Consider the following 220,651-nt stretch of genomic DNA (forward strand, 5'->3'; position numbering starts at 1 on the left):
GCCCAGATGAGCCGCTGGATGAATTGATAGAACAGCTTGTCGCTTGGTTGGGAAATGGACAATGCGTCGATCATTGCGCGCAGTACCAGGCGCGCCTGCATCCCCAGGAAGATCATGTATGGACCGCTGAAGGCAATGATGAAAACGACGCCCCAATACAGTTTCAGATAGGCGGGCAGGTTGTCGACAAACTCGAAATAGCCCTGCCTGTCAGCCCCCAGGGTAATGATGAGCGTGGCGATGACCGCAATGAGCGCAGCCAACAGCGTGACCAGACGAGCAAGGTCCCGGGGAGGCAGAAAGAATCGCAGCATCACTGCGCCGTCGATATCCTTCGCGGCCTTCGAATTCACCTCCTTCCAGAGGCGCCAGTTCTCCACCAGATCGCCCGCCAGGCAGCGGAGGTTACCGCCATAGGCCCGGTACCGCAGCCGGAACCATTGCCGTTCGTAGAGGGAAAGCTGGACGTAGCGACTGCTCTCGGCGGAGCGCTCGAAGCCTCCCAGGTTCTCCACATTGCGACAGCGCGTATCGACGACGATATCGCCTATCCGTAGCGCAGCGATCAGAAACGGGAACAGATAGAAAGGGAGCAGACTCCTGGCTTCGTAGAGGTACTGTCCGGAGTGGCAATACAAGTCCCAGAACATCGTGATCAACACGAAGAAGAAATACAGCAGGGGAACCCAGTAGTCCCTGTGTTTCAGCAATTGAAAGAATGGCGCCCGGATAAAGATCCGGTAGTGATCTCCCACGTCCTCATAAAGATCCTGCACCGAACGTTGCGAAGCGCTTCCCATCGAGAATTCATCCTTGTAACAGCCGCTAGAGACTCTTCCAGGTCAGGTACACCCGCAAGTCGAACTCCAGCTGGTGATAGTCCGGCAGCATGTACTGGCAGAGCTGGTAGAACGCCTTGTTGTGCTCGCTTTCCTTCAGGTGGGCGAGTTCGTGGACGACGATCATCCGCAGGAACTCCGGGGCGGCGTCCTTGAACAGGGAAGCCACGCGGATTTCCTTCTTCGCCTTGAGCTTGCCGCCCTGCACCCGCGAGATCGCGGTGTGCAGGCCGAGGGCGCGCTGGACCACGTCGAGCTTGTTGTCGTAGAGCACCTTGTCCAGGCCCGGCGCGTTGCGCAGGTGTTCCTGCTTGAGGTTCATGGTGTAGGCGTACAGCGCCTTGTCGCTCTGCACATCGTGACGCCCCGGGTAGCGGCGCTCGAGGTACTCGCCCAGGCGGTTCTCGGCGATCAGCTGGCGGACCTGGTCCTGCAGCGATGCGGGATAGGCCTGGAGGTACTTGAGGGGGATCATGCACGGGTCCGGCGGTTCGCGGAAAACGCCCAGTGTACCGCGTCGGGAGCTCCGGCGGCCGACCGCCGCTTCGGGTAAGATGCGCGCCGTTTCCGATGAGCGGAGTGGGACAGTGGCAAGTACAGATGTGCTGATCGTTGGCGCCGGGGCGGCCGGGCTGATGTGTGCGATGACGGCGGCCGGACGCGGGCGCCGCGTGCGGGTGCTCGACCACGCCAACAAGGCCGGCAAGAAGATCCTCATGTCCGGCGGCGGGCGCTGCAATTTCACCAACCTGTACACCGAGCCGGCCAACTTCCTTTCGCGCAACCCGCACTTCTGCAAGTCGGCGCTGGCCCGCTACACCCAGTGGGACTTCATCGGCCTGGTGGCCAAGCACCAGGTGCCGTACCACGAGAAGAAACTCGGCCAGCTGTTCTGCGACAACAAGTCCAGCGACATCCTCGAGATGCTGCTGCGCGAATGCGCCGAGGCCGGGGCGGAAATCCTGCTGGACACCTCGATCGAAGAGATCGCCCGCGACGACGCCGGCTACCACCTGCGTACCAGCGCCGGCGAGATGCGCTGCGAGTCGCTGGTGATCGCCAGCGGCGGCCTGTCGATCCCGACCCTCGGCGCCAGCGGTTTCGGCTACCAGGTGGCGCGCCAGTTCGGCCACGAGGTGCTGCCGACCCGCGCCGGGCTGGTGCCGTTCACCATCACCGACCAGTTGAAGGAGCTGTGTGCCGAGCTTTCCGGCACCTCCGTGGATTGCCGGGTGAGCTGCAACGGCCAAGTGTTCCGCGAGAACCTGCTGTTCACCCATCGCGGCCTCAGCGGCCCGGCGATGTTGCAGATTTCCTCCTACTGGCAACCGGGCGATACCCTGGAAATCGACCTGCTGCCGGACCACGACGCCAGCGAATGGCTGGCGCAGCAACAGCGCGAGCGTCCCAACAGCGAGCTGAAGACCCTGCTCGCCGAGCTGCTCACCAAGAAGCTCGCCGGACTGCTGGCCGACCGCTGGTTCGTCTCCAAGCCGATGAAGCAGTACACCCCGACCGAACTGGCGGGTATCGCCGGGCAGCTTTCGGCCTGGCGGGTCACGCCCTCGGGCACCGAGGGCTACCGCACCGCGGAAGTGACCCTGGGCGGGGTGAGCACCGACGAAGTGTCGTCGAAGACCATGGAGTCGCAGCGCTCGCCGGGGCTGTATTTCGTCGGCGAAGTACTGGACGTCAGCGGCCACCTCGGCGGCTTCAACTTCCAGTGGGCCTGGGCCTCGGGTTATGCGGCGGGGCAGTACGCCTAGTGCGCCTCGGCCAGATAGGCCTCGGTGCGATAGGGCAGCGCTACCTGCTCCCTCCCCTTGAGCGCCGGATGGCTGGCGACCAGCTCGCGCAATTGCGCCGCCACGGCGTTCTTTTCCGTCTCCGGCAAGGCGGCGATGAAGCTCACCGAAAGGAAGCGCGAGACGATCACCTGCTCCGGCGGGCCGACATGCTCGTAGGCGAAGGTGGACAAGCGCAGCGGTCCGAAGGGCGCGCGCTCGAACGGCCGACGCCAGTCGCCCTTGTAGAAGCGCGGCGCGTCGCCTTCGTAGGGGGTGATGATGCGAGTGATCTCGGCGACCCAATCCAGCGACTCGTCACGCACGTTCCACACCAGCCCCAGCCTGCCTTCCGCCGTCAGCACGCGGCGCATTTCCTCCAGCGCCTCCACGGTGGCGAACCAATGGAAGGCCTGTGCGCACACCAGGGCGTCGGCGAAGCCGTTGGCCAGCGGAATCGACTGGGCGCTACCGGCCAGCGCCTGGACCTGCGGCAAGGCTTCGGCGAGCTGGGCGCGCATCGCATCCACCGGTTCCACCGCGACCACTCGCGCGCCGGTACGGGCCAGCAGGCGGGTGAACTTGCCGGTGCCGGCGCCGAGGTCCACCGCGACGGTCTGCGGACGCAGGCCAAGGGCATCGCGCAACCAGTCGGAGAGCGCTTCCGGATACTCGGGCCGGCCCTGGGCGTAACGCTGGGCCTCGGCGCTGAAACCTTGCTGGGCGGCGCTGTGTACGGACGACATGAGGGACCTCCTGGGCGGCAGGGAAAGCCCGAGGTATAGCACAGCGGTTTTCCCACGAATTCCAGACGAACGGTTCAAAGCCTTGCGCGGCGTGGCTCGCAGCCATTGGTCAGGGGCTTCGTGGACCTCTCGGGGAAGAGGCTATTGTCGATCCGAAGGCCCACCCGACGACCAGGGTAAAAGCATCCCGGCACACGCCGGCGTCCCCCGCCACAACCAGGAGTCAGCCATGAGCAGCGAAGTCAGCGCCATCCGCCAATTGATCGAAGACTGGCGAGCCGCCGTCCGCGCCAGCGACGTTCCGCGCATCGTCTCGTACTACGCGGAGGACATCGTCGCCTTCGACGCCATCCTGCAATTGCAATTCAAGGGGCGCGACGCCTACCAGAAGCACTGGCAGGCCTGCACCGAGATGTGCAAAGGACCGATGACCTTCGATATCGCCGAACTGCAGATCCATGCCGACCCGCAGGTCGCCTTCGCCCACTACCTCTGCCACTGCGGCGGCACCGGCCCGGACGGCCAGCCGCACTCCTCGTGGATGCGGGTCAGCGCCGGCTACCGCAAGCACGGCGACGGCTGGAAGGTGATCCACGAGCATTTCTCGGCGCCGTTCGACATGGACGGCAAGGCGCTGTTCGACCTGCAGCCCTGACTCAGCGCCGCGCGGCGGTCGCCGCCGGGTCGACGCAGCGTTTCACTGCGCGAGGACTGAGCAGCGAGCAAGGCTTGCCGACCAGGTAGCTGCGGTAGACCTTCAGCAGCATAGCCTGGCTGTAGCGGCAACCCTTGCCGCTCTTGCGCAGGCAGGGGCTCTCGAACTCGAAGCGACCGTTGACCGGCTCGGCCAGCTGGATGCGCAACGCCGGCCAGGTGGAGCGTTGCGGCGCCGGCGGGGTTTCCAGCTGGCGGCCGTCGCGCACCACCAGTTCGCCGCCGGCCTCTGCATAGTCGAAGACGAACAGCAGGGTGCGCGAAGTCTTGGTCGTGCAGTCGCTGCGCGCCAGGCAATCCTGCGGGTCGGCGGGATCGCGCGCTACGCTCGGCGACGCGGCCTCCTCGACGTCGCGGGACGGCGCGTGCAGGCCAGCGCAACCGGCCAGCAGCAGGAACGGCAGGGTCAGGAGCCAGCGGCGCATCGGATTTCCCCGGGGCGGATGTGCAAGAGCCCCGACCAGCGGGGCTCCCGTTCGAACGAAGGCGCTTAGTTGACCTTCGGATCCAGCTCGCCGCGAGCGTAGCGCTGGAACATGCCTTCCAGGGAGATCGGCTTGATCTTGGAAGCGTTGCCGGCGGTGCCGAAGGCTTCGTAGCGAGCGATGCAGATGTCGCGCATGGCCTCGACGGTCTTGGAGAAGTACTTGCGCGGGTCGAACTCGCTCGGGTTCTGCGCCAGGAAGCGGCGGATGGCACCGGTGGAGGCCAGGCGCAGGTCGGTGTCGATGTTCACCTTGCGCACGCCGTACTTGATGCCCTCGACGATTTCCTCGACCGGCACGCCGTAGGTCTCTTTGATCTCGCCGCCGTACTCGTTGATGATCGCCAGCCAGTCCTGCGGTACCGAGGAAGAGCCGTGCATCACCAGGTGGGTGTCCGGGATGCGCGCGTGGATTTCCTTGATGCGCTGGATCGACAGGGTGTCCCCGGTCGGCGGCTTGGTGAACTTGTAGGCGCCGTGGCTGGTGCCGATGGCGATGGCCAGGGCGTCGACCTTGGTCTTCTTCACGAAGTCGGCGGCTTCTTCCGGATCGGTCAGCAACTGGCTGTGGTCCAGCACGCCTTCCGCGCCGACGCCGTCTTCCTCGCCGGCCATGCCGGTTTCCAGGGAACCCAGGCAGCCCAGCTCGCCTTCCACGGACACGCCGCAGGCATGGGCGAACGCCACGGTCTGCTGGGTCACGCGGACGTTGTAGTCGTAGTCGGCAGGGGTCTTGCCGTCTTCACGCAGGGAGCCGTCCATCATCACCGAGCTGAAGCCCAGCTGGATGGAACGCTGGCAGACGTCGGGACTGGTGCCGTGATCCTGGTGCATGACCACCGGGATGTGCGGGAATTCTTCGATCGCGGCGAGGATCAGGTGGCGCAGGAAGGGCGCGCCGGCGTATTTGCGAGCACCGGCGGAAGCCTGGACGATCACGGGCGAATCGGTCTTGTCGGCCGCTTCCATGATGGCGCGCATCTGCTCGAGGTTGTTGACGTTGAAGGCCGGCACGCCGTAGCCGAATTCGGCGGCGTGATCCAGCATCTGGCGCATGCTGATGAGTGCCATGGTTCTCGTATCTCCCAATCGCGGGGTCGTTCAGTGATTCAGAAGCCTGCCGCAGGGGCAGGCCCGGTTCAAGTTCCTTGCGAGGAGCGGTCGCGGCGCCGCGCCCCTGCCGGCGCGACTCAGCGCGCCTTGCAACCGCGACCGATGAGGTCGTCGGTTTCGACCCAGTACACCAGGCCTTCGTCGTTCTCCAGGTGGAAGCCCAGGCGTCCGTCGCTATAGAAAGCGCCGACGGCCGCAGGTTCCTGCTCCAGATGGTGGACCACGTCGTCCTCGTCCTTCAGGCGCAGGTCGACGATGTTCTTGCTGCCGTCGATATAGCGCCATTCGATCACCGCCTTGCTGTCGCAGGTCCAGCGGGTCCAGTCCTTGCCATCGGGCTTGCCCGAGGAGCCGGAGCAGCCGGCCAGCAGGGCCGCGGCGGCGAAGCCGCTGAACAGGGCGATACGCGAGTAGTTCATGTCCATCCTCCATCCGTGCGGAACGCTCCACCGCACCTCGCCGGGCCGCAAGCGGCCCGCGCGGCGGCCGGCTGGCCTTGCCTGTCACAGGAAAGGCGCAATGCTACTGCGTACGCTGGCGAATCCCCAGCCCTTTCCGTAGAAACTGGCAGAAAAGCACTACGGGCATTCCACCGGCTTTTGTCCGGCGGTCGGATCGCCGCTGCTCTGCTGCTCGACCCGCTGGCGGTTCTGCTCGGTCGGCACCATCACGTCCGGCGGACTGATCACCTCGCAGGTGCTCGGGCGTCGACCGCCATCGCCGCTACAGGCGGCCAGGCCCAGGCAGAACATCAGGAGTGGCAAGGTTACGGAACGCATGGGGCACCTCCTTTTTTCGTCGTCCTCAAAGGTGTGACCCCCGAGGACGGCGAATGGTTTGCCCCGTCTGCGTCAGCCCTTGGCGCGCTGCTCCAGGATTTCCACGGCCGGCAGGACCTTGCCCTCGACGAACTCGAGGAACGCGCCGCCACCGGTGGAAATATAGGAGATCCGCTCGGCGATGCCGTACTTGTCGATCGCCGCCAGGGTATCGCCGCCGCCGGCGATGGAGAACGCCGCGCTATCGGCGATGGCATTGGCCAGGGTACGGGTGCCCTCGCCGAACTGGTCGAACTCGAACACCCCGACCGGACCGTTCCACAGGATGGTCTTCGAGGTCTTCAGCAGCTCGGCGAACTGCGCGGCGGTCTGCGGGCCGATGTCGAGGATCATGTCGTCGTCGGCGACCTCGGCGATGGCCTTGACGGTCGCCACGGCGCTCTCGGCGAATTCCTTGGCCACCACCACGTCCACCGGCAGCGGCACCTTGACCTTGGCGGCGATAGCCTTGGCGGTCTCGACCAGGTCGGCCTCGTACAGTGACTTGCCGACCTTGTGTCCGGCCGCGGCGAGGAAGGTGTTGGCGATGCCGCCGCCGACGATCAGTTGGTCGCAGATGCCGGCCAGGCTGTTCAGCACGTCGAGCTTGGTGGAAACCTTGGAGCCGGCGACGATCGCCGCCATCGGCCGCGCCGGGTTGCCCAGCGCCTTGCCCAGCGCGTCCAGTTCGGCGGCCAGCAGCGGGCCGGCGGCGGCGACCTTGGCGAACCTGGCCACGCCGTGGGTCGACCCCTCGGCGCGGTGGGCGGTACCGAAGGCATCCATCACGAACACGTCGCACAGCGCGGCGTACTTCTGCGCCAGCTCGTCAGCGTTCTTCTTCTCGCCCTTGTTGAAGCGCACGTTCTCGAACAGCACCAGGTCGCCCGCCTTGACCTCGACGCCGTCGAGGTAGTCGGCCAGCAGCGGCACTTCGCGGCCCAGGGCCTTGGACAGGTACTCGGCCACCGGCTTCAGGCTGTTCTCGGCGGAGAACTCGCCCTCGGTCGGACGGCCCAGGTGCGAGCAGACCATCACCGCCGCGCCCTTCTCCAGGGCCAGCTTGAGGGTCGGCAGGGCGGCCTTGATCCGTGCATCGCTCTGCACCTGGCCGTCCTTCACGGGCACGTTGAGGTCCTCGCGGATCAGCACGCGCTTACCTTTGAGGTCGAGGTCAGTCATCTTCAACACGGTCATGACAATCAGTCCTTGGGTACTTGTTGATCAGGCACGGCGGCGCGCAGGTAGTGTCCGGCGACGTCGAGCATACGGTTGGCGAATCCCCATTCGTTGTCGAACCAGGCCAGCAAGTTGACCAGGCGAGGCCCGGAAACGCGGGTCTGGCTGCCATCGACGATGGCCGAATGGGGGTCGTGGTTGAAATCGCAACTGGCGTGCGGCAGCTCGGTATAAGCCAGCAGTCCGCGCAGCGGGCCGCTTTCGGCAGCCTCGCGAAGCACCCGGTTGATCTCGGCGGCGGAGGTGTCGCGGGAAGTCTGCAGGGTGATGTCCAGCGCCGAGACGTTCACCGTGGGCACGCGTATGGCTTTGGCCTGGATGCGCCCGGCAAGTTCCGGCAACAGGCGTTCGATGCCGCGCGCCAGACCGGTGGACACCGGGATCACCGACTGGAACGCCGAACGGGTACGGCGCAGGTCCTCATGGTGGTAGGCGTCGATCACCGGCTGGTCGTTCATCGCCGAGTGGATGGTGGTGATCGACACGTATTCCAGGCCGATCGCCTCGTTCAGCAGCTTGAGCAGCGGCACCCCGCAATTGGTCGTGCAGGAGGCGTTGGAGACCAGCGTTTCGCGGCCGCTGAGGTCCTGCTGGTTGACCCCATAGACGATGGTGGCGTCGATGTCCGCCTCGCTCGCCATCGGCTGCGAGAACAGCACCCGCGGCGCGCCGGCGCGGAGGAAACGCTCGGCCTGGGCGCGGTTGGTGTACTGGCCGGAGCACTCCAGCACCAGGTCGACCCGCAGCGCCTGCCAGTCGATGGCCTCCGGAGTCGGGCTGCGCAGCACCTTCACGCAATCGCCGTTGATGTGCAGGCAGTCGCCGTCGACCTTCACTTCGCCGGGAAAGCGGCCATGGGTGGAGTCGAAGCGGGTCAGGTACTCGACGCTGGCCTGGTCGGCCAGGTCGTTCAGCGCGACGATCTCGAAGCCCAGTTGCTCCGGGCGCTCGTGCAGCGCGCGCAGGACGCAGCGGCCGATACGGCCATAGCCATTGAGCGCGACGCGAAAAGGCGGGGTGGACATCGGCAGGGATAGCTCCGGCAAGGGGCCAGTGAAAGGCGCCAATTATGCGGGGGATGGGCCCGCCTGGGAACCGTCCGCGACCCGCGCGGCGCGGCGTGCGCCGCGGCAACGGCTCGCGTGCAGGCGCTGAAACGATTCATGCGACACCTGGCTGGCGCGACCGCGTTCCGTTGTGCAAGGCTCGCCCGCATCCACCGACCGCCAGGAGCGCCAGATGCCCCGCTTCGCCGCCAACCTCAGCATGCTCTACCCCCGCCACGACTTCCTCGAACGCTTCGCCGCCGCCGCGGCGGACGGCTTCGAGGGCGTGGAGTACCTGTTCCCCTATGCCTACCCTGCGGCCGAACTGAAGGCCCGGCTGGACGACCACGGCCTGCGCCAGGTGCTGTTCAATGCCGCACCCGGCGACTGGGACAAGGGCGAGCGCGGCCTGGCCAGCCTGCCGGGGCGCGAGGCCGAATTCCGCCGCGCCATCGCCCAGGCCATCGACTATGCCCAGGTCCTCGGCAACCGCCACATCCATGTCATGGCCGGACTGCTGCCGGCCGGCGCCGACCGCATCCGCCACCGCGAGACCTACCTCGACAACCTCGCCCATGCCGCCCGCGAGGCCGCCGGTGCCGGGCTGACGGTGCTCATAGAGCCGATCAACAACCGCGACATGCCGGGCTTCTTCCTCACCCGCCAGGACGACGCCCAGGCCATCTGCCGCGAGGTCGGCGCGGACAACCTGCAGGTGCAGTTCGACTGCTACCACTGCCAGATCGTCGAGGGCGACCTGGCCACCACCCTGCGTCGCGACATCGGCAATATCGGCCATGTCCAGATCGCCGGGGTACCCGACCGCCACGAGCCGGATGACGACAACGAAGTGAACTACCCCTACCTGTTCGAGCTACTCGACCGGCTCGGCTACCAGGGCTGGATCGGCTGCGAGTACCGTCCGCGCGGCGACACCTCGGCAGGCCTGGAATGGCTGCGGCGCTGGCGCGCTACTCGACGCGACGGATGATCGGCTCCAGCGCGTCCAGACGCTCGCGGGCGGCCAGCCAGTCGCGCACTTCCGCGCACCACTGTTCTTCCTTCAGCACCGCGCGGGCACGGGTCAGCACTCGCGGCCAGGGACGGTCGTCGAACAGGCGCAGCAGCACCTGGTTGAGCTGTTCGCTATCCAGCGGCCGGCGTCCACGGCGCACCGGCGCGTCGACCCGCTGCGCCAGCGATTGCAGCACCCGTTCGCGCTGCGCCGTATCCACCGGCATCGGCTGCTCGTCGTAGGCACAGAGCACCAGGATCTCCGGCGCGACGTTCTCCAGCAGGCCGGCGCGCAGCCGGCAGTGGCCATCGAGGATCACGCAGGCATCCAGGCAGTTCAGGCGCAGCGCCAGCACCGGCGGCAGCTCGCCTTCGCGGGCCTTCTTGCGCCACCACTTGACCCGCCCCTCGTCATCCTCGACCCGGCGCAGGGCGATCAGGGCGTCGTTGTCGCGCCCCCACCAGTCGAGCCACTGCACCCAGTCGTCGTCGAGGACCTTCTCCAGGCTGTAGAAGCGCCAGTCCGGCAACAGTGCGTCGCGCCCGACGCTGCGGTAGCGCCAGCGTTCCAGCACCCGTTCGCGCGGATCGTGGCTCTGCGGTGGCTGCCAGGCGGGCACCTGCTCGGCGAGCGACAGGCGCAGCAACCAGCGCCCGGCCTCCAGGCAACTGCCCGGGCTGGTACGCAGGGTCTCGACGAAATAGCGGCTCCAGGCCTTGTAGCGGGCCTCGCCGCGCAGGCCGCGCAACGCTTCCAGGGTCGGCGAGTCGATGGGCGGCACGCTGGCCTGCGCCGGGCTCGCCGCGACCAGGCTCTTCACCAGCCAGATGCCATCGTGGTACGGCAACTGGGTGGCCCAGAGCAGCGGCTGATCGCCACGCATCAGGCGAATGCGGGCCTGGCCGCCGGATTGCAGATGAAGGAAAGAGGGCGCCCGATGGGCGCCCTCCACCTGGACCGCGAGGCCCAGCCATTCGCCATTGGCGGGGCTTTCGAGGTCCCGCCAGTAGAGCGTGTGCATCAGTCTTCCAGCAGCTCCTCGGCCACCGCCAGGACGTTGTCCAGGGTGAAGCCGAAGTGCTCGAACAGCGCCGGGGCCGGCGCCGACTCGCCGAAGCTGGTCATGCCGATGATGCGCCCGTCGAGACCGACGTACTTGTACCAGTAGTCGGCATGGGCGGCCTCGATGGCGATGCGCGCGCCGACTTCCACCGGCAGCACGGACTGCTTGTAGGACTCGTCCTGCTGCTCGTAGACGCTGGTGCATGGCATCGATACCACGCGGACCTTGCGGCCCTGCTCGCTGAGCTTGTCGTAGGCCTGCACGGCCAGGCCGACTTCCGAACCGGTGGCGATCAGGATCAGTTCCGGCTCGCCTTCGCAGTCCTTCAGCACGTAGCCGCCGCGGGCGATGTCGGCCACCTGGGCGACGTCGCGCGCCTGGTGCGGCAGGTTCTGGCGGGAGAAGATCAGCGCGGACGGACCGTCGGCACGCTCGATGGCATGCTTCCAGGCCACCGCCGACTCGACCGCGTCGGCCGGGCGCCAGGTGTCCAGGTTCGGGGTCAGGCGCAGGCTGGCCAGTTGTTCGATCGGCTGGTGGGTCGGGCCGTCCTCGCCGAGGCCGATGGAGTCGTGGGTGAACACGTAGAGCACGCGCTGCTTCATCAGTGCGGACATGCGCACGGCGTTGCGCGCGTATTCCATGAAGATCAGGAAGGTCGCACCGTAGGGAATGAAACCGCCGTGCAGGGCGACGCCATTCATGATCGCGCTCATGCCGAATTCGCGCACGCCGTAGAACACGTAGTTGCCGGCGGCGTCGTCGGCGCTGACGCCCTTGCAGCCCTTCCACAAGGTCAGGTTGGAGCCGGCCAGGTCGGCGGAACCGCCGAGCAGCTCCGGCAGCAGCGGGCCGAAGGCGTTCAGCGCGTTCTGGCTGGCCTTGCGGCTGGCGATGGTCTCACCCTTGTTGGCAACATCGGCGACGTAGGCCGCGGCCTTCTCGGCGAAGTCGGCCGGCAGCTCGCCCTTCAGGCGGCGCAGCAATTCGGCGGCCAGTTCCGGATGGGCAGCCTGGTAGGCGGCGAAACGCTTGTTCCACTCGGCTTCCTGGGCGGCGCCGGATTCCTTGGCGTCCCACTCGGCGTAGATCTGCGCCGGGATCTCGAACGGAGCGTGCTCCCAGCCCAGCGCGGCGCGGGTCGCGGCGATCTCGTCGGCGCCCAGCGGCGCGCCGTGGCACTCTTCCTTGCCCTGCTTGTTCGGCGAGCCGAAACCGATCACGGTCTTGCAGCAGATCAGGGTCGGCTGGTCGCTCTTGCGCGCGGTATCGATGGCGGTCTTGATCTCGTCGGCGTCATGCCCGTCGACGTTGCGGATCACTTGCCAGCCATAGGCCTCGAAGCGCTTCGGGGTGTCGTCGGTGAACCAGCCGTGGACCTCGCCGTCGATGGAAATGCCGTTGTCGTCGTAGAAGGCGATCAGCTTGTTCAGGCGCAGGGTGCCGGCCAGCGAGGCGACCTCATGGGAAATGCCTTCCATCATGCAGCCGTCGCCGAGGAAGGCGTAGGTGTAGTGGTCGACCACCGCGTGGCCGTCGCGGTTGAACTGGGCGGCCAGGACCTTCTCCGCCAGCGCCATGCCCACCGCATTGGCGATGCCCTGGCCGAGCGGACCGGTGGTGGTCTCGACGCCGGCGGTGTAGCCGTACTCCGGGTGGCCCGGGGTGCGCGAGTTGAGCTGGCGGAAGTTCTTCAGGTCCTCGATGCCGAGGTCGTACCCGGTGAGGTGCAGCAGGGAGTAGATCAGCATCGAGCCGTGGCCGTTGGACAGCACGAAGCGGTCGCGGTTGGCCCACTGCGGGTTGCTCGGGTTGTGCTGCATGTAGTCGCGCCAGAGGACCTCGGCGATATCGGCCATGCCCATCGGGGCGCCCGGGTGGCCGCTGTTGGCTTTCTGCACGGCATCCATGCTCAGTGCACGGATGGCATTGGCTCGCTCACGACGGCTGGGCATCGCAATTCTCCTACGGGGGTTGCTGGTCGGAAGACCAGGAGTGAAAAAAAGGGCGCCATTTTCGCCCACCGAAGGCCCAAGGGGCAATGACAGATCGGCAGGGGGACAGTATGTCGCTGCCGACCGGTTTTGCCAGAAGCCTGGCGCAGCCGGATTGCAATTGCGCGACGGCCACCCGTCATCAATATCAAAAATTTTTGATACAGGCATTGCCGGGGTTCGGACCCGGTACTAGACTGCGCCTCCATGAGCCTTCGCGTGCCTTCGATACGACCAGACGACTACGACCCGCTCGCCGCGCTGTGCAAGGCGGCTGGCGACTCGCTGCGACTGAATGTGTTGCGCGCCCTGGCCAACGATTCGTTCGGCGTGCTGGAGCTGGCGCAGATCTTCGCCATCGGCCAGTCGGGCATGAGCCACCACCTCAAGGTGCTGGCCCAGGCCGGGCTGGTGGCGACGCGCCGCGAGGGCAACGCGATCTTCTACCGACGTTCGCTGCCCCTGGCCGAACGCACCGGCGGCGCGCTGCACGCGGCGCTGCTGGAGGAAGTGGACGAACGGGCGCTACCCGACGACGTGCGGGCGCGGATCGATGCCGTGCACGCCCAGCGCGCGGCGGTCAGCCAGGACTTCTTCGCCCGCGCGGCGGACAAATTCCAGGCCCAGCAGGACCTGATCGCAGGACTGCCGCAATACCGTGAGAGCGTGTTGGCCTTGCTCGACGCACTGGCCTTCGCCCCCGGCGCCACGGCGCTGGAGGTCGGCCCGGGGGACGGCGGATTCCTGCCGGAACTCGCCAGGCGTTTCCGCCAGGTCACGGCGCTGGACAACAGCGCGGCGATGCTGGAACTGGCGCGCCAGCGCTGCAAGGAAGAAGGATTGGGCAACGTCCGCCTGGAATTGGCCGATGCCCTGCAGGACGCCGCCGAACCGGCCGATTGCGTGGTGCTGAACATGGTCCTGCACCACTTCGCCGCGCCGGCGGAGGCGCTGAAACAGTTGGCCCGCCTGGTCCATCCGGGCGGCAGCCTGCTGGTGACGGACTTGTGCCGGCACAACCAGGGCTGGGCCAGGGAGGCCTGCGGCGACCTCTGGTTGGGTTTCGAACAGGAGGACCTGGCCCAGTGGGCCGACGCCGCAGGGCTCACGCCCGGCGAGAGTCTTTACATTGGTTTACGCAATGGCTTCCAGATCCAGGTCCGGCACTTCGCCAGGGATGCATCCGAAAGCCGCCTCACCCACCGGTAATGTAGGAACCGATTGATGAGCGAATATTCCGTTTTCACCTCCGAGTCCGTGTCCGAAGGCCATCCGGACAAGATCGCGGACCAGATCTCCGACGCGGTGCTGGACGCCATCATCGCCAAGGACAAGTACGCTCGCGTGGCATGCGAAACCCTGGTCAAGACCGGCGTGGCGATCATCGCCGGTGAAGTCACCACCTCCGCCTGGGTCGACCTGGAAGAGCTGGTGCGCAAGGTCATCATCGACATCGGCTACGACAGCTCCGACGTCGGCTTCGATGGTGCCACCTGCGGCGTGCTGAACATCATCGGCAAGCAGTCGGTGGACATCAACCAGGGCGTCGACCGGGCCAAGCCGGAAGACCAGGGCGCCGGCGACCAGGGCCTGATGTTCGGCTACGCCAGCAACGAGACCGACGTGCTGATGCCGGCGCCGATCTGCTTCTCCCACCGCCTGGTCGAGCGCCAGGCCGAGGCGCGCAAGTCCGGCCTGCTGCCATGGCTGCGCCCGGACGCCAAGTCCCAGGTGACCTGCCGCTACGAAGGCGGCAAGGTGGTCGGCATCGATGCGGTGGTGCTGTCCACCCAGCACAACCCGGAAGTCTCCTATAACGACCTGCGCGACGGCGTGATGGAGCTGATCATCAAGCAGGTGCTGCCGGCCGAGCTGCTGCACAAGGACACCCAGTTCCACATCAACCCGACCGGCAACTTCGTGATCGGCGGCCCGGTCGGCGACTGCGGCCTGACCGGACGCAAGATCATCGTCGACTCCTACGGCGGCATGGCCCGCCACGGCGGCGGCGCGTTCTCCGGCAAGGACCCGTCCAAGGTCGACCGCTCCGCCGCCTACGCCGGCCGCTACGTGGCGAAGAACATCGTCGCCGCCGGCCTCGCCGAGCGTTGCGAGATCCAGGTTTCCTACGCCATCGGCGTGGCCCAGCCGACCTCGATCTCGATCAACACCTTCGGCACCGGCAAGGTCAGCGACGAGAAGATCGTGCAACTGGTCCGCGAGCACTTCGACCTGCGCCCGTACGCGATCACCAAGATGCTCGACCTGCTCCACCCGATGTACCAGCCGACCGCGGCCTACGGCCACTTCGGTCGTCATCCGTTCGAGCTGACCGTGGACGGCGATACCTTCACCGCGTTCACCTGGGAGAAGACCGACAAGGCCGCTCTCCTGCGCGACGCCGCCGGCCTCTGAGCGACCGCGCGATAAAAAGCCCCGCTTCGGCGGGGCTTTTTCGTTTCCGGCAGGCTCAGCGCATGCGGAAGGCTTCCTGGTGGAACAGCCGCAGCGGCATGCCCTGCCGGCGCAGATCGCGGCGCAGGCTGTCGGCCAGCCCCTGCGGACCGCAGAACCAGACGCTCGGCCAGCGTCCTTCGGCGCTCTTCAGCACGCCCAGTTGCGCCGCCTGCGGCTTGCCCTGCTCGTCGCTATAGCGGATGTGCAGGGTCACGCTGGGCAGGTGTTCGCAAAGCTCGCGCAAGCGCCCGGCGAACAGCGCTTCCTGGGAATTGCGCACGCAATAGTGCAGCTCCACCGATGGCGCGCTTTCCGGCGCGGCCTGCAGCGACTCCAGCCAGGCGATGAACGGCGTCACGCCGATCCCGGCGGCGACCCAGACCTGCCGCCCGGCCAGGCCACGGCGGAAGTCGAAGCAGCCGTATGGCCCCTCCACCTCGACCCTGGCGCCGACCTCCAGGTTGTCCTGCAGGCGCCGGGTGTAGTCGCCCAACGCCTTGATGCTGAAGCGCACCTCGCCGCAGCCGCGGTCGGCGCTGGCGATGGTGAACGGATGGGCACCCTCCAGGCGGTCGCAGGTGAGAAAGGCGAACTGCCCGGCCCTGTGCGACCAGTCGCCCTGCAGCCGGCAGGTCACCTCGAGCAGGCTTTCGCCGTGCCGCTCGACGGCGGTGACCACGCCCGCATGGCGACGCGTGCGACCGATCCGCCCGCTCAGAGACAACAGTGCGCAGGCCGAACCGAGCAGTGCGCAGGCCGCCACCAGCCAACCGGCCGGCTGGCTCCAGTAGCTGGCCGGGGCGAGCACCACGGAATGGAAGGCCAGTACCAGGTAGACCAGGGCCAACGCCTTGTGCACATAACGCCAGAGGTGATACGGGAAGCGCTGCCAGAGAGTGACCAGCAGCATCCCGCCGAGAATCCACGCCGACCATTCACCCAACTCCTTGGCCGAGCCACGGAAGACATCGAGGAAGGTTTCCACCCGCGGGCCTTTCACCGGTTTGCCGACGATACCCGCCAGCCAGGGGCCGGCCAACTCCAGCAGGTAGTGCAACAGGCCGAGGACGATGGCCAGGATGCCCGCCCACTTGTGCAGGCGGTACATGCGGTCGAGCCCGTCCAGCGGCTTCTCCAGCCAGGCCGGACGCACCGCCAGCAGCATGATCAACGACATCAGGGCGAAAGACGCTACCCCGGTAAGCAGGATCGCCTGCTTGCGCACCACCCAGATATCCAGGCTCGCCGGCGGATCGACGGCCAGCGTCAGGCCCCAGGCCGCCAGCGCGGCGGCGAGAACTCCCCATAACAGTTTCATTGGCACCACTCCCCGACAGAACGCGCGAATCGCTGGAATGAACCCTGCGCGTCCAGTCTTAATTGTCCCTTAACTTCATGGGGGAATTAGCGAGGCCAGCGAGGTTTTCCCGCACAGCCATGACCTGCGTCAATCGTTGTCGGCCTTCAACCCCGGGGTGGGCGGAGCTATGCTGGTCCGCCGCGCCTACCGCCGAGCCGTGCCATGAAGATCCGCCTGCTGTCCGACCTCCACCACGAACATTTCGACGGGCGACGCCAACTGCCAGAGCTCGAGGCCGACGTGGTGGTGCTGGCCGGCGATATCCACAGCCACCTGGAAGGCCTGCACTGGGCCCGCGAGACCTTCGCCGACAGCGAGATCGTCTACGTCGCCGGCAACCATGAGTTCTACTCCTCGGAAATGACCGACCTGACCCAGGCGATGCGCAATATCGCCCGGGCGCTGGAGATCCACTTCCTGGAAAACGACGAAGCGCGGATCGGCCCGGCGCGCTTCCTCGGCGCCACCCTGTGGACCGACTTCCAGCTCTATGGCGCGGACGGCTATGCGCCCGCCCATGAGCTGGCCCTGCAATCGATGCCGGACTTCAGCTGCATCGACTGGTTCGGCGGCGACTTCACCCCCGAGCAGAGCATCGCCCTGCACCGGGCCTCGCGCGACTGGCTCGCCGAACAGCTGGCGCGGCCCCACGACGGCCCGACGCTGGTGGTCAGCCACCACGCGCCCAGTGCGCTGTCGATCCCGCCGCAGTTCGTCGGCAACCCGCTGTCGCCAGCCTTCGCTTCCAACCTCGACGAACTGGTGGCGCAGGCCGACTACTGGCTGCACGGTCACGTCCACGATGCCCTCGACTACCGCATCGGCCGGGCACGGGTGCTGGCCAATCCGGGCGGCTATCCCCACGAGAGAGGCGGGTTCCGTCCGGAATTCGTCTTCGAGGTCTGAGCCTCAGCGCGGCAACTGGCTGAAGAAGCGCCAGATTTCCGCTGGCGCGTCCAGTTCCGGGTCGCTCTTGCCGAGAATCCGCGGGAAGCGATAGTCCGGCTGCGCCAGCACGTGGCCGCCGCCATGCACGCTGAGCAGCTCCACCGGCGGATGGCCGTCTTCCTGCCAGCGCTGGCGCTCGGTCCAGACCGGGCCGGGACGGGTCAGCGGCGCCACGTCCGGCGGCGCGGCGATGCCGTTCAGGCCGGCCCACCAGCGTGCCGAGTCCAGGGTCGAGCGTACCGCGCCCCGGTCGCCGAAGCCGAACAGGCTGACCTTGCCGCCGAGATAGGGATTGATCGGATCGCGCGTGCCATTGATCAGCAACGCAGCGGTCGGCCGCTCGACCGGCCGACAGGCATCGTTCTCCGTGGTCGGCAGGCTCGCCGCCACCGTTGCGATCGCCGCCGGCAACCCCGGTGCTTCGGCGGCCAGGCGGAAAGCCATCTGGCCGCCATTGGAGTAGCCGGCGACATATATCCGCTGCGGATCGACGCGGTATTCCTGGGCCAGCCGCGCCACCAGCGCGCGGAGGAAAGCCACGTCATCGACGTCACGCAGCCGCGCCGAATAGCTGGCGGCCTTGCGGCAATCGTTCCAGTGGCCCTCGAAGCCGTCCGGGTAGGCCACCAGGAAACCTTCTTGCGCCGCCAGCCGGTCGAAGCCGTAGCCGCTGATGCGGCGCATCTGCGCGCCGTCGCCCCGTGAGCCGTGCAGCACCACCAGCAACGGCGCTCCCTCGGTCACGCCCGGCGGCACGTAGAGCAGGTAATGCCGGCGCAGGCCCGCGACCTTCAGGCTCGAGTCCTCGCTGTGGCCGGCCAGCGCGGGGGGGCGCAGGGCCTCGTCCTGCAGCCACCACCAGGCGCCGGCGAGCAGCGCCAGGACCAGCAGCAGGATAAGCGTGCGAACCAGGCGGATCAGCGTACGCATCGCGGTTCTCCCGTTCTCGGCGTCTTCGGACAACGTTAGGCCGGGTTGCGCCGGAATGCCCGAACCATGGCCCTTCTCCAGAGACCCCGGGGCGGCGTACTTTGCTCCCGGACAACCACAACCGTGCCGTTTGCTGGCACACTTGCGCCTTTGTCACGCCGGCTGCCGCCTGCCTCATCCGCCTGCCAGGACGCTCGGCCGAGCCGTCGTCCGGCAACCGCACCGGCCGTTCGATCAAGGAGCCAACCGATGTCCATTCGTCCTTCACTGCCGCTGGCCGGGCTGCTGCTCGCCGTCGCCCTGCCGCTCTCTGCCGCCCAGCCGGGCGCCGCCAAAGGCGCCCCACTCAGCGGTTGCGCCGCCAAGCAGGCCGCCATCGAGGCGAAGCTGGAAACGGCCCGCTCGTTCGCCAACGAAGGCCAGGTGGCCGGCTTGGAAAAGGCCCTCTCCGAGGTCAAGGAACACTGCACCGAAGCCGGCCTGCTGAGGGAAAACAAGCAGAAGGTGATCGACAGCGAGCGCGAGGTCAGCGAACGCGAGAAGGATTTGCGCAAGGCCATGGGCAAGGGCGATCCGGAGAAGATCGAGAAACGCAAGGCCAAGCTGGCCGAGGCCCGCGCCGAACTGGAAGAGGCCAAGAAAGGCCTGGAACAGGCCCAGGCACAGTAGGACACCAGGTACCGCCCTACGCCTCGCGCCTCCCACGTAAGGCGTATGACGCCCACGGCGTTACCCGCCATCCGCGCCGCAGCGGGACACCAGGTGCCGCCCAGCGCTGCCGCAACGGCGAATGAGCGCCAGCGCTCATTCGCCCTACCCCTCGCGCCTTCCAGGCACGGCGTATGACGCCCGGTCCGGCCTCAGAGCGCGCGGAATTTCTTGTGGCAGGCTTCGCAGGCGTCTTCCACCGCGGCGAAGTCCTTGCGCACGCCATCCGGGGTCGGCGTGGCCTGGCGGGTGTTGTCCTGGAGACGGTTCATCGCGTCGATGAAGACCTGGGTGGCGGCCTTGAACTCCTGCTGGCGCTGCCAGACCTCGTCCTTGGCGCGGGTGTCCTCGCCCTCCTCGCCGGCCTTGGGACTGGGGAAGTACTGCCAGGGCTGGTCGGCCAGTTGGTGCAACTTCGCCGATCCGGCGCGGAACTTCTCCGCGTCGAAGGGCAGGCGTCCGCGGAGCATCCCGCCCATGTCCTCGCTGGTCCGTAGCATTTCCTTGAAGATCGCCTGGCGCTTGGCCTCGGGCGAATTGGGATCCATACGGTGACAGCCGCTCAGGGCGACGCCGGCCAGCAGCACGACGAGCAGGGACTTCAGCTTCATGGCAAGGCTCTTTTTTCAGGGTCGATCACGGAAGCGGCGGATTATCCGCCGCCACCGCCGATTGATCCAGAGCCGCGCGCCCGCACTGCGGCCATAGGCCGCAGCGGGCTGCTCAGGCGGAAACCACGAAGAACGCGGCGATGAGCAGCATGCCGACGAACCAGACCAGCGAGCGCAACGGCCCCCAGTCGGCGAGGTAGCAGATGACGTAGAGCAGGCGACTGGTGATCCAGGCAATGGCCAGGCTATCCAGGGTCGCCTGCGAAGCGTTGCCGACCAGATGGGCGATGATCACCGCCGCGGCGAACGCCGGGGTCACTTCGAAAGCGTTCAACTGGGCGTTGTTGGCACGCCGGCGAAAGCCTTCGAGCGAACCGAGGAACGCCCGCGGGTCGGCGTTGGCCCGACCGCCGTAGCCCTCCCCGCCGAACTTGGCGATGGAGGTACAGACGTAAGGCAGGAAGATCGCGATCAGCACGCACCAGAAAGCGATGGTCATGGCAGTTCCTTGTAGTTGTGGAACTGCAACTCAAGCTGGCGCCGCTCGTTCTGTAAAGGCACAGCCCCTTCAGAGCTTCATCAGCAGCATTCCGGCCAGCACCAGGCCGCACGCCAGCAGGCGTGGCAGTCCGAACGGCTCGTTGAGGAAGCGCATGCCGAACAGCACCGCCAGCAGCACGCTGGTCTCGCGCAACGCTGCCGCTTCGGCGATCGACCCCAGCTGCATGGCCCACAGCACCAGGCCGTAGCTGGCCAGCACGCAGACCCCGACCGCCAGGCCGAGCTTCCACTCCAGCGCCCAGAAGCGGGCGAAGGCGCGGGTTCGCGCGCCGACGGCGATCAGCGGGAACGGCAGGCCGGAAAGCAGCGTCAGCCAGACCAGGTAGTCAAGCGCCAACGGCCAGCGCTTCAAGGCGTTGCCGTCGCTCCAGGTGTAGCCGCCGATGCACAGGCCGATCAGCAGCACCACCGGCAGGGTCCGCCAGGGCAGCCGCGAACCGCCGCCGCCCCAGAGCAGGCAAAGCATGCCGAAGGGGATCAACAGGATGCCGAGGATCTGCCGGCCGCTGAGCTGCTCGCCGCCGAACGCCAGGGTCAGGCCCAGCACCACCAGCGGCGACAGCCCGCGCATCAGCGGATAGACCAGGCCCAGGTCGCCGACCTTGTAGGCCTCGATCAACAGTACCCGGTAGAGCAGTTGCAGGACGGTGGCGCCGAGCAGCCAGGGCCAGACTTCGGCCGGCGGCAGGCTGACGAAGGGCAACAGCAGGATGGCGCAGAGCACGCCGACCACGTCCATGCAGGCGACCACCAGCAAGCGGTCGCTGCTGAACTTGACCAGGGTGTTCCAGGTGGCGTGGAGAACGGCGGCGCATAGCACCAGGCTGGTGGCTAGCATGACGGGCCTTATTGGTATAGACCAGGATAGTCTATCCCGGCGGAGGCTCCAAATGCTCGCCTCGTTGCGGCGTTTTTCCCTGAAAGCTCCTACGAAAGCGGAGAAACATGCAGCAGACATCGTTACGTCAAACGGCTTAATCTTCGGACAATCCTGATGGACTACCATCGGCCAGCGCCGCACAGTGCCGGCCCGGCCTCCCTTATCAACGACACAGGAATCCCTGCCTTGAGCGCTCTCCTCAAGCCCCTCGACAATCGCTTGTTCTGGCCCGCGGTCGCCATCGGCGGCCTGCTGATCCTCGCTTTCGTCCTCTACCTCCAGCACGTGCGCGGCTTCGCGCCCTGCTCGCTGTGCATCTTCATTCGCCTGGACGTGCTCGGCCTGGTGCTCGCCGGGATCGTCGGCAGCCTCGCCCCGCGTTCGCGGATCGCCGGCGGCATCGCCGCGCTGGGCATGCTCGCCGCCAGCCTGGGCGGGATCTACCACGCCTGGTCGCTGGTCGCGGAAGAGAAACTGGCTGCCCAGGGCATGGGCAGTTGCAAGATGTTCATGGGCTTCCCCGAATGGATACCGCTGGATAGCTGGCTGCCGCAGGTCTTCCAGCCCGAGGGGCTGTGCGGCGAAGTGGTCTGGACCCTGCTCGGCCAGTCCATGGCGGTCTGGTCGCTGGCGCTGTTCGTGTTCTGCCTGCTGGTCCTGGCGGCCAAGCTGGCGTTCGGCCGCCGCACCGCCTGACAGAGCCGATATCCGTGCCGGCACAAGGAACGTGCTGGCCATTGGCTGGTCTACAATCGAGCTTTCTCAACCCGGATGAGTACCACCATGCCTCGATTCCTCAGAAATGCCCTCCTTCCCGTCCTCGCCCTGCTGCTCAGCGGCTGCGGCTACAACGCCATGCAGGCCGGCGACGAACAGGTGAAAGCCGCCTGGTCGGAAGTGCTCAACCAGTACCAGCGGCGCGCCGACCTGGTACCCAACCTGGTCAGCACGGTGAAGGGCTATGCCTCCCATGAGGCGTCGGTCCTGACCCAGGTCACCGAGGCCCGGGCCAAGGTCGGCAGCGTGCAACTGAACGCCGACCAACTGGACGACGAGCAGGCCGTGCAGCGCTTCCAGAAGGCCCAGGGCGAACTGAGCTCGGCGCTTTCGCGCCTGCTGGTAGTCACCGAGAACTACCCGCAACTGAAGGCCGATGGCCTGTTCAAGGACCTGCTGACCCAACTGGAAGGCACCGAGAACCGCATCGCCGTCGCTCGCGGCCGCTACGTCAAGTCGGTACAGGAATACAACGTGCTGCTGCGCCAGTTCCCCGGCGTGATCACCGCCAAGCTGTTCGGCTACAAGCCCAAGGCGAACTTCAGCGTGGAAAACGAAGCGGCCATCTCCACCGCGCCGAAAGTCGATTTCGGCAACCCGCAACCGGCGCAGTAAGCCATGCGCCGGCTGCTACTGGGCGCCGGGCTGCTGCTCGCCAGCCTGGTCGCCTGGGCCGATGTGCCACCGATACCCGCGCTGACGGCGCGGGTCACCGACCTCACCGCGACCCTTTCCGGCGACCAGCGCCAGCACCTGGAGCAACAGCTCGCCGCCCTGGAAGCCAAGAGCGGCGCGCAGCTCGCTGTGCTGCTGGTCCCGACCACCGGCGACGATTCCATCGAGGAGTACGCGGTGCGTACCTTCGAGAAATGGAAGCTGGGCCAGAAGAAGGTCGACGACGGCGTCCTGCTGCTGGTGGCGAAGAACGACCGCACCCTGCGCATCGAGGTCGGCTACGGCCTGGAAGGGGCCATCACCGACGTCCAGGCCGGGCGGATCATCAGCGAGCAGATCACGCCGCAGTTCCGCCAGGGCAACTTCTATGGCGGCATCCAGGCCGGCGTGGACAGCCTGGTGCAACTGATCGATGCCGAGAAGAACCCGGACAGCGCTACCGCCAGCGCTCCCGTCGACGCCTTGCCGGCGGTTCCCGAGGCCACGCCGCCGCGGGCCCTGCCGGCACCGGTCGACGAGGGTGAGGTGTATGACAGCGCCCCGCCGGAGCCGAAGAAGAAGAGCGGCCTGAGCGGACAGCTCTGGGGCAATCCGGTCTACCTCGGTGTCTATGTGGCGGTCCTGCTCGCCGTGGCCCTGCTCGGACGCCTGCTGCCGTTGCAGTGGATGCGGCGGCGCAGCATCGGCCGCTTCCTGCTTTGCAGCGCGGCGGTCGCCGGCCTGGCCTGGCTGTTGAGCATGGGCCTGTGGCAGAACGTCGACCGCGCGGCGGACGACAGTCTCGGCGTACTGGCCCCGACCCTGTTCATCTACGCCCTGTTCCTGCTTCCCGGCGAAGTGCTGATGGCCATTCTCAGCGCCATCCTCAATAGTCGCGGCGGCGGTGGGGGAGGCGGCAGCGGCGGTGGCGGCATCTTCCGCGGTGGCGGCGGCTCCAGCGGCGGCGGCGGCGCCTCCGGACGCTGGTGACGAAAAGCCCGAGGCCTGTGCCTCGGGCTTTTTTCATCGGTCGGCGACGGTTCTCGCCGATGCCGGAAGTCTTCGCCGCTATCCGGCAAACGACAGGGTAACGCGCCTCGTCAGGCGTATACCCAGAGCACCCTGACCGGCGCCTGGCTGCGGTTGGCATAGCGGCTGCGCATATGGCTGGGAATCTGGAAACCGTCGCCGGCCTGCAGGCGCAGCTCCTCGTCCTCCAGCCACAGGGTCAGCTCGCCTTCGAGCACGTAGCCGCCCTGCTCCGAGCTGTCCAGCAGGTCGCGCTCGCCGCTGTCGGCACCCGCTTCAAGGCAGGTTTCGAGCATGAAGAAGGCGCCGCCGAGACGCGGCGATACCAGGTTGTCGCTGGCGCCACGAGCGTAGGCCAGGGTCCGACGCTCGCCCGGGCGGGTCACCCAGGGCGAGGCCTGGATCTTCGGCGAGCAGAAGAAGTAGGTCGCCGGCACCCCGAGCACCTGGCTGATGGCGACCAGGTCGTCCACCGCCGGCCGCGAAAGGCCGCGCTCGACCTGGGAGACGAAGCCCACCGAACGGCGAATGCCGTCGGCCAGTGCCTGCAGGGTGATGCCCTTGCGCTTGCGCAATTCGCGCACCAGGCTGGCGATCTCCGCCAGGTCGTCGGCTACTTCGCTCATCTCGGCTCCGGGCCCTCTCAGAACAGGTCGCGCAAACGGTAATACGCTTTGCCCAGGGCTTCCAGCGGCGCGGCGAAGCGCTGGCCGCCGGGAAACTTCGGATTGCGCAGGCGCTGGTAGAGCGCCAGGGTCTCGTCGTCGCCGAGCAGCGCGTCGCTGACCGCCCTGGCCGCCGCCAGACTCGGCAGCACGCCGTGGCCGGAGTAGCCTTGCAGCCAGTAGCGGTTGCCCTGCCGGCCGATGTCCGGGGTACGCCGCATGCTGCAGTCGATATGCCCGCCCCAGGCGTACTCCAGCGCCACCCCGCGCAACTGCGGGAACACCCTTTCGAGATAGGGCCGGGTGGCGGCGCGGATGTCGCTGGGCATACCGCCCAGGTAGGTGCAGCCGCCGCCGAACAGCAGGCGGTGGTCCGGGGTCAGGCGGAAGTAGTCGAGGACGAACTGGTTGTCGGTCACGCAGCAGTTGCGCGGCAGCAACGACTTCGCCCGTTCCTCGCCGAGCGGCTCAGTGGCGACCTGATAGGTGCCCACCGGCAGCATCCGTTGCGACAGCTCGCTGTCCAGCCCGTCGATGTAGGCGTTGCAGGCCAGCACCAGCGCCGCGCAGCGGATCTCGCCGTGCTCGGTACGGACCCGGTAGCCGTCGCCCTCCTCGCGATAGTTCAGGGCCCGGGTCCGCTCGTGGATACGCCCGCCGGCGCGCTCGATGGCGGCGGCCAGGCCGAACGCCAGCTTGAGCGGATTCAGGTGTGCGGCGTGGGGATCGTAGAGACCGGCAAGGTAGCGCTCGCTGGCGATCCATTCGGGCAACTCGTCCTTCGCCACGAAGCGTAGCCCCTCGTAGCCCCAGCGACGGTTGGCCTCGGCCTGCCAGTCGTAGAGCAGGCCGACCCGGCGCGGCAGGATCGCCGTCCATAGGTGGCCGACCCGGTAGTCGCAGTCGAAGCCATGTCGCTGCGGCAACTCGCGCATCTCGCCGGCCGCCCAGAGCATGCCGTCCCAGAGACGGCGTGCGCCTTCGTAGCCGAGGTCGGCCTCCAGCGGCGGCAGGTCGCTGGACCAGCCGGGCAGCGCCTGCCCACCGTTGCGCCCGGAGGCCGCCCAGGCGATCCGGCTGGCTTCGATGACGCATACCTGGCGTCCGCCTTCGACCAGCCGCAGCGCCGTGTGCAAGCCGCTGAAACCGGCGCCGACCACCAGCACCTCGCAGTCGAGGTCACCCTCCAGGGCCTGGCGCGGCTGGATCAGTTCGGGATTGACGGCGGCGTAGTAAGTGCCGACATGCTCGTTGGATTGCAGGAACATCGCGACCTCCGTGAAATTATATTGGTTATTTTTCATGAAAAATAACACTTAAAATTTCACGACACCAGTCCCGAGCATTCGCAAACGGCCGGCAGGATGCCGTCGCGCACCAGCAGAGGCAGAGGGGCAAATATTCGAAAGGAGGCGGGAAGCCCCCCGCCAGAGCGAAACTGGCGAGGGGAACAGACGTGCGGACGGCGCGGCTCGCGCCGCGGAGAAAAGGTGCACGACCACGGGCGAGGGCATGCCGGGCGTGCTGCGCCAGTGTCGGCGCCGACGGGAGCGGGCGACAGGTACGAATGCACCAGCCGCCCTGGTGCATTCGTACCCTCTTCGTTTATTTGCGCCCGTTGCCGTTGCGCGGCTCCGGCGCGAATCCGCGTTCGCGTGCCCAGACGATGGCCTCGCCACGGCTGTGGACATCGAGCTTGGCGTAGATGGTCGCCACGTGGTTGCGCACGGTGTTCGGCGCCAGGCCCAGTTCCTTGGCGATCTCCTTGTCCGCCAGGCCCTGGCAGATGAGGTCGAACACCTCGCGCTCGCGCGCGGTCAGGTCGGCCAGTTCGGCGCCGGTGCCCGGCGCGTTGGCGCGGCGCACGTTGGCGAGCTTTTCGATCAGGGTGCGGCTGAACCAGGAAGCGTCCTGCATCACCGTCTCGATGGCGTGCACCAGCTCCATTTCGGTGCGCCGCCGGTCGCTGATGTCCAGCAAGGCCACCAGCACGCAGTCCTGCTCGTTGAGGCTCACCGCCTCGGCCGAGACCAGGCAGTCCAGGCCGTTGCGATCCTTGTGCTGCAGGCGCAGCTGGACGTTGCGCACGCTGCCGCTCTGCGCCAGCAGCTCGCCCAGGCGCTCGGCGCCGCCGTCCTGCCACAGCCCGCAGGCGACGGTGGACTCGCCGAGCAGTTCCTCGGCCTGGTAGCCGAAGGTTTCGCTGAAGGCCTGGTTGATGTCCAGCGCCTGCAGGTCGTCGCCGTACAGCACCAGGCTCGGCACCGGTGCCATGCGGAAGGCCTTGGCGAAGCGCTCCTCGCTCTTGCGCAGGGCCTCCTCGGCCTTCTTCCGCGGTTCGAGATCGGTGAAAGTGAAGAGCATGCAGGCCTCCTCGCCGACCTCTATCGGCTGCCCGGCGACCACCACGCACTTGCGTCCGCCCTCCGCCACCCGCAGGCTCGCCTCCATCTGCGGGATGGTCTCGCCGGCGCCCAGACGCTCCACCGCCAGTTCGCGGCGCTCGGCCTGGTCGAGTACGTCCAGCTCGTACACCGAACGGCCGATCACCTGGTCGCGGGCATAGCCGGTCATTTCCAGGAAACCGACATTGACCTTCACGTAGCGGTAGTCGCTGAGCCGGCAGATCACCGCCGGCGCCGGGTTGGCATTGAAGGTCTTCTCGAAGCGCTGCTCGGCGCTGGCCCACTCGGTGGCGTCGTGGAGGATCAGCACCAGGCAGTCGGGCTTGTCCTCGGGGGTGGTCAGCACCAGCCCGCGCACGCGGTGCACCCAGCGGGTGTCCTCGTCGGCGGCGGGAAACACTTCCACCACCACGTCGCTGAAGCACTCGCCAGCCACCAGGCGCTCGGCCGGGTACTGCCCCTCCTGCAGTGGATGATTGTTGCGGTAGCGCAGGCGAAAGCGCTCGCGATACTCGCCGGTATCGGCGCCCAGGCCTTCCAGCGAATCGACGCCGTGCATCGCCAGGGCCGCCTCGTTGGCCCAGAGGATGCGCTGGTCCGGCTCGATCAGGATCACCCCTTCGGTAAGACCGGCGATGATCTGCTGCAACTGGCGGCGGTCGGTCTGGGTACGCAGTACCTGGTCGTTCATGCTGTTCCTCTTGGATGGAGCGATTTTCCGGGGGCAGCAAGGATGCCCGCCCGCCCTGACCGCGCACGCGTGACGATTGCACTAGCGGTGCTAGTGCATTTGCATCGCGAAACGATAGCGGAGGCACCCCTACCCTGGCGATACAGGAAGCAATGTCCGGGCGGGAAGCCCAGACGCCGCGCCGGCCGGGAGGCTACGCCGCCCCTCGGTCCCGAGGTCGTCGACGCATCCACCCGACTCGCCCTGCACGAGAAGAAAGCCCCATCCCCTTGCATGAGCGACGCGATGAGCAAGAACAAGCACCCCGATCTCGGCGAGATCCAGCGCAGCCTGAACCAGGCGCTGGAAGGCTACGACTGCCAGTGCCGGATGCACTACGACGGCACCGTCAGTATCAATGTCGCCGCCCGAGAGCACGACGAAACCTTCACCTTCGTCGGCATCCAGCCCGGCGAGCTGGACAACCCCACCCGCCTGCACCTGTTCGCCGAAAGCCTGCGTCGCGACCTGGCACTACTGGAGCCCTGGTTGGGAAAGCACGCAGCCTAGAATAAAAAAAGCGCCCCACAGGACCAAAACGACGTCCGGAGGCGCATGCGAGGACAGAGGAATCTTTCTGGCGATCAGGCCCGGCGTGCGATCTCCGCCGGCCGATGCGCCAGGTAATCGAGCAACAGGAACAGCACCGGCGCCACCTCGCGGCAATGCGCGACACCCTGGCGGATCCTCCCGGCGCTCTGCACCGCCCCTTCCCGTTGCAGGTCCTGCGGGCAGGCATCGAGCAGCGCCTCGATGCTCTCCGCGGTGCTTTCCAGGTGACATTGCAGGCCGATAGCCTGCTCGTTCCAGATGAAGCCCTGGTTGGCGCAGGCAGCCGAACCATAGAGCGGCACGCTGCCGGCTGGCAGGTCGAAGGTCTCGCCGTGCCAGTGGAACGCCATCAGCCGTTCCGGCAGGCGCTCGCCCAGCGGCGAGCCCAGCGCCTGGCTGTACCTGTGCAGCGGCCACCAGCCGATCTCCGCCTGGCGTCCCGGGCGTACCGCAGCCCCCAGCGCCTGGGCCAGCAGCTGCGCGCCGAGGCAGATGCCGAGGACCTTCTTGCCGGCATCCAGCGCCGCGCGGATCAAACGCTTCTCCGCCACCAGCCAGGGATATTGCGCTTCGTCGTGGACGCTCATCGGCCCGCCCATCACCACCAGCAGGTCGAAGCTGTCCAGCGCAGGCAGGTGGGCGTCGGCGTAGAGGTAGCAGACGTGCTCGTGCTCGCAGTGGCGGCCGATCCAGTCGCCGATCCGCGCGCTGCCTTCGAAGGGAACGTGTTGCAATACCAGGGCGCGCATCAGGCCACCTCCTCGTGTCGGTTGGCGACCCGGGCCAGGGCCCGCTCCAGTCGCCGCAGCATTTCGTCGACGTTGGCCCGGCTCACCGTCAGCGCCGGGGAAAAACGCAGGCAGTGCGGCTGCGGCGCGTTGATCAGCAGGCCTTCGCCGAACGCCGCGCGAACCACCGCCGGCGCGCGCTGGCCGATCAGCGGCAGCCCCCAGAACAGTCCCTGGCCGCGCAGCGGACCATGCCCATAGCGACGCGCGACACGGGCCAGGCCATCGCGCAGGTGGGTGCCCTGCTCGCGCACCTGCTCCAGGAAACCCGGCTCCAGCACGGTATTCAGTACCGCCAGCCCGGCAGCGGTCATCAACGCGTTGCCGTGGTGGGTGCCAAGCTGGTCGCCCGGTTCGAAGCAGCAGGCGTTGCCACGCGCCAGCAGCGCCGACAGCGGCACCCCGGCGCCGAGGCCCTTGCCGAGGGTAACGATGTCGGCGCGTACCCCGTACAGTTCCTCCGCCAGCAGCGCGCCGCAGCGGCCGATGCCGGTCTGCACCTCGTCGAGTATCAACAGGACGCCACGCTGTCGGCACAGCCGCTCGATGCCACGCAGGTAGTCGAGGGTCGCCGGGATCACCCCGGCATCGCCCTGCACCGGCTCCAGCATCACCGCCACCGTCTCTTCGTCGATGGCCGCAGCCATCGCGTCGAGGTCGTTGAACGGCACCCTGGCGAATCCCTCCAGGCCATGCTGCGCCGGCTTGCCACAAGCCGTCAGGGTGCCCGGGGTGCGTCCATGGATGCTGTTGACAGTGCTGACGATCCGTTGCGCGCCGCCGCGATGCAGGCGGCCCCACTTGCGCGCCAGGGCGATGGCCGCTTCGTTGGCCTCGGCGCCGCTGGTGAGGAAGTAGGCCTGGTCGCTGCCGGTCGCCAGGCACAGGCGCTGCGCCAATGCCAGCACCGGCCGGTTGAGCAGGCCGGGGCCTGCGCTGACCAGCTCCCGCGCCTGCCGGGCCAGGGCCTGGACCAGCACGCTGGGACTGTGGCCAAGGCAGTTCACCGCCAGGCCCTGGGTAAAGTCGAGGAAGGCGCGTCCGTCGCTGTCCCACAGCCACGAGCCCTGGCCACGGACGAACACCTGCGCGGGCCGTTCCTGGGTGCGCATCAGGCGCAGGCTATCCAGCGCATCAGCCATCTTTCAGTTCCTCGGTCATGTACTCCACCGCCAGCAGGCGCACGCCCTGTGGCCCCTGCTCCAGCAGCCGACGCTTTTCCCGGCGCGTTTCGAAGCGCAGTTCGAAGCCGTCGCCGGCGGGGAAGCGCTGGCGCATCAGCTCGCGCACCTCGGCAAAGCGCGCGGCGCTCACCGTCATGCTGGCCAACAGCCGGCCGGACTGGCTCAGGGTGATCAGGTAGTCGCTCAAGAGGCATGCTCCCGGTAATCCGACGGTCCGCGCAGGCGCGGCCCCCAGTCTTCCACCACGCCGCTGGACAGGCGTTTCGCCGCTGTCTTGCGCCAACGCTGGGATAGCGCGTCGCAGGCCATCATCTGGCGCAACCCGAGAGGCTCCAGGGGATCGCCGAAATACCACTGCAACAGGCGGGCGACGGTCAGTTCAGGGTAATGCCGCTGGACCAGCTTCAGCTCGTCCCCGGGAGTCACCATGCCGCTGCGCAGGACCCGATAGAACCAGCCGCAGCGGCCGCCGCTCTGCAATTCGTCGGGCAGCTCGGGAAGATTCCAGCGCTGGCCCTGGCGATAGCAGGGCGAACGCGGCTGGCTGACTTCCAGCAGGGCATCGCCCCAATGGAACTGGTCGCCGATGCAGACCTCGGCTTCGGTGATGCCGTAGGTCGAGATGTTCTCGCCGAACGCCGGCAGTTGCCAGCGGTTCAGCGGGTGGCGCTTGCGCCAGTAGCGGTAGTGCTCGGCGGGATAGTGATGAAGAGCGCGCTCGAGGCCGCCGTGGTGGCGGATGTCGGCCTGTTCGTCGCCGGGCAGGCCATCGTGGCCCAGCCAGAACTCCTGCTCGACCGGCAGCCTGTCGATCGCGCTGACCAATCCGCCCCAGGTTTCTTCGACTTTACCTATGAAAACACCGTTTACGACTATCTGCTCCATTGCTCCGCGACCACCCGATGTACCGCCAATGCAGCTAGACTAGTGCCTCACGCGGGACCCACTCCATTTCGATTTTCCAGTTTCATCGATAAGAACAGCTTATGGATTTTCGCCAACTCCGCTATTTCGTCGCGCTCTACGAGGAAGGCCACGTCGGCCGCGCCGCCGAACGCCTGGCCCTGTCGCAACCGGCCCTCTCGCAGCAGATCCGCCAGTTGGAGCAGAACCTCGACGTCTCGCTGTTCCAGCGCAGCGGCAAGCGCCTGCTGCCGACCGTCGCCGCCCACACCCTGTACAACCATGCGGTACCGCTGCTGGAGGGATTGGAAAGGGCCCGCGAGGCGATGCGCGTATTCCGCGGGCAGACCCCGCGCAGCCTGGCGATCGGCGTGCTGCAGACGGTCAACGCCAGCCTGGTGCCGTACATGGTCGAACGCCTGCATGCCGCGCAGCCGCACCTGCGGGTGCAGATCTACGAACTGTCGGGAATCGACATCGAGCGGCGCCTGCTCACCGGCAACCTGGACATCGGCATCGGTTTCCTGCCGCCGCGCCAGCCGGGCCTGCACAGCGTCGAGCTGTACGAGGACGAATTGCAGCTGGTGATCCCCGAGGAACACCCGTTGAAGGAATTCAGGAAGGTGTCCCTGGCCCAGGCCGCAGAGTTGCCGATGCTGCTGCTCGGCGAGGAGTTCCGTGCGCGCCAGATCTGGCAGGAGCAACTCGCCGCGATCGGCCGGCGGCCGCGGGTGCAGGCGGAACTGAACCACATGAGCGGGATTCTCGACAGCCTGCCGCAGACCCGCTTCGCCACCGTTCTACCGGGCAAGGCACGGCAGATGCACTCGAACCAGCGGCTGCTGTGGAAACCGCTCAGCGAACCGCGCATCCCGCTGAAGGTCGGCCTGGTCTACCGCGACGCGCAGCGCCAGCACGCCAGCGTCGAGCTGCTGCGCTCGCTGCTGGAAGGCGTGATCTGAGCGACGCGGTTTTTCGCGGGCAATAAAAAACCCCGCCTTTTGGGCGGGGTTTTGCAGACCTCTATCCTGACATCCGTGCTACGCCACCATCCATGGTGGATTCCCTGAGTTTCCGTATTGTCTTTGGCGCTTCCTGCGCAATGTCCTGACGGTTTGAAGATTACGCATCTCCACGAGGGGGAGAAAGCAGCCAAAACCACCGCCGTTTGTAAGCCTTGGCTTACACGCTGTAATAGTTCCGCTCGCCGGACCGACGGCAGCGCCCACCCGCCGCGAGCTTGCCGTGCATCAAGATGACCTGCGCCGGGCCCGCTACAGTGGGCAGTCCCCTCATCATCGCGAGCCTTCCCAGCATGGAATTCCAGCGCGTCCACCAGCAGTTGCTGCAAAGCCACCACCTGTTCGAACCGCTTTCTCCCGTCCAGCTCCAGGAACTGCTCGCCAGCAGCGACCTGGTCAACCTCGACAAGGGCGCCTACGTGTTCCGCCAGGGCGAGCCGGCGCACGCCTTCTACTACCTGATTTCCGGCTGCGTGAAGATCTACCGGCTGACCCCGGAAGGCCAGGAGAAGATTCTCGAAGTGACCAACGAACGCAACACCTTCGCCGAGGCGATGATGTTCATGGACACCCCGAACTACGTGGCCACCGCCCAGGCCGTGGTGCCCAGCCAGCTGTTCCGTTTCTCCAACAAGGCCTACCTGCGCCAGTTGCAGGACAACACCCCGTTGGCCCTGGCCCTGCTGGCCAAGCTCAGCACCCGCCTGCACCAGCGCATCGACGAGATCGAGACGCTTTCCCTGAAGAACGCCACCCACCGCGTGGTGCGCTACCTGCTGACCCTCGCCGCCCACGCGCCGGGGGAGAACTGCCGGGTGGAAATCCCGGTGGCCAAGCAACTGGTGGCCGGTCACCTGTCGATCCAGCCGGAAACCTTCTCGCGAATCATGCACCGCCTCGGCGACGAGGGCATCATCCGCCTCGACGGCCGCGAAATCAGCATCCTCGACCGCGAACGCCTGGAGTGCTTCGAGTGAGCAGCGCCGCCGCTTGATCGCGGTCAAGCGCGCCACGGCCCGTCCACCGGCAAGCTGGCGGAGTCGAGCCCGCGAGAACGCCCATGCGCCAATGCCTGTATTGCCTCCATGAAACCGAAGGCGCGGAAAGCGCCTGCGAACAGTGCGGCATGCCGCTGCCCAGCGCTTCCCAGCGCCAGCTCCAGGGTCGCCGGCAGCGGCGCTTCGCCTGGTTCTGCGTCGGGCTGGCGCTGTTCTGCCTGGGCATGATGCTCTGGTTGCCGCGCGATGCTCCCTGAGGCATCTCAGCGGCGCAGGCGCCGATAGAGCTGGAGCAGGCGCTCGGGCAACTGCCCGGCGCGCTCGACCAGCGCGAAGCCGTCGGCGCCGAACAGGTAGGGCAGGTAGTCCGCCGCCTCCTTGTCGATGGTGATGCAGAACGGCACCAGTCCCTGGCTGCGCGCCTCGATCACCGCCTGGCGGGTGTCCTCGATGCCGTAGCGGCCCTCGTAGCGGTCCAGGTCGTTGGGCTTGCCGTCGCTCAACAGCAACAGCAGGCGACGCTTCTGCGGCTGCCCGCCGAGCACCTGGCTGGCCCGGCGGATCGCCGCGCCCATCCGCGTGTAGTAGCCCGGCGAGAGCGCCAGCACGCGACCGCGGACCTCGCCGCCGTAGCCTTCGTCGAAGTCCTTCAGCACCTGCCAGCGCACCTGCTGCCGGCGCACCGAGGAAAACCCGTACAGCGCGAAGGGGTCGCCCAGTGCCTGCAACGCCTCGCCGAACAGCAGCAGGCTGTCGACGATGCTGTCGATCACTCGCCGCTGGTCGTCGAGGTAGGCTTCGGTGGACATCGACAGGTCCGCCAGCAACAGGCAGGCGAGGTCGCGCCGGCGCGGCCGCTGTTCGAGGAACAGGCCTGGCTGGGTGGAACCGCCGCGCCGCCGCTCGACCTGGAAGTCGAGCCAGGCATCGAGGTCGATCTCGTCGCCTTGCGGCTGCTGGCGCAGGCGTTGGCGGCCGTCGCGCAGGCAGGCGAACTGGCGGCGCAGATGCAGCGCGGTCTTCTCCAGGTGCGCCGGCAGGCTGGCGCTGGTCGCGCCGCGCGGCCGCATCGGTTGCAGCAGCACGTGGTCGCTCAGCAGGCGCTGCTGCCGATAGTCCCACTCGGGCAGCTTCAGCCCGGGGCCGAGCGGCAGGTCATCGTAGTCGGCGGCCGGCAGGTCGAGATCCAGGCGCAGGCCGCCGCCCTTCTGCGTGCGCTGGCGCGACAGCGACAGGTAGTCGAGGTCTTCGGCGACGCGCGCGCCGTCCGGGTCGTCCTCGTCGTCGCTACAGCGGTCCAGGGCCAGGTGCTCCGACCAACTGAGCAGGCTTTCCAGGCGGAACAGCAGCAGGTTGCGCTCGCTGTCGCGCTCCTCGACGCGCTCGGCGCGCTTGCGCGCTCCGCTGCGGGCGACCTGGCGCTTGCCGGCGCCGGCGGCCGCTTCCTCGCCGTCCTCCGCGCTGGCGGAAGGCGTCCAGCGCTCGCCGGGATACAGCCACAGCGGCACCGGCCAGGGCGCCCGCTCGACTCGCGGGAAGCGCTCGACGCTGCCCGGCTCGGCAAGCGCGCGGCGCAGGGCGATTTCCAGTTCGGCGTCTGCCGCCGGGCAATCGTCCAGCGACGGGCGCTGGCGCAGATGCGCGGCGACCAGCCGGGCGTAGCGCGGGCGCAGCGCCGGATAGGCATCGAGCAACTGCCGCGCCCAGCGCTGGTTGTCCTGGGCCCAGTGCCGCAGCGGCCCGGCGCTGGCCGCCAGCAGCGCCAGCCAGCGATACAGTTCGCGGTTCAGCTCGGCCTGCGGATAGACCGCGAGGGATTCCGGCAGGCGCAGGCTGTCGCCGTTGAACCAGGACACCGGGGCCTGCTCGCAGGTCCCGGCGACCCGCTGCAACCAGGTGCGGCGTAGCAGCAGGCGGCGCGCCGGGGTCGCCTCGAGGGCTACCCCCGGTGCGCCGCCGAGCGCCCGGAAGAGCATGCCGAGCGGACGCCGCATGCTCTCCAGGGTCACCCGCGCCGCCTCGAACTCGCCGCTGGCATGGCGGGTGATGAAGCGGTGCCAGTGGGCGCCGACCCATTCCTCCAGCTCGACGGCGAAGGCCATCTCAGGCGGCCGCCTTGCCGCGCCGGAAGCTCAGCAGGTAGGCGACCAGGCCGATGAGGAACACCACCCCGGCGCCTTCGCGCAGCCAGTAGAAGATCGCCAGCTGGTCCTGGGTGGCCATGAAGGTCATCGCCGCGCCGTCCGCCGGCATCCGTTGCAGCCAGACCTGCAGCACCCCGGCCGCGGAGAGGAACAGGGTGATGAACACCATCGCCACGGTCATCAGCCAGAAGCCCCACATCTCCAGGACCTGCGAGCGGTTGTCCATCGCCTCGCCGATCCCGCGCAGGCGCGGCATGGCGTAGGAGATGATGGTCATCACGATCATCGCGTAGGCGCCATAGAAGGCCATGTGGCCGTGGGCGGCGGTGAGCTGGGTGCCGTGGGTGTAGTAGTTGACCGGCGCCAGGGTATGCATGAAGCCCCACACTCCCGCGCCGAGGAAGGCCATCACTGTGGTGCCCATGGCCCACAGCGCGACCGCGCGGTTCGGATAGTCGCGGCGGCGGCGGTTGATGGTGTTGAAGGCGAACAGCACCATGGCGAAGAACGGCAGCGGCTCCAGCGCCGAGAATACCGAGCCGAGCCACAGCCAGTAGCCGGGCACGCCGATCCAGAAGTAGTGGTGGCCGGTGCCGATGATGCCGCTGATCAGCGCCATGGCGATGATCACGTAGAGCCACTTCTCGATCACCTCGCGGTCGACCCCGGTGATCTTCACCAGCACGAAGGCGAGGATCGCACCCATGATCAGTTCCCACACGCCTTCCACCCACAGGTGCACCACCCACCACCAGTAGAACTTGTCGCGGGTGAGGTTTTCCGGGTTGTAGAAGGAGAACAGGAACAGCAGGGCGAGGCCGATCAGGCCGGTCATCAGGACCATGCTGATGGCGGTCTTGCGCCCGCGCAGCATGGTCATGCCGACGTTGAACAGGAAGCCCAGGGCGACGATCACGATGCCCGCCTTGCTGATGGTCGGCTGTTCGAGGAACTCGCGGCCCATGGTCGGCCACAGTTCGTTGCCGGTGAGCCTGGCCAGGCCGGCGTAGGGCACCAGCAGGTAGCCGAGGATGGTCAGCACGCCGGCGGCGGCGAATACCCAGAACAGGATCCAGGCCAGCTTCGGGCTGTACAGCTCGCAGTCGCTCTCCTCCGGCACCAGGTAGTAGGCAGCGCCCATGAAGCCGAACAGCAGCCAGACGATCAGCAGGTTGGTGTGCACCATGCGCGCGACGTTGAAGGGGATCGCCGGGAACAGGAAGTCGCCGACCACGTACTGCAGGCCCATGATCAGGCCGAACAGGATCTGCCCGACGAAGAGGATCAGGGCGAACACGAAGTAGGGTTTGGCGACCGCCTGCGAGGCGAATTTCAGGGAGCCATTGGGCGACATCATCAACCCTCCTTGTTCGGCGGCCATTGGTTGGTATCGATCTTCGAGCTCCACTTGAGGAACTCGGCCAGGTCGTCGACCTGGCCCTCGCTGAGATGGAACTGCGGCATGGCGCGGCGGCCCGGCACGTTCAGCGGCTGGATCTTCATCCAGGCCTGGAGGAAGGTGTTGAAGCCCTCCTCGCCGCCACGGCGTCCGACCACGTTGCCCAGCTCCGGCGCGAAGTAGGCGCCCTCGCCGAGCAGGGTGTGGCAGCCGACGCAGTTGTTCTGTTCCCAGACCAGCTTGCCACGCACCACCGCGGCGCTCATCGCGGCCTCGTTGGTGCGCTCGGGCAGGGTCTTCTCGGTGTGGTAGGTCAGGGCCAGGAACAGCAGGATGAAGAACACACTCCCGCCGAAATAGATGTTCCTGGCCATGCCTTTGGTAAAGGTCTCGGACATGCGGCCTCCTGGAATGGGTGGTGCGGCGATTCTAGGAAGCGGTGGCGGCGAACCCGCTTGATGGCAATCAAGATTCCCGAACGATTTACTCAGTTATTCATCCGCGCCAGGTACAGCGCAGCGCCCACCGCCAGGGCCATCAGCAGCGGCCAGGCCAGCAGCAGGCGGCGCCATAGCGCCGGGGCATGGGCCAGCTCCATGAAGCGCTCGCCGATCAGCCAACCCTTGGCCACCGCGCAGGCCAGCACCGCCGCCAGCAGCCAGGGAGAGTCGCCGGCGCCGCCCAGCAGCACACCGGTCACGGCCAGCGCCAGCAACGCCAGCCAGCAGAGGGTCAGGGTTCGCATCGGCACCTCATTGCAGGACGTAGACCAGCGGGAACAGCAGCACCCAGACCAGGTCGACCATGTGCCAGTAGAGCACTCCCGACTCCATTCCCGAGCAAGCCTGCGGCGTATAACACCGGCGCCAGCAGGCCTGCGCCAGCCAGCCGAGGATCAGCAGGCCGAGCAGGACGTGGAGGAAATGGAAGCCGGTCAGGCACCAGTAGAGGGTGAAGAAAGTGTCGTGCTCGATGTCCAGGCCGAGATCGGCGAGCCGCCCGTACTCGTGCAGCTTCAGGCCGACGTAGACCAGCGCCAGCAGCAGCGCCGCCAGCAACCAGCCGCTCGCCTGGCGCGGCCGTCCGCGGCGCACCGCATGCACCGCCAGCGCGGCGAGCCAGCCGGAGCTGAGCAGGGCCACGGTCAGCAACAGGCCCCAGCGGCTATCCAGTTGCTCCCGGCCGGCACGGAACAGCTCCGGCTGCCAGGCCTGGGCGCCGGCGAACGCCAGCAGCAGCAGGCTGAACACGCTGAGTTCGGCGAGGATGAAGAACCACATCGCCAGGTCGCCGGGCAGGCGCCGCTCGACGGTATCAGGCGACATGGAGATCGACGATGTCCATCAGCGCCGCCACCGTCGCCGGGTCGTCCGAGAGCGGTTCGGCCAGCGCCACCCGGCACGCCTCGCGCGGGTCCATGCCGTCGCCGATGAGGCGCGCGGCGAAGATCAGCAGGCGGGTCGAGGCGACTTCCTCCAGGTCGTGCTGCTCCAGCCGCCGCAGCGCCTGGCCCAACTGCACCAGGCGCTGCGCCAGGGCCTCGGCACAACCGCTCTCGCCGACCAGGATGCGTGCCTCCTGCTGCGCCGCCGGGTAGTCGAAGCGCAACGCGACGAAACGCTGCCGGGTGCTGGGCTTCAGGCCCTTGAGCAGGTTCTGGTAGCCGGGGTTGTAGGACACCACCAGCATGAACGAAGGCGGCGCCTGCAACGTCTCGCCGGTGCGCTCCAGGTACAGCTCGCGGCGGTCGTCGGCCAGCGGGTGGATGGCGACCGTGGTGTCCTGGCGCGCCTCCACCACTTCGTCCAGGTAGCAGATACCGCCTTCGCGCACCGCGCGGGTCAGCGGGCCGTCCTGCCACCAGGTGCCGTCGGCGCCGATCAGATGGCGGCCGAGCAGGTCGGCGGCGCCCAGGTCGTCGTGGCAGGCGACGCTGTACAGCGGCAGTTCCAGGCGCCGCGCCATGTACTGGACGAAGCGGGTCTTGCCGCAACCGGTGGGGCCCTTGAGCAATACCGGCAGGCCGTGCCGCCAGGCGCGCTCGAAGACTTCGATCTCATGGCCGGTGGCCTCGTAGAAGGGTGTCGCGTCCCGCATGTCCTACTCCTGCGCTAGGGATTAGGACCGCACGCTATTCACAGTTGGAAGGTGCCACAAGCGCAAAGCAACGCAATCTTGATTCCGGTCAAGCAAGGGTAAAGACCCTGCTTTCTATGATCCTTTCGCGCCATGAATTCCCGGGAGTTCCCGACGCAGCCACCCCCAAAACACTGCTAAGGGAGCGCCTCGCAGGGCTCCTGAGGAGATAGACCATGCCATTTGGCAAGCCACTGGTGGGCACCTTGCTCGCCTCGCTGACGCTGCTGGGCCTGGCCACCGCTCACGCCAAGGACGACATGAAAGCCGCCGAGCAATACCAGGGTGCCGCTTCCGCCGTCGATCCCGCTCACGTGGTGCGCACCAACGGTGCCCCCGACATGAGTGAAAGCGAGTTCAACGAGGCCAAGCAGATCTACTTCCAACGCTGCGCCGGTTGCCACGGCGTCCTGCGCAAGGGCGCCACCGGCAAGCCGCTGACCCCGGACATCACCCAGCAACGCGGCCAGCAATACCTGGAAGCGCTGATCACCTACGGCACCCCGCTGGGCATGCCGAACTGGGGCAGCTCCGGCGAGCTGAGCAAGGAACAGATCACCCTGATGGCCAAGTACATCCAGCACACCCCGCCGCAACCGCCGGAGTGGGGCATGCCGGAGATGCGCGAATCGTGGAAGGTGCTGGTGAAGCCGGAGGACCGGCCGAAGAAACAGCTCAACGACCTCGACCTGCCCAACCTGTTCTCGGTGACCCTGCGCGACGCCGGGCAGATCGCCCTGGTCGACGGCGACAGCAAGAAGATCGTCAAGGTCATCGATACCGGCTATGCCGTGCATATCTCGCGGATGTCCGCTTCCGGCCGCTACCTGCTGGTGATCGGCCGCGACGCGCGGATCGACATGATCGACCTGTGGGCCAAGGAGCCGACCAAGGTCGCCGAGATCAAGATCGGCATCGAGGCGCGCTCGGTGGAAAGCTCCAAGTTCAAGGGCTACGAGGACCGCTACACCATCGCCGGCGCCTACTGGCCGCCGCAGTTCGCGATCATGGACGGCGAGACCCTGGAACCGAAGCAGATCGTCTCCACCCGCGGCATGACCGTAGACACCCAGACCTACCACCCGGAACCGCGCGTGGCGGCGATCATCGCCTCCCACGAGCACCCCGAGTTCATCGTCAACGTGAAGGAGACCGGCAAGGTCCTGCTGGTCAACTACAAGGATATCGACAACCTCACCGTCACCAGCATCGGTGCGGCGCCGTTCCTCCACGACGGCGGCTGGGACAGCAGCCACCGCTACTTCATGACCGCCGCCAACAACTCCAACAAGGTTGCCGTGATCGACTCCAAGGACCGTCGCCTGTCGGCCCTGGTCGACGTCGGCAAGACCCCGCACCCGGGGCGTGGCGCCAACTTCGTGCATCCCAAGTACGGCCCGGTGTGGAGCACCAGCCACCTGGGCGACGGCAGCATCTCGCTGATCGGCACCGATCCGAAGAACCATCCGCAGTACGCCTGGAAGAAAGTCGCCGAACTACAGGGCCAGGGCGGCGGCTCGCTGTTCATCAAGACCCATCCGAAGTCCTCGCACCTCTACGTCGACACCACCTTCAACCCCGACGCCAGGATCAGCCAGAGCGTCGCGGTGTTCGACCTGAAGAACCTCGACGCCAAGTACCAGGTGCTGCCGATCGCCGAATGGGCCGATCTCGGCGAAGGCGCCAAGCGGGTGGTGCAGCCCGAGTACAACAAGCGCGGCGATGAAGTCTGGTTCTCGGTGTGGAACGGCAAGAACGACAGCTCCGCGCTGGTGGTGGTGGACGACAAGACCCTGAAGCTCAAGGCCGTGGTCAAGGACCCGCGGCTGATCACCCCGACCGGTAAGTTCAACGTCTACAACACCCAGCACGACGTGTACTGAGACCCGCGTGCGGGGCACGCCCCGCACGCTCCCCCCTACGAGGAACCGTGATGAAACCGTACGCACTGCTTTCGCTGCTCGCCACCGGCACCCTGCTCGCCCAGGGCGCCTGGGCCGAAGACCCCGAAGTGCTGTTCAAGAACAAGGGCTGCGTGGCCTGCCATGCCATCGACACCAAGATGGTCGGCCCGGCCTACAAGGACGTCGCCGCCAAGTTCGCCGGCCAGGCCGGCGCCGAAGCGGAACTCGCGCAGCGGATCAAGAACGGCAGCCAGGGCGTCTGGGGCCCGATCCCGATGCCGCCGAACGCGGTCAGCGACGACGAGGCGCAGACCCTGGCGAAGTGGGTCCTGTCGCAGAAATGAACGCCCCTCCGGACTTCCGGCGCGCCGCCAGCCACGTCTTGTGGCTGGCCCTCGCGCTGACGTTCGCCTGTCCTCTTCCGGGCCTGGCCGACGAGCATCCCGATGCCCGTCGCCAGGCCCAGTTGCGTCACCTGCTGTTGCAAGACTGCGGCTCCTGCCACGGCCTGCGCCTGACCGGCGGCCTCGGCCCGGCGCTGACCCCCGAGGCCCTGCGCGGCAAGCCGCGCGAATCGCTGGTCGCCACCGTGCTCATGGGCCGTCCGCAAACCCCGATGCCCCCCTGGGCCGGCCTGCTCAGCGAAGACGACGCCGGCTGGCTGGTGGACCGCCTGATCGAAGGAGAGATCGCCCCATGAACCTGCGTCCCCTCGCGCCGCTTTTCCTCGCCCTGCTCGCCGGCTGTAGCCAGCAGCCGCCCTTGCGCGGCAGCGGCGACCTCGGCGTGCTGATCGAACGCGCCGACGGCAGCGTGCAGATCCTCGACGGCACGGCGAAGACCTCGCTGGCGCGGGTCGAAGGCCTCGGCGACCTGTCCCACGCCTCCCTGGTGTTCTCCCGCGACCAGCGCTACGCCTACGTATTCGGTCGCGACGGCGGCCTGACCAAGCTCGACCTGCTGGCCCAGCGCATCGACAAGCGCCTGATCCAGGGCGGCAACAGCATCGGCGGAGCGATCAGCCAGGACGGTCGGCTGGTCGCGGTATCCAACTACGAGCCGGGCGGGGTCAAGGTGTTCGACAGCCGCACCCTGGAGCTGGTCGCCGAGATTCCCGCCACCCGCCTCCCCGGCCAGGACAGGAACTCCCGGGTGGTCGGCCTGGTCGACGCGCCCGGGCAGCGCTTCGTGTTCAGCCTGTTCGACAGCGGCGAGATCTGGATCGCCGACTTCAGCCAGGGCGACACGCCGCACCTGACCCGCTTCCGCGATATCGGCAAGCAACCCTACGACGCCCTCATCAGCCCCGACGGGCGCTACTACATGGCCGGGCTGTTCGGCGAGGACGGCATGGCCCAGCTCGACCTCTGGCACCCGGAGCGCGGCGTCAGGCGCGTACTCGGCGACTACGGCCGCGGCCAACGCAAGCTGCCGGTGTACAAGATGCCGCACCTGGAGGGCTGGACCATCGCCAGCGACCAGGCCTTCGTCCCGGCGGTCGGCCATCACCAGGTGCTGGTGCTCGACGCGCGCGACTGGAAGCAGACCGACGCCATCGACGTCGCCGGCCAGCCGGTGTTCGTCATGACTCGACCGGACGACCGGCAGATCTGGGTCAACTTCGCCTACCCGGACAACGACAAGGTGCAGGTCATCGACAGCGAGACCCACGAAGTGATCGAAACCCTGCGCCCTGGCCCCGGCGTACTGCACATGGAATTCAGCGGGCGCGGCGACCAGGTCTGGATCTCGGTGCGCGACGCCGACCAGTTGCAGGTCTGGGACCCGTACCGCCTGAAGCGCATCGGCAGCCTTCCGGCCCGCTGCCCGAGCGGCATCTTCTTCAGCCACCGCGCCCAGCACATCGGACTCTAGGAGGCACCATGGACGACCTCTCCCGCCGCCTCCTCGCCCGCTACCAGAAAGGCCTGCCGATCTGCGCGGAACCCTATCGGCGGATGGCCGAGACCCTGGGTTGCAGCGAAGCCGAGGTGCTCGAACGGCTGCGTCGCCTGGAAGCCGACGGCGCGTTGTCGCGGGTCGGCCCGGTGCTCCGCCACCAACGCGCCGGGGCCAGCACCCTGGCTGCCCTGGCGGTGCCCGAGGAGCGTCTGCAACGGGTCGCCGAGCGCATCAGCCAGTACGCCGAGGTCAACCACAACTACCAGCGCGAACACCGCTACAACCTGTGGTTCGTGCTCACCGCCGGCGACCGCGCGCAACTCGACCGGGTACTGGCGGAGATCGCCGCCGACACCGGCCTGCAACCCCTCGACCTGCCGATGCAGGAAGCCTACTGCATCGACCTCGCGTTTCCCCTGGAGGCCAGCCGATGAACCCCGTCGAACCCCTCGCCGCGCCGCAGCGGCAACACCTGCGCTACCTGCTGGAACAGGGCCTGCCGCTGGCCAGCCGGCCCTACCGGGTGCTCGCCGAATGCATCGGCGCCGGCGAAGACGAAGTGCTGGAACAGGTCCGCCGCTGGGACGAAGACGGCCTGTTCCGCCGCTTCGGGGTGATCCTCCACCACCGCGCCCTGGGCTATACCGCCAACGCCATGCTGGTGCTGGACGTCGCCGACGCGGAGGTCGACGCCGTCGGCCGCGCCCTCGCCCACGAAACGATCGTCTCGCTCTGTTACCGCCGCCCGCGTCGCCTGCCGATGTGGCCATACAACCTGTTCTGCATGATCCACGGCCGCGAGCGCGGCGAAGTGGAACGCCAGATCGAGGCGCTGCTGGAACGCCACGCCCTGCGCCAGACACCGCACCGCTGGCTGTTCAGCCTGCGCGCCTACAAGCAGTGCGGCGGCCGCTACACCGCGCCGCCGGCCGACCTGGAGCGCCGCCATGGATGAGTTCGACCGGCGCCTGCTGAACCGCCTGCAACACGGCCTGCCACTGGAGCCGCACCCCTACGCGCTGCTCGCCGCCGAGCTGGATTGCCGCGAGGAAGACATCCTGCGCCGCCTGGACGACCTGCTCGACGACGGCACCCTGACCCGCTTCGGTCCGCTGTTCGATATCGAGCCCCTCGGCGGTGCCTTCACCCTGGCCGCCATGAGCGTGCCGGAGGCGCGTTTCGAAGAGATCGCCGCGCTGCTCGCCGGCTGGCCGCAGGTCGCCCACAACTACCGTCGCGAGCACGCCCTGAACATGTGGCTGGTGGTCGCCTGCGACAGCCCGGCGGAGGTCGCCGAGACCCTCGCACGGCTGGAGCGCGAGAGCGGGCTGGCGGTACTCGACCTGCCCAAGGAGGCGACCTACCATGTCGGCCTGCATTTCCCCCTCTGACGCCCTGCTCGCCCGCCGCCTGATCGAGCTGACCCAGGCCGGCCTGCCGCTGGTCGCCGACCCTTGGGCGTGGATCGCCGCGCAACTGCGGCTGAGCGAGGCGGAGACCCTGGCGCTGCTGAAGCGCCTGCGCGACGCCGGGGTGATCCGGCGCATCGCCGCGGTGCCCAACCACTATCGCCTTGGCTACCGGCACAACGGCATGACCGTCTGGGACGTCGCCGACGAACGCATCGAACGCCTCGGCCGGCTGGTCGGCGGGCTGTCCTTCGTCAGCCATTGCTACCGGCGCCCGCGCCATCTGCCGCAGTGGCGCTACAACCTGTTCGCCATGGTTCACGGCCGCAGCGAAGCGGAGATCGAAGGCTATCGCCAGCAGATCCGCCTGCTGCTCGGCGAGGACTGTCGCGCCGACGAGATGCTGGTGAGCAGCCGCATCCTGAAGAAGACCGGCCTGCGCCTGGCGCAGAAGGAGGAACGTCCATGCTGAGGATCAGCCATTACCTGCGCAGCCTCGCCGAGGACGCGCCGACGCCGCGCCGCGCCGGCGGCAGGCGCGCCCCGGTGGTGATCTGGAACCTGCTGCGGCGCTGCAACCTGACCTGCAAGCACTGTTACTCCACCTCCGCCGACAGCGACTTCCGTGGCGAGCTGGAGACCGCGGAAATCCTTCGCGGCATCGACGACCTGCGCGCCGCCGGAGTGCGCGTGCTGATCCTCTCCGGCGGCGAGCCGCTGATGCACCCGGACCTCTTCGAGATCGCCGCCCATGCGCGCCAGGCCGGGATGTTCGTGGCGCTGTCGAGCAACGGTACGCTGATCGACGAAGGCAACATCCAGCGCGTCGCCGAGGCCCGCTTCGACTACGTCGGCATCAGCCTCGACGGCCTGCGCGAGACCCACGACCGCTTCCGCCAGAAGCAGGGCAGCTTCGACGCCGCGCTGGCGGCCATGCGCCTGTGCCGCGAGGTGGATATCCGCGTCGGCATGCGCACCACCCTGACCGAGGAGAACGCCGCGCAACTACCGGCACTGCTCGACCTGATGCGCGAACTCGACGTGCAGAAGTTCTACCTCTCGCACCTCAACTACAGTGGCCGCGGCCGCCGCAGCCGCGCCCTCGACGCCCACCACCGGCGCACCCGCGAGGCCCTCGCGCTGCTCTTCGAACGGGCCGACGAGGACATCCGGCAGGGGCGCGACAGCGACTTCGTCACCGGCAACAACGACGCCGACGCGATCCTTCTCCTCGACTGGCTCAAGCGCCGCCGCCCGCAGCAACTGGCGCGTCTCTGCGAGCTGCTGCTGGACTGGGGCGGCAACGCCTCGGGCGAGGGCATCGCCAACATCGACAACACCGGCGAGGTGCATCCGGACAGCTACTGGTGGCACCACAGCGTCGGCAACATCCGCCATCAGCGCTTCGCCGACTTCTGGTTCGAGCGCCCCGACCCGCTGCTCCTGCAACTGCGCCAGCGCCCGCGACCGGTGGTCGGGCGCTGCAGCCAATGCCGCTGGCTGGACATCTGCAACGGCAACACCCGCACCCGCGCCTGGGCCGGCGGAGAACTCTGGGGCGAAGACCCCGGCTGCTACCTCAGCGATCAGGAAATCGGCCTCGAGCGCATCGCGCTGCACGCCGTCTAAGGAAAGCCTCATGAACACTACCGTGATTCCGCCGTCCCTCCTCGATGTCGATTTCCCTGCCGGCAGCGTCGCCCTGGTCGGCGCCGGCCCCGGCGATCCGGGCCTGCTCACCCTGCGCGCCTGGGCCCTGCTGCAACAGGCCGAGGTGGTGGTCTACGACCGCCTGGTCGCCCGCGAGCTGATCGCCCTTCTGCCGGAAAGCTGCCAGCGCATCTACGTCGGCAAGCGCTGCGGCCACCACAGCCTGCCGCAGGAAGAAATCAACGAGCTGCTGGTGCGCCTGGCCCGGCAGCAACGCCGGGTGGTCCGCCTGAAAGGCGGCGACCCGTTCATCTTCGGTCGCGGCGCCGAGGAGCTGGAGCGCCTGCTCGAAGCCGGCGTCGACTGCCAGGTGGTCCCCGGCGTCACCGCCGCCTCCGGTTGCAGTACCTACGCCGGCATCCCGCTGACCCACCGCGACCTCGCCCAGTCCTGCACCTTCGTCACCGGCCACCTGCAGAACGACGGCCGCCTCGACCTCGACTGGGCCGGCCTGGCGCGTGGCAAGCAGACCCTGGTGTTCTACATGGGCCTGGGCAACCTCGCCGAGATCGCCGCGCGCCTGGTCGAGCACGGCCTCGCCAGCGACACCCCGGCGGCGCTGGTCAGCCAGGGCACCCAGGCGGGCCAGCAGGTGACCCGCGGCGCCCTTGCCGAGCTGCCGGCGCTGGCGCGACGCTACCAGTTGAAGCCGCCGACGCTGATCGTCGTCGGCCAGGTGGTCGCGCTCTTCGCCGAGCGCGCGATGGCGCATCCGTCATACCTGGGCGCCGGCTCGCCGGTCAGCCGCGAGGCCGTCGCATGCGCCTGATCGGCCTCGCCCTCGGCCTGCTCCTCGGCGCCCTCGCACAGGCCGGCGAAGCGCCGGGGGAAGCGCTCTACCGCCAGCACTGCCAGGCCTGCCACGGCGCCGGACGGCTCGGCGGCAGCGGCCCGACCCTGCTCCCGGAAAGCCTTTCGCGGCTGAAGCCGGCGCAGGCCCGCGAGGTGATCCTGCACGGTCGCCCGGCAACCCAGATGGCCGGCTTTGCCGGTCAATTGGACGACGCCGCGGCGGACGCCCTGGTCGCCTATCTCTACCAGGCGCCGCCGCGCGAACCGCAGTGGACCGCCGAGGACATCCGGGCCAGCCAGGTTCAGCCGCATCCCCTCGCCACCCTGCCGTCCAGGCCCCGCTTCGAGGCCGACCCGCTGAACCTGTTCGTGGTGGTGGAGTCCGGCGACCACCACGTGACCATCCTCGACGGCGATCGCTTCGAGCCCATCGCCCGCTTCCCCTCGCGCTACGCCCTGCACGGAGGTCCGAAGTTCTCCCCGGACGGGCGCCTGGTGTACTTCGCCTCGCGCGACGGCTGGGTAACCCTCTACGACCTGTACAACCTGAAGGTGGTCGCCGAGGTCCGCGCCGGCCTCAACACGCGCAACCTGGCGGTCAGCGACGACGGGCGCTGGGTCCTGGTGGGCAACTACCTGCCCGGCAACCTGGTGCTGCTGGACGCCCGCGACCTGTCCCTGGTGCAGGTCATCCCGGCGGCCGACGCCCAGGGCCAGGCCTCGCGGGTCAGCGCGGTATACACGGCACCGCCGCGACACAGCTTCGTGGTCGCCCTGAAGGACGTCCACGAGCTGTGGGAGCTGCCCTATGCCAACGGCAAGCCGGTCGCGCCGAAACGGCTGGCGGTCGCCGACTACCTCGACGACTTCTCCTTCAGCCCCGACTACCGCTACCTGCTGGGCAGCTCGCGGCAGGCCAGGGGCGGCGAGGTGATCGAGCTGGACAGCGGCGCGCGGGTCGCCTCGATCCCGCTGTCGGGCATGCCGCACCTCGGCTCGGGCATCTACTGGAAGCGCGACGGGCGCTGGGTGTTCGCCACGCCGAACATCAGCCGCGGGGTGATCTCGGTGATCGACCTGCAAAACTGGAAGCCGTTGAAGGAAATCGCCACCGACGGCCCCGGCTTCTTCATGCGCAGCCATGCCGACTCGCCCTACGCCTGGACCGATACCTTCCTTGGCAAGAAACACGACGAGATCCTGCTGATCGACAAGCAGACCCTGGAAATCGCCCATCGCCTGCGCCCCAGCCCGGGCAAGGTGGCCGGCCACGTCGAGTTCACCCGCGACGGCCGCTACGCCCTGCTCAGCGTCTGGGACCGCGACGGCGCGCTGGTGGTCTACGACGCGCACAGCCTGGAGGAAGTGAAGCGACTGCCGATGAACAAGCCGTCGGGCAAGTACAACGTCGGCAACAAGATCGGCTATGCGGAGGGAACCTCGCACTGAGGCGGTCGAGACGCCATCAACGGATATCCCCGTATCCTCCGCGACGGACCGCGACAACCCTGTCCCCTCACGGCGCGAGAAAAACCACGGGAATGGCGGATAACCGCAAGCGGTTATTCGCCCTACCGCCCACCCTGCGCGAGGAGCCGTAGGGCGCATAACGCCAACGGCGTTATCCGCCGATCACCCTGTCCCATCACGGCCCCGAGAAAACCCTGGGAATGGCGGATAGCCGCAAGCGGATATCCCCCCACCCGTCCCGCGCGCCGAGCCCCCGGCGCCCAGAAAAAAGCCCCGCATCGCGGGGCTTTCCGTCTCAGGCGCCAGGCCTCAGAACTGCTCGGCGTCCAGCAGGTACAGCGACTCGCTGCCGGCGCGCACGGAGGCGCTCAGGGAATGGATGCGCGGCAGCAGGCGGGCGAAGTAGAAGCGCGCGGTACCCAGCTTGCTGGCGTAGAAGTCGTCCTCGCCCTGCTTGGCCAGCGCGGTGCGCGCCATCAATGCCCACATGTAGGCATAGGCGGTGTAGCCGAACACATGCAGGTATTCGACCGACGCCGCGCCGATCTCGTTGGGATTACCCTTGGCGCGGTCGAGCAGCCAGGCGGTCAGCTCTTCCAGGTTCTCCACGGCGGCCGCCAGCGGCTTGCTGAACTCGCCCAGGGCCTCGTCGGCGGAAGCGACGAAGGCCTTGATCTCGTTGGTGAAGTGACGGGAGAAGGCGCCGCCGCTGCCGATCACCTTGCGCCCCACCAGGTCGAGCGCCTGAATGCCATTGGTGCCTTCGTAGATCTGCGTGATGCGACAGTCGCGCACCAGTTGCTCCTGGCCCCATTCGCGGATGAAGCCGTGGCCGCCGAAGATCTGCTGGCCATGGATGGTGGTTTCCAGCCCCATGTCGGTGAGGAATGCCTTGGCCACCGGGGTCAGCAGCGCCACCAGCTCTTCCGCGCGCTTGCGGGTGACCGCGTCTTCGCTGTACTTGGCGGTGTCCAGCTGCATCGCGACGTAGCTGGAGAAGGCGCGGCCGCCTTCGTTCAGCGCCTTCATGGTGAGCAGCATGCGACGCACGTCGGGGTGCACGATGATCGGGTCGGCGGCCTTGTCCTTGGCCACCGGGCCGGTCGGCGCGCGGCTCTGGATACGCTCGCGGGCATATTCGATGGCGCTCTGGTAGGAGCGCTCGCCGGTGGCCAGGCCCTGGATGCCGACGCCAAGGCGCTCGTAGTTCATCATGGTGAACATCGCCGCCAGGCCCTTGTTGACCTCGCCCACCAGCCAACCGGTAGCGCCGTCGAAGTTCATCACGCAGGTGGCCGAGGCCTTGATCCCCATCTTGTGCTCGATGGAGCCGCAACCCAGGCTGTTCTTCTCGCCCAGCGAACCGTCGGCGTTGACCAGCACCTTCGGTACCAGGAACAGCGAGATGCCCTTCGGCCCGGCCGGGGCGTCGGGCAGCTTGGCCAGCACCAGGTGGATGATGTTCTCGGTCAGGTCATGCTCGCCGCCGGTGATGAAGATCTTGGTCCCGCTGATCTTGTAGGAGCCGTCGGCCTGCGGCTCGGCCCTGGTGCGGATGATGCCCAGGTCGGTGCCGGCATGCGGCTCGGTCAGGCACATGGAACCGGCCCAGATACCGGCGTACATGTTCGGCAGGTACTTGTCCTTCAGTTCGTCGCTGGCATGGGCATTGAGCGCCAGGCAGGCGCCGGCGGTCAGCATCGGATACAGGCCGAACGACAGGTTGGCCGAGTTGACCAGTTCCTCGACCTGCGCCGAGATCACCTTGGGCATACCCATGCCGCCGTAGGCCGGATCACCGCCGACGCCGACCCAGCCGCCTTCGGCGTAGGTCCGGTAGGCCTCGGGGAAGCCGGCCGGGGTGCTCACCGCGCCAGCGTTCCACTGGCAGCCTTCCTCGTCGCCCGGACGGTTCAGCGGGGCGATGGTACCGGCGGTGACCTTGCCGGCCTCTTCGAGGATCGCCGCGGCGGTCTCGGCGTCGACCACTTCGGCCAGCGCCGGCAGTTGCGCCCAGAGCCGGGAGACCTCGAACACCTCATTGAGGACGAAGCGCATGTCGCGCAGCGGAGCTTTGTAATCAGCCATGTGGGGAATCCTCGATCGTACCGATCGCCGGCCGGGGGCCAGCGGCAACAAAATGGAGGCACGAAAGGCGTGCCGCGGCCGAGTCTACACCACCAACATTTCGGACTTGTAGCGTCACGTCGTGACCGTAAAGTCTATATCGGTCTTCTATGCGACAGGCATGAGAAAGCCCGCTTTTCGCGGGCTCGAGCGAGTTCGCCGGGAGTCCGACGGGCCCGGCGGGTGCGGGAGAAACCGGGGGAAGAAGCGCCGCGCCCCTGCCCCGGCAGCCGCTAGAGCGAAAACTGCTCCGCCGACAGGCTCATCAGGCCCGCCGCGCCGGCCTGGATCGCCGCGGCGTGCGCCGCGGTGCGCGGCAGCAGGCGACTGAAGTAGAAGTCGGCGGTGGCCAGCTTGGCTTCGTAGAACGCGGCCTCGCCGCTGCCGGCATCCAGCTTCTCGCGCGCCACCAGGGCGATGCGCAACCAGAAATAGGCCAGGGTCACGTAGCCGGAGAACATCAGGTAGTCCACCGAGGCGGCGCCCACTTCGTCGGCATTCTTCATCGCCGCCAGGCCCACCTGCTGGGTCAGTTCGCCCCACTGCGCGTTCAGCGCCGCCAGTTGCGCGACCTGTCCCTTCAGTTGCGGATGCTCGGCCTGGGCCTGGCACAACTGGTGGACCAGTTTGGTGAAACCGCGCAACAGCTTGCCCTGGCTGCCCAGTACCTTGCGGCCGAGCAGGTCGAGGGCCTGGATGCCGTTGGTGCCTTCGTAGATCTGTGCGATGCGGCAATCGCGGACCAACTGCTCCATGCCCCACTCGCGGATGTAGCCGTGGCCGCCGTAGACCTGCATGCCGAGGTTGGTCACCTCCTGCCCGGTCTCGGTCATGAAGGCCTTGCAGATCGGTGTCAGGAAGGCCAGCAGGTCGGCGGCCCGCTCGCGCTCGGCGGCGTCCTGCGACAGGTGCTCGGTGTCGAGCAACTGGGCGGTGAAGTAGGCCAGCGCGCGGTTGCCTTCGTTGAACGCCTTCATGGTCAGCAGCATGCGCCGCACGTCGGGGTGCACGATGATCGGGTCGGCCGGCTTGTCCGGCGCCTTCGGCCCGGTCAGCGAGCGCATCTGCAAGCGCTCCCGGGCGTAGCGCACGGCGCCCTGGTAACTGGTCTCGCCAAGGCACAGGCCCTGCATGCCGGTGCCCAGGCGGGCGTGGTTCATCATGGTGAACATGCAGTGCAGGCCCTTGTTCGGCTCGCCGATCAGGTAGCCGGTGGCGCCGTCGAAGTTCATCACACAGGTGGCCGAGGCCTTGATCCCCATCTTGTGCTCGATGGAGCCACAGGAGACCGCATTGCGCGCGCCCACGTTACCTTCGGCGTCGGGTAGGAACTTCGGCACGATGAACAGCGAGATACCCTTGGTCCCGGCCGGCGCATCGGGAAGCTTGGCCAGCACCAGGTGGACGATGTTCTCGCTCAGGTCGTGCTCGCCGGCGGAGATGAAGATCTTCGTCCCGCTGATCGCATGGCTGCCGTCGGCGTTCGGCACCGCGCGGGTCTTGATGATGCCCAGGTCGGTGCCGCAGTGCGGCTCGGTCAGGCACATGGTGCCGGTCCAGGTGCCGGCGGTCATCCGCGCCAGGTAGAGGTCCTTCTGCGCCTGGCTGCCGTGGGCGTGGATCGCCGACATGGCGCCGCGGGTCAGGCCCGGGTACATGCCCCAGGAGACATTGCTGGCGCCGATCATCTCGCTGAGCAGCAGACCCAGCGAGTGCGGCAGGCCCTGGCCGCCGTACGCGGGATCGCTGGCGACACCGTTCCAGCCCCCCTCGACGTACTGTGCATAGGCTTCCTTGAAACCCTTGGGCGTGGTCACCACGCCGTTGTCGAAGTGGCAGCCCTCTTCGTCGCCGGAGCGGTTCAGCGGCGCCAGAACCTGTTCGCAGAATTTCGACCCTTCATCGAGGATCGCCGCCACCATGTCCGGGGTCGCGTCGCTGGCGCCGAGCGCCTGGTAGCGCCCATGGAAGTCGAATACCTCATCGATCAGGAAGCGCATGTCGCGCAGCGGAGCCTTGTATTCCGGCATCTCTGTTCTCCTCGGCAGGGGCGCCCCACAGGCGCGAATCCCTCGAAGCTACTGCGCCGGGCGGGCGCCTACAATCACGCTGCGGACGCTGAATGCAACGCCATAACCCCGAGGTCGGAAGGCCAGGATGCAGCGGATCGCAGGCATGAAAAAGCCCGCCGAAGGGCGGGCTCTTTCTCACCTGGGGAACGGGCCGCCAGCGGCCCGTGCCATCAGTAACCGAGGGCGAAATCTTCCTCGGCCATCTCCATCAGGTTGTTGGCGCCGGACAGCATGGCGGCGACGTGGGCGCGGGTACGCGGCAGGATGCGCTGGAAGTAGAAGCGCGCGGTCTGCAGCTTGGCCTTGTAGAAGGCTTCCTCGCCGGTGCCGGCGGCCAGCTTCTCGGCGGCCAGGCGCGCCATGTCGGCCCAGAAGTAGGCCAGGCAGGCGTAGCCGGAGTACATCAGGTAGTCCACCGAAGCGGCGCCGACTTCCTCGCGATCCTTCATGGCGGCCATGCCGACCTTCATGGTCAGGTCGCCCCACTCCTTGTTCAGCTGTGCCAGCGGAGCGACGAATTCCTTGACGGCTTCGTTGGCTTCGTTGGCCTGGCAGAACTTGTGCACGATCTTGGTGAAGCCCTTCAGCGCCTCGCCCTGGGTCATCAGCACCTTGCGACCCAGCAGGTCGAGGGCCTGAACGCCGGTAGTGCCTTCGTACAGCATCGAGATGCGGCTGTCGCGGACGTTCTGCTCCATGCCGTGCTCGGCGATGAAACCGTGGCCGCCGAAGATCTGCACGCCGTGGTTGGCGGACTCGAAGCCGACTTCGGTCATGAACGCCTTGGCGATCGGCGTGAGGAAGGCCAGCATCGAGTCGGCGGCTTTCTTCTGCTCTTCGTCCTGGCTGCGCTGGACGATGTCGACCTGCTTGGCGGCGAAATACAGCATCGCGCGGTTGCCTTCGGCGAAGGCCTTCATGGTCAGCAGCATGCGGCGCACGTCAGGATGCACGATGATCGGGTCGGCGGGCTTCTCGGGCGCCTTCGGACCGGTCAGCGAGCGCATCTGCAGACGCTCGCGAGCATAGGCGATGCCGCCCTGGAAACCGACTTCGGCATGGGCCAGGCCTTGCAGCGCGGTACCCAGGCGAGCGGTGTTCATGAAGGTGAACATGCAGTTCAGGCCCTTGTTCGGCGGGCCGATCAGGAAGCCGGTGGCGGCGTCGAAGTTCATCACGCAGGTGGCGTTGCCGTGGATGCCCATCTTGTGCTCGATGGAACCGCAGGAAACCGCGTTGCGCTCGCCGGCGTTGCCTTCGGCGTTGGGCAGGAACTTCGGCACGATGAACAGCGAGATGCCCTTGGTGCCCTGCGGGGCGTCGGGCAGGCGGGCCAGGACGATATGGACGATGTTGTCGGCCATGTCGTGCTCGCCGGCGGAGATGAAGATCTTGGTGCCGGTGACCTTGTAGCTACCGTCGGCCTGCGGCTCGGCCTTGGTGCGCAGCATGCCCAGGTCGGTGCCGCAGTGCGGCTCGGTCAGGCACATGGTGCCGGTCCACTCGCCGGAGACCAGCTTGGTCAGGTAGGTTGCCTGCTGCTCGGCGGTGCCGTGGGCATGCAGGGTGTTCATGGCGCCGTGGGACAGGCCCGGGTACATGCCCCAGGACCAGTTGGCCTGGCCGACCATCTCGCTGATGGCCAGGCCGAGGGATTCCGGCAGACCCTGGCCGCCGTGCTCGACGTCATGGGCCAGGCTCGGCCAACCGCCTTCGACGAACTGCTGGTAGGCCTCCTTGAAGCCGGTCGGGGTCTTCACGCCGTCGGCGCTCCAGGTGCAGCCTTCCAGGTCGCCGACACGGTTCAGCGGAGCGATCACCTGTTCGCAGAACTTCGCACCTTCCTCGAGGATGGCGTTGACCATGTCGGGAGTCGCGTCTTCGGCGCCCGGCAGGCTCTGGTAGTGCGCTTCGTAGCCCAGCAGCTCGTCGCGAACGAAACGGATATCACGCAAGGGGGCCTTGTAATCAGGCATAGCAGTCAACCTCTACGAAGGGTTCTGGTTAATCGGCGACCGGACGGATGTCCAGAGTCTGCGGTCGCAGTGCGGGATCGCTCCCGGTCGCCTTGCCGGACGCACTCATGCGTCCCGACTCTCAAACAGGCGTTTGAAACATACGTTTACGCCAATCCCTTGTCAAGCATCCGAACCGACCGCTCGGTCATGCCCGAAATCACTGGCAGCCACGTCCTTCCAAAGCACTTTCGTCTCTCTCAGTAAAGCCCATGGCGAAGCGCCCGGCAGGCTTCAGGGGCCGCCGGGTGACAGTCGGAAAAGGAAGGGTCGGGGCGGCCGCTGCCGGCCGCCAGGAAGTCAGGCGTGGGTATCGATCAGGGTACCGAGGGTCTCGTCGGCTACCTCGATGACCCGGGCGCCGCTCTGCGCCTCGAGCTTGCCGCGGGTCAGTTCGACCATCTGCTCGGCCTGGGCCGAACGGGCCTCCACGGTATTGCGGGCGATCTCGCTGCCGGCCTGGGCGACGCGGGCGCTGCCCGACTGCACCGCGTTGAGGCCACTGACGAAAGCGTTGCCGGAAATTTCCACCCTCTACTCCTGGGGACGCGCATGCGCCACTGCGATAGCAAGTGGCTTCTATTCAAGCAGACTTGGCCGGCGCTGGGTACCGCCCGTTGGTTATGGACGGCCCGCTGTTTATAGCCCGATACCCAGGGGCCGCAGGTCGAGGTGTGCGGCCACGGCCGCGGGAGTGGCTTCCTCCAGGCGCGGTACCCGACCCAGGCAGGGCGCCGGCAGGCGTTCGGCGAGGGTCGCCAGGTTCTCTTCCAGGCGCGAGGTAGCCGGGTCGACGACGTTGGCCACCCAGCCGGCCAGCGCCAGGCCGTCGCCCAGGATCGCCTCGGCGCTGAGCAGCGCATGGTTGATACAGCCCAGGCGCACGCCGACCACCAGCACCACCGGCAGCGCCAGCAGGCGCGCCAGGTCGGACAGGTTCTCGCGGCCCAGCAACGGCACGCGCCATCCGCCGGCGCCCTCCACCAGGGTGAAGTCGGCCTGTAGCGCCAGCACCTCGCGCACCGCCTCGTGCAAGCGTGCGGCGCTCAGTTCGACGCCAGCCTCGCGCGCCGCCAGGTGCGGGGCGATGGCCGGTGCGAAGGCCAGCGGGTTGACCTGCTCGTAGGCCAGCGCCAGCGAGCACTGGCCGAGCAACACCAACGCGTCGCCATTGCGCAGGCCTTGCGCCGTGGGCTCGCAGCCGGAGGCCACCGGCTTCGCCGCGGCGGTGCTCAGGCCGGCACTCCGGGCCGCGTGGAGCAGGCCGGCGGCGATGGTGGTCTTGCCGATCTCGGTGTCGGTACCGGTGACGAAGAACGCCGGCATGGTTCAGGAATCCTTGCGCAGCACGCCGAAGACGACGCGGTAGGTAGCGGGCAGCCCCTCGGGCTGGCGGAAACGCTCGTAGGCGGCGACCAGCGCGCGGATGCGCTGGCGCCCGGTCAGGCCGTCGGGCCGCCCGGGGTTGAGGTTGTGCGCGCCCAGCGCCTTGAGTTCGTGGGTCAGGCTGCGCAGGTCGGGGAAATGCAGGAGCCGGTCCTCGTGGCGCAGGGTCAGCGGCAGCAGGCCGCTGCCGGCCGCGTGTTGCAGGTAGTCGGCGAAGGCGCGGAAGCGATTGACGTGGACGAAGCCGTCCACCACCCGCCAACTGTCGCGCAACTCGCCCAGGGTACCGACGCACAGGCTGCTGAACGCCAGCACGCCGCCCGGCCGCAGGACCCGCCGCGCCTCGGCCAGGACCGCCGGGAGGTCGGCGCACCACTGGATGGCCAGGCTGGAGAACAGCAGGTCGCAACTGCCGTCGCGCAACGGCAGCCTCTCGGCGTCGCCGCCAATGAAATGGCTGGCGCCGCCGCGCGCGCGGGCATGCCGCAGCATGCCTTCGGCGATATCCACGGCCAGGCCCTCGGCCGCACCGAAGCGTCGTTCCAGGGCCCGGCTGAAATAACCGGTGCCGCAGCCGAGATCGACCCAGCGGCGCGGCGAGAAGCCTTCCGGCAATGCCGACAGCAGGCTCTCACCGACGCCGCGCTGGAGTTCGGCCACCGCGTCGTAGCTGGCCGCCGCGCGGGAAAACGACGCGGCGACCTGGCGCTTGTCGGGCAGCGCGGCAACGCCATGGGGCGCCAGCAGCGGCGAGGAATCGTCAGGCATCATCACCCTCGCGAAGGAATCTCAGGATTGCGCCGGCCACCTCGTCCGGGCATTCCAGCGGCAGGCCGTGACTGGCCGCCAGGGTCGAGACCTCGACGTCCGGCAGCCACTCGAGCAGGGCCTCGGCGGCGGCCAGCGGCACCAGCGCATCGGCTTCGGCGAACAGGTGCAATTGCGGCCCGCGGAAGTTTTCCAGGGCGGCCCGGGTATCCAGTTGGCCGAGCAACTGCAGGCCGGCGACCAGCGCCTCGCGCTCCAGCTGCGGCAGCGCCACCTGCAGTTGCCGCGCCAGGGTCCGAGGGTCGCGCGCACCCTGGCTGACCAGCAGGGTGAAACGCTTGCGGGTCAGGTGCGGTTCGAGCAGGAAAGCCTCGAAGAAGTCCTCGAAGGTTTCCGCCGGCATCGCGTTCGGCCAGTCCTCGCGCACGCGGAAGCACGGATTGCTGGCCAGGGTCAGCAGTCCCCGGCAATCGTCGCCGCGGCGCGCCGCCAGTTCGCCGGCGAGCATGCCTCCCAGCGACCAGCCGGCCAGCCAGCTATCGCGCGGCAGGTTATCGTCGAGTTCGTCGAGCCAGTCGGCGGCGTCGTCCAGCGACGGCAGCGGCTCGATCAACACGTTCAGGTGCGGCTCGCGCTCGTGCAGCGCGTCGCGCAGCGGTTCCAGCGGTGCGCTACCCAGGCCCCAGCCCGGCAACAGGATCAAGTGGTCACGCATCGTCTCCCTCCTCGGCTTCGATCTCTGCCAGAAGGCTAGACGACAGCTGTCGCCAGCTTTCGCCGAGGGCTTCGAGCAAGCGGTCGACCTGCGCTTCGCTGTGCGCGGCGGACAGCGTGACGCGCAGCCGCGCGCTGTTGGCCGGCACGGTTGGCGGGCGGATCGCGCCGACCATGATGCCACGGGCTCGAAGCATGCCGGCCAGGGCCACGGCCTGGCGGCTGCCGCCGACCAGGATCGGCTGGATCGGCGTGAAGCTGTCCATCAGGGTCAGGCCAAGCGCCTCGGCGCCATGGCGGAAACGGGCGATCAGCGCCGCCAGGTGTTGCCGCCGCCAGCTTTCGCGGCGCAGCAGCTCCAGGCTCTTCAGGGTGGCGCAGGCCACCGCTGGCGGCTGGCTGGTGGTGTAGATGTAGGGCCGGGCGTACTGAATCAGGGTCTCGATCAGTTCCTCGCTGCCCGCTACGAAGGCGCCGGCGGTACCGAAACCCTTGCCGAGGGTGCCGATCAGCACCGGCACCTGCTCCTGGCCGAGGCCGAAGTGTTCGACGATCCCGCCGCCGCTGGCGCCCAGCGGGCCGAAGCCATGCGCGTCGTCGACCATCAGCCAGGCGCCGCGGGCCTGCGCGACGGCGGCCAGGGCCGGCAGGTCGGCGAGATTGCCGTCCATGCTGAAGACCCCGTCGGTGACCACCAGGGTATTGCCCTCGGCCTTGTCCAGGCGCGCGGCGAGGCTTGCCGGGTCGTTGTGCAGGTAGCGCGAGAAACGCGCGCCGGAGAGCAATCCGGCATCCAGCAGCGAAGCGTGGTTGAGGCGGTCCTCCAGCACCGTGTCGCCCTTGCCGACCAGCGCGGTCACCGCGCCGAGATTGGCCATGTAGCCGGTGGAGAACAGCAGCGCGCGCGGCCGCCCGGTGAATTCGGCGAGGGCCAGCTCCAGTTCGTGGTGCGGGCCGCTGTGGCCGACCACCAGGTGCGAGGCGCCACCGCCCACGCCCCAGCGCTCGGCGCCGGCGCGCAGCGCGGCGATCACCTCGGGATGGTTGGCCAGGCCGAGGTAGTCGTTGGAACAGAAGGCCAGCAGCGGCTGGCCGTCGACCACGACGTCCGGGCCCTGGGCCGACTCCAGCAGCGGCCGCTGGCGGTAGAGGTCTTCCGCGCGCCGGCTGGCGAGGCGGGAAGCGAGATCGAAGGACATGGCAGGTCGCTCGTGTTGCTGGACGGACGCAGGCGCACCCGTCCACGCAGGGCCGACATCAGCGGCTGCAACGAAGGGACGGCGGCACCCTCCCTTCCAGTATGGTCAGGCGGAAGCGGCGTTATAGAACAGCTTCGATTCGCGTTGTTCCACCAACGCCTGCTCGATGGCGGCCTGGTGCACTTCGTCGGCGTGCTCTTCGCGCTCTTCCGGCTTGATGCCGAGACGGGCGAACAACTGCATGTCCTTTTCGGCCTGCGGGTTCTTCGTGGTCAGCAGCTTTTCGCCGTAGAAGATCGAGTTGGCCCCGGCCATGAAGGCCAGCGCCTGCATCTGCTCGTTCATCTGCTCGCGGCCGGCGGACAGGCGCACGTGGGACTTCGGCATCATGATCCGGGCCACCGCCAGGGTGCGGATGAAGTCGAAGGGATCGACGTCCTTCTCTTCCGCCAGGGGCGTGCCCTTGACCTTCACCAGCATGTTGATCGGCACCGACTCCGGGTGCTCCGGCAGGTTCGCCAGTTGGATCAGCAGGCCGGCGCGGTCGTCCACCGACTCGCCCATGCCGAGGATGCCGCCGGAGCAGATCTTCATCCCCGCCTCGCGCACGTAGGCCAGGGTCTGCAGGCGCTCGCTGTAGGTGCGGGTGGTGATGATGTTGCCGTAGAACTCCGGCGAGGTATCCAGGTTGTGGTTGTAGTAGTCGAGGCCGGCGTCCGCCAGCGCCTGGGTCTGTTCCTGGGTCAGGCGGCCGAGGGTCATGCAGGTCTCCAGGCCGAGCTTCTTCACGCCCTTGACCATCTCCAGGACGTAGGGCATGTCCTTGGCCGACGGGTGCTTCCAGGCAGCGCCCATGCAGAAGCGGGTCGAACCGATGGCCTTGGCCTCGGCCGCCGCCTCGAGGACCTTCTGCACCTCCATCAGCTTCTCCTTGTCCAGGCCGGTGTTGTAGTGGCCGGACTGCGGGCAGTACTTGCAGTCCTCGGGACAGGCGCCGGTCTTGATCGACAGCAGCGTCGAGACCTGCACGCGGTTCGGGTCGAAGTGCGCGCGATGCACCGTCTGCGCCTGGAACAGCAGGTCGTTGAACGGTTGCTCGAACAGGGCACGGACTTCGGCGAGGGACCAGTCGTGACGGGTGGCGACGGAAGCGGTTGCACTCATGGGGAAGATTCCTTCGACGCTTGTATGGCGCCTTTTGTCGGGGAGCCCCGGCACGCCGGGGGTCAGGCTCAAGGGCATCATAAGTGGCTGTATGACGCTGTCAACCCAACCCAGGACACAGGGCTACATCTGATCAATATCTGATCACCCATATAGAAGCCAGCAGTCATCGACTGCTCCAATCGGCCTCGTCCTCTATGTGGCATTCGGCTCCCTGGAAGAAACGGCGCAACTACCTCGGAAAACTACAAGTAATGCTTAGGATATTTCCTACAAGAAATAGGAAATATCTTATTTATATATTCCCTGGCAGGTTTCTAACATGGAGAAACATTGAATCTCTTGCCACCCTAGCGGTGCGCAACGAAAACAAGTTATCCAGACTTGAACCATGAACGCAACCAACCACCCTAAATATAGCCATTCAAAGCGCAGCGGAAGTATAACGAAAAATATATTCGATCCTTCCGACCAACCACTTTCCAAAACACGATACGGGTTTCATTCGGGCACATTCAGGAATATGAATGGAAAGCGCCTCTTCCAGGTCCGAAGTTGGCTTCGGATGGTTCTTGCATCGATATTCGCCTGGCTGTGCATGTCCGCCCATGCCGATCTCTCGTTCGACGGCCAGAACCGTTTCGTGATGAAAGGCAAGCGCCTGCCGATCACGCTGGTCAACGAGGGCAAGGAGCCGGCCCTGGCGGAAATCTCCCTGGATTGGGGTACCGACGGCAAGGGGCAGGCGCTGCCCTTCGCCGTGTCCAGGCCGCTGCTCCGCCTGGGCGCCGGCCAGCGGGCCAAGGTGGAGGTGCTCTACCAGGGCCAGGGCCTGCCCACCGACCGCGAGACCTACCTGCTGTTGAGCGTGCTGGACGTGCCGCACGCGCCCAGTACTCCCGAGACCCTGCAGATCGCCCTACGCCATCGCTTCAAGCTGTTCTATCGGCCGCCCCTGGAAGCCACCGTCGAGCAGGCGAACGAGGGCGTGACGTGGACGCTCGGCACCAGCGGCAATCCGAAGGCACACAATCCTTCGCCCTACCACATCACCTTCAGCCAGTTGGAGTTCCTCGACGCATCGGAGCGGAGCTGCGGCGAAGCCATCGAACACCTGATGCTGGCGCCCTTCTCCAATCACCAGTTCGACATCGCCGCCTGCCATCCCGACAAAGTGCGTTACGCGATCGTCAGCGACGGAGGGAACCTCCACCCTTATCACGGCGCATTGAAATCAGGCGTAGAGACCAACGCCAAACACCCATGAGGCCCGGAATACACCATGAATGCAATTACCCGAACACTACTTGTGGGAATGCTGGTTGCGTTGGCGCAGAAAGGTTATGCGCTGACCTGCGAAAGAGCGGACAACAAGGCAACGATCGACTATGTCAACATCGACACGAGCATCGCCGTGCCTTCGGCTCTGCCCAAGGACACCGTGCTCTGGCGCTCTCCAACCTACGATTTCTCCGTCAGGTGTTACCAGGAGCGCGAAAACACCGGACCTGAGGACGTCTATTTCTATCTCAGTCCGGACGGCCAGGGCGCATTGGGCTCGGACCTGGAGGTGGGCATCAACCTGAACGGCGAGGACCTCCGTTGTTCCTCGCTCCCCGGCTGCCGGCAGAAGATAGGCATGCATTTCGATGGTTGCTGGACAGGAGGACGAGGGGGATGCGAAGGCATGGCTCAGACCAAGCAGGTCCGTTTCCAGATCTTCCTCTCCAAACTCGCCGCCCCCACTCCCGGCAAGGAAGGTCCCATCACGGGCGTAAACTCCTACGCACTGTTCCAGTTCGATGGAGTGGGAGGCATCAACAACCTGGGGGGCCGGAACCTACGTATGTATGCCCTTGGCATGAACAACCTCCGCTACGTCGCCTGCACCTCCACGCTAAGCATTTCTCCAAAAACCCTCAACTTCCAGATACTGCAATCGCAATTTGCCGCACAGAATCTGGTCATCAAAGAACTTCCCTTCAGCATCACCGCCAATAAGAGCTGCAACAGCGCCTATGGCCTGAACGCTATGTTCATTCCCGCCAGCAATACCACCCTGTCGAGCACGGATACGTTGCTGGCCAAGGACAATCCAACAGTGGGCATCAGGCTCCTCAATGAGGATCGCAGCGTCATCAGTATCGGTAAGGAGTTCGAGTTCATTCCCTACACCCCAACCCAGACGACGGTGACGAAGAACTTTCTCGCCCAACTGAGGTGGATGACGAGCAGACCCATTCTAGGCCCGTTCAACGCCACCGCCGCGATAGAGGTCTATTACAAGTGACCGCTAGGCCGCACCTGCAACAGGCGCGGCATGCTCTGCAAAAACAAGAATCGATTAACAACCTGCAGAAGAACCCCATGAATGCCTTCATCCGTTACATGCTTGTCGCAATGCTGCTCGTCCTGTCGCAGAAAAGCTTCGCCTTGATGTGCTGGAAATCGGACAACAAGCAAACCGAAGATTATGTCTACATCGATACGAGCATCGCTGTTCCATCGGTCCTCCCCAAGGACACCGTACTCTGGCGGTCTCCGAACTACTCCATATCGATCACTTGCTTCCAGGATCGCGACTGGGGGCCAGAGCAGGTCTATTTCTACCTGAGTCCAACCGGTCAGGGCGCGCTGGGTTCGGACCTGGAGGTGGGCATCAACCTGAACGGCGAAGACCTGCGCTGCTCGACACTCGACATAGTGCCGAAAGGAGATCGGCATGCACTTCGATGGTTGCTGGACGGGACGAGGTTGCGAAGGCAGGGCGAAGAAGATGACCGTCAACTTCAACTTCTTTCTCTCCAAGCGGGCAGGTCCCAGTACCGGTAAGGAAGGTCCTATCACAGGGGTAAACGCCTACCCGATTTTCCAGTTCGATGGCGAGAGCGCTATCAATAACATAGGGGGGTACAACTTCCGCATGACCCTCCACGGCTTGAATAACCTTCGCTACGTCGCCTGCGCGTCCACAATCAGCCTTTCTCCGAAAACCGTCGACTTCCAAAGCCTGCAGGCCTATTTCGCCAGCCGGGACCAGATCCTCAAGGAACTTCCGTTCAGCGTCACCGCCAATAAGAACTGCAGCAGCGCCTATGGCCTGAACGCGATGTTCCTCCCCTCCGGCAGCACCTCCCTGTGGGGTTCGGACACTCTTTTGGATAACAACAACAAGTCCGTGGGAATCCGACTTCTCAAGCAGGAAGACCGCAGCATCATCGATATCGGCAAGGAGTTCGTACTGGTGCCCAATAGCCAGAACCAATTGGTGGTCATAAGAAACTTCCTCGCCCAGGTGAGGTGGATGACGGGCACTCCAACGCCAGGCCCCTTCAACGCCACCGCCGCGATAGAGGTCTACTACAAGTGACCGCCCGGGGCCGCTTCGCAGACCGAAGCGGCCCGGTATCGACGACTCAGCGCAGGAAGAAGTGCTGGAGTCGTTGCACTTGCCAGTTGTAACGGCGACGCGCCTCGAGACCTTCCTCCAGGCTGACGGCGACGAAACGCGCCTTCTGGTTCGGTTGCATCTGCGCCAGCCGGTTCAGGTCGGGGCTGATCACCGTGCCCAGCGTGGCATATCCCCCACCGGACACCGCATCACGATGCAGGACGATGGGTTCGAGCCCGCCCGGTACCTGGATCGAGCCGATGGGATAGCAGGCGTCGACGATGTTGGACGGGTCCGAGCCTGCGCCGAATGGCTGTTCGCGCGGCTCGAACCGGAGCGCCGTGCCGCCCTTGAAGCGGTAGCCGGTGCGGTCCGCCTCCGAACCGACGGTCCAGGTCTCGGCGAAGAAACGCTCGACCGCGTCGGGGGTCAGGCGATGGACGTAGAGTCCGGGAACCACCCGCAAGCTCACCTCGCCGCCGACCTCCACCTGCAGCGAACGCGGCAGCGCCAAGCCCTCCACGGCAGAGGGCGAGGCAGGCCCCAGAGGCAGCAGGTCGCCCTCCGCCAGCCGTCGTCCCTGCAAGCCACCGATCGCCCCCAGACCGTAGGTCGAACGACTGCCCAGCACCTCGGGTACCGCGATGCCGCCGTCGATGGCGAGATAGCCACGGGCGCCGGCACGGATGAAATCGAACCCCAGGACCTGGCCGGCGCGAACCCGGAAGGAAGTATCCAGCGGCATCTCCGCGCCCTCCAGGCGAGGCGTCATGCGCGCCCCGCACACGGCCACCAGGGCGTCGCGCTGGAACTCCAGCTGCGGCCCCAGCAGCGCGCACTCCAACACGGCGGCGGTCGGTGCGTTGCCCACCAGCAAGTTGGCAGCGCGCAGGGCATACTGGTCGAGCGCGCCGGACGGCGGGATGCCCAGGTGATAGTGGCCTTCGCGGCCGGCGTCCTGCACCGAGGTGGCGAGGCCGGGCTTGAGCACCTTAAGCGACATACAGCACCTCCTGCAGATGTTGCGTGCAGCCTCGCGGATCGGCAAGGAACGCGTCGAGATCGAAACTCACCGGACGGATGCGCAGGTCGAATGTGCCCGCTTCGACTTCGGCCGCCATGCGCTCGTACTCGGTCCGCTCGATGGGGCGGAACTGGACGATGTCGCCAGCGCGGAAGAACACCATCGATTCCTCGAGATAGGGCAAGCCCTGGCGGGGATCGAAGATCGGCGCCGGAGTCACGCCGAACATCTGGTAGCCGCCGGCACCGCGCACCGAATAGATGCAGCCGAAGCAACCGCCGTGGCCGAGGGTCAGCTTCGGCGTGTCGATGCGCGGACGCAGGTACTTGGGCACCTGCAACTGCCGTTCGCGCTCGACCATCTGGTACATGAACGGCAGGCCGGCGACGAAACCGACCATCGAGACGAACCACGGCGTGCCGCTGTGCGCCTGGATGAACGCCTGCACGTCGGCGTAGCCGTTGATCCGCGCGGCGTACTCGAGGTCGGTGGAGTCCGGGTCCTGGTGACGGTCGCGGAAGCGCATCAGGGTCTCGTGGGTCCAGGGATCGTTGTACAACACCGGCACTTCGACGATACGCGTCTCGATGCTGCGCGCGGCGACCGCCTCGGCTTCCAGGCCGCGCACGGTCTCCAGCAGCGCCTGCGGGGCCAGCCGGTCGGGGTCGAAGCGAACCTGGAACGAGGCGTTGGCCAGGCATACGTCGAGCACCCCGGGCAATTGCAGTGTCTCGATGGCGCGGGTGATCGCCATGCCGCGGAAGAAGGCTTCCAGCGACATGGACTCGGCGACCTCGGCGAACAGGTGCTCGTCGCCGCCGAAGCTGTAGCGGATGTTGGCATGCATCTCAAACCTCCTGCGCGGCGGCGGTCCGCTCGGCGAGCCAGGTTTCCAGGGTAGCGGTATCGAACTGCGCGGCCTGTACCCGCGCATCGGCGAGCAGCCAGCGGTGCAGCGGCAGGGTAGTGGCCATGCCGGCCAGCACGGTGCGCTCCAGCGCCTGGCGCGCGCGGGCGAACGCTTCGTCGCGGTCGCGACCATGGACGATCAGCTTGGCCAGCAACGAATCGTAGTACGGCGGCACCCGGTAGCCGGGATACAGGTGGCTGTCCACTCGCACGCCCTCGCCCTGCGGCCATTCCAGGCGCTCCACGGTGCCGGGGCTGGGGAAGAAATTGCGCGCCGGGTCTTCGGCGTTGATCCGCATCTCCAGCGCCGCGCCGTTCAGGCGAATGTCCTCCTGGCGCCAGGGCAGCGCCTCGCCGGCGGCGATGCGCAGCATGGCCTGGACCAGGTCGATGCCGGTGACCATCTCGCTGACCGGATGCTCGACCTGGATACGGGCGTTCATCTCGATGAAGAAGAACTCGCCGCTGTGCGCGTCGAACAGGTATTCCAGGGTGCCCGCGCCACGATAGCCGAGACTCTGCGCCAGGCGCACCGCGCTCTCGCAGAGGGCCTGGCGCTGCGCGCCGTCCAGCGCCGCCGAAGGTGCCTCCTCGAAGACCTTCTGGCGCCGCCGCTGCAGCGAGCATTCGCGTTCGAACAGATGCACCGCGCGCTCGCCATCGCCGAGGATCTGCACTTCGATGTGCCGTGCCTGGCGGATGAAGCGCTCCAAGTACACCGCCGGCGAACCGAAGGCGGCCTGCGCCTCGCGCTGGGCGATGGGGAATTCCCGACGCAGTTCGTCGGCGTCGTGGGCGATACGGATGCCACGCCCGCCGCCGCCGGCGGAGGCCTTGACCAGCAGCGGATAGCCGACCTCTTCGGCGCAAGCCAGCGCCGCGTCGAGGTCGCCCAGCTCGCCGGGCGAGCCCGGCACCACCGGCACCCCGGCGGCCATCGCGGTACGCCGCGCCTCGGCCTTGTCGCCCATGCGGCGGATGGTCTGCGCCTCCGGACCGACGAAGACCAGGCCGGCCGCCTGCACCGCTTCGGCGAAGGCGGGGTTCTCGGAGAGGAAACCGTAGCCGGGATGGATCGAGTCGGCACCGGTTTCCCGCGCCGCCATGAGAATCGCCTCGATATCCAGGTAGCTCCGGTCGGCCCGCGCAGGGCCGATCAGGCGTACCTCATCGGCCAGCCGCGCGGCCAGCGAATCGCGATCCGCCTCGCTGCACACCGCTACCGTGGGAATGCCCAGTGCCTGCGCGGCGCGGATGATGCGCACGGCGATCTCGCCGCGATTGGCCACCAGCAGCTTGTTCAGTCGCTTGTGCATGGCATCCTCCTCAGGTAGCGCTGGCGATCACCGCCAGCACCTGGCCCGGCTCGATGGCCTCGCCATCTTCCACGTGGAACGCCTGGAGTATGCCGGCCTGCCCGGCCTGCACTTCGGAAAACTGCTTCATCACCTCGATCAGCCCGATCACGCTGCCGGCCTCGACCGCCTGCCCGACCTCCGCGTAGGGCGGCGCGTCGGGGCTGGCCTTGCGATAGAAGGTGCCGGGCAAGGGGGACTGCACGTTATGTTCGGCCATGACGAATCCTCATTATTCGAACGTTGTAGGAAATGGCAGAAAAGCTTGTCGCGAGGCTCGCCGAGGCGAGCGGCGCTCAACGCGGCGCCTTGATGCGGATGCCGGCGCCCTCCAGGCGCGCACGGGTGCTGGCGACCAGCTCCAGGGCACCGGGGGTATCGCTGTGGATGCACACCGAGTCGAAGGCGATGTCGAGGTCCTCGCCCTCGACGGTGCGCACCTTGCCCTCGCGGCAGGCGCGCAGGACCTTGTCGGCGACCTGCTGCGGATCGAGGGCGGCGACCCGCCGGGTGAAGACGATGGAGCCGCTGCGGTCGTAGTCGCGGTCGGCGTAGAACTCGCGCACCAGCGGCTGGCCCAGTTCCCGGCCGATGCGCCAGGTGGCCGAACCGGGCATGCAATAGAGCAGCAGTTCCGGTTCCAGGCGTTGCAGGGTCTCGACGAACAGGCGCGCGGCGACCTCGTCCCGCGCCAGGTGCATGTAGAGCGCGCCGTGGGGCTTGACGTGTTGCAGCGACAGGCCCTGCAGCCGGGCGAATTCGCGCAGTGCGCCAAGCTGGTAGAGCATGTCGTTGACCAGCTCGATGGCCGGCGCGGCGATGTGCCGACGCCCGAAGCCGACCAGGTCGCGGAAGCCCGGATGGGCGCCGATGGCCACGCCATGCTCGGCGGCCATCTCCACGGTGCGGCGCATGCTGCTCGGGTCGCCGGCATGGAAACCGGTGGCGATGTTGGCGCTGCTGATCAGCGGCATGATCGCCGCGTCCACGCCATCGCCGATGGTCCATGGGCCGAAGCCTTCGCCCATGTCGGAATTGAGGTCGACTTCAGTCATTGCCCGCAGGCCTCATCTGTCTTGTTGTTGGATGGAGCCACGGTAAAAGCCGGAAAAGGTATTGGGTAGATTTATTATTCGATAGACTGGTTTCTGAAAAACAGATACCTCCTCCGGATGCTCCCCATGGCCCTGACCCTCCGCCAGGTTCGCTACTTCATCGCCACCGCCGAGTTCGGCCAGATATCCCAGGCCGCCATCCACCTGAACATCTCGCAGTCGGCGGTGACCAGCGCGATCCAGGAACTGGAGGGCATGCTCGGCGTCGCCCTGTTCACCCGCACGGCCCAGGGCATGAACCTGACCGACAGCGGCCGGCACTTCCTCAACCACGCCTATTCGATCCAGCGCAGCGTCGACGACGCGCTCAACAGCCCGCAACCGGACACCCGGGTCGAAGGCACCCTGAAGGTCGCCGCCAGCTATACCGTGATGGGCTATTTCCTCCCCCACCACCTGCAACGCCTGGCGCAGTGGTACCCGGAACTGGAGCTGCAACTGTTCGAGGACGAGCGCGCCAGCATCGAGCGCGGCCTCCTCGACGGTCGCTACGACATCGCCGTGCTGCTCACCGGCAATCTCACCGAGCCCGGGATCGCCGCCGAAACCCTGTTCAACTCCGAGCGCCGGTTGTGGCTGCCCAGCCGCCATCCGCTGGGCGAGAAGGCCGACCTGGGCCTTGCCGACGTGGCCGGCGAGCCCTACATCATGCTCACCGTCGACGAGGCCGGGCAGAGCGCGCTGCGCTACTGGCAACAGAGCGGCCACCGGCCACAGGTGATCCTCCATACCAGTTCGGTGGAAGCGGTGCGCAGCATGGTCGCCAACGGCTCCGGCGTGGCCATCCTCTCCGACCTGGTGTACCGGCCCTGGTCGCTGGAAGGCAAACGCATCGAGACGCTATCGCTGGTCGACCCGGTGCCGTCGATGAGCGTCGGCCTGGCCTGGCGCCGCGACACCGAAGCGAGCGCCGGGATGCGCGCGTTCCGCGAATACTTCCGCCAGTCGTTCCTCGCTCCGCAGCAAAGCAGCAGCCGGCGCTGAACCCGGCGGCTAATCTCTGATCCAACGCTGGGAACACTCAGGACAGGACACTCATGGGTACAGAAGGCTTTTTCGACGGACTGGGCGAGATGCTGGGCAGGGCGATCCGCTTCGTGGTGGACCTGCTCTCCGGCCTGCTGGGCGGCATCTGGGACGCCATGGACGACTTCCTCCACGGCCTGGCCAGGGCCATCGGCATGGACGCATCGCTGTTCAGCTTCGTCTTCCTGGTGCTCGGCCTGTTGCTGCTCTACAGCGGTATACGCGCCTTCATGCGCCGCTCGATAGTCGGCGGGGTGATCTGGACGGTGCTCGGCCTGATCGTCATGAGCTGGCTCATCCACTGATCCACGCGTCGGCCGTTTCCGCAAGGAGCGAAGGAAGGTTTCGGTTATCCACAGGCGAGTTCCGAACCCGCTGGCAACGGCTGGTCGGCGGCGCGCGCCTGCGGTTGCATGGTGCGACATCCGCCAGGAAGTCCCGCCATGTCGTTCCCGCTTCGTCCTCTCACTCGCTGGCTTTTGCCGCCGCCGGCCTGCCTGCTCTGCGCCGCCCGCAGCGACCAGCCGCCCCGCCCACTGTGCCGCGCCTGTGCCGCCGACCTGCCCTGGTCGCGCCAGCAGTGCCGGCGCTGCGCCCTGCCCCTGCCGCTGGACGGCCAGGTGTGCGGCGAGTGCCTGCGCCGCCCGCCGGCCTATGAACAGGCGATCGCGCCCTGGCGCTACGCCTTTCCGCTCGACAGCCTGATCAACCGCTTCAAGCACCAGGCGGCCTGGCCGCTGGGGCGGCTGCTCGGCGAGTTGCTGGCGGAACACCTGCGGCAACGCTACGCCGAAGGCCTGCCGCGCCCGGCACGCCTGCTGCCGGTCCCGCTGGCGCCACGGCGCGAACGTCGTCGCGGCTTCAACCAGGCGCAACAGCTCGCCGAGCGACTGGCTGGCGAGCTGGACCTGCGCTGCGATCCGCACAGCCTGCGGCGAGTGCTGGATACTCCGGCCCAGCAGGGACTGGACGCGACGGTGCGGCGGCGCAACCTGCGCCACGCCTTCGCCCTGGCGCCCGCCAGCGATGTTCGCGGGCTGCACCTGGCACTGGTGGACGACGTGCTCACCACCGGGGCCACCGCCGAGCGCCTTTCCCGCCTGTTGCGCCGGGCGGGCGCCGCGCGGGTCGACGTCTACTGCCTGGCGCGCACGCCGAAGCCCGGCTGAGCTGGGCTAAACTGCCGCGCAACCGATACGGGAGAGGATCCATGCGCGCACTGCTGGTCGCGGCCTGCCTGTTGCTCGGCGGTTGCAGCCATTTCGCCGAAGACGACTGGCTGGGCGAAGACAAAGCCCTGCATTTCGCCAGTTCCGCGGCCCTTGCCGCGGCGGGCATGCAGATGGCTCACGACCGCGGCCTGCGCGGCGCTCGCCAGGCACGCTTCGGCCTGAGCTTCTCGCTCGCCTTCGGCGTCGGCAAGGAGTTCTACGACAGCCGTTCCGCCGGCAGCGGCTGGAGCTGGAAGGACCTCGCCTGGGACCTGGCCGGCGCCGCCGCCGGCTACGGTCTCTACCAGGCCGCCGAGTGACGCCCTTGCGTTTTGCCCATGGCTGTTGGAGCCTTCGCCGTATACGTCCGCTCATAGCGAAGCCTCCATGTCCGCACTCTCCACTCTCGCCCAGCACGTCACCCGTCGCCCGCAACGCATCGCCCTGCTCGCGCAGATCGCCGAACTGGGCTCCATCACCCGTGCGGCGAAGGCCGTGGGCATCAGCTACAAGGGCGCCTGGGACGCCATCGACGAACTGAACAACCTGGCCGAGCGTCCGCTGGTCGAGCGTAGCGTCGGCGGCAAGGGCGGCGGCGGCGCCCGGCTGACCGCCGAGGGCGAACGCCTGCTGGCTCTCTACCGGCGCCTGGAAGCCTTGCAAGCGCAGGTGTTGCAGGCCGCGGAAGACGCCGAGGACCTCAACCTGATCGGCCGCCTGATGCTCCGCACCAGCGCACGCAACCAATTGCACGGGCGGGTCCTGTCGATCCATGGCGAAGGCTTCCACGACCGCATCGCCATCGAGCTGCCAGGCCAGCAACGCATCGAGGCGCTGATCACCCGCGCCAGCACCGAGCAACTCGAACTCGGTCGCGGCCGCCCGGTACTGGCGCTGATCAAGGCCGGCTGGCTGGACGTCGGGCTGGAACCGCGCGAGGACCAGCCGAACCAGTTGCACGGCACCCTGGAGGAAATCCTCGCGGCCAAGGCCGGTCCCAGCGAGGTGCGCATCGCCCTGGGCAGCGGTCTTACCCTCTGCGCGCTGTTGTCCGGCGAACGCCTGGCCAGCCTGGGGCTGAAGAAGGGTCAGAAGGTGATCGCCTCCTTCGATCCGGCCCAGGTCCTGCTCGGCACGCCGCTGTGAACCTGCCGGCCCGCGCCGGCTTGCGTACACTAGGGGTCTTTCGAGCCTTGGATGCCCCGTCATGTCCCATCCCTTCGACCAACTGACCCCCGACCTCGTCCTGGATGCCGTGGAAAGCCTCGGCTATCTCAGCGACGCACGGGTGCTGGCGCTCAACAGCTACGAAAACCGCGTGTACCAGGTCGGCATCGAGGACGGCGAGCCGCTGATCGCCAAGTTCTACCGACCGGACCGCTGGAGCGACGCGGCGATCCGCGAGGAGCACGCCTTCTCCGCCGAGCTGGCGGAATGCGAGGTGCCGGTGGTGGCGCCGCTGTCGCGCGACGGCGAAAGCCTGTTCGCATTCTCCGGCTTCCGCTTCGCCCTGTTCCCCCGGCGCGGCGGGCGCGCGCCCGAGCCGGGCAATCTCGACCAGCTCTACCGCCTCGGCCAGTTGCTCGGCCGCCTGCACGCGGTCGGCGCCACGCGGCCGTTCGAGCACCGCGAGGCGCTCGCTGTGGATAACTTCGGCCACGCCTCGCTGGCCACCCTGCTGGAAGGCAATTTCATCCCCAGGAGCCTGCTGCCGGCCTACGAGTCGGTCGCCCGCGACCTGCTGAAACGCCTCGACGCCCTGTTCGCCGAGGTGCCCTACCAGCCGATCCGCCTGCACGGCGACTGCCATCCAGGCAACCTGCTGTGCCGCGACGATGTCTACCACATGGTCGATCTCGACGACTGCCGCATGGGCCCGGCCCTCCAGGACCTGTGGATGATGCTCGCCGGCGAGCGCCACGAACGCCTGGCGCAGATTGCCGAACTGGTCGACGGCTACAACGAGTTCCACGACTTCGACCCGCGCCAGCTACCGCTGCTCGAAGGCCTGCGCAGCCTCCGCCTGATGCACTACAGCGCCTGGCTCGCGCGGCGCTGGGACGACCCGGCGTTCCCGCCGAGCTTCCCCTGGTTCGGCAGCGAACGTTACTGGGGCGAGCAGGTGCTGGTGCTGCGCGAACAACTGGCGGCGCTGGACGAGGAACCGCTGCGGCTGTTCTGAGCCTCCTGCGGACAGGGCGAATGGCGCGCGGCGCTATCCGTCCCGCCTCGGGGCAGGCGAGGGAACGGCAAGTGTGCCGGTGCTTTTCCGCGGGAACTGTGCGCAGACAACCCCGTCACCCCCTACTAGAATTCACAGGTCATCCGCGCGTGCATGCCGTGCACGGCCATTCTTACCTGCCTGACGTTTCAAGGATTCTCCATGGCGACCGCCAACCTCCGTCGGGGCTATGTCCTCGGCCTGACGGCTTATGTGATCTGGGGGCTGTTCCCGCTCTACTTCAAACTGCTCGAACGCATTCCCGCGGTGGAAATCATCGTCCAGCGCGCGGTCTGGTCGGCCCTGTTCGGCGCCGTCCTGCTGCTGTTCTGGAAACACCCGGGCTGGTGGCGCGAGCTGCGCCAGAATCCGCAGCGCTTCGTCGTGCTGGCCGCCAGCGGACTGCTGATCGCCAGCAACTGGATGACCTATGTCTGGGCGGTGAACAACGGCCACATGCTGGAAGCCAGCCTGGGCTACTACATCAATCCGCTGATCAACGTGATGCTCGGCATGTTGCTGCTCAAGGAACGCCTGCGTCCCCTGCAATGGCTGGCGGTGGCCCTGGCTTCGCTGGGCGTGGCGCAGCAGGTCTGGCAACTCGGCAGCCTGCCCTGGGTGTCGCTGGTGCTGGCCCTGACCTTCGGCTTCTACGGCCTGATCCGCAAAAAGGCGCCGGTCGCCGCGCTGCCCGGACTGGTGGTGGAAACCTGGCTGCTGCTGCCGCTGGCGCTGGTCTGGTTGCTGTTTTTCGCCGACGGGCCGACCAGCGAAACGGCTTTCTGGAGCACCCCGGAAGCCCTGTGGGTGGTCGCCGCGGGCCCGGTGACGCTGGTTCCGCTGGTCTGCTTCAACGCTGCGGCAAGGCACCTGCCCTACGCCACTCTGGGCTTCCTGCAATACCTGGCACCGACGCTGGTCCTGCTACAGGCGATCCTGCTGTTCGGCGAGCACCTGGACTCCAGCCGCCTGACCGCCTTCGCTTTCATCTGGCTCGCCCTGGCCGTCTACAGCTTCGACGCCTGGCGCAGCCTGCGCCGCCTGCCGCAACCGGGCTGACGTTATCCCCAGGCTTGCGGAACTCCGCAAGCCTGGCGAAAAAACGCGCACTCCTTCCTAGCCCCTGTCAATACTGACGCTCAGCGATCCACCCCAGGCTTTTCCACAGGTTCATGCACGTACTTTGTGCATAGACCTGCCTTCTCCTCCCCGCAGGCGCGTGGATAACTGGTCGGAAGAGGCCCTGCAAAGCGCCTGTTCAGTCTTTGAGCATACCGCTGTATGCCATGCTCACCAAGGGTTACAGCGATATACACAAGGCTTATCCACAAAGCTGCCCAAGGCTTTTGTGAGCAACTGTGGATGAACCGGAAGAGCCATCGATCAAAAAACGTACGGATACTTGGAGTGCCGATGGATAAAGGCCTGCATGGATTCTTCCCCGGCTTACCCACAGACTGCTCCACGTTATTTGTGCACAGGGGCAATGACTGCGGCGAAGGTTAATCCACAAGAAAAAGCGCAAGAGAGGCTGCTCAGAAAACGAGCAAACCCTTGTATCGCCCATGGATAAAGGCCTGCAAGGTTATCCACACAGAATACCCACAGGCTGGTCCACCTGGTTTGGGAATAACCGCAACGTAGCTGGTCAAAAAACGCGCTACGACCTCCAAGCCTCGCGGCGCCTGGGCTTCAGGGTTTCACCCAAGGCTTTTCCACAGGCCCGTCCCCGGCTTTTCCTGAACAACTTCAGGACGCGTCCAGCACCAACTCCACCATCAGGTCGTCGGCCAGGTCTTCCAGTCGCTCGCGCAGGGTGTCCAGCGACAGGGTCAGCGGCACCGCCAGCAGCGCATCGGCATGGAACAGCGGTTCGCTGCTCATCGGCGCCGGGCGCACTTCGGTGGACAGGCTCTCCAGGTTCACCCCGTGCTCGGCCAGCAGCCGGGTGATGTCACGCACGATACCGGGGCGGTCGTTGCCCACCAGGTCGAGGTGGATAGGCTTCCAGTTGCATACCGGCTCGATCCCGCTTTCCGCCAGGAGCACGCGGATACCGTGGCTGGACAGGCCCTGTAGCCCTTCCACCAGTTCGTCGTAGCCTTCCGCCGGCACGGCCACCCGCAGTATCCCGGCGAACTGCCCGGCCATCCGCGACATGCGGCTTTCCAGCCAGTTGCCGCCGTGGGAGGCGATGCATTGGGCGATGCGCTCGACCAGGCCGGGATGGTCGGTGGCGATCACGGTCAGGACCAGGTGATCCATGAGCTTGCCTCCTGCTGGGACGAATGGGAGTTCAGAGCTGCAGCCAGTAAGTGTAGAACTGTTCGTCACGGACATAGCCGAGGCGCTCGTAGAGCGACTGCCCGGCGTGGTTGGTCTTCGCCGTCTCCAGTTGCAGGCCGCAGGCGCCCATGCTTTCGGCGAAACCCCGGGCCTGGTTCATCAGGGCCTCGCCGACACCCCGGCGACGCGCCTCCGGGCGGACGTAGAGATCGCTGAGCAGCCACGAAGGTCGTAGCGCCAGGGAGGCGAACAGCGGATAGAGTTGGACGAAGCCCAGCGCCCGCGCCTCGGCATCCCTGGCCAGGAACAGGGTCGAATCGCCCTGGCGCAGGCGCTCGGCGAGGAATGCGCGAACCTGCTCTTCCGGCGCCGGCACTTCGTAGAAGTCGAGGTAGGCGGAAAACAGCGGAACCAGGTCGGCGAGATCGGCGAGGGATGCGGCATGGACGGGCATGGCGAGGCTCCTGGGGCGATTCCGGGAGTATAGGCAAGGCGCTCGCAGCGCAGTGAAACATCCTGCGACGCCGCGCCGCAGTTGGGCTCGTGATAAATCGTGTACTGTTTTTAGATTTATCTGGAACAAAGTACAGTTTTTTTGCGAACATTGAGCCTGGCCAACGTGACCGTGAAGCGTCATCCAGTCGTAACGCGACGCGTAACCACTGATTTTTCCCGCGGCATCATGTAGTATGCCGCGGCTCGGACTACAAGGCCGTGCGGCCCGGGTCCAGAGCTGGTCTAGAGCAGAGTGAGGCAAACAATGACTGAACGCGTTCAAGTCGGTGGCCTGCAGGTCGCCAAAGTCCTGTTCGACTTCGTGAACAACGAAGCCATCCCCGGAACCGGCGTCTCTGCCGACACGTTCTGGACCGGTGCGGAGGCCGTGATCAACGACCTGGCGCCGAAGAATAAAGCCCTGCTCGCCAAGCGCGACGAACTCCAGGCCAAGATCGACGGCTGGCACCAGGCTCGCGCCGGCCAGGCCCACGACGCAGTTGCCTACAAGGCCTTCCTCGAGGAAATCGGCTACCTGCTGCCCGAGGCGGAAGACTTCCAGGCCGGCACCCAGAACGTCGACGACGAGATCGCCCGCATGGCCGGCCCGCAGCTGGTGGTGCCGGTGATGAATGCGCGCTTCGCCCTCAACGCCTCCAACGCCCGCTGGGGCTCGCTGTACGACGCACTCTACGGCACCGACGTGATCAGCGAAGAAGGCGGCGCCGAGAAAGGCAAGGGCTACAACAAGGTTCGCGGCGACAAGGTCATCGCCTTCGCTCGCGCCTTCCTCGACGAGGCCGCGCCGCTGGAGTCCGGCTCCCATGTCGACGCCACTTCCTACAGCGTGAAGAACGGCGCGCTGGTCGTCGCGCTGAAGAACGGCAGCGAAACCGGCCTGAAGAATGCTGGCCAGTTCCTTGCCTTCCAGGGCGACGCCGCCAAGCCGCAAGCGGTACTGCTCAAGCACAACGGCCTGCACTTCGAAATCCAGATCGACCCGAGCAGCCCGGTCGGCCAGACCGATGCCGCAGGCGTGAAGGACGTGCTGATGGAAGCCGCCCTCACCACCATCATGGACTGCGAGGACTCGGTCGCCGCGGTCGACGCCGACGACAAGGTAGTGATCTACCGCAACTGGCTGGGCCTGATGAAAGGCGACCTGGCCGAGGAAGTCAGCAAGGGCGGCAGCACCTTCACCCGCACCATGAACCCGGACCGCGTCTACACCAGGGCCGACGGTTCCGAACTGACCCTGCACGGCCGCTCGCTGCTGTTCGTGCGCAACGTCGGCCACCTGATGACCAACGATGCGATCCTCGACAAGGACGGCAACGAAGTGCCGGAAGGCATCCAGGACGGTCTGTTCACCAGCCTGATCGCCATTCATGACCTGAACGGCAACACCAGCCGCAAGAACAGCCGCACCGGCAGCGTGTATATCGTCAAGCCGAAGATGCACGGTCCGGAAGAAGCCGCCTTCACCAACGAGCTGTTCGGCCGCGTCGAGGACGTCCTCGGCCTGCCGCGCAACACCCTGAAGGTCGGCATCATGGACGAGGAGCGCCGCACCACCGTGAACCTGAAGGCCTGCATCAAGGCGGCCAAGGATCGCGTGGTGTTCATCAACACCGGCTTCCTCGACCGCACCGGCGACGAGATCCACACCTCCATGGAAGCCGGCGCCGTGGTGCGCAAGGGCGCCATGAAGTCGGAGAAGTGGATCGGCGCCTACGAGAACAACAACGTCGACGTCGGCCTGGCCACCGGCCTGCAAGGCAAGGCGCAGATCGGCAAGGGCATGTGGGCCATGCCCGACCTGATGGCCGCCATGCTCGAGCAGAAGATCGGCCATCCGCTGGCCGGCGCCAACACCGCCTGGGTCCCGTCGCCGACCGCCGCGACCCTGCACGCCCTGCATTACCACAAGGTCGACGTGTTCGCCCGCCAGGCCGAGCTGGCCAAGCGCACCCCGGCCTCGGTGGACGACATCCTGACCATTCCGCTGGCGCCGAACACCAACTGGACCGCGGAAGAGATCAAGAACGAGGTGGACAACAACGCCCAGGGCATCCTCGGCTATGTCGTCCGCTGGATCGACCAGGGCGTCGGCTGCTCCAAGGTGCCGGACATCAACGACGTCGGTCTGATGGAAGACCGCGCCACCCTGCGCATCTCCAGCCAGCTGCTGGCCAACTGGCTGCGTCACGGCGTGATCAGCCAGGAGCAGGTGGTCGAGAGCCTCAAGCGCATGGCCGTGGTGGTCGACCGGCAGAACGCCAGCGACCCGTCCTACCGGCCGATGGCGCCGAACTTCGACGACAACGTCGCGTTCCAGGCCGCCCTGGAGCTGGTGGTGGAAGGCACCCGGCAGCCGAACGGCTATACCGAGCCGGTCCTGCATCGCCGCCGCCGTGAGTTCAAGGCGAAGAACGGGCTGTAGGCCGTTCGCCGCAGCGCAACGAAAAGCCGCCCCGAGGGGCGGCTTTTTCATTTCTTCGGGTAGCCATGCACACGCTCCCAACAGTCGTCGCGCAGCTCCTCGGCGTGGCTACGGATGCTGTCCCAACCGTTCTGCCGCAGCGCCTCCCGGGCCTCTCGACGTACCGCCTGCCATCCGGGGTGGGCATAGATGTCGAAGTCGAAGCAGCCCAGCGCTTCCTCGGGCAGCTCGTTGCACAGCGCCCAGACACGCCTCAAGGCATCGCGAAAACTCCCGGCCTGGCGACCCGGACAGCCTTCGAGCCACTCGTGCAACGGCACGACCTTCTCCGACCAGGTAGAGCAGCCCGGGCAACTGCCGATGGTCTCTCTCTGCATGGCACCGTCAAGGGCCAGGAAATCGAGCGCCAGGAACGCCTCTGCGCTGAGCAGGACCCATCGATGCTCATCCTGCCCGTACCACGTCCAGATGAAACTGCCCGGCTCGTTCATGTCGGCTCCTGCGCCGAGGGAAAAGGCGCGACGATAGCGTAATCAGTCTGCGCCGAGAAAGCTCAGCACCGCGCCTTCGAACGCCTGCGGGAACTCGACGTTCGACAGATGCACCGCCGGCAGCGTAACCAGCCTGGCCCCGGCAATCGACGCGGCGATCAGCTCGCCGTGGCTGGCGGCGGTGACCGTGTCGTACGCCCCTGCGATCACCAGGGTCGGCCGCTCGATCCGCGCCAGTTGCGCGCGCAGGTCGGTATCGCGCACCGCCGCGAAGGAGCCGGCCAGGCCGTGCCGGTTGGTGGCCATGAGCATCGCCCGGAAGCGCTCGACGACGGGCTCGGCGCGCTCCAGCAGCGCCGGCGGAAACCAGTTGCCGAGGAAGCCCGCGGCGGTCTCGCTCATGTCCTCGGCCTGCAGCACCGCGGCGATGCGCTCGTCCCACTGCGCCGCCGGGCCGAGCCAGGCCGAGGTGTTGGCCAGCACCAGCCGCTCGATCCGCTGCGGCGCATGCAGCGCCAGCCACTGGCCGACGATCCCGCCCAGGGACAGGCCGAGGAAATGCGCGCGCCGTACCTCCAGCGCGTCGAACAGCTCCAGTACGTCCTCGCCCAGCCGGGCCAGGGTATAGGGCCCCGGCGGCACGCTGGAGGCGCCATGGCCACGGGCGTCGTAGCGCAGGACGCGGAAGTGCCGGGTCAGTGCCGGGAGTTGTGCATCCCACATGTGCAGGGTGGTACCGATGGAGTTGGAGAGCGCCAGCAGCGGTTTCTCCGCCGCACCGTCCAGGCGATAGGCGAGGCTGGCGCCATCGCTGGTAGCGAGAAAAGACAGGTTGCCCATGGGAGCCTCCGGGGTCAGGGTGATTGCCATGCACGCCAGGCTAGTTGCGACGGCCCCTGGGAAAAACTACAAAGAATGGAACGACTCTGTCAGGGAAGCTGACATGCACGATTTCACCCTCCACGACCTCCAATGCTTCGACGCAGTGGTCGACGCCGGCGGCTTCCAGGCCGCCGCACAGCGCCTGCACCGCTCCCATCCGGCGGTGTTCGCCGCCGTTGCCAGGCTGGAGCGCCAGCTCGGCCTGGTGCTGCTGGAACGAGGCGGCTACCGGGTCGGCCTGACCGCCGCCGGTCGCTCCTTCCACCAGCGTGCCCAGGCCCTGCTCTACGAACTGGAAGGGCTGCGGGGCCACGCCGCGCACCTGGCCCAGGGCGAGGAAAGCGAGCTGCGCGTGGTACTGGGCGACCTCTGCCCGCCGCGCCCGGCCCTGGCGCTGCTCGCAGGGTTCTTCGGCAGCCAGCCGCAGACCCGCCTGCAAATGCTGTTCGAAACCGTCAGCGGCCCGCTGGAGCGCCTGCTGGACGGCGAGGCCGACCTGATCCTGCATCGCGTGGACAAGTCCGACCCACGCCTGGAATGGCTCGACCTGTGCAGGGTCGGGCTGGTCCCGGTCATCGCGCCGGGCCTGCTCGGCGATCCTCCGCCGCGACCGGTGCGCCCGGAACAACTGCGCCCCTTCGCCCAGTGTGTGATGCGCGACAGCGCCCGCCATTCTTCGCCGACGGACTATTTCATGCTCGCCGGCGCGCGACAGTGCAGCGTGCCGGACCAGCGAACGAAGAAAGAGGTGATCCTCCAGGGCCTCGGCTGGGGGCACCTGCCGGACTTCCTGGTAGACGAGGAACTGGCCGACGGCCGCCTGCTCGCACTGGCCGGGCCGCATCTGCCAGGACGCAGCGAAGAGGTGGTGGCGGCGCGCCGGCGCGATCGCGCGCAGGGCCCGGTAGCGGAACGCCTGTGGGCGTTCCTGCGGGACAACGCTACAGCGCTACGGGAGAGCAGCATGGATACCGGTGGCGATGACTCGGCAGGCGCCAGGCGTCCTCGGTGAGAAACTGGCGGATATCGCCAGGCGCTATTCGCCCTACCCCCACACACTCCCCCGGCATCAACGTCGGCTTGCCGCCAGCTACTCCGCCATCTTGCGCAACGCCTCGCCATCCAGGCGATAGCGCACCCACTCGTCCTGCGGCAGCGCGCCGATGGAGCGGTAGAAGTCGATGGCCGGCTGGTTCCAGTCCAGCACGCTCCACTCCAGGCGTCCGCAGTCGTTGGCCACGGCCTCGCGGGCCAACTCGCGGAGCAGCCGGCGACCGGCGCCGACGCCACGGTATTCCGGGGTGATGTAGAGGTCTTCGAGGTAGATGCCGTTGCGCCCCAGCCAGGTCGAGTAGCTGTAGAAATACACCGCATAGCCGATCGGCCGGCCCTCGCTCAGGCACATCAGCGCGCGGGTCGGCGAACCTTCGGCGAACAGGCTGCGGCGGATGCCTTCGACATCGGTGACCACCTCGTGGCGGGCGCGCTCGTAGTCGGCCAGTTCGATGATGAAGGCAAGGATCTGTTCGGCGTCGGCCGGTACGGCGGGACGGATTTCGAGAGTCATGGGCAACCTTCCGGTGGGGATCCGGCCATCCTAGTGCGACTGCTAAGATGCATGAAGTGCATTCTTCTCATCAGCAACTGAATAACATGCATCCCCTGCTGCGCCGCCTCGATCTCAACCTCCTGCTTGTCTTCGACGCCCTGTATCGCCACCGCAACGTCGGCACCGCAGCCAGCGAACTGGCGATCAGCGCCTCGGCCTTCAGCCATGCGCTGGGGCGCCTGCGCCAGGGGCTGGACGACGAACTGTTCCTGCGCCAGGGCAATCGCATGCAGCCGACCCAGCGTGCCGAGCACCTGGCCGCTGCGGTGGCCGCCGCCCTGCGCGCCCTCGGCGAGGGGCTGGAAGAGTGGCGGCCGTTCGTACCGGGACAGAGCCAGCGTACCTTCGTCCTCGCCGCCACCGACTACACCGCCTTCGCCCTGCTTCCGCCGCTGATGAACCGCCTGCAGCACAGCGCGCCCGGAGTGCGCCTGCGCCTGGTCAACGCGGAACGCAAGTTGTCGGTGGAGGCCCTGGCCAGCGGGCGGATCGATTTCGCCCTCGGCTACGACGAGGAACACGAGCGCCTGCCCGAAGGCATCCAGGCCCATGACTGGTTCGCCGACCGCTACGTGGTGGTAGCGCGGCGCGACCACCCGCGCCTCGCCGGGGCGCCGACGCTGGAGGGCTACCTGGCCGAACGGCATGCGGTGGTGACGCCGTGGAACGAGGACAGCGGGGTGATCGACCGGCTGCTGGCCCGCTCCGGCCTGCGTCGCGAAGTGGCGGTGCAACTGCCGACGGTGCTGGCGGCGCTGTTCCTGGCAGGCTCCACCGATTTCCTGCTCACCGCTCCCCGACATGCCGCACGGGCCCTGGCGGAAGCCGCCGGCCTCGCCCTGTATCCCGCGCCGTTCGACATTCCGCCCTACGTGCTGCGGCTCTACAGCCACGTCCAGCATGTCGGGCGTGACGCCCATGCGTGGATGATCGGGCAGTTGAAGGGCCTGGATATTTCCCGGACGGGCTGAGCTTCGCGCCGCGCACCGTCGACGGGCGCAGCGGTAACACTGGGCACAATTATTGTGCACAATTTTCCCAATGCGACCTCCTGGCGTCCCGCTTTTTTTCCCTCTCCCTCGTCCGTCCGCATAAGCCTATGAATCGGTTCGAAATTCTTACCTGATCGAAGCGACAGCTTTTTCCCAAGCGGTTTCAGGGGCTTGCCGCCGAAAGGCCGGTTTCCGCAGAGCGCGGAAAATTCGGTCGAGGATCGGTTGGCACATAACTGGCTTAAATCTTCGAAATTCTTGTATACAAAAACAACAGACGAACCCGACCTCGCGCCGAGTTCTTCCGACTGCCGGAGGAGACCGCCATGTCCAGCACCCCGAAGCCGCCCGCCTCGCCCCGCGAGTTTTCTCCCTCGCTGCTCGACCTCGGCACCCTGGAAAGCCTCGACAGCCTGCCGCGCGCCGGTCAGCGGAGCGCGGAGTTCTCCGCCTCGCTGCTCGACCTGGGCACTCCGGCCAGTCTCGACTGCCTGCCACGCGCCGGGCTGCGCGCAGCGGAGTTCTCGGCGGCGCGCCTGGACCTGGGCACTCCCGCCAGCCTCGATTGCCTGCCCCGCGCCAGCCATCACGCCGGCCCCGAACTGCCGCCGCTGAGCCCGCGCCTGTACAGCGCCGATCTCGCCCCGACCAAGGCCGAAGGGCGCCGCTGGGGACGCTACAGCCTGTTCGCGCTGTGGACCAACGACGTGCACAATATCGCCAACTACTCCTTCGCCATCGGCCTCTTCGCCCTCGGCATGAGCGGCGCGCAGATCCTCGCCGCGCTGGCCCTGGGCGCGCTGATGGTCTACGGGCTGATGAACCTGTCCGGCTACATGGGCCAGAAGACCGGGCTGCCCTACCCGGTGATGTGCCGCATCGCCTTCGGCATCCACGGCGCGCAACTCCCCGCGCTGATCCGCGCGGTGATCGCCATCGCCTGGTTCGGCATCCAGACCTATCTCGCCTCCATCGTCCTGCGCGTGCTGCTGACGGCGATCTGGCCGGGGCTCGCAGCCTACGACCAGGACGCCATCCTCGGCCTGTCGAGCCTGGGCTGGGCGACCTTCGTCGCCATCTGGTGCGTGCAACTGCTGATCTTCGCCTACGGCATGGAGATGGTGCGTCGCTACGAATCCTTCGCCGGACCGGTGATCCTGCTCACCGTCGCCGCCCTCGCCGCCTGGATGTACCTGCGCGCCGGCGCCTCCATCGCCTGGTCCAGCGGCGAACCCATGAGCGGTTCGCAGATGTGGTTGAAGATCTTCGGCGGTGCGGCGTTCTGGGTGACCCTGTACGGCACCATGATCCTGAACTTCTGCGACTTCGCCCGCGGCTGCCCGGACCGCCGCACCATCAGCGTCGGCAACTTCTGGGGGCTGCCGGTGAACATCCTGCTGTTCGGCCTGTTCGCGGTGGTCCTCGCCGGCGCCCAGTTCAGGATCGACGGCCAGCTCATCCAGAGCCCCACCGACATCGTCGCCGCGATCCCCGACACCCTCTTCCTGGTGCTGGCCAGCCTGGCGCTGCTGATCGTCACCGTGGCGGTGAACATCATGGCCAACTTCGTCGCCCCGGCCTACGTACTCACCAACCTGGCGCCGAACCTGCTGAACTTCCGCCGCGCCGGGCTGATCAGCGCGACCATCGCGGTGCTGATCCTGCCCTGGCACCTGTACAACAGCCCCGGGGTGATCCTCTACTTCCTCGGCGGCCTCGGCGCGCTGCTCGGCCCGCTGTACGGGATCATCATGGTCGACTACTACCTGGTGCGGAAAGGCCGGGTGAACCTGCCGGAGCTGTACACCGAAAGCCGCGCCGGCGCCTATCACTACGCGCGAGGGGTGAACCCGCGGGCCATCGCCGCGTTCGTCCCGGCGGCGATCATCTCCACCCTGCTGGCATTGTTGCCGGCATTCGCCGAGCTATCGCCGTTCTCCTGGTTCTTCGGCGCCGGCCTGGCCGGCCTGATCCACTACGCCCTGGCCAAGCGCCGCACGGCCTACCGCGAAGTTTCCGGCGAAGCGATCGCGGTGGACAGCGTGCAGCACTGACGGATACCTGGCCGGCCTGGGCGCGACACCCGCCTAGGCCGGCAGTAGCGCCTGCAATTCTTCCTCGATCGCATCCAGCGCCTGGAACGACCGCTCGACGCGGGCCACCGCGACCGCCCCCTCCAGCGCCGCGAGGATCAGCCAGGCACGCGAGGCGGCGAGCTTTTCCGCCAGTCCGTCGGCGCGCAACGCACGCTCGATGCTGGCGTGCCAGGCGCGGAGCGCCCGGCGGCATTCAGCGTGCACCGGGGCCAGCTCGGCGTCGATGCTCAGGCTGGTGGAGAGCACCGGGCAGGCCTCTTCGAAACGCGAATGCTCCAGCCAGCCACGCAGGGTCGCGGTGAACTGGCGGAGGACGTTGCGCGCATGGGGGGCCTGGGTCCCGGCGCGGTCGAGGAAGGACGCCACCTCGTCGGCGACGAAGCCGATCGCGGCGCTGGCGATCTGCGGCTTGCCCTCGGGGAAATAGTGATAGAGCGAGCCTTTCGGCGCCTCGGCGCGAGCGATGATGTCGCTCAGCCCGGTGCCGAAATACCCGCGGCTGGCCAGCAGCGAGGCGGTGGCATGGACGATCCGTTCGGCGGCATTGGACTTCTTCGGCAAACCTGACTCCCCAACTCACGGCAGACGACCGGGCAAGCATGCCCGAGCCTCAGGGCAGATGAAACACGCCGCTGGCGCTGGCCACCAGGCGCTCGCCGCTGTGCAGCCGGGCCGAGGCGAAGGCCATGCGCTGGCCGAGCTTGTCGACCCGGGTATGCACCTCCAGCCAGTCGCCGACCCGCGCGACCCCGCAGAAGTCCAGGCGCAGGCCGACGGTGACCATCGGCTGCGGCGGTTCGCGGGAGAACGCCATGGCGTAGCCGAGGCCAACGTCGGCCAGGGTCGAGAGCAGGCCGCCGTGGGCGGTGCCACCGTGGTTGCAGTGCTTTTCGTCGATGCGCAGCGCCACCACCAACTGGCGCTGGGCGTCCTGCCGGCAGAAGAAAGGACCGAGCAGGTCGAGCAACGGACTGCTGCGGAACAGCGGCTGGAACCCTTCGGGGACGTTCATCACGGTGCGGCCTCCGTTTTATATAGACTGGTCTATATAAAATATGCCCGAACGCTGGATCCACCAGCGCCGCGAAGGTCTTATCGAGGCGCTGAATGGCGCTTCATCAGGACGGCGCCCTGGGCGCCGCCCGCACTCCCTCTCAGCGGCTCATCGGACCGCGCACCGGCCGCTCGCGGGCGTGGCTGGTCGCGCTGAGCGGCGCGCCGGCCTCGCGCAGCGCCTGGCGCTGTTCGGCGACCGGGGTCTGCGCGGTGGCCTTCTCGAAACGCGCCAGATGCTGGAAGGCCGGCAGGGCGAAAGCGTCAGCCAACAGGCGCGCCAGGCGCGGCCAGCGCTCGCCGTCGACCTGGTAGCGCGCCAACTGGGCATTGCGGAACAGGCAGGCGACGGCGACATCGGCGATGGACAGCTCGCCGCACAGCCAGCCGCTCGGCGGGATCCGCCCTTCCAGGTAATTGCAGATCGACGGCAGGTCTTCGTCGTAGGTGCGTTGCAGGATCGCCTGGTCGGGTTCGCGCTGCCAGATGCCGCGGTTGATCACCAACTGGTGGAACAACTGCCAGATGATCACCTGGCCCAGCCGCGAATCGGCGTACTCCTCCAGCCAGCGGGCCTGGGCGCGCTGGCCGATGTCGACGGGATACAGGCTCGGCTGCGGGTAGCGCTCCTCCAGGTACTGGCAGATCACGCTGGAATCGTTGAGGACGAAGTCACCGTCCACCAGCACCGGTATCTGGCGCAACGGACTGAGGCGCTCGAAGGCCTCGTCGCCGAAGAACGGCACGATGGGGTCGATGCGGTAGGCGATGCCTTTCAGTTCCAGCAGCACCAGCACCTTGCGCACATAGGGGGACAGATAGGAACCGATGATCAGCAAAGGTTCGGCCACGGCGAGACTCCTGTTCTTGTTATGGGAACACCGATCCTCCGGCAAACCAGCGGGACGACTCAAGTGGCTTCCCGACGGACGCCAATTGCAGGGATAGTCGCACTTTGCGATCATTTGCGAATAATTCTCGTTTTTCCATTCAATCCCGTTTCGGGATGGGGAGCGGTCGTGTCGGCGGGTGACGTCAGCAACAGCGAATTCGTGGGTAGCCTGTACCGGGACCACCGCGGCTGGCTGCTTGCCTGGCTGAACCGCAACCTCGGCTGCCGCCAGCGCGCCGAAGACCTCAGCCAGGACACCTTCGTTCGCCTCCTCGGCCGCCCGGAGCTGCCCGGCCTGCGCGAACCGCGCGCGTTCCTGGCGAAGGTGGCGCGCGGTCTGATGATCGACCACTTCCGCCGCGCCGCCCTTGAACAGGCCTATCTCGCCGAACTGGCGCTGGTTCCGGAAGCGGAGCAGCCTTCGGCCGAAGAGCAGTACCTGATTCTCGAGGACCTCCGCGAGATCGATCGCCTGCTTGGCACGCTGTCGCTGAAGGCGCGTAGCGCGTTTCTCTATAGCCGCCTGGACGGCATGCCCCACGCGGAGATCGCCGAGCGTCTCGGAGTCTCGGTGCCGCGCGTGCGCCAATACCTGGCCCAGGGTCTGCGCCAGTGCTACATCGCCCTCTACGGAGAGCCCCGGTGAGCGCCGACGATCGTCATTCGCCGGTACGCGCGCGGGTGCTCGACGAAGCCATCGCCTGGCAATTGCTGCTCGACTCCGGCGAAGCCCATCCCGACGATCACCGCGCCTTCCACCGCTGGTACGCGGCGCATCCCGAACACGAACGCGCCTGGGAACAGCTCGGCGGCCTCGACCGGCACCTGGCGAGAGCCGCCAACGGGCCGGCACGCAACGCCCTGCTGTCCGGCAACGCACGCTTCAAGCGCCGCCTGCGCCGGCTCGGCGGCAGCGCCCTGGGGCTAGTGCTGGCGCTAGGCGTCGGGCTCGGCGTGGCCAACCGCTACGTCCCGGTCCGCTACCTGCTGGCCGATGCCTACAGCGCCACCGGCGAGCAGCGCGAGCTGACCCTCCCGGATGCCACTCATGTGCGCCTGAACAGCCGCAGCGCCATCGACGTCCGCTTCGACGGCGAACGCCGCCAGGTCGTGCTACTGGCCGGCGAGATCCTGGTGGAAACCGCCCATGGCGACCCGCGCCCCTTCGTGGTCAGCAGCGCCGATGGCGACATGCGCGCCCTCGGCACGCGCTTCCTGGTGCGCCGCGAGGAACCCGGCACGCGCCTCACCGTGTTGCAGTCGGCGGTGGCCGCGCGCGCGGAAACGCTCAGCGAAGAGCGTGTGATCAAGGAAGGCCAGCAGGTGCTGATCCTGCCGCAAGGCCTGCAGGCCAGCGAAGCGGCCCCGGCCCTGGCCGGCGCCTGGGCACAAGGCATGCTGGTGGTGGAGAACGCCCGGCTGGCCGACCTGGTGGCGGAACTGGGGCGCTATTCGCCGGCGCTGCTGCAGGTCGACCCGAGCATCGCCGACCTGCGCGTCACCGGCAGTTTCCCGCTGAAGGACACCCGCCTCGCCCTTCAGGCTTTGGAGCCGAGCCTGCCGGTGCGCAGCGTGAGGCACAACGCCTGGTGGTTCGAAGTGGTGCCACGCTGAACCGAACGGGCCGGCGAAAAATTTTTCCCGCCGGCCCTATCACTTTTTCCGACTCGTCCGGCAAGGAGGCATTGAGACTCGTTTCCATCCAGGAGCCCCGCACATGCCTCGCCCGACGTTCCGTCCCGGCCTGCTCGCCCTAGCCATCGCCCTCGCCGTTCCCGCACCGTTCCTCCACGCCGCCCCGGCCGAACAGGCCAGCGTGCGCGACTACCGCATCGCCGCCGGGCCGCTGGCAGGCACCCTGAACCGCATCGCGGCCCAGGCCGGCCTGGTCCTCACCCTGGATCCGGCGCTCGCCGAAGGACGCAGCGCCCACGCCGTGCAAGGTCGCTTCGACGCGCCCGGCGCATTGCGCGAAGCGCTCAAGGGCAGCGGCCTGGAACTGGTGGAAAATGCCGGCGGCACCTACAGCCTGCGCAAGGTGCCGGAAGACACCCTGTCGCTGCAGGCGATGACGGTCAGCGGCGCCGAGGAAGACCCACTGGGGCCGACCAGCGGCTACGTGGCCAAGCGCAGCATGACCGGCACCAAGACCGATACGCCGATCCTCGAGACCCCGCGTTCGATCTCGGTGGCGACCCGCCAGCAGATGACCGACCGCGCCGTGCACAACCTCGACGACGCGGTGCGCTACATGCCCGGCGTCGTCGCCAGCAGTTTCGGCAGCGACTCCCGTTCCGACTGGTTGAAGGTGCGCGGCTTCAAGCCGACCCAGTTCCTCGACGGCCTGCCGATGGCGGTCGGCGTCTACAACAACCCGAAGCTGGAAACCTGGAACCTGGAGCGTGTCGCCCTGTTGCGCGGCCCGGCCTCCTCGGTCTACGGCCAGACCCCGCCGGGCGGCATGCTCGACATGGTCAGCCTGCGTCCGCAGAACGTCGCCAGTCACGAGGTGAAGGCCGAGGTCGGCAACTACAACCACAAGCAGGTCAGCTTCGACAGCACCGGCCCGCTCGACGACGAGGGACGCTTTCTCTATCGCGTCTCCGGCGTGGTGCGCGACAGCAACACCCAGGTCGACCATATCGACGACAAGCGCTACAACATCGCCCCGAGCCTGACCTGGAACATCGACGACGACACCAGGCTGACCTTCCTCGGCCAGTTCAACCGCGACGATACCGGCATCACCAGCCAGTTCCTGCCGCTACGCGGAACCAAGTACGACGCGCCGTTCGGCAAGGTTTCCCATCACAAGAACCTCGGCGATCCGGACTGGGAATACTACGACCGCACCTACTACTGGCTGGGCTACGCCTTCGAGCGGCGGATCAACGATGTCTGGCAGTTCCGCCAGAACCTGCGCTACCTGCGCAACGACCTGTCGTTCCAGGCGCTGACCCCAGCCAGCTATTACGCTGCCGCCAGCGACGACGGTACCCTGCAGCGCACCAGCACATCAGTGGACGAAGACGTCAGCCAGTTCGTGGTGGACAACAACTTCCAGGCCGACTTCGACACCGGCGCGCTGCGCCACACCCTGCTGCTGGGCCTGGACCACAACCGGACCACCAACGAATACACCTCGATCTTCGGCTTCAATGTACCGCCGACCAACATCAACAACCCGATCTACGGCCAGCCGATTCCCAAGCCGCCGCGTTCCGACGCGTACTACGACTACAAGCAGAAGACCTACCAGACCGGCCTCTACGTCCAGGACCAGATCGCCCTCGACAACTGGCGCCTGACCCTCGGCGGTCGCGAGGACTGGGTGCACACAGGCGCCACCTTCTACAACAAGGGCGACGCCACCAATACCAGCCGCGACAAGAAGTTCAGCGGCAACGCGGCGCTCAGCTACATCTTCGACAATGGCGTGGCGCCCTATATCTCCTATGCGGAGTCGTTCCAGCCCACCACTGGCGCCGATATGAACAGCACCAGTTCGCTGAAGCCGACCGAAGGCAAGCAATGGGAAATCGGCGTGAAGTACCAGCCGGTAGGCTCCGACTCGCTGTTCACCGCCGCGGTCTATGACCTGCGCCAGGAGAACGTCAGCGTGTCGCAGAACATAGGCGGCACGCCGGTCACTTCGCAGACGGGCGAAGTGAAGGTCTCCGGGATAGAACTGGAAGCCACCAGCAACGTCACCGACAACCTGAAGATAATCGGCGCCTATAGCTACACCGACACCGAAGTGAAAAAAGGCCAGTACGCAGGCAACCGCCTGCAACAGGCGCCGCGCAACCAGGCCTCGCTATGGGCCGACTACACCTGGCACGAGGGTGCGCTGAACGGTTTCAGCGTGGGTGCCGGCGCCCGCTACGTAGGCTCGACCTACGGCGACCAGGCCAACACCTACGACGGCTACGCCGGCTCGTACACCCTGTACGACGCCGCCGTGCGCTACGACCTGGGCCAATTGAACGGCAGCCTGAAAGGCGTCAGCGTGGCGGTCAATGCCAACAATCTGTTCAACAAGGACTACCTGGCGTCCTGCGACGGCTACTACTGCTACTACGGCGACCAGCGCAGCGTGGTGGGCAGCGTCAGCTACAAGTGGTGAGCGACGCGTCACAGGTGCGTAACGGCGGATAACCGCTTCGCGGTTATCCGCCCTACCGCAGAACGTACCTTCCGGGCACCGGATGCCCTCCTCCCGCCTGAGGGAGAGGGCCGAGATATCGGCAGCCGGCGCAATGGGGAGGACCTGCATTCCGGGCGCCGGAGATCATCGTTCACCCCGCGATCCGACCCCACAGCGCGCTGGCGTCGTCGTGGATCTTGAAACGCGGGAAAGCCAGGGCCTGGTCGTCGCCCTGTTCGATCTCGCGCAACTCGTCGAGCATGGCGCTCACTCCGACGTCCTCGAGGCGCCGCAGCAACTGTTCGTCGGTATAGCGGCGGAAAGGCTCGACCAGCCGGTCGAAGCCGTCGGTCATCAGCACGAAGGAACGCAACGCGGCGAGCGGCAAGGTCTCGCGCTGCACCTGGCCGAGCCAGCGGTCGCTGATGTCCAGCGCCCAGTAGCCCTCGGGCTTGTTCATCAGCAGGCGGTTCTGCCGCACGCGCGGGCGGCTGGCCTTGAACAGTTCGGCGTGATCCCACTGCGGATGTTCCTCGCGCATCCGGCAGAAATGCGCCAGGGATTGCCGATCCAGTTCGTGTAGGGCCGAATCGCCGAAGCTGCGTACCTGGCCGTCGGCGCCTTCGACGAGGATCCGGCTGTCGCCGATGTTGAGCAGTTCGATTTCTCCGCCGCGAATCCGCAGCAGGCTCAGGCAGGCCGCCGGCATGTCTTCGAGGTCGTGCCAGTCGCGGCCGCTCTGGGCGCGGAAGTCGCCCTGGATATCGTTGAGCAGGCGCCGCAGCAGGGTCTCGCTGGATTGCTCGGGCTCGACTTCCAGCAGCAACCGCAGGTGCCGGTCCACCGCCTGGGCCAGCCAGCGCGCGTCGCTTTCCACGCCCAGCACGCTGCGACCGATGCTGGTGGCACCGTCGATCACCCAGGCGGCCTGCGCCGTGCAGCCCAGCGCATCGTCGTTCACCGCGCCCCCCGCGCGGCATTCCGCCCCGAGTATTTCCACTGTGGCCATTCGCAGTTCCTCCTATGCTCAATGCGCTGCCAGAATAGCAAGACAGAGCCTTTCCACGTTCCGCTCGTCGTTCCGGGAGAACCGTATGCGTCACCTGCCCTACCCGCTGCTGGGCCTGTTCCTGGCCCTGTCGTCGACCGGCGCCGCCCTGGCCGGCGAACAGTACTACCCGCTGGACAAGGGCTCCGCGCCCTACGCGGTCGCGCCCAGTGCACAGGGTGCGGTCTGGTACGGCGCGGACGGCGGGCATTCGCTGGGGCGCCTCGACCCGACCAGTGGCGAGAGCGTGCAGGTGCCGCTCGGCGAAGGCGCGCGGCCGCGAGCCATCGTCAGCGACGAGAGCGGCAACGCCTGGGTGCTCGACAGCGGCCTCAACGCCATCCTTCGCATCGGCGGCGAGCGCCTGGGCAGCGAACGTTTCCCGCTACCGGCCAAGGCCGCGCCGGCCGGGCTCGAGTCCGCGGTATTCGACGACGACGGGCGCCTCTGGTTCACCGGCAGCCGCGGCTTCCACGGTCGCCTCGACCCAGCCAGGCGCCTGGTGGAGGTCTGGCCCTCGCCCCAGGGCAAGGCGGCGAACGGCATCTGCGTCACCCCGGACGGCGAGGTCTGGTACGCGCAGGACGACGCGCTGGTGCATGTCGATCCGCTCGACGGCAGCGCCGAGCGGTTGCCCGCGCCTGAAGGCACGAAGGCCTTGCGCGGGATCGGCGCCGACTCCATCGGCAGGCTCTGGGCCAGCGACAGCGGTGGCGCCCGGCTGTACCGCTACGATCCCAGCGATGCCTCGTGGCAGAGCTGGCCGCTGCCGGACAGCCAGGCCCGCCCGGACAGCCTGCGGGTCGACGCCATGGACCGTGTCTGGCTGCACGACGCCGCCAGCGGGGCGCTCTTGCGTTTCGACAGTGAGCAGGCGACATTCCGCGTCCTGCCCAGCGACCGGCCGGCGCCCGGCAACGCCCTGCTCGGCGGTCGCCCCGGAGAAACCTGGAGCGCCGAGCCTGCCGCCGATCGTCTGCGCGTCGTCCGCGACTGATCCTTCCAAGGAGCCCGCATGAGCGCTACCCATACGCTGTTTTACGCCGCCGCCTCGCCCTTCGTGCGCAAGGTCCTGGTCCTGCTCCACGAAACCGGCCAACGCGAGCGCGTGGCGCTCGAGGAAGTCACGCCGACGCCGGTCGCGCCCATCCGGCAGCTCAACGCCAGCAACCCGGCCGGCAAGATTCCCGCCCTGCGCCTGCCGGACGGCCAGGTGCTGCACGACAGCCGGGTGATCTGCGACTACTTCGACCAGCAGCACGTCGGCGAACCGCTGATCCCCCGCGAAGGCAGCGCCCGCTGGCGACGCCTGACCATCGCCTCGCTGGCGGACGCCGTCCTCGACGCCGCGGTGCTGACTCGCTACGAGACCTTCGTCCGCCCCGAGGAGAAGCGCTGGGACGCCTGGCTCGAGGCACAGCGGGAAAAGATCGCGCGGTCCCTGGCATGGCTGGAGAGCGACTGCATCGCCGAACTGCAGGCGCGCTTCGACATCGCCGCCATCGGCGTCGCCTGCGCCCTGGGCTATCTCGACCTGCGCCAGCCGGAGTGGGACTGGCGCGGCCGCTACCCACGACTCGCCGCCTGGTTCGCCGAAGTCAGCCAGCGCCCGTCGATGCAGGCCACCCGCGCCTGACCCCGAGGCCCGCCGACGCCTGCTGCCGCCGCAGACGTTCGGCGCGTTGCAGCCAGGCCGCCGAGGGGCCGGGGAACAGCAGGCCGATCCGCGCCGCCAGGCGCTCGCCGTCGCGACGGTCGTCGCGCAGGCCGACATAGCCGTTCATTTCCAGCACACCAGGCGGAACAGCAGCAGGCCCAGCAACAGCGCGCTCTGTCCGAGCCCCATGCAAAGCTCCAGGAAGGAGCGCACGTGCGGATTGCCGGCGGCGCCCTCGATGCCGCTGAGGCCTTCCCAGAATCCGTCCGGCATCAGCACCAGCATGGCGTGGGCCAGGGGCTTGCCGCTGGCGATCCAGTACTCGATCAGGCCGAACTTGCCGAAGAACAGCAGGAAGATCAGGATCACGCCGCTGACCAGCAGGCCGAGGGCGGCACAGAGGGTGAACTCGAAGAACAGGCGCATGCTTTTCCTCCTTGGAAATCGGCGGCGGCCGGCGCCGCCGCCCTCGTCGTCAGGCCTTGGCGGGTACGGCCGGGAGGTCCTTGCGGCCGACCCCGTACCAGTCCAGGCGGCGGGTCAGCACCATCACCGCGGCAAGCACCGCGAACAGCAGCAGCGAGCCCATCAGCAAGGCGTAGTCCTCCGCGCTCAGCAAGCCGTAGAGCAGGCCGTACAGCCCTGCCAGGCCGACGCTGAAGCCCAGCCCTCGGGCCACGCTGCGCAGGACGAAGCACAGGTAGAAGCCGATCAGGCCGACACAGGCTCCGGCGGAGACCAGGTAGGCCAGCTCGAAGCCGACGTGCTCGGCCAGCGACAGCAGCAGCAGGTAGAAGAACGCCAGCGCCAGGCCGACCAGCGCGTACTGGACCGGGTGTACCGCCAGGCGCTTGAGCACCTCGAAGAGGAAGAAGCCGGCGAAGGTCAGGGTGATGAACAGCAGCGCGTACTTGATCGCGCGGTCGGCCTTCAGGTACTGGTCCACCGGATCGACCAGGCCGACGCCGAAGGCGCGCGCCTGGAAACCGTCGCAGCGCTGCTCCTCCACGCAACTGCGCAGCGCCTCTTCCATGTTGGTGGCGAAGAAGCTGGTCTGCCAGCGCGCGGTGAAGCCCTCGGCGGTGATCTCCCGCTCGCTGGGCAGGAACTCGCCGCCGAAGCTCGGGTGCGGCCAGTCGGCCTTCAGGATGACCTGGCTGTCGCGGCCCACCGGCACGATGTCCAGCCGCTCGCTGCCGAGCAACGACAGGTCGAAGGCGTACTCCAGGCGCTGCGCCTGGCGCCCGTCGACGCCTTGCAGCGGTGCGTGCACACCGCTGCCGAGCAGGCCGACCCGGCTACCCGGCTCGAAGTCGACGCTGGCACCGTTGAGGGACAGGCGCAGGGCATTCTCGATGCCGCGGATGTCGCTGATGCCCATCGCCAGGAACGGCGTTTCGAACTGGTAGTCCTCCAGGTCTTCTTCGATGCCATAGTGCGCAGGCACCTGGAAGTAGCCGGCGACCTTGTTGTCGACGTGGTACAGGCGCGCCTGGTAGATGCCACGGTAGCGCAGCTCGGTGCGCATCTGCCCGTCGAGGGCGAAGCGGTCGGGCAGGAAGTACAGCTCGCCGCGCTGCTCGCGCTCCTGCAACACGCGCTTCTCGGTCTTCTCCTCGGTGACCCACTCGCGCACCGTCCTGCGGTACGGCACCACCAGCAGCGGGCCGGTGAGGCGCTGGCTGTAGCTGGAGCTGCGGGCGATATCCTGCAGCACGCCGTCACGAACCTCCTGGCGATCGCGGATCAGGCCGTCGATCATCAACAGGGGAATCAGCAATAGCAGGATGAGTAGGGCGATGGCGCCGAGCTTGTAGGCCAGCGTGCGGTTCATGGGGGGACTCTCCGTCGGGGTGATGGCGGAAAGTCTGCGGCGCCGCGATGGCGGGCTTCGGGTCGCCGTGTGGAGAGTCGATGGAGTTTCCGTGGAGGCGCCTCAGCCGCGCGACAGCCAGAGCAGCGCCTCGACGCCGTCGTCGCGGTTGCCGACCTGCAACCGGCCGCCATGCAGTTGCGCCACCTCGGCGACGAAGTTCAGTCCCAGCCCGGTGCTCTTGCGCCCGCTGGCCGGGCGCGGCAGCGAGTAGAAGCGTTCGGTGAGGCGCGCCAGGGCGTAGTCGGGAATCGCCGGCCCCTGGTTGAACAGGCGCAAGGCGATACCCTCGCCGTCGACCTCGGCGAGCAGGCGAAGGATGCCGCCGGGCGGGGTGAAGTCGAGGGCGTTGTCGAGCAGGTTGGCCAGCGCCTGGCGCAGCAGGAACTGCTCGCCGCGAACCTCGCAGGGACCTTCCAGGCGGTTCTCCACCCGCAATCGCTGGCGCTGGATACGCGCCGCCTGGCCTTCCAGCAGGGACGCGGCGATCTCCCGCAGGTCGACCTTGCCGACCTCCTCCAGGCCTTGCCGCTGCTCCACCTGGGCCAGGCTCAGCAGGCGCTCGATCAGTTGTTGCAGGCGCTCGCTCTCGCCGGCGATGTTGCCGACGAAGCGCGCCCGCTGCTCGGCCGGCATCTCGCCGTCGAGCAACTCGGCGGCGCCACGGATCGCCGCTAATGGGCTCTTCAGTTCGTGGGTCAGGGTATGCACGTAGCGCTCGACGTAGTCCTTGCCTTCCAGTTGCGTGCGCATGCGTTCCACCGCGTCGGCCAGTTGCGCCATCTCGCCGCCGCGATAGCGCGGCAGCTCGGCGCGGCGCCCCTCGCTGACCGCCTGTGCGTACTGGGTGAGGCGCCGCAGCGCGCCGCTGAGCCACCAGGAGAGCAGGCCGCCGACCAGCAGCCCGAGGGCGATCAGCCCGGCACCGAGCCAGGCCAGGCGCCGCTGCGAGCGGTCGATGTAGGGTTGCAGGCTGCTGTTCGGCTTGGCCACCGAAACCACCCCGATGATCTTCCCACCATCCTTGATCGGCGCCGCCACGTACATCACCGAGGAATCCGGGTCGTCCGGGTCTTCGCGGCTGGAGCGCGCGCCGTACTGGCCCCGGAGAGTCAGGTAGACGTCGTTCCAGCGCGAATAGTCCTGGCCGACAGCCACCCCGGCGGAGTCCAGCAGCACCTTGCCGCTGGCGTCGGTGACGTAGATGCGGTGGTTCACCGCCTCCTTGCGCAAGCCCCAGATATCCGCCTGCGGCACGCGCTTGCCGTAGTCCTCGAGCATCTCCGGCAGGTCGCTCTGTGCCAGGGTGCCGTTCTTCACGTCCTGGCGGAGGATCTCGGCGAGCAGGTTGGCGGTGTCCACCAGGGTTTCCTCGGTGGACTGGCGCACGCCGGGGCGCACTTCGTCCATCACCGTGCTCAGCACGAAGTAGCCGGTGAGACCGACGAACAGGAAGTAGACCAGGAAGATCCGAACGCCGAGCGGCATCAGGCGTGGTCCGGGCTGTAGCTGTAGCCCAGGCCGCGATGGGTCTGGATCGCTTCGCCGCGTTCGTTCACCTGGCGCAGCTTGGCGCGCAGGCTCTTGATGTGGCTGTCGATGTTGCGCTCGTAGCCGGCCTCGCTGGCGACGCCGAGGGCGTCGAGCAACTGCTCGCGGCTGAATACCCGCTCGGGCTGCCCGAGCAGCGTCTGCAACAGGCGGAACTCGTGGCGGGTGAGGTTGAGCGGGGTGTCGCGGTAGTGGATCCGCACGCGCTCCTCGTCGACCTGGAACGGCCCGCTCGGCGCGGCCCCTTCCAGCGCCGCCGGGCGCGGCGCCATGCGCTTGAGGATGGCCTTGACCCGAGCCGCCACCTCGCGCGGGCTGAACGGCTTGACCACGTAGTCGTCGGCGCCGATCTCCAGGCCGACCACGCGGTCGATCTCGGCATCGCGCGCGGTGAGGAAGATCACCGGCACCTCGGAGAACCGCCGCAGGCGCTTGCAGGCCTCGAAACCGCTGATGTCCGGCAGACCGACGTCGAGGATCAGCAGATCCGCCGGCTGGCGCTCCTGCAACGCCAGCGCCTCGCCGGCGAGGGTCACCCAGGTGGTGGCGAAGCCTTCGGCCTGCAGGGCGTAGAGCAGGGTGTCGGCAATCGCGGCTTCATCTTCGACGATCAGGATATGCGGCATGGCGTGACGGCGGCTGACGGGAATGCCGGAACGGTGCCGCAAGCAGGCGCGCGCGTCAATCGCGCCGCCGGTGGCGTAGGACGCTTACTTGCAGGTGGGCTTGTCGGCGACGAAGCGCTCGGAGGGATCGACCGCGACGCGGAATTTGCGCAAGCCCTTGGTGCCCATCAGGAACGGATAGTTGAAGGCGCTGCGGTCGGTTAGGTTGACCTCGATGGTCTTCATCGCTCCGCCCAGGCAGACCTGCAGGTCGATCACCGGGCGTTCGCTCAGGCGGTCCTCATCCTCGTCCTCGCCGTTGCGGTTGTCGGCGCGGTTCTTGATCTTGCCGATGCGCGCCAGCTTGTGCTCGAACACCGAGCCGTCGGCCTCCTTGGTGGCCAGCCGGAAGCGCACCCACTCCTCGCCGTCGCGCTGGAACAACTCGATGTCCTTGGCCGACAGCGAGGAGGTGTAGGCGCCGGTGTCCATCTTCGCCTGCAGGGTGCGGTCCAGCTCCGGCAGGGAGACCCATTCGTAGCGGCCGTAGAGGTTGGGTTCGGCGGCGAGGACCGGCAGGGCGAACAGCGAGAGCAAGGCAAGGGCACGCTTCACGCGGGCATCTCCTGAAGTGATACGAGGTCCACATAGGACTAGCACGGCGCGGTTTCGTTCGCCACGCCGGCGGCTTGGGCGGCGCGGCGCGGATGCGTATGATGGGCCGCGTCGACCCACACCCAGGACAGGGAAACCAACCATGCGGAAACTGTTGACCGGCCTGACCAGCAGCCTTCTGCTGCTTCTCAACACGCTGATCCTGATCGGCCCGATGATGCTGATCGCACTGCTCAAGCTGGTGCTCCCCGGCCAGCGCCTGAAGGACCTCTGCTCCAGGGGCGTGATGTGGATCGCCGAGACCTGGGCGGAGATCGACAAGTGGATCTTCGCCACCTGCACGCCGACGGTCTGGGACGTGCGCGGCGCCGGCGACCTGCGCCAGGACACCTCGTACCTGGTGGTGAGCAACCACCAGTCCTGGGTCGACATCCCCGCGTTGATCCAGGTGTTCAACCGGCGCACCCCGTACTTCAAGTTCTTCCTCAAGAAGGAGCTGATCTGGGTGCCCTTCCTCGGCCTGGCCTGGTGGGCGCTGGAGTATCCGTTCATGAAGCGCTATTCCAAGGCCTTCCTGGAGAAGCACCCGGAACTCAAGGGCAAGGACCTGGAGATCACCAAGGCCGCCTGCGAGAAGTTCAAGCGCATCCCGGTGACCGTGGTGAACTACCTGGAAGGCACGCGTTTCAGCGAGCAGAAGAAGGCCCGGCAACAGTCGCCCTATCGCCACCTGCTCAAGCCCAAGGCCGGCGGGGTGGCCTTCGTCCTCGCCGCGCTGGGCGAGCAACTGGACGCCCTGCTCGACGTCACCGTGGTCTACCCGAGCGACAAGGTGCCGGGATTCTGGGACCTGCTCTGCGGACGGGTGCCGAAGGTGATCGTCGACATCCAGACCCGCCCGATCGATCCCGCCCTGTGGCAGGGCGACTACGAGAACGACCCGGTGTTCCGCCAGTACGTGCAGGAATGGGTCTCGCGCATGTGGGAAGAAAAGGACGAACGCATCGCCCGCTTGCGGCAACTGCGCTGAAGTACCGGCCGAAGCACACCCATCTCGTAGGGCGAATAACCGCAACGCGGTTATCCGCCGTTTCCACGGCGCAGCGGCGGATAACGCCGGGGGCGTTATTCGCCCTACCGGTGCGGGCAACGAATACCCGGGGTCGCACCCACCTCGTAGGGCGAATAACCGCAACGCGGTTATCCGCCGTTTCCACGGCGCAGCGGCGGATAACGCCGGGGGCGTTATTCGCCCTACCGGTGCGGGCAACGAATACCCGGGGTCGCACCCACCTCGTAGGGCGAATAACCGCAACGCGGTTATCCGCCGTTTCCACGGCGCAGCGGCGGATAACGCCGGGGGCGTTATTCGCCCTACCGGTGCGGGCAACGAATATCCGGGCGCCGCACCCACTTCGTAGGGCGAATAACCGCAACGCGGTTATCCGCCGATCCGCTGGCGGCAGATCAGAGCAGCGACGAGCCGCCCGCCTTGCTCACTCCCCAGAGATTGCTCAGGCTGCCCAGCAGCTCGCTGTTGGCGCCCTGCTTGCCGAAGTAGTCGACCAGCACCTGGGCGAACTTCTCGGTCATCCCGCTATCCATGCCCAGGGTGCCGAAGGCCTTGTTCACGTCGCCCATGCTGTCCGCATTGCCGAGCAGCGAACCGAGGCCCTTGCTGTCGCCGCCGCTCTTGCCGAGCACGTTGCCGAGCCCGCCGAGACCGGCCAGGGCGTTGTTGCCGGCCAGCTTGTCGAGGCCGGGGATGGTCTTAACCAGTTGCGAATAATCGTTGCCGGCCAACTGGTTCTTGGCCAGGCCGAGCAGGGCGCCGGTACCGCCGACCGCCTGCTCCTGGCTGACCCCGAGCTGGCCGGTGAGTGCGCCGAGCAGACCGCTGGTCTGCGGGGTGGTGGCTACCTGGGCGGAGTCGCCCTGGGATGCCCCGGCGACCGCCTTGGCGGCATCCCCGAGATTGAAGGCGAACGCGGAGGCGGCGCTGAGCAGCAGGGCCGCGGCCAGGGTAGCGTGGGTGGTGACGCGCATCGGCAATTCCTCATGAGATATCGAACGCCCCGGCCGCATTCGCAGGCCGGGGTGAGATTTCGACCGGCCGGCCGGTGCCTTGTTCCCCAACCTTGGTCGGGTCACTTGGCCTTCGGCTTGTCGGCCTTGCCCTTGGCGGCGGCGCCTTTCTTCGCCGCCGGCTTCCTCGCCGCCGTCGCGCGGCCCCTGGGCGTCTCGCCGGCGCCGGACTTCTTGCGTGCCGCCGGCTTCGGCGCGGTGCCCTTGCGGTAGCCGACGCCGTCCTTGGCATCGTAGAAGAAGGTGACCGTCTCGCCCTCTTTCACCTCGCCCTTGAGCATCGCCGTGGCCAGGCGCGTCTCCAGTTGCTGGCGGATCTGCCGCTTCAGTTCGCGGGCGCCGAACTCCGGCTGGTAGGCCTCTTCGGCGAGGTGGCCGACCAGGCTGTCGTCGATGTGCAGGTAGATGTCCTGAGCGTGCGCGGCGCGCTTCACCCGCTCCAGTTGCAGGCGCACGATGTCCTCGATCTGCGCCTTGCTCAGCGACTCGAAGACGATCACCTCGTCGAGGCGGTTGAGGAATTCCGGGCGGAAATGTCCGCGCAGGGTAGTCATCAGTTCGCGCTTGAGCTTCTCCGGCGGCTGGGCGAACTCGCCGGCCTGGGCGTTCTTCATGATCAGCTCGGAGCCTAGGTTGCTGGTGGCGATGATGATGGTATTGGTGAAGTCCACCACGCGCCCCTTGCCGTCGGTCAGGCGGCCGTCGTCGAACACCTGCAGGAGGATGTTGTTGACGTCGGCGTGGGCCTTCTCGATCTCATCGAGCAGGATCACGCTGTACGGCCGCCGGCGCACCCGCTCGGTGAGCTGGCCGCCCTCGTCGTAGCCGACGTAGCCCGGCGGCGCACCGATCAGCCGGGACACCGCGTGGCGCTCCATGTATTCGCTCATGTCGATGCGGATCATCGCGTCTTCGTCGCCGAACACCACCTCGGCCAGGGCCTTGGCCAGCTCGGTCTTGCCCACCCCGGTCGGGCCGAGGAACAGGAAGGTGGCGATCGGCCGGCTGCCCTGGCGCAGCCCGGCGCGGGCCAGGCGCACGGCGTCGCTGACCGCGGTGATCGCTTCCTGCTGGCCGATCACCCGCTGGTGCAGGCGCTCTTCCATCTGCAGGAGCTTCTCGCGCTCCTCGGCGGTCAGTTCGGTGACCGGGATGCCGGTGAGCCTGGAGATGATCTCGGCGATGTCCTCGACCCGCACCTCCTCGGTCTTCGACCCCTGGGTCTGCTGCCAGCGCTCGGTGATCTGCTCGAGGTGTTCCTTGCGTTCCTGGATGCGTTTCTCGAAGACCTTCGCCTCGTCGTACCACTTGCGGCTGGCGGCGTAGTCCTGCTCGCGCTTGAGCTGCGCCAGCTCGGCCTCCAGTTCCTGGATCTCGGCCGGCCGCGAGGTGCTGGCGATGCGCACGCGGGCGGCGGCCTGGTCGATCAGGTCGATGGCCTTGTCCGGCAGGAAGCGGTTGCCGATGTAGCGGTCGGACAGCTCGGCGGCGGCGACGAAGGCCTCGTCGCGGATGGTCACCTTGTGGTGGCCTTCGAGCTTGTCGCGCAGGCCACGGAGGATGGAGATGGTCTGCTCCACCGTCGGCTCGGGGATGAACACCGGCTGGAAGCGCCGCTCCAGCGCGGCGTCCTTCTCGATGTACTTCTGGTACTCGTTGAGGGTGGTGGCGCCGATCAGGTTCATCTCGCCGCGCGCCATCGCCGGCTTCAGCACGTTGGCCACGTCCAGCCCGCCTTCGCCGCCGCCCTGGCCGGCACCGACGATGGTGTGCACCTCGTCGATGAACAGGATGATCTCGCTCTGCGCCGCCTGCAGTTCGTCCATCACCTGCTTGAGGCGTTCCTCGAACTCGCCGCGGTACTTGGCGCCGGCGACCATGGCGTTGATGTTCAGTTCGACCAGGCGCTTGTCGCGCAGCACCTCCGGCACCTCGCCCTGGACCATGCGCTGGGCCAGGCCTTCGACGATGGCGGTCTTGCCGACGCCGGGCTCGCCGATCAGCACCGGGTTGTTCTTCTTGCGCCGGGCGAGCACCTCGATGGTGGTCTCGACTTCCTTCGAGCGGCCGATCACCGGATCGAGCTTGCCTTCGCGGGCCAGCCGGGTCAGGTCGCGGCTGAACTTGTCCAGTTGCGGAGTGTTGCTCGGGCCGTCCACGCGGCCATCCTCGGCGCCCTTGCCGACCACCTTGACCGCTTTCTGCCGTAGCGCCTGCTCGGTCAGGCCGTACTTCTTCAGGAGCGTCCCGGCGAAGCTGTCCGGCACCGCCGCCAGGCCGAGCAACAGGTGCTCGGGGCCGACATAGCTGTGGCCGAGTTCGCGGGACAGGGCGAAGGCATGCTGCAAGGCGCTCTTCACCCGCGGCGAGATGGTCATGTCCTCGCTCGCCTCGCCCTTGCTGGCGCCGCGCACGGCGTTGGCCTCGATGTACTGCTTGAGGTCGGCCGGCGACAGGCCGAACTGCTTGAGCACCGCCTGCACCACGTCGGCGTCGGCCAGGGCGTAGAGCAGGTGCTCGGTGTCCACTTCGCGCTTGCCGAATTCGGCAGCGACCTGCGCGGCGCGTTGCAGGTACTCGGTGGTCTGCTTGCTGAAGTATTCGGCGATGTCCACCGCCTCCGGCTCGCGGGCGCGCACCGGGGTGACCGGGCTCTGCTCGCCGAAGCCGGAGAAGATCTCGTCGAACGGGCTGCCGCCGCCGAACAGCGACTCCAGCGGCGAGCGCATGCGCTGCTGGCGCATCAACTGGCGGTAGTGCAGTTCGCAGAGGGCGAGTTCGCGGCGCTGGCCGTTCTGTACCAGGCTGACGCGGGCGACGGCGGGACGTTCGTGGCAGATAGCGCAAAGTTCCTGGGCCATGGGAGGACTCCTGTTTCCACGGAAGGTGGGCTTCGGCGACGGCAGCGGCGACCGGGGTCGCCGAGCGCTGCGTGGAGAACATCGCGACAAGGCGGTGAAGCACGCGCCGTCGAGCATGCAACGCGGGACATGTCCGTGCAATGACGAAGCGCCGGCGTCGCATCCGCAGCCACTGACGGGGTGACTCTTGAGTACTAGCACAGCAGCCGGCGAGCGCCAGCGCTTCGGCTTGACCCAGGACAATGAAAGGCGACCGCTCTGGCCCGCGACTTCCGCCGCAATGCCCGCTGTTCGCCCCGATCCGGTCGTCGGCCGTCCCATCGCGGCGAGAACTTCTCTATGCTTGGGCCCTGTCCGCCCGAGGGAGCCCGTCCATGAGCGAGCCGTTCCAGCTCACCCCCCGCATCGCCCGCCAACTGCCCTGGCTGGTCGCCGTCGCCTTCTTCATGCAAGCCCTCGACGGCACCATCCTCAACACCGCACTACCGAGCATGGCCAGTTCGCTGAACGAAAACCCGCTGCGCATGCAGGCGGTGGTGATCGCCTACCTGCTCACGGTGGCCCTGCTGATACCGGCCTCGGGGTGGATCGCCGACCGTTTCGGCACACGCCGGGTATTCCTCGGCGCGGTATTGCTGTTCAGCCTCGGCTCGTTGCTTTGCGCGCTGTCGCCGAGCCTCGAACTGCTGGTCGGCGCGCGCATCGTACAGGGCGTCGGCGGCGCGCTGATGATGCCGGTGGGACGGCTGGTGATCCTGCGCGTCTACCCGCGCCAGGACCTGGTGCGGGTGCTCAGCTTCGTCACCATTCCCGGCCTGCTCGGCCCGCTGGCGGGACCGACGCTGGGCGGCTGGCTGGTGGAGTACGCCTCCTGGCACTGGATCTTCCTGATCAACCTGCCGGTCGGCCTGCTCGGCTGCCTGGTGGCGATGAAGCTGATGCCGGACCTGCGCAGCCCGGTGCCGAGCCGTTTCGACAGCATCGGCTTCCTGCTCTTCGGCGGCTCCATGGTGCTGATCTCCATCGCCCTGGAAGGACTCGGCGAGCTGCACCTGTCGCACCTGCGCGTGGTCCTGCTGCTGATCGGCGGACTGGTCCTGCTCACCGCCTACTGGCTGCGCGCGCTACGCATCGACAAGCCGCTGTTCCCACCGAGCCTGTTCAAGGCGCGGACCTTCGCCGTCGGCATCCTCGGCAACCTGTTCGCCCGCCTGGGCAGCGGCGCCCTGCCCTTCCTCACCCCGCTGTTGCTGCAGGTGGGACTGGGCTACCCGCCCTCCACCGCGGGCATGACCATGATCCCGCTGGCGCTGTTCGCGATGGTCGCCAAGCCGATGGCCAAGCCACTGCTGGACTTCTTCGGCTATCGCAAGCTGCTGGTCGGCAACACCCTGATCCTCGGCTGCCTGATCGCCGGCTTCGGCCTGGTCGACCAGGACACCCCCTACGTCTGGCTGCTGCTGCACCTGAGCCTGCTCGGCGCGGTGAACTCCCTGCAATTCACGGCGATGAACACCCTCACCCTGATCGACCTGCAGGACAGCAACGCCAGCAGCGGCAACAGCCTGATGTCGGTGGTCGTGCAGTTGTCGATCAGCCTCGGCGTGGCTTGCGCGGCGGCGTTGCTGGGCGGTTTCCAGACCGACCTGGATACGGGGCAGGACACCGTACTCGGCGCCTTCCACGCCACCTATGTCAGCGTCGGCCTGATGTCGATGCTGGCCGCGGCGATCTTCTTCCAGCTCGGCAGCGAGGACGGTCGCACCAGCCCGCGCCGGGTCGATCCGGAAAAGGACCCGGACCTCTAGGATGGCCTGGATCGCTACGCTCAAGCGCTGGGCTCGCGAGCTGAAGACCGAGGTCATCGCCCTCTGGCTGTGCAGCCGCCATCCGCACATGCCCTGGCTGGCCCGACTGGTGGCTCTGCTGGTGGTGGCCTATGCGCTGAGTCCGATCGACCTGATCCCGGACTTCATACCGCTGCTCGGCTACCTCGACGACCTGTTGCTGGTGCCGCTGGGGATCTGGCTGGCGATCCGCCTCACCCCACCCACGCTGCTCGCCGAGTGCCGCGCGCGGGCTCGCGAGGTCGAGACGCACCCGCGCAACCTGTGGATGGCTGCGCTGATCGTGCTGTTCTGGGTGGCGCTGGGCGCTGGACTGCTGCGCTGGTTCTTCTACTGAGCGGCGAGCGCGCTGCAGGTAGGTTTGCGGGTAAAGGTTCGGGACACGTCGACCGCGCCGAGGTGTTCGAGCGTGCGGCGACCGAGCAGCACCGGATAGTTCATGTTGCCGCGGTCGCGCAGGGAGAACTGCTCGCGCAGCAGCTTGGCGCCCAGGCAGATGTCCATCGCCACCACCGGACGGCTGTCGCTGCCGCCGGCGCCGCGTACCTTGATCAGCCGCAGCACCTTGCGCTCGAAGGTCACGCTGACCGGCGCCTTGCTGTCGGCGGTGGGCAGCACGACATCGAAGCGCACCCAGCGCTCGCCGTCCTTCCTGTAGCGATGGATATTCCTCGCGTCCAGCGACGAGGTCAGCGCGCCGGTATCCAGCTTGGCCTTGGCCTGCATGCGCTCGGGCATCAGCCAGGACTGCTCGATCCAGCCCCAGTGCTCGGTGGCGGCATGGCAGGACGCGGAAGAGAACGACAGCGACAACAGCGCGGCGAAGGCCAGACGACGGGATTGCACAGGCTTCATCGAAACGACTCCGAACGGGACCGGGCCACTCTGGGCGGGAACTCGTCAAGACAGGGTGAACGGCAGGCGAAGACAGTGTGACGGTTTTCTCCGGGCAATAAAAAACCCGGATGCTTCCATCCGGGTTCTTCGGGCTGGGGCCCAGGGATCTTAGTTGATCACCTGAACGCGCTCGGCCTGCATGCCTTTCTGGCCTTGTACGACTTCGAAGCTGACCTTCTGGCCTTCGGCCAGGGTCTTGAAGCCGTTACCTTCGATGGCACGGAAGTGAACGAAAACGTCCGGGCCGCTTTCCGGGGTAATGAAGCCGTAGCCTTTGGTTTCGTTGAACCACTTAACGGTGCCGTTCTGACGGGACATTGCAAGTTCTCCTTGGAACTATGGGTATTGATTTAGCCACGAAATCGTAGCCGGTAACTGAGTTGCAAGGAGTTACAAGGAGTCGAGCAGGACGGGCTGGAATTTCCGACCGCATCAGGTCACGATCGACGGCGACCCATGCAAACACAGTGTCAGCACTCTACGACAAAAAACTGAGGAAAGCGAACCTGTATAAAAATACAGAAACGCGCTTTTTTCGTTTTTCGGACGAACGGTACTGGCCAAAGATACATTGCCTGTCGCTGCTGCTCCGGCGGCGATCGCACGCGGCAAGCCGCCGCAGGCTGCTAGACTAGCCGCTCGTATCGCCTGCCGAGCCCTGCCCCGTGACCTCCACCGCTTTCTCCTCGCTGCCGCTTTCCGCGGACCTCCTGGCCAATCTCGACTCCCTCGGTTACCGGGAGATGACGCCGATCCAGGCGCAGAGCCTGCCGCTGATCCTCCAGGGTCACGACCTGATCGCCCAGGCCAAGACCGGCAGCGGCAAGACCGCGGCCTTCGGCCTCGCCCTGCTCAGCCCGCTGAACCCGCGCTACTTCGGCTGCCAGGCGCTGGTGCTGTGCCCGACCCGCGAACTGGCCGACCAGGTCGCCAAGGAGATCCGCCGGCTGGCCCGCGCCGCCGACAACATCAAGGTCCTGACCCTCTGCGGCGGCGTCCCCTACGGCCCGCAGGTGGCTTCGCTGGAGCACGGCGCGCACGTGGTGGTCGGCACCCCGGGGCGCATCCAGGAGCACCTGCGCAAGGGCACCCTGGTCCTCGACGGGCTCAATACCCTGGTCCTCGACGAAGCCGACCGGATGCTCGACATGGGCTTCTACGACAGCATCGCCGAGATCATCGGCCAGCTCCCCGAGCGCCGGCAGACCCTGCTGTTCTCCGCCACCTACCCGGACGGCATCGAGAAGCTGGCGAAGACCTTCATGCGCGATCCGCGACAGGTGAAGGTCGAGTCGCTGCACGCCGACAGCCAGATCGAGCAGCGCTTCTTCGAGATCGACCCGAAGCAGCGCATGGACGCCGTGGTACGCCTGCTCCAGCATTTCCGGCCGCAGTCCTGCGTGGCCTTCTGCCAGACCCGCCAGCAGTGCCAGGAGCTGGCCGACGCACTGAAGGCGCAGCGGATTTCCGCCCTGGCCCTGCACGGCGACCTGGAGCAGCGCGAGCGCGACCAGGTCCTGACGGTGTTCGCCAACCGCAGTTGCAACGTACTGGTGGCCACCGACGTGGCCGCCCGCGGGCTGGACATCGCCGCCCTGGAAACGGTGATCAACGTCGAGCTGGCACGCGACCCGGAGGTCCACATCCATCGCATCGGACGCAGCGGTCGCGCCGGCGAGAAAGGCCTGGCCCTGTCGCTGGTGGCGCCGGCCGAGGCCAGCCGCGCGCAGGCCATCGAGGACCTGCAGAAGCAGCCGCTGGCCTGGTACGCCCTCGGCCAGTTGAAGGCCAGCCCGGAGCCATTGCTGCCGCCGATGAGCACCCTGTGCATCGCCGGCGGACGCAAGGACAAGGTGCGCCCCGGCGACCTGCTCGGTGCCCTCACCGGCGACGCCGGGCTGCCCGGCAGCGCGGTGGGCAAGATCGCCATCTTCGACTTCCAGGCCTTCGTCGCCATCGAGCGCGGCCTCGCCCACCAGGCCCTCAAGCGCCTGAGCGAAGGCAAGATCAAGGGGCGCTCGTTCAAGGTCCGCCTGCTGTAGCGCGCCGCCGCTTCGCTCGCCGGGCCCGCTCCGGCGCGCGATATCGCCGCCGGGTAACTTCCGGCGCGGCGACGACGTCTTAGCGTTCGCAGGCACGAAGCCTGCATCCGCCAGATGCCCGGCTCGACCGAGTTGCCCACGGCAGCGTTTCCTGCGACTGCGGCGGGCAGCGGACTTCCAGTCGCGCGAAATCGGCCGATTGAATTAGCCGGACAGGCCACATAGGCTGAACCACGGACCATCGGATAGCACTCCGCCCCATGCCGCCCTCTTCGCTGACACACACGCTCCGCCGCCTCTGGGCCCTCGACAAGTTCGCCTACAGCCTGCGGGTGTTCATCGCCCTGGCCGGCGCCCTGCTGCTGTGCTGGTGGCAGGACCGCATCGAGCTGCTGATCCCGCTGTTCCTCGGGATCATCGCCAGCGCCCTGGCGGAGACCGACGACAACTGGCTCGGCCGCCTGCAAGCGCTGCTGGTGACCCTGCTGTGCTTCAGCGTCGCCGCCTTCGCCGTCGAGTTGCTGTTCCCCTATCCCTGGCTGTTCGTTTCCGGGATGGCGCTGTCGGCGTTCGGCATGATCTTCCTCGGCGCCCTCGGCGAGCGCTATGCGGCGATCGCCTCGGCGACCCTGATCCTCTCGATCTACACCATGATCGGTGTGGACCAGCGCGGCGGTGAGGTCGCCGATGTCTGGCACGAACCGCTGCTGCTGGTGGCCGGGGCGGCCTGGTACGGGCTGCTCTCGGTGCTGTGGAACGCGCTGTTCTCCAACCAGCCGGTGCAGCAGAGTCTTTCCCGCCTGTATTTCGAGCTGGGCGAATACCTGAGGATCAAGTCGAGCCTGTTCGAACCGTTGCGCCAGCTCGACGTGGAGGGCCAGCGCCTCGCCCTGGCACGGCAGAACGGCAAGGTGGTGGTGGCGCTGAACCAGGCCAAGGAGACCATTCTCAACCGCCTCGGCCATGGCCGGCCGGGCCCCAAGGTGAGCCGCTACCTGAAGCTCTATTTCATCGCCCAGGACGTCCACGAGCGCGCCAGTTCCTCGCACTACCCGTACAACCGGCTGGCAGAGGCGTTCTTCCACAGCGACGTGCTGTTCCGCTGCCAGCGCCTGCTCAACCAGCAGGGCAAGGCCTGCCAGGCCCTGGCGCGGGCTATCCGCCTGCGCCAGCCGTTCGACTACGCCGACCGCGAGCTGGCCCTGGAAGATCTCCAGGCCTCGCTCGAACACCTGCGCCAGCAGAGCAACCCGGCCTGGAAGGGCCTGCTGCGCTCGCTCGGCGCCCTGGCCGCCAACCTCACCACGCTGGACCGCAAGCTGGCCGGGGCGAGCAACCCGGACGCCATCGCCGACGAACAGGACAGCGCCCTGCTCGACCGCTCGCCGCGCAGCCTGAAGGACGCCTTCGAGCGCCTGCGCCAGCAGCTCACCCCGACCTCGCTGCTGTTCCGCCACGGCCTGCGCATGGCCCTGGCGCTGACCGCCGGCTACGGCGTGCTGCACTGGATCCATCCGACCCAGGGCTACTGGATACTGCTCACCACGGTGTTCGTCTGCCAGCCCAACTATGGCGCGACCCGCCTGCGCCTGGTGCAGCGGATCCTCGGTACGGTGGTCGGCCTGGTGGTCGGCTGGGCGCTGATCGACCTGTTCCCCAGCCCGCTGGTGCAGTCGCTGTTCGCGGTCGCCGCCGGGGTCGCCTTCTTCGCCACCCGCAGCAGTCGCTATACCCTGGCGACGGCGGCGATCACCCTGCTGGTGCTGTTCTGCTTCAACCAGGTCGGCGATGGCTACGGGCTGATCCTGCCCCGCCTGTTCGATACCTTGCTGGGCAGCCTGATCGCCGGCCTCGCGGTGTTCCTGGTGCTGCCCGACTGGCAGGGCCGCCGGCTCAACCGCATGCTCGCCAACACCCTCGCCTGCAACAGCCGTTACCTGCGGCAGATCATGCAGCAGTACGCCACCGGCAAGCGCGACGACCTCGACTACCGCACCGCCCGGCGCAACGCGCACAACGCCGACGCAGCGCTGTCGACCACCCTGTCGAACATGCTCCTGGAGCCCGGCCACTTCAGGAAGGACGCCGAGATCGGCTTCCGCTTCCTGGTCCTCTCGCACACCCTGCTCAGCTATCTATCCGGTCTCGGCGCGCACCGCGAAAGCCTGCCCGAGGACGCCAGCGACGGCCTCCTGGAGCGCGCCGCCGAGCGGCTCTCCGCCAGCCTCGAGGAAATCGCCGCGAGCCTGGAACAGAAACGCCCGGTCGCCATCTACAGCGAAGAGGAGGAAGCGCTGGCCAAGGAACTGGAGCAGATGCCCGAGGACATGGACGACAGCCATCGCCTGGTACAGACCCAACTGGCGCACATCTGTCGCCAGCTCGCCCCGCTGCGCACCCTGGCCGCGCACTTGCTGAAGAAGGAACTGGCCGGCGCGCAGCCGCTGCCAGGCCAGCCCTAGCGCGCGCCGTAGCGCTCCAGCAGACGCTGGTAGCTGCCGTCGTCGCGCATGCCGCGGATGGCCAGGTCGAAGCCGTCGACGATCTCGTCATGCCGGGGATTCCTCAGGCTCACCAGCAGGTGCAGGCCGTTCTCGCCAAGCGGGGTGGGCAGTACCTCCAGCTTGTCGCGCAAATCGGCCAGCTCGCCCTTGAAGGCGACCCCCAGCGCCAGCTCGTCCTCCACCGCCAGGTCGACCCGCCCCGCCTCGAGCATCCGCGCGGCGTTGGCGAAGCTGGTTACGTTGACCTTCTGCAGACGGCTGTCACGGTCGAATTCGGGCGCGTAGGCATAGTCGCGCACGACCGCGATGCGGTAGGGACGCAGGTCGCTCAGGCGGGAAAACTCGATACCCCGCCCCTTGCGTTGCAGCAGGCGAATGCGGTTGCTCAGGTAGGCGCGGGAAAACTGCCCGTAGAGGCTGCGGGCGGGCTCGTACCAGGCGCTCAGGGCGATGTCGTAGTCACCGCTGCGCACGCCGTGCAGGGCACGCGACCAGGGTACCTGCTGGAAGCTCGAGTCGAAGCCGGCGCGCTTGAGCGCGGTGGTCACCAGTTCCACCGCCAGGCCGTTGCCAGGCAGGCGCGAATCGACGAAAGGCGGCCAGGAGTCGCCGACCAGGCGCAGGTTGGCGGCAGGCAGCGCGCAAGGGAGGAGCAATGTCAGCAGCAGGAGTGCGCATCGCAGCATGAAGGAGCGTCCCGGGAGTGGATCGCCACAGCATAGCCATCCCGACCCCGGGCACGCATGTCCCCGTGTCGCGGCTCGATGATATTTCCATCACAAACCGCGCGCTTTCACCTCTCCTCGTCCTCTCCGGCGGCCTTTTCGTTTCGCGGCGCGGCACCTGCGTACTTGCCGCCGAAGAGTTCGATCGGCATCGGGAAGACGATGGTCGAACTCTTGTCGCCGGCGATCGCGCCGAGGGTCTGCATGTAGCGCAACTGCATGGCGCCACTCTGCCGGCCGAGCATCTGCGCCGCCTGCATGAGTTTCTCCGAGGCTTGCAGCTCGCCCTCGGCATGGATCACCTTGGCCCTGCGCTCACGCTCCGCCTCGGCCTGCCGGGCGATGGCGCGGACCATCGATTCGTTGAGATCGACGTGCTTGATTTCCACATTCGCCACCTTGATGCCCCAGGCGTCGGTCTGCGCATCGAGCACCTGCTGGATATCCAGGTTCAGGCGCTCGCGCTCGGCGAGCATCTCGTCCAGTTCGTGCTTGCCCAGCACCGCGCGCAGGGTGGTCTGGGCCAACTGGCTGGTGGCGGCCAGGTAGTTCTCCACCTGGATGATCGCCTTCTGCGGATCGAGCACGCGGAAGTACACCACCGCGTTGACCTTCACCGAAACGTTGTCGCGGGAAATCACATCCTGCGGCGGCACGTCGAGGACGATGGTGCGCAGGTCGATGCGCACCATCTGCTGGATCGCCGGGATCACCAGCACCAGCCCCGGCCCCTTGACCTTCCAGAACCGCCCGAGCTGGAACACCACGCCGCGCTCGTACTCGCGGAGGATGCGCAGCGCGCTGAACAGCAGCAGCGCGAGGAACACCAGCAACATCGCCAAACCATAGGAAATACCCATCATCCACCTCCTTCATCGGCCAGCGCGACTTCCAGGAGCAGGCCCTTGCGCGCCAGCACCCAGACCGGCTGGCCCACCGCCAGCGGCCGTGCGGCGAGCACCCGCCAGCGCTCGCCCTGGAGCTGCACCCAGCCTGCGCAGGGTTGTTCGGAATCCACCGCCGCCACCGTCGCCAGGCTGCCGACCAATCCGGCGGTGCCACTTACCACCGCTTGCCGGCGAGTACGCAGGGCCATGCCCAGCAGACCGACGATCAGCGCGGCGCTGAGCAACGCCAAGGCCACCACCAGGCCGGGCGGAATGCCGTAGCCGGGCACCTCGGTATCGATCAGGATCAGCGCGCCGACCACGAACGAGACGATTCCGCCGATGCCGAGCACGCCGAAGCTGGCGACGAACGCCTCGCCCACCATGAACGCCAGGCCCAGCGCGATCAGCGCCAGCCCGGCGTAGTTGACCGGCAGCATCTGCAGGGCGTACAGGCCAAGCAGCAGGCAGATGCCGCCGAGCACGCCGGGCAACGCCATGCCGGGATTGGCCAGTTCGAAGATCAGCCCGTAGATGCCGATCATCATCAGGATCAGCGCCACGCTGGGATCGGTGAGCACCGCCAGCAACCGCGCGCGCCAGTCCGGTGCCTGGCGCTCGACCGTGGCGCCGGCGGTAGCCAGGGTAAGCGCGCGCTCGCCGACGCGCAGGCTGCGGCCGTCGAGCTGGCGCAGCAGGTCGGGCAGGTCGCGGGCCTGCAGGTCGATCACCTTCTGCGCCGCCGCCTCGTGCGCCGCCATGCTGACCGCCTCGCGCACCGCGCGCTCGGCCCATTCGACGTTGCGCCCGCGCAACTGCGCGAGGCCACGGATATAGGCGGCGGCGTCGTTGACCTGCTTGCGCGCCATGGGTTCGGCGTCCCGCGCCGGGGGCTTCTCTGCGGGCTTGTCCGGCGTCCCCAGGCGAACCGGGGTGGCGGCGCCGAGGTTGGTCCCCGGCGCCATCGCCGCGATATGGCAGGCATACAGGATGTAGGTGCCGGCGCTCGCCGCCCGCGCCCCGCTGGGCGCGACGAAACCGGCGACCGGCACCTGGCTGGCGAGGATCGCCTTGACGATGCGCCGCATCGATGCGTCCAGGCCGCCGGGCGTGTCCAGTTCCAGCACCACCAGTTGCGCGCCGTCCTCGGCGGCACGCTCGATGCCGCGCACCAGGTAATCGGCGCTGGCCGGGCCGATCGCACCATCCACCGAGAGCACCCGTACCGGTCCGGAGGCCGCGAGACAGGCCGGGCCGGCGAAGCACAGCAACAGCGCCAGCGCGAGCCGGCACAGCATCCGCATATCGACCTCCCCGACCGCCCGGCCGGGCCACCCCGGGACGAAGGCGCTCGTCCCGCGCACCGGGCCGGCAAGCGACCGGCCCCGCCGCGCACTTCTCAGTCTAGTCCAGTGGCTCTCGCCTTCCCCGCGCGTGTCCGGATCGGCAAATCCCTCAACATGCCAACTTTTTAGCGACGAAATGATGGCACTCGCCACAGGAATTCATTAATCTTCGCGGCCGCAGCGGGCAGGCCGCCTGGCGCCCGACCCCATCCGGCTTCCGGCGGCCTCCCGCGGCCCTTGTCCTTTCTTCGCCAGACGAAGCCGGTATGCGAAAGACATAACTTGTCACAATCGCCTGCCCATCATGTGCCGGTCATCCCCAGCGCGGACCCGCACCATGACCTCCGATGTCCTTCCCGCCGTCGCCGTCGCCAGTGCCGCCGGCAACGCGCACAAGCCCCATCTCGAGCAGCGTCCCGGCCGCCTCACCGCCTTCGTATTCTTCGCCGTGCTCGCCACCGGACTGCTGTTCAGCGCCTACAGCCTGATGCAGGACGTCGATGACGTCGGTTCCGCGATCACCACCTGGACGCCCTTCCTGCTGCTCGGCGTGGCCCTGCTGATCGCCCTCGGCTTCGAGTTCGTCAACGGCTTCCACGACACTGCCAACGCGGTGGCCACGGTGATCTACACCCACTCGCTGCCGCCGCACTTCGCGGTGGTCTGGTCGGGTTGCTTCAACTTTCTCGGCGTATTGCTCTCCAGCGGCGCGGTGGCCTTCGGCATCATCGCCCTGCTGCCGGTGGAACTGATCCTGCAGGTCGGTTCCTCGGCCGGCTTCGCCATGGTCTTCGCCCTGCTGATCGCCGCCATCCTGTGGAACCTCGGGACCTGGTGGCTGGGCCTGCCGGCGTCGTCCTCGCACACCCTGATCGGCTCGATCATCGGCGTCGGCGTGGCCAACGCGCTGATGCACGGGCGCGACGGCACCAGCGGGGTGGACTGGGGCCAGGCGACCAAGGTCGGCTATTCCCTGCTGCTCTCGCCGCTGATCGGCTTCGCCTGCGCCGCCCTGCTGCTCCTGGCGCTGCGCCTGCTGGTGAAGAACCGCGCGCTGTACAAGGCGCCGAAGGGCAAGGCGCCGCCGCCCTGGTGGATCCGCGGCCTGCTGATCCTGACCTGTACCGGGGTGTCCTTCGCCCACGGCTCCAACGACGGACAGAAAGGCATGGGCCTGATCATGCTGATCCTGGTCGGCACCCTGCCGATGGCCTACGCCCTGAACCGCACCATGCCGGCGGACCAGGCAGTGCAGTTCGCCGCCGTCGCCGAGGTCACCCGGCAAGCGCTGGTGAAGAGCGCGCCGCAACCGGCGCCGGCCGATCCGCGCCAGGTACTCTCCGACTACGTGCGCAGCAAGCAGGCATCGCCTGAGCTGATCCCGGCGCTGGCCGCCCTGACCGGCTCGATCGGCCAGGAAGTGAAAGGCTATGGCGCGTTCTCGCGGGTACCGGCGCAAGCCATGGGCAACGTGCGCAACGACATGTACCTGACCTCCGAGGCGATCCGCCTGATGGACAAGGACGGCGTCGGCCGCTTCGACGCCGACACCCGCGGCAAGTTGCAGGCGTTCAAGCGGAAGATCGACGACGCCACCAAGTTCATCCCGCTATGGGTGAAGATCGCCGTGGCCATCGCCCTCGGCCTGGGCACCATGGTCGGCTGGAAACGCATCGTGGTGACGGTCGGCGAGAAGATCGGCAAGACCCACCTGACCTACGCCCAGGGCGCCTCGGCGGAAACCGTGGCGATGCTGACCATTGGCGCGGCGGACCTGTATGGCTTGCCGGTATCCACCACCCATGTGCTGTCTTCCGGGGTGGCCGGGACCATGGCGGCGAACGGTTCGGGACTACAGTGGAAGACCATCCGCAACCTGCTGATGGCCTGGGTGCTGACGCTGCCGGCGGCGATCCTGCTCTCGGCCTCGCTCTACTGGCTGCTCACCCGGCTGTTCTGAAACACGGCGGCCGGCACGGGTGCCGGCCGCTCGTCGCGCCGATCAGGGCAGGACTTCGTCTTCCTTGAACTGGTCCTTGATGTAGGTGATCTCGGTCTTGCCGTGGGGCGCCGGCAGGCCGTCCGGGCCGAGGTTGACGAAGACCATCTTGTCGATGGTGAGGATGCTCTTGCGGGTGATCTTGTTGCGCACGTGGCAGGTCATGGTCAGCGAGGTACGACCGAAGTCGGTGGCGGTGATGCCCAGCTCGATGATGTCGCCCTGGCGCGCCGAGCTGACGAAGTTGATCTCGGAAATGTACTTGGTGACCACGCGCTGGTTGCCCAGCTGGATGATCGCGTAGATCGCCGCTTCTTCGTCGATCCAGCGCAGCAGGCTGCCGCCGAACAGGGTGCCGTTGGGGTTGAGATCTTCTGGCTTGACCCACTTGCGGGTGTGGAAATTCATGTGAACTCCTGGTGTGGTGCCCCACGGCCGCCATCCTGGCCGTCGTGAAGGATGCCCGGCGGTATCGCCGCCGCGGCTCCGCGGGACCCGGCGGATCGGCCCGGTCCCGGGGGCGGCGCGTCCTGCCTGCGCCACCCGATGTTCCTGCGCGTTCAGCCCAGCCCGTTGGCCTCGCGGTACTGCCTGGCCTCTTCCACCAGCCAGTCGCGGAAGGCATTGAGCATCGCCGATTCGACCCTGCGCTCGGGAATGATCAGGTAATACGCATTCTCGCTCAAATAGGCATGTTGCATGGGCACGATAAGCCTTCCGTCGGCCAGCTCGTCCTGGATCAGGAAGGGCGGTATGAGGGCCACGCCCATGCCGTGCATGGCCGCCTGGGCAAGCATGGAGAACAGCTCGTAGCGCGGCCCGCTCATGTCGTGGGCGACGTTCAGTCCCTGGGAGTGAAACCACTGGCGCCAAGCGTAGGGCCGGGTGCTCTGCTGCATCAGCGGCAGCCCGGCGACCTGCTCGGCGCTCAGCGTTCGACGCCCGCCCAGCAGCTCCGGGCTGCACACCGGCACCGGATTCTCGCGCATCAGGAAATGCGAGACGGTACCCGACCAGTCGGCGTCGCCGAAGTACAGCGCGGCGTCGAACTCGGTGTCGGCGAAGAGGAACGGGCGGGTGCGGTTGGTCAGGTTGACCGTGACCTCCGGGTGCAGCCGCTGGAAACGCTTGAGCCGCGGCAACAGCCATTGGGTGCCGAAGGTCGGCACCACCGCCAGTTCGATCGCGCCGCCGCCCTGGTGCCCCATCACCGCCAGGGTGTCGCGCTCCACCGCGTCGAGGCGTACCGCCACCCGCCGGCTATAGGACAGCCCGGCCTCGGTGAGCTTGACCCCGCGCCGCGAGCGACGGAACAGCTCGACACCGAGGAACTCCTCGAGCGTGGCGATCTGCCGGCAGATCGCGCTCTGGGTCAGGGACAACTCCTCCGCCGCCTTGGTGAAGCTCTCGTGGCGCGCGGCGGATTCGAAGCTGACCAGCGCGGCGGTGGAAGGGATCTTGCGTCGCATGGAGGACTCCGGAGTGCCGGTTTCGCATCTATGACGCCCAGGTCACGATTCCTCGCGCCTCTTCAAGGGCATGAAATACGAGACTCATTTTCTCGGAGTGAGAAAATAGCACAAGTGCGTGCGAATTCCTCGTTTGCCGCCCCATTCGCTAGGCTCTTAGGATGCTTCCATTCCGGCTGGCCCACGCCAGCCTCCGCTACCGCTTGACGAGGATGTACGCATGGCCACCAAAGCTAGCTTCAACTGGGAAGATCCCCTGCTGCTGGACCAGCAGCTCACCGAAGAAGAGCGCATGGTTCGCGACAGCGCCCAGCAGTTCGCCCAGGACAAGCTGGCCCCGCGCGTGCTCGAAGCCTTCCGCCACGAACAGACCGACCCGAAGATCTTCCGCGAGATGGGCGAGACCGGCCTGCTCGGCGCGACCATTCCCGAAGCCTACGGCGGCAGCGGCCTCAACTACGTCTGCTATGGCCTGATCGCTCGCGAAGTCGAGCGCGTCGACTCCGGCTATCGCTCGATGATGAGCGTGCAGTCCTCGCTGGTGATGGTGCCGATCCATGAATTCGGCAACGAAGCCACCCGGCAGAAGTACCTGCCCAAGCTGGCCAGCGGCGAATACATCGGCTGCTTCGGCCTGACCGAGCCGAACCACGGTTCCGACCCGGGCTCGATGGTCACCCGGGCGAAGAAGGTCGACGGCGGCTATCGCCTGAGCGGCAGCAAGATGTGGATCACCAACAGCCCGATCGCCGACGTCTTCGTGGTCTGGGCCAAGGATGACGAAGGGCAGATCCGCGGCTTCGTCCTCGAGAAGGGCTGGGAAGGTCTGAGCGCCCCGGCGATCCATGGCAAGGTCGGCCTGCGTGCCTCGATCACCGGCGAGATCGTGATGGACAACGTGTTCGTTCCGGAAGAGAACGCCTTCCCCGAAGTGCGCGGCCTGCGCGGTCCGTTCACCTGCCTGAACTCGGCGCGCTACGGGATCTCCTGGGGCGCCCTGGGCGCCGCCGAATTCTGCTGGCACACCGCCCGCCAGTACGTGCTCGACCGCCAGCAGTTCGGCCGCCCGCTGGCCGCCAACCAACTGATCCAGAAGAAGCTGGCCGACATGCAGACCGAGATCACCCTGGCCCTGCAAGGCTGCCTGCGCCTGGGGCGGATGAAGGACGAAGGCACCGCGGCGGTGGAAATCACCTCGATCATGAAGCGCAACAGCTGCGGCAAGGCCCTCGACATCGCCCGCCTGGCCCGCGACATGCTGGGCGGCAACGGCATCTCCGACGAATTCGGCATCGCCCGCCACCTGGTCAACCTGGAAGTGGTGAACACCTACGAGGGCACCCACGATGTCCACGCGCTGATCCTCGGCCGCGCGCAGACCGGCATCCAGGCATTCTTCTGAGCCACCGAGCAACACCCCGGCGCGCTTTTTCACGGTAGCGCGCCGGCCGCCGGGGAGACGGGCAAGGAACCCGTCTTCCCGGCCATTTCCGTTTCCAGCCCCCAGCAGCGAGAACCGTCATGCCCGGCGCCCTTTCCCATATCCGCGTACTCGACCTGTCCCGTGTCCTGGCCGGCCCCTGGGCCGGGCAGATCCTCGCCGACCTCGGCGCCGAGGTGATCAAGATCGAGCGCCCCGGCAGCGGCGACGACACCCGCGCCTGGGGCCCGCCGTTCCTCAAGGATGCCGAAGGCAACGACACCAGCGAGGCGGCCTACTACCTGTCGGCCAACCGCAACAAGAAGTCGGTGACGGTGGACTTCACCCAGCCGGAAGGCCAGCGCATCGTTCGCGAACTGGCGGCCAAGGCCGACATCCTGCTGGAGAACTTCAAGGTCGGCGGGCTCAAGGCCTATGGCCTCGACTATGAATCGCTGAAGCAGGTCAACCCGAAGCTGATCTACTGTTCGATCACCGGCTTCGGCCAGTCCGGCCCCTATGCCAAGCGCGCCGGCTATGACTTCATGATCCAGGGCCTGGGCGGCCTGATGAGCCTCACCGGGCGCGCCGACAACGAGGAAGGCGCCGGTCCGGTGAAGGTCGGCGTGGCGCTGACCGATATCCTCACCGGGCTGTACTCCTCCACCGCGGTGCTCGCCGCCCTCGCCCACCGCGACGTCAGCGGCATCGGCCAGCACATCGATATGGCCCTGCTCGACGTGCAGGTCGCCTGCCTGGCCAACCAGACCCTCAACTACCTGACCACCGGCGTGCCGCCGCGGCGCCTGGGCAACGCACACCCGAACATCGTGCCGTACCAGGACTTCCCCACCGCCGACGGCGACATGATCCTCACGGTCGGCAACGACAGCCAGTTCCGCAAGTTCGCCGAGCTGGCAGACCACCCGGAATGGGCCGACGACCCGCGCTTCGCCACCAACAAGGCGCGGGTGGCCAACCGCGAGGTGCTGATCCCGCTGATCCGCCAGGCCACGGTGCTGCACACCACCGCCGAGTGGATTCTTTCCCTGGAGCGCGCCGGCGTGCCCTGCGGGCCGATCAACGACCTGGCGCAGGTGTTCGCCGACCCGCAGGTGCAGGCCCGCGGCCTGCGCGTGGAGCTACCGCACCCGCTGGCCGGGACGGTGCCGCAGGTGGCCAGCCCGATCCGCCTGTCCGAGACGCCGGTGGAATACCGCAACCCGCCGCCCACCCTCGGCCAGCACACCGATGAGGTCCTCGAGACGCTCCTCGGCCTGGACGCGGCCGCGCTGGAAAGGCTGCGCGACGGCAAGGTGATCTGAGCCCCGCGCCCCGCCCCAGCGACGCATCGACGGACAACGCCCCACCGTACCCCGCGCAGCACCACGTAGGGCGCATAACCGCAACGCGGTTATCCGCCGCCCAGCCGCGCATCGGCGGATAACGCCCCTGGCGTTATTCGCCCTACCGTACCCGTGTAGAAGGCGGTCGATGCCGGCGCCTCGATGGAAGCGCCACTCAGGCCGCCAGGCGGCCGCCGGCGATCGCCTCGGAGGCCTTGAGCATGGCCCGCAACAGCACCGCGCAGCCGGCGGCCAGGTCGTCGGGGCTGGCGTTCTCGATCTCGTTGTGGCTGATGCCGTTCTCGCAGGGCACGAAGATCATCCCCGCCGGACCGAGTTCGGCGAGGAAGATCGCGTCGTGGCCGGCGCCGCTGACGATGTCCATCTGCGGCATGCCCAGCGCCTGCGCCGCCTCGCGCACCGCGCCGACGCATCCCTGGTCGAAGTACAGCGGCGGGAAATCGGCGGTCGGCACCAGCTCGTATTGCAAGCCATGCTTCTCGCAGGTAGCGGCGATCACCTGGCGGACCTCGGCGATCATCGAGTCCAGGCGCTCCGGTTGCAGATGGCGGAAGTCCAGGGTCATCTTCACTTCGCCGGGTATCACGTTGCGCGAACCGGGATAGGCGTGCAGGCAGCCGACCGTGCCGCAAGCATGCGGCTGATGGCCGAGGGCCGCGCGATTGACCGCCTCGACCACCGCCGCGGCACCGACCAGGGCATCCTTGCGCAGGTGCATCGGCGTTGGCCCGGCGTGTGCCTCGACGCCGCGCAGGGACAGGTCGAACCATTTCTGCCCGAGCGCGCCGAGCACCACGCCGATGGTCTTCTCCTCGTCCTCGAGGATCGGCCCCTGTTCGATGTGCGCCTCGAAATAGGCGCCCACCGGATGTCCGAGACAATCGCGCGCTCCCGCGTAGCCGATGGCGTCCAGCGCCTCGCCTACGCTGACACCGTCGGCATCGCGCTTGGCCAGGGTCTCCTCCAGGGTGAACTTCCCGGCGAATACGCCCGAGCCCATCATGCAGGGCGCGAAGCGCGAGCCTTCCTCGTTGGTCCACACCACCACCTCCAGCGGCGCCTCGGTTTCCACCCCGAGGTCGTTGAGGGTGCGGATCACCTCGAGGCCGGCCATCACCCCGAAGCAGCCGTCGAACTTGCCACCGGTGGGCTGGGTGTCGATGTGGCTACCGGTCATCACCGGGGGCAAGTCCGGGTTACGCCCGGGACGACGGGCGAAGATGTTGCCGACCCGATCGACGCTGACCGTGCAGCCGGCCGCTTCGCACCATTGCACGAAGAGATCGCGGGCCTGGCGGTCGAGATCGCTCAGGGCCAGGCGGCAGACCCCACCCTTGGCGGTGGCGCCGAGGCGGGCGAGATCCATCAGCGATTGCCAGAGGCGCTGGCCATCGATGTGTCGCTGGGTGGATTGCAGGACGTTCCGGGCAGTGCTCATTGTCGTCTCCTCAGGCTTGGAGTAGGTGTCGGCGGCTCGCCGGCCGCCTGTATGCCCATCAGGGCAGCGGTTTGGCCAATGCCGCCGGGCTCCGCGCACGGCGGCCGCAGAGGCCGTAGTAGAGCGCGCCGCCGAGCAGCGAGCCGGTGAACCAGCCGTAGTCGTAGAACCAGTGGAACTGGCGGTTGCCGAGGGCCATGACGGTCAGCGCCACCGGCACCGCGAAGGCGGCGAAGCCGGGCCAGTTCCAGGCCGGGTAGACGTCGTCGCGGTAGAGTCCGGCGAGGTCGAGGCGTTGCCTGCGCACCAGGAAGTAGTCCACCACCATGATCCCCGCGATCGGCCCGAGCAGGCTGGAGTAGCCGAGCAGCCAGTTGGAGTAGACGCTTTCCAGGCTGAGGTCGGAAACGATCCAGCCGAGCTTCTTCAGCAACTCGTGGGCCATCAGCGCCAGGCCGATGAAACCGGTGAGCCAGACGGCGCGGGTGCGGCCGATGAGTTTCGGTGCGATGTTCTGGAAGTCGTTGGTCGGCGAGACGATGTTCGCCGCGGTGTTGGTCGAGAGGGTGGCGACGATGATCAACGCCATCGCCACCGCCACCCAGCCGGGGCTGGGGATGTGGCCGATCAGGCTGACCGGGTCGGAAACCGTCTCGCCCACCAGCGAAGCCGAGGCGGCGGTCATCACCACGCCGAGGGCGGCGAACAGGAACATGGTCAGCGGCAGGCCGAAGATCTGCCCGAGTATCTGGTCCTTCTGGCTACGCGCATAGCGGCTGAAGTCGGGGATGTTCAGCGACAGCGTGGCCCAGAAGCCGACCATCGCCGTCAGCCCGGCCATGAAGTAGCCGGTGACGCTGGCGCCTTCCGGGCGCTTCGGCGGCTGCGCCAGCAGTTCGCTGACCGATATGTGCGGCAGCGCCCACACCAGCAGGCCGAGGCCGACCAGCACCAGCAGCGGTGCCGAGAGTGTCTCCAGCCATTTGATCGACTCCGCGCCGCGCAGCACCACCCACAGGTTCAGCCCCCAGAACAGGAGGAAACCGATCACCTCGCCGGTACCGCCGAGGGCTTTCCAGGCGGGAAAGATCGAACCGAGGAAGAGATGGATCGCCAGCCCGCCGAACAGCGTCTGGATGCCGAACCAGCCGCACGCGACCACGGCGCGGATCAGGCATGGCACGTTGGAGCCGATGATGCCGAACGAAGCGCGCAGCAGCACCGGGAAGGGAATGCCGTAGCGGGTGCCGGCGAAGGCATTGAGGGTCAGCGGGATCAGCACCACCAGGTTGGCCAGCAGGATCGCCAGCAGCGCTTCGCCGACGCTGAGGCCGAAGTAGGCGGTGAGGACGCCGCCGAGGGTGTAGGTGGGCACGCAGATGGACATGCCGATCCACAGCGCGGTGATGTGCCACCTGTTCCAGGTACGCTGTTCCACCCGGGTCGGGGCGATGTCGTGGTTGTAGCGGGGGCTGTCGAGTACGTCGCTGCCGGCGGACAGCTCGACCAAGCCGTCGCGCTCGGTCACTTCCGATCTGCTCTGTTGCATGGGCCTCTCCAGAATTCTTTTAGTTATTCGCTCATCGGGCTAATGCGATGGCCGGAGTACCGCACCACCAGTACTGCACCTCCGGTCCGGACAATGCCGTGGCGGGCGGCACTCAATAAGCGTGCCGAAAACCCCGCGACGTCACTGGGCAGGCCGGTCTACTGGAGGTAACCGACTGATCTGAAACACTTCATCGACAACGTCGGTGACACGCCGACGGGCAGTCCGGCGTGTCACCGGGGGAAATGCGCGAGCCTGTCGCCCCGGTCAGGAACCAAAGGAGTGCAGGCGAACTTTTTTCATCTCCCCACAACCGTTCGAACACGGCTTTCAAGCGGCTGATTTTGCATGGGAAATCTCGACCTTTTTGAATTCTTGTCAAGCGCGTCAAAATGGTGAGAACCCTCACCATTTTGGTGATATTTATTTTTAATTATTTAAAATCAATAAGTTACAAACTCAAACAACCATTTGAAAATAATCTTGCTCAATCGATGATCAGCATCTAGATTCGAATCCTGTCAGCGCTGACAGGATTACAAAAGTCCTCGGCGCATGGCGAAAAAACAATTTCAAGAACCGGCAACGACCGGTCAGCCTGCGAGGAAAGACGGCATGTCCCTGTTGATCCGTGGCGCCACCGTGGTTACTCACGAAGAGAGTTATCGAGCCGACGTGCTCTGTGCCAACGGCCTCATCCAGGCCATCGGCGAGAACCTCGAAACCCCCTCCGGCTGCGACGTCCTCGACGGCGGTGGCCAGTACCTGATGCCGGGCGGCATCGACCCCCATACCCACATGCAGTTGCCCTTCATGGGCACGGTGGCCAGCGAGGACTTCTTCAGCGGCACCGCGGCCGGGCTGGCCGGAGGGACCACCTCGATCATCGACTTCGTCATCCCCAACCCGCGACAGTCGCTGCTGGAGGCCTTCCACACCTGGCGCGGCTGGGCGCAGAAATCCGCTGCGGACTACGGCTTCCACGTCGCCATCACCTGGTGGAGCGACGAGGTCGCCCGGGAAATGGGCGAGCTGGTGGCACAGCACGGGGTGAACAGCTTCAAGCACTTCATGGCCTACAAGAACGCCATCATGGCCGCCGACGATACCCTGGTAGCCAGCTTCGAGCGCTGCCTGGAGCTGGGCGCGGTGCCGACGGTGCACGCGGAGAACGGCGAACTGGTCTTCCACCTGCAGCAGAAACTCCTCGCCCAGGGCCTCACCGGCCCCGAGGCGCATCCGCTGTCGCGTCCGCCGCAAGTCGAGGGCGAGGCCGCCAGCCGCGCCATCCGCATCGCCGAGACGCTGGGTACGCCGCTGTACCTGGTGCATATTTCCAGCCGCGAGGCGCTGGACGAGATCGCCTATGCCCGCGCCAAGGGCCAGCCGGTCTACGGCGAGGTGCTGGCCGGGCACCTGCTGCTCGACGACAGCGTCTACCGCCACCCGGACTGGGCCACCGCGGCCGGCTACGTGATGAGCCCGCCGTTCCGTCCCGTCGAACACCAGGAAGCGCTGTGGCGCGGCCTGCAGTCCGGCAACCTGCATACCACCGCCACCGACCACTGCTGCTTCTGCGCCGAGCAGAAGGCCATGGGCCGCGACGACTTCAGCAAGATTCCCAATGGCACGGCCGGCATCGAGGACCGCATGGCGCTGCTGTGGGACGCCGGGGTCAACAGCGGGCGCCTGTCGATGCACGAGTTCGTCGCGCTGACCTCCACCAACACCGCGAAGATCTTCAACCTGTTCCCGCGCAAGGGCGCGATCCGCGTCGGCGCGGATGCCGACCTGGTGCTCTGGGACCCGCAGGGCAGCCGCACCCTCTCGGCCGCCACCCATCACCAGCGGGTCGATTTCAACATCTTCGAAGGTCGCACCGTGCGCGGCATACCCAGCCACACCATCAGCCAGGGCAAGCTGCTCTGGGCCGCCGGCGACCTGCGCGCCGAACCCGGCGCCGGACGCTACGTGGAGCGCCCGGCCTACCCGTCGGTGTACGAAGTGCTCGGCCGCCGCGCCGAACGCCAGCGCCCGGTCGCCGTCGAGCGCTGATCCTTCCCGCAATACCGGACCGGCCCGTAGAGGCCGGACGGTGCCGTATTGCCGTTGACTGCCCCGAGAAGAAACCAGAAGAGAGGCTACAACCGTGATCGATTCCCTGAACCACCTCCCCCGTCCGGACGCCGGCGCGGACACGCTCGCCGAGCGCTTCGCCGACCTCGCGCCGCCGCTCAACGCCCGCCAGGCCGCCCTGGAAAGCGCCCGCTGCCTGTACTGCTACGACGCGCCCTGCGTCAACGCCTGCCCGACCGAGATCGACATCCCCGGGTTCATCCGCAGCATCGCCCAGGAGAATGTCCAGGGCGCGGCGCAGAAGATCCTCTCGGCGAACATCCTCGGCGGCAGCTGCGCCCGCGTCTGCCCCACGGAAATCCTCTGCCAGCGGGCCTGCGTACGCAACAACGCCCAGGAATGCGCACCGGTGCTGATCGGCCAGTTGCAACGCTACGCCCTCGACCACGCCGGCTTCGGCGAACATCCGTTCAAGCGCTCGCCAGCCACCGGCAAGCGCATCGCCGTGGTCGGCGCCGGGCCGGCCGGGCTGTCCTGCGCCCACCGCCTGGCCATGCACGGCCACGACGTGGTGCTCTTCGAGGCCCGCGCCAAGGCCGGCGGCCTCAACGAGTACGGCATCGCCCGCTACAAGCTGGTGGACGACTTCGCCCGGCGCGAAGTGGAATTCCTCCTGCAGATCGGCGGTATCGAACTGCGCCACGGCCAGCGTCTCGGCGACAACCTGGCGCTCGGCGCCCTGCACGACGAGTACGACGCGGTGTTCCTCGGCATCGGCCTGGCCGCCAGCAAGCGCCTCGGCCTGGAAGACGAGGACGCCCCCGGCCTGCTCGCCGCCACCGACTACATCCGCGAGCTGCGGCAGAGCGACGACCTGCTCGACCTGCCCGTCGCCGACCGTTGCATCGTCATCGGCGCCGGCAACACCGCCATCGACATGGCGGTGCAGATGAGCCGGCTCGGCGCCCGCGACGTCAACCTGGTCTACCGCCGTGGCTTCGAGGAAATGGGCGCCACCGGCCACGAGCAGGAGATCGCCAAGGCCAGCCAGGTGCGCCTGCTGACCTGGGCCCGACCGGAACGGGTACTGCTTGACGAGCACGGTCGGGTGCGCGGCATGCGCTTCGCCCGCACGCGCCTGGAGAACGGTCGCCTGGGCGACACCGGCGAGCACTTCGAACTGGCCGCCGACGCCATCTTCAAGGCCATCGGCCAGGCCTTCGAAGGCGCCAGCCTGGGCGATCCGCTGGCAGCGCAACTGCGGCGCGACGGCGAGCGCATCCAGGTCGACGGACAGATGCGCACCAGCATCCCCGGCATCTACGCCGGCGGCGACTGCGTGGCGCTCGGCGAGGACCTCACCGTGCAGGCGGTGCAGCACGGCAAACTGGCGGCGGAAGCGATCCACGCCCAACTCATGCTCAACGTGGAGGCTGCGTGATGGCCGACCTGTCTATCGAATTCGCCGGCATCAAGTCGCCCAACCCCTTCTGGCTGGCCTCCGCGCCGCCCACCGACAAGGCCTACAACGTGGTCCGCGCCTACCAGGCGGGCTGGGGCGGGGTGGTCTGGAAGACCCTCGGCGAAGACCCCGCGGCGGTCAACGTGTCGTCGCGTTATTCCGCGCACTTCGGACCGAACCGCCAGGTGCAGGGGATCAACAACATCGAGCTGATCACCGACCGCTCGCTGGAGATCAACCTGCGCGAGATCGCCCAGGTGAAGAAGGACTGGCCAGACCGCGTGCTGATCGTGTCGCTGATGGTGCCCTGCGTCGAGGAGTCGTGGAAATACATCCTGCCGCTGGTGGAAGCCACCGGCGCCGACGGTATCGAGCTGAACTTCGGTTGCCCCCACGGCATGCCCGAGCGCGGCATGGGCGCGGCGGTGGGCCAGGTACCGGAGTACGTGGAGATGGTCACCCGCTGGTGCAAGACCCACTGCTCGCTGCCGGTGATCGTCAAGCTCACCCCCAACATCACCGACATCCGCCAGTCGGCGCGCGCCGCCCATCGTGGCGGCGCCGACGCGGTGTCGCTGATCAACACCATCAACTCGATCACCAGCGTCGACCTGGAGCGCATGGTCGCCCTGCCCGTGGTCGGCACCCAGAGCACCCACGGCGGCTACTGCGGCTCGGCGGTGAAGCCGATCGCCCTGAACATGGTCGCCGAGATCGCCCGCGACCCGCAGACCCGCGGCCTGCCGATCTGTGGCATCGGCGGTATCGGCAGTTGGCGCGACGCAGCGGAATTCGTCGCGCTCGGCTGCGGCGCGGTGCAGGTATGCACGGCGGCGATGCTGCACGGCTTCCGTATCGTCGAGGACATGCAGGACGGTCTCGCGCGCTGGATGGACAGCCATGGCTACCAGCGGCTGTCCGATTTCAGCGGCGGCGCGGTGGGCAATACCACCGACTGGAAGTACCTGGACATCAACTACCAGGTGATCGCCCGCATCGACCAGGACGCCTGCATCGGTTGCGGCCGCTGCCATATCGCCTGCGAGGACACCTCGCACCAGGCCATCGCCAGCCTGCCCCGGGCCGACGGTACGCACCGCTACGAAGTGATCGACGCCGAGTGCGTGGGCTGCAACCTGTGCCAGATCACCTGTCCGGTGGAGAACTGCATCGAAATGGTGCCGCAGGACACCGGCAAGCCCTATCTCAACTGGACCCAGGATCCGCGCAACCCCTACCGCGAAGCCTCCTGAACGCAGGGCGGCGCCCGCATCCCCGGCGGACGCCGCCCTGCCGCGCGCCGGCACGCTTCCTGCGTGCCGCTGCGGTCCGACGACGCGCAACGGCGTCTGTCGGATCGACCCGCCTTCGACTACCATTCGCCGCGGCCCGGCCGACGCTCCCGGACGGCCGGCGCCCCACGGAGACTCGCGCATGTCCGCAGACAGCAACTACAGCCAGCAACCGGTCCCGCTGGCGGCGCGCAAGAGCGCGCTGGCCCTGAGCGTGGTGATGCTCGGCCTGACCTTCTTTTCCGCCAGCATGTGGACCGGCGGCACCCTCGGCACCGGCCTGAGCTACGACGACTTCTTCCTCGCCGTGCTGCTGGGCAACCTGATGCTCGGCCTGTACACCGCGATCCTCGGCTTCATCGGCGCGCGCACCGGCCTTTCCACCCACCTGCTGGCGCATTACTCGTTCGGCAGCAAGGGCTCCTGGCTGCCCTCGGCGCTGCTCGGCGGCACCCAGGTCGGCTGGTTCGGCGTCGGCGTAGCGATGTTCGCCATCCCGGTGGCCAAGGCCACCGGCCTCGACGTCAACCTGCTGATCCTGGTCTCCGGGGCGCTGATGACCCTCACGGTGTTCTTCGGCATCGCCGGTCTGACCCTGCTGTCGGCCATCGCGGTCCCGGCGATCGTCGTTCTCGGCAGCTACTCGGTGTGGCTCGCGGTGCGCGACGCCGGCGGCCTGGCGGCGCTGCAGCAGGTGACGCCGAGCGCGCCGCTGAGCCTCTCGACCGCGATCGCCCTGGTGGTCGGCTCGTTCGTCAGCGCCGGCACCCTCACCGCCGACTTCGTCCGCTTCGGCCGCAGCGCGCGTACCGCCGTGGTGGTGTGCCTGGTGGCGTTTTTCCTCGGCAACTCGCTGATGTTCATCTTCGGCGCGGCCGGCGCGGCGGCGGTGGGCAAGTCGGACATCTCCGACGTGATGATCGCCCAGGGCCTGCTGATCCCGGCGATCCTGGTCCTCGGCCTGAACATCTGGACCACCAACGACAACGCGCTGTATGCCTCCGGCCTCGGCTTCGCCAACATCACCGGCCTCTCCAGCCGCTTCCTGGCGATGCTCAACGGCGCCCTCGGCACCCTCGCCGCGCTCTGGCTGTACAACCACTTCGTCGGCTGGCTGACCTTCCTCTCCGCCGCCATCCCGCCCATCGGCGGGGTGATCATCGCCGACTACCTGAGTCGCCGCCGGCGCTACCGCCAGCACCCCTGCGCGGACATCCAGGCGATCAACTGGGCGGCGATCCTCGCCGTCGCCTGCGGCACCGCCGCCGGCCACTGGCTGCCGGGGATAGTGCCGGTCAACGCGGTGCTCGGCGCCGCCATCGCCTACCTGCTGCTCAATCCCCTGCTGAGCCGCAGCCCGAACAAACCAGAAGAGGTCCTCCATGCTGATTGACAACCTGCGCCTGCGCGGCCGCGAAGGTCTCTGGCAACTGCGCGTCGCCGATGGCCGTATCGCCGCCCTGGTGCCGATGGAACAGGCCGCCGACGACGCCGGCGAGCGCCTGGACGGCGCCGGCGGTCTTGCCGTGCCGCCGTTCATCGAGCCGCACATCCACCTCGACACCACCCAGACCGCCGGCCAGCCGGAGTGGAACCGCTCCGGCACGCTGTTTGAAGGCATCGAGCGCTGGGCCCAGCGCAAGGCCCTGCTCAGCCACGAGGACGTCAAGCAGCGCGCCTGGCAGACCCTGAAATGGCAGATCGCCAACGGCGTGCAGCACGTGCGCAGCCACGTCGACGTCTCCGACCCGACCCTCACCGCGCTCAAGGCCATGCTCGAGGTGCGCGGCGAAGTGGCGCCCTGGGTCGACCTGCAGATCGTCGCCTTCCCTCAGGAGGGCATTCTCTCCTACCCCAACGGCCTGGAACTGCTGGAGGAGTCGCTGCGCCTGGGCGCCGACGTGGTGGGGGCGATCCCGCATTTCGAATTCACCCGCGAGCTGGGCGTCGAGTCGCTGCACAAGGCCATCGACCTGGCCAAGCGCTACGACCTGCCAGTGGACGTGCATTGCGACGAGATCGACGACGAGCAGTCGCGCTTCCTCGAGACCCTGGCCATGCTCGCCCATCGCGACGGCCTCGGCGCACGGGTCACCGCCAGCCACACCACGGCGATGCACTCCTACAACGGCGCCTACACCTCGCGGCTGTTCCGCCTGCTGAAACTGTCGGGAATCAACTTCGTCGCCAACCCGCTGGTGAACATCCACCTGCAGGGTCGCTTCGACGACTACCCGAAGCGCCGCGGCATCACCCGGGTCAAGGAACTGCTCGGTGCCGGGATCAACACCTGCTTCGGCCACGACGACGTGTTCGACCCCTGGTACCCGCTGGGCACCGCGAACATGCTGCAGGTGCTGCACATGGGCCTGCACGTGACGCAGATGATGGGCTACGACGAGATCGACGGCGGCCTCGACCTGATCACCCGCAACAGCGCCCGCACCCTCGGCCTGCGGGAATACGGCATCGAGGTCGGCCATCCGGCCAACCTGCTGGTGCTGCCGGCCCGCGACGGCTTCGACGCGGTGCGCCGGCAGGTCCCGGTGCGCTACTCGATCCGCGGCGGACGGCTGCTCGCCGAGACGGTCCCGGCGCAGACCACGGTGTTCCTCGAACAGGCTGAAGCGGTGGACTTCACCCGCGCCAGCTGAGCCTTCGCCAGAGCCTTCTAGCGAAGGCTCCGCTGCTCAGGGCTCCAATCCGATTCCGCGCAGGACCACGCTGGTCACCGTCTGCACCGCCCTTTCGAACTGCATGTCGCTGAGCGGCTGGTGGCCGTTGAGCACCTCGACCTGGTAGCCGAAGTCGGCGTAGTGCTGGGTGGAGGCCCAGATCATGTAGAGCAGGCTGCTCGGTTCGATCGACAGGATGCGCTTTTCCTCGACCCACTGGCGGATCTTCGCCTCCTTCATCTTGGCCCATTCGTAGAGGCTGTCGTCGAGGGTGGCGCCGAGCAGCGGCGCGCCATGCATGATTTCGTTGGCCCAGACCTTGGAGCCATGCGGGCGGGTGCGCGAATGGTTCATCTTCGCGCGGATATAGCTGGTCAATACCACCCTTGGGTCATCGAACATCTCGAAGCAGAGGGCGTCCTGCTTCCAGACCTCGAGCAGGCCGAGGAGGACGTCGCGGTACAGCTCGTCCTTGGTGCTGAAGTAGTAGTGCAGGTTGGAGCGCGGCAGTTCGGCTTCTTCGGCGATGTTGCCCATGGAGGTGCCGGCGTAGCCTTTTTCGGCGAAGACTTTTTCGGCGGCCAGGAGAATCTTCTCGACGTTGCGGCGGCGGATCTCGATCTTGTGTGTGCCCATGTGCGATCCATTACTGCGAATTCAACCAAGGCTACCAGCAAATCCGGGCGTGCGGCGACGCCCAGTCTTGCCAGGTAGCCCCTCTCAGAGACGCTTCGGACGGCGGCCGCGCAGGCGACGCCAGCCGATCCAGCAGCCGCTGGCGCAGACCACCAGGCCGCCGAGGCTGAAACCGAGCATCCACAGGTCCCACAGCGGACGCCGGGTCAGCAGCGGCAGCCAGTCCCAGCTATGCAACAGGGAAAACAGCCAGCGGCTGCCGCGCCGACCGTCGTCGAGCACGCCAACCACCGCGCCGCTGTAGGGATCCAGGTGCACCCAGGTATGCCGGGGATCGTCGAAACGCAGGCGCCAGACCGGCAGGCGCCGCTCCAGGTAGCCCATCATGCTGTGTTCTTCGCGCGGGTAGTAATAGAAGTCGTAGCGTTCCAACCGTTCGGCCTGCATCGGCACGCCCGGCAGCAGCGCGCGAGCCGCCGCCAGCAGGCGATCCGCGGGTAGCTCGCGGAGGATTTCGCCATCCGCCGTCAGCAGCAGGCTGTTGCCGCTGGCGCTGCGCCCGAGCGCATAGGGCTCGCCGTCGAGCGCCCGCCACTCCAGCTCGCGCACCCGCAACCCGGCGGCACGCAAGCGCCGCAGGACAGCGTCCGCCTCCAGTCCGGCGGGCAGCGCCCGGTCCCAGCTACCGCCCTGGTAGGCCGCGAGGTCGAGCGGCGTACCGCGGCCGAACAGGTTCCACGGATTCATCGACATCAGCCCGCTGAAGATCCAGCTCAGCACCAGCGCGCCGAAGAGCAGGCCGGCGAGGTGGTGCCAGCGCTGGAAACCGCCCGCATAGGGCGAGCGCGAGCCGCTGCGGTAGGGCTTGCGGAAGCGCCAGCGGAGCAGGCCGACGAGGATGCCGAGGACGGTCGCCAGGGTCGCCAGCAGCGACAGGCCGATCACCAGGTTCGCCCACTGCCCGTCGAACCAGCCGCCGCGCAGCGGATAGAGCCAGTGCAGCCAGGCGCCGAGCCAGTTCCAGGCGCGCTCCCGGCGGCTGGCGTCGCGTACCACCTCGCCGGTCTGCGAGGACAGGTAGAGCAGCCGGCCCTGCTCGTCCGCGGTCTGCACCCGCCATAGCGGCCGGTGCGGATCGAGGTTGCGGGTATGGGTCCAGGCGTCTTCCTCGATCCGCCCTTGCAACTGCATCGGTACTTCGCCGCTGAAAGCACGGGCCGAAGCCAGCACCCTGTCCGCGTCCACCGCCAGCGGTCGGCCGTCGCGCGCCGCCAGCGCACGCGTGCGTCCGTCGGCGTCATCCAGCAGGTAGGTCGGCAGGCCTCCTACGCTGGCCAGCCGGATGCTCCGCGGGGTCTTTCCATCGCCGCCGGCGAGGGCCGTCCGCAGCGGTACGCAGGCCTCGCAGCCGTCCAGCTCGGGCAGGTGGGCCAGGCGTTCCAGCGGAGTCAGCTTGGGATAGCCGACATACAGCATGACCATGCCGGAGACGAACCAGAGCACCATCAGCAGGCAGCAGCCGATGCCCAGCCAGCGGTGCCACAGGTACAGGTAGCGTTTCATCGACGACTCCTCAGAAGCGCGTCTGCACGCTCAGCTCGAAGGTGCGCGGGTCGCCGACGTAGTACAGCGGCGTGCTCTGCACGAAGCGCGCGTAGACCTCGTCGGTGAGGTTGCGCACGCGCCCGGTGATCCGCGTGCGCTCGTCCAGCCGGTAGCTGAGGAAAGTCCCGTAGACCGTATAGGACGGCGCGTGCCAGGTGTTGGCGTTGTTGGCGTACACCGAGGATACGTAGCGCGCGTCCACCCCGCCCTGCCAGGCCGGGTCGAAGTCGTAGGTCAGCCACAGGTTGCCGACCCGCTCCGGCACGTTCGGCGGCGTCTTGCCCTTGCGCGAGACGGCGACGCCGCCGACGTTCTCGGTGAACTCGTCGTACTGCGCGTCGACCCAGGCGAAATTGCCCTCGGCCAGCAGCTTCGGGGTGATCCGCAGGGAGGCTGCGGCCTCGATGCCCCTGGAGGTCTGCTGGCCCACCGGCACGCTGAGGTTGGGGTTGTTCGGGTCGGCCACCGAGAAGTCCCGGCGGACGATGCGGTAGGCGGCCAGGGTGGCGCTGCCGCGACCGTCGAGGAAATCGAACTTGCTGCCCAGCTCCCACTGGTCGCCGGTGGACAGGTCGTAGTCGCGGACCTGGCCGAAGCTGGCGCTGGTCAGCACCCCGCCCGGCGGGTCGGCGGCGGTACTGTATTGCAGGTAGACGTTGGCGTGCGGGGTGAACTGGTAGACCAGCCCGGCGCGCCCGGTGAGCACGTCCCAGCGCCGTTCGAAGTGTGCAGGATCGCTGGCGGTCACCGTCCGATGGTTGCGCACGTCGAGGTCGAGGTGGTCGTAGCGCAGCCCGGTGACCAGCGACAGCTCGTCGGTCAGGCCCAGGCGGTTCTCGGCGAACAACGCGCTGGTGCGCACCTCGTTGCTGCGGTCCTTCCGGTGGCCGGGACGCATGCCCGGCAGGTCGTAGAAGTGGCCCGGCTCGAAACTGGCCGGATCGACCGTACCGAACGGCCCGGAGGCGGTACTCGGGAAGCGCGTCTGCTTGTTGATGCTGTAGTCGAAGCCCAGCGCCCAGTCGCTGGCCAGTCCGAACAGCGGCTGGCTGTGCTGTAGCTCGAAGCGGTTGCCGTTGAGCTGCTGGTCGTGGCGCTGGAGGAATGCGTTGGAGCGCACCACCCCGCTGTTGTCGGCGTTGTAGCGGTAGGTCTCGAGGTTGCGGTAATCGCGCTCGGCGTCGTAGTGGTAGAAGGTGTTGCGCCAGCGCGTGCTGTCGCTGACCCGGTATTCGAGGATCGAGCGCAGCCAGCGCACGCGCTGTTCGTAGCGGCCATCGGCGACGTTGTAGTTCTCGCGGCGACGGCTCTTGTCGATCTTCAGCTCGCCGGCGTAGGGATTGAGCACCGGTGTGCCCCAGTAGGGGCTGTCTTCCTGCTCGTCCTGGTACTCCAGGGCCAGGGTGTGGGAAAGGTCCGGGGTCAGGTCGCTGAGCAGGGAGAAAGCGACGTTCCACGATTCGCGCGAATTGCGGTCGACGTAGCCGTTGCCGCCGCTGCGGCTGACGTCCAGGCGCACGAAGTGCTTCGGCTCGGGGCCGATGCCCAGGGCCTGGTTGAAGCCGAAGGCGACTTCCGAATCGTCGTAGCTGCCGTAGCGCACCCGGCCTTCCATGAAATCGCCGTAGCGGTCGGCGAGCTTGCTGATGTAGTCCAGCGAGCCGCCGACGGCACCGGCGCCGTTGAGGAAGGAGGACGGACCGCCGACCAGCTCGACGCGGTCGACGATCCAGTCGTCCAGCGGACGCATGGCGCTGCTGTATTGCACCGGAATGCCGTTGAACAACTGGTTGACCTGGTTCGAGCTGAAGCCGCGGTAGGTGACGAAGCCGCCGAAGCCGGGCGGCGCCGAGGCGTTCACGCCGGGCAGGCTGTTGGCGATGTCCTGGGTGCTGCGCAGGCCGCGCCGCTCGAAGCTGGCACGGTTGGCCACGCTTACCGAGCCGGGAGTCTCGCGCAGGCTCAGGCCCAGGCGCGAGCCGCCACCGGCGCTGTCGTCGAGATCGAGGGCCGGCGGGGTTTCCCCGGCGGCGCCGGCGCTGACGGTGAGGGCGGGCAGTTCGGTGGGTTCCTCATCGGCCCAGAGCAAGGCCGGAACGCCGGCCAGGGTGAGGTTGAGACCCAGCGCGAGGACGCGGCGGGCCGTGGAGTGCTTTTTCATCGAGCGATCCTGAAGCAAGGCATGGTGGGCACGCCCGCCTCGCCCGGATGGACAGCGGCGAGCGCTGCGCGGACGAGGCAGGACGGGCGACGGATGCAAATGCCCGGCGCGGCGGGCGTTCAGGATCAGGCGGGGGAAGCGCGCGGGTTGGCCGGCGGCCAGACGTACCGGGGCGGCACCGGCTCGCGCGTGGCGGGCGGGCGGAAACGCGCCTGGCGTCGCCGTTGCAAGCGCCAGGACCAGATCACCCCGAGCGCGACGAACAGCACCAGGGCGCTGCACATCGGGCAGCTCACCGGCAACTGGGGATTGACCGGTACCGGATCGCCGGCGGACCCGTCGTCGGGATCCAGGGATAGCCATTGGCTGGCACCGGCGACGCAGAACAGCCCGACGCTGGCCTTCTGCCCTTTGTCGCTGCCCACTCCCAGCGCCTGCAGGTGCAGGACGCCGCAAGCCAGCGCGTTGACCAGCACGCAGGCACAGAGGGCGAAGCTCAGCCACTGCAGCAGCGGTGAGCGGGAGATGGGAGCGATTCTCATGACCGCGCACTCTAGCATCCTGACCCGCAAATTCCCCGCGCTTCTGCGCTGCGGTGCATCGCCGCAGCCCGAGGGCGCGACGCACGGCGACGAGCGGCGTATCAGGGGTGACTTGGGAGTTTCATGTGGCGCCGCTATAATCGCCCGCTCAGGCGGCCCTTTCGGGTCGCTCCCGCCTTCCGTTCGAGGGGCGCTGCAGCAGGCCTAGGCCTGTCAGGCTCGAACGGAGCGCGCTCTCAGGCCGGCCTCGCCGGTCTGTCAACGCACCAACGGCGCCCATTCGCAGACAACGAATGGAGAGTTACGCATGAGCGCTGTCATGACGCCCGCCGGTTTCACCGACTACAAGGTCGCCGACATCACCCTGGCCGCCTGGGGCCGCCGCGAGCTGATCATCGCCGAATCGGAAATGCCCGCACTGATGGGCCTGCGCCGCAAGTATGCCGGCCAGCAGCCGCTGAAAGGCGCAAAGATCCTCGGTTGCATCCACATGACCATCCAGACCGGCGTGCTGATCGAGACCCTGGTCGCGCTGGGCGCCGAAGTCCGCTGGTCGAGCTGCAACATCTTCTCCACCCAGGACCAGGCCGCCGCCGCCATCGCCGCCGCCGGCATCCCGGTGTTCGCCTGGAAGGGCGAGACCGAGGAAGAGTACGAATGGTGCATCGAGCAGACCATCCTCAAGGATGGCCAGCCGTGGGACGCCAACATGGTGCTGGACGACGGCGGTGACCTGACCGAGATCCTGCACAAGAAATACCCGCAGATGCTCGAGCGCATCCACGGCATCACCGAAGAGACCACCACCGGGGTCCACCGCCTGCTCGACATGCTCAAGAACGGCACCCTGAAAGTCCCGGCGATCAACGTCAACGACTCGGTGACCAAGAGCAAGAACGACAACAAGTACGGCTGCCGCCATAGCCTCAACGACGCCATCAAGCGCGGCACCGACCACCTGCTGTCGGGCAAGCAGGCCCTGGTGATCGGCTACGGCGACGTGGGCAAGGGCTCCTCGCAGTCGCTGCGCCAGGAAGGCATGATCGTCAAGGTCGCGGAAGTCGACCCGATCTGCGCCATGCAGGCCTGCATGGACGGCTTCGAAGTCGTATCGCCGTACAAGAACGGCATCAACGACGGCACCGAGGCCAGCATCGACGCCGCGCTGCTGGGCAAGATCGACCTGATCGTCACCACCACCGGCAACGTCAACGTCTGCGACGCCAACATGCTCAAGGCGCTGAAGAAACGCGCGGTGGTCTGCAACATCGGCCACTTCGACAACGAGATCGACACCGCCTTCATGCGCAAGAACTGGGCCTGGGAAGAGGTCAAGCCGCAGGTGCACAAGATCCACCGCACCGGCAAGGACGGTTTCGACGCGCACAACGACGACTACCTGATCCTTCTCGCCGAAGGCCGCCTGGTCAACCTGGGCAACGCCACCGGCCATCCGAGCCGGATCATGGACGGTTCCTTCGCCAACCAGGTGCTGGCGCAGATCCACCTGTTCGAGCAGAAGTACGCCGACCTGCCGGCCGCCGAGAAGGCCAAGCGCCTGAGCGTCGAAGTGCTGCCGAAGAAGCTCGACGAGGAAGTGGCCCTGGAGATGGTCAAGGGCTTCGGCGGCGTGGTCACCCAACTGACCCCGAAACAGGCCGAGTACATCGGCGTGAGCGTGGAAGGCCCGTTCAAGCCGGACACCTATCGCTACTAAGCGGACCACGGGGCAGGCGCCATGCGCCTGCCCCGTTCGCATGAGCGCTCCCACGATGTCCACGCACCTCGCCGATCGCTACAACCAGGCCTGGCTGTTCGCCGCCCGCGCCCACCGCAACCAGACCCTCAGCGGCTCGCCGCTGCCTTATCTGGTGCACCTGGGCATGGTCGCCAACGAGCTGCTGGCCGCCGATCGCGACGGTGCCATCGAACGGCTCGGGGAAACCCTGCAGATCGCGGTCCTGCACGACACCCTGGAAGACACGGCGACCTCACCCGAGGAGCTGCGGCAACAGTTCGGCGAGTTCGTCTGTGCCGGCGTGCAGGCCCTGAGCAAGCGCGTGGGCGACGGCCCCAAGCGTTCCCTCGACGACTATCTCCAGGCGCTTGCCGAGGGCCCGGCGCAGTACGCCCTGGTCAAGCTGTGCGACCGCATCACCAACCTGCAGCCACCGCCGCAGACCTGGAACCAGGACAAGATCGCGAACTACCACCAGGAGTCGCAGCTGATCCTCGCTCGCCTCGGCCATGCCCACGCCGCGACGGCCCGACGCCTGCGGGAAAAAATCGAGCACTACCGCCAGTACTACTGAAGTACCCGGCGCTAGTCGGAATCAACATGAAGAGGCGCGGCCGTGGTCGCGTCCAAGGAACCGATCATGAGTCAGAGCGAACGCCGTTTCAGCTTCGAGTTCTTCCCGGCGAAGACCGAGGCCGGCCATGAAAAGCTGTTGGCCACCGCCCGCAACCTGGCGGGCTACAAGCCCGACTTCTTCTCCTGCACCTACGGCGCCGGCGGATCCACCCGCGACCGCACGTTGAGTACCGTGCTGCAACTGGACGGCGAGGTGAAGGTGCCGACCGCGCCCCACCTGTCCTGTGTCGGCGACTCGAAAGCCGAGTTGCGCGAACTGCTCGGCCGCTACCGCGAGGCCGGCATCCGCCGCATCGTCGCCCTGCGCGGCGACCTGCCGTCGGGCATGGGCATGGCTAGCGGCGAACTGCGCTACGCCAACGAACTGGTGGACTTCATCCGCACCGAGACCGGCGACCACTTCCACATCGAGGTCGCCGCCTATCCGGAAGTCCACCCCCAGGCGCGCAGCTTCGAGGATGACCTGGCGAACTTCGTGCGCAAGGTGAAGGCCGGCGCCAGCAGCGCCATCACCCAGTACTTCTTCAACGCCGATGCCTATTTCTACTTCGTCGAGCGGGTCGCCAAGCTCGGCGTGGACATCCCGGTGGTCCCCGGCATCATGCCGATCACCAACTACTCCAAGCTGGCGCGCTTCTCCGACGCCTGCGGCGCCGAACTGCCGCGCTGGATCCGCAAGCAACTGGAAGCCTACGGCGACGACAGCCGCAGCATCCAGGCCTTCGGCGAGCAGGTCATCAGCGAGATGTGCGAACGCCTGCTGGAGGGCGGCGCACCGGGACTGCATTTCTATACTTTGAACCAGGCCGATCCGAGCCTGGCGATCTGGAAGAATCTCCAGCTGCCACGCTGATACCGCCCACGCGGTTCGGCCCGGCAGCGTATACCGGCAGGGATGCCTCTCACGCGATCCACGACAGACATGGCCAACTCACGCAAGCATCTGATCTACCTGGTCTACGGGCGACAGACCTACCACCAGGAAGCCCTGTTCAGCATCGCCAGCGCCTTCGCCCACCTCCGCGACGGGGCGGCGCATGGCCTGACGGTCAGGGTCTATACCGACGACCCCAGTCCCTACGCCGGCCTGCCGGTGCAGGTCCGCGAAGTGACGGCCGAGGAGTTGGTCGCCTGGTGCCAACCGCACGGCTATCACTTCCGCGCCAAGCACGTGGCCCTGCGCGACGCCCTGGAAGACGCCGACCAGGCATTGCTGATCGACACCGATACCTTCTTCCACAGTTCGCCCCTGCGCCTGTTCGACCGCATCCAGCCCGGCAGCCTGCTGTGCAACGCGATCGGCGCGCGCTATGGCGAACACCGTAACTTCCCGCTCTACCGCGACCTCTCGCCCTACCTGTTCGAGCGCGGCTGGGCCGACGACGAGATGCACCAGCTCAACTCCGGCGTCATCGGCCTGCCTCGGGAAGAGGCGAAAATACTCGACCGTTCGTTGGAATTAATGGATGAACTCTATCCAATTGCCAACGGTGCCTATACTCTTGAGGAATTCGTCCTGGCCGTCGCCGCCCACAAGCGGCTGGAGCTGGTGGGTTGTACCGACCTGATCCACCATTACTGGAGCCGGAAACAGCTGTTCCGCGCGAAGATCCAGGCCTGGTTGTGCAAGCACGGTTCCTCCCTTCTCAGCGCTGCAGCCCTCGACGACACCCTCAAGGTGACCGATCGACTGCCACGCCCACCGCGTGCCAAGCGTCTGCTGTACAAGCTGGGAACCCTGCCGTTGCCGGCTCCGATGCGCCAGTTCAGTATCGAACTGCTCTACGGTTGCCACGAATACAGTAACGAGTTCGACCGGGCCTGCGGCCCCGTCTGGTGGGAGAAAGCCGCGACCAATGCCATCGAACGCTATCCGCAGGAACCGATTGCGGAACAAATCGAGGATTGGCTGAATCACAGCTTGCTGCGCAACCTCCTTGGCTCCCGGGCCAACGAGATCCGCCAGCATTTGCGCCAGCGTGACCTGCTCTGACCGCAGCCCTCCGTTGACGCTGCCCCCGGCCCCCCCACCCAGGGCCGGGAGCGAACCGGCCAGCGCCCCCGACCAGGTGCGCGGCCATGCCCGCGAGGGCACCCGTTCGACACCGGCCACCGAGCGCATACGCAGCGCCGCGGCCAGACCTTCCGCCCTGGCCGACAGGGCCCGAAGGTAGACAGGAGTTCGCAGAACTTGGTGATTTCACAGCAGCCGGCCTCGCCCCGGCCCATATAGGAAAACCCGCATGTCCTTTTCTTCCCTCGGACTCTCCGAGGCGCTTGCCCGCGCTGTGGAGGCTGCGGGCTACAGCCAGCCCACTCCCGTGCAACAGCGGGCGATTCCCGCCGTGTTGCAAGGTCGCGACCTGATGGTTGCGGCACAGACCGGCACCGGCAAGACCGGTGGTTTCGCCCTGCCGGTACTGGAGCGCCTGTTCCCCGCCGGTCATCCCGACCGCGAACACCGCCACGGCCCGCGCCAGGCGCGCGTGCTGGTACTGACCCCGACCCGTGAGCTGGCCGCCCAGGTGCACGACAGCTTCAAGGTCTACGCCCGCGACCTGCCGCTGAACAGCACCTGCATCTTCGGTGGGGTTGGCATGAACCCGCAGATCCAGGCCCTGGCCAAGGGCGTCGACGTACTCGTCGCCTGCCCCGGCCGCCTGCTCGACCTGGCCGGGCAAAACAAGGTCGACCTGTCCCACGTGGAAATCCTCGTCCTCGACGAAGCCGACCGCATGCTCGACATGGGCTTCATCCACGATGTGAAGAAGGTTCTCGCCAAGCTGCCGCCCAAGCGCCAGAACCTGCTGTTCTCGGCAACCTTCTCGAAAGACATCGTCGACCTCGCCAACAAGCTCCTGCACAACCCGGAACGCATCGAGGTAACGCCGCCGAACACCACGGTCGAGCGCATCGAGCAACGCGTGTTCCGCCTGCCGGCGCCGCAGAAGCGCGCCCTGCTGGCGCACCTGGTAACCGTCGGCGCCTGGGAACAGGTGCTGGTCTTCACCCGTACCAAGCACGGCGCCAACCGTCTCGCCGAGTACCTGACCAAGCACGGCCTGCCGGCCGCCGCGATCCATGGCAACAAGAGCCAGAACGCGCGGACCAAGGCGCTGGCCGACTTCAAGGCCAACGACGTGCGCATCCTGGTGGCGACCGACATCGCCGCCCGCGGCCTGGATATCGACCAGTTGCCCCATGTGGTCAACTACGAGCTGCCCAACGTCGAGGAAGACTATGTCCACCGCATCGGCCGTACCGGCCGAGCCGGACGCAGCGGCGAGGCGATCTCGCTGGTGGCGCCGGACGAAGAGAAGCTGCTCAAGGCCATCGAGAAGATGACCAGACAGCGTATTCCCGATGGCGATGCCCAGGGTTTCGACCCCGAGGCCGTGCTGCCCGAGGTGGCCCAGCCGGAGCCCCGCGAAGCGCCGCAGAAGCAGCCGCGCCGCGACAAGGAACGGCGCAGCAGCCGCGAGCGCAAGCCGAAAGACGCCCAGGCGAGCAACCCCGACAGCAATGTCGCTGCGGCCCAGGACGGTACCGAGAAGCCGGCTGGAAAGCGCCGCCGTCGCGGTGGCAAGAACAAGGAAAACCGCGAGGCCGGCCAAGCGCAGCAGCCGCGGCAGAGCCGCGAAGCGCGTCCGGCCAAGCCCAATCGGCCGCCGGAAGTCGACGGTAATCGCGATCCGGAAGAGTTCCTCGACGACGACTTCGACAATTTCGGCAACCGCGCCGACTACGTCAGCCCCTACCAGGGCCAGGAAAACAAGGGACGCGGACGCCGCGGTGGCCAGCAGAAACCCCAGGGCGGCACCGGCCAGCAGGGTCGTGGCCAAGGCCAGGGCCAAGCTCGCGGCAAGAGCCAGGGCGCCGCTCAAGGCGGCGCTCGCGGTCAGGGTGCCGGCCAGGGCAAGGCGAAGAAACCGCGCGCCGGCAAGCCGCGCGGCCAGGGTCGCGAGAATGCCTCGCGGATGAGCGACGCGCCGCTGCGCGAGCCGTCCGAGTACGGCACCGGCAAGCAGCCGAGCCGCCAGCCGGTGGTGATCAACAAGCGCGACCTGGTGCGCATGGATCGCTTCCCCACCGCCGAGCAGCTCGACGAGCTGGAACCGCGGCGCAAGGGCGAGCGCCCCGCACTGCTGACCCGCAACCGCTAAGGCCGAGCGGGTCCGTGACGCGGACCCGCCGACTTCCGCGAGGATAAAAAAACGCCGACCCTAGGGTCGGCGTTCTTGCATGGCGCGGAAGGCGATCAAGCCTGGGGATCTTCCTTCTTCGCGGTCTGCTGCTGGGTCACGGTCTGCTGGTTCCAGCCGCCGCCGAGGGCCTTGTACAGGTTGACCTCACTGGTCAGCTGATTGAGGCGGTCGGTGATCAGTTGCTGCTGCGCGGTGAACAGCGAGCGTTGCGCGTCGAGCAGGGTCAGGTAGTTGTCCACCCCCGTGCGATAGCGCTTGTCGGCGAGCTGGTAGTACTCGTCGCTGGCCTTGACCAGATCGCGCTGCGCCTGCAACTGCTCGGTGAAGGTACCGCGCGCGGCCAGGCCGTCGGCGACTTCCTGGAACGCCGTCTGGATCGCCTTCTCGTACTGCGCGACGTTGATGTCCTTCTGGATCTTCGCGTAGTCCAGGCTGGCACGCAGGCTGCCGGCGGTGAAGATCGGCAGGTTGATCGACGGCTGGAACAACCAGGAACCCGAACCGGCGTCGAACAGGCCGGACAGTTGGCGGCTCATGGTGCCGGCGTTGGCGGTCAGGCTGATGCTCGGGAAGAACGCCGCGCGCGCGGCGCCGATGCTGGCGTTGGCAGCCATGAGCTGGTGCTCGGCCTCGAGGATGTCCGGGCGCCGTTGCAGCAGGTCCGACGGCAGACCCGCCGGCACTTCGGTCAGCAGGGTCTGGTCCAGGCCCAGGCCTTGCGGCAGGTTCGCCGGGATCCCGGAGCCCAGCAGCAGGACCAGCGCATTCTGGTCCTGGGCTACCAGGCGGGTGTACTGCGCCAGGGTCGCGCGGGCGCCTTCCACGGCGGTCTGCGCCTGGCGCAGGTCGAGCGCGGAGGCGACGCCGACGTCGTAGCTGCGCTGGGTCAGGTCGAAACTCTTCTGGTAGGTGCCCAGGGTGTCCTTGGTCAGCTGCAACTGCGCCTGGTCGGCCTTCAGCGTCAGGTAGGCGGTCGCCACGCTGGCCACCAGGGTGGTCTGCGCGCTGCGCTGCGCCTGTTCGGTCGCCAGGTACTGCTCCAGGGCCTGGTCGCGCAGGCTGCGCAGGCGGCCGAAGAGATCGAGTTCCCAGGCGGTAGTGCCCAGGGTCACCCCGTACTGGCTGGAAATCGCCGGACTGCCGGTGGTCGACAGGTCGCCCGGCAAACGCTGGCGGGTGCCGCTACCGTCCACGCCGATCCGCGGGAACAGGTCGGCCCGCTGGATGCGGTACTGCGCCCGGAAGGCCTCGACGTTCAGCGCGGCGACCCGCAGGTCGCGGTTGTTTTCCAGCGCCACGCCGATCAGTTGCTGCAACTGCGGGTCGCGGAAGAACTCGCGCCAGCCGATGTCGGCGGCCGGAACGGCCGCCGCGCCGGTGTTCTGCCCGTAGGCCTGCCCTTGCGGGTAGGCCGCGGCTACCGGCGCCTCGGGGCGCTGGTAGTCGGGGATCAGCGAGCAGCCGGACAGAACGACAGCGGCTACCGCCAGGGAAAGGAAGGACCGTTTCATATCATTGCCCCTTTTCGACGGACGCTTGCTGCTTGGACGCCTCGTCCTTGAACAGCGTGCTGACCGCCACGTAGAACAGCGGTACCCAGAAGATCGCCAGGACGGTCGCAGTGACCATGCCGCCGATCACGCCGGTACCGATCGCATGCTGGCTGCCCGAGCCGGCGCCGGTGGAGATCGCCAGCGGGACCACGCCGAGGATGAACGCCAGGGAGGTCATCACGATCGGCCGCAGACGCATGCGGCAGGCTTCGATGGCCGCCTCGACGATGCCCTTGCCCTGCTCGTGCAGCTCCTTGGCGAACTCCACGATGAGAATGGCGTTCTTCGCCGACAGGCCGATGGTCGTCAACAGGCCCACCTGGAAGAACACGTCGTTGGACAGGCCGCGCATGGACGTCGCCAGCAGCGCGCCGATCACGCCCAACGGCACCACCAGCATCACCGAGAACGGAATCGACCAGCTTTCGTACAGGGCCGCCAGGCAGAGGAACACCACCAGCAGCGACAGCGCATACAGCGCCGGCGCCTGCGAGCCGGACAAGCGCTCCTCGTAGGACAGGCCGGTCCAGGAGTAGCCAACGCCTTTCGGCAATTGCTTGACGATCTCCTCGACCGCCGCCATGGCGTCACCGGAACTCAGGCCGGGCGCCGGCTCGCCGAGGATCTCCATCGCCGGCACGCCATTGTAGCGCTCCAGCTTCGGCGAACCGTATTCCCACTTGCCGGTGGCGAAGGCGTTGAACGGCACCATCTCGCCCTTGTCGTTGCGCACGTACCACTTGCTCAGGTCGTCCGGGTTCATCCGCGCGTCCGGCCTGCCCTGCAGGTAGACCCGCTTGACCCGGCCACGGTCGATGAAGTCGTTGACGTAGCTGGAACCCCAGGCGATGGACACGGTGCTGTTGATGTCGGCAAGGGACACGCCGAGGGCGCTGGCCTTCTCGTCGTCGATCTCCAGCTTGTACTGCGGTTCGTCGCTCATGCCGTTGGGGCGCACGCGTTGCAGCGCCGGGTTCTGCGCGGCGAGCATGAGGAACTTGTTGCGCGCCTGGAGCAGGACTTCGTGGCCGACACCCGCCTGGTCCTGGAGGAACAGGTCGAAGCCGGTGGCGTTACCCAGTTCCAGTACCGACGGCGGCGCGAAGGCGAACACCATCGCGTCCTTGAAGCTGAAGAAGTGCATCTGCGCGCGCTTGGCCAGTTCGAACACGCTGTTCTCGCCACCGGGACGCTCTTCCCAGGGCTTGAGCATGATGAACGCCATGCCCGAACTCTGGCCGCGGCCGGCGAAGTTGAAGCCGGTCACGGTGAACACCGAGCTGACCGAAGAGCTTTCCTTCTCCAGCAGGTATTCGCGCATCGAGTCCACCACCACCTGGGTACGCTCGGCACTGGAGCCCGGCGGGGTCTGTACCTGGGCGAACAGTACGCCCTGGTCCTCGTCGGGGAGGAACGCGGTGGGAATGCGGGTGAACATCCAGATCATCCCGGCCACGATCACCACGTAGATCAGCAGGTACGGCGCGCGATGCTTGAGGATCGACGCCACGCCCCGCTCGTAGCCGTGGGTGGTGGAAAGGAACATCCGGTTGAACCAGCCGAAGAAGCCGCCCTTGTGCTCGCCATGGTCGCCTTTCTCGATCGGCTTGAGCATGGTCGCGCAGAGCGCCGGGGTGAGGATCAGCGCCACGATCACCGAGAGGGCCATGGCCGACACGATGGTGATGGAGAACTGCCGGTAGATCACCCCGGTGGAGCCGCCGAAGAACGCCATCGGCAGGAATACCGCCGAGAGCACCATGGCGATACCGACCAGCGCGCCCTGGATCTGACCCATGGACTTGCGCGCCGCCTCCCTTGGCGACAGGCCTTCCTCGGCCATCACCCGCTCGACGTTCTCCACCACCACGATGGCGTCGTCCACCAGCAAGCCGATGGCCAGCACCATGCCGAACATGGTCAGGGTGTTGATCGAGAAGCCGAACGCGGCGAGCACGCCGAAGGTCCCCAGCAGCACCACCGGTACGGCGATGGTCGGGATCAGCGTGGCGCGGAAGTTCTGCAGGAACAGGTACATCACCAGGAACACGAGGAGGATCGCCTCGCCGAGGGTCTTCACTACCTCATGGATCGAGGCCGAGACCACCGGGGTGGTGTCGTACGGGTAGACCACCTTCATGCCCTGCGGCATGAACGGTTCCAGGTTGGCGATGGTCTGGCGGATCGCCTTGGCGGTATCCAGCGCGTTGGCGCCGGTGGCCAGCTTGATCGCGATACCGGACGCCGGGCTGCCGTTGAACTGCGCGTTGATGCTGTAGTCCTGGCCGCCCAGGCCTACATCGGCGACGTCCTTCAGGCGCACCTGGGAACCGTCGGGATTGACCTTGAGCAGGATGTTCTCGAATTGCTCCGCGGTCTGCAGGCGGGTCTTGCCGATGATGGTGGCGTTGAGCTGCTGGCCCTTGACCGCCGGCAAGCCGCCGAGCTGGCCGGAGGAAATCTGCACGTTCTGCGCCTGGATCGCGCTGCTCACGTCGCCGGGGGTCAGCTGGTAGCTGTTCAGCTTGGCCGGGTCGAGCCAGATGCGCATCGAGTACTGCGAGCCGAACACCTGGAAGTCACCGACGCCCTTGGTCCGCGAGAGCGGGTCCTGGATGTTGGAAACGATGTAGTTCGACAGGTCTTCCTTGGTCATGCTGCCGTCGGTGGAAACCACACCGACCACCATGAGGAAGTTCTTCACCGCCTTGGTCACCCGGATCCCCTGGCGCTGCACTTCCTGCGGCAGCAGCGGGGTGGCCAGTTGCAGCTTGTTCTGCACCTGGACCTGGGCGATGTCGGGGTCGGTGCCCTGTTCGAAGGTCACGGTGATGGTCATGCTGCCGTCGGAGTTACTCTCCGAGGAGATGTAGCGCAGATTGTCGATCCCGTTCATCTGCTGCTCGATCACCTGGACCACGGTGTCCTGCACCGTCTCGGCCGAGGCGCCCGGGTAGCTCACCTGCACGGCGATGGCCGGCGGGGCGATGGCCGGGTACTGGTTGACCGGCAGACTGAGGATCGACAGGCCGCCCGCGAGCATGATCACCAAGGCGATCACCCACGCGAAAATGGGCCTATCAATGAAAAACTTCGACATTACGAATCCCCTTGATCAGCCCTTGCTGTCGGTTTTCGCCGGAGCGGCGTCGGCCTTCTGCGCGGACGCGACATTCTTCGCCGGCACGGTCTTCACCTCGACACCCGGCTGCACGAACTGCAGGCCTTCGGTAATGATCTTGTCGCCGGCGTTCAGGCCTTCGGTAACCAGCCACTTGTCGCCGATCACCCGGTCGGCCTTGATCACCCGCAGCTCGACCTTGTTCTGCGCGTTCACCACCAGCGCGGTAGCCTGGCCCTTGAGGTCGCGGGTCACGCCTTGCTGCGGAGCGAGGATGGCCTTCTGCTTGACGCCTTCCTGCAACTGCGCGTGAACGAACATGCCGGGCAGCAGCTCGTTGTTCGGGTTGGGGAACACGGCGCGGATGGTGACCGAGCCGGTGCCTTCGTCGACGGAAACCTCGGAGAATTCGAGGCGACCTTCCAGCGGGTATTGGCTACCGTCCTCCAGCTTCAGGGAGACCTTCGCCGCGTTGTCGCCGGCGCGCTCCAACTGGCCGCTGGCCAGTTCGCGGCGCAGGCGCAGCAGGGCGGTGGACGGCTGGGTGACGTCGACGTAGATCGGGTCGAGCTGTTGCACGGTGGCCATCGCGTTGGCCTGGCCGTTGGTCACCAGGGCGCCTTCGGTCACCGCGGAACGGCCGATGCGGCCGGAGATCGGCGACAGCACCTTGGTGTAGCGCAGGTTGATCCGCGCCTGCTCCACCGCCGCCTTGGACTGCAGGTAGGCGGCATTGGCGTCGGCGTACTGCTGCTTGCTCACGGCCTGGTCGGCGACCAGCAGCTTGTAGCGCTGGGCCTGTTCCTGGGTCGAAGCCAGGTTGGCCTGGGCGCTCTGGTAGTCGGCCTCGTAGGTGGCGGGGTCGATCTGGTAGAGCTGCTGCCCGGCCTTGACGTCGCTGCCTTCCTTGAACAGGCGCTTGAGGATGATGCCGTTCACCTGGGGACGCACCTCGGCGATGCGGAACGCATTGGTCCGGCCCGGCAGCTCGGTATTCAGGGTCACCGTCTGCGCTTCCAGGGTCACGATCCCGACCTCCGGCGTTTGCGCCGGCGGCGGCGCCTCGCTTTTTCCGCACCCGGAAAGGGCCGAAATCGCGACCAGCAGGGCCGGAACCAGTACACGCATGGCTGGCGTTCGTTGCATAGCGTTGTCCTCATGAGCGAAAGCGGCCGATGCAGCGTGAAGGCGCTGCACCGGCTCGAAGAAGGCAGGCAAAATACTTACATTCATAGGTGTTTGTAAACGTCCGAAAGCCTCGCGTGAAAACACCTGAAACGTTTTAGCTCGATGGCCGGTTATCCACCCGGCGCCATGGCCCATATTCAGAACCTGAAACAAGGTTGATAAGGTCAACTAAAATAAGCAAAATAGTTGACTGGATCAACCACATTTACATTAGGTTTACTCGGCCAAACCAATGAACTACCCCGTGAATCCCGACCTGATGCCCGCGCTGATGGCGGTCTTCCAGCATGTGCGGACGCGCATCCAGAGCGAGCTCGATTGCCAGCGACTCGACCTGACCCCGCCCGACGTCCATGTATTGAAGCTTATCGACGAACAACGCGGGCTGAACCTGCAGGACCTGGGACGCCAGATGTGCCGCGACAAGGCACTGATCACCCGGAAGATCCGCGAGCTGGAGGGAAGAAACCTGGTCCGCCGCGAGCGCAACCCCAGCGACCAGCGCAGCTTCCAGCTCTTCCTCACCGACGAGGGGCTGGCCATCCACCAGCATGCGGAGGCCATCATGTCACGCGTGCATGACGAGTTGTTTGCCCCGCTCACCCCGGTGGAACAGGCCACCCTGGTGCATCTCCTCGACCAGTGCCTGGCCGCGCAACCGCTTGAGGATATTTAAGAACATTCTTTTCGAAGCACAATGAAAAACGCCGGCGATCGCCGGCGTTTTTCGTTTCAGGTATCCGCTTACTGGCGAATGCCTTCGACGGAGAGCAGCAGCTCGACTTCCTGGGATGCCGGGCCGAGGTCCATCTTGATGCCGAAGTCTTTCAGCTTCAGGGTGGCGCTGCCTTCGAAGCCGGCACGGTAGCCGCCCCACGGGTCGTCGCCCTGGCCGATCAGCTTGGCCTTGATGGTGACCGGCTTGGTCACGCCGTTCAGGGTCAGGTTGCCGGTGATGTCGGCGCTGTCGCCGTTGGCCTTCACTTCGGTGGATTCGAAGGTAGCGGTCGGGTTCTTGCTGACGTTGAGGAAATCACCGCTGCGCAGGTGCTTGTCACGCTCGGCATGGTTGGTGTCCACGCTGTTGGTGTTGATGGTCACCTTGACCTTGTCGGCCGACGGGTTCTTCTCGTCGAAGGTGAAGCTGCCGTCGAAGTCGTTGAAGCGGCCGTACAGCCAGCTATAGCCCAGGTGCTTGATGCGGAACTCGATGAAGGCGTGCTGGCCTTCCTTGTCGATCTTGTAGTCCGCGGCCATTGCCTGGCCGGCGGTGAACAGTGCGGAGCCGAGCGCCAGCGCGGCAAGGGTCTTCTTCAGCATGGACATTCTCCTTAACGTGGTTGTTGATCATTCGACGAGCGACCGAGCATGCGCTTTAGGGTCGGGTCGCGGTCGACGAAGTGATGCTTGAGGGCGGCCAGGGCATGGAGGACGGCGAAGACCACCAGCGCCCAGGCCAGGTAGAGATGGATTTCACCCGCGACGTCTGCCTGGTCGGGCAGCCCGCTGAGGGTTGCCGGCACGGAGAACCAGCCGAACACGCTGATCGGTTCGCCGTCGGCGGTGGAAATCAGGTAGCCCGCGACGATCACCGCCAGCAGCAGCCCGTACAGCGCGAGGTGGCCAAGCTTGCTCGCTACCCGCGTGAGCGGACCGTGGTTGGCCGGCGCCGGCGGCGGCGGGCTGACGAAACGCCAGACGATCCGCACCAGCAGGGCAATGGCCAGCAGGATGCCGATGCTTTTATGCAGCGCCGGCGCGGGGTGGTACCAGGGGTCGTAATAGCTCAGTTCGCGCATCCACAGGCCCAGGCCGAACAGGCCGAAGACCACCAGCGCGCTGCCCCAGTGCAGGAACAGGCTGAATACGCCGTAACGGGATGAGGTATTGCGCCACTGCATGAAAAACTTCCTTGAAAAGCGAAGCCTCAAGACTAGCGGCAAATCCATCGAGTTAAAGCAGAAAATTCTGCTTTGAAACATCGATTCACAAGATAGGTTCGCAGGCTAAGAAAAAACCCCGGATTGCGCTGCGAACCGGTAAGCGCAAGGCGCCGGAGCTTCCGGCGCCGGCGAAGGGGATCAATCGAACAGGCGGGTGAACCAGGCGAACGGGTTCTTCTTCTCGCCGCCGGTCGTCGGTGCGGCCACCTTCTCGGCCTTCGCCACCATCGGCGCGCCCTCGATCACCGGCGTCTTGCCGGCATACAGGTCGCGCACCTGGCTGGCCGCGCGCTTGCCGCTACGCAGCGCGCCCTCGATGGTGCCGGGGTACAGCGCATCGGTGTGCTCGCCGGCGAAGGCGACCCGCGACAGCGGCTGTTCCCAGATCCGCCAGAAGCGCGTCACCTGGCCCGGACCGTAGGCCAGGTAGGAACCGCCGGTGCCCGGGTCGGCGCTGTAGCGACGAATTTCGTAGCCGGCGAAGGCACCGCGCATCTTCGGATAGAACTTGTTCATGCGGATCAGCACCTGGTCGACCATCTGCCGGTCGCCGAAAGCCTGCAGCACGCGGGCGTTGTCGCCGGACAGGTTGATCAGCACGTTGGCGCCGCCTTTCAGCGCCGGCTCGACCCAGATCATGCCCAGGCCCTGGTCGCTGAAGATCTCGCCGGAGAGGCGCGACTTGTCGTCCCACACCGGACGCTTGAACTTCAGCAGGATCTGGTCGCGCCAGCCATAGTTGGTGCCCTTCAGCGCGGACATCTGGGTACCGCTCAGGGACGGGGTCATCTGGATCTGGCCGAGCGCCTTCAGCGGCACGGCGAGAACCACGTAGTCGGCCTTGTAGGTCTCGCTGCCGGCCTTGACGGCGACGCCGTCCTTGGCCTGGACGATGCTCGACACCTTGGATTTGGTCTTGATCGTCTTGATCTGCTTGACGAAGGCTTCCGCCAGCACCTGGCTGCCGCCGGGCAGGCGCGCCGCGCGCAGGTCGCGGTCGTCGACGCCACGGTAGGCGCGGCCCTGCTGGGCGAGGTAGAGCAGCGACAGGCGCGACGGTTCGTCGTAGCGCGAACGGATACGCTGGTTGACCAGCAGGCGCGCGGTCGGCGACAGGTTCAGCTTGTCCAGCCAGCGCGCGGCGTTCATCTGGTCGAGGGCGAACAGGGTATTGCTCGAGGCAGGGTTGAGCGGGTCGGAGATCGATGCCGAGAGATCGTCCAGGGTCGACTCGAAGCGCTTGAGGTCGGCGGCGACGTTCGGCTGCTTGAGCGCGAGATCGCTGCTGCTGTAGTACAGGCCGTCGATCAGGTAGCTGGGGGTGCGGACGAAGTCCGGCGCCGGCACCGGCTTCAGCTTGAAGGTGTCCAGGTAGGCATTGAGCGTGGGCTGGACCTTCTGGTTGCCGACCCATTCGCTGGTGGCCAGGCCGGAACGCCCGCCCACCTGCGGCCGCGCTTCGAGCACCGTGACCTGCCAGCCGTCCTTCTGCAATTCGTAGGCCGCGCTCAGGCCTGCCAGGCCCGCGCCGACGACGATCGCCGTAGGCTGTTTATCCTTGCCCAGCGCCACCGCGCTGAACACCCCCAACATGAGAAACGCCGCGGCGCGCAGCCACCTTAACGACATACCGGACTCCCCAGGAAAAAAGCAAAGACGCAACGGCGCGCAGCATACGCCAGAGCCGTTTGGGCCACCATAGGAGTCCGTCGGCGGCTGCTGTCGGATGTGTCCCAACCCGCCGGGTTGTTCATCTCACCCCCATTGCATAGGCTTTGCCGATCGATCCGAGGAGACAGCCCATGGGCCTTAACGCCGACTGGATGCAGCGCGACCTGAACGTACTCTGGCATCCCTGTACCCAGATGAAAGACCACGAACGCCTGCCGGTGATCCCGATCCGCCGCGGCGAAGGCGTCTGGCTGGAGGATTTCGAAGGCAAGCGCTACATCGACGCGGTCAGTTCCTGGTGGGTCAATGTGTTCGGTCACGCCAACCCGCGCATCAACCAGCGCATCAAGGACCAGGTCGACCAGTTGGAGCACGTGATCCTCGCCGGATTCAGCCACCAGCCGGTGATCGAGCTGTCGGAGCGACTGGTGAAAATCACCCCGCCGGGGCTCGACCGGGTGTTCTACGCCGACAGCGGCTCGGCGGGCATCGAGGTCGCGCTGAAGATGAGCTACCACTTCTGGCTCAATAGCGGCAGGCCGCGCAAGAAGCGCTTCGTCACCCTGACCAACAGCTACCACGGCGAAACCATCGCGGCGATGTCGGTGGGCGACGTGGCGCTGTTCACCGAAACCTACAAGTCGCTGCTGCTCGACACCATCAAGGTGCCCAGCCCGGACTGCTTCCTGCGTCCGGACGGCATGTGCTGGGAAGAACATTCGCGGAACATGTTCGCCCACATGGAGCGCACCCTGGCCGAAGGGCACGACGAGATCGCCGCGGTCATCGTCGAACCGCTGATCCAGGGCGCCGGCGGCATGCGCATGTACCACCCGGTCTACCTCAAGCTGCTGCGCGAAGCCTGCGACCGCTATGGCGTGCACCTGATCCACGACGAGATCGCGGTGGGCTTCGGCCGCACCGGGACGATGTTCGCCTGCGAGCAGGCCGGCATCGCCCCGGATTTCCTCTGCCTGTCCAAGGCCCTCACCGGCGGCTACCTGCCGATGTCCGCGGTGCTGACCAGCGAGACCGTCTACCGGGGCTTCTACGACGACTACCAGACCCTGCGCGCCTTCCTCCACTCGCACACCTATACCGGCAACCCGCTGGCCTGCGCCGCCGCCCTGGCGACCCTGGACATCTTCGAGGAAGACAAGGTGATCGAGGCCAACCGCGCGCTGTCCACCCACATGGCCAGGGCCACCGCGCACCTGGCCGACCACCCGCATGTCGCCGAGGTGCGCCAGACCGGGATGGTCCTGGCCATCGAAATGGTCCAGGACAAGGCATCCAGGACGCCCTACCCCTGGCAGGAGCGCCGCGGCCTGAAGGTCTTCCAGCATGGCCTGGAGCGCGGCGCGCTGCTGCGCCCGCTGGGCAGCGTGGTGTATTTCCTGCCGCCCTACGTGATTACCCCGGAGCAGATCGACTTCCTCGCCGAGGTGGCCAGCGAAGGCATCGACATCGCCACCCGCGACGCGGTCAGCGTGGCGGTCAGCGACTTCCACCCGGACCACCGCGATCCGGGCTGAACGTCGCCGCCCCTTCGTTCCGAGGGGGCCGGTTCCAGCGCCCCGCGGCAGGCAGTAAACTGCGCGCCTGTCGCCACTACCCTCGAATCGCCATGCGCCTGTCCCGCTTCTTCGTCGACCAGCCTCTCTCCCTCGGCCAGCACGACCTGCCCGAGGCCCAGGCCCACTACATCGGCCGCGTGCTGCGGCACGCCACGGGCGACGCCGTGCAACTGTTCGACGGCAGCGGCCGGGAATACCTCGGCGAGCTGGTCGAGGTCGGCAAGAAGAATGTCCGCGTCGAACTCCGCGAGCAGTTCGCCGGCCAGCCCGACTCGCCCCTGCGTATCCACCTGGGGCAAGGCCTGTCGCGCGGCGAGCGGATGGACTGGGCGATCCAGAAGGCCACCGAGCTGGGGGTGGCGGAAATCACCCCGATCGTCAGCGAGCGTTGCGAAGTGCGCCTGAAGGACGAGCGCGCCGACAAGCGCCTGCAGCACTGGCGCCAGGTGGCGATCAGCGCCTGCGAGCAGTGCGGCCGTTCGAGCCTGCCGCTGATCCATCCGCCTCTGGCCCTGGAGGACTGGCTGCGCGGGCGGGACGATGACCTCAGGCTGGTCCTGCACCCTGTGGCCGCCCCCCTGGCCAGCCATGCGCCGCCGTCGCGCCTGGCCTTCCTGGTGGGTCCCGAAGGCGGCCTGAGCGATGCCGAGGTGGAGCAGGCTCAGGCGGCCGGTTTCCACTCCGCGCGCCTCGGCCCGCGAGTGCTGCGCACCGAGACCGCGCCGGTGGTAGCGTTGGCGGTGGCCCAGCAACTCTGGGGCGACTTCGCCTGATATCCCTCCCGCCGCTTTACAACGGCGACAGCCAGTGAATACCGTTGCGCAACCCACTTCGCAACGGATCGCACGCATGGACACGCCCGTTACCTTCGATTGGAAGATCCGCCTGCCCGACGTGCTCGGCGTACTCCGCCGAGACTATGCCGGACGCTTCCCGCAGTTGGCCTCCGCCGCACTGGAGACGCTGCTGGAGCGCCTGCGCGACGACCTTCCCGAGGATTTCCTGCCAGCCCTCGGCCAGGAGCTGGAATCCCTCGGACTGGCGTTGGTGGAACGCCTGGACGAAGACGACAGCCTGAACCTGTACGTGGTCGGCGCCCCCCACAGCCAGCGCCTCCTCGATGCGCTCGCAGCGCAGGGCCACAACGCCCGCACGCTGCGCCAGGAAAACGCCCCCGAGGGCGCCCGGGCGGCCCTCCCCGCCGCCGCGCCGGCCGGCCTGGCGCCGGCTTCGGCCTACATCTGCCTCGAACACGCCGAGCACCTGGCGCCCGGCCTGGCCATCGCCCGCCTGCCGGGCGAGGACAGCCGCGACCTGCTGGACCTGCGCCAATGGCCCAGGCTGCAACGCCTGCCCGATGGCGCGGAGGAAACCCAGGGCGCGTTGCTCTGCCGGGCCAGTTCGGCGGACGGCCTGCACGCCTGGGTCAGGATGACCCGTTCGGGAAGCCCCTACGCCTGGCTGCATCGCTCCCGCGACCTCGCCTCGTTGACGCCCGAACTACCGCCCTTGCCGCTGCCGCCAGCGCAGTCGTTGCGCCAACGCCGCACCCCGGAACTTGCCATCGGCCTGGCCGGGGACGACCTGCTCCTGGCCGACCGCGGCCTGTTCTTCCTCTATCCGGGCTTCGCCCAGGGCAACGACGAACCGCGGTTGCTCTTCGAGGTGCCGCAAGCGCGGCGCTCCATCGAGAATCCGCCGGCGGTCTTCACCACTCCGGACCAGCGCGTCTGCCTGCTCTCCCGCGGGCAGTTCTTCGAATGGCGCGAGGCACGCATCCAGCCCCTGCCGTTCCCCGTCGGCAAGGATCTGCCCGCCGATCCGGCGCAACCGGCCTCGGCGGCGCCCGGGACCATCGTCTGGCTGGAGCGTGAAACGCTCTGCGAAGGCCGGCTCGACAGCGGCGAGATCCGCAGCCACTCGCTGGACGGCCTGGCCGAAGGCCCCTACCTGAAGCTCCAGGCCCTGGACGGAGGCTGGCTGCTCCTGGCGCCGTGGCTGGAACCGCATCGCTCGCGGGACCTCGCCCAGCTCTGGCACCTCGAATCCGGCCGGGCGCTGCGCATCCGCTACGGCGAACTGGACCTGGAGGGCGGACTACAGCACTGGGCGGAGCTGCCCGACGGCCGGATCGTCGTCGGCGACCATGCCCGGCATGTCGACCTCGGCACGTTCGAAAGCCTGCGCCAACGCCTGCTGCGGCGGCGCCTGGCGCCGGCCTGAGGCGCGTCTACAGCCCGCGCAGCGCCAGTCCCGCCAGGCCGAGCAGGAGCACGCCGCAACCGGCGTAGCTGACGCGGTGCCAGAACAGCGAGGTGTTGCGCCGCAGCCAGTCCACCAGCGCCGCGCAGCAAAAGCACCAGATCAGCGACGAGAGCATGAAACCGGCGAAAAACACCAGCGACTGCGCCTGGTTCGGCGTGCCGTCGACGATCCCCGCCAGGGCGCTGCCGAGGGCACCCCAGTAGACCACGTTCTTCGGATTGGACAGGGAGATCGCCGCGCCGGCGCCGAAGGCGTTGCGCCCCTGCTCGCCGGCATCCTCCGCCGCCAGCGGCGGACTCCAGGCGTCGCGCAAGCCTTGCACGCCGAGCCAGGCCAGGTAGGCGGCACAGGCCAGGGTCAGGGGAATCCGCACCTGTTCGTAGCCCAGCAGCAGCGCCAGCCCGGTGAGCCCGAGCAGGGCCCAGACGGCATCGCCGATCAGCGACCCCAGTTGCACCAGCAACGCCGGGCGGAAGCCGCCGGTCAAACCGCGGCGCAGCGTTTCGCTGAACACCGCGCCAGGGGAAACATTGAAGGCGAAACCGAACAGCAAGGCGGCGAGGAAGATGGCGAGCATGGAACGACGACTCCGTGGTGGGACGTCGGATTATCCCGGCCGGCGGCTCCGCCGACTTGAACCGGATTGCGCAGTTCAGCCGCGCACGGCGCGCTGGTAGCGGCCCGGCGAAATGCCGTAGGCGCTGGTGAAGTAACGGGTCAGGTGGCTCTGGTCGGCGAAGCCCAGGGCGTGGGCCACCTCGCCCACCGCCAGGCCACGGCGCAACAGGCCGAGGGCGCGGCGGGTGCGCAGTTGCATGCTCCACTGGCGCGGGCTGAGCCCGGTGGCCTTCTTGAACGCCCGCAGCAGGTGGTATTTCGACAGGCCCACCTGCTCCGCCATCTCATCCAGGTCCGGCGGTTCGGCCAGGCGCTCGGCGAGCAGCGCCTGCAGGCGGGCGACAGCCGGGCGCCCAGGATCGGCCCTCTGCGACAGGCGGGTGCCGCTCGCCGCCAGCAGGCGGCCAAGGAAATCCAGCAGGCGCTCCTCGCCCCGTTCGCGGGCGAAACGGTCGCTGGCCAGCAAGGCTTCGATGCTGGCGGCCAACTCGCGGCCCAGCGCCGGACTGCGCAGCAGCGGGCGGTCGAACTCGACGGAGGAAAGATCCAGGCTGCTCGCCAGTTCGGCGGCAGGCAGATAGAGGCTGGCGAAGCGCCAGGGCTGGCCGTCGCGGACGCCGCCGCCCTGGATCTGCCCCGGGTTGTAGAGGGTCAGGTCGCCGCTGTCGGCCTGGAAGGTACGGCCATCCAGCCAGACATCTTCCAATCCGCAGAGGTTGGCGCTGATGACGAACTCGTCGTGGCTGTGCTTCTCGAAGCGGTGCCCGGCCAGGCTGGCGCTGGCGACCTCGAGGGAGGCGCCGATCCGCGCGTGCTGCAGGCCGGCCATGGACGGCTCAGATCAGGCCGGCGTCGGCGAGCTTCTCTTCGAGGCCGGCCAGGTCCGGAATCCGTGCGGTTTCGCCGCCGATGTCCACCGCCGCCAGTTCCAGCGCCGCCAGCGGCGCGGCGGTGCTCGCGAGATTGGCGTCCAGCCGCACCGAGCGCGGAATGCCCTGCACCAGCAGGGCGAGGAACTTCACATGGGGTCGTCCGCCGAGGGCGTTGATGACCACCACCCGCGCGCTGCTGCCGAGTACCGGCTGCTGTTCGCCGCTGGAGGCCGCCTCGAAGGACAGCAGCGGCAGGCGCAGGTCGCGCCAGGCCACCTGGCCCAGGTACCACTGCGGCAGGCCGGCGGCGACCTGCGGGTTGCGATAGGCGATCAGTTCGGCCACGGCGACGTTGGGCAACAGCAGGGTGCGGTCGCTCAGCGGCAGGAGCAGCCCGGTGAGGCTGTCCGGGGTCGGGTTGGCTGGGGTGTTCCGGCTCATGCCATCCTGCTCGATCACGGCCTGGTTCATGTTTCGACTCCTGTCGGCGCGCAGCGTGCGGCCAGATGCTTGACCAATGCCTCGGCCAGTTCGCGGGGGCTGGCATTGAAACTGCTGTAACCGGCTTCGCGCAAGCTGTCCGGCATGCTCGAACAGACGCAACTGTCGGCGCGCTGGGTCCATACCTCGCCACCCTGGCGCCGCACGTAGGCGGCAGCGGCGCTGCCGTCGCTACCCATGCCGCTGAAAACGATCACCCCGCAGTCGGGCCCGAACTGCTGGGCCAGGTTGAGCATCATCTGGTCGATGGACGGGGTGTAGGGTTCCGGCCAGGGACGCTGGCTGCATTTCAGTCGCCCGTCGTGGTGGAAACCGAGCTCGTGCAGCACCGGCACCACCATGACCTCGCCGCAACGCAGCGCTTCGCCGTCGCGGACGTTCTTCACATGCCACTGGCTGTGCCGGCCGACTGCCTGCGGCAGGTTCTGCTCGAAGCTGGCATCGATGTGCTGGGCATAGAGGAAGCCGATCGGCAGGCCGCCAGGCAAGGCGTCGAGAAATGCCTTCACCGCCGCCGGGCCGCCGAGCGAGGCCGCCAGCAGCCACACCTCGCGGGCCGCTTCGCCGGCCTGCAGCGGCATCGCCGCGAGGTCGCCGGGAATCTCCAGGCGCGGCGGACGCTCCTCGTCGAGCAATGCGCCGAGGCTGTCGCCAACGCCATCGCTGGGGTCGCCGATCAAGCGCTTCAGCTTGCCGATCAGCCGCCGTTCCCAGCGCGGGTAATGTTCGGTATGCCGCTCCGGCGCGTGGCCCTCGCCGAACAGCACCGGCGCACGGTCCTGCTCCAGCAGGCTGTCCAGCAGCGGCGAGTCGTCCTGCTGGGTCAGGTCCACCAGCCACAGGTCGGGCGCGCACTCCAGCGCGGCGTCGTCGACCCTGGCCGGGTCGGCGTTGAGCACCACCTCGTAACCATGGCCGAGCAGCGCCTGTTGCAACACGTGGCGCTGCAACGAGGTGTCGGCGATCACCGCGACCCGTGGCGTGGCGCGCTCACTCATGCTGGCCGACCAGGGACTGGATGGCTTCGAGCAGCTCGGTTTCCTGGTAAGGCTTGCCGAGGTACTGGTTGACGCCGATGCCCAGCGCGCGCTCGCGGTGTTTCTCGCCGGTCCGCGAGGTGATCATGATGATCGGCAGGTTGCCCAGGCGTTCGTCGTGACGCACCAGGGTGGCGACCTCGAAACCGTCCATGCGCGGCATCTCGATGTCCAGCAGGAGGATGTCCGGACGATGCTCCTGGAGCTGGGCGATGGCGTCCACGCCGTCCTTGGCGGTCAGCACGTTCATGCCGTTGCGCTCCAGCAGGCGGGTGGTGACCTTGCGCACGGTGACCGAGTCGTCCACCACCATGACCAGCGGCGGCCGCTGCTGCTCGCTTTCGCTCGCCGCCATTTCCTGGCGCAGCGCCAGGCGTTCGCGACGGCTTTCCTGGCCGAGCAGCGCGTGCCGGGAGCGGATGGTCGCCAGCAGGTCGAGGATCACCACCACCCGGCCATCGCCGAGCAGGGTCGCCCCGGAAATCCCGGCGACCCCGGCGAACTGCGGACCGAGGCTCTTCACCACGATCTCGCGGGAACCGGCCAGCGAGTCGACCTGCACCGCCACCGCATGCTCCGAGGAGCGCACCAGGATCACCGGCAAGGGCAGCGACTGGCCGACCAGCTTGGGTTCCTGGCCGTTGTTCAGCAGCTCGCCGAGGTACTTCAGTTCGTAGGACTGCCCGGCGTATTCGAAGCTGGGCGTATCCAGCCCCGCCTCGCCGCGCTGGTCGTAGAGCGCCTCCAGTTCGTAGGGCGAAACCCGCACGATGCCCTCGATGGTGTTCAGCGGCACCGCGTAGAGATCCTCGCCGGATAGCACCATCAGCGCCCGGTTCACCGACACGGTGAACGGCAGCCGCACGTTGAAGCGGGTGCCCTGGCCCGGCTCGGTCTGGATGCTCACCGAGCCGCCGAGCTGCTTGACCTCGGAGTTGGCCACGTCGAGGCCGACGCCGCGCCCGGAGATCTGGGTGACCTTTTCGGCGGTGGAGAAACCGGACTCGAGCACGAACTGCAGCACTTCATGATCGCTGAGGTCGCTGTCGGCGCTCATCAGGCCACGCTCGATGGCCTTGCGCCGTACCGCGTCGAGGCGGATGCCGGCGCCGTCGTCGGAGAGGGTGAGGAGGATGTCGCCGCCCTCGCGGCCGATGTTCAGGCGGATCGTACCGTGCTCCGGCTTGCCCGCCGCGCGGCGCGTCTCGCCGGACTCGATGCCGTGGTCCACGGCGTTGCGCAGCATGTGCTCCAGCGGCGCGACGATGCGTTCGAGGACGGTACGATCCATCTCGCCGTCGGCGTTGCCGACCACGAATTCGACCTGCTTGCCAAGCTCGCCGGCCACCTGCCGGACGATCCGCCGCAAACGCGGTACCAGCCGATCGAACGGCACCATGCGGGTGCGCATCAGGCCTTCCTGGAGTTCGGTGTTGACCCGCGCCTGTTGCAGCAGCAGGGTCTCCGCGTCGCGGTTCTTCGCCGCCAGGGTTTCCTTCAGGTCGAGAAGGTCGGAGGCCGATTCGAAGAGTGCGCGCGAGAGCTGCTGCAACTGCGAATAGCGGTCCATTTCCAGCGGGTCGAATTCTTCGTAGCCGGCGCGTTCGGCATCGGCCTGGTGACGCGAGAGGATCTGCGCCTGGGTCTCGGTGTCGAGGCGGCGCAACTGGTCGCGCACCCGCTCGATGGTGGACTCCATCTCGCCGAGGGTGAAGCCGACGTCGCTCACCTGCTGCTCGACTCGGCCGCGGAAGATCGAGGTCTCGCCCGCCAGGTTGACCAGGTTCTCCAGCAGTTCCGCCGGCACCTTCACCAGCTCCTGCGGGGCACGTCGGGAAGCGGCCTCCTGGGCCGCCTCCTGGGCCTTGCGCACGAACGGCAGGGTGGTGGCCGGGGCGGCCGGAGGCGCCGCCTCGGCCGCCATGATCGCGCCGGCCGCCGGGGCCAGGCGGGTCAGCTCTGCCAGCGCGGAGGCCACCGCGCGGTCGGTATCGTCGGCCTGGACCAGCGCCTGGGCGGGCTCGGGCCGCTCACCGGCCTCGTCGTCCTCGGCCAGCCGCTCGCGCAACAGGTCGACCTGCCGCTGCAGGCCTTCCAGCCCCGACTGCGCATCCAGCAGCAGGCTGTCCGGCCACGGCGCGCCCTGTTGCTGCGCATCGGTGAGATGCTGCTCGAGGTCGTGGGCCAGGTTGCCCAGCTCGGTCTGTCCGGCCAGGCGCGCACCGCCCTTGAGGGTGTGCAGGATCCGCAGCAGGTCGTCCAGCGGCTGGGCGTCGCCGTTGCCGCCGTCCCAGCGGCCGAGCGCCAGTTCGAGGTTCTCCAGCAGGTCGTCGGCTTCCTCGAGGAAGATGTCGAGGATCTCGCTCTCGTCGGCCGCCGCGCCCTTCGCCGCCAGCGGCTTGAGGCTGACGCTGGTGGGTACGCTCAGTTGCTCGTCGGGATCGCTGCGCAGGCGCCTGATCTCCGCGATCAGCGCCTGCCCGTCGGGCAGCGTGCGGTGGCCACGCACCGCCTCGAGCATCTCGGCCAGCTCGTCGTGGCAGCGCTGCAGCAGGCCGAACAAGGCCGGGCTGGCGCGCAGGCGTCCACCGCAGAGGCCTTCGTAGAGGAATTCAAGCTCATGGGCGAGGTCGCCGATCTCGCCGATCTCGGCCATCCGCGCACCGCCCTTGAGGGTATGCAGGTCGCGCTGCAAGGCTTCCAGTTCGATGGTGTTGTCGACGTCGTCCATCCAGCGCTGCAACGCGGCGGCAGCGCTGTCGAGGATATCGAAGCCTTCCTCGAGGAAGATCTCCACCAGTTCGGGATCGCGCTCTTCGAACGCCTCCGCAGCAGGCGCGGCGGGCTCCTCGACGGCAGGTGCAACGAGTTCCTCGACAGGGCTTTCCGCCTCGCCCGGTGTCGCGGCCTCGGCCACCGGGCCCTGGCGGAACCGGCGGATCGACTGGATAAGGTCGTGCGGGTCGGCCAGGGGCTGGCCGGCGCTCAACTGGTCGAGCTGTTCGGCCAGGCGGTCGTGACAGGCTTGCAGCAATCCGGCCAGTTGCGGGGAGTGCTGGTAACGGCGGTCGACCAGTCCTTCATAGAGGGCCTCCAGCTCGTGGGCCAGGTCGCCGATCTCGGCGATCTCGGCCATCCGTGCGCCGCCCTTGAGGGTGTGCAGGTCGCGCTGCAGGGCGCTGAGCGAAGACAGCGCGCCCGGCTCGGCCTGCCATTGGGCCAGTGCCTGGCCGGCGCTTTCGAGGATGTCCACCGCCTCTTCGAGGAAGATCGACACCATTTCCTCGTCCAGCTCGCGGCCGGGAGCCGGTGCAGGCGCTGCCGGTACGGTCTCCTCGGCAGGCGTCCCGGCCTCTTCGAAGACCGCCTCGGGGAGGGCCGGTTCTTCGTCTTCCGGGGGGAAATCGTCGGCGCCGAGGCTCTCCGGGTCGATGAACGGAACGGCCTCGGCGGCGGGCGCTTCCAACAGCTCCTGCAGGGCCGCGACCCGCTCCGGACGCGGCGTGACCTGCAGGCCGGCGGCGACCTGGTCCATCATCCCGATCAGCGCCTCGTGGGCCTGGCGGGCTTCCTCGAAGAACGCCGGGCTGACCGCCAGGCGGCCTTCCTCGACGGCATCGTAGAGCGCCAGCAAGGCCTGGCAGAGTTCTTCCACCTGTGGCAGCTCGGCATGCCGGGCGCCCCGGTCCAGAGTGCTGAGCTCCTCGCGCAGCGCACTCAGTTCCTGGCGCTCCTGCGGATGCTCGTGCCAGCGCTCGAGCAGGTCCTCGGCGTCCAGCAGGATGTCCATGCCTTCGACGAGGAACGCCTCGATCAGCAACGGATCGCGGCGCTCGCCGGCATCGCTGTAGCGCTCGGCCTCGAGCGAGGCGATGCGTTCCTGATGCAGTGCCTCGATACGCTCCAGCAACGCGTCGCTGCCGGGGATCGGGTTCAATGGCCGTTGCGCGCCGACCTGCTCCAGGCCGATGCGGAACAGTTGCTCGGCGTCGTGCAGCAACTCCGCTTCGCGCAGGTCGAAGGCGAGCAGGTTGGACTTGTATTCCTTGACCAGTTTTTCCAGCGGCGTGGCGATCTCCGCGATCGGCAGGATGCCGGCCATGTGTGCGCTGCCCTTGAGGGTATGCAGGGCACGCTGCAAGGCATCGGTGACCGGCTGCGGCAGTTCGCGGGCGCAGTCGGCGAGGAAGCCGACCAGGGCCTCGAGATGGGTTTCCGCCTCGTTGGTGAAGATCTCCAGCAGTTGCGGATCGAGCAGTTCGACGTCGCTCTGCGCCTCGGCAGCGGCCTGCGGCGCGTCGGCCAATGGCGGCGCCTGGACGCCGTTGTCCAGGCTCGACGGCTGCTCCGCCCCGGCTTCCGGCGGTACTCCGCCGTCGTCCGGCGCCGGCGGTTCCGGCAGCGGCTCGCCCTTGGCCAGGGCATGCGCGGTGGCCGCCAGCAGGTCGACATCGTCGCGCTGGCGCTGGGCATTGGCGGCGAACTCCTCGACCAGCTCCGGCAACAGGGCCACGACCTGGTCCACCACTCGCTGCACCGGCTCGCTGGCGGCGATGCTGCGATCGAGCACGCGGTTGAACAGGTTCTCTATCGACCAGGCCAGTTCGCCGATCACCAGGGCACGGACCATCCGTCCGCTACCCTTGAGGGTATGGAAGGCACGGCGTACCTCGGTCAGCGCTTCGCGGTCGTCGTGGTCGGCTTTCCAGGCCGGCAGGTAGCGGCCGATGGTCTCCAGGACCTCGCCGGCCTCCTCGATGAAGACCTCGCGCAGTTCCTCGTCCACCGGTTCCTCGTCGGCCGGCGGTGGCAGCAGGCTGACCGGAACGTTCTGCGCCGGCGGATTGATCGGCTGCACCGGCGCAGCCATCACCTCGGCCAGAGACAGGGCCGGCGCTGCGCTGGCGAGCGCCTCGGCGGCAGGCGGCGCCTCGGCCTCAGCCTCGGGCAATTGCACCTCGGGGAGATCGAGGTCGGAAAGATCCAGTTCCTCCAGGCTCGAGCCCTCCCAGGCGGACACCTCGCCCTCCGCCTCCGGCAAGGCTACATCCAGCGGCAGCGGATCGAGCGCATCGAGAACCAGCTCCTGTTCAGCGGAGCCGTCGAAAGGCTCCAGCGCCGGCAACGGCTCGAGGCTTTCCAGCGGCGCGTCGAAGGACAGCGCCGGCTCCTCCAGGCTCAGATCCAACGTCTCGCCGGCCTGCGCCGGCTGCGCCAGGTCATCGCCGAGCCCCCACTGCTCCGGCAGCGACCAGTCCGCCAGGGCCGCCGGCCCGGAGGCCGGGGCCGCATCGGCGGGCAGGTCGAGGCCGGAGAGATCGATCTCGTCGAGGCTGAAATCGTCCAGGCTGCGGGCAGGCGCCGGGGTCGACTGCGGCTGGCCGCTCTCCTCGACCACCTCCGGCAACGCCGGCGGCACTTCGGCGGAATCGTCCAGCGGCAGGTCCAGGGCCAGGTCGAGGGACGGCTCGCCGGCGTCGGGCGCGACTTCGCCAAGGGTCCAGTTGTCGTCGCTGGCCAGCTGCGGGGCATCTTCCCTCGCGGCCTCGGCAGGAGCCCTGTCGGCGGGCGGTTGCTCCGCTGTCTCGGCGAGCTCGACGACCGCCTCCGGCCTCTCCGGCTCGGCAGCAGGGGACTCGACGGCAGCGGGTCCGGACAGGCCGGGCTCGGCCGGGGCCGACGAATTCGGTTTCAACGTATAACCGAGGTTCGCCAGGCTGTCCTCGGCGACGTCGAGGATCAGGTCGCTCTGGCTGGCATGGTCCTCGCTCAGGCGCTCCAGGTAATACTCGACGCTGGTGATGGCATCGGCCAGGGTATCCAGGCTCTGCCAGTCCGGCACCGCCTTGCGCGCCAGCAGCTGTTCCTGGATATAGCGGTTGCAGGTTTCCAGCAGGGTCGCGGCGCGCTCCAGCGGGATCATCGCCAGGCCGCCGCGGACCTGGGTCAGCAGCTCCGGCACGCGGGCCAGGTGCTCGTGGTTCCACTGCGAGGCGATGAACTCGATGATCGCGTCCTTGGCCTGCTCCAGACCGTTGCGCGCTTCCTTGATCACCAACTGGTGGATCTGCGCCACATCGGTGGTGGGCAGGCGGCTTTCCTCGCTGTTGCGCTCGTCGCCGGGACCGGCCATGCCGGCCAGGGTGGCCTCGACGTAGAGCAACGCGCCGGCGACGTCCATCAGGATCGCGTCGCTCGGCTCGCGGCGGCCCTGGGCCAGGGCGTGGATGACGTCCAACTGGTCGAGGATGACCTTGCGCGGTTGGCCGAAGCCGAGTACCGCCAGGGTATCGGCGATCTGCTTGAGCGGCGCCAGGAGGGCGTCCAGTTCCGAGGGGTGGCCACGGTCGCTGCGCACGAACAGGTCGAGGCTGTCCTTGATCCGCACCAGTTCCTCGCACAAGGCACCGACCACCGAACGCATCGCGTCGCGGTCGGGTCCGGCGAGGCGGGCGCGCTCGGCGTCCACCGTCTCGTGGTCGGGCAGCGCCTCGTCGAGGCGGTACTGTTCCTTCAGAGCGCGGATCCGCGGCGACTGCGAAGGCGCCTTGGCCACGTAGAACAGCAGGTTCTTCACCAGCTCGTCCGGCGCGGCCTGGTTCAGGCCGTCGGCGCCCTGCTCGACCAGGCGCTTGAGTTCGCGGTCGAGCTGGCGCAGCAGGGTGCGCACCGAGGCGCTGTTGACCACGCTACCGTTGGCCAGGCCCTCGACCAGGCCGGAAGCGATGCTCCACAGCGGCCCCAGCGGTGCCTCGCGGCACAGGCCCTCCAGGCGCGCATAGACACGCGCCAGGTAGCCGAGGCTGGTCGCCACGTCCTGGTTGCGCAGCAGGCCGACCAGGGCCATCTGCTGGGTCTGGCGCAGCTTGCGCAGCAAGCCGCCGAGTTCGTCGGTGCGCAGTTGCGCGATGGCCTCGCCGTCCAGTTGCGGCTGGCGCTGCGACAGGTCGGGCGCGAACAGGCTGGTTTCCGAGAGCAGCTTCTCGCCGCGCGCGGCGCGCAGGTCGTTGAGCAGCGGCAGGACCACCATCGGCAGGTCGCGCCGGGCGGTCTGGATCCGGTCGAGGTAGATCGGCAGTTGCAGGATCGCCTGCATCAGCACTTCCAGGGCCTCGCCCTGGTTCGGCACGCGACCGTCCAGCAAGGCCTGGACCAACTGCTCCATTTCCTCGGCGAGCAGGGCCGCGCCGTAGAACTCGACCATCTGCAGGGTGCCCTGCACCTGGTGCACGTAGGTCAGGCAGAACCGCATGCGGGTCGGGTCCTGCGGGTTCTCGACGAACGCTTCCAGCGCCTGGCGCGCCTGTTTCAGGGTTTCGGCGATCTCGCCTTTCACCCATTCCAGAGCGACGTAGTCGTGCCGGTCACCCATAGCCACTCCATTCATGTGCCTGAGTACCCCTTACGGGTAAAGGCCAGGACCCGCTCGTCGGCGACCGGCTCGAGCTCCGGATGGCTCCAGTCGACCACTTCGCCGACCCCGATCACCAGCAAGCCTCCCGGCGCCAGCCGTTCGGCCAACCGGTTGAGGATCTCGCGCCGTCGCCAGCGACGGAAGTAGATCAGCAGGTTCTGACAAAAAATCACGTCCATGCCGGACCAGGGCGCCTTCGCCAGGTCCAGCACATTCAGCCGGGCGCAGCAGACACGCTCGGTCAGTATCGTTTTCACGCTGAAGCTGCCGTCGGCCTGGCGTTCGCAATAGCGTTCGACCAACCCGGCCTCCAGTTGCTCCAGCTTGCGGGCCGGATAGTTCGCCTGCCGCGCCCGCTGCAGGGCGTGAAGGCTGATATCCGTCCCGGTGACGCCGAAAAAATCTTCCCGTTCCTGCCCGCGCAACACCTGCGCGGCGCACATCGCCAGCGAGTAGGGTTCCTCGCCGCTGGAGCAGCCGACGCTCCACAGGGCCCAGGGCCGCGGCATGCCTTCGCGGCGCAGGCGCTCGCCCAGGTAGCGCTCGAGCAGCTCGAAAGACGGGGGATGACGGAAGAAACGGGTTTCCTGGACGGTCAGGCGGTCCAGCAGGGTCGCCCACTCCACTGCGCCACGCGGACCGTCGGTCACCTGGCGGTAGTAGCTGTGGTAGTCGCCGATGCCCAGTTCACGCATGCGCGCGGTCAGGCTGGCCTGCAGGAACGTCCGGCGTTGCTCGTTGAGCACCACGCCGGTGCGGTTCTCCAACAGGACCTGCCAGTCGCGGAACTCCGCTGCCGACATATCGGCCAGCGGCTGCAGTGACCAGACGCCGTTCGCCTGCATGCCGTGCCCCTCGTCCAAGGTGTCGACGCGGCGCCCGCCAGGCGGCCGCCGCGCCTATGCTCAGGCCTGCTCCACGCCCTCCGGCAGTTTGAAGCCGGATACCGAGTTGCGCATCTCGCTCGCCATCTTCGCCAGGTTGCCGATGCTCCGTGCGGTGGCGGTGGTACCGGCGGAGGTCTGCGAGGTGATCTCCTGAATGACGTTCATGGTGTTGGAAATGTGGCCGGCCGACGATGCCTGCTGACGGGCGGCGTTGGAGATGTTCTGGATCAGCGCCGCGAGGGTCTTGGATACCTTCTCGATCTCCTCCAGGGCCACACCGGCGTCCTGGGCCAGGCGCGCGCCGCGGACCACCTCGGAGGTGGTCTGCTCCATCGAGATCACCGCTTCGTTGGTGTCGGTCTGGATGGTCTTCACCAGCGCCTCGATCTGCTTGGTCGCCGCCGAGGAACGTTCCGCCAGTCGCTGTACCTCGTCCGCTACCACGGCGAAGCCGCGGCCCGCGTCCCCGGCCATCGACGCCTGGATCGCGGCGTTCAGGGCGAGGATGTTGGTCTGGTCGGCGATGTCGTTGATCAGGCTGACGATGTCGCCGATCTCCTGGGACGATTCGCCGAGGCGCTTGATTCGCTTCGAGGTGTCCTGGATCTGCTCGCGGATGTTGTCCATGCCGGTGATGGTGTTGTGCACCACCTCGTTGCCCTTGTTGGCAATGGCTACCGAACGTTCCGCTACCGCCGAGGATTCCGAGGCGTTCGCCGATACCTGGTCGATCGACACCGCCATTTCGTTGATCGCCGCCGAGGCGCCGGCGATTTCCTGCGCCTGGTGCTCGGAGGCTTCGGCCAGGTGCATCGCGGTGGACTGGGTTTCCTGGGCCGCTGCGGCCACCTGCACGGCGGTCTGGTTGATGGTCTCCACCAGTTCGCGGAGCTGGTCGATGGAGTAGTTGATCGAGTCGGCGATGGCGCCGGTGAAGTCCTCGGTCACGGTCGCGGCCACGGTCAGGTCGCCGTCCGCGAGGTCGGCGATCTCGTCGAGCAGACGCAGGATCGCGGCCTGGTTGCGGTCGTTCTTCTCGGCGGTCTCGGCCAGCCGGCGGTTGGTCTCGCGCACCATCACCAGGCCGATCAGGATGATCGAGGCCAGAGCCAGGGCGCCGAGGGCGTAACCGGCGAACAGGTTGATGCTGCGCCCGCCGGCCAGGTTCTCGAAGCCGTCGGCCAGTTGCGAGGCCTTGTCCAGCAGGGTCTGCGAAACGCTGAAGATGTTGTTCGCCGCTTCCCGGACCTGGAACAGGTCGGGCGAGGTCTCGAGGATCTCGTCCACCGAGCCGGAGACGAACTCGAAGAGTTCGGCGATCTCGTTCAGGCGATCCACCGCCTCGGCGTTGGTCACCTTGGAGATGCTCATCGCCGCGTTGCCTTCCTGCATGCCCTTCAGTACGCGGCCGAACAGGCTGGCGTCGCGGCCGAAGCTGTCGGCGGCCTGCACCGAGTTCTCGTCGCCGGCCAGCACCTTGTTCACCGAGCCGAGGATACGTTCGGCGAGCAGCGACTGGCGTTGGGCGACCGCGACCTGGTCGGCCGGGGCACCGTTCTCCAGCAGGATGTCGACCACCTCTTCGTATTCCACCTGCAGCTGCGGGATGGTTTCGGCGAGGGTCGAGGCCACCTGGTGCAGGGACAGTACAGTCTGTTCGCTGGCGAGGATGGAGTCGGCGTTCTTGCGCAGGCCATCCCAGTCCTGCTGCACCACGTCCATCTGCGGCTTCACCGCTTCGGGACTGGGCGGCAGGGATGTGCTCTCGTCGCCGTTGACCAGGATGTTCCAGCGTTTCTCGAAGTCGTTGCGCGCATCCTTCAGGAGCTTGAACGCCTCGCCCTTGCCCGCCGCCGCTTCGGTGGCGTTCTTCGCGATCCGCTGCGACAGGACGCGCAGTTCGCCGGCATGGCCGATGTACTGCTTGTCATGGTTCGACTGGGTGTTGAGGTAGGCAAAGTTGGCGAACAGCAACACGATCGAGACGATGAGGACGATGAACAGCCCCGCGATCACCGAGCTGCTGCGCATGCCCGCGAAAAGATTGCCTGCGTTGATTTTCTTCATATTTGGCCCCCGCCCGGACCGACCACGATTACGATTTCCATGTCACGACACGGGCCGGCAGACCGGCCCAACCGGTGAAGCTGTTTATACGGCGACGTCGAGGAAGCCCTGGTGTTGCGCCAGCGCATGCGGGCTGAACACCAGCCACGGCTGCTCTCGATGGAAGACGCCATGAATGAAGGGTTGCAGTGCCGCTTCTAGTGGCGGCAGCTGTTCGCTGAAGGTGTCCACCGGGAAGTGCTGCATGCCGAACACCTCATCGACGATGAGGCCGGCGAACACGTCCAGGTGCTCCACCACCAGCACCCGCCGCTGCTTGCGCAAGGGCGACAGTTCGGTGCCGAGGAAACCGCAGAGGTCCATGATCGGCAGCAGGCGGCCACGTACGTTGGCCACCCCCTTGACCCAGGTCTTCACGCCCGGCAGCTGGGTGTAGCGCGGTTCGTGCAGGACTTCGCCGACCTCCCCCATGGGGGCGACGAAGAACCGCCCGCCCATGCGGAAGCCGATCCCGCTCCAGCTCTGCACCGCCTCCTGCTGGGCCGGCAGGCCGGCGGCCAGGCGTCGGCAGCGCTGATCGATGTCGACGAGGAGCTGGAAGGGGGTCTGAACGTCCGACATGCGGGGCCTGGTCTTTCCGGGGTCAGGGTGAGCGATGCGCTGCGACGGGCTCAGCCCGCCAGCACCGCATTGATGGTTTTCAGCAGGGTCTCTTCGTCCACCGGCTTGGTCAGGTAGTCGCGAGCGCCCTGGCGCTTGCCCCAGACCTTGTCGGTCTCCTGGTCCTTGGTGGTGACGATGATCACCGGGATGGCGCTGGTCTCGGCGTCCTTGGTCAATTGACGGGTCGCCTGGAAGCCGTTGAGGCCGGGCATGACGATGTCCATCAGGACCACGTCGGGCTTTTCCTGGCGGGCCAGGGCGACGCCGTCGCCGCCGTTCTCGGCCTTGAGTACCTGGTGACCATGCTTTTCCAGCATGGCGGTCAGCTTGTACATCTCGGTCGGAGAGTCATCAACAATCAAAATACGAGCCATGGGATCCCCATCACGAAATAAGCATCAACGGCCATGCGGCCGGATATCAGGAAACGGCGTCCACCGGGGTGAAGCTGGGTACGTGTGCCTTGATCGCGCCCAGCAGCTCTTCCTTGCTGAACGGCTTGGTGAGGTACTGGTCGGAGCCGACGATGCGCCCCTTGGCCTTGTCGAACAGGCCGTCCTTGGAGGACAGCATGATCACCGGGGTGGACTTGAACGCGCTGTTGTTCTTGATCAGGGCGCAGGTCTGATAGCCATCCAGGCGCGGCATCATGATGTCGACGAAAATGATGTTCGGATGGGTATCGGCGATCTTCGCCAGGGCATCGAAGCCGTCGATTGCCGTGATCACGTCGCAACCGACCTTTTTCAGCAGTGTTTCGGCGGTGCGACGAATCGTTTTCGAATCGTCGATCACCATCACTTTCAAACCGTCGGATTGCTGTTCCATGTTCGCCCTATATCGACTCGGTGAATCATTCTTCTGTGTTTTCTTCAGTGCGCTAACGCCCTGTCACCGACGGGCTGCGACCCAATCGCGGGCCTTTTTAGCACACTCGACGCAACTCTATCCATAATGCCCGGAACAGGCCGGCTTTTTCCTTGACCAAGCGCAAACGGGGCGCCAACCTGAGCGTCAAACCCGCTTGCCACGCGGCCTCCCCGCCGCGACCGGACAACCCACCCCCTTTCGGAGGAATTCCCATGAGCGTACGCCTCGGGATCGTCATGGACCCCATCGCGCGCATCAACTTCAAGAAGGACAGCTCGCTCGCCATGCTGCTGGCTGCCCAGGCCCGCGGCTGGTCGCTGTTCTACATGGAACAGCAGGACCTCTACCAGAAGGCCGGCGTCGCGCGTGGACGCATGCGCCCGCTGAAGGTCTTCAACGATGCCTCCCGCTGGTTCGAACTGGAAGCGGAAAGCGACCAACCGCTGCACGAACTGGACGTGATCCTGATGCGCAAGGACCCGCCCTTCGATAACGAATTCGTCTATTCGACCTACCTGCTGGAACAGGCCGAGCGTGCCGGCGCCCTGGTGGTGAACCGGCCGCAGAGCCTGCGCGACTGCAACGAGAAGTTCTTCGCCACGCAGTTCACCCAGTGCACTCCGCCGACGATGGTCAGCCGGCGATCCGATATTCTGCGCGAGTTTGCCGCCGAGCATCGTGACATCATTCTCAAACCCCTGGACGGAATGGGCGGTTCGTCGATATTTCGTCACCGCGAAGGCGACCCGAACCTCTCGGTGATCCTCGAGACCCTCACCCAGCATGGCAGCCAGCAGATCATGGCACAGCGCTATCTGCCGGAAATCAAGGACGGCGACAAGCGCATCCTGATGATCGACGGCGAACCGGTGCCCTACTGCCTGGCGCGCATCCCCGCCCAGGGCGAGACTCGCGGCAACCTCGCCGCCGGCGGCCGCGGCGTGGCCCAGCCGCTGAGCGAGCGCGACCGCTGGATCGCCGCCGAGGTCGGCCCGCACCTGCGCGAGCGCGGCCTGCTGTTCGTCGGCCTCGACGTGATCGGCGATTATCTGACGGAAATCAACGTCACCAGCCCGACCTGCATCCGCGAGATCGACCAGGCCTTCGACACCCGCATCGGCGACAAGCTGATGGACGCCATCGCCGCCCAGTTGGCTGCCCGCTGAATCGCGCGGGCGGGCCTCGGTCCGCCCGCCTCGGCCCGGCCGATGCGCCACGGCGAGCGACCGCGTGTCCAAGGCGCGGAGTGCGTCATAGACTTTTCCGCCCCCCATCGGCAGACTTCGCCCCACGCCAGCCACCACGATCCGCAATGAACGCCGCCGTCCTCAAGTCCCCCTCCGCCGCTGCCGGCGTCCGCCCGGCGGACCGTTTGGGCTTCACCCTGTTCATCGCAGCCATCCTGCACGTCGCCCTCATCCTCGGGGTGGGCTTCTCCATGCCCGCGCCGAGCCAGATCAGCAAGACCCTGGAAATCACCCTGGCCACCTTCAAGAGCGACAAGGCGCCGGAGAAGGCCGACTACCTCGCGCAGATGAACCAGCAGGGCAGCGGAACCCTGGAGCACAAGGCCGCGCCGAAGACCACCGAGGTCGCGCCGTTCCAGGACAACCAGGTGAAGAAAGTCGCGCCGCCGGCTACGCCGAAGCAGGCCAGGAGCGAAGAGGCGCCCAAGGCCGCGGTGACCACCACCCGCCAGCGCCAGCAGAAGGCACCGAGCAAGACCCAGGCACAGAAGGCCGAGCAGGTCGCCAAGCCGGCGCCGCATTTCGACTCAACCCAGCTCTCGGCGGAAATCGCCAGCCTCGAGGCCGACCTGGCCAAGGAGCAGCAGGCCTACGCCAAGCGCCCGCGCATCCACCGCCTGAGCGCCGCCTCGACCATGCGCGACAAGGGCGCCTGGTACAAGGAAGACTGGCGCAAGAAGATCGAACGCATCGGCAACCTCAACTACCCCGACGAGGCCCGCCGGCAGAAGCTCTACGGCAGCCTGCGGCTGCTGGTGTCGATCAACCGCGACGGCACCATCTACGAGGTGCAGGTGCTGGAGTCTTCCGGCGAGCCGATCCTCGACCAGGCCGCCCAGCGCATCGTCCGCCTGGCCGCGCCCTATGCGCCGTTCAGCGGCGACCTGGCCGACATCGACCGGCTGGAGATCATCCGTACCTGGCGCTTCGAACGCGGCGACCGGCTGTCCAGCAAGTAGCGCCGGCAAGGCTGGCTTTCTCGCGTCCGAAGCAGGACACTAGCGGCCATGAAACAGAGCAGCCCAACCTACCTCAAGCATCATTTCCTGATCGCCATGCCGCACATGGCCGACCCCAATTTCGCCCAGACCGTGACCTACCTGGTCGAACACAACGAGCAGGGCGCCATGGGCCTGGTGATCAACCGTCCCAGCGGCCTCAACCTGGCGGAAGTCCTCGAACAGCTCAAGCCGGACGCCCTGCCGCCGGCGCGCTGCCAGCACATCGACATCTACAACGGCGGCCCGGTGCAGACCGACCGTGGCTTCGTCCTCCACCCCAGCGGCCTGAGCTACCAGTCGACCCTGGAACTGGGCGAGCTGGCGATGTCCACCTCGCAGGACGTGCTGTTCGCCATCGCCGCCGGCACCGGCCCGGAAAAGAGCCTGATCAGCCTTGGCTATGCCGGCTGGGAAGCCGGCCAGCTGGAGGCCGAACTGAGCGACAACGCCTGGCTGACCTGCCCGGCGGACCCGGCGATCCTCTTCGACCTGCCGCCCGAGGAGCGCCTCAGCGCCGCCGCCGCGCGCCTGGGCGTCAACCTCAGCCTGCTCCCCGCCCAGGCCGGTCACGCCTGATGGTCAGCGACAAGCCGCTGCGCCTGCTGCTGGGCTTCGACTACGGCACCCGGCAGATCGGCGTCGCCGTCGGCCAGGCGGTGACCGGCCAGGCCCGCGAGCTGTGCGTATTGAAGGCGCAGAACGGCGTGCCGGACTGGAACCGGGTGGAAGCGCTGATCAAGGAATGGCAGCCGGACGCCATCGTCGTCGGCCTGCCGCTGAACATGGACGGCAGCCCAAGCGAGATGAGCGAGCGCGCGGAAAAGTTCGGCCGCCGCCTCAACGGCCGTTTCAACCTGCCGGTCTTTACCCACGACGAACGCCTCACGACCTACGCCGCCAAGGGCGAGCGCCTGGCCCAGGGCCAGCGCGACGGCTACCGCGAGCGACCGGTGGACGCCCTGGCCGCCGCCCTGCTGCTGGAAGGCTGGCTGGCCGAACACCCGGATTGACCCATGGCAGCCGGCACGCCGCCGTTTGCCATTATGCTTTCGCCACCGCGGGCGCCTCCCTACAGCGGGCTCTCCCGGCGGCCATCCCATCGATGTCAGCGAGGAGCCACCATGAGCCTACCCAATCCCGCCGAACTCCTGCCGCGCATGGCCAGCGACCTGCGCGCCCATCTCGCCGAGCGCGGCATCGAGCGGCCGCGCTTCGTCGGCATCCACACCGGCGGCATCTGGGTCGCCGAGGCGCTGCTGAGGGAACTGGGCAACCAAGAGCCGCTGGGCACCCTCGACGTCTCCTTCTACCGCGACGACTTCACCCAGAACGGCCTGCATCCGCAGGTCCGCCCGTCGGCGCTGCCGTTCGAGATCGACGGCCAGCACCTGGTCCTGGTGGACGACGTGCTGATGAGCGGCCGCACCATCCGCGCCGCACTCAACGAACTGTTCGACTACGGCCGTCCGGCCAGCGTGACCCTGGTCTGCCTGCTCGACCTGAACGCCCGGGAGTTGCCTATCCGCCCCGACGTGGTCGGCCAGACCCTGTCCCTGGGTCGCGATGAACGGGTAAAATTGGTCGGTCCCGCACCGCTCGCCCTCGAGCGCAAGGTCCTTTCCTCCGCTTCCTGATCCTCTTCACTAGGGCCTGCCCCATGCCGACAGACGCCAAGCGCCCGCTGCAGCTCAACGACCAGGGCCAGCTGCGCCACTTCATCTCGCTCGACGGATTGCCCCGCGAGCTGCTCACCGAAATCCTCGATACCGCCGATTCCTTCCTGGAGGTCGGCGCCCGCGCGGTGAAAAAGGTCCCGCTGCTGCGCGGCAAGACCGTCTGCAACGTGTTCTTCGAGAACTCCACGCGCACCCGCACCACCTTCGAGCTGGCCGCCCAGCGGCTGTCGGCCGACGTGATCAGCCTGAACGTATCCACCTCTTCCACCAGCAAGGGCGAGACGCTCACCGACACCCTGCGCAACCTGGAGGCGATGGCCGCCGACATGTTCGTGGTGCGCCACAGCGACTCGGGCGCGGCGCACTTCATCGCCGAGCACGTCAGCCCCAACGTGGCGGTGATCAACGGCGGCGACGGCCGCCACGCGCACCCCACCCAGGGGATGCTCGACATGCTGACCATCCGCCGACACAAAGGGAACTTCGAGCAGCTATCGGTGGCGATCGTCGGCGATATCCTGCATTCGCGAGTAGCCCGTTCGAACATGCTGGCGCTCAAGACCCTGGGTTGCCCGGACATCCGCGTGATCGCCCCGCGCACCCTGTTGCCGATCGGCCTGGAAGAGCAGTACGGCGTGCGCGTGTTCACCAACGCCGACGAAGGCCTGAAGGACGTCGACGTGGTGATCATGCTGCGCCTGCAACGCGAGCGCATGCAGGGTGGCCTGCTACCCAGCGAGGGCGAATTCTTCAAGCTCTACGGCCTGACCGAGAAGCGCCTGAAGCTGGCCAAGCCGGATGCCATCGTCATGCACCCTGGCCCGATCAACCGTGGCGTGGAGATCGAGTCGGCGGTGGCCGACGGGGCCCAGTCGGTGATCCTCAACCAGGTCACCTACGGCATCGCCATCCGCATGGCGGTGCTGTCCATGGCCATGAGCGGCCAGAACACCCAACGCCAGCTGGAACAGGAGGACGCCGAATGACCATCAGTATCCGAGGCGCCCGCGTCATCGACCCGGCCAGTGGCCTGGACCAGGTCGGCGACCTCCACATCGAGGCTGGCAAGATCGTCGCCATCGGCGCCGCGCCGGCCGGCTTCAGCGCCCAGAAGACCCTCGACGGCGCCGGCCTGGTGGCCGCGCCGGGACTGGTCGATCTGAGCGTCGCCCTGCGCGAGCCGGGCTATGGACGCAAGGGCAACGTCGAAAGCGAGACCCGCGCCGCCGCGGCCGGCGGCACCACCAGTCTGTGCTGCCCGCCCTACACCCGGCCGGTGCTGGACACCCCGGCGGTGGCCGAGCTGATCCTCGACCGCGCCCGCGAGGCCGGCAACGCCAAGGTCTACCCCGTCGGCGCGCTGACCCGCGGCTTCGGCGGCGAGCAACTGTCGGAACTGGTGGCCCTGCGCGACACCGGTTGCGTGGCCTTCACCAATGGCCTGCATGGCTTCGCCAGCAATCGCATCCTGCGGCGCGCCCTGGAGTACGCGGCGACCTTCGACCTGACGGTGATCTTCACCTCGCAGGACACCGATCTCGCCGAAGGCGGCCTCGCCCACGAAGGCCCGACCGCCAGCTTCCTCGGCCTCGCGGGGATCCCGGAGACCGCCGAGACCGTGGCCCTGGCCCGCAACCTGCTGCTGGTGGAACAGAGCGGCGTGCGCGCGCACTTCAGCCAGTTGACCAGCGCCCGCGGCATCGAACTCGTCGCCCAGGCCCAGGCCCGTGGCCTGCCGGTGACCTGCGACGTGGCGCTGTACCAGTTGATCCTCACCGACGAAGCGCTGGTGGGCTTCTCCAGCCTCTACCACGTGCAACCGCCGCTGCGCACCAGGGCCGACCGCGAAGCCCTGCGCGAGGCGGTGAAGAACGGCGTGGTACAAGCCATCGCCAGCCACCACCAACCCCACGAGGCGGACGCCAAGAACGCGCCGTTCGCCGCCACCGAGCCGGGCATCAGCGGCGCCGAGCTGCTGCTGCCGCTGGCGATGACGCTGGTGCAGGACGGCCTGCTCGACCTGCCGACCCTGCTCGCCCGCCTCTCCCACGGCCCGGCCCAGGCGCTGCGCCTGCCTGCCGGGCGCCTGGCGGTGGGCCAGGCCGCCGACCTGGTGCTGTTCGACCCGCAGGGTTCGACCCTGGCCGGTGAGAGCTGGTACTCGAAGGGGCAGAACAGCCCGTTCGTCGGTCACTGCCTGCCGGGACGAGTGCGCTACACCCTGGTGGACGGACACCTGACCCACGAGGGCTGATCCCTGCCACCACGAAAAAGCCCGCCATCCGGCGGGCTTTTTCATCTTCGCGTTCGCGATTCCGGGGGCGTATCCGTTGCCGGGGTGGGCGCCCTATCCCAGCCTCTGCCACCAACCCGCCTCAACGGCAGGGCGAATAACGCGGAGCGTTATCCACCGAGGCATGCTCGCCGGGAACACCCGATGGCCGGCAGCCGCGCCGGTCGGCGCCGCTCCCTGCGGAGCCTCAGATCTTCGCCAGCGCCTGCGCCAGGTCGGCCTGCAGGTCCTCCAGCGCCTCGACGCCCACCGACAGGCGGATCAGCGAGTCACCAATGCCCAGGTCGGCGCGGGTTTCCGCCGGGATGCTGGCGTGGGTCATGATCGCCGGATGCTCGATCAGGCTTTCCACCCCGCCCAGGCTCTCCGCCAGGGAGAAGATCCGCACGTTCTCCAGGAAGCGCCGGGCGCCGGCCAGGTCGCAACGCAGGTCGAGGGAGATCATCCCGCCGAAGCCACGCATCTGCCGTTTCGCCAGCTCATGCTGCGGGTGCGAAGCCAGGCCGGGGTAGTAGACCCGCGCCACCTGCGGCTGGCGCTCCAGCCACTGGGCCAGGGCCAGGGCGTTGCTGCAATGGCGCTCCATGCGCAGCGCCAGGGTCTTCACCCCGCGCAGGGTGAGGAAGGCGTCGAACGGCCCGGAGATGGCGCCCACCGAGTTCTGCAGGAAGCCCAGGCGCTCGCGCAGGTCCGGGTTGTCGCCGACGATGGCGATGCCGCCGATCACGTCGGAATGGCCGTTCAGGTACTTGGTGGTGGAGTGCACCACCACGTCGAAGCCCAGTTCCAGGGGGCGCTGGATGTAGGGGCTGGCGAAGGTGTTGTCGGCCACGCTGATGATGCCGCGGGCGCGGCAGAGCTGGGCGATGGCGCGCAGGTCGGTGAGGCGCAGCAGCGGGTTGCTCGGGGTTTCCACCCAGACCATGCGGGTTTCCGGGGTCAGCGCGGCCTCGAAGGCCTGCAGGTCGGTCGGGTCGACGAAGCTGAAGCGATGCCCGGCGCTGCGCCGGCGGACCCGCTCGAACAGGCGGAAGGTACCGCCGTAGAGGTCATTGCCGGAAACGATGTGGGAACCGGCGTCGAGCAGCTCCAGCACCGAGGAGATCGCCGCCAGGCCGGAGGCGAAGGCGAAGGCCTGGGTGCCGCCCTCGAGGTCGGCCACGCAGCGCTCCAGGGCCCAGCGGGTCGGGTTGTGCGAGCGGCCGTAGTCGAGCCCCTTGTGTACCCCGGGGCTTTCCTGGATATAGGTGGAGTTGGCGTAGATCGGCGGCATGATCGCGCCGGTCGAGGGATCGGGGGCCTGCCCGGCGTGGATGACCCGGGTCGCAAAGGCCTGGGCCGGGGCGTCGGGATGCTGGTCGTGCTGGCTCATGCGAGCTTTCTCCGCAAATGGTTCAACAGGTCGAAACGGGTGATCAGGCCGTGGAAGCCGCTGGCATCGGCAACGATCGCCACCAGGCCGCGGTCCAGGACCGCCTGCAACTGGGCCAGGCTGGCGCCGGGCGCGAGGGTCTCCGGCGCGGCGTTCATCGCGCTGCTCACCGCATCGCGGAAGCGTGGCGCGTCGGCGTGGACACCGAGCAGGATATCCGACTCGTCGATCACACCGACCAGTTTTCCATCGTCCAGCACCGGCAATTGCGAAACGTCGGCCAGGCGCATGCGCTGGAAGGCGGTGAGCAGGGTGTCGTCCGGACCGACGCTGATCACCCGGCCCTCCTCGAAGCGCCGCGCGATGATGTCGCGCAGGTCGCCGTAGTGCTTGCGTTGCAGCAGGCCCTGGTCGGTCATCCACTGGTCGTTGTAGATCTTCGACAGGTAGCGGGTGCCGGTGTCGCAGACGAAGCTGACCACCCGCTTCGGCTCCTTCTGCTCGCGACAGAAGCGCAGCGCCGCGGCCAGCAGGGTGCCGGTGGAGGAGCCGCCGGGAATGCCCTCGACGCGCAACAGTTCGCGGGCCATGGCGAAGCTTTCCTCGTCGCTGATGGAATAGGCATGGCGCACGCTGGAGAGGTCGGCGATGGCCGGTACGAAGTCCTCGCCGATGCCCTCCACCGCCCAGGAACCCGGCGTACCCAGGGTGCCGGAGCGGGAGTACTCGGCCATGATCGAGCCCTCGGGATCGGCGAGCACCATCTCCAGCTCCGGCTGGACCTTCTGGAAGAACCGGGTAAGGCCGGTCAGGGTACCGGAGGAGCCGACGCCGACGACGATGGCGTCGAGATCGTGGCCGGTCTGCGCCCAGAGCTCCGGGCCGGTGCCGCACTCGTGGGCCAGCGGGTTGGCCGGGTTGTTGAACTGGTCGGCGAAGAAGGCGCCGGGAATATCCTGCGCCAGGCGCGCGGCAACGTCCTGGTAGTACTCCGGATGGCCCTTGCCGACGTCCGATCGGGTGATGTGCACCTCGGCGCCCATGGCGCGCAGGTGCAGGACCTTCTCGGTGGACATCTTGTCCGGCACCACCAGCACCACCCGGTAGCCCTTCGCGCGGCCGACCAGGGCCAGGCCGAGACCGGTGTTGCCGGCGGTGGCCTCGACGATGGTGCCACCGGGCCGCAGGCGGCCGTCACGCTCGGCGGCCTCGATCATGGCGACACCGATGCGATCCTTGATGGAGCCGCCGGGGTTCTGCGATTCGAGCTTGAGGTACAGGGTGCAGGGGCCGGTATCGAAGCGCGTCACGCGAACCAGCGGGGTGTTGCCGATCAGGTCGAGCACGGCGGGACGTGAGTCGGAAGTCATCTTTTCTCCTTTCGGTGTTTCCGCACGGAGCGATACGGTGCGCGGCCTCGTGAGCCATTGCACCTATCCGTTCTGGGGCTTGCAGACCATAGGGGCTGGCGCGCGCGGGCGCCAATAACCTACAGGTAGAACGTTAGAACCTTTGGTTCCTTAAGTCCCGCCGGAGGAATTCCCTGCCGACCGTGGCGCCACCCATGAAAAAGCCCGCCGGATGGCGGGCTTCTCGCACCTGGCGACGAGCCTCAGATGCGCTGCGGCCCGTTGCGCTCGGACACCTGTCCGTTGAGGGTCCAGAAGTCGTAGAGCACGCCGAGGAAGAACAGGCCGCCGGTGAACAGGTAGATGATCCCGGTGATCCACTTGCCCATGTACATCCTGTGCACGCCGAGCACGCCGAGGAAGGTCAGCAGGATCCAGGCCACGTTGTAGTCCAGGTTGCCGCCCTGGAAGCGCCGGTCGGCCTCGCGGTCCATCGACGGGATGAGGAACAGGTCGATGATCCAGCCGATGAAGAACAGGCCGAAGGTGAAGAACCAGATCGTCCCGGTGATCGGCTTGCCGTAATAGAAGCGGTGCGAACCGGTGAAACCGAAGATCCACAGCAGGTAGCCGATGGCCTTGCTATGGGTGTCGTGCTGTTGAGTCATGCGTCCCCCTCGTTCCGTGCGCGGCTGCGGCCGCGCCTGAGCCGCAGGTTAGCGGAGCGGCGGACGCCGCGCCAGAGCGGCCCGGCGCATGACAGTTTTGCAATTGCCTATCCTGTAGGCTGGTGCTGCCGCCACCGCCCCACAGGAGCCGCCATGAGCGCCGGACACGAGCACAGCTTCGCCCAGACCAACTCGACCCGCCTGAAATGGGCGTTGCTGCTGACCGGAAGCTTCCTCGTCGCCGAGGTCGTCGGCGGCATCCTCACCGGCAGCCTGGCGCTGATCTCCGATGCCGCGCACATGCTCACCGACGCCGTGGCCCTGGCCATCGCCCTGGCCGCGATCAACATCGCCAGGCGCCCGACCAACGATCGCCTGACCTACGGCTACCACCGCTTCGAGATCCTCGCCGCGGCGTTCAACGCCTTCCTCCTGTTCGGCGTGGCCTTCTATATCCTCTACGCGGCCTACGAGCGGCTCAACCAGCCGGCGGAGATCCAGTCCGTGGGCATGCTGGTGATCGCCGTGCTCGGCCTGCTGGTGAACCTGGCCAGCATGCGCCTGCTGGCGCCGGCCCAGGGCAACAGCCTGAACGTCAAGGGCGCCTACCTGGAGGTCTGGAGCGACATGCTCGGCTCGCTGGGGGTGATCGTCGCCGCGATCGTGATCCGTTTCACCGGCTGGGCCTGGGTCGACTCGCTGGTGGCGGTGCTGATCGGTTTCTGGGTCCTGCCGCGCACCTGGATCCTGCTGCGCGAGAGCCTGCATGTGTTGCTCGAAGGGGTGCCGAAGGAAATCCAGTTGGCCGAGCTGCGCGAAGCGCTACTGGGGATTCCCGGCGTGACCGGGCTGCACGACCTGCATGTGTGGTCGATCACCAGCGGCAAGATCAGCCTGACCAGCCATCTGGTGTACGACCCGGCCCTGGTCGATGCCGAGGCGCTGCTGGGAACGGTGAAGGCGCTGCTGCACGACCGCTACGAGATCGAACACAGCACCCTGCAACTGGAAACCTCGGCCTGCGCCCAGGCCGAGGAGCCGCTGGCCTACTGAAGACGGTTCAGCGGAAGCGCCGGCCGGCAGGGTCGTCGTCGGTGATTTCCAGGCTCAGGCCCTGGGTCAGGCTCGACAGGTGGTCGGCGTCGCTTTCCGAACCGAGCTTGATCATCAGGCGCAGGTCGTTGGCCGAGTCGGCGTGGGCCAGGGCGTCCTCGTAGGTGATCTCGCCCTGGGTGTAGAGCTGGTACAGCGCCTGGTCGAAGGTCTGCATGCCCTGCTCGGTGGAGCGCTTCATCAGCGGCTTCAGCTCGTGCACCTCGCCCTTGCGGATCAGGTCGGCGGCCAGCGGGGTGTTCAGCAGCACCTCGATCACCGCCCGCCGCCCCTTGCCGTCGGGGGTCGGCACCAGTTGCTGGGCGACGATGGCCTTGAGGTTCAGCGACAGGTCCATCCACACCTGGCCATGACGGTCGGCCGGGAAGAAGTGGATGATCCGCTCCAGCGCCTGGTTGGCGTTGTTCGCGTGCAGGGTCGCCAGGCACAGGTGGCCGGTCTCGGCGAAGGCCACGGCGTGGTCCATGGTCTCCCGCGAGCGCACCTCGCCGATCATGATCACGTCCGGCGCCTGGCGCAGGGTGTTCTTCAGCGCCACCTCGAAGGAGTCGGTGTCCAGCCCCACCTCGCGCTGGGTGACGATGCAGCCCTGGTGCTGGTGGATGTACTCGATCGGGTCCTCGATGGAGATGATGTGCCCGGTGGAGTTCTTGTTGCGGTAGCCGATCATCGCCGCCAGCGAGGTGGACTTGCCGGTGCCGGTGGCGCCGACGAAGATCACCAGGCCGCGCTTGGTCAGCGCCAGCTTCTTGAGGATTTCCGGGAGCTTCAGCTCTTCCAGGGTCGGGATGTTGGTCTCGATCCGGCGCAATACCATGCCCACCAGGTTGCGCTGGTAGAAGGCACTGACCCGGAAGCGGCCGATGCCGCGGGCGCTGATGGCGAAGTTGCACTCATGGTTCTCGGCGAAATCGCGGCGCTGCTGCTCGTTCATCACGCCTAGCACGGTCTCGCGGGTCTGCTCCGGCGACAGCGGCGTCTTGGTCACCGGCATCACCCGGCCGTTGACCTTCATCGACGGCGGTACGCCGGCGGTGATGAACAGGTCGGAGCCGCCCTTTTCCACCATCAGGCGCAGCAGCTTTTCGAATTCCATGATGTTCTCGCTCACTCAGGGGCGCGCCGCGACGGCGAGCCGGATGCGGGCGAGCGGGCGCTGGACGCGCTCGCCGGCAAGGATAGGTAGGAATGCGCCTACGGTACCGCTCTCCCGCTCTTGAATCCTAGACGCAGTTCCGGGATTCGGGCGAAGCGCGGCGGATCGGCGCCAGGATCAGAAGTTTTCCGGGATCTTCGCCTTCTCGCGGGCGTTCTCGCGGCTGATCAGGCCCTTGGCGACCAGGCCCTTGAGGCACATGTCGAGGGTCTGCATGCCCAGCGAGCCGCCGGTCTGGATCGCCGAATACATCTGCGCGACCTTGTCCTCGCGGATCAGGTTGCGGATCGCCGGGGTGCCGATCATGATCTCGTGGGCCGCCACCCGGCCGCCGCCGATCTTCTTGATCAGGGTCTGCGAGATCACCGATTGCAGCGACTCGGAGAGCATCGAGCGGACCATGGCCTTTTCCTCGGCCGGGAACACGTCGACCACCCGGTCGATGGTCTTCGCCGCCGAGGTGGTGTGCAGGGTGCCGAATACCAGGTGGCCGGTCTCCGCCGCGGTCAGGGCCAGGCGGATGGTTTCCAGGTCGCGCATCTCGCCGACCAGGATGATGTCCGGGTCCTCCCGCAGCGCCGAGCGCAGCGCTTCGCTGAAGCCGAGGGTGTCGCGATGCACCTCGCGCTGGTTGACCAGGCACTTCTTCGATTCGTGGACGAATTCGATCGGGTCCTCGATGGTGAGGATGTGGTGGTACTTGGTGTTGTTCAGGTAGTCGAGCATCGCCGCCAGGGTGGTGGACTTGCCCGAACCGGTCGGCCCGGTGACCAGTACCAGCCCGCGCGGGACGTCTGAAACACGTTTGAACACTTCTCCCATGCCAAGCTCCTCCATGGTCAGTACCTTGGAGGGAATGGTCCGGAATACCGCGCCGGCGCCACGGTTCTGGTTGAAGGCGTTGACCCGGAAACGCGCGACGCCCGGCACCTCGAAGGAGAAGTCGGTCTCGAGGAATTCCTCGAAGTCCTTGCGCTGCTTGTCGTTCATGATGTCGTAGATCAGCGCATGCACCTGCTTGTGTTCCAGCGGTGGCAGGTTGATCCGGCGTACATCGCCATCCACCCGGATCATGGGTGGCAGGCCGGCGGAGAGGTGCAGGTCCGAAGCGCCCTGTTTGGCACTGAAGGCGAGCAGCTCGGTAATATCCATGGGACTCCCCAATTACAAGCAAGCAGGTAGAATGCCGCCAAAGCCGCCGTCTCGGACAAGGAAAACACCGGATGAGCCAGGGTGCTTCCAGGACACGCGTGGTGTCCTGCGCCAGACGCGGAACCTCGACACTGGAACAGGAAGATGGCCATCGAGGCCGGCGGTTTCGAGGGCGTCGAGCCGACGCCGACCGCACTTCCATAGGGCGCAGGTAATGTCCACGATAGCAGAGAATATTGCAAAGGTTGCCGCGCGCATCCGTGAGGCAGCGCAAGCTGCGGGGCGCGATCCGGCCACGGTCGGCCTGCTCGCCGTGAGCAAGGCCAAGCCCGCCGCCGCGGTGCGCGAGGCGCACGCCGCCGGCCTTCGCGACTTCGGCGAAAACTACCTGCAGGAGGCCCTCGGCAAGCAGGCCGAACTGGCCGACCTGCCCTTGAACTGGCACTTCATCGGCCCCATCCAGTCGAACAAGACGCGGCCCATCGCCGAGCATTTCCAGTGGGTGCACTCGGTGGACCGGTTGAAGATCGCGCAGCGCCTGTCGGAGCAACGCCCGGCCGGGCTGCCGCCCCTGAATGTCTGCCTGCAGGTCAACGTCAGCGGCGAAGCCAGCAAGTCCGGCTGCGCCCCCGAGGACCTACCGGCCCTGGCCGAGGCCGTGAAGCAACTGCCCAACCTCCGATTGCGTGGCCTGATGGCCATCCCCGAACCCACCGCCGAACGCGCCGCGCAACACGCCGCGTTCGCCCGCCTGCGCGAACTGCTGCTGGACCTGAACCTTGGCCTGGACACCCTGTCCATGGGCATGAGCGACGACCTCGAGGCAGCCATCGGCGAAGGTGCGACCTGGGTCCGCATCGGTACCGCCCTGTTCGGCGCCCGCGACTACGGCGCGCCGGCTTCTTGAAGGAATCCCCTATGAGCACACCCCGCATAGCGTTCATCGGCGCCGGCAACATGGCCGCCAGCCTGATCGGCGGCCTGCGCGCCCAAGGCGTGCCGGCGGCGCAGATCCGCGCCAGCGACCCGGGCGCCGAGCAACGCGCGAAGATCGCCGGCGAGTTCGCCATCGACGTGGTCGAGTCCAACGCCGAGGCCGTGGCCGACGCCGACGTCGTGGTCCTGTCGGTCAAGCCGCAGGCCATGAAAGCCGTGTGCCAGGCCTTGGCGCCGGCGCTGAAGCCGGAGCAACTGATCGTCTCCATCGCCGCCGGCATCCCCTGCGCCAGCCTCGAAGCCTGGCTCGGCCAGCCGCGCCCGGTGGTCCGCTGCATGCCCAACACCCCGGCGCTGCTGCGCCAGGGCGCCAGCGGGCTGTACGCCAACGCGCAGGTCAGCGCCGCGCAACGCGAGCAGGCCGGGCAGTTGCTGTCCGCGGTGGGCATCGCCCTGTGGCTGGACGACGAAGCGCAGATCGACGCGGTGACCGCAGTGTCGGGCAGCGGCCCGGCGTATTTCTTCCTGCTGATGCAGGCCATGACCGACGCCGGCGAGAAGCTCGGCCTGTCCCGCGAGACAGCCTCGCGCCTGACCCTGCAGACCGCCCTCGGTGCGGCGCAGATGGCGCTGTCCAGCGAGGTCGAGCCGGCCGAACTGCGGCGCCGGGTGACTTCGCCCAACGGCACCACCGAGGCGGCGATCAAATCCTTCCAGGCCAACGGCTTCGAAGCACTGGTGGAGCAGGCCCTGAACGCCGCCAGCCAGCGCTCCGCCGAGCTGGCCGAACAGCTTGGCCAATAAGGAGTAGTCGATGATCGGCCTCAACACCGCTGCTATCTATATCCTCCAGACCCTCGGCAGCCTCTACCTGCTGATCGTGCTGCTGCGCTTCATCCTGCAGCTGGTCCGCGCGGACTTCTACAACCCCCTCAGCCAGTTCATCGTGCGCGCCACCAAGCCGCTGCTGAACCCGCTGCGGCGGATCATCCCCGGCTTCGGTGGGATCGACCTGGCCTCGCTGGTGCTGGCGATCCTGATCCAACTGGTGCTGATGATCCTGATCCTGATGCTGATGGGCTACGGCGTCGGCGGCTTCATCATGCAACTGCTGATCTGGTCGATCATCGCCGTCACCTCGCTGTTCCTGAAGGTGTTCTTCTTCGCCCTGATCATCAGCGTGATCCTTTCCTGGGTCGCCCCGGGCAGCTACAACCCCGGCGCGCAACTGGTGAACCAGATCTGCGAACCGCTGCTGATGCCGTTCCGCAAGCTCCTGCCGAACCTCGGCGGACTGGATCTCTCGCCGATCTTCGCGTTCCTCGCGCTGAAGCTGATCGACATGCTGGTGATCAACAACCTGGCGGCCATGACCGGCATGCCCCAGCAGTTGAGCATTTTCCTCTGAGCTTCTACCGCTGGGACGGCGAGGACCTGCTCCTCGATTGCCACCTGCAGCCCAAGGCGAGCCGCGACGAGTTCGCCGGGCTGCACGGCGAGCGCCTGAAGATCCGCCTCACCGCACCGCCGGTGGAGGGCAAGGCCAACGCCCATCTGCTGGCCTTCCTCGGCAAGGCCTTCGGCGTGGCCAAGAGCCTGGTGAGTCTCGAAAGCGGCGAGCTGAACCGGCAGAAACGGGTGCGCATCCGCCGTCCGACCCGATTGCCGGAGGAACTGGGGATCGCCGCTCGACCCGCTTGACCGACCTTACGTGCAGGAATGTGAAGCAGGCCAATTGACGCTCCCCCGCTCCCCCGCATAATCCACGCCATCCTTCCCCCGCCGGTCCCGCGCCCTGGAGCCCCTGGATGAGCATGGAAAGACTCAGCCATCAAATCGACGCCTACGTCGCCTGGAAGCGCGAGCTGATGCGGGAAATCACCCGCTATCGCGGCTGGCTGGAGCGCAGCCGGCTGAACAGCCCGGCGGTCGAGGCCAAGCTCGAACGCGCCCTGCGCCAACTGCGCGCGGACCACATCACCCTGGCCTTCGTCGGCGAGTTCTCGCGTGGCAAGACCGAGCTGATCAACAGCCTGTTCTTCGCCGGCTACGGCCAGCGCATGCTGCCGTCCCACGCCGGACGCACCACCATGTGCCCCACCGAGCTGTTCCACGATCCGCGCGCCGAGCGCAGCTACATCCGCCTGCTGCCGATCGAGACGCGCCTGGCCGACGCCAGCGTCGCCCAGTTCAAGCGCGTGCCGCGCCACTGGGTGAACATTCCGCTGGACACCGGCGACCCGGAGGGCATGGCCCAGGCCTTCGCCCAGGTCGCCAAGACCAAGGCGCTGCCGGTGGAACAGGCGATCCAGCTCGGCTTCCACCCGGACGCCCTGGAAGCCGCCGACGAGCCCGACCAGGTGCGCGTCCCGGCCTGGCGCCACGCCCTGGTCAACTTCGACCACCCGCTGCTGCGCCAGGGCCTGCGGATCCTCGACACGCCTGGCCTGAATGCCCTCGGCAGCGAGCCGGAGCTGACCCTGTCGATGCTGCCCAACGCCCAGGCGATCCTGTTCCTGCTGTCCGCCGACGCCGGTGTCACCGCCTCGGACATGGAAATCTGGCAGAAGTACATCCAGCCACTGCGCGAGGACGGCCACAGCAGCCTGTTCGCCGTGCTGAACAAGATCGACGTGCTCTGGGACGACCTTTCCGGCGAGCGCTTCGTACAGAACGCCATCCGCCTGATCCAGGACGGCACGGCCCGCCAGCTCGGCCTGCAGCGCGGCGACGTGCTGCCGCTGTCGGCGAAGCAGGCGCTGCTGGCCAAGGTCCGCGGCGAACCGGCGCTGCTCGAACGCAGTCGCCTGGATCGGCTGGAAGCGCTGCTCTGCGAGCGCATCGTCGCGCAGAAGGAAGCGCTGCTGGAGAACGCCGTGCTCGGCCAGGTCCTTGGCCTGCTGCACAACAGCCAGCATCTGCTGCGCCTGCGCCTGGAGAAGGTCGAGGAACAGCGCGCGCTGCTCGACGACAAGCAGCGCGACAGCGGCCAACTGCTGTTCGAACTGACCGCGAAGACCAAGGACGACCACGGCCGCCACCACCGCCGCCTGCTCAACCTGAAGACCAACCAGCGCCTGCTGCAGCACCAGGGCGCGACGCTGCGCGAGACGATCCGCAGCGAACGCATGGAACAGCACCTACAGAAGGTGCGGCGCAACCTCAACGGCAGCCTGACCACGGTCGGCATCAACCAGGCGATCCTGGCGTTCTTCCGCGCGGTGGAGCACGACCTCGACAACCTCGAGCACGAGGCCGGCATGGCCAACCGCATGGTCGCCGCCATCTACCGCCGGCACAACGAGGAGAACCCGCTCTACGCCCTCGACGCGCCGCAGCTACGGGTCCAGCGCTACCAGCGCGAACTGTTGCAACTGAAGAAGAAGGGCGACCAGTTCCGCCTGCAGCTGAAGACCGTGCTTACCGAGCAACGCCTGCTGACCCGGCGCTTCTTCGCCACCCTGGTGCAGGAGGTGGTCGGCCTGCACCAGCGCCTGCGCGAGGAAACCGAGCGCTGGGCCAACGACGCGCTGATGCCGCTGATGCAGCACACCCTGGAAAACAAACAGTTGCTCGAAAGCCACATGCTCCGCCTCAAGGGCCTGGCCCAGGAGACCCAGCAGGTACGCCAGCGCAGCCAGGCCTTCGCCGCGTTCGCCGGGGAATTGCAGGAACAGTTGCGCGAAGCCGGCGACATCCTCCGCCAGTTGCGCCGCCCCTCGCCCCTGCAGCGCCAGGCCAAGGTGGTCAACCTGCCCGGCTCGCAGCGCGCCTGACCCCGCTCCCACGGCGCTCGCCAGCGCGCTTGCCGCTGGGGGCGACGCTCTTTAGACTGGCGCCCTCCTTTGTTCGAGAGCAGGGTCGATGCCCACAGTCTTCCCCGACGACTCCGTCGGTCTGGTCTCCCCCCAGACGCTGCACTTCAACGAACCGCTCGAGCTGACCAGCGGCAAGTCCCTGGCCGAGTACGACCTGGTGATCGAAACCTACGGCGAGCTGAATGCCACGCAGAGCAACGCGGTGCTGATCTGCCACGCCCTCTCCGGCCACCACCACGCCGCCGGCTACCACAGCGTCGACGAGCGCAAGCCGGGCTGGTGGGACAGCTGCATCGGTCCGGGCAAGCCGATCGACACCCGCAAGTTCTTCGTCGTCGCCCTCAACAACCTCGGCGGTTGCAACGGTTCCAGCGGCCCCGCCAGCATCAATCCGGCGACCGGCAAGGTCTACGGCGCGGACTTCCCGATGGTCACGGTGGAAGACTGGGTGCATAGCCAGGCACGCCTGGCAGACCGCCTCGGCATCCGCCAGTGGGCCGCGGTGGTCGGCGGCAGCCTCGGCGGCATGCAGGCGCTGCAATGGACCATCAGCTACCCCGAGCGCGTCCGTCACTGCCTGTGCATCGCCAGCGCGCCGAAGCTGTCGGCGCAGAACATCGCCTTCAACGAAGTCGCCCGGCAGGCGATTCTTTCCGACCCTGAGTTCCTCGGCGGCTACTTCCAGGAACAGGGCGTGATTCCCAAGCGCGGCCTCAAGCTGGCGCGGATGGTCGGCCATATCACCTACCTGTCCGACGACGCCATGGGCGCCAAGTTCGGCCGCGTACTGAAGACCGAGAAGCTCAACTACGACCTGCACAGCGTCGAGTTCCAGGTCGAGAGTTACCTGCGCTACCAGGGCGAGGAGTTCTCCACCCGCTTCGACGCCAATACCTACCTGCTGATGACCAAGGCGCTGGACTATTTCGACCCCGCCGCCGCCCACGGCGACGACCTGGTGCGCACCCTGGAGGGCGTCGAGGCGGACTTCTGCCTGATGTCCTTCACCACCGACTGGCGTTTCTCGCCGGCCCGCTCGCGGGAAATCGTCGACGCCCTGATCGCGGCGAAAAAGAACGTCAGCTACCTGGAGATCGACGCCCCGCAAGGCCACGACGCCTTCCTCATGCCGATCCCCCGGTACCTGCAAGCCTTCAGCGGTTACATGAACCGCATCAGCGTGTGAGGATCCGATGCGCGCCGATCTCGAAATCATCCAGGAATGGATTCCCGCCGGCAGCCGCGTCCTCGACCTCGGCTGCGGCGACGGCGAACTCCTGGCCTGGCTGCGCGACCACAAGCAGGTCAGCGGCTACGGCCTGGAGATCGATCCCGACAACATCGCCCGTTGCATCGAAAACGGGGTGAACGTGATCGAGCAGGACCTCGACAAGGGCCTGGGCAACTTCGCCAGCGACAGCTTCGACGTGGTGGTGATGACCCAGGCGCTACAGGCCGTGCACTATCCGGACAAGATCCTCGAAGAGATGCTGCGGGTCGGCAAGACCTGCATCATCACTTTCCCCAACTTCGGCCACTGGCGCTGCCGCTGGTACCTGGCGCGCAACGGCCGGATGCCGGTCTCCGAGTTCCTGCCGTATACCTGGTACAACACGCCGAACATCCATTTCTGCACCTTCCAGGACTTCGAGCGCCTGTGCCGCCAGTTGCGCATGCGCGTGCTCGACCGCCTGGCCGTGGACCGTGACCACCGGCATGGCTGGGCCAGCCGGCTGTGGCCTAATCTATTGGGTGAGATTGGAATCTACCGGGTCACCGGACCCGGAGTGCAGACCCGCAACCTCGCCGTCTAGGAACGCGCCAGGCTGCGGGCCAGGGCCGGGCGCCCCTCCGCTCGTCCTCGGGAGAGCGCTGCCGAAGCCGGCCAAGGCCGCCGGCAGCAGACCATGGACAACGTCCATGCCACCTTTCAGGAGAAACCATCATGCGCCGCTTCACCGCTTTCGTCCTCGGCCTCTGCCTGAGCCTGCCGGTCCTCGCCGAGCAGGTGCAGCGCTTCGGCGACCTGGACGTCCACTACAACGTGTTCAACTCCAGCTTCCTCCAGCCCAACGTGGCCAGCGCGGTCGGCCTGGTACGCAGCAAGGCGCAGGGCGTGATCAACGTGGTGCCGATGGAGAAAGGCAAGCCGGTAGAGGCCGCCGTGACCGGCTCGGCCAAGGACCTGACCGGCAAGGTCATCCCCCTGGAGTTCCGCCGAGTCAGCGAGGAAGGCGCCATCTACAACCTGGCGCAATTCCCGATCAGCCAGCGCGAGACCCTGGTCTTCACCATCAAGGTCGAGGCCAAGGGCGAACCTGCGCAGACCTTCAGTTTCAACAAGGAAATCTTCCCGGACGAATGATCAAGCTCGAACAGCTGGTGCTGGCCAGCCACAATGCCGGCAAACTCAAGGAACTCCAGGCCATGCTCGGCGCCAGCGTGAAGGTGCGCTCGATCGGCGAGTTCAGCCAGGTGGAACCGGAGGAAACCGGTCTTTCCTTCGTCGAGAACGCCATCCTCAAGGCACGCAACGCCGCACGCCTCTCCGGCCTGCCGGCGCTGGCCGACGACTCCGGGCTGGCGGTGGACTTCCTCGGCGGCGCGCCGGGCATCTACTCGGCGCGCTATGCCGACGGCCGGGGCGACGCGGCGAACAACGCCAAGCTGCTGGAGGCCATGAAGGATGTCCCGGACGCCGAGCGCGGCGCACAGTTCGTCAGCGTGCTGGCGCTGGTGCGCCACGCCGACGACCCGCTGCCGATCCTCTGCGAGGGCATCTGGGAAGGCCGCATCCTCCGCGAAGCCCGCGGCGCCCACGGCTTCGGCTACGACCCGCTGTTCTGGGTGCCGGAACGCGACTGCTCCAGCGCCGAGCTGGCGCCCGAGGAGAAGAACCGCCTCAGCCACCGAGCCCGCGCCATGGCCCTGCTCAAGCAGCGCCTGGGTCTCTGAGCCGCAACCGCCGGCGGCGCCCCCGGGCGGCGTCGGCACGGCGTTTCGTCCGGCCGCCTTGGAGGTTGGCCGAACTCATGCCACGATAGCGCCCCGAAACCGCCTCCACCCCGCCCCGCCGTGACCCAAGCCACCCCGTTCCAGCTCCCGCCCCTGGCCCTGTACGTGCACATCCCGTGGTGCGTGCGCAAGTGCCCGTATTGCGACTTCAACTCCCACGCCGCTGGCCCGGAGCTGCCCGAAGAGGCCTATGTCGACGCCCTGCTCGCCGACCTGGAGCAAGACCTGCGCCATGTCCACGGCCGGCGCCTGGGTTCGATCTTCTTCGGCGGCGGCACGCCCAGCCTGTTCTCGGCCAAGGCCCTGGGCCGGCTACTGGAAGGCGTCGAGCGCAGGGTCGGCTTCGCCGACGGCATCGAGATCACCCTGGAAGCCAATCCCGGCACCTTCGAACAGGTCAAGTTCGCCGACTACCGGCGCCTCGGCATCAATCGCCTGTCCATCGGCGTGCAGAGCTTCCAGGCCGACAAGCTGCAGGCCCTGGGGCGCATCCACGACGGCGCCGAGGCAGTGCGCGCCGCCGACATGGCGCGCCAGGCCGGCTTCGACAACTTCAACCTCGACCTGATGCACGGCCTGCCCGGGCAGAGCCTCGACGACGCCCTGGCCGACCTGCGCCAGGCCCTCGCCCTGGCCCCCACGCACCTCTCCTGGTACCAACTGACCATGGAGCCGAACACGGTGTTCTGGAGCCAGCCGCCGGAGCTGCCCGAGGACGACATCCTCTGGGACATCCAGGAAGCCGGCCAGGCCCTGCTCGACGAGCACGGCTACCGCCAGTACGAGACCTCCGCCTACGCCCGCGACGGCCTGCGCGCCCGGCACAACCTGAACTACTGGAGCTTCGGCGACTTCCTCGGCATCGGCGCCGGCGCCCACGCCAAGCTGAGCGCGCCGGACGGACGCATCGTGCGGACCTGGAAGACCCGCCTGCCGAAGGACTACCTCAACCCGCAAAAGGCCTTCCAGGCCGGCGAGCGCCCGCTGGAAGCGGCCGACCTGCCATTCGAGTTCATGATGAACGTGCTGCGCCTGGTCGACGGCGTCCCCGCCGCGCTCTACCCGCAGCGCACCGGCCAGCCACTGGCGGCGATCGCCGATGCCTGCGCCGCCGCGCGCGACGCCGGGCTGCTCGCCGACGACCCGCAGCACCTGCGTCCCAGCGAACGCGGCCAGCTGTTCCTCAACGACCTGCTGCAACATTTCCTGCCGTGACGACGGATGCACGCCCATCCGTGCCGGCAGGCAGGTAAACTCCGCCGACCGACACGCCGATTCGTTACAAGGAACCCTCGATGGATTACGCGCTGGACCTGATCGCCACCCTGTCGCGCTGGAGCCGCAGCCACCTGTCGGACATTTCCCTGGCCATCATGGCCACCCTGCTGGTGCTGTTCGGCCCGGCGATCAACGCCTGGGTACAGCAGCGCATCGGCAGCCTCAACTTCGTCTTCCGCACCCTGCTGTTCGTGTTGATCTGCGCGGTCGGCTACGGCCTGGCGATGGTCTTCGTCACCCCCTGGCTGGCCAAGGGCCTCGGCTACTTCAACAACTACACCCTGGCGCCCGTGCTCCTGCTAGTGTTCTTCGTGATCGGCATGATCGCCGATCGCAGCTGAGCCCCCGGTCTCCCGGCGGCCAGCGCCGTCCCCAAGAGCGTCATGGCCTCCGGGAGCCCGCATGAAACCGATCAAGCACCTCTACCTGCATTTCACCGACGGCCAGCGCCTGTCGCTGCGCTTCCCGCGCCAGCAGGACGACCCGGCCGAGGTTGCCCGCAGCATCCGTCAGCAACTGGACACGCCCTATCTCAGCGTCGAGGTCGACGGCGACCTGCTGCTGATTCCGCGGGACAGCATCAAGTACCTGCAGATCAGCCCGGCGCCGGCGCGCCTGGACGACGACGGCACGCTACGCGGCGCCGAGCTGATCGTCTGAGGGCCGTCCGCCTCAGTTCCCCTCCCGGCGCAGCGCCTGCGGGGTGAAGTCGCGCGGCCCAACCTGCACGCCGAAGTCGTACATCGGCTCGTTGTTGTCCAGCCCATCGACGAAGTAGCGGCCGCCCTTGAAGTCGTAGATCGCTTCCAGGGTGCTGGAGACCAGCGGCACATCGTAGTAGTTGATCGGATGGACCTCCTGGGCCCGGGTCAGCACGCCATCCTTGTCGTAGATGTCGGCGGCGAGGATCTGCCAGCTGTCTTCGTCGAGGTAGAAGCGGCGCTTGGCGTAGGGATGGCTGAAGCCCTTGCGCAGGGTCGCCTCGACCACCCAGACGCGATGCAGCTCGTAGCGCAGCAGGTCGGGATTGATGAAGCGGCTCTTGAGGATGTCGCCATAGGCGAGGCCCTTCTGGTGCACCGCGTAGCTGTTGTAAGGCACCAGCATCTCGCGCTTGCCGAGCAACGCCCACTCGTAGTGGTCCGGTGCGCCGTTGTAGACATCCACGGTGTCCGCCGTGGCCATGCCGTTGGTATCCGGCTGCAGGCTGTCGTAGGCCAGGGTCGGCAAGCGCCGCACGCGCCGCTCGCCACGGTTGAAGCGCCAGGCCTTGCGGATCGACAGCACCTGGTCGAGGGTTTCCTGCACCACCAGCGCCGAACCGGCCAGGCGCGCCGGCGCGACCACCTTGTACTTGTAGTAGAACAACGTGTTGTCGAGGTTCTCCGGGATCATCCCCTCGCGGCCATAGACGAAGTACAGGTAGCGGTCGAGCTTGAGCAGGTTGTAGCTGCCGTTGGCCAGCACCGCCGCCTGGTTGGTCTGCAGGTGCAGTTGCTCGCCGCGGTAGCGCATGATGTGGTTCCAGATCGCTTCCTGGCCGCTCTGCGGCAGGGGGAAGGGCACGCCGGCGGCAGCGCCCTGCACGCCGTTGCCGTCGGCGATCAGCTCGGCGCGGCTGGCGTTGGCGCGGGTAGCGTCGTACAGGCGCTGCGGCAGGGATGCGCTGCGGCGGGTGGGGAAGACCCGCAGGTGGTAGTCCGGGTTGGCCTGCAGCAAGGCCTGGGTGCCCGGCGTCAGCAGCGCCTGGTAGGCGGCCATGTTGCGGCTGTCGAGGACCAGGCGCGGACGATCGGCGGCGAACGGGTCGAGGTGATGCATGCCGGGCCGGTAGCCGGCCGGCGCCTGGGTGATGCCGCCGGTCCAGGGCGGGATGCTGCCATCGGCGTTGCCGGCCCGCTCCGCCCCCAGCGGGGTCAGGTCCTGGTCCAGGCGTGCGGCCTGGACTTCGTCTACCTTGGCCTGCGCCGCCCAGGCGCAACCGGCCCCGAGCAACAGGATGCCCAGTTTCTTCAACACAGCAGTCTCCTTTGCAGCCGGCCGAGCCGTGCCGCTCTTATTATTGGATCCGGCCGAAGCCGGGAAACGTGCAGCTTGAAGGTGAGGTCCGCCGGGTGTTCCCGGTCTGCTTGGAGTCCCGGCGCCGGTTCGGCGCCAGGGGTACGTCGCTGGTGCGGTGGATCAGTCGACGCGCTCGAACTTGAGGTCCCAGACGCCATGTCCCAGGCGCTCCCCGCGCCGCTCGAACTTGGTCACCGGACGCTCTTGCGGGCGCGGCACGAAGCGGCCGTCTTCGGCCTGGTTGCGGTAGCCCGGCGCCGCGCTCATGACGTCCAGCATGTGCTCGGCATAGGGCTCCCAGTCGGTGGCCATGTGCAGCACGCCGCCGACCTTCAGCTTGCGCCGCACCAGTTCGGCGAATTCCGGCTGGACGATCCGCCGCTTGTGGTGGCGCTTCTTGTGCCAGGGATCGGGGAAGAACAGCAGCAGCCGATCGAGGCTGGCGTCGGCCACGCAGTGGCGCAGCACTTCCAGCGCGTCGCAGCTATACACCCGCACGTTGCCCAGGCCCTGGGTCAGCAGGCCGTTGAGCAGCGCGCCGACGCCCGGCTTGTGCACCTCGACGCCGATGAAGTCGATGTCAGGCGCAGCGGCGGCCATTTCCAGGGTGGAATGGCCCATGCCGAAACCGATCTCGAAAGTCCGCGGCGCCTGGCGACCGAAGATCGCGTCGAAGTCCTGGACCTCATCGCTCAGTTCCAGGCCGAACTTCGGCCAGCCCAGGTCGAGGCCACGCTGCTGGCCTTCGGTCATGCGCCCGGCGCGCATCACGAAGCTCTTCACGGTGCGCATCGGCCGTGCTTCGTCGTGTTCCGCCAGGGAGTCCTGGGCCGGGGATTGCGGGGTATCGCTCATGGAAAAAGAAAACCTTGCTAGAGACAGAAGGGCGGGCTGCCTGCCGGACGCTTCCCGCATCCGGCGGACAGCCCGCCCCAGGTAGTCGGTATCAGTCGATCAGGCCGTCCAGCGGCGACGAGGCGCTGGCATACAGCTTGCGCGGCATGCGTCCGGCCAGGTAGGCGAGACGACCGGCGACGATCGCGTGCTTCATGGCCTCGGCCATCATCACCGGGTCCTTGGCATGGGCGATGGCGGTGTTCATCAGCACCGCCTCGCAACCCAGCTCCATGGCGATCGCTGCATCGGAAGCGGTGCCCACGCCGGCGTCTACCAGCACCGGGACCTTGGCTTCCTCGAGGATGATGCGCAGGTTGTAGGGGTTGCAGATGCCCAGGCCGGAGCCGATCAGGCCGGCCAGCGGCATCACCGCGATGCAGCCGATCTCGGCCAGTTGGCGGGCGATGATCGGGTCGTCGCTGGTGTACACCATCACGTCGAAGCCGTCCTTCACCAGTTGCTCGGCGGCCTTGAGGGTCTCGACGACGTTGGGGAACAGGGTCTTCTGGTCGGCGAGGACTTCCAGCTTGACCAGGTTGTGCCCGTCCAGCAGCTCGCGGGCCAGGCGGCAGGTGCGCACGGCCTCGACCGCGTCATAGCAGCCGGCGGTGTTCGGCAGGATGGTGTAGCGATCCGGCGGGATCACATCCAGCAGGTTCGGCTCGTCGGGATTCTGCCCGATGTTGGTGCGCCGCACCGCCACCGTGACGATCTCCGCTCCGGAGGCCTCGATGGCCCGGCGGGTCTCGTCGAGGTCCTTGTACTTGCCGGTCCCCACCAGCAGGCGCGAGCCATAGGTACGGCCGGCGATGACGAAGGGGGTATCGGTACTGGATGCTTGGCTCATCGGATGACTCCTGGATGGAAAGGCTTGCGGGGCCGATGGAAGGGTTCGGGGGCCAGGCCTAGCCGCCGCCGATGGCGTGGACGATCTCCACGCGGTCGCCATCCTTGAGCGCGGTGCTGGCGTGCTGGCTGCGCGGCACGATATCCAGGTTCAGCTCGACGGCCACGCGGCGGCCGCCAAGCTCCAAGCGGGCCAGCAGGTCCGCGACGCTCTGCGCGTCGGGCAGCTCGAAGGGCTCGCCGTTCAGTTGAATCTGCATGGCTGGACGGTCACGAAAGTGAAAGGGAGCGGCATTCTAGCCCGATCCACCCCGATGACCAAGGCGCCTTGTCGACAAGTGCGCCGCCTGAGGCAACCGGTCTCAGGCGTTGCCCAGGCGCCAGGCGGCCAGCCCCAGGCACAGCCAGCCGGCGAGGAAGGAGACGCCGCCGAACGGGGTGACGATGCCGAGCTTGCCGATGCCACTTAGGGTCAGCAGGTAGAGGCTGCCGGAGAACAGCAGGATGCCCAGCGTGAACAGGCCACCCGCCGCGCTCACCAGGCGGCCGTCCAGGCGGGTGGCGAGCAGCGCCACGCCGAACAGCGCCAGGGCATGGATCAACTGGTAGTGCACGCCGGTCTGGAATACCGCCAGGTACTCGGCGCTCAGCTGCTTCTTCAGGCCGTGGGCGGCGAACGCCCCGAGGGCCACGCCGGTGAAACCGAAAAATGCCGCCAACAACAGGAAGGGACGAAGCATGGACAAGACTCCGGTGATAGCATCCAGCCCGCTATAATGGCCGCCCCCTTCTTCCAAGCCAAGCCGCGCATGTTGCGATCCCTGTTCCGCCGCCTGTTCAAGTACCTGCTCTGGTTCATGGCCGCCAGCGTCGTGCTGGTCGCGGTCCTGCGCTGGGTGCCGCCACCGGGGACCATGGTCATGGTCGAACGCAAGGTCGGCTCCTGGGTCGACGGCCAGCCCATCGACCTGCAGCGCGACTGGCGCTCCTGGGAGCAGTTGCCGGACAGCCTGAAGGTCGCGGTGATCGCCGGCGAGGACCAGCACTTCGCCGAGCACCACGGCTTCGACCTGCCGGCCATCCAGCAGGCCCTCGCGCACAACGAGCGCGGCGGCAGTATCCGCGGCGCCAGTACGCTCAGCCAGCAGGTGGCGAAGAACGTCTTCCTCTGGTCCGGGCGCAGTTGGCTGCGCAAGGGCCTGGAGGCCTGGTTCACCCTGCTGATCGAGACGCTCTGGACCAAGCAACGGATTCTCGAGGTCTACCTGAACAGCGCCGAATGGGGCCCGGGCGTCTTCGGCGCGCAGGCTGCGGCACGCTATCACTTCGGCCTCGACGCCGAGCGCCTGAGCCGCACCCAGGCCAGCCAGCTCGCCGCGGTGCTGCCCAGCCCGCTGAAATGGAGCGCGGCCAGGCCGGGCCCCTACGTACGCCAGCGCGCGGCCTGGATTCGCCAGCAGATGTGGCAGTTGGGCGGCGACGACTACCTGCTGCGCCTGGAGCGCTGAAAGCTCAACGCGGCGGTTTTTCCAGGGCCTGGCGCGGCACCGCGAGCATCAGTCGCAAGTCGTCGTCCGGCAGGTGCGCGGTCAGGCCCAGTTGCGGATAGACCCAGGCCTCGCCCTGGGCCAGTTGCAGGCGCAGGCGCGGCTGGCCGAGACTGGCCAGCAGCCGCTCGGCACCGACCCTGCCTTCGGGAATCATGCTCAGCGCCACGATCGGCTTGTCGCCCAACTGTCCTTCCAATCCGGCGCTCAATGGCTGCGGCGCGCTGCCAGGCTGCAACGCAGATGCCCGCTGCAGGCTCAGTTGCTCCTCGGCGCTCAGGCCCAGCTCGCCTTCCACCTGCCAGGGGCCGCCGTCGCCCAGCAGGCGGCCACGGAAGGCCAGGCGCACGCCATCCAGGCGCGGGTCCACCCACAACTCGCCATCCACCGCGTCGTGCAGCTGGCGCAGGGTCAAGGCGTTGTCCGCCAACGGCGCCAGCACCTGCTCCTGCCAGTCGGCCAGCCACGGCAACGGTCGCGCCGGTTCCGGCGTACGGACCAGCCAGGCGCCGACGACGAAGGTCAGGACCGCCAGCGACAGGTAGAACAGCCAGCGGGTATTGCGCGGCATGGGATTCCTCCGGGCAGAAAAAAACCGCACCCTTGCGGGGTGCGGTTTTCGCGAGGCGCGGCGATCAGGCGAGAATCCGCCCTTTCAGCTTGCTCATGGCGTTCTTTTCCAGCTGCCGGATACGCTCGGCGGAAACGTTGTACTTTTCCGCCAGGTCGTGCAGCGTGGCCTTCTCCTCGGACAGCCAGCGCTGCTGGAGAATGTCGCGGCTGCGCTCGTCGAGGCCTTCCAGCGCCTCGTGCAGGTTGGCGCTGGAGCTGTCGCTCCAGTCGGCGTCTTCCAACTGGCGCGCCGGGTCGTAGCGGTGGTCTTCGAGGTAATGCGCCGGCGACTGGTAGGCGCTCTCGTCGTCCGCGTCGGCGGCCGGGTCGAACGCCATGTCCTGGCCGGTCAGGCGGCTTTCCATCTCGCGCACTTCGCGGGGCTCGACCCCCAGGCTCTCGGCGACGCGATGGACTTCCTCGTTGTTCAACCAGGCCAGGCGCTTCTTCTGGCTGCGCAGGTTGAAGAACAGCTTGCGCTGCGCCTTGGTGGTGGCGACCTTGACGATCCGCCAGTTGCGCAGGATGAACTCGTGGATCTCCGCCTTGATCCAGTGCACGGCGAAGGACACCAGGCGAACGCCCATTTCCGGGTTGAAACGCTTCACGGCCTTCATCAGGCCGACGTTGCCTTCCTGGATCAGGTCGGCCTGGGCCAGGCCGTACCCCGAATAACTCTTGGCGATATGAACAACGAAGCGCAGGTGCGCCAACACCATCTGCCGCGCCGCTTCCAGGTCTTGCTGATAGAAGAGGCGTTCGGCCAGTTCACGCTCCTGTTCCGGCGACAACAGCGGAATGCTGTTCACCGAGTGCACGTAGGCTTCCAGGTTTGCGCCTGGAACCAAGGCATGTACAGGTTGCAAAGAAGTGGTCATGCGAATCCTCCGATTCACGAAACTCGCGCAGTGTAGCACTCGGATATCTGACTGCAAGCGGGTGTATAAGTTCCTTTACAGCGACCCGCTGGCCGGTCGTGATCCGCCTGTCCTCAGCGCGGCGCCAGCTCGCGCAGGTGGCGGGCCACGGCCAGCCAGGCGCCGACCCAGCCAAGCAGCACCGCGCCAACGGTCAGCGACAGGCCGTCGTCCAGCGGCACGCCCTGCAAGCCGAAGTCGCTGCCGTACAGCCCTGAAAGGTTGACCACCGAACCGTTCAGCCAGTTCAGCGAATAGGCCAGCAGCGCCCAGGACAGGATGCCCGCGCCCAGGCCGTACAACGCGCCCATGTACAGGAATGGCCGGCGCACGTAACCGTCCGTCCCGCCGACCAGCTTGATCACCTCGATTTCGTTACGGCGATTTTCGATGTGCAGGCGGATGGTGTTGCCCACCACCAGCAAGAGGGTCAGCACCAGCAGGATGGTCAGGCCGAAGACGAAGCGTTCGCCGAGCTTGAGGATCGCGCTCAGGCGCTCGACCCATACCAGGTCGAGCTGCGCCTGCTGCACATGAGGCAGCTCCGCGAGCTGCTGGCGCAGTGCCTCCAGGCCAGCCCGGTCGATCTGCTTGGGCGTGACCGAGATCACCGGCGGCAGCGGGTTCTCCGGCAGCTCCTTGAGCGCTTCGCCCAGGCCGGACTGTTCCTGCAATTCGCTGAGCGCCTGCTCGCGGCTGATCAATTGGGCCTCGATCACGTCCGGCAGGCGCTCGATCTGCTCGCGCAGGTCCTGGCCCTGATTTTCGCTGGTCTTCAGGTCGAGGAACAGGGATATCTGCGCCGCCCGCTGCCAGGAGCCGCCGAGCCGTTCGACATTGTTCAGCAGCAGCGAGAGGCCCATCGGCAGGCTCAGGGTGATACCCATCACCAGGCAGGTGAAGAAGCTGCCGAACGGGTGGCCGAACAACCGGCGCAGGCTGTCCACCAGGCTGGCGCGATGGCTTTCCAGGTAGGCGCTGAACGAGCCGCTCCAGTCGGTCTGCTCCTGGCTCGGTTTCTCGCGGGTCTTGCGTTCCGGTGCGCCCTCTTCGGGGCCACGGGGAAGATCGTTGGCGCTCATCAGGCCTCATCCTCACGGTCAGCGATGATCCGGCCACGCTGCAGGGTCAGCATGCGATGGCGCATACGGGCGATCAGGGCCAGGTCGTGGCTGGCGATCAGTACGGTGGTGCCCAGGCGATTGATATCCTCGAACACGCCCATGATTTCCGAGGCGAGTCGCGGGTCGAGGTTGCCGGTGGGTTCGTCCGCCAGCAGCAGGGCCGGCTGGTGGACGATGGCGCGGGCAATGCCGACCCGCTGCTGCTGGCCGGTGGAAAGGTCGGAAGGCAACGCCTCGCCCTTTTCCTTCAGGTTCACCCGCTCCAGGGCCGAGGCCACGCGCTTGGCGATCTCCGGCTTGGGCATGCCGAGGATCTGCAGCGGCAGGGCGATGTTGTCCGCCACCGTACGATCGGTGAGCAGTTGGTGGTTCTGGAACACCACGCCGATCTGCCGGCGCAGGAAAGGGATCTGCGCGGTAGTGATGCGCCCCAGGTCCTGGCCGCCGAGCAACAGCTTGCCGCTGGTCGGTCGCTCCATCGCCAGGATGAGGCGCAGCAGGGTGCTCTTGCCGGCGCCGGAGTGGCCGGTGACGAAGAGAATCTCGCCACGGTGCACGCGGAAGGACACCTCGTGCAGGCCTACGTGGCCGTTGGGATAGCGTTTGCCGACCTGCTCGAAGCGGATCATGCGTTCTCCCGCTCTGCGAAGAGTGCCTGGACGAAGGCGTCGGCCTCGAAGGTACGGAGATCGTCGATCCCCTCGCCGACACCGATATAGCGGATCGGCAGGCCGAACTGCTTGGCCAGGGCGAAGATCACCCCGCCCTTGGCGGTGCCGTCCAGTTTGGTCAGGGCCAGGCCGGTCAGCTCCACCGCGAGGTTGAACTGCTTGGCCTGGTTGATGGCGTTCTGCCCGGTGCCGGCGTCGAGCACCAGCAGGACCTCATGGGGCGCCGTCTCGTCCAGCTTGCCGATCACCCGGCGCACCTTCTTCAGCTCCTCCATCAGGTTGTCCTTGGTATGCAGGCGTCCGGCGGTATCGGCGATCAGCACGTCGATGCCGCGGGCCTTGGCGGCCTGCACCGCGTCGAAGATCACCGAGGCGGAGTCGGCGCCGGTGTGCTGGGCGATCACCGGGATGCGGTTGCGCTCGCCCCAGACCTGCAACTGCTCCACGGCGGCGGCGCGGAAGGTGTCGCCGGCGGCCAGCATGACCTTCTTGCCCTCGAGTTGCAGCTTCTTCGCCAGCTTGCCGATGGTGGTGGTCTTGCCCACGCCGTTCACCCCGACCACCAGGATCACATAGGGCTCGCGCGCGACGTCGACCTGCAACGGCTGCTCCACCGGGCGCAGCAGGCTGGCCAGCTCTTCCTGCAGCGCCTTGTACAGCGCGCCGCTGTCGGCCAGCTCCTTGCGCGCCACGCGCTTGGTCAGGTTCTGCACGATCAGGGTGGTGGCCTCGACGCCGACGTCGGCGGTCAGCAGGCGCGTCTCGATGTCGTCGAGCAGGTCGTCGTCGATTTCCTTGCGGCCGAGGAACAGGCTGGCCATGCCTTCGCCGATGCTGGCGCTGGTCTTGGACAGTCCCTGCCGGAGGCGGGCGAAGAAGCCCGGCCTGGTCGCCGGCTCGCTGACTGCCGGAGCGGCGGCCAGAGGCGCAACGGGCTCGGGCTCGGGCTCGGGCTCGGGCTCGGCAGCCAGGATAGGCTCGGGTTGCGCGACGGGCGCCTCGGGCCGGGGCGAATGCTCCTCGGCCGACGCTGGCTCGTCACTGGCGAGCGGTGCTTCGGCAACCGGCGCCGGCTCGGCAGCGGAGGGCTGCTGCCGACCTGGCTGTTCTGTCAGGGATTGCGCCACGTCATCGGCAGGCGCGCGCTGCTCGGCGGCCGCTGTCTCGGAGACCGGCTCGACAGGCTGATCGGCAGGCTGCTCGCCGGCTTGCGGCTTTTTCCGCCACCAGCCGAACAGACCTTTCTTTTCCCCGCCCTGCGGGGCCTTCTTGTCGTCGTTGGAACCAAACATGAATGCTTGTATCTCAAGGGAGCGGCACGGGACGTGGCCGCCCGGAAAACGGATGGGTATCCTAGCATCTCCTCGCCCGACGGGGCTAAGGGTCCTGCCCCGCAGTGACCTGAGACCCCGGTGGCGGCACGAAAGGTCCAGATCACCATGAAAACCCCAGCTCGCCGCCGCGTCGGCCTGCTCCTAGCCAGCCTTTGTCTCCCGCTTTTCGCCCAGGCGGCGGAAACCCAGCCCACCCACGAGTTCAGCCTCGACAACGGCCTGAAGGTCATAGTGCGTGAAGACCACCGCGCCCCGGTGGTGGTTTCCCAGCTCTGGTACAGGATCGGCTCCAGCTACGAGACACCCGGGCTCACCGGCCTGTCCCACGCCCTCGAACACATGATGTTCAAGGGCAGCCGCAAGCTCGGCCCGGGCGAAGCCTCGCGGGTGCTGCGCGACCTGGGTGCGGAAGAGAACGCCTTCACCACCGACGACTACACCGCCTATTACCAGGTCCTGGCCCGCGACCGCCTGCCGGTAGCGCTGGAGATGGAAGCCGACCGCATGGCCCACCTGAGCCTGCCGGCCGACCAGTTCAAGAGCGAGATCGAGGTGATCAAGGAGGAGCGCCGCCTGCGCACCGACGACAATCCCAACGCCCTCGCCTTCGAGCGCTTCAAGGCCGCCGCCTACCCGGCCAGCGGCTACCACACCCCGACCATCGGCTGGATGGCCGACCTGCAGCGCATGACCATCGACGACCTGCGCCACTGGTACGAATCCTGGTACGCGCCGAACAACGCCACCCTGGTAGTGGTCGGCGACGTCACCGCCGACGAGGTCAAGACCCTCGCCAAGCGCTACTTCGGCGAGATCCCCTGGCGCCAGCTGCCGCCGGCGCGCAAGCCGCTGGAACTGGCCGAGCCCGGCGAGCGCCGGCTCAAGCTGTACGTACGCACCCAGCTGCCGAACCTGATCATGGGCTTCAATGTGCCCAGCCTGGGCAGCAGCGAGAACCCTCGCGAAGTCAACGCCCTGCGCCTGATCGGCGCGCTGCTCGATGGCGGCTACAGCGCCCGCCTGGCCTCGCGCCTGGAGCGCGGCGAGGAGCTGGTCGCCGGCGCCTCCACCTACTATGACGCGTTCAACCGCGGCGACAGCCTGTTCGTCCTCTCGGCCACGCCGAACGTGCAGAAGGGCAAGACCCTCGAGCAGGTCGAGGCCGGTCTGTGGAAGCAGCTCGATGACCTCAAGCAGAACCCGCCCAGCGCCGCGGAGATCGAGCGCGTGCGCGCGCAGATGATCGCCGGGATGGTCTACGAGAAGGACTCCATCGCCGCCCAGGCCAGCAGCATCGGCCAGCTGGAAAGCGTCGGCCTGTCCTGGAAGCTGATCGACCAGGACCTGGAGGCCCTCAAGGCAGTGACTCCGGACGATATCCAGAAAGCCGCCCGCACCTATTTCACCCCGTCGCGCCTGACCCTGGCGCAAGTGCTGCCTGTGAAGGCCGAGGAAAAGGAGGCCCGTCATGAGTGAGCGCACAGGGCTGCGTTATGGCCTGCTCGGCCTGATCGTCATCGCGTTGCTGGCCGCGCTGGCCTATTTCGTCGCGCGTCCCCCCCAGACCCCGGCAGCGGCCCATGCCGCGGCGGTCGAGGAAAACCAGTTGCAGTCGCTGAAGGACGTCGCCAAGCAGGCGCCGGTCCATCGCAAGCTGGACATCCAGGAATGGAAGACCGCCGAAGGTGCCAAGGTACTGTTCGTCGAAGCCCATGAACTGCCGATGTTCGACCTGCGCCTGACCTTCGCCGCCGGCAGCAGCCAGGACGCCGGCACCCCCGGCCTGTCGATGCTGACCAACGCCATGCTCAACGAAGGCGTGCCGGGCAAGGACACCACTGCCATCGCCGCCGGCTTCGAGGACCTCGGCGCCTCGTTCAGCAACGGCTCCTACCGCGACATGGCGGTGGCCGGCCTGCGCAGCCTGTCCGATGCCGACAAGCGGACCCAGGCGCTGAAGCTGTTCGAACAGGTGATCGGCCAGCCGACCTTCCCCGAGGACGCTCTGGCACGCATCAAGAACCAGGTCCTGGCCGGTTTCGAGTACCAGAAGCAGAACCCCGGCAAGCTGGCCGGCCTGGAGCTGTTCAAGCGCCTCTATGGCGAGCATCCCTACGCGCACTCCAGCGACGGCGACGAAAAGTCCGTTCCAACGATCAGCCGCGAACAATTGCAGGCGTTCCACAAGAAGGCCTACGCCGCCGGCAACGTGGTCATCGCGCTGGTCGGCGACCTCTCGCGGCAGGAGGCCGAAGCGATCGCCGCGGAAGTCTCCAAGGCGCTGCCCCAGGGCCCGGCGCTGGCCAAGACCGTCCAGCCGGAAACGCCCAAGCCCGGCCTGACGCACATCGACTTCCCCTCCGAGCAGACCCACCTGATGCTCGCCCAGCTTGGCATCGACCGCCAGGATCCCGACTACGCGGCGCTCTACCTGGGCAACCAGATCCTCGGCGGCGGCGGCTTCGGCACCCGCCTGATGGACCAGGTGCGAGAAAAGCGCGGCCTGACCTACGGCATCTATTCCGGCTTCACCGCCATGCAGGCACGCGGTCCGTTCATGATCAACTTCCAGACCCGCGCCGAACTCAGCGAGGGGGCGCTGAAGCTGGTCCAGGACATCGTCCGCGACTACCTGGCCAACGGCCCGACCCAGAAGGAACTGGACGACGCCAAGCGCGAACTGGCCGGCAGCTTCCCGCTGTCCACCGCGAGCAACGCCGACATCGTCGGCCAGCTCGGCGCCATCGGTTTCTACGGCCTGCCGCTGGACTACCTGGAAAGCTTCCTCAAGCAGGTCGAGGGACTCAGCGTCGAACAGGTCAGGACCGCCATGGCCAAGCACCTGGACGCCGACGCCTTCGTCATCGTCAGCGCCGGCCCGAGCGTGCCGCAGAAACCCCTGCCGCCACCCACCGCCAAGCCGGCCCAGCAACCCAGCGGCGTTCCGGAGCATTGATGAGCAAACCTACTGCGAAAGCCCCCGGCCGCCACGGCGGCCAGGGACAGCTGCGGATCATCGGTGGCGAATGGCGCAGCCGGCGTTTCGTCTTTCCCGACGGGCCCGGCCTGCGACCGACCCCGGACCGGGTCCGCGAGACCCTGTTCAACTGGCTGGCACCCTATGTCGAAGGCGCACGGGTGCTCGATCCCTTCGCCGGCAGCGGCGCGCTGTTCCTCGAGGCGTTGTCGCGCGGCGCCCGCGAAGGGCTGGCCCTGGATACCAACGGCGAAGCGGTGGCGGCCCTGCGCAACCACCTCGACGCGCTCAAGTGCGGCACCGCCCAACTGGTCCTCGGCGATGCCGTGCGCTACCTGGGAAACCAGGCTCCGAGCGCCTTCGACCTGGTGTTCCTCGACCCGCCGTTCCATCAGAACCTGCTGCAGGACGCCTGCCGCCTGCTCGAAACCCGCGGCTGGCTGAACCCCGACGCCTGGATCTATACCGAGAGCGAGAGCGTCCCCTCGTCCCTCGGCCTGCCCGGAAACTGGCGGCTGCACCGGGAAAAGAAAGCCGGCAACGTACATTACGCGCTCTGGCAGCGGGGAGCCTGAGGATGAGCCCGGCTTCCGCGAGCATTCGCCAACGCCTGCTGGCGCTTGGCGAGCCTTGCGCGGCGCAACCCGCCGCCGACTGGCAGGGCGATATCGCCCTGCCCGCCGAGCTGGAGCGTTTCTACCGCGAGGTCGGCCCACTCGACTGCACCCTGGAGAGTGCCGGCAACCCATTTTTCCTGCCGTCCCTGGCCCGCCTCTGGCAGCGCCAGGCCGGCTATCGCTGGCACGGCATCAGCGGCGAGCGCCTGTCGGGCTGGCAGGACGACTGGCTGGTGGTGGCCGACCAGGGCGCCGACCCGTTCATCCTCGAGACCGGCAGCGGGCGCATACTCTTCGACCTGCATGGCGGCAGGGGCTGGGACCCGGCCCCGTGCTTCGACGACCTGTGGCAGATGGCGGCCAGCCTGGTCTGCTTCGGCGAGGTCTGGAGCGGCGCCGGCGAGGACATCCTGCTGGACGACTGCAGCGTCGCGCCCCGCTATCGGCAGCAGCTCGTCGACGAACTGCAACCGATCCTCGGTTCGCGCCAGCGGGCGGAGGACCTCGCCGACGAGTTCGGCTGGTAAGCTGGTGGCCACACCACCACCGCCCATGACCTGCGCATGACCGCGTCCCCGACCTTCCAGCCCGCCTGGTGGCTGCCCAATCCGCACCTGCAGACCCTGTGGAGCCCGTTCTTCCGCCGCGGGCCGACCCTGGAACGGCAGCGCGAACGCCTGTGGCTGGCCGATGGCGACTTCATCGACCTCGACTGGGCCGGCCCGCACGATGCCGAGACCCCGCTGGTGCTGGCGCTGCACGGCCTCACCGGGTCATCCTCGTCGCACTACATCCTCGGTCTGCAGCGCGCTCTGCTGGAGCGCGGCTGGGCCAGCGTGGCGCTGAACTGGCGCGGTTGCTCGGGGGAGCCGAACCGCCTGCCGCGCGGCTACCATTCCGGGGTCAGCGACGACCTCGCCGAGGTGGTCGCGCACCTGCGCGCCAGGCGCCCGCAAGCGCCGCTGTACGCGGTCGGCTATTCGCTGGGCGGCAACGTGCTGCTCAAGTACCTGGGCGAAACCGCTGGGGACTGCCCGCTGCTCGGCGGCGTCGCGGTGTCGGTGCCGTTCCGCCTGGACGAGTGCGCCGACCGCATCGGCCTGGGCTTTTCCCGGGTCTACCAGGCGCACTTCATGAAGGCCATGCTGGCCTACGTGCAGGACAAGCAGCGGCTGTTCGGCGAGCAGGGCCAGGCGGAAGGCCTGGCCGCCCTGCAACGCCTCGGTCCGCTGGAGGGCATGCGCACCTTCTGGGACTTCGACGGCCGGGTCACCGCGCCGCTGCACGGCTTCGCCGACGCCAGGGATTACTATCGGCGCGCGTCCAGCCGCTACTACCTGCCGGACATCCGCACGCCGAGCCTGATCATCCATTCCAGCGACGACCCCTTCGTGTTCGCCCGCAGCCTGCCCGATCGCAGCGAACTGGCACCCTGCACCGAGCTGGAGCTGCACGCCCGCGGCGGTCACGTCGGCTTCGTCGACGGCTCTCCGCGCCAGCCCACCTACTACCTGGAACGACGCATCCCCGACTGGCTGGAGGCCCGCCTGCGGCAGCACTGAGCTGGCCGGCGTCCGGCGACGGGCGGCAGAATAGGAACAGGCTGAAGGAAAAAGGGGGGCGAATGGAACTGACGCTGCGGCACAACCCGATGCTCGACGACGCCGACTGCGAGGCGATCCTGGCGATCCACGCGGCGGTCGGCTGGGACCGGCGCATGCCGCCTGCCGAGCTACGCACGCTGTACCAGCATTCCGGGTATTCCCTGCTGGCCGAACGCGACGGCCGCCTGGTCGGCCTGCTGCGCGCCGAGGAAGAAACACCGATTCGCGTCTGGCTGGCGGAAATCGCCGTGCTGCCCGGCGCACAGAGCAGCGGCGTCGGCGCAGCCCTGCTGCGGCGCTTCGCCGAGGATCACCGCGGCGCCTACCTGTTCACCGACGCCACCCTCGGTACCGAAGCCTTCTTCCGCCGCCACGGCATCCACATCCAGCAGGTGCTGGAGAAAACCCTGCGCGATCAGAGCGGCACGTAGAGCCGCTCGGAAATCCCGTCCACCGCATCCTGGGCCTGCGCCTCGATGTGCCCGCTCTCCAGCGCCAGCACCTGGTAGATGCCGCGACGCAGTTGCGCCTCGCTGAGGTCGCCGTCGAGATCGAGGGTGGTGCAGAGGAAGCGCACCCAGGAGGTGAGGATGATCCAGGCGTTGAGGGTCAGGGCCTCCAGCTGGGTCTCGTTCATCCGCAGGATGCCGGCCTCGGTGAAGCCCCGGTAGATCGCCTTGGCGTTGACCAGGCAACGCTGGGCGAAGGCGCGGTAGCGCGCCGCCAGCTCCGGGTCGCTTTCCAGCAGGTGCTCGAGGTCGCGGTGGAGGAAGCGGTAGCGCCACATCGCGGCCAGTAGCGCTTCCAGGTAGAAGGTCTTGTCGTCCACCGTCAGACCCCGCCCTTCGGGCAGGCGCAGGAAGCTCTCGACGTGGCTTTCGTACTCGGCGAACAGCTCGGCGATGATCGCCTGCTTGTTCGGGTAGTGGTAGTAGAGGTTCCCAGGCGATATACCCAGGTGGGTGGCGATATGGTTGGTGGTGACGCTGCGCTCGCCCTGGGCGTTGAACAGTTCCAGGCTGGCCTGGGCGATGCGATCGCGGGTCTTGATGCGTGGTGCCATGGGGACGACGGGCTCGTTCGGGTAACAGTGCGGGGCGCGCCCCGCCGTGACAGCGTAGAAGGTACACAAAGCCGGCCGCCCGGGTCAGCCCCCGGGGTGGCGGCCGGCGACCGGCCCGCCTTTCGTTGGGTACGCAAGCGCCGGGCTGGCAGGCATGCTGTTTGACACTTTAGAGTATTTACTCTAGAAATCCAGCGACGCAGCGAAATTCATCGGACCGAACCAGGTCCGCCATAACGACAGACGCGCGGCCACGCAGCCGCCCACGCTTCGCCGAGGAGCCAGCCCATGGTCGCCGATATCGCCTACCTGCAGCAGAGCCAGCAGGAAATCAACCAGCTCGAAGCCCTCTTCGCCCGCCAGCGCGCCGCCTACCTGGCGCAGCCGATGCCCGACGCCACGCAGCGCGTGCAGTGGCTGAAGGCCCTGCGCGACCTGCTGTTCAAGGAACAGCAGGCACTGATCGAGGCCATCGACCGGGACTTCAGCGCGCGCTCCGCCGACGAGACCCTGCTCGCCGAGATCATGCCCAGCCTGCACGGCATCCACTACGCCGCCAAGCGCGTGAAGAAATGGATGAAGCCCGCGCGCCGCGCGGTCGGCCTGCAATTCCAGCCGGCCTCGGCCCAGGTGGTGTACCAGCCGCTGGGCGTGGTCGGGGTGATCGTGCCTTGGAACTATCCGCTGTTCCTCTCCATCGGCCCGCTGACCGGGGCCCTCGCCGCCGGCAACCGGGTGATGATCAAGATGAGCGAGTCGACCCCGGCCACCGGGCGCCTGCTCAAGGACCTGCTGGCGCGGATCTTCCCCGAGGACCAGGTCGCCGTGGTGCTAGGCGAGGTAGACGTCGGCGTGGCCTTTTCCAAGCTGCCGTTCGACCACCTGCTGTTCACCGGCGCCACCAGCGTCGGCAAGCACGTGATGCGCGCCGCCGCCGAGAACCTGACCCCGGTCACCCTGGAGCTGGGCGGCAAGTCGCCGGCGATCGTCTCCGACAGCGTGCCGATGAAGGACGCCGCCGAGCGGATCGCCTTCGGCAAGAGCCTCAACGCCGGGCAGACCTGCGTCGCGCCCGACTACGTGCTGGTACCGAGCCGGCGCGTCGAGGAATTCGTCAGTCAGTACAAGGAGGTGGTCCAGGGCTTCTTCCCGCGTCTTTCGGACAACCCCGACTACACCGCGATCATCAACGAGCGCCAGCTCGGCCGCCTCCGGGGCTATCTCGACGACGCCCGCGAGAAGGGCGCGACCCTCGTCCCGCTGTTCGCCGAAGGCCAGCAACGGCGCCTGCCGCAGACGCTGCTGCTGAACGTCAGCGACGACATGAAAGTGATGCAGGAGGAAATCTTCGGCCCGCTGCTGCCGGTGATCCCCTACGAGCGCCTGGAAGACGCCCTGGCCTACGTCAACCAGCGCCCGCGACCGCTGGCCCTGTACTACTTCGGCTACGACAAGGCGCAGCAGCAGCGCGTGCTGCACGAGACCCACTCAGGCGGTGTGTGTCTGAACGACACCCTGCTGCATGTCGCCCAGGACGACATCCCGTTCGGTGGCGTCGGTCCCTCCGGCATGGGCCACTACCATGGCCACGAAGGCTTCCTCACCTTCAGCAAGGCCAAGGGCGTGTTCAGCAAGCCGCGCTTCAACGCCGCGCGAATGATCTACCCCCCCTACGGCAAGTCGATCCAGAAGCTCGTCTACAAGCTGTTCGTGCGCTGAACCGGGGCGCGTGCGGCGCCCCCTCATTCCTACGCTGCAGGTGACATAACAACAATGAGCGACACCACCCTTGAAAGCGCCGGCCTGTCCCGACGCAGCCTGATGAAAGTCGGCCTGATCGGCGGCGCCTTCCTCGCCACCGCGGGCGTCACCGCCAGCCTCACCGGCTGTTCGGCGGAGAAACCGGCGAGCGGCCTGGAAAAGGTCCGCGAATCCGACCTGCCGTTCCTCCGTGCGCTGCTGCCGGTGATGCTGCTCGGCGCGGTTTCCGCCGAGCAGATGCCGAAAGCCGTGGAGGGCGCGATCCAGAGCCTCGACCACAACCTGGCGCGGCTCTCCCCGGAGATGTTCAAGCTCACCCAGCAACTCTTCGACGTGCTCGCCCTGCCGCTCACCCGTGGCCCGCTGACCGGTATCTGGGGCAGTTGGGAGAACGCCAGCGGCGACGACGTGCGGGCATTCCTTTCGCGCTGGGAAAACAGCTTCATCGGCCTGTTGCGGATGGGCCACAGTTCGCTGATGCAACTGGCGATGATGGCCTGGTACGCCCGCCCCGAGGCGTGGGCCCATTGTGGCTACCCCGGACCGCCGAAGATCGCTTGAGCCGCCCCCGGAACAATACGAAGAGCCCGAAGCCGCCTAGCCTGAGAGTGCATTCATGCCTGTACCCGATCTGTTCGCCGAGGGCCTCGCCCGCGGCTGGAAAACCTACAACGGCTCGCGCCTGGACGACGACCTGGAGCTGGAGGCCGACGTGGTCGTGGTCGGCACCGGCGCCGGCGGCGGCACCACCGCGGAAATCCTCAGCGCCGCCGGCCTGAAGGTGCTGCTGGTGGAAGAAGGCCCGCTGAAGACCAGCAGCGATTTCAAGATGCAGGAGGCCGACGCCTACCCCGAGCTGTACCAGGAAGGCATCGGCCGGATGAGCAAGGACGGCGCCATCACCATCCTCCAGGGCCGCGCCGTGGGCGGCACCACCCTGATCAACTGGACCAGCAGCTTCCGCACCCCGGAACCGACCCTGCAGCACTGGGCCCAGGTCTACGGGGTCAAGGGCCACAGCGCGGAGGACATGGCGCCCTGGTTCGAGAAAATGGAGCAGCGCCTGCACGTGGCGCCCTGGGCGCTGCCGCCGAATGCCAACAACGACGTGATCCGCCTGGGCTGCGAGAAGCTCGGCTATCACTGGAAGGTCATCCCGCGCAACGTCCTCGGTTGCTGGAACCTCGGCTACTGCGGCATGGGCTGCCCGGTCAACGCCAAGCAGTCGATGCTGGTCACCACCATCCCGGCGACCCTCGACAAGGGTGGCGAGCTGCTCTACCTGGCGCGCGCCAACCGGCTGCTGCTGGACGGCGACAAGGTGACGGGCCTCGAATGCCTGGGCATGGATGAGCGCTGCGTGGCGCCCAACGGCCGCCGGATCAGGGTCCGGGCCAGGCACTACGTGCTCTCCGGCGGCGGCATCAACACCCCGGCGATTCTTCTCCGCTCGAAGGCGCCTGATCCGAGCCAGCGGGTCGGCAAGCGCACCTTCCTGCACACGGTGAATTTCAGCGCGGGGCTGTTCGACCGGGTGATCAACCCCTTCTACGGCGCACCGCAGTCGATCTACTCCGACCATTTCCAATGGGACGACGGTGTCACCGGACGCATGTCCTACAAACTGGAGGTGCCGCCGCTGCAACCGTCGCTGGCCTCGGTGCTGCTCGGCGGCTTCGGCAGCGACAACGCCCTGCGCATGGAACAGCTACCGCATACCAACATGATGCTCGCCCTGCTCCGCGACGGCTTCCACCCGGACAGCGCGGAGGGCTCGGTCGGCCTGCGCGGCGACGACACCCCAGTGCTCGACTACCGGATGACCGACTACACCTGGGACGGTATCCGCCGTGCCTTCCATACCATGGCGGAGATCCAGTTCGCCGCCGGCGCCCGGGAAGTGCGGCCGGTGCACAGCGACGCGCGTAGCGCGAAGAACCTGCAGGAGGCGCGCGGGATCATCGACGGCCTGCGCCTGGAGATCTACCGCACGCGCCTGGGCAGCGCCCACGTCATGGGCGGCTGCGCCATGGGCGAAGACCCGGCCGTGGCGGTGGCCGACAGCCTCGGCCGCCATCACCACCTGCGGAACCTGTCGATCCACGACGGCTCGCTGTTCCCCACCAGCATCGGCGCCAACCCGCAGCTCTCGGTCTACGGTCTTACCGCGCAACTGGCCAGCGCGCTGGCCGAACGCCTGGCCAGGGCCTGAACCGCCGCCGGGCCGGCCGCGCGCCGCGGCAGCCGGCCCGGCGCCATCAGACCTATGGGCTAAAGGCCGATGGCCCGTGCGTCTTGGCCGCACGGGCATCCCTGCGCTACCATCCGATTCCCTTACGAAACCCTGCCAGGACGTAGCGATGAACCGAGTGCTGTACCCAGGCACCTTCGATCCCATCACCAAGGGTCACGGCGATCTGATCGAACGTGCTTCACGGCTTTTCGACCATGTGATCATCGCGGTCGCCGCCAGCCCCAAGAAGAACCCCCTGTTCAGCCTGGAACAGCGGGTGGCGCTGGCCCAGGAGGTCACCAAGCACCTGCCGAACGTCGAGGTGGTGGGCTTCTCCACCCTGCTGGCGCACTTCGTCAAGGAGCAGAAGGCGAATGTCTTCCTCCGCGGCCTGCGCGCGGTTTCCGACTTCGAGTACGAGTTCCAGCTGGCCAACATGAACCGCCAGCTCGCCCCCGACGTGGAAAGCATGTTCCTCACCCCGTCGGAGAAGTATTCCTTCATTTCCTCGACGCTGGTCCGGGAAATCGCCGCTCTCGGCGGGGATATCAGCAAGTTCGTGCATCCGGCCGTGGCAGACGCCCTGGCGGAACGTTTCAAGCGCTGATCCGCGTCTCTCCGCCGGCCTCCCGTCGGCGTCCCGCGTGCACTGCGGGCGCCGATGCGGCACAATTCCGCTATTCCCGTTACCGATGCCGTGGCTGTCCGTCGCGGTTGGAGTTGTTAGATGTCCCTGAAAATCACTGACGATTGCATCAATTGCGACGTCTGCGAACCCGAATGCCCGAACGGCGCGATCTCGCAAGGCGAAGAAATCTATGTGATCGATCCCAATCTCTGCACCGAGTGCGTCGGCCACTACGACGAGCCGCAGTGCCAGCAGGTCTGTCCGGTGGACTGCATTCCCCTTGACGACGCCAATGTCGAGAGCAAGGACCAGTTGATGGAGAAATACCGGAAGATCACCGGCAAGGCCTGATCCCCGCCGGCGCCTGTCCTTCAGGGACGGTTCGCGCCCCGTCCGACGCGCTTTTGGCTATCCTTGGCAATCCAGTCTGAGGCGTTCGCGGCCCCGTCCCGCGAACGCCGCTGAACAGTGAGCCGCCATGTCCTTCCTGAACCTGCCCGTCCGTACCCTGGTCGCCGCCTGCGGCCTGTCCCTGCTCAGCCTCGCGGCGCATGCCGACAGCTTTCGCGGCGACGCCCACGCACCGCAGCAGGCCGCCGTCGCCACGCCACATCCGGCCGCGACCGTCGCCGGCCTGGAAACCCTGGCCAATGGCGGCAACGCCTTCGACGCCGCGGCGGCCATCGCCGCTGCCCTGGCGGTAGCCGAGCCTTACGGCTCGGGACTCGGCGGCGGTGGATTCTTCCTTCTGCGCCAGGCCGGTGCGCAGCCGACCTATCGCTTCCTCGACGCCCGCGAGCGCGCGCCGAAGGCCGCCTACGCCGACATGTACCGGCGCAATGGCAAGGTCGACCCCAGGCTGTCCGTCGACGGCCCGCTGGCGGCGGCGATCCCCGGCCTGCCGGCGGCGCTGGTCGAATTGAGCAGCCGCTACGGACGCAAGCCCCTGGCCGACAATCTGGTGCCGGCGATCCGCCTGGCGGTGGATGGCGTATCCGTCGACCGGATCTACCGTGACCGCGCCGCCATGCGCCTGGAAGCGATGCGCAAGGACCCGGAAACCGCGCGGATCTTCCTCGACAAGGGCGGAATCCCCGACGAATGGAACCTGCTCCGCCAACCGCAGTTGGCACGTACCCTGGAACGCCTCGGGCGCTACGGGCGGATCGGTTTCTACGAAGGCGAGACAGCGGACAAGCTGCTCACCGGGGTCCGCGCCGGCGGCGGCATCTGGAGCGCGGCCGACCTGCGCGACTACCGGGTGATCGAACGCCGCCCGCTGGAGGTGAAGCTGGCCAACGGCCGCGAACTGATCAGCGCACCGCCGCCCTCGGCCGGCGGCGTCGCCCTGGCGCAGAGCCTGCAGATGCTGGAACAGCTGCCGTGGCAGAAGGCCGAGCCGGTACAGCGTGCCCATTACGTGCTGGAGGTCCTGCGCCGTGCCTACCGCGATCGAGGCCTGCTCGGCGACCCGGACTTCGTCGCCAACCCGCTGCCCAGTTTGCTGGCGCCGGACTACCTGAAGCGCCTTGCCGCCGGCATCGACCCGCGCCGCGCCACGCCCAGCTCGGCGCTGCCGGAGGCGCCGGCCTGGCGCGAAGGCGACCACACCACCCACTTCGCGGTGATCGATGCCCAGGGCAACGCGGTGGCCGCCACCCTCTCGGTGAACCTGCCGTTCGGCGCCGCCTTCACCGTTCCCGGTACCGGCGTGGTGCTGAACAACGAGATGGACGATTTCGCCGCCGACACCCAGGGCGCCAACAGCTACGGCCTGGCCGGCAGCCAGGCGAACGCGGTGGCGGCCGGCAAGCGCCCGCTGTCGAGCATGAGCCCGAGCTTCCTGGAAAGCCCGACCGACTTCGCCGCCTTCGGCACCCCTGGCGGCAGCCGCATCCCGAGCATGGTTCTGATCTCCATGCTGCAGTACTTCGACGGTCGCCCGGTCGGCCAATGGGTCGCCGCGCCGCGCTACCACCACCAGTACAAGCCGGACGTCGTCGAGTACGAACCGCGCGCCTTCAGCGATGCCGAGGCCGCCGAACTGCGCCGGCGCGGCTATCAGCTCAAACGCCTGGAGCGCAGCTACGGCAACCAGCAGGTGCTCTACTGGGACAAGCGCAGCGGCCGCGTCGACGCCGCCAGCGACCCGCGCGGGATCGGCTACTCGTCTCTGTCCCTGGAGGCGCAAGCGCAGCCTCGGCCGCACTGAACAAACGAGAGACAGCGCTCAAAAAATGTTCGACGATCTCACCCAGATAGGCGCCGCGTAGGGATTTCGCCGACGAGTCCGGCTGGCAATCCAGGCGGCGTGCCTCACTGGCTCGCCGCTTCAACCGCCTGCTGCGCATCCTCCGCACTGGCTTCCACCGCCTCCGGGTCAGACGGGGCGCCCTCCATGCCTCGGCCGGAGTGCCGGCGATCGGCGGCACCGGTGCAGTCGGCGACGCCGGACAGCTCTCCATCCAGCGCAGCGTGAATCCAGTTTTCCAGGCGGGTGTACCAGGCTGCGTTCGCGGCGCTCTCCAACCAGGCGATGGCATCCGCATCCTGCTGCTGTGCGGCCTTTTCCAGCCAGAGCCGCGCTTGCAGCTTGTTCATCCCGGCACCGGAACCGTTCCAGTAGGCCTCGCCCACCTTGAACTGGGCACGGGCATCTCCCTGGGTCGCAGCCTTGCAGAACCAGTGGAAGGCCTTTTCCCGGCTGCCGGCATAACGGTCCAGCAGGGCGGCTTCCTCGTCTGAAGTGGCGGAATAGACGCCTTGCGAGTCGTCCAGGTAGAACCATCCCAGATTGGTTTCGGCGTCTTCGCTACCGCTGGCCGCCGCGCGTTCGAACCAGGTCCCGGCCTTCACCCGGTCCTGGTCGACCCCTTCGCCTCTCCAGTAGAGAACGCCCATTTCATTCTGGGCGGCGGCATCCCCCTGCTCCGCGGCCTTCCGGAACCAGCGTGCCGCCTCGGTCTTGTCCTGTGGCCCGCCGTCACCATCGCGATAGAGCATGGCCAGTTGGATCTGCGCGCGGACCATCCCCGCAGCGGCCGCCTTGCCCCACCATTCGCGCGCGCTGGCGTAGTTCCGTTGCTGGTAGAAGTAGGCGCCGAAATCGAACAGAGCCTGCGGCTCCCCCGTCTCGGCGGCCTGGCGGAGGCGGGTGAATTCGGCGAACAGTTCATCGCCGCGCTTGTCGCCCTGCTCGGCCTTGGACTGCTCCTTGGCGAGGTCGGACACCGCATCCTCCGCCCAGGCGAACGAGGGTACGGCAAGAGCAAGGACGGACAGGAACACCCACTGACTGAACATACGCGAAATCCTTATCTTGGTTGAGTCGGTCGGCCACCCCTGGTCGACCTTGTGACCTTGCTGGTCAGCAGGACACTGTCACCATCGGAGAGTCCGATCAAGTGCCGCGAACGGTCCGTGCGGAACATCTGTCATCGGCCGATGCGGCGCTATAGCTGCCGCCTGCCGTGGCGGAAGAAAAGACTTAGCCCAATCTCCGTGCCCCCTGCAATGCATCGAGAAAACAAAAAGCCGGTCGATGACCGGCTTTTTTTCATTCCGTTGGAAACTCAGCTTTCGTCGTGGTTATAGCCGCTGGTGGTGCAGCCCAGGCAACGGACGAAGGCTTCCTTGCCCGGATCGACCACCAGCGCCTGGCCGGCCTTGCCGACGCTGCCGCTGGCCGCGGTGAACGGCAGGCTGACCACGAAGGCCACCGCCCCGACGGCCGTGGCGGCGATCAGGAAGGGACGGGCGATGAGCAGATCGCCGATCATGGCGTACGCGGGGGGCGCTTCGACGGTGTACATCGGGTCGCCGCTGGCGTTTTCCTGCACGGCATCCGCCAGCGCGGGCATGGACGAGAGCCCGGTGGTCAGCGCCAGCACGAGCGCGGTGGTGCGAAACAGGTTCATGGAGGCGGTCCTTTCTGGTTTTTGGTTGGGCAGATATCGCCTAACTATAACAGCGCTGCGGGTAGTGCCAGCGTGACCGCCTTCAATCGCCGAGGAATGCGTAGTGCGGCTTTTTCGGGATGAACGGCCGGTAGAAGCCGATCAGGCTGCACAGGTCGGCGTCCTCGTTGCCGGTCGGCCAGAAGGGTTCGCCGATGACGATCCGCCGGTTTTCGTAGTCCAGCGCCGCCGGCACCACCGGTACGCCGGCGCCACGGGCGATGTGGTAGAAGCCCATGCGCCAGCGGTCGACCTTCTTGCGCGTGCCTTCCGGAGCGATGATCAGCATGAACTCACGGTGCTCGCGGAAGGCCTGGATCGCCTGGTCCACGGTATTCAGCTTCAGGTGGCGCTGGATCGGGATACCGCCCCAGCGCCGCATCAGGCCGCCCAGCGGGCCGTTGAACAGGGTGTGCTTGCCGAACCAGCGGGCGTTCAGGCGCAGGACGAACTTGGCGGCGAGGAAGGCCACGAAGTCCCAGTTCGAGGTGTGGTGGGCGCCGATCACCACGAACTTGTCGAGCGCGGGCAATTGGCCCTCGATCTTCCAGCCGGAGAGTTTCAGCATGGCATGGCCGAGCGACTCGACCAGGGTGTTGCGAGGCAGGTAATTGCCGGACATCGTGCACCTTTCTTATGGCAGGCCGCTCACCGTGGCGGCCCTTCTTGTGGCGGTAGAGTATGCGCGGCGCGGCGCTTCAGCGTTGGCAGCGCGGGCAGTACACGCTGGCGCGCTGGCCTAGGCGGATCTCGCGCAGGGTGCTGCCGCAGACCTTGCAGAACTCCCCGCCACGGCCATAGACGAACAATTCCTGCTGGAAGTAACCGGGCTGGCCGTCGCCGCCGACGAAATCGCGCAGGGTGGTGCCGCCGCGCTCGATGGCGATCGCCAGGATCCGCTTGATCTCCTCCGCCAGGCGCAGGTAGCGCGCCTTGGAGATGCTCCCGGCGGGCTTGCGCGGATCGATGCCGGCGGCGAACAGCGCTTCGCTGGCGTAGATGTTGCCGACCCCGACCACCACCGCGTTGTCCATGATGAACGGCTTGACCGCCATGCTCCGCCCGCGCGACAGCTCGAACAGACGCTGGCCGGCGAAAGCGTCGGTCAGCGGTTCCGGGCCGAGGTTGCGCAGCAACTCGTGTTCCAGTGGCGCCAGGCTCCAGAGCATGGCGCCGAAGCGCCGCGGATCGGTGTAGCGCAGGGCCATGCCCGAGGCCAGCTCGATGTCGACGTGCTCGTGGCGACTGGCCGGGGTGCCGCTCTCCACCAGCCTCAGGCTGCCGGACATGCCCAGGTGGCTGATCAGCGTACCGGCCTCGGCGCCCAGCAGCAGGTACTTGGCGCGGCGCTCGACGCTGACGATGCGTTGTCCGGACAGGCGCACGTCCAGGTCTTCGGGAATCGGCCAGCGCAGGCGCCGCTCGCGCACGATCACGCGCTCGACGCGCTGGCCTTCGAGGTAGGGGGCGATGCCCCGGCGGGTGGTTTCGACTTCGGGTAGTTCGGGCATGGCGGCAGCAATCCGGTTGACCGCGGCACCTTAGCAGGAAGCGCCGCGGCGCGGCCAGTCAGTAGCTGCCCTGGCCGACGCCCAGCTCGAGGATCGAGCCCTTGAGGTTCTCGAAGTCGTAGTCGGTGAGCCCGACGTAGTCCAGCACCAGCGCACCGATGCTGTTCCATTCATGGTCTTCCGGCTGGTTGCCGAGGACCCGGTGCGAACCGCAGATGTGCTCGGCCATCTTCAGGATCGCCAGCAGGTTCTTCAGTTGGGTATCGCGTGCCGATTCGTCGCCGAAGATCGACAACGCGTTGTGGTGGTTGGCGATCGCCTCGCAGACGTGCTCCGGCAGGCGCCAGGAGCGCGCGGTGTAGTAGCCGACCACCGCATGGTTGGTGTTCAGCACGCGGTTCTCGGTGTCCACCACCCGGCGTTCGTCGCTGGCGGCGGCGTAGGCCTCTTCCAGCACCGCCATGTAGTGCGGGAAGCGCTTGAGCATCAGCGGGATGCCGCAATTGTGGAACAGGCCGAGAGCGTAGGCTTCGTCCACCGATTCGTAGCCGATCCGCTTGGCCAGGCTCAGGCAGCTCATGGCCACGTCCTGGGCGGTGTCCCAGAAACGGTTGAGGGTGACGATGGTGTCGTCGCTCATCTCACCCTTGATCGACTGGGCGTTGATCAGGTTGATCACCGAACGACTGCCCAGCAGGTTCACCGCGCGCTGGATCGAAGTGATGCGATTGGCCAGGCCGAAGAACGGCGAGTTCACCAGTTTCAGGAGAGCCCCGGAAAGGCCCGGGTCCTGGCTGATCAGCCTGGCAATGTTCTTCAGGTCCGGATTGGGCATGACCTGCTCCATCTGCAGGTCGACCATGATCTGGGGTTGCGGCGGCACGCTGATGCCTTGCAGGGCCTGGCGGATCTGCTCGGCGGTGAGTTCTTGGACCATGAGGACGGAGGCGAAAGTTGACGGTGCGCGCAGTTTACCCGGAGAACCCCGCCATGGGGCGGGCTTCTACCGGAAAAGCGGCGCCAGGCAACGGACATGGAACTTTTCCCGCAGCCGCCAGGGTCGGAATGAATACCCCTTCTGATATCGGGAGACATGCCATGACCCAATCCCTGCACGGCAAGGTCGTCGCCGCCCTGGTGACCGACGGTTTCGAACAGGTCGAACTGACCGGTCCGAAAAAAGCCCTGGAAGACGCCGGCGCCACGGTAAGGATTCTTTCCGACAAGGCCGGCGAGGTGCGCGGCTGGAACCATCACCAGCCAGCCGAGGCCTTCCGCGTCGACGGCACCTTCGAAGACGCCAGCCTGGACGACTACGACGCCCTGCTGCTGCCCGGCGGGGTGATCAATTCCGACCAGATCCGCAGCCTGGCCAAGGCCCAGGAACTGGCGATCCGCGCCGAACAGGCGAGCAAGCCGGTGGCGGTGATCTGCCACGGCGCCTGGCTGCTGATCTCCGCCGGACTGGTGCAGGGTCGTACCCTGACCAGTTGGCCGTCGCTCAAGGACGACATCAACAACGCCGGCGGCCACTGGGTGGACCAGGAGGTAGCGGTGGACGGCAAGCTGGTGAGCAGCCGCAAACCCGAAGACATCCCGGCCTTCAACCGTCGATTCATCGAAATCCTCGCCGGCTGAACGGCCCGCGTTCGCGCAGCGGCGAATCCCGTCGCTGCGCTATAATCGCGCTCTTTTGCCGGAGCCTTTCCCATGACCCTGCCCAGCTTGCGTCTCAAAGCCAACGCCGAGCGCCGCCTGCGCGCCGGCCACCTGTGGGTCTACAGCAACGAGGTGGATGTCGCCGCGACGCCGCTGAATGCCTTCGCCGCCGGCGACCAGGCGGTGCTGGAAATGGCCAACGGCAAGCCGCTGGGCATCGTCGCGCTGAGCCCGAACAATCTCATCTGCGGCCGCCTCATTTCCCGTGATACCAAGCACGTTCTCGACAAATCGCTGCTGGTTCATCGCATCAACATCGCCCTCAGCCTGCGCGAGCGGCTTTTCGACAAGCCGTTCTACCGGCTGGTCTACGGCGATTCCGACCTGCTGCCCGGCCTGGTGGTCGATCGCTTTGGCGACGTGCTGGTGGTGCAACTGGCGTCCGCAGCCATGGAACTGCGCAAGGACGAGGTGCTCGCCGCCCTGCTGCAGGTGCTCAAGCCCGCCGCCGTGCTCTGGAAGAACGACTCCAGCGCGCGCGACGCCGAGGGCCTGGAGCGCTACGTGGCCAATGCCTACGGCGAAGTGCCGGAGTGGGTCGCCCTGGAAGAGAACGGCGTGAAGTTCGAGGCGCCGGTGCTGGCCGGGCAGAAGACCGGCTGGTTCTACGACCACCGCATGAACCGTGCGCGCCTGGCGCCCTACGTGCGGGGCAAGCGGGTCCTCGACCTGTTCAGCTATATCGGTGGCTGGGGCATCCAGGCCGCCGCCTTCGGCGCCAGCGAAGTGATGTGCGTGGACGCGTCCGCCTTCGCCCTCGACGGCGTCGAGCGCAACGCGGCACTGAACGGCGTGGCGGAGAAGGTCGCCTGCGTCGAGGGCGACGTGTTCGAGGCCCTGCGCGAGCTGAAGGCCGCCGACGAACGCTTCGACGTGGTGATCGCCGACCCGCCGGCCTTCATCAAGCGCAAGAAGGACCTGAAGAACGGCGAGGCCGCCTACCGCCGTCTCAACGAACAGGCCATGCGCCTGCTGAGCAAGGACGGCATCCTGGTCAGCGCCTCCTGCTCGATGCACCTGCCCGAGGACGACCTGCAGAACATCCTGATCGGCAGCGCCCGCCATCTCGACCGCAACATCCAGCTGCTCGAGCGCGGCGGCCAGGGCCCCGACCATCCGGTGCACCTGGCGATCGCGGAAACCCGCTACATCAAGAGCCTGACCTGCCGGCTGCTGCCCAACGGCTGAGCCCGTCCCGGCGGATGAGCGCCTGCGTTCATCCGCCCTACGGCCACCGCCGCTCATGGCGCGACGGGCGGCGCAAGACGCCAGCCGGGTCGCGACGCGCCGCTCCGCCGACCGCCAGCCTTCCCCATTCGCCCGCTCTGGGCTTAGAATCCGGGCATTCCTCGCCAATCATCCCCCGGCGGGCAGTGAGCCCAGGCCGTCGCCAATGGTGACCCCATTCAGACCCCGGCCAACTCCGTACACTCGGCTATTCCCCGTTTGCATCCGGTTCCTTCGACGCTCACGATACAGTCATAACCCGAACCTGATTAGCCGCAGGAAATCGTCATGCCCGATTACCGCTCGAAAACCTCCACCCACGGCCGCAACATGGCCGGCGCCCGCGCCCTCTGGCGCGCCACCGGGATGAAGGACGAAGACTTCAAGAAGCCGATCATCGCCATCGCCAACTCCTTCACCCAGTTCGTGCCCGGCCACGTGCACCTGAAGGACCTCGGCCAACTGGTCGCCCGCGAGATCGAGAAGGCCGGCGGCGTGGCCAAGGAATTCAACACCATCGCCGTCGACGACGGCATCGCCATGGGCCACGACGGCATGCTCTATTCGCTGCCGAGCCGGGAGATCATCGCCGACTCCGTGGAATACATGGTCAACGCCCACTGCGCCGACGCCATCGTCTGCATCTCCAACTGCGACAAGATCACCCCCGGCATGCTGATGGCCGCGCTGCGCCTGAACATCCCGGTAGTGTTCGTCTCCGGCGGGCCGATGGAGGCCGGCAAGACCAAGCTGGCCAGCCACGGCCTGGACCTGGTCGATGCCATGGTGGTGGCCGCCGACGACTCCTGCTCCGACGAGAAGGTCGCCGAGTACGAGCGCAGCGCCTGCCCGACCTGCGGCTCCTGCTCCGGCATGTTCACCGCCAACTCGATGAACTGCCTGACCGAGGCGCTCGGCCTGTCGCTGCCGGGCAACGGCTCGACCCTGGCCACCCACGCCGACCGCGAGCAACTGTTCCTGCGCGCCGGGCGCCTGGCCGTGGAACTCTGCCAGCGCTATTACGGCGAAGGCGACGACAGCGTGCTGCCGCGCAACATCGCCAACTTCAAGGCCTTCGAGAACGCCATGACCCTGGACATCGCCATGGGCGGCTCGACCAATACCATCCTGCACCTGCTGGCCGCCGCCCAGGAGGCCGAGGTGCCGTTCGACCTGCGCGACATCGACCGCCTGTCGCGCAAGGTGCCGCAACTGTGCAAGGTGGCGCCGAACATCCAGAAGTACC

The 220,651-nt window shown here is 67.2% G+C and carries 211 protein-coding genes, 1 pseudogene and 1 riboswitch (2 of these 213 running past the window's edge); of the genes and pseudogenes, 102 read left to right on the plus strand and 110 right to left on the minus strand.

Annotated elements, in window-relative coordinates:
• Together HMPREF1224_RS24630 and HMPREF1224_RS24635 are read right to left on the minus strand one after the other, a co-directional pair.
• Positions 1–800: the 5' portion of a hypothetical protein gene (locus HMPREF1224_RS24630; RefSeq protein WP_003118883.1), read on the minus strand. 355 nt of this gene lie to the left of the window's left edge; the window shows 800 of its 1,155 coding nt (coding positions 1–800); the start codon lies at positions 798–800; its stop codon lies off the left edge, out of view.
• A gap of 25 nt (positions 801–825) precedes the next feature.
• On the minus strand, positions 826–1,314 hold the full coding sequence (locus tag HMPREF1224_RS24635; RefSeq protein WP_003084971.1) for a M48 metallopeptidase family protein: 489 nt from the start codon (positions 1,312–1,314) through the stop codon (positions 826–828).
• A 112-nt stretch (positions 1,315–1,426) separates the two neighbouring features.
• Here HMPREF1224_RS24635 and HMPREF1224_RS24640 point away from each other — a divergent pair, with 112 nt between their 5' ends.
• Positions 1,427–2,605: a BaiN/RdsA family NAD(P)/FAD-dependent oxidoreductase gene (locus HMPREF1224_RS24640; protein ID WP_003118882.1), complete on the plus strand. Its 1,179-nt coding sequence runs from the start codon at positions 1,427–1,429 to the stop codon at positions 2,603–2,605.
• Here HMPREF1224_RS24640 and HMPREF1224_RS24645 read toward each other — a convergent pair.
• Positions 2,602–3,369 (minus strand): class I SAM-dependent methyltransferase, encoded by a 768-nt coding sequence (locus HMPREF1224_RS24645; protein ID WP_010793504.1) that lies wholly within the window; start codon positions 3,367–3,369, stop codon positions 2,602–2,604. The genes HMPREF1224_RS24640 and HMPREF1224_RS24645 overlap by 4 nt on opposite strands.
• A 229-nt stretch (positions 3,370–3,598) precedes the next feature.
• Here HMPREF1224_RS24645 and HMPREF1224_RS45390 point away from each other — a divergent pair, with 229 nt between their 5' ends.
• Positions 3,599–4,024 (plus strand): YybH family protein, encoded by a 426-nt coding sequence (locus tag HMPREF1224_RS45390; protein WP_003101606.1) that lies wholly within the window; start codon positions 3,599–3,601, stop codon positions 4,022–4,024.
• A 1-nt stretch (position 4,025) separates the two neighbouring features.
• Here HMPREF1224_RS45390 and HMPREF1224_RS24655 read toward each other — a convergent pair whose 3' ends face one another.
• The 6 genes from HMPREF1224_RS24655 to epd form a co-directional block, all read right to left on the minus strand.
• Positions 4,026–4,508: a hypothetical protein gene (locus HMPREF1224_RS24655; protein ID WP_003113228.1), complete on the minus strand. Its 483-nt coding sequence runs from the start codon at positions 4,506–4,508 to the stop codon at positions 4,026–4,028.
• 65 nt (positions 4,509–4,573) lie between these two features.
• Positions 4,574–5,638, minus strand: a complete 1,065-nt coding sequence (gene fba / locus HMPREF1224_RS24660) for a class II fructose-bisphosphate aldolase (RefSeq protein ID WP_003084964.1) — start codon at positions 5,636–5,638, stop codon at positions 4,574–4,576.
• A 119-nt stretch (positions 5,639–5,757) separates the two neighbouring features.
• Positions 5,758–6,099, minus strand: coding sequence for an MliC family protein (locus HMPREF1224_RS24665; RefSeq protein WP_010793505.1), 342 nt, complete (start codon positions 6,097–6,099; stop codon positions 5,758–5,760).
• Between the two features lie 159 nt (positions 6,100–6,258).
• Entirely contained in the window at positions 6,259–6,459 is a 201-nt protein-coding gene (locus HMPREF1224_RS24670) for a hypothetical protein (protein ID WP_003084961.1), read from the minus strand.
• Between the two features lie 72 nt (positions 6,460–6,531).
• A complete protein-coding gene (locus HMPREF1224_RS24675; protein WP_003084960.1) occupies positions 6,532–7,695 on the minus strand; it encodes a phosphoglycerate kinase in 1,164 nt (387 codons plus the stop codon).
• Between the two features lie 5 nt (positions 7,696–7,700).
• Positions 7,701–8,762 carry an erythrose-4-phosphate dehydrogenase gene (epd, locus tag HMPREF1224_RS24680; protein WP_003084958.1) on the minus strand — a complete coding sequence of 354 codons (1,062 nt, stop codon included), beginning with the start codon at positions 8,760–8,762 and terminating at the stop codon, positions 7,701–7,703.
• Between the two features lie 214 nt (positions 8,763–8,976).
• Here epd and otnI point away from each other — a divergent pair, with 214 nt between their 5' ends.
• The gene (gene otnI, locus HMPREF1224_RS24685; RefSeq protein ID WP_003113230.1) at positions 8,977–9,774 is read left to right on the plus strand and encodes a 2-oxo-tetronate isomerase; all 798 of its coding nucleotides are present in this window, start codon (positions 8,977–8,979) and stop codon (positions 9,772–9,774) included.
• Here the strand turns inward: otnI and HMPREF1224_RS24690 are convergent.
• Both HMPREF1224_RS24690 and tkt read right to left on the minus strand, forming a co-directional pair.
• On the minus strand, positions 9,755–10,819 hold the full coding sequence (locus HMPREF1224_RS24690; RefSeq protein ID WP_003101600.1) for a hypothetical protein: 1,065 nt from the start codon (positions 10,817–10,819) through the stop codon (positions 9,755–9,757). The genes otnI and HMPREF1224_RS24690 overlap by 20 nt on opposite strands.
• The gene (gene tkt / locus HMPREF1224_RS24695) at positions 10,819–12,816 is read right to left on the minus strand and encodes a transketolase (RefSeq protein ID WP_003101598.1); all 1,998 of its coding nucleotides are present in this window, start codon (positions 12,814–12,816) and stop codon (positions 10,819–10,821) included. The genes HMPREF1224_RS24690 and tkt overlap by 1 nt, the downstream gene beginning before the upstream one ends.
• Before the next feature lie 246 nt (positions 12,817–13,062).
• Here tkt and HMPREF1224_RS24700 point away from each other — a divergent pair, with 246 nt between their 5' ends.
• Together HMPREF1224_RS24700 and metK are read left to right on the plus strand one after the other, a co-directional pair.
• Positions 13,063–14,064 carry an ArsR/SmtB family transcription factor gene (locus HMPREF1224_RS24700; protein ID WP_003113231.1) on the plus strand — a complete coding sequence of 334 codons (1,002 nt, stop codon included), beginning with the start codon at positions 13,063–13,065 and terminating at the stop codon, positions 14,062–14,064.
• 15 nt (positions 14,065–14,079) lie between these two features.
• Positions 14,080–15,270, plus strand: a complete 1,191-nt coding sequence (metK, locus tag HMPREF1224_RS24705; RefSeq protein ID WP_003084948.1) for a methionine adenosyltransferase — start codon at positions 14,080–14,082, stop codon at positions 15,268–15,270.
• A gap of 55 nt (positions 15,271–15,325) precedes the next feature.
• On the opposite strand, the gene HMPREF1224_RS24710 is transcribed toward metK, so the two are convergent.
• Positions 15,326–16,630, minus strand: a complete 1,305-nt coding sequence (locus tag HMPREF1224_RS24710) for a ferredoxin reductase family protein (protein WP_010793506.1) — start codon at positions 16,628–16,630, stop codon at positions 15,326–15,328.
• Between the two features lie 204 nt (positions 16,631–16,834).
• On the opposite strand from HMPREF1224_RS24710, the gene HMPREF1224_RS24715 reads away from it, so the two are divergent.
• Positions 16,835–17,578, plus strand: a complete 744-nt coding sequence (locus HMPREF1224_RS24715) for a metallophosphoesterase (protein WP_010793507.1) — start codon at positions 16,835–16,837, stop codon at positions 17,576–17,578.
• A gap of 3 nt (positions 17,579–17,581) precedes the next feature.
• On the opposite strand, the gene HMPREF1224_RS24720 is transcribed toward HMPREF1224_RS24715, so the two are convergent.
• Positions 17,582–18,550: a CE1 family esterase gene (locus HMPREF1224_RS24720; protein ID WP_010793508.1), complete on the minus strand. Its 969-nt coding sequence runs from the start codon at positions 18,548–18,550 to the stop codon at positions 17,582–17,584.
• A 249-nt stretch (positions 18,551–18,799) separates the two neighbouring features.
• On the opposite strand from HMPREF1224_RS24720, the gene HMPREF1224_RS24725 reads away from it, so the two are divergent.
• Complete coding sequence (locus tag HMPREF1224_RS24725) at positions 18,800–19,219, plus strand: DUF1090 domain-containing protein (RefSeq protein ID WP_003101589.1); 420 nt, start codon at positions 18,800–18,802, stop codon at positions 19,217–19,219.
• Between the two features lie 191 nt (positions 19,220–19,410).
• Here the strand turns inward: HMPREF1224_RS24725 and HMPREF1224_RS24730 are convergent, their stop codons facing one another.
• From HMPREF1224_RS24730 to HMPREF1224_RS24740, 3 genes are all read right to left on the minus strand, one after another.
• Complete coding sequence (locus HMPREF1224_RS24730; RefSeq protein ID WP_003110213.1) at positions 19,411–19,869, minus strand: c-type cytochrome; 459 nt, start codon at positions 19,867–19,869, stop codon at positions 19,411–19,413.
• A 112-nt stretch (positions 19,870–19,981) separates the two neighbouring features.
• Entirely contained in the window at positions 19,982–20,368 is a 387-nt protein-coding gene (locus tag HMPREF1224_RS24735) for an MAPEG family protein (protein ID WP_003101585.1), read from the minus strand.
• Between the two features lie 69 nt (positions 20,369–20,437).
• A complete protein-coding gene (locus tag HMPREF1224_RS24740; RefSeq protein WP_003101583.1) occupies positions 20,438–21,268 on the minus strand; it encodes a DMT family transporter in 831 nt (276 codons plus the stop codon).
• A gap of 228 nt (positions 21,269–21,496) precedes the next feature.
• On the opposite strand from HMPREF1224_RS24740, the gene HMPREF1224_RS24745 reads away from it, so the two are divergent.
• The 3 genes from HMPREF1224_RS24745 to HMPREF1224_RS24755 all read left to right on the plus strand — a co-directional run bounded on the left by HMPREF1224_RS24745 (position 21,497) and on the right by HMPREF1224_RS24755 (position 23,731).
• Positions 21,497–22,006 carry a disulfide bond formation protein B gene (locus HMPREF1224_RS24745; RefSeq protein WP_003121803.1) on the plus strand — a complete coding sequence of 170 codons (510 nt, stop codon included), beginning with the start codon at positions 21,497–21,499 and terminating at the stop codon, positions 22,004–22,006.
• Positions 22,007–22,093: 87 nt separating this feature from the next.
• Positions 22,094–22,702 carry a LemA family protein gene (locus HMPREF1224_RS24750; protein ID WP_003084923.1) on the plus strand — a complete coding sequence of 203 codons (609 nt, stop codon included), beginning with the start codon at positions 22,094–22,096 and terminating at the stop codon, positions 22,700–22,702.
• Positions 22,703–22,705: 3 nt separating this feature from the next.
• A complete protein-coding gene (locus tag HMPREF1224_RS24755) occupies positions 22,706–23,731 on the plus strand; it encodes a TPM domain-containing protein (RefSeq protein ID WP_003084914.1) in 1,026 nt (341 codons plus the stop codon).
• Between the two features lie 110 nt (positions 23,732–23,841).
• On the opposite strand, the gene HMPREF1224_RS24760 is transcribed toward HMPREF1224_RS24755, so the two are convergent.
• The 3 genes from HMPREF1224_RS24760 to HMPREF1224_RS24770 form a co-directional block, all read right to left on the minus strand.
• The gene (locus HMPREF1224_RS24760; RefSeq protein ID WP_003101576.1) at positions 23,842–24,396 is read right to left on the minus strand and encodes a helix-turn-helix domain-containing protein; all 555 of its coding nucleotides are present in this window, start codon (positions 24,394–24,396) and stop codon (positions 23,842–23,844) included.
• A 17-nt stretch (positions 24,397–24,413) separates the two neighbouring features.
• Positions 24,414–25,703, minus strand: coding sequence for an NAD(P)/FAD-dependent oxidoreductase (locus HMPREF1224_RS24765; RefSeq protein ID WP_003101571.1), 1,290 nt, complete (start codon positions 25,701–25,703; stop codon positions 24,414–24,416).
• Positions 25,704–26,040: 337 nt separating this feature from the next.
• Complete coding sequence (locus HMPREF1224_RS24770) at positions 26,041–27,531, minus strand: helix-turn-helix transcriptional regulator (protein ID WP_003084906.1); 1,491 nt, start codon at positions 27,529–27,531, stop codon at positions 26,041–26,043.
• A 285-nt stretch (positions 27,532–27,816) separates the two neighbouring features.
• Here HMPREF1224_RS24770 and HMPREF1224_RS45640 point away from each other — a divergent pair, with 285 nt between their 5' ends.
• The gene (locus HMPREF1224_RS45640) at positions 27,817–28,080 is read left to right on the plus strand and encodes a hypothetical protein (protein WP_003084903.1); all 264 of its coding nucleotides are present in this window, start codon (positions 27,817–27,819) and stop codon (positions 28,078–28,080) included.
• 74 nt (positions 28,081–28,154) lie between these two features.
• Here HMPREF1224_RS45640 and HMPREF1224_RS24780 read toward each other — a convergent pair whose 3' ends face one another.
• Genes HMPREF1224_RS24780 through HMPREF1224_RS24795 form a run of 4 tightly spaced genes read right to left on the minus strand, consistent with a single transcriptional unit; the run spans position 28,155 to position 30,979 of the window.
• Complete coding sequence (locus tag HMPREF1224_RS24780; RefSeq protein ID WP_003084901.1) at positions 28,155–28,871, minus strand: type 1 glutamine amidotransferase; 717 nt, start codon at positions 28,869–28,871, stop codon at positions 28,155–28,157.
• On the minus strand, positions 28,871–30,052 hold the full coding sequence (locus HMPREF1224_RS24785) for an aspartate aminotransferase family protein (protein WP_003084899.1): 1,182 nt from the start codon (positions 30,050–30,052) through the stop codon (positions 28,871–28,873). Before HMPREF1224_RS24785 ends, HMPREF1224_RS24780 begins: the two co-directional genes overlap by 1 nt.
• Positions 30,045–30,281 (minus strand): hypothetical protein, encoded by a 237-nt coding sequence (locus HMPREF1224_RS24790; protein ID WP_003113233.1) that lies wholly within the window; start codon positions 30,279–30,281, stop codon positions 30,045–30,047. Before HMPREF1224_RS24790 ends, HMPREF1224_RS24785 begins: the two co-directional genes overlap by 8 nt.
• The gene (locus HMPREF1224_RS24795) at positions 30,278–30,979 is read right to left on the minus strand and encodes an MOSC domain-containing protein (RefSeq protein WP_003121800.1); all 702 of its coding nucleotides are present in this window, start codon (positions 30,977–30,979) and stop codon (positions 30,278–30,280) included. Before HMPREF1224_RS24795 ends, HMPREF1224_RS24790 begins: the two co-directional genes overlap by 4 nt.
• Positions 30,980–31,080: 101 nt before the next feature.
• Here HMPREF1224_RS24795 and HMPREF1224_RS24800 point away from each other — a divergent pair, with 101 nt between their 5' ends.
• From HMPREF1224_RS24800 to HMPREF1224_RS24810, 3 genes are all read left to right on the plus strand, one after another.
• A complete protein-coding gene (locus HMPREF1224_RS24800) occupies positions 31,081–31,959 on the plus strand; it encodes a LysR family transcriptional regulator (RefSeq protein ID WP_010793510.1) in 879 nt (292 codons plus the stop codon).
• A gap of 353 nt (positions 31,960–32,312) precedes the next feature.
• The gene (gene dnr / locus HMPREF1224_RS24805; RefSeq protein WP_003084891.1) at positions 32,313–32,996 is read left to right on the plus strand and encodes a transcriptional regulator Dnr; all 684 of its coding nucleotides are present in this window, start codon (positions 32,313–32,315) and stop codon (positions 32,994–32,996) included.
• Between the two features lie 83 nt (positions 32,997–33,079).
• A complete protein-coding gene (locus HMPREF1224_RS24810) occupies positions 33,080–33,274 on the plus strand; it encodes a hypothetical protein (protein ID WP_003101553.1) in 195 nt (64 codons plus the stop codon).
• Between the two features lie 6 nt (positions 33,275–33,280).
• Here HMPREF1224_RS24810 and HMPREF1224_RS24815 read toward each other — a convergent pair whose 3' ends face one another.
• The 6 genes from HMPREF1224_RS24815 to nirQ all read right to left on the minus strand — a co-directional run bounded on the left by HMPREF1224_RS24815 (position 33,281) and on the right by nirQ (position 38,657).
• On the minus strand, positions 33,281–35,119 hold the full coding sequence (locus tag HMPREF1224_RS24815; protein WP_003117939.1) for a nitric oxide reductase activation protein NorD: 1,839 nt from the start codon (positions 35,117–35,119) through the stop codon (positions 33,281–33,283).
• Between the two features lies 1 nt (position 35,120).
• Entirely contained in the window at positions 35,121–36,518 is a 1,398-nt protein-coding gene (gene norB, locus HMPREF1224_RS24820; RefSeq protein ID WP_010793511.1) for a nitric-oxide reductase subunit NorB, read from the minus strand.
• The gene (norC, locus tag HMPREF1224_RS24825; RefSeq protein WP_003084881.1) at positions 36,518–36,958 is read right to left on the minus strand and encodes a nitric oxide reductase subunit NorC; all 441 of its coding nucleotides are present in this window, start codon (positions 36,956–36,958) and stop codon (positions 36,518–36,520) included. The genes norB and norC overlap by 1 nt, the downstream gene beginning before the upstream one ends.
• 89 nt (positions 36,959–37,047) lie before the next feature.
• Positions 37,048–37,305 (minus strand): cytochrome C oxidase subunit IV family protein, encoded by a 258-nt coding sequence (locus HMPREF1224_RS24830; protein WP_003113239.1) that lies wholly within the window; start codon positions 37,303–37,305, stop codon positions 37,048–37,050.
• A 7-nt stretch (positions 37,306–37,312) separates the two neighbouring features.
• Positions 37,313–37,840 (minus strand): cytochrome c oxidase subunit 3, encoded by a 528-nt coding sequence (locus HMPREF1224_RS24835; protein ID WP_004352183.1) that lies wholly within the window; start codon positions 37,838–37,840, stop codon positions 37,313–37,315.
• Between the two features lie 34 nt (positions 37,841–37,874).
• A complete protein-coding gene (gene nirQ, locus HMPREF1224_RS24840) occupies positions 37,875–38,657 on the minus strand; it encodes a transcriptional regulator NirQ (protein WP_003084875.1) in 783 nt (260 codons plus the stop codon).
• A 215-nt stretch (positions 38,658–38,872) separates the two neighbouring features.
• Here nirQ and nirS point away from each other — a divergent pair, with 215 nt between their 5' ends.
• From nirS to nirN, 11 genes are read left to right on the plus strand one after another with little or no spacing between them, the layout of a single operon-like run.
• Complete coding sequence (gene nirS, locus HMPREF1224_RS24845) at positions 38,873–40,579, plus strand: nitrite reductase (protein WP_003111532.1); 1,707 nt, start codon at positions 38,873–38,875, stop codon at positions 40,577–40,579.
• 50 nt (positions 40,580–40,629) lie between these two features.
• Positions 40,630–40,944 (plus strand): cytochrome C-551, encoded by a 315-nt coding sequence (gene nirM / locus HMPREF1224_RS24850; protein ID WP_003084872.1) that lies wholly within the window; start codon positions 40,630–40,632, stop codon positions 40,942–40,944.
• On the plus strand, positions 40,941–41,300 hold the full coding sequence (gene nirC, locus HMPREF1224_RS24855) for a cytochrome c55X (protein WP_010793512.1): 360 nt from the start codon (positions 40,941–40,943) through the stop codon (positions 41,298–41,300). Before nirM ends, nirC begins: the two co-directional genes overlap by 4 nt.
• Positions 41,297–42,475, plus strand: coding sequence for a heme d1 biosynthesis protein NirF (nirF, locus tag HMPREF1224_RS24860; RefSeq protein WP_010793513.1), 1,179 nt, complete (start codon positions 41,297–41,299; stop codon positions 42,473–42,475). The genes nirC and nirF overlap by 4 nt, the downstream gene beginning before the upstream one ends.
• 8 nt (positions 42,476–42,483) lie before the next feature.
• The gene (locus HMPREF1224_RS24865) at positions 42,484–42,936 is read left to right on the plus strand and encodes an AsnC family transcriptional regulator (protein ID WP_003084864.1); all 453 of its coding nucleotides are present in this window, start codon (positions 42,484–42,486) and stop codon (positions 42,934–42,936) included.
• Positions 42,933–43,457, plus strand: coding sequence for a siroheme decarboxylase subunit beta (locus HMPREF1224_RS24870; RefSeq protein WP_010793514.1), 525 nt, complete (start codon positions 42,933–42,935; stop codon positions 43,455–43,457). Before HMPREF1224_RS24865 ends, HMPREF1224_RS24870 begins: the two co-directional genes overlap by 4 nt.
• Complete coding sequence (locus tag HMPREF1224_RS24875) at positions 43,450–43,893, plus strand: Lrp/AsnC family transcriptional regulator (protein WP_003084860.1); 444 nt, start codon at positions 43,450–43,452, stop codon at positions 43,891–43,893. The genes HMPREF1224_RS24870 and HMPREF1224_RS24875 overlap by 8 nt, the downstream gene beginning before the upstream one ends.
• Complete coding sequence (locus HMPREF1224_RS24880; RefSeq protein ID WP_003084858.1) at positions 43,868–44,383, plus strand: siroheme decarboxylase subunit beta; 516 nt, start codon at positions 43,868–43,870, stop codon at positions 44,381–44,383. The genes HMPREF1224_RS24875 and HMPREF1224_RS24880 overlap by 26 nt, the downstream gene beginning before the upstream one ends.
• Positions 44,377–45,540, plus strand: a complete 1,164-nt coding sequence (nirJ, locus tag HMPREF1224_RS24885; protein ID WP_010793515.1) for a heme d1 biosynthesis radical SAM protein NirJ — start codon at positions 44,377–44,379, stop codon at positions 45,538–45,540. The genes HMPREF1224_RS24880 and nirJ overlap by 7 nt, the downstream gene beginning before the upstream one ends.
• 10 nt (positions 45,541–45,550) lie before the next feature.
• Positions 45,551–46,390: a uroporphyrinogen-III C-methyltransferase gene (gene cobA / locus HMPREF1224_RS24890; protein WP_003113243.1), complete on the plus strand. Its 840-nt coding sequence runs from the start codon at positions 45,551–45,553 to the stop codon at positions 46,388–46,390.
• Positions 46,381–47,862, plus strand: coding sequence for a dihydro-heme d1 dehydrogenase (gene nirN, locus HMPREF1224_RS24895; RefSeq protein ID WP_010793516.1), 1,482 nt, complete (start codon positions 46,381–46,383; stop codon positions 47,860–47,862). The genes cobA and nirN overlap by 10 nt, the downstream gene beginning before the upstream one ends.
• 330 nt (positions 47,863–48,192) lie before the next feature.
• Here the strand turns inward: nirN and HMPREF1224_RS24900 are convergent, their stop codons facing one another.
• The 9 genes from HMPREF1224_RS24900 to bioB all read right to left on the minus strand — a co-directional run bounded on the left by HMPREF1224_RS24900 (position 48,193) and on the right by bioB (position 59,328).
• Positions 48,193–49,971 carry an acyl-CoA dehydrogenase C-terminal domain-containing protein gene (locus HMPREF1224_RS24900; RefSeq protein WP_010793517.1) on the minus strand — a complete coding sequence of 593 codons (1,779 nt, stop codon included), beginning with the start codon at positions 49,969–49,971 and terminating at the stop codon, positions 48,193–48,195.
• Positions 49,972–50,243: 272 nt separating this feature from the next.
• Positions 50,244–52,040, minus strand: coding sequence for an acyl-CoA dehydrogenase C-terminal domain-containing protein (locus HMPREF1224_RS24905; RefSeq protein ID WP_003103343.1), 1,797 nt, complete (start codon positions 52,038–52,040; stop codon positions 50,244–50,246).
• Between the two features lie 212 nt (positions 52,041–52,252).
• Positions 52,253–54,058: a phenylacyl-CoA dehydrogenase gene (locus HMPREF1224_RS24910; protein WP_003084842.1), complete on the minus strand. Its 1,806-nt coding sequence runs from the start codon at positions 54,056–54,058 to the stop codon at positions 52,253–52,255.
• 339 nt (positions 54,059–54,397) lie between these two features.
• The gene (locus HMPREF1224_RS24915; RefSeq protein WP_003113246.1) at positions 54,398–54,628 is read right to left on the minus strand and encodes a hypothetical protein; all 231 of its coding nucleotides are present in this window, start codon (positions 54,626–54,628) and stop codon (positions 54,398–54,400) included.
• Positions 54,629–54,736: 108 nt separating this feature from the next.
• A complete protein-coding gene (gene bioD, locus HMPREF1224_RS24920) occupies positions 54,737–55,423 on the minus strand; it encodes a dethiobiotin synthase (protein WP_003103336.1) in 687 nt (228 codons plus the stop codon).
• 3 nt (positions 55,424–55,426) lie between these two features.
• Positions 55,427–56,251: a malonyl-ACP O-methyltransferase BioC gene (bioC, locus tag HMPREF1224_RS24925; RefSeq protein WP_003113247.1), complete on the minus strand. Its 825-nt coding sequence runs from the start codon at positions 56,249–56,251 to the stop codon at positions 55,427–55,429.
• Positions 56,244–56,966: an alpha/beta fold hydrolase gene (locus HMPREF1224_RS24930; protein WP_003103332.1), complete on the minus strand. Its 723-nt coding sequence runs from the start codon at positions 56,964–56,966 to the stop codon at positions 56,244–56,246. Before HMPREF1224_RS24930 ends, bioC begins: the two co-directional genes overlap by 8 nt.
• Complete coding sequence (gene bioF, locus HMPREF1224_RS24935) at positions 56,959–58,164, minus strand: 8-amino-7-oxononanoate synthase (RefSeq protein WP_003084826.1); 1,206 nt, start codon at positions 58,162–58,164, stop codon at positions 56,959–56,961. The genes HMPREF1224_RS24930 and bioF overlap by 8 nt, the downstream gene beginning before the upstream one ends.
• Before the next feature lie 105 nt (positions 58,165–58,269).
• Positions 58,270–59,328, minus strand: a complete 1,059-nt coding sequence (gene bioB / locus HMPREF1224_RS24940; RefSeq protein WP_003103330.1) for a biotin synthase BioB — start codon at positions 59,326–59,328, stop codon at positions 58,270–58,272.
• A 565-nt stretch (positions 59,329–59,893) separates the two neighbouring features.
• On the opposite strand from bioB, the gene HMPREF1224_RS24945 reads away from it, so the two are divergent.
• The 3 genes and pseudogenes from HMPREF1224_RS24945 to HMPREF1224_RS0112195 all read left to right on the plus strand — a co-directional run bounded on the left by HMPREF1224_RS24945 (position 59,894) and on the right by HMPREF1224_RS0112195 (position 62,698).
• Positions 59,894–60,595: a fimbrial biogenesis chaperone gene (locus HMPREF1224_RS24945; RefSeq protein ID WP_003118852.1), complete on the plus strand. Its 702-nt coding sequence runs from the start codon at positions 59,894–59,896 to the stop codon at positions 60,593–60,595.
• A gap of 15 nt (positions 60,596–60,610) precedes the next feature.
• Positions 60,611–61,618: a fimbrial protein gene (locus HMPREF1224_RS24950; protein ID WP_003117931.1), complete on the plus strand. Its 1,008-nt coding sequence runs from the start codon at positions 60,611–60,613 to the stop codon at positions 61,616–61,618.
• A gap of 77 nt (positions 61,619–61,695) precedes the next feature.
• Positions 61,696–62,698: pseudogene (locus HMPREF1224_RS0112195) on the plus strand (fimbrial protein).
• A 46-nt stretch (positions 62,699–62,744) separates the two neighbouring features.
• Here the strand turns inward: HMPREF1224_RS0112195 and HMPREF1224_RS24955 are convergent.
• From HMPREF1224_RS24955 to HMPREF1224_RS24975, 5 genes are all read right to left on the minus strand, one after another.
• The gene (locus HMPREF1224_RS24955) at positions 62,745–63,722 is read right to left on the minus strand and encodes a 5-oxoprolinase subunit C family protein (protein WP_010793520.1); all 978 of its coding nucleotides are present in this window, start codon (positions 63,720–63,722) and stop codon (positions 62,745–62,747) included.
• On the minus strand, positions 63,712–64,590 hold the full coding sequence (locus tag HMPREF1224_RS24960; RefSeq protein WP_010793521.1) for a 5-oxoprolinase subunit B family protein: 879 nt from the start codon (positions 64,588–64,590) through the stop codon (positions 63,712–63,714). Before HMPREF1224_RS24960 ends, HMPREF1224_RS24955 begins: the two co-directional genes overlap by 11 nt.
• A gap of 1 nt (position 64,591) precedes the next feature.
• Entirely contained in the window at positions 64,592–65,968 is a 1,377-nt protein-coding gene (locus HMPREF1224_RS24965; protein WP_010793522.1) for an acetyl-CoA carboxylase biotin carboxylase subunit, read from the minus strand.
• A 10-nt stretch (positions 65,969–65,978) separates the two neighbouring features.
• Positions 65,979–66,227, minus strand: coding sequence for an acetyl-CoA carboxylase (locus HMPREF1224_RS24970; RefSeq protein WP_003084813.1), 249 nt, complete (start codon positions 66,225–66,227; stop codon positions 65,979–65,981).
• 76 nt (positions 66,228–66,303) lie between these two features.
• On the minus strand, positions 66,304–67,062 hold the full coding sequence (locus HMPREF1224_RS24975) for a 5-oxoprolinase subunit PxpA (RefSeq protein WP_003103315.1): 759 nt from the start codon (positions 67,060–67,062) through the stop codon (positions 66,304–66,306).
• Between the two features lie 117 nt (positions 67,063–67,179).
• Between HMPREF1224_RS24975 and HMPREF1224_RS24980 the strand changes: the two genes are divergently transcribed.
• The 7 genes from HMPREF1224_RS24980 to rarD all read left to right on the plus strand — a co-directional run bounded on the left by HMPREF1224_RS24980 (position 67,180) and on the right by rarD (position 72,639).
• Positions 67,180–68,106 (plus strand): LysR family transcriptional regulator, encoded by a 927-nt coding sequence (locus tag HMPREF1224_RS24980; RefSeq protein ID WP_003118849.1) that lies wholly within the window; start codon positions 67,180–67,182, stop codon positions 68,104–68,106.
• Positions 68,107–68,159: 53 nt separating this feature from the next.
• Positions 68,160–68,453, plus strand: coding sequence for a hypothetical protein (locus tag HMPREF1224_RS24985; protein ID WP_003113255.1), 294 nt, complete (start codon positions 68,160–68,162; stop codon positions 68,451–68,453).
• Between the two features lie 138 nt (positions 68,454–68,591).
• Positions 68,592–69,317 (plus strand): ComF family protein, encoded by a 726-nt coding sequence (locus tag HMPREF1224_RS24990; RefSeq protein WP_003103309.1) that lies wholly within the window; start codon positions 68,592–68,594, stop codon positions 69,315–69,317.
• A gap of 41 nt (positions 69,318–69,358) precedes the next feature.
• A complete protein-coding gene (locus HMPREF1224_RS24995; protein WP_003103307.1) occupies positions 69,359–69,679 on the plus strand; it encodes a YfiM family lipoprotein in 321 nt (106 codons plus the stop codon).
• Between the two features lie 67 nt (positions 69,680–69,746).
• Positions 69,747–70,505, plus strand: a complete 759-nt coding sequence (locus tag HMPREF1224_RS25000) for a TOBE domain-containing protein (RefSeq protein WP_003084796.1) — start codon at positions 69,747–69,749, stop codon at positions 70,503–70,505.
• A gap of 61 nt (positions 70,506–70,566) precedes the next feature.
• On the plus strand, positions 70,567–71,541 hold the full coding sequence (locus tag HMPREF1224_RS25005) for a serine/threonine protein kinase (RefSeq protein WP_003113256.1): 975 nt from the start codon (positions 70,567–70,569) through the stop codon (positions 71,539–71,541).
• Positions 71,542–71,742: 201 nt separating this feature from the next.
• Positions 71,743–72,639: an EamA family transporter RarD gene (rarD, locus tag HMPREF1224_RS25010; RefSeq protein WP_003103301.1), complete on the plus strand. Its 897-nt coding sequence runs from the start codon at positions 71,743–71,745 to the stop codon at positions 72,637–72,639.
• Between the two features lie 690 nt (positions 72,640–73,329).
• Here rarD and HMPREF1224_RS25015 read toward each other — a convergent pair.
• Both HMPREF1224_RS25015 and HMPREF1224_RS25020 read right to left on the minus strand, forming a co-directional pair.
• Entirely contained in the window at positions 73,330–73,845 is a 516-nt protein-coding gene (locus HMPREF1224_RS25015; RefSeq protein WP_003084789.1) for a glycine cleavage system transcriptional repressor, read from the minus strand.
• A 31-nt stretch (positions 73,846–73,876) separates the two neighbouring features.
• Complete coding sequence (locus HMPREF1224_RS25020) at positions 73,877–74,320, minus strand: GNAT family N-acetyltransferase (protein ID WP_003105215.1); 444 nt, start codon at positions 74,318–74,320, stop codon at positions 73,877–73,879.
• A gap of 306 nt (positions 74,321–74,626) precedes the next feature.
• Between HMPREF1224_RS25020 and HMPREF1224_RS25025 the strand changes: the two genes are divergently transcribed.
• A complete protein-coding gene (locus tag HMPREF1224_RS25025) occupies positions 74,627–76,804 on the plus strand; it encodes a malate synthase G (protein WP_003113258.1) in 2,178 nt (725 codons plus the stop codon).
• A gap of 47 nt (positions 76,805–76,851) precedes the next feature.
• Here HMPREF1224_RS25025 and HMPREF1224_RS25030 read toward each other — a convergent pair whose 3' ends face one another.
• Positions 76,852–77,295, minus strand: coding sequence for a hypothetical protein (locus HMPREF1224_RS25030; protein ID WP_003160881.1), 444 nt, complete (start codon positions 77,293–77,295; stop codon positions 76,852–76,854).
• A 42-nt stretch (positions 77,296–77,337) separates the two neighbouring features.
• Complete coding sequence (gene pcaD, locus HMPREF1224_RS25035) at positions 77,338–78,135, minus strand: 3-oxoadipate enol-lactonase (protein WP_010793523.1); 798 nt, start codon at positions 78,133–78,135, stop codon at positions 77,338–77,340.
• Positions 78,136–78,238: 103 nt separating this feature from the next.
• Here pcaD and HMPREF1224_RS25040 point away from each other — a divergent pair, with 103 nt between their 5' ends.
• Complete coding sequence (locus tag HMPREF1224_RS25040) at positions 78,239–79,189, plus strand: LysR family transcriptional regulator (RefSeq protein WP_010793524.1); 951 nt, start codon at positions 78,239–78,241, stop codon at positions 79,187–79,189.
• A gap of 78 nt (positions 79,190–79,267) precedes the next feature.
• Here the strand turns inward: HMPREF1224_RS25040 and HMPREF1224_RS25045 are convergent, their stop codons facing one another.
• Positions 79,268–79,744 (minus strand): GNAT family N-acetyltransferase, encoded by a 477-nt coding sequence (locus HMPREF1224_RS25045; RefSeq protein ID WP_010793525.1) that lies wholly within the window; start codon positions 79,742–79,744, stop codon positions 79,268–79,270.
• An 86-nt stretch (positions 79,745–79,830) separates the two neighbouring features.
• On the opposite strand from HMPREF1224_RS25045, the gene HMPREF1224_RS25050 reads away from it, so the two are divergent.
• The gene (locus HMPREF1224_RS25050; RefSeq protein WP_010793526.1) at positions 79,831–80,757 is read left to right on the plus strand and encodes a LysR substrate-binding domain-containing protein; all 927 of its coding nucleotides are present in this window, start codon (positions 79,831–79,833) and stop codon (positions 80,755–80,757) included.
• A gap of 347 nt (positions 80,758–81,104) precedes the next feature.
• A complete protein-coding gene (locus tag HMPREF1224_RS25055) occupies positions 81,105–82,832 on the plus strand; it encodes an NCS1 family nucleobase:cation symporter-1 (RefSeq protein ID WP_003084774.1) in 1,728 nt (575 codons plus the stop codon).
• Between the two features lie 33 nt (positions 82,833–82,865).
• On the opposite strand, the gene HMPREF1224_RS25060 is transcribed toward HMPREF1224_RS25055, so the two are convergent.
• The 3 genes from HMPREF1224_RS25060 to HMPREF1224_RS25070 all read right to left on the minus strand — a co-directional run bounded on the left by HMPREF1224_RS25060 (position 82,866) and on the right by HMPREF1224_RS25070 (position 84,778).
• Positions 82,866–83,435, minus strand: a complete 570-nt coding sequence (locus tag HMPREF1224_RS25060; RefSeq protein WP_003084771.1) for a TetR/AcrR family transcriptional regulator — start codon at positions 83,433–83,435, stop codon at positions 82,866–82,868.
• Positions 83,436–83,484: 49 nt separating this feature from the next.
• The gene (locus HMPREF1224_RS25065) at positions 83,485–83,889 is read right to left on the minus strand and encodes a PaaI family thioesterase (protein ID WP_003118845.1); all 405 of its coding nucleotides are present in this window, start codon (positions 83,887–83,889) and stop codon (positions 83,485–83,487) included.
• Positions 83,890–84,028: 139 nt separating this feature from the next.
• Positions 84,029–84,778 carry a glutathione S-transferase family protein gene (locus tag HMPREF1224_RS25070; RefSeq protein WP_003113262.1) on the minus strand — a complete coding sequence of 250 codons (750 nt, stop codon included), beginning with the start codon at positions 84,776–84,778 and terminating at the stop codon, positions 84,029–84,031.
• 168 nt (positions 84,779–84,946) lie between these two features.
• On the opposite strand from HMPREF1224_RS25070, the gene HMPREF1224_RS25075 reads away from it, so the two are divergent.
• From HMPREF1224_RS25075 to fiuA, 3 genes are all read left to right on the plus strand, one after another.
• Positions 84,947–85,465 (plus strand): RNA polymerase sigma factor, encoded by a 519-nt coding sequence (locus HMPREF1224_RS25075; RefSeq protein ID WP_003084762.1) that lies wholly within the window; start codon positions 84,947–84,949, stop codon positions 85,463–85,465.
• Positions 85,462–86,433 carry a FecR domain-containing protein gene (locus HMPREF1224_RS25080; protein ID WP_003113263.1) on the plus strand — a complete coding sequence of 324 codons (972 nt, stop codon included), beginning with the start codon at positions 85,462–85,464 and terminating at the stop codon, positions 86,431–86,433. Before HMPREF1224_RS25075 ends, HMPREF1224_RS25080 begins: the two co-directional genes overlap by 4 nt.
• 103 nt (positions 86,434–86,536) lie before the next feature.
• A complete protein-coding gene (gene fiuA / locus HMPREF1224_RS25085; RefSeq protein ID WP_010793527.1) occupies positions 86,537–88,945 on the plus strand; it encodes a TonB-dependent ferrichrome receptor FiuA in 2,409 nt (802 codons plus the stop codon).
• 172 nt (positions 88,946–89,117) lie between these two features.
• Here fiuA and HMPREF1224_RS25090 read toward each other — a convergent pair whose 3' ends face one another.
• The gene (locus tag HMPREF1224_RS25090) at positions 89,118–89,975 is read right to left on the minus strand and encodes a PP2C family serine/threonine-protein phosphatase (protein WP_003099950.1); all 858 of its coding nucleotides are present in this window, start codon (positions 89,973–89,975) and stop codon (positions 89,118–89,120) included.
• Positions 89,976–90,060: 85 nt separating this feature from the next.
• Here HMPREF1224_RS25090 and HMPREF1224_RS25095 point away from each other — a divergent pair, with 85 nt between their 5' ends.
• Together HMPREF1224_RS25095 and HMPREF1224_RS25100 are read left to right on the plus strand one after the other, a co-directional pair.
• Entirely contained in the window at positions 90,061–91,011 is a 951-nt protein-coding gene (locus HMPREF1224_RS25095; RefSeq protein WP_003099948.1) for a Vgb family protein, read from the plus strand.
• An 18-nt stretch (positions 91,012–91,029) separates the two neighbouring features.
• Positions 91,030–91,650 (plus strand): glutathione S-transferase, encoded by a 621-nt coding sequence (locus HMPREF1224_RS25100; RefSeq protein WP_003142695.1) that lies wholly within the window; start codon positions 91,030–91,032, stop codon positions 91,648–91,650.
• Here the strand turns inward: HMPREF1224_RS25100 and HMPREF1224_RS25105 are convergent.
• The 6 genes from HMPREF1224_RS25105 to HMPREF1224_RS25130 form a co-directional block, all read right to left on the minus strand.
• Positions 91,613–91,798 carry a hypothetical protein gene (locus tag HMPREF1224_RS25105; protein ID WP_003084739.1) on the minus strand — a complete coding sequence of 62 codons (186 nt, stop codon included), beginning with the start codon at positions 91,796–91,798 and terminating at the stop codon, positions 91,613–91,615. The genes HMPREF1224_RS25100 and HMPREF1224_RS25105 overlap by 38 nt on opposite strands.
• Entirely contained in the window at positions 91,795–92,097 is a 303-nt protein-coding gene (locus HMPREF1224_RS25110) for a hypothetical protein (protein ID WP_003084737.1), read from the minus strand. Before HMPREF1224_RS25110 ends, HMPREF1224_RS25105 begins: the two co-directional genes overlap by 4 nt.
• A gap of 49 nt (positions 92,098–92,146) precedes the next feature.
• Positions 92,147–93,505, minus strand: coding sequence for a cell envelope integrity protein CreD (creD, locus tag HMPREF1224_RS25115; protein WP_010793528.1), 1,359 nt, complete (start codon positions 93,503–93,505; stop codon positions 92,147–92,149).
• 102 nt (positions 93,506–93,607) lie between these two features.
• A complete protein-coding gene (creC, locus tag HMPREF1224_RS25120) occupies positions 93,608–95,032 on the minus strand; it encodes a two-component system sensor histidine kinase CreC (RefSeq protein ID WP_010793529.1) in 1,425 nt (474 codons plus the stop codon).
• The gene (gene creB, locus HMPREF1224_RS25125) at positions 95,032–95,721 is read right to left on the minus strand and encodes a two-component system response regulator CreB (protein WP_003084734.1); all 690 of its coding nucleotides are present in this window, start codon (positions 95,719–95,721) and stop codon (positions 95,032–95,034) included. The genes creC and creB overlap by 1 nt, the downstream gene beginning before the upstream one ends.
• Before the next feature lie 84 nt (positions 95,722–95,805).
• Positions 95,806–96,315, minus strand: a complete 510-nt coding sequence (locus HMPREF1224_RS25130) for a retropepsin-like aspartic peptidase RloA2 (RefSeq protein WP_010793530.1) — start codon at positions 96,313–96,315, stop codon at positions 95,806–95,808.
• A 142-nt stretch (positions 96,316–96,457) separates the two neighbouring features.
• Between HMPREF1224_RS25130 and HMPREF1224_RS25135 the strand changes: the two genes are divergently transcribed.
• The gene (locus HMPREF1224_RS25135) at positions 96,458–97,345 is read left to right on the plus strand and encodes an acyltransferase (protein ID WP_010793531.1); all 888 of its coding nucleotides are present in this window, start codon (positions 96,458–96,460) and stop codon (positions 97,343–97,345) included.
• 437 nt (positions 97,346–97,782) lie between these two features.
• Here HMPREF1224_RS25135 and HMPREF1224_RS25140 read toward each other — a convergent pair whose 3' ends face one another.
• Both HMPREF1224_RS25140 and clpG read right to left on the minus strand, forming a co-directional pair.
• Complete coding sequence (locus HMPREF1224_RS25140) at positions 97,783–98,361, minus strand: DUF2780 domain-containing protein (RefSeq protein ID WP_003084725.1); 579 nt, start codon at positions 98,359–98,361, stop codon at positions 97,783–97,785.
• 101 nt (positions 98,362–98,462) lie between these two features.
• Entirely contained in the window at positions 98,463–101,261 is a 2,799-nt protein-coding gene (clpG, locus tag HMPREF1224_RS25145; protein ID WP_010793532.1) for an AAA family protein disaggregase ClpG, read from the minus strand.
• A gap of 374 nt (positions 101,262–101,635) precedes the next feature.
• Here clpG and mdtD point away from each other — a divergent pair, with 374 nt between their 5' ends.
• A complete protein-coding gene (gene mdtD / locus HMPREF1224_RS25150; RefSeq protein ID WP_003084717.1) occupies positions 101,636–103,069 on the plus strand; it encodes a multidrug transporter subunit MdtD in 1,434 nt (477 codons plus the stop codon).
• A gap of 1 nt (position 103,070) precedes the next feature.
• Positions 103,071–103,445, plus strand: a complete 375-nt coding sequence (locus HMPREF1224_RS25155) for a YkvA family protein (RefSeq protein ID WP_003099935.1) — start codon at positions 103,071–103,073, stop codon at positions 103,443–103,445.
• On the opposite strand, the gene HMPREF1224_RS25160 is transcribed toward HMPREF1224_RS25155, so the two are convergent.
• The gene (locus HMPREF1224_RS25160) at positions 103,439–103,963 is read right to left on the minus strand and encodes a retropepsin-like aspartic peptidase RloA3 (RefSeq protein ID WP_003099931.1); all 525 of its coding nucleotides are present in this window, start codon (positions 103,961–103,963) and stop codon (positions 103,439–103,441) included. The two genes, HMPREF1224_RS25155 and HMPREF1224_RS25160, sit on opposite strands and share 7 nt — an antisense overlap.
• A gap of 150 nt (positions 103,964–104,113) precedes the next feature.
• Positions 104,114–104,323: a cold-shock protein gene (locus HMPREF1224_RS25165; RefSeq protein WP_003084710.1), complete on the minus strand. Its 210-nt coding sequence runs from the start codon at positions 104,321–104,323 to the stop codon at positions 104,114–104,116.
• Between the two features lie 347 nt (positions 104,324–104,670).
• On the opposite strand from HMPREF1224_RS25165, the gene dbpA reads away from it, so the two are divergent.
• Both dbpA and yccS read left to right on the plus strand, forming a co-directional pair.
• On the plus strand, positions 104,671–106,047 hold the full coding sequence (gene dbpA / locus HMPREF1224_RS25170) for an ATP-dependent RNA helicase DbpA (RefSeq protein ID WP_003084703.1): 1,377 nt from the start codon (positions 104,671–104,673) through the stop codon (positions 106,045–106,047).
• A 260-nt stretch (positions 106,048–106,307) separates the two neighbouring features.
• A complete protein-coding gene (yccS, locus tag HMPREF1224_RS25175; RefSeq protein ID WP_010793533.1) occupies positions 106,308–108,509 on the plus strand; it encodes a YccS family putative transporter in 2,202 nt (733 codons plus the stop codon).
• Here the strand turns inward: yccS and HMPREF1224_RS25180 are convergent.
• The 3 genes from HMPREF1224_RS25180 to HMPREF1224_RS25190 form a co-directional block, all read right to left on the minus strand.
• A complete protein-coding gene (locus tag HMPREF1224_RS25180) occupies positions 108,506–109,237 on the minus strand; it encodes a substrate-binding periplasmic protein (protein ID WP_009315073.1) in 732 nt (243 codons plus the stop codon). The genes yccS and HMPREF1224_RS25180 overlap by 4 nt on opposite strands.
• Before the next feature lie 107 nt (positions 109,238–109,344).
• Positions 109,345–110,139, minus strand: a complete 795-nt coding sequence (locus tag HMPREF1224_RS25185) for a slipin family protein (RefSeq protein ID WP_003084693.1) — start codon at positions 110,137–110,139, stop codon at positions 109,345–109,347.
• A complete protein-coding gene (locus tag HMPREF1224_RS25190; protein ID WP_010793534.1) occupies positions 110,136–111,467 on the minus strand; it encodes an NfeD family protein in 1,332 nt (443 codons plus the stop codon). The genes HMPREF1224_RS25185 and HMPREF1224_RS25190 overlap by 4 nt, the downstream gene beginning before the upstream one ends.
• A 379-nt stretch (positions 111,468–111,846) precedes the next feature.
• Between HMPREF1224_RS25190 and HMPREF1224_RS25195 the strand changes: the two genes are divergently transcribed.
• Positions 111,847–113,469 carry an inorganic phosphate transporter gene (locus HMPREF1224_RS25195; protein WP_010793535.1) on the plus strand — a complete coding sequence of 541 codons (1,623 nt, stop codon included), beginning with the start codon at positions 111,847–111,849 and terminating at the stop codon, positions 113,467–113,469.
• A 42-nt stretch (positions 113,470–113,511) separates the two neighbouring features.
• On the opposite strand, the gene HMPREF1224_RS25200 is transcribed toward HMPREF1224_RS25195, so the two are convergent.
• Positions 113,512–113,916, minus strand: coding sequence for an acyl-CoA thioesterase (locus tag HMPREF1224_RS25200; RefSeq protein WP_003084686.1), 405 nt, complete (start codon positions 113,914–113,916; stop codon positions 113,512–113,514).
• A gap of 152 nt (positions 113,917–114,068) precedes the next feature.
• The gene (locus HMPREF1224_RS25205; RefSeq protein WP_003109731.1) at positions 114,069–114,977 is read right to left on the minus strand and encodes a LysR family transcriptional regulator; all 909 of its coding nucleotides are present in this window, start codon (positions 114,975–114,977) and stop codon (positions 114,069–114,071) included.
• 220 nt (positions 114,978–115,197) lie between these two features.
• Between HMPREF1224_RS25205 and HMPREF1224_RS25210 the strand changes: the two genes are divergently transcribed.
• Entirely contained in the window at positions 115,198–116,379 is a 1,182-nt protein-coding gene (locus tag HMPREF1224_RS25210; protein ID WP_003084682.1) for an acyl-CoA dehydrogenase, read from the plus strand.
• Between the two features lie 119 nt (positions 116,380–116,498).
• Entirely contained in the window at positions 116,499–117,722 is a 1,224-nt protein-coding gene (locus tag HMPREF1224_RS25215; protein WP_003084679.1) for a CaiB/BaiF CoA transferase family protein, read from the plus strand.
• Positions 117,723–117,918: 196 nt separating this feature from the next.
• Here the strand turns inward: HMPREF1224_RS25215 and HMPREF1224_RS25220 are convergent, their stop codons facing one another.
• The gene (locus tag HMPREF1224_RS25220; protein ID WP_003084676.1) at positions 117,919–119,202 is read right to left on the minus strand and encodes a Zn-dependent hydrolase; all 1,284 of its coding nucleotides are present in this window, start codon (positions 119,200–119,202) and stop codon (positions 117,919–117,921) included.
• 58 nt (positions 119,203–119,260) lie between these two features.
• Positions 119,261–120,751: an NCS1 family nucleobase:cation symporter-1 gene (locus HMPREF1224_RS25225; RefSeq protein ID WP_003084674.1), complete on the minus strand. Its 1,491-nt coding sequence runs from the start codon at positions 120,749–120,751 to the stop codon at positions 119,261–119,263.
• 615 nt (positions 120,752–121,366) lie between these two features.
• Between HMPREF1224_RS25225 and hydA the strand changes: the two genes are divergently transcribed.
• From hydA to HMPREF1224_RS25250, 5 genes are all read left to right on the plus strand, one after another.
• Positions 121,367–122,806, plus strand: a complete 1,440-nt coding sequence (hydA, locus tag HMPREF1224_RS25230) for a dihydropyrimidinase (protein ID WP_003099919.1) — start codon at positions 121,367–121,369, stop codon at positions 122,804–122,806.
• A 94-nt stretch (positions 122,807–122,900) separates the two neighbouring features.
• Entirely contained in the window at positions 122,901–124,268 is a 1,368-nt protein-coding gene (locus HMPREF1224_RS25235; protein ID WP_003084667.1) for an NAD(P)-dependent oxidoreductase, read from the plus strand.
• The gene (gene preA / locus HMPREF1224_RS25240) at positions 124,265–125,542 is read left to right on the plus strand and encodes an NAD-dependent dihydropyrimidine dehydrogenase subunit PreA (protein WP_074198644.1); all 1,278 of its coding nucleotides are present in this window, start codon (positions 124,265–124,267) and stop codon (positions 125,540–125,542) included. The genes HMPREF1224_RS25235 and preA overlap by 4 nt, the downstream gene beginning before the upstream one ends.
• 181 nt (positions 125,543–125,723) lie before the next feature.
• Positions 125,724–126,974 carry a cytosine permease gene (gene codB / locus HMPREF1224_RS25245; protein WP_003084659.1) on the plus strand — a complete coding sequence of 417 codons (1,251 nt, stop codon included), beginning with the start codon at positions 125,724–125,726 and terminating at the stop codon, positions 126,972–126,974.
• Positions 126,964–128,235 carry a cytosine deaminase gene (locus tag HMPREF1224_RS25250; RefSeq protein ID WP_003084657.1) on the plus strand — a complete coding sequence of 424 codons (1,272 nt, stop codon included), beginning with the start codon at positions 126,964–126,966 and terminating at the stop codon, positions 128,233–128,235. The genes codB and HMPREF1224_RS25250 overlap by 11 nt, the downstream gene beginning before the upstream one ends.
• 36 nt (positions 128,236–128,271) lie before the next feature.
• Here the strand turns inward: HMPREF1224_RS25250 and HMPREF1224_RS25255 are convergent, their stop codons facing one another.
• From HMPREF1224_RS25255 to HMPREF1224_RS25270, 4 genes are all read right to left on the minus strand, one after another.
• Entirely contained in the window at positions 128,272–128,892 is a 621-nt protein-coding gene (locus HMPREF1224_RS25255) for a TetR/AcrR family transcriptional regulator (protein ID WP_003084655.1), read from the minus strand.
• A gap of 84 nt (positions 128,893–128,976) precedes the next feature.
• Positions 128,977–130,455: a PepSY domain-containing protein gene (locus HMPREF1224_RS25260; RefSeq protein ID WP_010793537.1), complete on the minus strand. Its 1,479-nt coding sequence runs from the start codon at positions 130,453–130,455 to the stop codon at positions 128,977–128,979.
• Between the two features lie 10 nt (positions 130,456–130,465).
• Positions 130,466–132,658: a TonB-dependent receptor gene (locus tag HMPREF1224_RS25265; protein ID WP_010793538.1), complete on the minus strand. Its 2,193-nt coding sequence runs from the start codon at positions 132,656–132,658 to the stop codon at positions 130,466–130,468.
• Between the two features lie 125 nt (positions 132,659–132,783).
• A complete protein-coding gene (locus HMPREF1224_RS25270; protein WP_003160904.1) occupies positions 132,784–133,200 on the minus strand; it encodes a DUF2946 domain-containing protein in 417 nt (138 codons plus the stop codon).
• Positions 133,201–133,379: 179 nt separating this feature from the next.
• Positions 133,380–133,485, plus strand: a riboswitch (S-adenosyl-L-homocysteine riboswitch).
• 22 nt (positions 133,486–133,507) lie between these two features.
• Between HMPREF1224_RS25270 and ahcY the strand changes: the two genes are divergently transcribed.
• The 5 genes from ahcY (at position 133,508) to HMPREF1224_RS25295 (ending at position 139,737) form a co-directional block, all read left to right on the plus strand.
• Positions 133,508–134,917, plus strand: coding sequence for an adenosylhomocysteinase (gene ahcY, locus HMPREF1224_RS25275; RefSeq protein ID WP_003099900.1), 1,410 nt, complete (start codon positions 133,508–133,510; stop codon positions 134,915–134,917).
• Positions 134,918–134,957: 40 nt separating this feature from the next.
• The gene (locus HMPREF1224_RS25280; RefSeq protein ID WP_003118822.1) at positions 134,958–135,512 is read left to right on the plus strand and encodes an HD domain-containing protein; all 555 of its coding nucleotides are present in this window, start codon (positions 134,958–134,960) and stop codon (positions 135,510–135,512) included.
• A 66-nt stretch (positions 135,513–135,578) separates the two neighbouring features.
• Positions 135,579–136,427, plus strand: a complete 849-nt coding sequence (gene metF / locus HMPREF1224_RS25285; RefSeq protein WP_003084639.1) for a methylenetetrahydrofolate reductase [NAD(P)H] — start codon at positions 135,579–135,581, stop codon at positions 136,425–136,427.
• Between the two features lie 69 nt (positions 136,428–136,496).
• Complete coding sequence (locus tag HMPREF1224_RS25290) at positions 136,497–137,567, plus strand: hypothetical protein (protein ID WP_003084637.1); 1,071 nt, start codon at positions 136,497–136,499, stop codon at positions 137,565–137,567.
• A 250-nt stretch (positions 137,568–137,817) separates the two neighbouring features.
• The gene (locus HMPREF1224_RS25295) at positions 137,818–139,737 is read left to right on the plus strand and encodes an RNA helicase RhlE2 (RefSeq protein WP_003099895.1); all 1,920 of its coding nucleotides are present in this window, start codon (positions 137,818–137,820) and stop codon (positions 139,735–139,737) included.
• 95 nt (positions 139,738–139,832) lie between these two features.
• On the opposite strand, the gene oprM is transcribed toward HMPREF1224_RS25295, so the two are convergent.
• From oprM to mexA, 3 genes are read right to left on the minus strand one after another with little or no spacing between them, the layout of a single operon-like run.
• Positions 139,833–141,290 carry a multidrug efflux RND transporter outer membrane channel subunit OprM gene (oprM, locus tag HMPREF1224_RS25300; RefSeq protein ID WP_003084633.1) on the minus strand — a complete coding sequence of 486 codons (1,458 nt, stop codon included), beginning with the start codon at positions 141,288–141,290 and terminating at the stop codon, positions 139,833–139,835.
• A 1-nt stretch (position 141,291) separates the two neighbouring features.
• Positions 141,292–144,432 carry a multidrug efflux RND transporter permease subunit MexB gene (gene mexB, locus HMPREF1224_RS25305; RefSeq protein WP_003107312.1) on the minus strand — a complete coding sequence of 1,047 codons (3,141 nt, stop codon included), beginning with the start codon at positions 144,430–144,432 and terminating at the stop codon, positions 141,292–141,294.
• A 15-nt stretch (positions 144,433–144,447) separates the two neighbouring features.
• Entirely contained in the window at positions 144,448–145,599 is a 1,152-nt protein-coding gene (gene mexA / locus HMPREF1224_RS25310) for a multidrug efflux RND transporter periplasmic adaptor subunit MexA (protein ID WP_003118819.1), read from the minus strand.
• Between the two features lie 274 nt (positions 145,600–145,873).
• Here mexA and mexR point away from each other — a divergent pair, with 274 nt between their 5' ends.
• The gene (mexR, locus tag HMPREF1224_RS25315) at positions 145,874–146,317 is read left to right on the plus strand and encodes an effux pump transcriptional repressor MexR (RefSeq protein WP_003114897.1); all 444 of its coding nucleotides are present in this window, start codon (positions 145,874–145,876) and stop codon (positions 146,315–146,317) included.
• A gap of 68 nt (positions 146,318–146,385) precedes the next feature.
• Here mexR and HMPREF1224_RS25320 read toward each other — a convergent pair whose 3' ends face one another.
• From HMPREF1224_RS25320 to HMPREF1224_RS25330, 3 genes are all read right to left on the minus strand, one after another.
• A complete protein-coding gene (locus tag HMPREF1224_RS25320; protein ID WP_003084626.1) occupies positions 146,386–146,961 on the minus strand; it encodes a YceI family protein in 576 nt (191 codons plus the stop codon).
• An 11-nt stretch (positions 146,962–146,972) separates the two neighbouring features.
• On the minus strand, positions 146,973–147,542 hold the full coding sequence (locus HMPREF1224_RS25325) for a cytochrome b (protein WP_003106133.1): 570 nt from the start codon (positions 147,540–147,542) through the stop codon (positions 146,973–146,975).
• A gap of 180 nt (positions 147,543–147,722) precedes the next feature.
• Positions 147,723–149,213, minus strand: a complete 1,491-nt coding sequence (locus HMPREF1224_RS25330) for a flavin monoamine oxidase family protein (protein WP_003118815.1) — start codon at positions 149,211–149,213, stop codon at positions 147,723–147,725.
• Between the two features lie 173 nt (positions 149,214–149,386).
• Between HMPREF1224_RS25330 and HMPREF1224_RS25335 the strand changes: the two genes are divergently transcribed.
• The 3 genes from HMPREF1224_RS25335 (at position 149,387) to HMPREF1224_RS25345 (ending at position 153,055) form a co-directional block, all read left to right on the plus strand.
• On the plus strand, positions 149,387–150,790 hold the full coding sequence (locus tag HMPREF1224_RS25335; protein ID WP_003117900.1) for an adenosylmethionine--8-amino-7-oxononanoate transaminase: 1,404 nt from the start codon (positions 149,387–149,389) through the stop codon (positions 150,788–150,790).
• Between the two features lie 92 nt (positions 150,791–150,882).
• Positions 150,883–151,605 (plus strand): 16S rRNA (uracil(1498)-N(3))-methyltransferase, encoded by a 723-nt coding sequence (locus tag HMPREF1224_RS25340; RefSeq protein WP_003106127.1) that lies wholly within the window; start codon positions 150,883–150,885, stop codon positions 151,603–151,605.
• 34 nt (positions 151,606–151,639) lie between these two features.
• Complete coding sequence (locus HMPREF1224_RS25345; RefSeq protein WP_031628447.1) at positions 151,640–153,055, plus strand: hypothetical protein; 1,416 nt, start codon at positions 151,640–151,642, stop codon at positions 153,053–153,055.
• 7 nt (positions 153,056–153,062) lie between these two features.
• Here HMPREF1224_RS25345 and HMPREF1224_RS25350 read toward each other — a convergent pair whose 3' ends face one another.
• The 10 genes from HMPREF1224_RS25350 to pilG form a co-directional block, all read right to left on the minus strand.
• Positions 153,063–153,674, minus strand: a complete 612-nt coding sequence (locus HMPREF1224_RS25350; RefSeq protein ID WP_003084610.1) for a LysE family translocator — start codon at positions 153,672–153,674, stop codon at positions 153,063–153,065.
• Positions 153,675–153,749: 75 nt separating this feature from the next.
• Positions 153,750–154,544, minus strand: a complete 795-nt coding sequence (locus HMPREF1224_RS25355; RefSeq protein WP_010793540.1) for an AraC family transcriptional regulator — start codon at positions 154,542–154,544, stop codon at positions 153,750–153,752.
• Between the two features lie 7 nt (positions 154,545–154,551).
• A complete protein-coding gene (locus tag HMPREF1224_RS25360) occupies positions 154,552–155,058 on the minus strand; it encodes a chemotaxis protein CheW (protein WP_003106119.1) in 507 nt (168 codons plus the stop codon).
• On the minus strand, positions 155,055–156,086 hold the full coding sequence (locus tag HMPREF1224_RS25365) for a chemotaxis protein CheB (protein WP_003084598.1): 1,032 nt from the start codon (positions 156,084–156,086) through the stop codon (positions 155,055–155,057). The genes HMPREF1224_RS25360 and HMPREF1224_RS25365 overlap by 4 nt, the downstream gene beginning before the upstream one ends.
• Complete coding sequence (chpA, locus tag HMPREF1224_RS25370) at positions 156,079–163,497, minus strand: chemotaxis signal transduction system protein ChpA (protein ID WP_010793541.1); 7,419 nt, start codon at positions 163,495–163,497, stop codon at positions 156,079–156,081. The genes HMPREF1224_RS25365 and chpA overlap by 8 nt, the downstream gene beginning before the upstream one ends.
• Before the next feature lie 11 nt (positions 163,498–163,508).
• The gene (gene pilK / locus HMPREF1224_RS25375; RefSeq protein WP_003100938.1) at positions 163,509–164,384 is read right to left on the minus strand and encodes a type 4 fimbrial methyltransferase PilK; all 876 of its coding nucleotides are present in this window, start codon (positions 164,382–164,384) and stop codon (positions 163,509–163,511) included.
• Positions 164,385–164,444: 60 nt separating this feature from the next.
• Entirely contained in the window at positions 164,445–166,493 is a 2,049-nt protein-coding gene (gene pilJ / locus HMPREF1224_RS25380; RefSeq protein ID WP_003100940.1) for a chemotaxis chemoreceptor PilJ, read from the minus strand.
• A gap of 84 nt (positions 166,494–166,577) precedes the next feature.
• Positions 166,578–167,114 carry a chemotaxis protein CheW gene (locus tag HMPREF1224_RS25385; protein WP_003084590.1) on the minus strand — a complete coding sequence of 179 codons (537 nt, stop codon included), beginning with the start codon at positions 167,112–167,114 and terminating at the stop codon, positions 166,578–166,580.
• A gap of 50 nt (positions 167,115–167,164) precedes the next feature.
• Positions 167,165–167,530 (minus strand): twitching motility response regulator PilH, encoded by a 366-nt coding sequence (pilH, locus tag HMPREF1224_RS25390; protein ID WP_003084587.1) that lies wholly within the window; start codon positions 167,528–167,530, stop codon positions 167,165–167,167.
• A 46-nt stretch (positions 167,531–167,576) separates the two neighbouring features.
• Positions 167,577–167,984 (minus strand): twitching motility response regulator PilG, encoded by a 408-nt coding sequence (pilG, locus tag HMPREF1224_RS25395; RefSeq protein WP_003084583.1) that lies wholly within the window; start codon positions 167,982–167,984, stop codon positions 167,577–167,579.
• A gap of 254 nt (positions 167,985–168,238) precedes the next feature.
• Between pilG and gshB the strand changes: the two genes are divergently transcribed.
• From gshB to HMPREF1224_RS25430, 7 genes are all read left to right on the plus strand, one after another.
• Entirely contained in the window at positions 168,239–169,192 is a 954-nt protein-coding gene (gene gshB / locus HMPREF1224_RS25400; RefSeq protein WP_003100943.1) for a glutathione synthase, read from the plus strand.
• Positions 169,193–169,338: 146 nt separating this feature from the next.
• A complete protein-coding gene (locus HMPREF1224_RS25405; RefSeq protein WP_003162015.1) occupies positions 169,339–170,232 on the plus strand; it encodes an energy transducer TonB in 894 nt (297 codons plus the stop codon).
• Between the two features lie 48 nt (positions 170,233–170,280).
• The gene (locus HMPREF1224_RS25410) at positions 170,281–170,850 is read left to right on the plus strand and encodes a YqgE/AlgH family protein (protein ID WP_010793542.1); all 570 of its coding nucleotides are present in this window, start codon (positions 170,281–170,283) and stop codon (positions 170,848–170,850) included.
• A complete protein-coding gene (gene ruvX, locus HMPREF1224_RS25415) occupies positions 170,850–171,284 on the plus strand; it encodes a Holliday junction resolvase RuvX (RefSeq protein WP_003121753.1) in 435 nt (144 codons plus the stop codon). Before HMPREF1224_RS25410 ends, ruvX begins: the two co-directional genes overlap by 1 nt.
• A 111-nt stretch (positions 171,285–171,395) precedes the next feature.
• Positions 171,396–171,908: a bifunctional pyr operon transcriptional regulator/uracil phosphoribosyltransferase PyrR gene (gene pyrR, locus HMPREF1224_RS25420; RefSeq protein ID WP_003084574.1), complete on the plus strand. Its 513-nt coding sequence runs from the start codon at positions 171,396–171,398 to the stop codon at positions 171,906–171,908.
• A 23-nt stretch (positions 171,909–171,931) separates the two neighbouring features.
• Positions 171,932–172,936 (plus strand): aspartate carbamoyltransferase catalytic subunit, encoded by a 1,005-nt coding sequence (locus tag HMPREF1224_RS25425; protein ID WP_003084569.1) that lies wholly within the window; start codon positions 171,932–171,934, stop codon positions 172,934–172,936.
• Positions 172,933–174,204, plus strand: coding sequence for a dihydroorotase (locus HMPREF1224_RS25430; protein ID WP_003121752.1), 1,272 nt, complete (start codon positions 172,933–172,935; stop codon positions 174,202–174,204). Before HMPREF1224_RS25425 ends, HMPREF1224_RS25430 begins: the two co-directional genes overlap by 4 nt.
• A gap of 226 nt (positions 174,205–174,430) precedes the next feature.
• Here the strand turns inward: HMPREF1224_RS25430 and HMPREF1224_RS25435 are convergent, their stop codons facing one another.
• The 3 genes from HMPREF1224_RS25435 to HMPREF1224_RS25445 form a co-directional block, all read right to left on the minus strand.
• Entirely contained in the window at positions 174,431–175,615 is a 1,185-nt protein-coding gene (locus tag HMPREF1224_RS25435) for a cystathionine gamma-synthase (RefSeq protein WP_003100953.1), read from the minus strand.
• Complete coding sequence (locus HMPREF1224_RS25440; RefSeq protein ID WP_003100955.1) at positions 175,612–176,985, minus strand: pyridoxal-phosphate dependent enzyme; 1,374 nt, start codon at positions 176,983–176,985, stop codon at positions 175,612–175,614. Before HMPREF1224_RS25440 ends, HMPREF1224_RS25435 begins: the two co-directional genes overlap by 4 nt.
• A 242-nt stretch (positions 176,986–177,227) precedes the next feature.
• Positions 177,228–177,632 carry an NINE protein gene (locus HMPREF1224_RS25445; RefSeq protein ID WP_003084560.1) on the minus strand — a complete coding sequence of 135 codons (405 nt, stop codon included), beginning with the start codon at positions 177,630–177,632 and terminating at the stop codon, positions 177,228–177,230.
• A 153-nt stretch (positions 177,633–177,785) separates the two neighbouring features.
• Between HMPREF1224_RS25445 and czcD the strand changes: the two genes are divergently transcribed.
• Positions 177,786–178,685 (plus strand): CDF family zinc transporter CzcD, encoded by a 900-nt coding sequence (gene czcD, locus HMPREF1224_RS25450; RefSeq protein WP_003100957.1) that lies wholly within the window; start codon positions 177,786–177,788, stop codon positions 178,683–178,685.
• A gap of 7 nt (positions 178,686–178,692) precedes the next feature.
• Here the strand turns inward: czcD and pilU are convergent, their stop codons facing one another.
• Positions 178,693–179,841, minus strand: coding sequence for a type IV pilus ATPase PilU (gene pilU / locus HMPREF1224_RS25455; protein ID WP_003100959.1), 1,149 nt, complete (start codon positions 179,839–179,841; stop codon positions 178,693–178,695).
• A 177-nt stretch (positions 179,842–180,018) separates the two neighbouring features.
• Positions 180,019–181,053 (minus strand): type IV pilus twitching motility protein PilT, encoded by a 1,035-nt coding sequence (gene pilT, locus HMPREF1224_RS25460; protein ID WP_003084552.1) that lies wholly within the window; start codon positions 181,051–181,053, stop codon positions 180,019–180,021.
• A gap of 214 nt (positions 181,054–181,267) precedes the next feature.
• On the opposite strand from pilT, the gene HMPREF1224_RS25465 reads away from it, so the two are divergent.
• The 12 genes from HMPREF1224_RS25465 (at position 181,268) to HMPREF1224_RS25515 (ending at position 190,760) form a co-directional block, all read left to right on the plus strand.
• The gene (locus tag HMPREF1224_RS25465) at positions 181,268–181,960 is read left to right on the plus strand and encodes a YggS family pyridoxal phosphate-dependent enzyme (protein ID WP_010793543.1); all 693 of its coding nucleotides are present in this window, start codon (positions 181,268–181,270) and stop codon (positions 181,958–181,960) included.
• Positions 181,961–181,971: 11 nt separating this feature from the next.
• The gene (gene proC, locus HMPREF1224_RS25470) at positions 181,972–182,793 is read left to right on the plus strand and encodes a pyrroline-5-carboxylate reductase (RefSeq protein ID WP_003084546.1); all 822 of its coding nucleotides are present in this window, start codon (positions 181,972–181,974) and stop codon (positions 182,791–182,793) included.
• A 10-nt stretch (positions 182,794–182,803) separates the two neighbouring features.
• Positions 182,804–183,397: a YggT family protein gene (locus HMPREF1224_RS25475; RefSeq protein ID WP_003084544.1), complete on the plus strand. Its 594-nt coding sequence runs from the start codon at positions 182,804–182,806 to the stop codon at positions 183,395–183,397.
• Complete coding sequence (locus HMPREF1224_RS0112205; protein WP_031628111.1) at positions 183,394–183,690, plus strand: DUF167 domain-containing protein; 297 nt, start codon at positions 183,394–183,396, stop codon at positions 183,688–183,690. The genes HMPREF1224_RS25475 and HMPREF1224_RS0112205 overlap by 4 nt, the downstream gene beginning before the upstream one ends.
• A 107-nt stretch (positions 183,691–183,797) precedes the next feature.
• Positions 183,798–185,765, plus strand: coding sequence for a dynamin-like GTPase family protein (locus HMPREF1224_RS25480; protein WP_010793544.1), 1,968 nt, complete (start codon positions 183,798–183,800; stop codon positions 185,763–185,765).
• An 88-nt stretch (positions 185,766–185,853) separates the two neighbouring features.
• Positions 185,854–186,993, plus strand: a complete 1,140-nt coding sequence (locus HMPREF1224_RS25485) for a homoserine O-succinyltransferase MetX (protein WP_003084535.1) — start codon at positions 185,854–185,856, stop codon at positions 186,991–186,993.
• Between the two features lie 7 nt (positions 186,994–187,000).
• Positions 187,001–187,621: a methionine biosynthesis protein MetW gene (gene metW / locus HMPREF1224_RS25490; RefSeq protein WP_003084530.1), complete on the plus strand. Its 621-nt coding sequence runs from the start codon at positions 187,001–187,003 to the stop codon at positions 187,619–187,621.
• A 131-nt stretch (positions 187,622–187,752) separates the two neighbouring features.
• Entirely contained in the window at positions 187,753–188,172 is a 420-nt protein-coding gene (locus HMPREF1224_RS25495; protein ID WP_003100965.1) for a DUF4426 domain-containing protein, read from the plus strand.
• Positions 188,169–188,762 carry an RdgB/HAM1 family non-canonical purine NTP pyrophosphatase gene (gene rdgB / locus HMPREF1224_RS25500; RefSeq protein WP_003084527.1) on the plus strand — a complete coding sequence of 198 codons (594 nt, stop codon included), beginning with the start codon at positions 188,169–188,171 and terminating at the stop codon, positions 188,760–188,762. The genes HMPREF1224_RS25495 and rdgB overlap by 4 nt, the downstream gene beginning before the upstream one ends.
• A gap of 120 nt (positions 188,763–188,882) precedes the next feature.
• Complete coding sequence (gene hemW / locus HMPREF1224_RS25505) at positions 188,883–190,037, plus strand: radical SAM family heme chaperone HemW (protein WP_003114885.1); 1,155 nt, start codon at positions 188,883–188,885, stop codon at positions 190,035–190,037.
• A gap of 80 nt (positions 190,038–190,117) precedes the next feature.
• Entirely contained in the window at positions 190,118–190,441 is a 324-nt protein-coding gene (locus HMPREF1224_RS25510) for a DUF3392 domain-containing protein (protein WP_003084525.1), read from the plus strand.
• A gap of 61 nt (positions 190,442–190,502) precedes the next feature.
• Positions 190,503–190,760 carry a hypothetical protein gene (locus HMPREF1224_RS25515; protein ID WP_003084524.1) on the plus strand — a complete coding sequence of 86 codons (258 nt, stop codon included), beginning with the start codon at positions 190,503–190,505 and terminating at the stop codon, positions 190,758–190,760.
• Between the two features lie 12 nt (positions 190,761–190,772).
• On the opposite strand, the gene HMPREF1224_RS25520 is transcribed toward HMPREF1224_RS25515, so the two are convergent.
• From HMPREF1224_RS25520 to HMPREF1224_RS25540, 5 genes are all read right to left on the minus strand, one after another.
• Positions 190,773–192,119, minus strand: coding sequence for a DUF1329 domain-containing protein (locus tag HMPREF1224_RS25520; protein WP_003114884.1), 1,347 nt, complete (start codon positions 192,117–192,119; stop codon positions 190,773–190,775).
• A gap of 162 nt (positions 192,120–192,281) precedes the next feature.
• Positions 192,282–192,953: a tRNA (guanosine(46)-N7)-methyltransferase TrmB gene (trmB, locus tag HMPREF1224_RS25525; protein ID WP_003118800.1), complete on the minus strand. Its 672-nt coding sequence runs from the start codon at positions 192,951–192,953 to the stop codon at positions 192,282–192,284.
• A gap of 154 nt (positions 192,954–193,107) precedes the next feature.
• Entirely contained in the window at positions 193,108–193,905 is a 798-nt protein-coding gene (locus HMPREF1224_RS25530; protein WP_003084517.1) for a thiazole synthase, read from the minus strand.
• Positions 193,906–193,963: 58 nt separating this feature from the next.
• Positions 193,964–194,164, minus strand: a complete 201-nt coding sequence (gene thiS, locus HMPREF1224_RS25535) for a sulfur carrier protein ThiS (RefSeq protein WP_003084514.1) — start codon at positions 194,162–194,164, stop codon at positions 193,964–193,966.
• Between the two features lie 102 nt (positions 194,165–194,266).
• A complete protein-coding gene (locus HMPREF1224_RS25540; protein ID WP_003084513.1) occupies positions 194,267–194,644 on the minus strand; it encodes a DUF423 domain-containing protein in 378 nt (125 codons plus the stop codon).
• A gap of 36 nt (positions 194,645–194,680) precedes the next feature.
• On the opposite strand from HMPREF1224_RS25540, the gene mtgA reads away from it, so the two are divergent.
• On the plus strand, positions 194,681–195,412 hold the full coding sequence (gene mtgA, locus HMPREF1224_RS25545) for a monofunctional biosynthetic peptidoglycan transglycosylase (RefSeq protein ID WP_003100972.1): 732 nt from the start codon (positions 194,681–194,683) through the stop codon (positions 195,410–195,412).
• A gap of 4 nt (positions 195,413–195,416) precedes the next feature.
• Here the strand turns inward: mtgA and HMPREF1224_RS25550 are convergent, their stop codons facing one another.
• From HMPREF1224_RS25550 to ftsY, 5 genes are all read right to left on the minus strand, one after another.
• A complete protein-coding gene (locus tag HMPREF1224_RS25550; protein ID WP_003084511.1) occupies positions 195,417–196,022 on the minus strand; it encodes a hypothetical protein in 606 nt (201 codons plus the stop codon).
• A gap of 64 nt (positions 196,023–196,086) precedes the next feature.
• Complete coding sequence (gene rpoH, locus HMPREF1224_RS25555) at positions 196,087–196,941, minus strand: RNA polymerase sigma factor RpoH (protein ID WP_003084510.1); 855 nt, start codon at positions 196,939–196,941, stop codon at positions 196,087–196,089.
• 113 nt (positions 196,942–197,054) lie between these two features.
• Positions 197,055–198,062 carry a permease-like cell division protein FtsX gene (gene ftsX / locus HMPREF1224_RS25560; RefSeq protein WP_003084508.1) on the minus strand — a complete coding sequence of 336 codons (1,008 nt, stop codon included), beginning with the start codon at positions 198,060–198,062 and terminating at the stop codon, positions 197,055–197,057.
• On the minus strand, positions 198,062–198,733 hold the full coding sequence (gene ftsE / locus HMPREF1224_RS25565; RefSeq protein WP_003084505.1) for a cell division ATP-binding protein FtsE: 672 nt from the start codon (positions 198,731–198,733) through the stop codon (positions 198,062–198,064). Before ftsE ends, ftsX begins: the two co-directional genes overlap by 1 nt.
• Positions 198,730–200,067 (minus strand): signal recognition particle-docking protein FtsY, encoded by a 1,338-nt coding sequence (gene ftsY / locus HMPREF1224_RS25570; RefSeq protein WP_010793545.1) that lies wholly within the window; start codon positions 200,065–200,067, stop codon positions 198,730–198,732. The genes ftsE and ftsY overlap by 4 nt, the downstream gene beginning before the upstream one ends.
• A 120-nt stretch (positions 200,068–200,187) precedes the next feature.
• Between ftsY and HMPREF1224_RS25575 the strand changes: the two genes are divergently transcribed.
• The 6 genes from HMPREF1224_RS25575 to HMPREF1224_RS25600 all read left to right on the plus strand — a co-directional run bounded on the left by HMPREF1224_RS25575 (position 200,188) and on the right by HMPREF1224_RS25600 (position 205,738).
• Positions 200,188–201,585, plus strand: coding sequence for a M16 family metallopeptidase (locus HMPREF1224_RS25575; RefSeq protein WP_003084498.1), 1,398 nt, complete (start codon positions 200,188–200,190; stop codon positions 201,583–201,585).
• Entirely contained in the window at positions 201,578–203,065 is a 1,488-nt protein-coding gene (locus HMPREF1224_RS25580; protein ID WP_003102862.1) for a M16 family metallopeptidase, read from the plus strand. Before HMPREF1224_RS25575 ends, HMPREF1224_RS25580 begins: the two co-directional genes overlap by 8 nt.
• Complete coding sequence (gene rsmD, locus HMPREF1224_RS25585; RefSeq protein WP_003102864.1) at positions 203,065–203,661, plus strand: 16S rRNA (guanine(966)-N(2))-methyltransferase RsmD; 597 nt, start codon at positions 203,065–203,067, stop codon at positions 203,659–203,661. The genes HMPREF1224_RS25580 and rsmD overlap by 1 nt, the downstream gene beginning before the upstream one ends.
• 2 nt (positions 203,662–203,663) lie before the next feature.
• Positions 203,664–204,230, plus strand: coding sequence for a hypothetical protein (locus tag HMPREF1224_RS25590; protein WP_003117889.1), 567 nt, complete (start codon positions 203,664–203,666; stop codon positions 204,228–204,230).
• Between the two features lie 36 nt (positions 204,231–204,266).
• Positions 204,267–205,265, plus strand: a complete 999-nt coding sequence (locus HMPREF1224_RS25595; protein WP_003084490.1) for a hydrolase — start codon at positions 204,267–204,269, stop codon at positions 205,263–205,265.
• Positions 205,266–205,327: 62 nt separating this feature from the next.
• The gene (locus tag HMPREF1224_RS25600; protein ID WP_003102866.1) at positions 205,328–205,738 is read left to right on the plus strand and encodes a GNAT family N-acetyltransferase; all 411 of its coding nucleotides are present in this window, start codon (positions 205,328–205,330) and stop codon (positions 205,736–205,738) included.
• Here HMPREF1224_RS25600 and HMPREF1224_RS25605 read toward each other — a convergent pair.
• Positions 205,723–206,370 carry a TetR/AcrR family transcriptional regulator gene (locus HMPREF1224_RS25605; protein ID WP_003084488.1) on the minus strand — a complete coding sequence of 216 codons (648 nt, stop codon included), beginning with the start codon at positions 206,368–206,370 and terminating at the stop codon, positions 205,723–205,725. The genes HMPREF1224_RS25600 and HMPREF1224_RS25605 overlap by 16 nt on opposite strands.
• Positions 206,371–206,658: 288 nt before the next feature.
• Between HMPREF1224_RS25605 and HMPREF1224_RS25610 the strand changes: the two genes are divergently transcribed.
• The 6 genes from HMPREF1224_RS25610 to ggt all read left to right on the plus strand — a co-directional run bounded on the left by HMPREF1224_RS25610 (position 206,659) and on the right by ggt (position 213,204).
• Positions 206,659–208,089, plus strand: a complete 1,431-nt coding sequence (locus tag HMPREF1224_RS25610) for a coniferyl aldehyde dehydrogenase (protein WP_003102868.1) — start codon at positions 206,659–206,661, stop codon at positions 208,087–208,089.
• 54 nt (positions 208,090–208,143) lie between these two features.
• Positions 208,144–208,692, plus strand: a complete 549-nt coding sequence (locus HMPREF1224_RS25615) for a hypothetical protein (protein WP_003084486.1) — start codon at positions 208,144–208,146, stop codon at positions 208,690–208,692.
• Between the two features lie 55 nt (positions 208,693–208,747).
• On the plus strand, positions 208,748–210,343 hold the full coding sequence (locus tag HMPREF1224_RS25620; RefSeq protein WP_003102870.1) for a GMC family oxidoreductase: 1,596 nt from the start codon (positions 208,748–208,750) through the stop codon (positions 210,341–210,343).
• A 148-nt stretch (positions 210,344–210,491) separates the two neighbouring features.
• The gene (gene coaD, locus HMPREF1224_RS25625) at positions 210,492–210,971 is read left to right on the plus strand and encodes a pantetheine-phosphate adenylyltransferase (protein WP_003084466.1); all 480 of its coding nucleotides are present in this window, start codon (positions 210,492–210,494) and stop codon (positions 210,969–210,971) included.
• A 120-nt stretch (positions 210,972–211,091) separates the two neighbouring features.
• Complete coding sequence (locus tag HMPREF1224_RS25630; protein ID WP_003084462.1) at positions 211,092–211,343, plus strand: YfhL family 4Fe-4S dicluster ferredoxin; 252 nt, start codon at positions 211,092–211,094, stop codon at positions 211,341–211,343.
• A 127-nt stretch (positions 211,344–211,470) separates the two neighbouring features.
• Entirely contained in the window at positions 211,471–213,204 is a 1,734-nt protein-coding gene (gene ggt, locus HMPREF1224_RS25635) for a gamma-glutamyltransferase (RefSeq protein WP_003121743.1), read from the plus strand.
• A gap of 104 nt (positions 213,205–213,308) precedes the next feature.
• Here ggt and HMPREF1224_RS25640 read toward each other — a convergent pair whose 3' ends face one another.
• The 5 genes from HMPREF1224_RS25640 to HMPREF1224_RS25660 all read right to left on the minus strand — a co-directional run bounded on the left by HMPREF1224_RS25640 (position 213,309) and on the right by HMPREF1224_RS25660 (position 217,342).
• Positions 213,309–214,295, minus strand: coding sequence for a tetratricopeptide repeat protein (locus HMPREF1224_RS25640; RefSeq protein WP_010793546.1), 987 nt, complete (start codon positions 214,293–214,295; stop codon positions 213,309–213,311).
• Positions 214,296–214,564: 269 nt separating this feature from the next.
• Entirely contained in the window at positions 214,565–214,909 is a 345-nt protein-coding gene (locus tag HMPREF1224_RS25645) for a hypothetical protein (protein WP_003084452.1), read from the minus strand.
• A gap of 82 nt (positions 214,910–214,991) precedes the next feature.
• Positions 214,992–215,570 carry a lysophospholipid acyltransferase family protein gene (locus HMPREF1224_RS25650; RefSeq protein WP_003084450.1) on the minus strand — a complete coding sequence of 193 codons (579 nt, stop codon included), beginning with the start codon at positions 215,568–215,570 and terminating at the stop codon, positions 214,992–214,994.
• Between the two features lie 76 nt (positions 215,571–215,646).
• Positions 215,647–216,459 carry a bifunctional DNA-formamidopyrimidine glycosylase/DNA-(apurinic or apyrimidinic site) lyase gene (mutM, locus tag HMPREF1224_RS25655; RefSeq protein ID WP_003102876.1) on the minus strand — a complete coding sequence of 271 codons (813 nt, stop codon included), beginning with the start codon at positions 216,457–216,459 and terminating at the stop codon, positions 215,647–215,649.
• Between the two features lie 58 nt (positions 216,460–216,517).
• Positions 216,518–217,342, minus strand: coding sequence for an HDOD domain-containing protein (locus HMPREF1224_RS25660; RefSeq protein WP_003118789.1), 825 nt, complete (start codon positions 217,340–217,342; stop codon positions 216,518–216,520).
• A 215-nt stretch (positions 217,343–217,557) separates the two neighbouring features.
• Between HMPREF1224_RS25660 and pfpI the strand changes: the two genes are divergently transcribed.
• From pfpI to ilvD, 3 genes are all read left to right on the plus strand, one after another.
• Entirely contained in the window at positions 217,558–218,097 is a 540-nt protein-coding gene (gene pfpI / locus HMPREF1224_RS25665) for a protease PfpI (protein WP_003102879.1), read from the plus strand.
• Positions 218,098–218,169: 72 nt separating this feature from the next.
• Complete coding sequence (locus tag HMPREF1224_RS25670) at positions 218,170–219,366, plus strand: class I SAM-dependent rRNA methyltransferase (RefSeq protein WP_003102882.1); 1,197 nt, start codon at positions 218,170–218,172, stop codon at positions 219,364–219,366.
• A 327-nt stretch (positions 219,367–219,693) separates the two neighbouring features.
• Positions 219,694–220,651: the 5' portion of a dihydroxy-acid dehydratase gene (ilvD, locus tag HMPREF1224_RS25675; RefSeq protein WP_003084436.1), read on the plus strand. 881 nt of this gene lie beyond the right edge of the window; the window shows 958 of its 1,839 coding nt (coding positions 1–958); its start codon is at positions 219,694–219,696; the stop codon falls past the right edge of the window.

The organism is Pseudomonas sp. P179, assembly GCF_000478485.2.
In the GTDB taxonomy this organism is placed as follows: Bacteria; Pseudomonadota; Gammaproteobacteria; order Pseudomonadales; family Pseudomonadaceae; genus Pseudomonas; species Pseudomonas aeruginosa.

What these genes read in the sequence shown, in the direction of transcription:
- pilT (WP_003084552.1), bottom strand. Translation starts at nt 181,053, where the DNA reads ATGGATATTACCGAGCTGCTCGCCTTCAGTGCCAAACAGGGCGCTTCG.
- HMPREF1224_RS24785 (WP_003084899.1), bottom strand. Translation starts at nt 30,052, where the DNA reads ATGGCTGATGCGCTGGATAGCCTGCGCCTGATGCGCACCCAGGAACGG.
- ftsE (WP_003084505.1), bottom strand. Translation starts at nt 198,733, where the DNA reads ATGATCCGCTTCGAGCAGGTCGGCAAACGCTATCCCAACGGCCACGTA.
- HMPREF1224_RS24815 (WP_003117939.1), bottom strand. Translation starts at nt 35,119, where the DNA reads ATGGCCTTCGCCGTCGAGCTGGAGGAATGGGTCGGCGCCCACTGGCAC.
- HMPREF1224_RS25425 (WP_003084569.1), top strand. Translation starts at nt 171,932, where the DNA reads ATGCCGACAGACGCCAAGCGCCCGCTGCAGCTCAACGACCAGGGCCAG.
- HMPREF1224_RS24700 (WP_003113231.1), top strand. Translation starts at nt 13,063, where the DNA reads ATGAGCCTTCGCGTGCCTTCGATACGACCAGACGACTACGACCCGCTC.
- HMPREF1224_RS24755 (WP_003084914.1), top strand. Translation starts at nt 22,706, where the DNA reads ATGCGCCGGCTGCTACTGGGCGCCGGGCTGCTGCTCGCCAGCCTGGTC.
- HMPREF1224_RS25270 (WP_003160904.1), bottom strand. Translation starts at nt 133,200, where the DNA reads ATGAGAATCGCTCCCATCTCCCGCTCACCGCTGCTGCAGTGGCTGAGC.
- pilJ (WP_003100940.1), bottom strand. Translation starts at nt 166,493, where the DNA reads ATGAAGAAAATCAACGCAGGCAATCTTTTCGCGGGCATGCGCAGCAGC.
- HMPREF1224_RS25320 (WP_003084626.1), bottom strand. Translation starts at nt 146,961, where the DNA reads ATGCTGAAGAAGACCCTTGCCGCGCTGGCGCTCGGCTCCGCACTGTTC.
- HMPREF1224_RS25025 (WP_003113258.1), top strand. Translation starts at nt 74,627, where the DNA reads ATGACTGAACGCGTTCAAGTCGGTGGCCTGCAGGTCGCCAAAGTCCTG.
- HMPREF1224_RS25365 (WP_003084598.1), bottom strand. Translation starts at nt 156,086, where the DNA reads ATGAGTGAGCGCGCCACGCCACGGGTCGCGGTGATCGCCGACACCTCG.
- HMPREF1224_RS25135 (WP_010793531.1), top strand. Translation starts at nt 96,458, where the DNA reads ATGCGGAAACTGTTGACCGGCCTGACCAGCAGCCTTCTGCTGCTTCTC.
- HMPREF1224_RS25140 (WP_003084725.1), bottom strand. Translation starts at nt 98,361, where the DNA reads ATGCGCGTCACCACCCACGCTACCCTGGCCGCGGCCCTGCTGCTCAGC.
- HMPREF1224_RS25465 (WP_010793543.1), top strand. Translation starts at nt 181,268, where the DNA reads ATGTCCACGATAGCAGAGAATATTGCAAAGGTTGCCGCGCGCATCCGT.
- HMPREF1224_RS25610 (WP_003102868.1), top strand. Translation starts at nt 206,659, where the DNA reads ATGGTCGCCGATATCGCCTACCTGCAGCAGAGCCAGCAGGAAATCAAC.
- HMPREF1224_RS24725 (WP_003101589.1), top strand. Translation starts at nt 18,800, where the DNA reads ATGTCCATTCGTCCTTCACTGCCGCTGGCCGGGCTGCTGCTCGCCGTC.
- HMPREF1224_RS25105 (WP_003084739.1), bottom strand. Translation starts at nt 91,798, where the DNA reads ATGAACGGCTATGTCGGCCTGCGCGACGACCGTCGCGACGGCGAGCGC.
- pilK (WP_003100938.1), bottom strand. Translation starts at nt 164,384, where the DNA reads ATGCAGGCGAACGGCGTCTGGTCACTGCAGCCGCTGGCCGATATGTCG.
- HMPREF1224_RS24945 (WP_003118852.1), top strand. Translation starts at nt 59,894, where the DNA reads ATGGTTCTTGCATCGATATTCGCCTGGCTGTGCATGTCCGCCCATGCC.
- HMPREF1224_RS25215 (WP_003084679.1), top strand. Translation starts at nt 116,499, where the DNA reads ATGCCCGGCGCCCTTTCCCATATCCGCGTACTCGACCTGTCCCGTGTC.
- HMPREF1224_RS25590 (WP_003117889.1), top strand. Translation starts at nt 203,664, where the DNA reads ATGAGCCCGGCTTCCGCGAGCATTCGCCAACGCCTGCTGGCGCTTGGC.
- mexR (WP_003114897.1), top strand. Translation starts at nt 145,874, where the DNA reads ATGAACTACCCCGTGAATCCCGACCTGATGCCCGCGCTGATGGCGGTC.
- HMPREF1224_RS24720 (WP_010793508.1), bottom strand. Translation starts at nt 18,550, where the DNA reads ATGCGTACGCTGATCCGCCTGGTTCGCACGCTTATCCTGCTGCTGGTC.
- ggt (WP_003121743.1), top strand. Translation starts at nt 211,471, where the DNA reads ATGTCCTTCCTGAACCTGCCCGTCCGTACCCTGGTCGCCGCCTGCGGC.
- rsmD (WP_003102864.1), top strand. Translation starts at nt 203,065, where the DNA reads ATGAGCAAACCTACTGCGAAAGCCCCCGGCCGCCACGGCGGCCAGGGA.
- trmB (WP_003118800.1), bottom strand. Translation starts at nt 192,953, where the DNA reads ATGCGCACCGTGAAGAGCTTCGTGATGCGCGCCGGGCGCATGACCGAA.
- HMPREF1224_RS25180 (WP_009315073.1), bottom strand. Translation starts at nt 109,237, where the DNA reads ATGCTGCGATGCGCACTCCTGCTGCTGACATTGCTCCTCCCTTGCGCG.
- HMPREF1224_RS25210 (WP_003084682.1), top strand. Translation starts at nt 115,198, where the DNA reads ATGGCCACCAAAGCTAGCTTCAACTGGGAAGATCCCCTGCTGCTGGAC.
- HMPREF1224_RS25550 (WP_003084511.1), bottom strand. Translation starts at nt 196,022, where the DNA reads ATGCCGCGCAATACCCGCTGGCTGTTCTACCTGTCGCTGGCGGTCCTG.
- HMPREF1224_RS24870 (WP_010793514.1), top strand. Translation starts at nt 42,933, where the DNA reads ATGAACCCCGTCGAACCCCTCGCCGCGCCGCAGCGGCAACACCTGCGC.
- HMPREF1224_RS24760 (WP_003101576.1), bottom strand. Translation starts at nt 24,396, where the DNA reads ATGAGCGAAGTAGCCGACGACCTGGCGGAGATCGCCAGCCTGGTGCGC.
- HMPREF1224_RS25045 (WP_010793525.1), bottom strand. Translation starts at nt 79,744, where the DNA reads ATGACTCTCGAAATCCGTCCCGCCGTACCGGCCGACGCCGAACAGATC.
- HMPREF1224_RS25155 (WP_003099935.1), top strand. Translation starts at nt 103,071, where the DNA reads ATGGCCTGGATCGCTACGCTCAAGCGCTGGGCTCGCGAGCTGAAGACC.
- HMPREF1224_RS25185 (WP_003084693.1), bottom strand. Translation starts at nt 110,139, where the DNA reads ATGATGGGTATTTCCTATGGTTTGGCGATGTTGCTGGTGTTCCTCGCG.
- creC (WP_010793529.1), bottom strand. Translation starts at nt 95,032, where the DNA reads ATGCCGCTCGGCGTTCGGATCTTCCTGGTCTACTTCCTGTTCGTCGGT.
- HMPREF1224_RS25640 (WP_010793546.1), bottom strand. Translation starts at nt 214,295, where the DNA reads ATGTTCAGTCAGTGGGTGTTCCTGTCCGTCCTTGCTCTTGCCGTACCC.
- metK (WP_003084948.1), top strand. Translation starts at nt 14,080, where the DNA reads ATGAGCGAATATTCCGTTTTCACCTCCGAGTCCGTGTCCGAAGGCCAT.
- HMPREF1224_RS25205 (WP_003109731.1), bottom strand. Translation starts at nt 114,977, where the DNA reads ATGCGACGCAAGATCCCTTCCACCGCCGCGCTGGTCAGCTTCGAATCC.
- HMPREF1224_RS24975 (WP_003103315.1), bottom strand. Translation starts at nt 67,062, where the DNA reads ATGACTGAAGTCGACCTCAATTCCGACATGGGCGAAGGCTTCGGCCCA.
- HMPREF1224_RS24715 (WP_010793507.1), top strand. Translation starts at nt 16,835, where the DNA reads ATGAAGATCCGCCTGCTGTCCGACCTCCACCACGAACATTTCGACGGG.
- HMPREF1224_RS25020 (WP_003105215.1), bottom strand. Translation starts at nt 74,320, where the DNA reads ATGCCCGTCCATGCCGCATCCCTCGCCGATCTCGCCGACCTGGTTCCG.
- HMPREF1224_RS24930 (WP_003103332.1), bottom strand. Translation starts at nt 56,966, where the DNA reads ATGCGTGACCACTTGATCCTGTTGCCGGGCTGGGGCCTGGGTAGCGCA.
- norB (WP_010793511.1), bottom strand. Translation starts at nt 36,518, where the DNA reads ATGATGTCGCCCAATGGCTCCCTGAAATTCGCCTCGCAGGCGGTCGCC.
- HMPREF1224_RS25260 (WP_010793537.1), bottom strand. Translation starts at nt 130,455, where the DNA reads ATGAAACGCTACCTGTACCTGTGGCACCGCTGGCTGGGCATCGGCTGC.
- HMPREF1224_RS25440 (WP_003100955.1), bottom strand. Translation starts at nt 176,985, where the DNA reads ATGACTTCCGACTCACGTCCCGCCGTGCTCGACCTGATCGGCAACACC.
- HMPREF1224_RS25580 (WP_003102862.1), top strand. Translation starts at nt 201,578, where the DNA reads ATGAGTGAGCGCACAGGGCTGCGTTATGGCCTGCTCGGCCTGATCGTC.
- rarD (WP_003103301.1), top strand. Translation starts at nt 71,743, where the DNA reads ATGGCGACCGCCAACCTCCGTCGGGGCTATGTCCTCGGCCTGACGGCT.
- HMPREF1224_RS25255 (WP_003084655.1), bottom strand. Translation starts at nt 128,892, where the DNA reads ATGGGCACACACAAGATCGAGATCCGCCGCCGCAACGTCGAGAAGATT.
- proC (WP_003084546.1), top strand. Translation starts at nt 181,972, where the DNA reads ATGAGCACACCCCGCATAGCGTTCATCGGCGCCGGCAACATGGCCGCC.
- HMPREF1224_RS24970 (WP_003084813.1), bottom strand. Translation starts at nt 66,227, where the DNA reads ATGGCCGAACATAACGTGCAGTCCCCCTTGCCCGGCACCTTCTATCGC.
- HMPREF1224_RS25385 (WP_003084590.1), bottom strand. Translation starts at nt 167,114, where the DNA reads ATGTCGGACGTTCAGACCCCCTTCCAGCTCCTCGTCGACATCGATCAG.
- otnI (WP_003113230.1), top strand. Translation starts at nt 8,977, where the DNA reads ATGCCCCGCTTCGCCGCCAACCTCAGCATGCTCTACCCCCGCCACGAC.
- ruvX (WP_003121753.1), top strand. Translation starts at nt 170,850, where the DNA reads ATGGTCAGCGACAAGCCGCTGCGCCTGCTGCTGGGCTTCGACTACGGC.
- HMPREF1224_RS25040 (WP_010793524.1), top strand. Translation starts at nt 78,239, where the DNA reads ATGCACGATTTCACCCTCCACGACCTCCAATGCTTCGACGCAGTGGTC.
- HMPREF1224_RS25530 (WP_003084517.1), bottom strand. Translation starts at nt 193,905, where the DNA reads ATGAGCCAAGCATCCAGTACCGATACCCCCTTCGTCATCGCCGGCCGT.
- nirF (WP_010793513.1), top strand. Translation starts at nt 41,297, where the DNA reads ATGAACCTGCGTCCCCTCGCGCCGCTTTTCCTCGCCCTGCTCGCCGGC.
- HMPREF1224_RS25510 (WP_003084525.1), top strand. Translation starts at nt 190,118, where the DNA reads ATGGATTACGCGCTGGACCTGATCGCCACCCTGTCGCGCTGGAGCCGC.
- nirJ (WP_010793515.1), top strand. Translation starts at nt 44,377, where the DNA reads ATGCTGAGGATCAGCCATTACCTGCGCAGCCTCGCCGAGGACGCGCCG.
- fiuA (WP_010793527.1), top strand. Translation starts at nt 86,537, where the DNA reads ATGCCTCGCCCGACGTTCCGTCCCGGCCTGCTCGCCCTAGCCATCGCC.
- HMPREF1224_RS24995 (WP_003103307.1), top strand. Translation starts at nt 69,359, where the DNA reads ATGCGCGCACTGCTGGTCGCGGCCTGCCTGTTGCTCGGCGGTTGCAGC.
- HMPREF1224_RS25540 (WP_003084513.1), bottom strand. Translation starts at nt 194,644, where the DNA reads ATGCTTCGTCCCTTCCTGTTGTTGGCGGCATTTTTCGGTTTCACCGGC.
- HMPREF1224_RS25630 (WP_003084462.1), top strand. Translation starts at nt 211,092, where the DNA reads ATGTCCCTGAAAATCACTGACGATTGCATCAATTGCGACGTCTGCGAA.
- HMPREF1224_RS24730 (WP_003110213.1), bottom strand. Translation starts at nt 19,869, where the DNA reads ATGAAGCTGAAGTCCCTGCTCGTCGTGCTGCTGGCCGGCGTCGCCCTG.
- HMPREF1224_RS25005 (WP_003113256.1), top strand. Translation starts at nt 70,567, where the DNA reads ATGTCCCATCCCTTCGACCAACTGACCCCCGACCTCGTCCTGGATGCC.
- HMPREF1224_RS25515 (WP_003084524.1), top strand. Translation starts at nt 190,503, where the DNA reads ATGAAACCGATCAAGCACCTCTACCTGCATTTCACCGACGGCCAGCGC.
- HMPREF1224_RS24665 (WP_010793505.1), bottom strand. Translation starts at nt 6,099, where the DNA reads ATGAACTACTCGCGTATCGCCCTGTTCAGCGGCTTCGCCGCCGCGGCC.
- thiS (WP_003084514.1), bottom strand. Translation starts at nt 194,164, where the DNA reads ATGCAGATTCAACTGAACGGCGAGCCCTTCGAGCTGCCCGACGCGCAG.
- HMPREF1224_RS24735 (WP_003101585.1), bottom strand. Translation starts at nt 20,368, where the DNA reads ATGACCATCGCTTTCTGGTGCGTGCTGATCGCGATCTTCCTGCCTTAC.
- HMPREF1224_RS24985 (WP_003113255.1), top strand. Translation starts at nt 68,160, where the DNA reads ATGGGTACAGAAGGCTTTTTCGACGGACTGGGCGAGATGCTGGGCAGG.
- creD (WP_010793528.1), bottom strand. Translation starts at nt 93,505, where the DNA reads ATGAACCGCACGCTGGCCTACAAGCTCGGCGCCATCGCCCTACTCATC.
- HMPREF1224_RS25220 (WP_003084676.1), bottom strand. Translation starts at nt 119,202, where the DNA reads ATGAGCACTGCCCGGAACGTCCTGCAATCCACCCAGCGACACATCGAT.
- HMPREF1224_RS25195 (WP_010793535.1), top strand. Translation starts at nt 111,847, where the DNA reads ATGACCTCCGATGTCCTTCCCGCCGTCGCCGTCGCCAGTGCCGCCGGC.
- codB (WP_003084659.1), top strand. Translation starts at nt 125,724, where the DNA reads ATGTCCGCAGACAGCAACTACAGCCAGCAACCGGTCCCGCTGGCGGCG.
- nirS (WP_003111532.1), top strand. Translation starts at nt 38,873, where the DNA reads ATGCCATTTGGCAAGCCACTGGTGGGCACCTTGCTCGCCTCGCTGACG.
- pfpI (WP_003102879.1), top strand. Translation starts at nt 217,558, where the DNA reads ATGACCCAATCCCTGCACGGCAAGGTCGTCGCCGCCCTGGTGACCGAC.
- cobA (WP_003113243.1), top strand. Translation starts at nt 45,551, where the DNA reads ATGAACACTACCGTGATTCCGCCGTCCCTCCTCGATGTCGATTTCCCT.
- HMPREF1224_RS24900 (WP_010793517.1), bottom strand. Translation starts at nt 49,971, where the DNA reads ATGGCTGATTACAAAGCTCCGCTGCGCGACATGCGCTTCGTCCTCAAT.
- pyrR (WP_003084574.1), top strand. Translation starts at nt 171,396, where the DNA reads ATGAGCCTACCCAATCCCGCCGAACTCCTGCCGCGCATGGCCAGCGAC.
- pcaD (WP_010793523.1), bottom strand. Translation starts at nt 78,135, where the DNA reads ATGGGCAACCTGTCTTTTCTCGCTACCAGCGATGGCGCCAGCCTCGCC.
- creB (WP_003084734.1), bottom strand. Translation starts at nt 95,721, where the DNA reads ATGCCGCATATCCTGATCGTCGAAGATGAAGCCGCGATTGCCGACACC.
- ftsY (WP_010793545.1), bottom strand. Translation starts at nt 200,067, where the DNA reads ATGTTTGGTTCCAACGACGACAAGAAGGCCCCGCAGGGCGGGGAAAAG.
- HMPREF1224_RS25090 (WP_003099950.1), bottom strand. Translation starts at nt 89,975, where the DNA reads ATGGCCACAGTGGAAATACTCGGGGCGGAATGCCGCGCGGGGGGCGCG.
- mexB (WP_003107312.1), bottom strand. Translation starts at nt 144,432, where the DNA reads ATGTCGAAGTTTTTCATTGATAGGCCCATTTTCGCGTGGGTGATCGCC.
- HMPREF1224_RS24710 (WP_010793506.1), bottom strand. Translation starts at nt 16,630, where the DNA reads ATGAAACTGTTATGGGGAGTTCTCGCCGCCGCGCTGGCGGCCTGGGGC.
- HMPREF1224_RS25190 (WP_010793534.1), bottom strand. Translation starts at nt 111,467, where the DNA reads ATGCGGATGCTGTGCCGGCTCGCGCTGGCGCTGTTGCTGTGCTTCGCC.
- HMPREF1224_RS24960 (WP_010793521.1), bottom strand. Translation starts at nt 64,590, where the DNA reads ATGCATGCCAACATCCGCTACAGCTTCGGCGGCGACGAGCACCTGTTC.
- HMPREF1224_RS24780 (WP_003084901.1), bottom strand. Translation starts at nt 28,871, where the DNA reads ATGCGCGCCCTGGTATTGCAACACGTTCCCTTCGAAGGCAGCGCGCGG.
- HMPREF1224_RS25595 (WP_003084490.1), top strand. Translation starts at nt 204,267, where the DNA reads ATGACCGCGTCCCCGACCTTCCAGCCCGCCTGGTGGCTGCCCAATCCG.
- ahcY (WP_003099900.1), top strand. Translation starts at nt 133,508, where the DNA reads ATGAGCGCTGTCATGACGCCCGCCGGTTTCACCGACTACAAGGTCGCC.
- HMPREF1224_RS25030 (WP_003160881.1), bottom strand. Translation starts at nt 77,295, where the DNA reads ATGAACGAGCCGGGCAGTTTCATCTGGACGTGGTACGGGCAGGATGAG.
- coaD (WP_003084466.1), top strand. Translation starts at nt 210,492, where the DNA reads ATGAACCGAGTGCTGTACCCAGGCACCTTCGATCCCATCACCAAGGGT.
- HMPREF1224_RS24635 (WP_003084971.1), bottom strand. Translation starts at nt 1,314, where the DNA reads ATGATCCCCCTCAAGTACCTCCAGGCCTATCCCGCATCGCTGCAGGAC.
- HMPREF1224_RS25480 (WP_010793544.1), top strand. Translation starts at nt 183,798, where the DNA reads ATGAGCATGGAAAGACTCAGCCATCAAATCGACGCCTACGTCGCCTGG.
- HMPREF1224_RS25325 (WP_003106133.1), bottom strand. Translation starts at nt 147,542, where the DNA reads ATGCAGTGGCGCAATACCTCATCCCGTTACGGCGTATTCAGCCTGTTC.
- HMPREF1224_RS25410 (WP_010793542.1), top strand. Translation starts at nt 170,281, where the DNA reads ATGAAACAGAGCAGCCCAACCTACCTCAAGCATCATTTCCTGATCGCC.
- HMPREF1224_RS25330 (WP_003118815.1), bottom strand. Translation starts at nt 149,213, where the DNA reads ATGTCGTTAAGGTGGCTGCGCGCCGCGGCGTTTCTCATGTTGGGGGTG.
- HMPREF1224_RS24910 (WP_003084842.1), bottom strand. Translation starts at nt 54,058, where the DNA reads ATGCCTGATTACAAGGCCCCCTTGCGTGATATCCGTTTCGTTCGCGAC.
- HMPREF1224_RS25475 (WP_003084544.1), top strand. Translation starts at nt 182,804, where the DNA reads ATGATCGGCCTCAACACCGCTGCTATCTATATCCTCCAGACCCTCGGC.
- HMPREF1224_RS25430 (WP_003121752.1), top strand. Translation starts at nt 172,933, where the DNA reads ATGACCATCAGTATCCGAGGCGCCCGCGTCATCGACCCGGCCAGTGGC.
- HMPREF1224_RS25095 (WP_003099948.1), top strand. Translation starts at nt 90,061, where the DNA reads ATGCGTCACCTGCCCTACCCGCTGCTGGGCCTGTTCCTGGCCCTGTCG.
- oprM (WP_003084633.1), bottom strand. Translation starts at nt 141,290, where the DNA reads ATGAAACGGTCCTTCCTTTCCCTGGCGGTAGCCGCTGTCGTTCTGTCC.
- HMPREF1224_RS25100 (WP_003142695.1), top strand. Translation starts at nt 91,030, where the DNA reads ATGAGCGCTACCCATACGCTGTTTTACGCCGCCGCCTCGCCCTTCGTG.
- HMPREF1224_RS25165 (WP_003084710.1), bottom strand. Translation starts at nt 104,323, where the DNA reads ATGTCCCGTCAGAACGGCACCGTTAAGTGGTTCAACGAAACCAAAGGC.
- HMPREF1224_RS25055 (WP_003084774.1), top strand. Translation starts at nt 81,105, where the DNA reads ATGTCCAGCACCCCGAAGCCGCCCGCCTCGCCCCGCGAGTTTTCTCCC.
- metF (WP_003084639.1), top strand. Translation starts at nt 135,579, where the DNA reads ATGAGTCAGAGCGAACGCCGTTTCAGCTTCGAGTTCTTCCCGGCGAAG.
- HMPREF1224_RS45640 (WP_003084903.1), top strand. Translation starts at nt 27,817, where the DNA reads ATGAGCAAGAACAAGCACCCCGATCTCGGCGAGATCCAGCGCAGCCTG.
- nirC (WP_010793512.1), top strand. Translation starts at nt 40,941, where the DNA reads ATGAACGCCCCTCCGGACTTCCGGCGCGCCGCCAGCCACGTCTTGTGG.
- czcD (WP_003100957.1), top strand. Translation starts at nt 177,786, where the DNA reads ATGAGCGCCGGACACGAGCACAGCTTCGCCCAGACCAACTCGACCCGC.
- HMPREF1224_RS24770 (WP_003084906.1), bottom strand. Translation starts at nt 27,531, where the DNA reads ATGAACGACCAGGTACTGCGTACCCAGACCGACCGCCGCCAGTTGCAG.
- HMPREF1224_RS25290 (WP_003084637.1), top strand. Translation starts at nt 136,497, where the DNA reads ATGGCCAACTCACGCAAGCATCTGATCTACCTGGTCTACGGGCGACAG.
- mdtD (WP_003084717.1), top strand. Translation starts at nt 101,636, where the DNA reads ATGAGCGAGCCGTTCCAGCTCACCCCCCGCATCGCCCGCCAACTGCCC.
- HMPREF1224_RS24965 (WP_010793522.1), bottom strand. Translation starts at nt 65,968, where the DNA reads ATGCACAAGCGACTGAACAAGCTGCTGGTGGCCAATCGCGGCGAGATC.
- HMPREF1224_RS25280 (WP_003118822.1), top strand. Translation starts at nt 134,958, where the DNA reads ATGAGCGCTCCCACGATGTCCACGCACCTCGCCGATCGCTACAACCAG.
- HMPREF1224_RS24795 (WP_003121800.1), bottom strand. Translation starts at nt 30,979, where the DNA reads ATGGAGCAGATAGTCGTAAACGGTGTTTTCATAGGTAAAGTCGAAGAA.
- clpG (WP_010793532.1), bottom strand. Translation starts at nt 101,261, where the DNA reads ATGGCCCAGGAACTTTGCGCTATCTGCCACGAACGTCCCGCCGTCGCC.
- pilU (WP_003100959.1), bottom strand. Translation starts at nt 179,841, where the DNA reads ATGGAATTCGAAAAGCTGCTGCGCCTGATGGTGGAAAAGGGCGGCTCC.
- HMPREF1224_RS25350 (WP_003084610.1), bottom strand. Translation starts at nt 153,674, where the DNA reads ATGCTCGCCATCTTCCTCGCCGCCTTGCTGTTCGGTTTCGCCTTCAAT.
- HMPREF1224_RS24955 (WP_010793520.1), bottom strand. Translation starts at nt 63,722, where the DNA reads ATGTCGCTTAAGGTGCTCAAGCCCGGCCTCGCCACCTCGGTGCAGGAC.
- HMPREF1224_RS24880 (WP_003084858.1), top strand. Translation starts at nt 43,868, where the DNA reads ATGTCGGCCTGCATTTCCCCCTCTGACGCCCTGCTCGCCCGCCGCCTG.
- yccS (WP_010793533.1), top strand. Translation starts at nt 106,308, where the DNA reads ATGCCGCCCTCTTCGCTGACACACACGCTCCGCCGCCTCTGGGCCCTC.
- HMPREF1224_RS24645 (WP_010793504.1), bottom strand. Translation starts at nt 3,369, where the DNA reads ATGTCGTCCGTACACAGCGCCGCCCAGCAAGGTTTCAGCGCCGAGGCC.
- HMPREF1224_RS45390 (WP_003101606.1), top strand. Translation starts at nt 3,599, where the DNA reads ATGAGCAGCGAAGTCAGCGCCATCCGCCAATTGATCGAAGACTGGCGA.
- HMPREF1224_RS24980 (WP_003118849.1), top strand. Translation starts at nt 67,180, where the DNA reads ATGCTCCCCATGGCCCTGACCCTCCGCCAGGTTCGCTACTTCATCGCC.
- gshB (WP_003100943.1), top strand. Translation starts at nt 168,239, where the DNA reads ATGAGCGTACGCCTCGGGATCGTCATGGACCCCATCGCGCGCATCAAC.
- HMPREF1224_RS24655 (WP_003113228.1), bottom strand. Translation starts at nt 4,508, where the DNA reads ATGCGCCGCTGGCTCCTGACCCTGCCGTTCCTGCTGCTGGCCGGTTGC.
- HMPREF1224_RS25015 (WP_003084789.1), bottom strand. Translation starts at nt 73,845, where the DNA reads ATGGATCACCTGGTCCTGACCGTGATCGCCACCGACCATCCCGGCCTG.
- HMPREF1224_RS24690 (WP_003101600.1), bottom strand. Translation starts at nt 10,819, where the DNA reads ATGCACACGCTCTACTGGCGGGACCTCGAAAGCCCCGCCAATGGCGAA.
- HMPREF1224_RS24670 (WP_003084961.1), bottom strand. Translation starts at nt 6,459, where the DNA reads ATGCGTTCCGTAACCTTGCCACTCCTGATGTTCTGCCTGGGCCTGGCC.
- HMPREF1224_RS24740 (WP_003101583.1), bottom strand. Translation starts at nt 21,268, where the DNA reads ATGCTAGCCACCAGCCTGGTGCTATGCGCCGCCGTTCTCCACGCCACC.
- HMPREF1224_RS24875 (WP_003084860.1), top strand. Translation starts at nt 43,450, where the DNA reads ATGGATGAGTTCGACCGGCGCCTGCTGAACCGCCTGCAACACGGCCTG.
- HMPREF1224_RS25605 (WP_003084488.1), bottom strand. Translation starts at nt 206,370, where the DNA reads ATGGCACCACGCATCAAGACCCGCGATCGCATCGCCCAGGCCAGCCTG.
- HMPREF1224_RS25645 (WP_003084452.1), bottom strand. Translation starts at nt 214,909, where the DNA reads ATGAACCTGTTTCGCACCACCGCGCTCGTGCTGGCGCTGACCACCGGG.
- HMPREF1224_RS24765 (WP_003101571.1), bottom strand. Translation starts at nt 25,703, where the DNA reads ATGTTCCTGCAATCCAACGAGCATGTCGGCACTTACTACGCCGCCGTC.
- HMPREF1224_RS24675 (WP_003084960.1), bottom strand. Translation starts at nt 7,695, where the DNA reads ATGACCGTGTTGAAGATGACTGACCTCGACCTCAAAGGTAAGCGCGTG.
- HMPREF1224_RS25250 (WP_003084657.1), top strand. Translation starts at nt 126,964, where the DNA reads ATGCTGATTGACAACCTGCGCCTGCGCGGCCGCGAAGGTCTCTGGCAA.
- tkt (WP_003101598.1), bottom strand. Translation starts at nt 12,816, where the DNA reads ATGCCCAGCCGTCGTGAGCGAGCCAATGCCATCCGTGCACTGAGCATG.
- hydA (WP_003099919.1), top strand. Translation starts at nt 121,367, where the DNA reads ATGTCCCTGTTGATCCGTGGCGCCACCGTGGTTACTCACGAAGAGAGT.
- HMPREF1224_RS25435 (WP_003100953.1), bottom strand. Translation starts at nt 175,615, where the DNA reads ATGAGCCAGCACGACCAGCATCCCGACGCCCCGGCCCAGGCCTTTGCG.
- HMPREF1224_RS25160 (WP_003099931.1), bottom strand. Translation starts at nt 103,963, where the DNA reads ATGAAGCCTGTGCAATCCCGTCGTCTGGCCTTCGCCGCGCTGTTGTCG.
- HMPREF1224_RS25050 (WP_010793526.1), top strand. Translation starts at nt 79,831, where the DNA reads ATGCATCCCCTGCTGCGCCGCCTCGATCTCAACCTCCTGCTTGTCTTC.
- HMPREF1224_RS25615 (WP_003084486.1), top strand. Translation starts at nt 208,144, where the DNA reads ATGAGCGACACCACCCTTGAAAGCGCCGGCCTGTCCCGACGCAGCCTG.
- nirQ (WP_003084875.1), bottom strand. Translation starts at nt 38,657, where the DNA reads ATGCGGGACGCGACACCCTTCTACGAGGCCACCGGCCATGAGATCGAA.
- HMPREF1224_RS25340 (WP_003106127.1), top strand. Translation starts at nt 150,883, where the DNA reads ATGCGCCTGTCCCGCTTCTTCGTCGACCAGCCTCTCTCCCTCGGCCAG.
- HMPREF1224_RS25335 (WP_003117900.1), top strand. Translation starts at nt 149,387, where the DNA reads ATGGGCCTTAACGCCGACTGGATGCAGCGCGACCTGAACGTACTCTGG.
- HMPREF1224_RS25600 (WP_003102866.1), top strand. Translation starts at nt 205,328, where the DNA reads ATGGAACTGACGCTGCGGCACAACCCGATGCTCGACGACGCCGACTGC.
- ftsX (WP_003084508.1), bottom strand. Translation starts at nt 198,062, where the DNA reads ATGAGCGCCAACGATCTTCCCCGTGGCCCCGAAGAGGGCGCACCGGAA.
- HMPREF1224_RS25670 (WP_003102882.1), top strand. Translation starts at nt 218,170, where the DNA reads ATGACCCTGCCCAGCTTGCGTCTCAAAGCCAACGCCGAGCGCCGCCTG.
- HMPREF1224_RS25445 (WP_003084560.1), bottom strand. Translation starts at nt 177,632, where the DNA reads ATGACTCAACAGCACGACACCCATAGCAAGGCCATCGGCTACCTGCTG.
- metW (WP_003084530.1), top strand. Translation starts at nt 187,001, where the DNA reads ATGCGCGCCGATCTCGAAATCATCCAGGAATGGATTCCCGCCGGCAGC.
- mtgA (WP_003100972.1), top strand. Translation starts at nt 194,681, where the DNA reads ATGGCCGCCCCCTTCTTCCAAGCCAAGCCGCGCATGTTGCGATCCCTG.
- HMPREF1224_RS24865 (WP_003084864.1), top strand. Translation starts at nt 42,484, where the DNA reads ATGGACGACCTCTCCCGCCGCCTCCTCGCCCGCTACCAGAAAGGCCTG.
- HMPREF1224_RS25295 (WP_003099895.1), top strand. Translation starts at nt 137,818, where the DNA reads ATGTCCTTTTCTTCCCTCGGACTCTCCGAGGCGCTTGCCCGCGCTGTG.
- bioD (WP_003103336.1), bottom strand. Translation starts at nt 55,423, where the DNA reads ATGCCGGCGTTCTTCGTCACCGGTACCGACACCGAGATCGGCAAGACC.
- bioF (WP_003084826.1), bottom strand. Translation starts at nt 58,164, where the DNA reads ATGTCCTTCGATCTCGCTTCCCGCCTCGCCAGCCGGCGCGCGGAAGAC.
- HMPREF1224_RS25000 (WP_003084796.1), top strand. Translation starts at nt 69,747, where the DNA reads ATGTCCGCACTCTCCACTCTCGCCCAGCACGTCACCCGTCGCCCGCAA.
- pilH (WP_003084587.1), bottom strand. Translation starts at nt 167,530, where the DNA reads ATGGCTCGTATTTTGATTGTTGATGACTCTCCGACCGAGATGTACAAG.
- HMPREF1224_RS24800 (WP_010793510.1), top strand. Translation starts at nt 31,081, where the DNA reads ATGGATTTTCGCCAACTCCGCTATTTCGTCGCGCTCTACGAGGAAGGC.
- HMPREF1224_RS25360 (WP_003106119.1), bottom strand. Translation starts at nt 155,058, where the DNA reads ATGAACCAGGCCGTGATCGAGCAGGATGGCATGAGCCGGAACACCCCA.
- HMPREF1224_RS24905 (WP_003103343.1), bottom strand. Translation starts at nt 52,040, where the DNA reads ATGCCGGAATACAAGGCTCCGCTGCGCGACATGCGCTTCCTGATCGAT.
- HMPREF1224_RS25110 (WP_003084737.1), bottom strand. Translation starts at nt 92,097, where the DNA reads ATGCGCCTGTTCTTCGAGTTCACCCTCTGTGCCGCCCTCGGCCTGCTG.
- bioC (WP_003113247.1), bottom strand. Translation starts at nt 56,251, where the DNA reads ATGCCTGACGATTCCTCGCCGCTGCTGGCGCCCCATGGCGTTGCCGCG.
- HMPREF1224_RS25650 (WP_003084450.1), bottom strand. Translation starts at nt 215,570, where the DNA reads ATGTCCGGCAATTACCTGCCTCGCAACACCCTGGTCGAGTCGCTCGGC.
- HMPREF1224_RS25495 (WP_003100965.1), top strand. Translation starts at nt 187,753, where the DNA reads ATGCGCCGCTTCACCGCTTTCGTCCTCGGCCTCTGCCTGAGCCTGCCG.
- HMPREF1224_RS24990 (WP_003103309.1), top strand. Translation starts at nt 68,592, where the DNA reads ATGTCGTTCCCGCTTCGTCCTCTCACTCGCTGGCTTTTGCCGCCGCCG.
- HMPREF1224_RS24810 (WP_003101553.1), top strand. Translation starts at nt 33,080, where the DNA reads ATGCGCCAATGCCTGTATTGCCTCCATGAAACCGAAGGCGCGGAAAGC.
- dnr (WP_003084891.1), top strand. Translation starts at nt 32,313, where the DNA reads ATGGAATTCCAGCGCGTCCACCAGCAGTTGCTGCAAAGCCACCACCTG.
- fba (WP_003084964.1), bottom strand. Translation starts at nt 5,638, where the DNA reads ATGGCACTCATCAGCATGCGCCAGATGCTGGATCACGCCGCCGAATTC.
- HMPREF1224_RS25200 (WP_003084686.1), bottom strand. Translation starts at nt 113,916, where the DNA reads ATGAATTTCCACACCCGCAAGTGGGTCAAGCCAGAAGATCTCAACCCC.
- mexA (WP_003118819.1), bottom strand. Translation starts at nt 145,599, where the DNA reads ATGCAACGAACGCCAGCCATGCGTGTACTGGTTCCGGCCCTGCTGGTC.
- mutM (WP_003102876.1), bottom strand. Translation starts at nt 216,459, where the DNA reads ATGCCCGAACTACCCGAAGTCGAAACCACCCGCCGGGGCATCGCCCCC.
- nirM (WP_003084872.1), top strand. Translation starts at nt 40,630, where the DNA reads ATGAAACCGTACGCACTGCTTTCGCTGCTCGCCACCGGCACCCTGCTC.
- bioB (WP_003103330.1), bottom strand. Translation starts at nt 59,328, where the DNA reads ATGAGTGCAACCGCTTCCGTCGCCACCCGTCACGACTGGTCCCTCGCC.
- epd (WP_003084958.1), bottom strand. Translation starts at nt 8,762, where the DNA reads ATGTCCACCCCGCCTTTTCGCGTCGCGCTCAATGGCTATGGCCGTATC.
- nirN (WP_010793516.1), top strand. Translation starts at nt 46,381, where the DNA reads ATGCGCCTGATCGGCCTCGCCCTCGGCCTGCTCCTCGGCGCCCTCGCA.
- rdgB (WP_003084527.1), top strand. Translation starts at nt 188,169, where the DNA reads ATGATCAAGCTCGAACAGCTGGTGCTGGCCAGCCACAATGCCGGCAAA.
- HMPREF1224_RS24950 (WP_003117931.1), top strand. Translation starts at nt 60,611, where the DNA reads ATGAATGCAATTACCCGAACACTACTTGTGGGAATGCTGGTTGCGTTG.
- HMPREF1224_RS24835 (WP_004352183.1), bottom strand. Translation starts at nt 37,840, where the DNA reads ATGTGGTTCTTCATCCTCGCCGAACTCAGCGTGTTCAGCCTGCTGCTG.
- HMPREF1224_RS25225 (WP_003084674.1), bottom strand. Translation starts at nt 120,751, where the DNA reads ATGCAACAGAGCAGATCGGAAGTGACCGAGCGCGACGGCTTGGTCGAG.
- HMPREF1224_RS25620 (WP_003102870.1), top strand. Translation starts at nt 208,748, where the DNA reads ATGCCTGTACCCGATCTGTTCGCCGAGGGCCTCGCCCGCGGCTGGAAA.
- norC (WP_003084881.1), bottom strand. Translation starts at nt 36,958, where the DNA reads ATGTCCGAGACCTTTACCAAAGGCATGGCCAGGAACATCTATTTCGGC.
- HMPREF1224_RS24830 (WP_003113239.1), bottom strand. Translation starts at nt 37,305, where the DNA reads ATGCGAACCCTGACCCTCTGCTGGCTGGCGTTGCTGGCGCTGGCCGTG.
- HMPREF1224_RS25485 (WP_003084535.1), top strand. Translation starts at nt 185,854, where the DNA reads ATGCCCACAGTCTTCCCCGACGACTCCGTCGGTCTGGTCTCCCCCCAG.
- rpoH (WP_003084510.1), bottom strand. Translation starts at nt 196,941, where the DNA reads ATGACCACTTCTTTGCAACCTGTACATGCCTTGGTTCCAGGCGCAAAC.
- HMPREF1224_RS25405 (WP_003162015.1), top strand. Translation starts at nt 169,339, where the DNA reads ATGAACGCCGCCGTCCTCAAGTCCCCCTCCGCCGCTGCCGGCGTCCGC.
- HMPREF1224_RS25265 (WP_010793538.1), bottom strand. Translation starts at nt 132,658, where the DNA reads ATGAAAAAGCACTCCACGGCCCGCCGCGTCCTCGCGCTGGGTCTCAAC.
- pilG (WP_003084583.1), bottom strand. Translation starts at nt 167,984, where the DNA reads ATGGAACAGCAATCCGACGGTTTGAAAGTGATGGTGATCGACGATTCG.
- HMPREF1224_RS24750 (WP_003084923.1), top strand. Translation starts at nt 22,094, where the DNA reads ATGCCTCGATTCCTCAGAAATGCCCTCCTTCCCGTCCTCGCCCTGCTG.
- chpA (WP_010793541.1), bottom strand. Translation starts at nt 163,497, where the DNA reads ATGGGTGACCGGCACGACTACGTCGCTCTGGAATGGGTGAAAGGCGAG.
- HMPREF1224_RS25355 (WP_010793540.1), bottom strand. Translation starts at nt 154,544, where the DNA reads ATGGCCGGCCTGCAGCACGCGCGGATCGGCGCCTCCCTCGAGGTCGCC.